The organism is Leuconostoc gasicomitatum LMG 18811, assembly GCF_000196855.1.
Classification (GTDB): Bacteria; Bacillota; Bacilli; order Lactobacillales; family Lactobacillaceae; genus Leuconostoc; species Leuconostoc gasicomitatum.
In genome coordinates, this window is sequence record NC_014319.1 from 575,459 (window position 1) to 806,144 (window position 230,686).

Annotated in this window: 223 protein-coding genes, 1 tRNA gene, 3 pseudogenes, 1 riboswitch and 1 other annotated feature (2 of these 229 cut by a window edge); of the genes and pseudogenes, 193 read left to right on the forward strand and 34 right to left on the reverse strand. The window is 36.7% G+C overall.

The window, feature by feature from the left end:
• The 6 genes from LEGAS_RS02810 to LEGAS_RS02835 all read left to right on the forward strand — a co-directional run.
• A protein-coding gene (locus LEGAS_RS02810; protein ID WP_013231331.1) for a LacI family DNA-binding transcriptional regulator crosses the window boundary here: on the forward strand, positions 1-945 show its 3' portion. 66 nt of this gene lie to the left of the window's left edge; 945 of the gene's 1,011 nt are visible here — the last part of the coding sequence; its start codon lies beyond the left edge, outside the window; it ends in the stop codon at positions 943-945.
• Between the two features lie 205 nt (positions 946-1,150).
• On the forward strand, positions 1,151-2,341 hold the full coding sequence (locus LEGAS_RS02815) for a galactokinase (RefSeq protein ID WP_013231332.1): 1,191 nt from the start codon (positions 1,151-1,153) through the stop codon (positions 2,339-2,341).
• A complete protein-coding gene (galT, locus tag LEGAS_RS02820; RefSeq protein ID WP_013231333.1) occupies positions 2,341-3,846 on the forward strand; it encodes a UDP-glucose--hexose-1-phosphate uridylyltransferase in 1,506 nt (501 codons plus the stop codon). Before LEGAS_RS02815 ends, galT begins: the two co-directional genes overlap by 1 nt.
• 83 nt (positions 3,847-3,929) lie before the next feature.
• A complete protein-coding gene (locus tag LEGAS_RS02825) occupies positions 3,930-4,967 on the forward strand; it encodes a galactose-1-epimerase (protein ID WP_013231334.1) in 1,038 nt (345 codons plus the stop codon).
• 30 nt (positions 4,968-4,997) lie between these two features.
• Positions 4,998-8,096: a beta-galactosidase gene (locus tag LEGAS_RS02830; protein ID WP_013231335.1), complete on the forward strand. Its 3,099-nt coding sequence runs from the start codon at positions 4,998-5,000 to the stop codon at positions 8,094-8,096.
• Positions 8,097-8,125: 29 nt separating this feature from the next.
• Complete coding sequence (locus tag LEGAS_RS02835; protein ID WP_013231336.1) at positions 8,126-9,130, forward strand: aldo/keto reductase; 1,005 nt, start codon at positions 8,126-8,128, stop codon at positions 9,128-9,130.
• Positions 9,131-9,187: 57 nt separating this feature from the next.
• On the opposite strand, the gene LEGAS_RS02840 is transcribed toward LEGAS_RS02835, so the two are convergent.
• From LEGAS_RS02840 to LEGAS_RS02855, 4 genes are all read right to left on the reverse strand, one after another.
• Positions 9,188-9,649: a hypothetical protein gene (locus LEGAS_RS02840; RefSeq protein ID WP_013231337.1), complete on the reverse strand. Its 462-nt coding sequence runs from the start codon at positions 9,647-9,649 to the stop codon at positions 9,188-9,190.
• A 30-nt stretch (positions 9,650-9,679) separates the two neighbouring features.
• Positions 9,680-10,909, reverse strand: coding sequence for an ABC transporter permease (locus LEGAS_RS02845; RefSeq protein ID WP_013231338.1), 1,230 nt, complete (start codon positions 10,907-10,909; stop codon positions 9,680-9,682).
• The gene (locus tag LEGAS_RS02850) at positions 10,906-11,796 is read right to left on the reverse strand and encodes an ABC transporter ATP-binding protein (protein WP_013231339.1); all 891 of its coding nucleotides are present in this window, start codon (positions 11,794-11,796) and stop codon (positions 10,906-10,908) included. Before LEGAS_RS02850 ends, LEGAS_RS02845 begins: the two co-directional genes overlap by 4 nt.
• A gap of 63 nt (positions 11,797-11,859) precedes the next feature.
• The gene (locus tag LEGAS_RS02855; RefSeq protein WP_010017019.1) at positions 11,860-12,069 is read right to left on the reverse strand and encodes a helix-turn-helix transcriptional regulator; all 210 of its coding nucleotides are present in this window, start codon (positions 12,067-12,069) and stop codon (positions 11,860-11,862) included.
• Between the two features lie 151 nt (positions 12,070-12,220).
• On the opposite strand from LEGAS_RS02855, the gene LEGAS_RS02860 reads away from it, so the two are divergent.
• The 3 genes from LEGAS_RS02860 (at position 12,221) to LEGAS_RS02875 (ending at position 13,321) form a co-directional block, all read left to right on the forward strand.
• Positions 12,221-12,430, forward strand: a complete 210-nt coding sequence (locus LEGAS_RS02860) for a P8 family protein (protein ID WP_013231340.1) — start codon at positions 12,221-12,223, stop codon at positions 12,428-12,430.
• Between the two features lie 88 nt (positions 12,431-12,518).
• Positions 12,519-12,590: transfer RNA gene (locus LEGAS_RS02865), tRNA-Glu, on the forward strand.
• 413 nt (positions 12,591-13,003) lie between these two features.
• Positions 13,004-13,321, forward strand: a complete 318-nt coding sequence (locus LEGAS_RS02875; protein WP_041771676.1) for a hypothetical protein — start codon at positions 13,004-13,006, stop codon at positions 13,319-13,321.
• A gap of 1,331 nt (positions 13,322-14,652) precedes the next feature.
• On the opposite strand, the gene LEGAS_RS02880 is transcribed toward LEGAS_RS02875, so the two are convergent.
• From LEGAS_RS02880 to LEGAS_RS09750, 5 genes are all read right to left on the reverse strand, one after another.
• Positions 14,653-15,723, reverse strand: coding sequence for a HigA family addiction module antitoxin (locus LEGAS_RS02880; RefSeq protein WP_013231342.1), 1,071 nt, complete (start codon positions 15,721-15,723; stop codon positions 14,653-14,655).
• Positions 15,716-16,054, reverse strand: a complete 339-nt coding sequence (locus LEGAS_RS02885) for a type II toxin-antitoxin system RelE/ParE family toxin (RefSeq protein ID WP_041771678.1) — start codon at positions 16,052-16,054, stop codon at positions 15,716-15,718. The genes LEGAS_RS02880 and LEGAS_RS02885 overlap by 8 nt, the downstream gene beginning before the upstream one ends.
• Before the next feature lie 154 nt (positions 16,055-16,208).
• The gene (locus tag LEGAS_RS02890) at positions 16,209-17,030 is read right to left on the reverse strand and encodes an HAD-IIB family hydrolase (RefSeq protein ID WP_013231343.1); all 822 of its coding nucleotides are present in this window, start codon (positions 17,028-17,030) and stop codon (positions 16,209-16,211) included.
• A gap of 149 nt (positions 17,031-17,179) precedes the next feature.
• Positions 17,180-17,332, reverse strand: a complete 153-nt coding sequence (locus LEGAS_RS10020) for a hypothetical protein (protein ID WP_013231344.1) — start codon at positions 17,330-17,332, stop codon at positions 17,180-17,182.
• Between the two features lie 337 nt (positions 17,333-17,669).
• Positions 17,670-18,134: a helix-turn-helix domain-containing protein gene (locus tag LEGAS_RS09750; RefSeq protein WP_013231345.1), complete on the reverse strand. Its 465-nt coding sequence runs from the start codon at positions 18,132-18,134 to the stop codon at positions 17,670-17,672.
• Positions 18,135-18,363: 229 nt separating this feature from the next.
• Here LEGAS_RS09750 and LEGAS_RS02900 point away from each other — a divergent pair, with 229 nt between their 5' ends.
• The 16 genes from LEGAS_RS02900 to LEGAS_RS02975 all read left to right on the forward strand — a co-directional run bounded on the left by LEGAS_RS02900 (position 18,364) and on the right by LEGAS_RS02975 (position 26,748).
• Positions 18,364-18,630, forward strand: coding sequence for a hypothetical protein (locus tag LEGAS_RS02900; RefSeq protein WP_013231346.1), 267 nt, complete (start codon positions 18,364-18,366; stop codon positions 18,628-18,630).
• Entirely contained in the window at positions 18,627-18,890 is a 264-nt protein-coding gene (locus LEGAS_RS02905; protein WP_013231347.1) for a hypothetical protein, read from the forward strand. The genes LEGAS_RS02900 and LEGAS_RS02905 overlap by 4 nt, the downstream gene beginning before the upstream one ends.
• A gap of 106 nt (positions 18,891-18,996) precedes the next feature.
• Positions 18,997-19,158: a hypothetical protein gene (locus LEGAS_RS02910; RefSeq protein WP_004910689.1), complete on the forward strand. Its 162-nt coding sequence runs from the start codon at positions 18,997-18,999 to the stop codon at positions 19,156-19,158.
• A gap of 10 nt (positions 19,159-19,168) precedes the next feature.
• Positions 19,169-19,435, forward strand: coding sequence for a hypothetical protein (locus LEGAS_RS02915; protein WP_013231349.1), 267 nt, complete (start codon positions 19,169-19,171; stop codon positions 19,433-19,435).
• Between the two features lie 15 nt (positions 19,436-19,450).
• On the forward strand, positions 19,451-19,729 hold the full coding sequence (locus LEGAS_RS02920) for a hypothetical protein (RefSeq protein ID WP_041771680.1): 279 nt from the start codon (positions 19,451-19,453) through the stop codon (positions 19,727-19,729).
• Positions 19,726-20,046, forward strand: coding sequence for a hypothetical protein (locus LEGAS_RS02925; protein ID WP_013231351.1), 321 nt, complete (start codon positions 19,726-19,728; stop codon positions 20,044-20,046). Before LEGAS_RS02920 ends, LEGAS_RS02925 begins: the two co-directional genes overlap by 4 nt.
• 2 nt (positions 20,047-20,048) lie before the next feature.
• Positions 20,049-20,255: a hypothetical protein gene (locus LEGAS_RS02930; RefSeq protein ID WP_041771682.1), complete on the forward strand. Its 207-nt coding sequence runs from the start codon at positions 20,049-20,051 to the stop codon at positions 20,253-20,255.
• 181 nt (positions 20,256-20,436) lie between these two features.
• Positions 20,437-21,255 (forward strand): bifunctional DNA primase/polymerase, encoded by an 819-nt coding sequence (locus tag LEGAS_RS02940; protein ID WP_013231352.1) that lies wholly within the window; start codon positions 20,437-20,439, stop codon positions 21,253-21,255.
• Positions 21,242-22,645 (forward strand): DNA primase family protein, encoded by a 1,404-nt coding sequence (locus tag LEGAS_RS02945; RefSeq protein WP_013231353.1) that lies wholly within the window; start codon positions 21,242-21,244, stop codon positions 22,643-22,645. Before LEGAS_RS02940 ends, LEGAS_RS02945 begins: the two co-directional genes overlap by 14 nt.
• A gap of 268 nt (positions 22,646-22,913) precedes the next feature.
• Positions 22,914-23,072, forward strand: a complete 159-nt coding sequence (locus LEGAS_RS10025; RefSeq protein WP_013231354.1) for a hypothetical protein — start codon at positions 22,914-22,916, stop codon at positions 23,070-23,072.
• A gap of 10 nt (positions 23,073-23,082) precedes the next feature.
• Positions 23,083-23,454: a hypothetical protein gene (locus tag LEGAS_RS02950; RefSeq protein ID WP_013231355.1), complete on the forward strand. Its 372-nt coding sequence runs from the start codon at positions 23,083-23,085 to the stop codon at positions 23,452-23,454.
• Positions 23,455-23,561: 107 nt separating this feature from the next.
• Positions 23,562-23,966 (forward strand): hypothetical protein, encoded by a 405-nt coding sequence (locus LEGAS_RS02955; RefSeq protein WP_013231356.1) that lies wholly within the window; start codon positions 23,562-23,564, stop codon positions 23,964-23,966.
• Positions 23,967-24,167, forward strand: coding sequence for a MerR family transcriptional regulator (locus LEGAS_RS02960; protein ID WP_013231357.1), 201 nt, complete (start codon positions 23,967-23,969; stop codon positions 24,165-24,167). It abuts the gene before it with no gap.
• 120 nt (positions 24,168-24,287) lie between these two features.
• Entirely contained in the window at positions 24,288-25,409 is a 1,122-nt protein-coding gene (locus LEGAS_RS02965) for a tyrosine-type recombinase/integrase (protein WP_013231358.1), read from the forward strand.
• 544 nt (positions 25,410-25,953) lie between these two features.
• Positions 25,954-26,148, forward strand: coding sequence for a hypothetical protein (locus LEGAS_RS02970; protein WP_010384648.1), 195 nt, complete (start codon positions 25,954-25,956; stop codon positions 26,146-26,148).
• Positions 26,149-26,406: 258 nt separating this feature from the next.
• Complete coding sequence (locus tag LEGAS_RS02975) at positions 26,407-26,748, forward strand: hypothetical protein (protein WP_041771686.1); 342 nt, start codon at positions 26,407-26,409, stop codon at positions 26,746-26,748.
• A 1,016-nt stretch (positions 26,749-27,764) separates the two neighbouring features.
• On the opposite strand, the gene LEGAS_RS02980 is transcribed toward LEGAS_RS02975, so the two are convergent.
• Positions 27,765-28,235: a YbaK/EbsC family protein gene (locus tag LEGAS_RS02980; RefSeq protein ID WP_010384655.1), complete on the reverse strand. Its 471-nt coding sequence runs from the start codon at positions 28,233-28,235 to the stop codon at positions 27,765-27,767.
• 161 nt (positions 28,236-28,396) lie between these two features.
• On the opposite strand from LEGAS_RS02980, the gene LEGAS_RS02985 reads away from it, so the two are divergent.
• Positions 28,397-28,969: a uracil-DNA glycosylase family protein gene (locus LEGAS_RS02985; protein WP_013231360.1), complete on the forward strand. Its 573-nt coding sequence runs from the start codon at positions 28,397-28,399 to the stop codon at positions 28,967-28,969.
• 240 nt (positions 28,970-29,209) lie between these two features.
• Here LEGAS_RS02985 and LEGAS_RS10030 read toward each other — a convergent pair whose 3' ends face one another.
• From LEGAS_RS10030 to LEGAS_RS02995, 3 genes are all read right to left on the reverse strand, one after another.
• Positions 29,210-29,368 carry a hypothetical protein gene (locus LEGAS_RS10030; protein ID WP_013231361.1) on the reverse strand — a complete coding sequence of 53 codons (159 nt, stop codon included), beginning with the start codon at positions 29,366-29,368 and terminating at the stop codon, positions 29,210-29,212.
• Positions 29,369-29,499: 131 nt separating this feature from the next.
• Positions 29,500-30,171, reverse strand: coding sequence for a DUF4767 domain-containing protein (locus tag LEGAS_RS02990; RefSeq protein ID WP_013231362.1), 672 nt, complete (start codon positions 30,169-30,171; stop codon positions 29,500-29,502).
• 435 nt (positions 30,172-30,606) lie between these two features.
• Complete coding sequence (locus LEGAS_RS02995) at positions 30,607-30,867, reverse strand: SemiSWEET family transporter (protein WP_013231363.1); 261 nt, start codon at positions 30,865-30,867, stop codon at positions 30,607-30,609.
• Positions 30,868-31,110: 243 nt separating this feature from the next.
• Between LEGAS_RS02995 and LEGAS_RS03000 the strand changes: the two are divergent.
• The 39 genes and pseudogenes from LEGAS_RS03000 (at position 31,111) to LEGAS_RS03190 (ending at position 74,566) form a co-directional block, all read left to right on the forward strand.
• Positions 31,111-31,930: pseudogene (locus LEGAS_RS03000) on the forward strand (VanW family protein).
• Positions 31,931-31,949: 19 nt separating this feature from the next.
• Positions 31,950-32,423, forward strand: coding sequence for a YagU family protein (locus tag LEGAS_RS03005; RefSeq protein ID WP_013231366.1), 474 nt, complete (start codon positions 31,950-31,952; stop codon positions 32,421-32,423).
• A 155-nt stretch (positions 32,424-32,578) separates the two neighbouring features.
• A complete protein-coding gene (locus tag LEGAS_RS03010; RefSeq protein WP_013231367.1) occupies positions 32,579-33,985 on the forward strand; it encodes an NAD-dependent succinate-semialdehyde dehydrogenase in 1,407 nt (468 codons plus the stop codon).
• A gap of 245 nt (positions 33,986-34,230) precedes the next feature.
• The gene (recG, locus tag LEGAS_RS03015; protein WP_010382226.1) at positions 34,231-36,261 is read left to right on the forward strand and encodes an ATP-dependent DNA helicase RecG; all 2,031 of its coding nucleotides are present in this window, start codon (positions 34,231-34,233) and stop codon (positions 36,259-36,261) included.
• A 32-nt stretch (positions 36,262-36,293) separates the two neighbouring features.
• Complete coding sequence (gene mutS, locus LEGAS_RS03020; protein ID WP_013231368.1) at positions 36,294-38,888, forward strand: DNA mismatch repair protein MutS; 2,595 nt, start codon at positions 36,294-36,296, stop codon at positions 38,886-38,888.
• A 28-nt stretch (positions 38,889-38,916) separates the two neighbouring features.
• Positions 38,917-40,902, forward strand: a complete 1,986-nt coding sequence (gene mutL, locus LEGAS_RS03025; RefSeq protein WP_013231369.1) for a DNA mismatch repair endonuclease MutL — start codon at positions 38,917-38,919, stop codon at positions 40,900-40,902.
• A 38-nt stretch (positions 40,903-40,940) separates the two neighbouring features.
• Entirely contained in the window at positions 40,941-41,456 is a 516-nt protein-coding gene (locus LEGAS_RS03030; RefSeq protein ID WP_010382223.1) for a YehS family protein, read from the forward strand.
• A 62-nt stretch (positions 41,457-41,518) separates the two neighbouring features.
• A complete protein-coding gene (gene ndk, locus LEGAS_RS03035) occupies positions 41,519-41,932 on the forward strand; it encodes a nucleoside-diphosphate kinase (protein WP_010382220.1) in 414 nt (137 codons plus the stop codon).
• Positions 41,933-42,042: 110 nt separating this feature from the next.
• Positions 42,043-42,921 carry a UDP-N-acetylmuramate dehydrogenase gene (gene murB / locus LEGAS_RS03040; RefSeq protein ID WP_013231370.1) on the forward strand — a complete coding sequence of 293 codons (879 nt, stop codon included), beginning with the start codon at positions 42,043-42,045 and terminating at the stop codon, positions 42,919-42,921.
• A gap of 4 nt (positions 42,922-42,925) precedes the next feature.
• Positions 42,926-45,019 carry a Na+/H+ antiporter gene (locus LEGAS_RS03045; RefSeq protein ID WP_013231371.1) on the forward strand — a complete coding sequence of 698 codons (2,094 nt, stop codon included), beginning with the start codon at positions 42,926-42,928 and terminating at the stop codon, positions 45,017-45,019.
• A gap of 57 nt (positions 45,020-45,076) precedes the next feature.
• Positions 45,077-45,892: a diadenylate cyclase CdaA gene (gene cdaA, locus LEGAS_RS03050; protein ID WP_010382217.1), complete on the forward strand. Its 816-nt coding sequence runs from the start codon at positions 45,077-45,079 to the stop codon at positions 45,890-45,892.
• Complete coding sequence (locus LEGAS_RS03055; protein WP_013231372.1) at positions 45,889-46,968, forward strand: CdaR family protein; 1,080 nt, start codon at positions 45,889-45,891, stop codon at positions 46,966-46,968. The genes cdaA and LEGAS_RS03055 overlap by 4 nt, the downstream gene beginning before the upstream one ends.
• 18 nt (positions 46,969-46,986) lie before the next feature.
• Entirely contained in the window at positions 46,987-48,351 is a 1,365-nt protein-coding gene (glmM, locus tag LEGAS_RS03060; protein ID WP_013231373.1) for a phosphoglucosamine mutase, read from the forward strand.
• Between the two features lie 89 nt (positions 48,352-48,440).
• The gene (gene rnc, locus LEGAS_RS03065; RefSeq protein ID WP_013231374.1) at positions 48,441-49,142 is read left to right on the forward strand and encodes a ribonuclease III; all 702 of its coding nucleotides are present in this window, start codon (positions 48,441-48,443) and stop codon (positions 49,140-49,142) included.
• A 3-nt stretch (positions 49,143-49,145) separates the two neighbouring features.
• Positions 49,146-52,700, forward strand: coding sequence for a chromosome segregation protein SMC (gene smc, locus LEGAS_RS03070; protein WP_013231375.1), 3,555 nt, complete (start codon positions 49,146-49,148; stop codon positions 52,698-52,700).
• A 1-nt stretch (position 52,701) separates the two neighbouring features.
• A complete protein-coding gene (ftsY, locus tag LEGAS_RS03075; protein WP_013231376.1) occupies positions 52,702-53,868 on the forward strand; it encodes a signal recognition particle-docking protein FtsY in 1,167 nt (388 codons plus the stop codon).
• Positions 53,865-54,209: a YlxM family DNA-binding protein gene (ylxM, locus tag LEGAS_RS03080; RefSeq protein WP_013231377.1), complete on the forward strand. Its 345-nt coding sequence runs from the start codon at positions 53,865-53,867 to the stop codon at positions 54,207-54,209. Before ftsY ends, ylxM begins: the two co-directional genes overlap by 4 nt.
• 100 nt (positions 54,210-54,309) lie before the next feature.
• On the forward strand, positions 54,310-55,779 hold the full coding sequence (gene ffh, locus LEGAS_RS03085) for a signal recognition particle protein (RefSeq protein WP_013231378.1): 1,470 nt from the start codon (positions 54,310-54,312) through the stop codon (positions 55,777-55,779).
• Positions 55,779-55,958 carry a hypothetical protein gene (locus LEGAS_RS03090; protein ID WP_010386383.1) on the forward strand — a complete coding sequence of 60 codons (180 nt, stop codon included), beginning with the start codon at positions 55,779-55,781 and terminating at the stop codon, positions 55,956-55,958. The genes ffh and LEGAS_RS03090 overlap by 1 nt, the downstream gene beginning before the upstream one ends.
• Before the next feature lie 64 nt (positions 55,959-56,022).
• Positions 56,023-56,826 carry a Cof-type HAD-IIB family hydrolase gene (locus LEGAS_RS03095; protein WP_010385654.1) on the forward strand — a complete coding sequence of 268 codons (804 nt, stop codon included), beginning with the start codon at positions 56,023-56,025 and terminating at the stop codon, positions 56,824-56,826.
• A 107-nt stretch (positions 56,827-56,933) separates the two neighbouring features.
• On the forward strand, positions 56,934-57,479 hold the full coding sequence (locus tag LEGAS_RS03100) for an NADPH-dependent FMN reductase (RefSeq protein ID WP_010385653.1): 546 nt from the start codon (positions 56,934-56,936) through the stop codon (positions 57,477-57,479).
• A 253-nt stretch (positions 57,480-57,732) separates the two neighbouring features.
• A complete protein-coding gene (locus tag LEGAS_RS03105; RefSeq protein ID WP_013231379.1) occupies positions 57,733-59,169 on the forward strand; it encodes a 6-phospho-beta-glucosidase in 1,437 nt (478 codons plus the stop codon).
• Positions 59,170-59,184: 15 nt separating this feature from the next.
• Entirely contained in the window at positions 59,185-59,499 is a 315-nt protein-coding gene (locus LEGAS_RS03110) for a PTS cellobiose transporter subunit IIB (RefSeq protein WP_013231380.1), read from the forward strand.
• A gap of 22 nt (positions 59,500-59,521) precedes the next feature.
• Positions 59,522-61,519, forward strand: coding sequence for a BglG family transcription antiterminator (locus tag LEGAS_RS03115; protein ID WP_041771691.1), 1,998 nt, complete (start codon positions 59,522-59,524; stop codon positions 61,517-61,519).
• Complete coding sequence (locus LEGAS_RS03120; RefSeq protein ID WP_013231382.1) at positions 61,516-61,881, forward strand: PTS cellobiose transporter subunit IIA; 366 nt, start codon at positions 61,516-61,518, stop codon at positions 61,879-61,881. The genes LEGAS_RS03115 and LEGAS_RS03120 overlap by 4 nt, the downstream gene beginning before the upstream one ends.
• Complete coding sequence (locus LEGAS_RS03125; RefSeq protein WP_013231383.1) at positions 61,832-62,386, forward strand: hypothetical protein; 555 nt, start codon at positions 61,832-61,834, stop codon at positions 62,384-62,386. The genes LEGAS_RS03120 and LEGAS_RS03125 overlap by 50 nt, the downstream gene beginning before the upstream one ends.
• 2 nt (positions 62,387-62,388) lie before the next feature.
• Positions 62,389-63,735 carry a PTS cellobiose transporter subunit IIC gene (gene celB, locus LEGAS_RS03130; RefSeq protein WP_010385517.1) on the forward strand — a complete coding sequence of 449 codons (1,347 nt, stop codon included), beginning with the start codon at positions 62,389-62,391 and terminating at the stop codon, positions 63,733-63,735.
• 65 nt (positions 63,736-63,800) lie between these two features.
• Positions 63,801-64,652 carry a histidinol-phosphatase HisJ gene (gene hisJ, locus LEGAS_RS03135; RefSeq protein WP_013231384.1) on the forward strand — a complete coding sequence of 284 codons (852 nt, stop codon included), beginning with the start codon at positions 63,801-63,803 and terminating at the stop codon, positions 64,650-64,652.
• Positions 64,653-64,992: 340 nt separating this feature from the next.
• Positions 64,993-66,597, forward strand: a complete 1,605-nt coding sequence (hisG, locus tag LEGAS_RS09875) for an ATP phosphoribosyltransferase (protein ID WP_013231385.1) — start codon at positions 64,993-64,995, stop codon at positions 66,595-66,597.
• 10 nt (positions 66,598-66,607) lie between these two features.
• Positions 66,608-67,885, forward strand: a complete 1,278-nt coding sequence (gene hisD, locus LEGAS_RS03145; protein ID WP_013231386.1) for a histidinol dehydrogenase — start codon at positions 66,608-66,610, stop codon at positions 67,883-67,885.
• 49 nt (positions 67,886-67,934) lie between these two features.
• Positions 67,935-68,522 carry an imidazoleglycerol-phosphate dehydratase HisB gene (hisB, locus tag LEGAS_RS03150; RefSeq protein WP_010388442.1) on the forward strand — a complete coding sequence of 196 codons (588 nt, stop codon included), beginning with the start codon at positions 67,935-67,937 and terminating at the stop codon, positions 68,520-68,522.
• Positions 68,522-69,163, forward strand: coding sequence for an imidazole glycerol phosphate synthase subunit HisH (gene hisH / locus LEGAS_RS03155; protein WP_010388440.1), 642 nt, complete (start codon positions 68,522-68,524; stop codon positions 69,161-69,163). Before hisB ends, hisH begins: the two co-directional genes overlap by 1 nt.
• Positions 69,160-69,873: a 1-(5-phosphoribosyl)-5-[(5-phosphoribosylamino)methylideneamino]imidazole-4-carboxamide isomerase gene (gene hisA / locus LEGAS_RS03160; protein ID WP_013231387.1), complete on the forward strand. Its 714-nt coding sequence runs from the start codon at positions 69,160-69,162 to the stop codon at positions 69,871-69,873. Before hisH ends, hisA begins: the two co-directional genes overlap by 4 nt.
• 1 nt (position 69,874) lies before the next feature.
• Positions 69,875-70,639 (forward strand): imidazole glycerol phosphate synthase subunit HisF, encoded by a 765-nt coding sequence (gene hisF, locus LEGAS_RS03165; protein WP_013231388.1) that lies wholly within the window; start codon positions 69,875-69,877, stop codon positions 70,637-70,639.
• Complete coding sequence (gene hisI / locus LEGAS_RS03170; protein ID WP_013231389.1) at positions 70,636-70,989, forward strand: phosphoribosyl-AMP cyclohydrolase; 354 nt, start codon at positions 70,636-70,638, stop codon at positions 70,987-70,989. The genes hisF and hisI overlap by 4 nt, the downstream gene beginning before the upstream one ends.
• 55 nt (positions 70,990-71,044) lie before the next feature.
• Positions 71,045-71,365, forward strand: a complete 321-nt coding sequence (gene hisE / locus LEGAS_RS03175) for a phosphoribosyl-ATP diphosphatase (RefSeq protein WP_013231390.1) — start codon at positions 71,045-71,047, stop codon at positions 71,363-71,365.
• A gap of 3 nt (positions 71,366-71,368) precedes the next feature.
• Complete coding sequence (hisC, locus tag LEGAS_RS03180) at positions 71,369-72,439, forward strand: histidinol-phosphate transaminase (RefSeq protein ID WP_013231391.1); 1,071 nt, start codon at positions 71,369-71,371, stop codon at positions 72,437-72,439.
• 302 nt (positions 72,440-72,741) lie between these two features.
• Positions 72,742-74,025, forward strand: a complete 1,284-nt coding sequence (locus LEGAS_RS03185) for an adenylosuccinate synthase (protein WP_013231392.1) — start codon at positions 72,742-72,744, stop codon at positions 74,023-74,025.
• A 28-nt stretch (positions 74,026-74,053) separates the two neighbouring features.
• Complete coding sequence (locus LEGAS_RS03190) at positions 74,054-74,566, forward strand: YiiX/YebB-like N1pC/P60 family cysteine hydrolase (protein WP_013231393.1); 513 nt, start codon at positions 74,054-74,056, stop codon at positions 74,564-74,566.
• A 115-nt stretch (positions 74,567-74,681) separates the two neighbouring features.
• Here the strand turns inward: LEGAS_RS03190 and LEGAS_RS03195 are convergent, their stop codons facing one another.
• On the reverse strand, positions 74,682-75,848 hold the full coding sequence (locus LEGAS_RS03195) for a DUF2075 domain-containing protein (RefSeq protein WP_010389469.1): 1,167 nt from the start codon (positions 75,846-75,848) through the stop codon (positions 74,682-74,684).
• A 135-nt stretch (positions 75,849-75,983) separates the two neighbouring features.
• Positions 75,984-78,047, reverse strand: a complete 2,064-nt coding sequence (locus tag LEGAS_RS03200; RefSeq protein WP_013231394.1) for an ATP-dependent Clp protease ATP-binding subunit — start codon at positions 78,045-78,047, stop codon at positions 75,984-75,986.
• Positions 78,048-78,229: 182 nt separating this feature from the next.
• Here LEGAS_RS03200 and LEGAS_RS10035 point away from each other — a divergent pair, with 182 nt between their 5' ends.
• From LEGAS_RS10035 to LEGAS_RS03370, 35 genes and pseudogenes are all read left to right on the forward strand, one after another.
• Positions 78,230-78,403 carry a hypothetical protein gene (locus LEGAS_RS10035; protein WP_010389467.1) on the forward strand — a complete coding sequence of 58 codons (174 nt, stop codon included), beginning with the start codon at positions 78,230-78,232 and terminating at the stop codon, positions 78,401-78,403.
• Positions 78,404-78,503: 100 nt separating this feature from the next.
• Positions 78,504-79,511, forward strand: coding sequence for a rod shape-determining protein (locus LEGAS_RS03205; RefSeq protein WP_010389466.1), 1,008 nt, complete (start codon positions 78,504-78,506; stop codon positions 79,509-79,511).
• A 75-nt stretch (positions 79,512-79,586) separates the two neighbouring features.
• Positions 79,587-80,444: a rod shape-determining protein MreC gene (mreC, locus tag LEGAS_RS03210; RefSeq protein ID WP_010389464.1), complete on the forward strand. Its 858-nt coding sequence runs from the start codon at positions 79,587-79,589 to the stop codon at positions 80,442-80,444.
• Positions 80,444-80,971 carry a rod shape-determining protein MreD gene (gene mreD, locus LEGAS_RS03215; protein ID WP_013231395.1) on the forward strand — a complete coding sequence of 176 codons (528 nt, stop codon included), beginning with the start codon at positions 80,444-80,446 and terminating at the stop codon, positions 80,969-80,971. Before mreC ends, mreD begins: the two co-directional genes overlap by 1 nt.
• A gap of 42 nt (positions 80,972-81,013) precedes the next feature.
• Positions 81,014-81,236 (forward strand) — a binding site (T-box leader).
• A gap of 184 nt (positions 81,237-81,420) precedes the next feature.
• Positions 81,421-82,062, forward strand: coding sequence for an amino acid ABC transporter permease (locus LEGAS_RS03220; protein ID WP_010016943.1), 642 nt, complete (start codon positions 81,421-81,423; stop codon positions 82,060-82,062).
• Between the two features lie 3 nt (positions 82,063-82,065).
• The gene (locus LEGAS_RS03225) at positions 82,066-82,704 is read left to right on the forward strand and encodes an amino acid ABC transporter ATP-binding protein (RefSeq protein WP_010389459.1); all 639 of its coding nucleotides are present in this window, start codon (positions 82,066-82,068) and stop codon (positions 82,702-82,704) included.
• Complete coding sequence (locus tag LEGAS_RS03230) at positions 82,704-83,558, forward strand: amino acid ABC transporter substrate-binding protein (protein WP_013231396.1); 855 nt, start codon at positions 82,704-82,706, stop codon at positions 83,556-83,558. Before LEGAS_RS03225 ends, LEGAS_RS03230 begins: the two co-directional genes overlap by 1 nt.
• 178 nt (positions 83,559-83,736) lie before the next feature.
• Positions 83,737-85,191: a cardiolipin synthase gene (gene cls, locus LEGAS_RS03235; protein WP_013231397.1), complete on the forward strand. Its 1,455-nt coding sequence runs from the start codon at positions 83,737-83,739 to the stop codon at positions 85,189-85,191.
• Positions 85,192-85,196: 5 nt separating this feature from the next.
• Entirely contained in the window at positions 85,197-86,468 is a 1,272-nt protein-coding gene (gene yfmF, locus LEGAS_RS03240) for an EF-P 5-aminopentanol modification-associated protein YfmF (RefSeq protein ID WP_010389455.1), read from the forward strand.
• The gene (gene yfmH / locus LEGAS_RS03245) at positions 86,465-87,736 is read left to right on the forward strand and encodes an EF-P 5-aminopentanol modification-associated protein YfmH (protein ID WP_013231398.1); all 1,272 of its coding nucleotides are present in this window, start codon (positions 86,465-86,467) and stop codon (positions 87,734-87,736) included. Before yfmF ends, yfmH begins: the two co-directional genes overlap by 4 nt.
• A gap of 13 nt (positions 87,737-87,749) precedes the next feature.
• Entirely contained in the window at positions 87,750-88,628 is an 879-nt protein-coding gene (locus tag LEGAS_RS03250; protein WP_013231399.1) for a helix-turn-helix domain-containing protein, read from the forward strand.
• A gap of 9 nt (positions 88,629-88,637) precedes the next feature.
• On the forward strand, positions 88,638-89,219 hold the full coding sequence (gene pgsA, locus LEGAS_RS03255) for a CDP-diacylglycerol--glycerol-3-phosphate 3-phosphatidyltransferase (RefSeq protein ID WP_013231400.1): 582 nt from the start codon (positions 88,638-88,640) through the stop codon (positions 89,217-89,219).
• 134 nt (positions 89,220-89,353) lie between these two features.
• Positions 89,354-90,499 (forward strand): recombinase RecA, encoded by a 1,146-nt coding sequence (gene recA, locus LEGAS_RS03260; RefSeq protein ID WP_013231401.1) that lies wholly within the window; start codon positions 89,354-89,356, stop codon positions 90,497-90,499.
• A 114-nt stretch (positions 90,500-90,613) separates the two neighbouring features.
• On the forward strand, positions 90,614-91,303 hold the full coding sequence (locus LEGAS_RS03265) for a response regulator transcription factor (RefSeq protein ID WP_013231402.1): 690 nt from the start codon (positions 90,614-90,616) through the stop codon (positions 91,301-91,303).
• A gap of 181 nt (positions 91,304-91,484) precedes the next feature.
• Entirely contained in the window at positions 91,485-92,390 is a 906-nt protein-coding gene (locus tag LEGAS_RS03270) for a phosphate ABC transporter substrate-binding protein (protein WP_013231403.1), read from the forward strand.
• Between the two features lie 70 nt (positions 92,391-92,460).
• Positions 92,461-93,816, forward strand: coding sequence for a sensor histidine kinase (locus tag LEGAS_RS03275; RefSeq protein ID WP_013231404.1), 1,356 nt, complete (start codon positions 92,461-92,463; stop codon positions 93,814-93,816).
• 97 nt (positions 93,817-93,913) lie between these two features.
• Positions 93,914-94,795 carry a phosphate ABC transporter substrate-binding protein PstS family protein gene (locus LEGAS_RS03280; protein ID WP_010385939.1) on the forward strand — a complete coding sequence of 294 codons (882 nt, stop codon included), beginning with the start codon at positions 93,914-93,916 and terminating at the stop codon, positions 94,793-94,795.
• 128 nt (positions 94,796-94,923) lie between these two features.
• Complete coding sequence (gene pstC, locus LEGAS_RS03285; protein WP_010385941.1) at positions 94,924-95,847, forward strand: phosphate ABC transporter permease subunit PstC; 924 nt, start codon at positions 94,924-94,926, stop codon at positions 95,845-95,847.
• Positions 95,847-96,731 (forward strand): phosphate ABC transporter permease PstA, encoded by an 885-nt coding sequence (gene pstA, locus LEGAS_RS03290; protein WP_013231405.1) that lies wholly within the window; start codon positions 95,847-95,849, stop codon positions 96,729-96,731. The genes pstC and pstA overlap by 1 nt, the downstream gene beginning before the upstream one ends.
• Positions 96,732-96,803: 72 nt before the next feature.
• Entirely contained in the window at positions 96,804-97,643 is an 840-nt protein-coding gene (gene pstB, locus LEGAS_RS03295; protein ID WP_010385943.1) for a phosphate ABC transporter ATP-binding protein PstB, read from the forward strand.
• Complete coding sequence (gene pstB, locus LEGAS_RS03300; protein ID WP_010385946.1) at positions 97,640-98,410, forward strand: phosphate ABC transporter ATP-binding protein PstB; 771 nt, start codon at positions 97,640-97,642, stop codon at positions 98,408-98,410. The genes pstB (LEGAS_RS03295) and pstB (LEGAS_RS03300) overlap by 4 nt, the downstream gene beginning before the upstream one ends.
• A gap of 63 nt (positions 98,411-98,473) precedes the next feature.
• The gene (gene phoU, locus LEGAS_RS03305; RefSeq protein ID WP_010385948.1) at positions 98,474-99,148 is read left to right on the forward strand and encodes a phosphate signaling complex protein PhoU; all 675 of its coding nucleotides are present in this window, start codon (positions 98,474-98,476) and stop codon (positions 99,146-99,148) included.
• 174 nt (positions 99,149-99,322) lie between these two features.
• Entirely contained in the window at positions 99,323-99,679 is a 357-nt protein-coding gene (locus LEGAS_RS03310; protein ID WP_013231406.1) for a phage holin family protein, read from the forward strand.
• Position 99,680: 1 nt separating this feature from the next.
• Entirely contained in the window at positions 99,681-100,643 is a 963-nt protein-coding gene (gene hprK, locus LEGAS_RS03315) for an HPr(Ser) kinase/phosphatase (protein ID WP_010385951.1), read from the forward strand.
• Complete coding sequence (locus LEGAS_RS03320) at positions 100,636-101,646, forward strand: NAD(P)H-dependent glycerol-3-phosphate dehydrogenase (protein WP_010385953.1); 1,011 nt, start codon at positions 100,636-100,638, stop codon at positions 101,644-101,646. Before hprK ends, LEGAS_RS03320 begins: the two co-directional genes overlap by 8 nt.
• A 42-nt stretch (positions 101,647-101,688) precedes the next feature.
• The gene (gene galU, locus LEGAS_RS03325; RefSeq protein ID WP_010385955.1) at positions 101,689-102,561 is read left to right on the forward strand and encodes a UTP--glucose-1-phosphate uridylyltransferase GalU; all 873 of its coding nucleotides are present in this window, start codon (positions 101,689-101,691) and stop codon (positions 102,559-102,561) included.
• A 127-nt stretch (positions 102,562-102,688) separates the two neighbouring features.
• Entirely contained in the window at positions 102,689-103,642 is a 954-nt protein-coding gene (gene trxB, locus LEGAS_RS03330) for a thioredoxin-disulfide reductase (RefSeq protein WP_010385956.1), read from the forward strand.
• A gap of 279 nt (positions 103,643-103,921) precedes the next feature.
• Positions 103,922-105,115, forward strand: coding sequence for an MFS transporter (locus LEGAS_RS03335; RefSeq protein ID WP_013231408.1), 1,194 nt, complete (start codon positions 103,922-103,924; stop codon positions 105,113-105,115).
• A 101-nt stretch (positions 105,116-105,216) separates the two neighbouring features.
• Entirely contained in the window at positions 105,217-106,668 is a 1,452-nt protein-coding gene (gene gtfA, locus LEGAS_RS03340; RefSeq protein WP_013231409.1) for a sucrose phosphorylase, read from the forward strand.
• 63 nt (positions 106,669-106,731) lie between these two features.
• Positions 106,732-107,387 (forward strand): annotated as a pseudogene (locus tag LEGAS_RS10285) (DedA family protein).
• A gap of 45 nt (positions 107,388-107,432) precedes the next feature.
• Positions 107,433-109,133 carry a phospho-sugar mutase gene (locus tag LEGAS_RS03350; protein WP_013231411.1) on the forward strand — a complete coding sequence of 567 codons (1,701 nt, stop codon included), beginning with the start codon at positions 107,433-107,435 and terminating at the stop codon, positions 109,131-109,133.
• A 121-nt stretch (positions 109,134-109,254) separates the two neighbouring features.
• Positions 109,255-109,614, forward strand: coding sequence for a 50S ribosomal protein L19 (gene rplS, locus LEGAS_RS03355; protein WP_010016907.1), 360 nt, complete (start codon positions 109,255-109,257; stop codon positions 109,612-109,614).
• Between the two features lie 359 nt (positions 109,615-109,973).
• Positions 109,974-111,059, forward strand: coding sequence for a DNA polymerase IV (gene dinB / locus LEGAS_RS03360; RefSeq protein WP_013231412.1), 1,086 nt, complete (start codon positions 109,974-109,976; stop codon positions 111,057-111,059).
• A 67-nt stretch (positions 111,060-111,126) separates the two neighbouring features.
• Positions 111,127-112,143 (forward strand): DHH family phosphoesterase, encoded by a 1,017-nt coding sequence (locus LEGAS_RS03365; RefSeq protein WP_010385965.1) that lies wholly within the window; start codon positions 111,127-111,129, stop codon positions 112,141-112,143.
• Positions 112,143-113,507: a DEAD/DEAH box helicase gene (locus LEGAS_RS03370; protein ID WP_010385966.1), complete on the forward strand. Its 1,365-nt coding sequence runs from the start codon at positions 112,143-112,145 to the stop codon at positions 113,505-113,507. Before LEGAS_RS03365 ends, LEGAS_RS03370 begins: the two co-directional genes overlap by 1 nt.
• Positions 113,508-113,544: 37 nt before the next feature.
• Here LEGAS_RS03370 and LEGAS_RS03375 read toward each other — a convergent pair whose 3' ends face one another.
• A complete protein-coding gene (locus tag LEGAS_RS03375; protein WP_010385968.1) occupies positions 113,545-114,384 on the reverse strand; it encodes an alpha/beta hydrolase in 840 nt (279 codons plus the stop codon).
• Entirely contained in the window at positions 114,374-115,594 is a 1,221-nt protein-coding gene (locus tag LEGAS_RS03380) for a PTS sugar transporter subunit IIC (RefSeq protein ID WP_013231413.1), read from the reverse strand. The genes LEGAS_RS03375 and LEGAS_RS03380 overlap by 11 nt, the downstream gene beginning before the upstream one ends.
• 155 nt (positions 115,595-115,749) lie before the next feature.
• On the opposite strand from LEGAS_RS03380, the gene LEGAS_RS09880 reads away from it, so the two are divergent.
• The 5 genes from LEGAS_RS09880 to dltD are packed head-to-tail and all read left to right on the forward strand — an operon-like array spanning position 115,750 to position 120,190.
• Positions 115,750-115,890 (forward strand): teichoic acid D-Ala incorporation-associated protein DltX, encoded by a 141-nt coding sequence (locus tag LEGAS_RS09880; protein ID WP_013231414.1) that lies wholly within the window; start codon positions 115,750-115,752, stop codon positions 115,888-115,890.
• A gap of 15 nt (positions 115,891-115,905) precedes the next feature.
• The gene (gene dltA / locus LEGAS_RS03385; RefSeq protein WP_010385970.1) at positions 115,906-117,438 is read left to right on the forward strand and encodes a D-alanine--poly(phosphoribitol) ligase subunit DltA; all 1,533 of its coding nucleotides are present in this window, start codon (positions 115,906-115,908) and stop codon (positions 117,436-117,438) included.
• A complete protein-coding gene (gene dltB, locus LEGAS_RS03390; RefSeq protein ID WP_013231415.1) occupies positions 117,431-118,636 on the forward strand; it encodes a D-alanyl-lipoteichoic acid biosynthesis protein DltB in 1,206 nt (401 codons plus the stop codon). The genes dltA and dltB overlap by 8 nt, the downstream gene beginning before the upstream one ends.
• 28 nt (positions 118,637-118,664) lie before the next feature.
• Positions 118,665-118,901: a D-alanine--poly(phosphoribitol) ligase subunit DltC gene (gene dltC / locus LEGAS_RS03395; protein WP_010385569.1), complete on the forward strand. Its 237-nt coding sequence runs from the start codon at positions 118,665-118,667 to the stop codon at positions 118,899-118,901.
• A 5-nt stretch (positions 118,902-118,906) separates the two neighbouring features.
• Entirely contained in the window at positions 118,907-120,190 is a 1,284-nt protein-coding gene (dltD, locus tag LEGAS_RS03400) for a D-alanyl-lipoteichoic acid biosynthesis protein DltD (RefSeq protein WP_013231416.1), read from the forward strand.
• Between the two features lie 75 nt (positions 120,191-120,265).
• On the opposite strand, the gene LEGAS_RS03405 is transcribed toward dltD, so the two are convergent.
• Entirely contained in the window at positions 120,266-120,985 is a 720-nt protein-coding gene (locus LEGAS_RS03405) for a YslB family protein (protein WP_010385573.1), read from the reverse strand.
• Positions 120,986-121,075: 90 nt separating this feature from the next.
• Between LEGAS_RS03405 and murI the strand changes: the two genes are divergently transcribed.
• The 6 genes from murI (at position 121,076) to ruvA (ending at position 126,848) form a co-directional block, all read left to right on the forward strand.
• Positions 121,076-122,536, forward strand: coding sequence for a glutamate racemase (gene murI / locus LEGAS_RS03410; RefSeq protein ID WP_013231417.1), 1,461 nt, complete (start codon positions 121,076-121,078; stop codon positions 122,534-122,536).
• Between the two features lie 37 nt (positions 122,537-122,573).
• Positions 122,574-123,110: a YfcE family phosphodiesterase gene (locus LEGAS_RS03415; RefSeq protein WP_013231418.1), complete on the forward strand. Its 537-nt coding sequence runs from the start codon at positions 122,574-122,576 to the stop codon at positions 123,108-123,110.
• A gap of 55 nt (positions 123,111-123,165) precedes the next feature.
• Positions 123,166-124,224: a Holliday junction branch migration DNA helicase RuvB gene (gene ruvB, locus LEGAS_RS03420; RefSeq protein ID WP_010385581.1), complete on the forward strand. Its 1,059-nt coding sequence runs from the start codon at positions 123,166-123,168 to the stop codon at positions 124,222-124,224.
• Positions 124,224-125,084: a metallophosphoesterase family protein gene (locus LEGAS_RS03425; RefSeq protein ID WP_013231419.1), complete on the forward strand. Its 861-nt coding sequence runs from the start codon at positions 124,224-124,226 to the stop codon at positions 125,082-125,084. Before ruvB ends, LEGAS_RS03425 begins: the two co-directional genes overlap by 1 nt.
• Positions 125,077-126,138 (forward strand): tRNA preQ1(34) S-adenosylmethionine ribosyltransferase-isomerase QueA, encoded by a 1,062-nt coding sequence (gene queA / locus LEGAS_RS03430; RefSeq protein ID WP_010385587.1) that lies wholly within the window; start codon positions 125,077-125,079, stop codon positions 126,136-126,138. The genes LEGAS_RS03425 and queA overlap by 8 nt, the downstream gene beginning before the upstream one ends.
• Positions 126,139-126,257: 119 nt before the next feature.
• Entirely contained in the window at positions 126,258-126,848 is a 591-nt protein-coding gene (gene ruvA / locus LEGAS_RS03435; RefSeq protein ID WP_010385589.1) for a Holliday junction branch migration protein RuvA, read from the forward strand.
• Between the two features lie 43 nt (positions 126,849-126,891).
• On the opposite strand, the gene LEGAS_RS03440 is transcribed toward ruvA, so the two are convergent.
• Complete coding sequence (locus tag LEGAS_RS03440) at positions 126,892-127,524, reverse strand: deoxynucleoside kinase (protein WP_013231420.1); 633 nt, start codon at positions 127,522-127,524, stop codon at positions 126,892-126,894.
• Positions 127,525-127,621: 97 nt separating this feature from the next.
• The gene (gene mscL / locus LEGAS_RS03445) at positions 127,622-128,002 is read right to left on the reverse strand and encodes a large-conductance mechanosensitive channel protein MscL (protein WP_010386568.1); all 381 of its coding nucleotides are present in this window, start codon (positions 128,000-128,002) and stop codon (positions 127,622-127,624) included.
• Positions 128,003-128,283: 281 nt separating this feature from the next.
• On the opposite strand from mscL, the gene LEGAS_RS03450 reads away from it, so the two are divergent.
• The 9 genes from LEGAS_RS03450 (at position 128,284) to trmD (ending at position 135,819) form a co-directional block, all read left to right on the forward strand.
• Positions 128,284-128,478 carry a hypothetical protein gene (locus LEGAS_RS03450; RefSeq protein WP_013231421.1) on the forward strand — a complete coding sequence of 65 codons (195 nt, stop codon included), beginning with the start codon at positions 128,284-128,286 and terminating at the stop codon, positions 128,476-128,478.
• Positions 128,479-128,860: 382 nt separating this feature from the next.
• The gene (rpsP, locus tag LEGAS_RS03455; RefSeq protein WP_013231422.1) at positions 128,861-129,274 is read left to right on the forward strand and encodes a 30S ribosomal protein S16; all 414 of its coding nucleotides are present in this window, start codon (positions 128,861-128,863) and stop codon (positions 129,272-129,274) included.
• Between the two features lie 174 nt (positions 129,275-129,448).
• Entirely contained in the window at positions 129,449-130,045 is a 597-nt protein-coding gene (locus tag LEGAS_RS03460; RefSeq protein ID WP_010386565.1) for a 5' nucleotidase, NT5C type, read from the forward strand.
• Between the two features lie 140 nt (positions 130,046-130,185).
• A complete protein-coding gene (locus tag LEGAS_RS03465; RefSeq protein ID WP_013231423.1) occupies positions 130,186-130,938 on the forward strand; it encodes a DeoR/GlpR family DNA-binding transcription regulator in 753 nt (250 codons plus the stop codon).
• A 13-nt stretch (positions 130,939-130,951) separates the two neighbouring features.
• Positions 130,952-131,863: a 1-phosphofructokinase gene (pfkB, locus tag LEGAS_RS03470; protein WP_010386564.1), complete on the forward strand. Its 912-nt coding sequence runs from the start codon at positions 130,952-130,954 to the stop codon at positions 131,861-131,863.
• A gap of 17 nt (positions 131,864-131,880) precedes the next feature.
• Complete coding sequence (locus tag LEGAS_RS03475) at positions 131,881-133,800, forward strand: PTS fructose transporter subunit IIABC (protein ID WP_010386563.1); 1,920 nt, start codon at positions 131,881-131,883, stop codon at positions 133,798-133,800.
• Positions 133,801-134,051: 251 nt separating this feature from the next.
• On the forward strand, positions 134,052-134,576 hold the full coding sequence (locus tag LEGAS_RS03480; RefSeq protein ID WP_013231424.1) for a methylated-DNA--[protein]-cysteine S-methyltransferase: 525 nt from the start codon (positions 134,052-134,054) through the stop codon (positions 134,574-134,576).
• Positions 134,573-135,094: a ribosome maturation factor RimM gene (gene rimM, locus LEGAS_RS03485; protein ID WP_010386558.1), complete on the forward strand. Its 522-nt coding sequence runs from the start codon at positions 134,573-134,575 to the stop codon at positions 135,092-135,094. The genes LEGAS_RS03480 and rimM overlap by 4 nt, the downstream gene beginning before the upstream one ends.
• The gene (gene trmD / locus LEGAS_RS03490) at positions 135,094-135,819 is read left to right on the forward strand and encodes a tRNA (guanosine(37)-N1)-methyltransferase TrmD (RefSeq protein ID WP_010386556.1); all 726 of its coding nucleotides are present in this window, start codon (positions 135,094-135,096) and stop codon (positions 135,817-135,819) included. Before rimM ends, trmD begins: the two co-directional genes overlap by 1 nt.
• 369 nt (positions 135,820-136,188) lie before the next feature.
• Here trmD and LEGAS_RS03495 read toward each other — a convergent pair whose 3' ends face one another.
• Complete coding sequence (locus LEGAS_RS03495) at positions 136,189-137,016, reverse strand: helix-turn-helix domain-containing protein (RefSeq protein WP_013231425.1); 828 nt, start codon at positions 137,014-137,016, stop codon at positions 136,189-136,191.
• A 237-nt stretch (positions 137,017-137,253) separates the two neighbouring features.
• On the opposite strand from LEGAS_RS03495, the gene LEGAS_RS03500 reads away from it, so the two are divergent.
• From LEGAS_RS03500 to rfbD, 13 genes and pseudogenes are all read left to right on the forward strand, one after another.
• The gene (locus LEGAS_RS03500; protein ID WP_013231426.1) at positions 137,254-141,582 is read left to right on the forward strand and encodes a glycoside hydrolase family 70 protein; all 4,329 of its coding nucleotides are present in this window, start codon (positions 137,254-137,256) and stop codon (positions 141,580-141,582) included.
• A gap of 154 nt (positions 141,583-141,736) precedes the next feature.
• The gene (locus LEGAS_RS03505; RefSeq protein WP_010382710.1) at positions 141,737-142,504 is read left to right on the forward strand and encodes a tyrosine-protein phosphatase; all 768 of its coding nucleotides are present in this window, start codon (positions 141,737-141,739) and stop codon (positions 142,502-142,504) included.
• 30 nt (positions 142,505-142,534) lie between these two features.
• Entirely contained in the window at positions 142,535-143,422 is an 888-nt protein-coding gene (locus tag LEGAS_RS03510; RefSeq protein ID WP_013231427.1) for a YveK family protein, read from the forward strand.
• Between the two features lie 18 nt (positions 143,423-143,440).
• Positions 143,441-144,205, forward strand: a complete 765-nt coding sequence (locus LEGAS_RS03515; protein WP_013231428.1) for a CpsD/CapB family tyrosine-protein kinase — start codon at positions 143,441-143,443, stop codon at positions 144,203-144,205.
• 38 nt (positions 144,206-144,243) lie between these two features.
• Positions 144,244-144,867 carry a sugar transferase gene (locus LEGAS_RS03520; RefSeq protein WP_010016857.1) on the forward strand — a complete coding sequence of 208 codons (624 nt, stop codon included), beginning with the start codon at positions 144,244-144,246 and terminating at the stop codon, positions 144,865-144,867.
• The gene (locus tag LEGAS_RS03525; protein WP_010016856.1) at positions 144,860-146,011 is read left to right on the forward strand and encodes a glycosyltransferase; all 1,152 of its coding nucleotides are present in this window, start codon (positions 144,860-144,862) and stop codon (positions 146,009-146,011) included. Before LEGAS_RS03520 ends, LEGAS_RS03525 begins: the two co-directional genes overlap by 8 nt.
• Positions 146,004-147,122 (forward strand): glycosyltransferase, encoded by a 1,119-nt coding sequence (locus LEGAS_RS03530; RefSeq protein ID WP_010016855.1) that lies wholly within the window; start codon positions 146,004-146,006, stop codon positions 147,120-147,122. Before LEGAS_RS03525 ends, LEGAS_RS03530 begins: the two co-directional genes overlap by 8 nt.
• Positions 147,082-147,990 carry a glycosyltransferase family 2 protein gene (locus LEGAS_RS03535; RefSeq protein WP_013231429.1) on the forward strand — a complete coding sequence of 303 codons (909 nt, stop codon included), beginning with the start codon at positions 147,082-147,084 and terminating at the stop codon, positions 147,988-147,990. Before LEGAS_RS03530 ends, LEGAS_RS03535 begins: the two co-directional genes overlap by 41 nt.
• A 52-nt stretch (positions 147,991-148,042) precedes the next feature.
• Positions 148,043-149,155, forward strand: a complete 1,113-nt coding sequence (locus tag LEGAS_RS03540; RefSeq protein ID WP_010016852.1) for an EpsG family protein — start codon at positions 148,043-148,045, stop codon at positions 149,153-149,155.
• Positions 149,156-149,175: 20 nt separating this feature from the next.
• A complete protein-coding gene (locus LEGAS_RS03545; protein WP_010016850.1) occupies positions 149,176-150,168 on the forward strand; it encodes a glycosyltransferase family A protein in 993 nt (330 codons plus the stop codon).
• Positions 150,169-150,202: 34 nt separating this feature from the next.
• The gene (locus LEGAS_RS03550; protein ID WP_010016849.1) at positions 150,203-151,618 is read left to right on the forward strand and encodes a flippase; all 1,416 of its coding nucleotides are present in this window, start codon (positions 150,203-150,205) and stop codon (positions 151,616-151,618) included.
• A 232-nt stretch (positions 151,619-151,850) separates the two neighbouring features.
• A pseudogene (locus LEGAS_RS03555) lies at positions 151,851-152,218 on the forward strand (GDP-mannose 4,6-dehydratase); the annotation flags it as partial.
• Between the two features lie 56 nt (positions 152,219-152,274).
• Positions 152,275-153,114, forward strand: a complete 840-nt coding sequence (rfbD, locus tag LEGAS_RS03560; protein ID WP_010016847.1) for a dTDP-4-dehydrorhamnose reductase — start codon at positions 152,275-152,277, stop codon at positions 153,112-153,114.
• 153 nt (positions 153,115-153,267) lie between these two features.
• On the opposite strand, the gene LEGAS_RS03565 is transcribed toward rfbD, so the two are convergent.
• Positions 153,268-154,611 carry a threonine/serine exporter family protein gene (locus LEGAS_RS03565; RefSeq protein ID WP_013231432.1) on the reverse strand — a complete coding sequence of 448 codons (1,344 nt, stop codon included), beginning with the start codon at positions 154,609-154,611 and terminating at the stop codon, positions 153,268-153,270.
• 237 nt (positions 154,612-154,848) lie between these two features.
• Between LEGAS_RS03565 and LEGAS_RS03570 the strand changes: the two genes are divergently transcribed.
• Positions 154,849-155,637: a baeRF6 domain-containing protein gene (locus LEGAS_RS03570; protein ID WP_013231433.1), complete on the forward strand. Its 789-nt coding sequence runs from the start codon at positions 154,849-154,851 to the stop codon at positions 155,635-155,637.
• Positions 155,638-155,911: 274 nt separating this feature from the next.
• Here the strand turns inward: LEGAS_RS03570 and LEGAS_RS03575 are convergent, their stop codons facing one another.
• Complete coding sequence (locus tag LEGAS_RS03575; protein ID WP_013231434.1) at positions 155,912-157,606, reverse strand: oleate hydratase; 1,695 nt, start codon at positions 157,604-157,606, stop codon at positions 155,912-155,914.
• A 56-nt stretch (positions 157,607-157,662) separates the two neighbouring features.
• Complete coding sequence (locus tag LEGAS_RS10240) at positions 157,663-157,791, reverse strand: hypothetical protein (protein ID WP_013231435.1); 129 nt, start codon at positions 157,789-157,791, stop codon at positions 157,663-157,665.
• A gap of 306 nt (positions 157,792-158,097) precedes the next feature.
• Here LEGAS_RS10240 and LEGAS_RS03580 point away from each other — a divergent pair, with 306 nt between their 5' ends.
• The 5 genes from LEGAS_RS03580 to LEGAS_RS03600 all read left to right on the forward strand — a co-directional run bounded on the left by LEGAS_RS03580 (position 158,098) and on the right by LEGAS_RS03600 (position 163,357).
• On the forward strand, positions 158,098-159,051 hold the full coding sequence (locus tag LEGAS_RS03580; protein ID WP_010382677.1) for a ketopantoate reductase family protein: 954 nt from the start codon (positions 158,098-158,100) through the stop codon (positions 159,049-159,051).
• 70 nt (positions 159,052-159,121) lie between these two features.
• Positions 159,122-159,649 (forward strand): peptide-methionine (S)-S-oxide reductase MsrA, encoded by a 528-nt coding sequence (gene msrA, locus LEGAS_RS03585; RefSeq protein WP_010382675.1) that lies wholly within the window; start codon positions 159,122-159,124, stop codon positions 159,647-159,649.
• 164 nt (positions 159,650-159,813) lie between these two features.
• Entirely contained in the window at positions 159,814-160,758 is a 945-nt protein-coding gene (rnz, locus tag LEGAS_RS03590; RefSeq protein ID WP_010382674.1) for a ribonuclease Z, read from the forward strand.
• 30 nt (positions 160,759-160,788) lie between these two features.
• Positions 160,789-162,753 (forward strand): single-stranded-DNA-specific exonuclease RecJ, encoded by a 1,965-nt coding sequence (gene recJ, locus LEGAS_RS03595; RefSeq protein WP_013231436.1) that lies wholly within the window; start codon positions 160,789-160,791, stop codon positions 162,751-162,753.
• A gap of 73 nt (positions 162,754-162,826) precedes the next feature.
• Entirely contained in the window at positions 162,827-163,357 is a 531-nt protein-coding gene (locus LEGAS_RS03600) for an adenine phosphoribosyltransferase (RefSeq protein ID WP_013231437.1), read from the forward strand.
• A 67-nt stretch (positions 163,358-163,424) separates the two neighbouring features.
• On the opposite strand, the gene LEGAS_RS03605 is transcribed toward LEGAS_RS03600, so the two are convergent.
• On the reverse strand, positions 163,425-164,138 hold the full coding sequence (locus tag LEGAS_RS03605; RefSeq protein ID WP_010387875.1) for a class I SAM-dependent methyltransferase: 714 nt from the start codon (positions 164,136-164,138) through the stop codon (positions 163,425-163,427).
• A 44-nt stretch (positions 164,139-164,182) separates the two neighbouring features.
• Complete coding sequence (locus LEGAS_RS03610; RefSeq protein WP_013231438.1) at positions 164,183-164,791, reverse strand: DsbA family protein; 609 nt, start codon at positions 164,789-164,791, stop codon at positions 164,183-164,185.
• A 259-nt stretch (positions 164,792-165,050) separates the two neighbouring features.
• Between LEGAS_RS03610 and LEGAS_RS03615 the strand changes: the two genes are divergently transcribed.
• From LEGAS_RS03615 to argF, 8 genes are all read left to right on the forward strand, one after another.
• Positions 165,051-165,629: a GTP pyrophosphokinase gene (locus tag LEGAS_RS03615; RefSeq protein ID WP_013231439.1), complete on the forward strand. Its 579-nt coding sequence runs from the start codon at positions 165,051-165,053 to the stop codon at positions 165,627-165,629.
• On the forward strand, positions 165,626-166,420 hold the full coding sequence (locus LEGAS_RS03620) for an NAD kinase (protein ID WP_010387871.1): 795 nt from the start codon (positions 165,626-165,628) through the stop codon (positions 166,418-166,420). The genes LEGAS_RS03615 and LEGAS_RS03620 overlap by 4 nt, the downstream gene beginning before the upstream one ends.
• 85 nt (positions 166,421-166,505) lie before the next feature.
• Positions 166,506-167,408, forward strand: a complete 903-nt coding sequence (locus tag LEGAS_RS03625; RefSeq protein WP_010387870.1) for an RluA family pseudouridine synthase — start codon at positions 166,506-166,508, stop codon at positions 167,406-167,408.
• Positions 167,409-167,494: 86 nt separating this feature from the next.
• The gene (gene mgtE / locus LEGAS_RS03630) at positions 167,495-168,859 is read left to right on the forward strand and encodes a magnesium transporter (protein ID WP_010387868.1); all 1,365 of its coding nucleotides are present in this window, start codon (positions 167,495-167,497) and stop codon (positions 168,857-168,859) included.
• Between the two features lie 69 nt (positions 168,860-168,928).
• Positions 168,929-169,918, forward strand: coding sequence for an LCP family protein (locus LEGAS_RS03635; RefSeq protein ID WP_010387866.1), 990 nt, complete (start codon positions 168,929-168,931; stop codon positions 169,916-169,918).
• A 155-nt stretch (positions 169,919-170,073) separates the two neighbouring features.
• Positions 170,074-171,300: an argininosuccinate synthase gene (locus tag LEGAS_RS03640; protein ID WP_010387864.1), complete on the forward strand. Its 1,227-nt coding sequence runs from the start codon at positions 170,074-170,076 to the stop codon at positions 171,298-171,300.
• A 39-nt stretch (positions 171,301-171,339) separates the two neighbouring features.
• On the forward strand, positions 171,340-172,725 hold the full coding sequence (gene argH, locus LEGAS_RS03645) for an argininosuccinate lyase (protein ID WP_013231440.1): 1,386 nt from the start codon (positions 171,340-171,342) through the stop codon (positions 172,723-172,725).
• The gene (gene argF, locus LEGAS_RS03650; protein ID WP_013231441.1) at positions 172,725-173,738 is read left to right on the forward strand and encodes an ornithine carbamoyltransferase; all 1,014 of its coding nucleotides are present in this window, start codon (positions 172,725-172,727) and stop codon (positions 173,736-173,738) included. The genes argH and argF overlap by 1 nt, the downstream gene beginning before the upstream one ends.
• Positions 173,739-173,825: 87 nt before the next feature.
• Here the strand turns inward: argF and LEGAS_RS03655 are convergent, their stop codons facing one another.
• A complete protein-coding gene (locus LEGAS_RS03655) occupies positions 173,826-175,163 on the reverse strand; it encodes a DHA2 family efflux MFS transporter permease subunit (protein WP_010387859.1) in 1,338 nt (445 codons plus the stop codon).
• A 279-nt stretch (positions 175,164-175,442) separates the two neighbouring features.
• On the opposite strand from LEGAS_RS03655, the gene LEGAS_RS03660 reads away from it, so the two are divergent.
• Positions 175,443-176,687 (forward strand): ArgE/DapE family deacylase, encoded by a 1,245-nt coding sequence (locus tag LEGAS_RS03660; protein WP_010387858.1) that lies wholly within the window; start codon positions 175,443-175,445, stop codon positions 176,685-176,687.
• A gap of 96 nt (positions 176,688-176,783) precedes the next feature.
• Here the strand turns inward: LEGAS_RS03660 and LEGAS_RS03665 are convergent, their stop codons facing one another.
• The 5 genes from LEGAS_RS03665 to LEGAS_RS03685 all read right to left on the reverse strand — a co-directional run bounded on the left by LEGAS_RS03665 (position 176,784) and on the right by LEGAS_RS03685 (position 181,028).
• A complete protein-coding gene (locus LEGAS_RS03665) occupies positions 176,784-178,481 on the reverse strand; it encodes an NFACT RNA binding domain-containing protein (RefSeq protein ID WP_013231442.1) in 1,698 nt (565 codons plus the stop codon).
• 114 nt (positions 178,482-178,595) lie between these two features.
• Positions 178,596-179,231 carry a copper homeostasis protein CutC gene (locus LEGAS_RS03670; protein WP_010387856.1) on the reverse strand — a complete coding sequence of 212 codons (636 nt, stop codon included), beginning with the start codon at positions 179,229-179,231 and terminating at the stop codon, positions 178,596-178,598.
• 68 nt (positions 179,232-179,299) lie between these two features.
• Entirely contained in the window at positions 179,300-179,473 is a 174-nt protein-coding gene (gene rpmF / locus LEGAS_RS03675; protein ID WP_010016813.1) for a 50S ribosomal protein L32, read from the reverse strand.
• Between the two features lie 98 nt (positions 179,474-179,571).
• Positions 179,572-180,387 (reverse strand): nicotinamide riboside transporter PnuC, encoded by an 816-nt coding sequence (pnuC, locus tag LEGAS_RS03680; protein ID WP_010387853.1) that lies wholly within the window; start codon positions 180,385-180,387, stop codon positions 179,572-179,574.
• 104 nt (positions 180,388-180,491) lie between these two features.
• Positions 180,492-181,028: a nucleoside 2-deoxyribosyltransferase gene (locus tag LEGAS_RS03685; protein WP_013231443.1), complete on the reverse strand. Its 537-nt coding sequence runs from the start codon at positions 181,026-181,028 to the stop codon at positions 180,492-180,494.
• A 245-nt stretch (positions 181,029-181,273) separates the two neighbouring features.
• On the opposite strand from LEGAS_RS03685, the gene LEGAS_RS03690 reads away from it, so the two are divergent.
• From LEGAS_RS03690 to LEGAS_RS03875, 38 genes are all read left to right on the forward strand, one after another.
• Positions 181,274-181,951, forward strand: a complete 678-nt coding sequence (locus LEGAS_RS03690) for a VTT domain-containing protein (protein WP_013231444.1) — start codon at positions 181,274-181,276, stop codon at positions 181,949-181,951.
• A gap of 38 nt (positions 181,952-181,989) precedes the next feature.
• Positions 181,990-182,535 carry a helix-turn-helix domain-containing protein gene (locus LEGAS_RS03695; protein WP_013231445.1) on the forward strand — a complete coding sequence of 182 codons (546 nt, stop codon included), beginning with the start codon at positions 181,990-181,992 and terminating at the stop codon, positions 182,533-182,535.
• Positions 182,535-183,911 carry a nicotinate phosphoribosyltransferase gene (locus LEGAS_RS03700; RefSeq protein WP_013231446.1) on the forward strand — a complete coding sequence of 459 codons (1,377 nt, stop codon included), beginning with the start codon at positions 182,535-182,537 and terminating at the stop codon, positions 183,909-183,911. Before LEGAS_RS03695 ends, LEGAS_RS03700 begins: the two co-directional genes overlap by 1 nt.
• Positions 183,912-183,920: 9 nt before the next feature.
• Entirely contained in the window at positions 183,921-184,256 is a 336-nt protein-coding gene (locus tag LEGAS_RS03705; protein ID WP_013231447.1) for a hypothetical protein, read from the forward strand.
• Positions 184,257-184,314: 58 nt separating this feature from the next.
• A riboswitch (Lysine riboswitch) is annotated at positions 184,315-184,487 on the forward strand.
• A 129-nt stretch (positions 184,488-184,616) separates the two neighbouring features.
• Entirely contained in the window at positions 184,617-185,912 is a 1,296-nt protein-coding gene (gene lysA / locus LEGAS_RS03710) for a diaminopimelate decarboxylase (RefSeq protein WP_010387836.1), read from the forward strand.
• 54 nt (positions 185,913-185,966) lie between these two features.
• On the forward strand, positions 185,967-186,674 hold the full coding sequence (dapD, locus tag LEGAS_RS03715; protein WP_013231448.1) for a 2,3,4,5-tetrahydropyridine-2,6-dicarboxylate N-acetyltransferase: 708 nt from the start codon (positions 185,967-185,969) through the stop codon (positions 186,672-186,674).
• The gene (locus LEGAS_RS03720; RefSeq protein ID WP_010387833.1) at positions 186,674-187,825 is read left to right on the forward strand and encodes an N-acetyldiaminopimelate deacetylase; all 1,152 of its coding nucleotides are present in this window, start codon (positions 186,674-186,676) and stop codon (positions 187,823-187,825) included. Before dapD ends, LEGAS_RS03720 begins: the two co-directional genes overlap by 1 nt.
• Before the next feature lie 51 nt (positions 187,826-187,876).
• Positions 187,877-188,755: a 4-hydroxy-tetrahydrodipicolinate synthase gene (gene dapA, locus LEGAS_RS03725; RefSeq protein WP_013231449.1), complete on the forward strand. Its 879-nt coding sequence runs from the start codon at positions 187,877-187,879 to the stop codon at positions 188,753-188,755.
• A complete protein-coding gene (gene dapB, locus LEGAS_RS03730; RefSeq protein WP_010387829.1) occupies positions 188,752-189,477 on the forward strand; it encodes a 4-hydroxy-tetrahydrodipicolinate reductase in 726 nt (241 codons plus the stop codon). The genes dapA and dapB overlap by 4 nt, the downstream gene beginning before the upstream one ends.
• Positions 189,478-189,847: 370 nt before the next feature.
• Positions 189,848-190,645, forward strand: a complete 798-nt coding sequence (gene recX / locus LEGAS_RS03735) for a recombination regulator RecX (RefSeq protein WP_010387827.1) — start codon at positions 189,848-189,850, stop codon at positions 190,643-190,645.
• 2 nt (positions 190,646-190,647) lie between these two features.
• Positions 190,648-190,920: a hypothetical protein gene (locus LEGAS_RS03740; protein WP_013231450.1), complete on the forward strand. Its 273-nt coding sequence runs from the start codon at positions 190,648-190,650 to the stop codon at positions 190,918-190,920.
• Positions 190,921-190,988: 68 nt separating this feature from the next.
• Positions 190,989-191,558 (forward strand): nucleoside tri-diphosphate phosphatase, encoded by a 570-nt coding sequence (gene ntdP / locus LEGAS_RS03745; protein ID WP_010387822.1) that lies wholly within the window; start codon positions 190,989-190,991, stop codon positions 191,556-191,558.
• Positions 191,559-191,670: 112 nt separating this feature from the next.
• Entirely contained in the window at positions 191,671-195,207 is a 3,537-nt protein-coding gene (locus tag LEGAS_RS03750) for a PD-(D/E)XK nuclease family protein (protein WP_013231451.1), read from the forward strand.
• The gene (gene addA / locus LEGAS_RS03755) at positions 195,185-198,913 is read left to right on the forward strand and encodes a helicase-exonuclease AddAB subunit AddA (RefSeq protein ID WP_013231452.1); all 3,729 of its coding nucleotides are present in this window, start codon (positions 195,185-195,187) and stop codon (positions 198,911-198,913) included. Before LEGAS_RS03750 ends, addA begins: the two co-directional genes overlap by 23 nt.
• 57 nt (positions 198,914-198,970) lie before the next feature.
• On the forward strand, positions 198,971-199,660 hold the full coding sequence (locus tag LEGAS_RS03760) for a rhomboid family intramembrane serine protease (protein WP_013231453.1): 690 nt from the start codon (positions 198,971-198,973) through the stop codon (positions 199,658-199,660).
• Positions 199,657-199,863, forward strand: a complete 207-nt coding sequence (locus LEGAS_RS03765) for a YqgQ family protein (RefSeq protein WP_013231454.1) — start codon at positions 199,657-199,659, stop codon at positions 199,861-199,863. The genes LEGAS_RS03760 and LEGAS_RS03765 overlap by 4 nt, the downstream gene beginning before the upstream one ends.
• A 163-nt stretch (positions 199,864-200,026) precedes the next feature.
• Complete coding sequence (locus tag LEGAS_RS03770) at positions 200,027-200,995, forward strand: ROK family glucokinase (protein WP_010382621.1); 969 nt, start codon at positions 200,027-200,029, stop codon at positions 200,993-200,995.
• 151 nt (positions 200,996-201,146) lie between these two features.
• Complete coding sequence (gene map / locus LEGAS_RS03775) at positions 201,147-201,935, forward strand: type I methionyl aminopeptidase (RefSeq protein ID WP_010382619.1); 789 nt, start codon at positions 201,147-201,149, stop codon at positions 201,933-201,935.
• Between the two features lie 15 nt (positions 201,936-201,950).
• Positions 201,951-202,586 (forward strand): sugar transferase, encoded by a 636-nt coding sequence (locus LEGAS_RS03780; RefSeq protein ID WP_013231455.1) that lies wholly within the window; start codon positions 201,951-201,953, stop codon positions 202,584-202,586.
• Between the two features lie 123 nt (positions 202,587-202,709).
• On the forward strand, positions 202,710-203,489 hold the full coding sequence (locus tag LEGAS_RS03785) for a DUF4422 domain-containing protein (RefSeq protein WP_013231456.1): 780 nt from the start codon (positions 202,710-202,712) through the stop codon (positions 203,487-203,489).
• A 235-nt stretch (positions 203,490-203,724) separates the two neighbouring features.
• A complete protein-coding gene (locus LEGAS_RS03790) occupies positions 203,725-204,930 on the forward strand; it encodes a CHAP domain-containing protein (RefSeq protein WP_013231457.1) in 1,206 nt (401 codons plus the stop codon).
• Positions 204,931-205,570: 640 nt separating this feature from the next.
• Entirely contained in the window at positions 205,571-206,761 is a 1,191-nt protein-coding gene (glf, locus tag LEGAS_RS03795) for a UDP-galactopyranose mutase (RefSeq protein ID WP_010382613.1), read from the forward strand.
• Between the two features lie 39 nt (positions 206,762-206,800).
• Positions 206,801-207,760: a glycosyltransferase family 2 protein gene (locus LEGAS_RS03800; protein WP_013231458.1), complete on the forward strand. Its 960-nt coding sequence runs from the start codon at positions 206,801-206,803 to the stop codon at positions 207,758-207,760.
• 17 nt (positions 207,761-207,777) lie between these two features.
• The gene (tagD, locus tag LEGAS_RS03805; RefSeq protein ID WP_013231459.1) at positions 207,778-208,209 is read left to right on the forward strand and encodes a glycerol-3-phosphate cytidylyltransferase; all 432 of its coding nucleotides are present in this window, start codon (positions 207,778-207,780) and stop codon (positions 208,207-208,209) included.
• Positions 208,210-208,303: 94 nt separating this feature from the next.
• On the forward strand, positions 208,304-209,212 hold the full coding sequence (locus tag LEGAS_RS03810; RefSeq protein ID WP_013231460.1) for a glycosyltransferase family 2 protein: 909 nt from the start codon (positions 208,304-208,306) through the stop codon (positions 209,210-209,212).
• Positions 209,213-209,327: 115 nt separating this feature from the next.
• Positions 209,328-209,552: a cold-shock protein gene (locus LEGAS_RS03815; RefSeq protein ID WP_010390008.1), complete on the forward strand. Its 225-nt coding sequence runs from the start codon at positions 209,328-209,330 to the stop codon at positions 209,550-209,552.
• Positions 209,552-210,103 carry an NUDIX hydrolase gene (locus tag LEGAS_RS03820; RefSeq protein WP_010390010.1) on the forward strand — a complete coding sequence of 184 codons (552 nt, stop codon included), beginning with the start codon at positions 209,552-209,554 and terminating at the stop codon, positions 210,101-210,103. The genes LEGAS_RS03815 and LEGAS_RS03820 overlap by 1 nt, the downstream gene beginning before the upstream one ends.
• A 1-nt stretch (position 210,104) precedes the next feature.
• Positions 210,105-210,401, forward strand: a complete 297-nt coding sequence (locus tag LEGAS_RS03825; protein ID WP_013231461.1) for a hypothetical protein — start codon at positions 210,105-210,107, stop codon at positions 210,399-210,401.
• Between the two features lie 127 nt (positions 210,402-210,528).
• Positions 210,529-211,203, forward strand: a complete 675-nt coding sequence (locus LEGAS_RS03830; protein WP_010386428.1) for a 5'-methylthioadenosine/adenosylhomocysteine nucleosidase — start codon at positions 210,529-210,531, stop codon at positions 211,201-211,203.
• 80 nt (positions 211,204-211,283) lie between these two features.
• The gene (ytpR, locus tag LEGAS_RS03835; protein ID WP_013231462.1) at positions 211,284-211,940 is read left to right on the forward strand and encodes a YtpR family tRNA-binding protein; all 657 of its coding nucleotides are present in this window, start codon (positions 211,284-211,286) and stop codon (positions 211,938-211,940) included.
• Between the two features lies 1 nt (position 211,941).
• A complete protein-coding gene (locus LEGAS_RS03840) occupies positions 211,942-212,085 on the forward strand; it encodes a hypothetical protein (protein WP_010386426.1) in 144 nt (47 codons plus the stop codon).
• Positions 212,085-213,419, forward strand: a complete 1,335-nt coding sequence (murC, locus tag LEGAS_RS03845) for a UDP-N-acetylmuramate--L-alanine ligase (protein WP_010386424.1) — start codon at positions 212,085-212,087, stop codon at positions 213,417-213,419. The genes LEGAS_RS03840 and murC overlap by 1 nt, the downstream gene beginning before the upstream one ends.
• A 143-nt stretch (positions 213,420-213,562) precedes the next feature.
• Positions 213,563-214,282, forward strand: coding sequence for a Bax inhibitor-1/YccA family protein (locus LEGAS_RS03850; RefSeq protein ID WP_010386422.1), 720 nt, complete (start codon positions 213,563-213,565; stop codon positions 214,280-214,282).
• Positions 214,283-214,379: 97 nt separating this feature from the next.
• On the forward strand, positions 214,380-217,061 hold the full coding sequence (polA, locus tag LEGAS_RS03855; RefSeq protein WP_010386420.1) for a DNA polymerase I: 2,682 nt from the start codon (positions 214,380-214,382) through the stop codon (positions 217,059-217,061).
• Positions 217,062-217,156: 95 nt separating this feature from the next.
• Positions 217,157-217,492: a MerR family transcriptional regulator gene (locus LEGAS_RS03860; protein ID WP_010386418.1), complete on the forward strand. Its 336-nt coding sequence runs from the start codon at positions 217,157-217,159 to the stop codon at positions 217,490-217,492.
• Positions 217,493-217,537: 45 nt separating this feature from the next.
• The gene (gene glnA / locus LEGAS_RS03865; protein ID WP_013231463.1) at positions 217,538-218,884 is read left to right on the forward strand and encodes a type I glutamate--ammonia ligase; all 1,347 of its coding nucleotides are present in this window, start codon (positions 217,538-217,540) and stop codon (positions 218,882-218,884) included.
• A 119-nt stretch (positions 218,885-219,003) separates the two neighbouring features.
• Complete coding sequence (locus LEGAS_RS03870) at positions 219,004-219,987, forward strand: YitT family protein (protein ID WP_010386414.1); 984 nt, start codon at positions 219,004-219,006, stop codon at positions 219,985-219,987.
• A gap of 23 nt (positions 219,988-220,010) precedes the next feature.
• Positions 220,011-220,196 (forward strand): 2-hydroxymuconate tautomerase, encoded by a 186-nt coding sequence (locus LEGAS_RS03875; protein ID WP_013231464.1) that lies wholly within the window; start codon positions 220,011-220,013, stop codon positions 220,194-220,196.
• Positions 220,197-220,331: 135 nt separating this feature from the next.
• Here the strand turns inward: LEGAS_RS03875 and LEGAS_RS03880 are convergent, their stop codons facing one another.
• The gene (locus LEGAS_RS03880) at positions 220,332-221,294 is read right to left on the reverse strand and encodes a LacI family DNA-binding transcriptional regulator (protein WP_013231465.1); all 963 of its coding nucleotides are present in this window, start codon (positions 221,292-221,294) and stop codon (positions 220,332-220,334) included.
• 173 nt (positions 221,295-221,467) lie between these two features.
• Between LEGAS_RS03880 and LEGAS_RS03885 the strand changes: the two genes are divergently transcribed.
• Together LEGAS_RS03885 and LEGAS_RS03890 are read left to right on the forward strand one after the other, a co-directional pair.
• Positions 221,468-223,408 (forward strand): sucrose-specific PTS transporter subunit IIBC, encoded by a 1,941-nt coding sequence (locus tag LEGAS_RS03885; protein WP_010390278.1) that lies wholly within the window; start codon positions 221,468-221,470, stop codon positions 223,406-223,408.
• A gap of 10 nt (positions 223,409-223,418) precedes the next feature.
• On the forward strand, positions 223,419-224,684 hold the full coding sequence (locus LEGAS_RS03890) for a glycoside hydrolase family 32 protein (protein ID WP_013231466.1): 1,266 nt from the start codon (positions 223,419-223,421) through the stop codon (positions 224,682-224,684).
• A gap of 47 nt (positions 224,685-224,731) precedes the next feature.
• On the opposite strand, the gene LEGAS_RS03895 is transcribed toward LEGAS_RS03890, so the two are convergent.
• The gene (locus LEGAS_RS03895; protein ID WP_013231467.1) at positions 224,732-225,106 is read right to left on the reverse strand and encodes a ribonuclease HI family protein; all 375 of its coding nucleotides are present in this window, start codon (positions 225,104-225,106) and stop codon (positions 224,732-224,734) included.
• A 184-nt stretch (positions 225,107-225,290) separates the two neighbouring features.
• Here LEGAS_RS03895 and LEGAS_RS03900 point away from each other — a divergent pair, with 184 nt between their 5' ends.
• The 5 genes from LEGAS_RS03900 to LEGAS_RS03920 form a co-directional block, all read left to right on the forward strand.
• A complete protein-coding gene (locus LEGAS_RS03900; protein WP_013231468.1) occupies positions 225,291-225,692 on the forward strand; it encodes an EbsA family protein in 402 nt (133 codons plus the stop codon).
• Positions 225,670-226,596: an RluA family pseudouridine synthase gene (locus LEGAS_RS03905; protein ID WP_013231469.1), complete on the forward strand. Its 927-nt coding sequence runs from the start codon at positions 225,670-225,672 to the stop codon at positions 226,594-226,596. Before LEGAS_RS03900 ends, LEGAS_RS03905 begins: the two co-directional genes overlap by 23 nt.
• A 48-nt stretch (positions 226,597-226,644) precedes the next feature.
• A complete protein-coding gene (gene pyrR / locus LEGAS_RS03910; RefSeq protein ID WP_010384578.1) occupies positions 226,645-227,172 on the forward strand; it encodes a bifunctional pyr operon transcriptional regulator/uracil phosphoribosyltransferase PyrR in 528 nt (175 codons plus the stop codon).
• Positions 227,173-227,242: 70 nt separating this feature from the next.
• Positions 227,243-228,328: a carbamoyl phosphate synthase small subunit gene (locus LEGAS_RS03915; RefSeq protein WP_013231470.1), complete on the forward strand. Its 1,086-nt coding sequence runs from the start codon at positions 227,243-227,245 to the stop codon at positions 228,326-228,328.
• On the forward strand, positions 228,306-230,686 hold the 5' portion of the coding sequence (locus LEGAS_RS03920) for a carbamoyl phosphate synthase preATP-grasp domain-containing protein (protein WP_013231471.1). Its footprint extends 133 nt past the window's final position; only the first 2,381 of its 2,514 coding nucleotides appear in the window; the start codon lies at positions 228,306-228,308; its stop codon lies off the right edge, out of view. The genes LEGAS_RS03915 and LEGAS_RS03920 overlap by 23 nt, the downstream gene beginning before the upstream one ends.

The following is a 230,686-nucleotide window of genomic DNA, read 5'->3' on the forward strand; positions in this document are numbered from 1 at the left end:
AACAGCGATATGACATTGTCAGTATCTGATAACACGCGCCAAAAAGTTATTGATACTGCTAAACAATTGAATTATATTAAAAAAGCTAAAAAAAATGAAAAGCAAAAAGCGATTCATATTTGTGTACTGACCGTATTTTCAGAATCTCGCGAGGCGCGTGATACGTATTGGCGACAAATTTATATGGGCATTGAGAAAGCAGCCTATCAAAGTGGCGTTCTAATTGATGAAATAATTAGAATTGATCAGGGCGTGGATGCGATGCTCTTGGGGAACTTTGATGCTGTTATTATTTTAGGAAACATTTCAGAGGAAGCGATTACTAAAATTCGAGAGATCAATCATAACATAGTTTTAGTTGATTCCACGGTTCATTATGATGATGTGACTGCAGTTAATCCAGAATTAAGTCAAATGACATATCGTATCTTAGACGAACTATATGGTAATGGTCGGCGGCATATTGGATTTATTGGTGGAGACAATGATGTCTTAGAGTTAGATGGCACCTCAAAATCAAAAATAAATGATCCACGATTTGATTCATATCATGAATGGATGAGCTTAAAGCAATTGCAACCACAATCATTTATTGGTGATTGGCGTCCAGAGACAGGGAGTCAGGGAACGGTTAAATTATTGGCTGATGGCAACATCATTGACGCGTTAGTCGTGGCATCTGATCCAATTGCCATTGGAGCGATCAGTATATTGAAAAATTACGGTCTGGAACCAGGTAAAGATATAGATATTGTGAGCTTTGATAATTTAGATATTGTTGCTTATATCATACCGCCATTAACGACGGTTGAATTAAGTCCTTTAGCACTTGGAAAAACTGCATTGGCACAGGCTATAGAATTGAGCTCGGCGGCACATGATTGGACTAATTGGACGACAATTCCAAGTTCATTAAAGTATAGAGAGACTTTTAAATTAAAGTAAGCGTTTACATTATAGTAAATAAATGGTAGAATTTGTTTGTATTTTAGTAAAATATACCCAAAAATCAAATTAATGAGCATAATTAATTTGATATGATAATTTTTCCGTATTATATACCCATCTAATGAAAGTGAACGGCCTAGTAACTAGTAGTACAGCTACAACAGAAATAATGCTAGTCAAGTAGAAAAAGAGGAATTGATAGATGACTAATGTTTATGAGAAATTATCGCAAGTTTTTGTTAACAAGTTTAATCATATGCCAAGTGATAAGTTTTTTTCACCAGGGAGAATTAACTTGATTGGTGAACATACTGATTATAATGGCGGCCATGTATTTCCGGCATCGATTACATTAGGAACATACGGTGTGGCTTCAGCGCGTTCTGATAAACAAGTCAAACTTTATTCGACAAATTTTGTTGAACAAGGTGTGATTAGTTTTGACATTGATGACGAAACAAAAATGTCAAATGCATCGTGGGGAAATTTTGTAAAGGGTGTATTACAGGCTATGAAAGGTTATGGTAATCATTTTACTTACGGCTTTGAATTAGTCATTGAAGGTGACATTCCAAATGGTTCAGGTCTATCGTCTTCTTCTTCGTTGGAACTATTAATTGGGGTTATGGCGCAAAAATTGTATAATCTTAAAATTCCAAGATTACAATTAGTTGCTTGTGGGCAACGTGCTGAAAATGATTTTGTGGGTGTCAATACTGGTATTATGGACCAATTTGCGATTGGTTTTGGTGAAAAAGAGCATGCTATTTATCTAGACACGAATACAATGATTTATGAGATGGTACCAATTCATTTAGGTGAGTATGTAGTCGTTATTATGAATACAAATAAGCGTCGTGAATTGGCAGAATCTAAATATAATGAACGTGTCCGTGAGACACAAGAGGCTGTTTATCAATTGCAGAATCATCTGGATATTCAGTTTTTGGGAGAGTTAGATGATAAAACCTTTGAAAAAAATGCTCACTTTATAACAGATGAGACCGTGCTTAAGCGAGCGCGACATGCTGTATCTGAAAATGAACGAACAGAGGTAGCGGTGAAAGCCTTAAAGGCAAATGATTTGGTGGCTTTTGGCCAACTAATGAATGCTTCTCATAGGTCTTTGAAGGAAGATTATGAAGTTACTGGCATTGAACTTGATACACTTGCTGAAACAGCACAAGGTATCAGTGGGGTACTTGGCGCACGTATGACTGGGGCTGGATTTGGTGGCTGTGCAATTGCATTAGTTCATCATAATTCAGTTGATGAATTAGAAAAAATAGTTGGTGAAAAATATGAGTCAGTTGTGGGTTACGCACCATCATTTTATGTTGCAAATATTGGGGATGGTGCCCATTGGGTCGGAGCTATACAGGAGGATAAGTAATGAATAGTAGTGCGCTAGTAAATATATTTGCTAAACGTGTCATTGAAGCCACAGATTATCTCGATGATGATAAAGTCTATTTAATTAATCAAATTCTCGGCATTGTTGGTGAGTCAAGTTATATGGTGGCTCCTGAGGACAGTGATTTGGAAAAATTATCGACCCTAGACATATTAGATCAATTAATAATGTTATCTAAAAACAATGGCACTTTGGCTAATAGACAAATGAATGAAGATATGTTGGGCGCACAGTTGATGAATTTATTTGTACCAAGACCGTCGCAGGTGAATAAATTATTTTGGACGTATTATCAAGTATCGCCTGAATCTGCAACTAATTATTTATTTGAATTGTCGAAGCGCAGTAATTATATTAAAACGCGTGAAATTAGTCAAAATATCTCGTTTCCAGCACCAACAAACTATGGCGAATTACAAATAACGATTAACTTATCTAAGCCAGAAAAAGATCCTAAAGCCATTGCAGCAGCTGCAGCAATGAGTCATGAAAGCAATCAGAAATTACAGTATCCAGCCTCTCAATTGGCACGCGAAAATGAAGGTTACTGGGGCCGTTTAGATTATGCAGCACGAACAAATCATCGCGTGGTTCCTCTAACATTGGGCGGTGAAACTTGGTATTTTCAATATTCACCTTATGCCTATTTTAATGAACATGCGATTGTCTTGTCGCAAACGATTCGACCTATGCATATTGATGAAGAAAACATGGCGCGTCTATTAGAATTTGTAACGCAATTTCCAGATTATTTTATAGGCTCAAATGCGGATTTACCAATCGTTGGTGGATCCATTTTGTCACATGACCATTTTCAAGCGGGGCGGTACGAATTGCCGATGGCCAAGGCAGCAATTAAACAGAAAATTCATATCGCAAATGTAACACTTGATGAAGCAGGTGTATTGAATTGGCCTATGACAGCTATTCGTTTGATAGATAAAAATAAAAATAAGTTATTAAAAGCTGCCATGCATGTGATTAAAATATGGCATGTTTATGATGATACATCTTTGTCAATTCAAAGTTATGATGAAAATGGCACACCACACCATACAGTGACGCCAATTGTGCGTTATCGTCATGACAGGTATGAAATTGATTTGGTTTTGCGTGACAACAATGTTTCAGATGCTTTTCCTGATGGTATTTTCCATCCACATCCTGATGTTCAACATATCAAAAAAGAGAACATTGGTTTAATTGAGGTCATGGGATTGGCTATTTTACCACCACGATTAAAAAAAGAATTAGTGGCAGTAGAAGATTTCCTACTCGAAAAGGTTGACCATGTGGCGTCAAAACATCAAGCATGGGCAGACCAATTGCTTGTCTCACACGAAGTGAACACTGAAAATGTTGAAAATATTGTGCAACAAAGTGTTGGTCAAATATTTAAGCGGGTATTAGAAGATGCCGGTATTTTCAAATCTAATGATATCGGTCAACAAGGATTGCAGAAATTCATTCATGAGATAGAATAAAGTCATAAATCGTTTATGACCCTCTAATTTGTATGTAATTAAAAATAGAATGATTTCAGTTATTTGAAAAAGGAGATATGGATATGAATATTATTGAAAGTGCGTTTGGCGATCATGCTAAACTTTTTACAATGGTTAATGATAATGGTGTGCAGCTAGCTGTGACAGATTTTGGTGCACGTATTGTGCACTTGAATGTGCCAATTAACAATGAGCGAAGAGAATTGATTTTAGGCTTTGACTCCGCTGAGGAATATATTGCCAAAGATCATTATATCGGTGCAACAATTGGTAGAGTCGCCGGGCGTATTGCCAACGGTTCGTTTCAACTTAATCAGACAAACTATCAAGTTGTAAAAAATGAAAATGATAACACGCTGCATGGTGGACCAGATAGTTTCGAGATGGCATACTGGCAGAGTGAAACGGACATAAGTGACAATAAAGTATCAACATCATTTACGCACACTAGTCCTAATCAGAACAATGGATTTCCGGGAAATTTGACCGTCAAAGTGACTTATACACTTGATAATGATAACGTTTGGCAAGTCAGTTATGAAGCAAACAGTGATGCTATGACACTATTTAATCCAACAAACCATGTTTATTTCAACTTGACAGGACATCCCGGTATGAGTGTTGCTGATCATATGTTGTCTATTGATGCAGATCATTTTGCACCTCTTGATGACCAGAACCTGACAACTGGCGAACAACGTGATGTAGCCCAGACGGCTTTCGATTTTAGAAAAGCAAAGAAAGTTAATGAAGCACTGATTTCTGCCGATCCTCAGAATCAATTAGTTAGTGGTCTTGATCATCCATTTTTATTGAATCAAGCAACCGACTCTGCTAGCCCTCAGGCTCGTTTGGTATCGCCAGATCAAAAAGTAGCTATTAATATGCGAACAACAGCGCCATCAGTGGTTGTCTTTACAGCCAACTTTGGGGATGACTATCAATTGCCTATGCGTCAAGAGCAATTGATTAATCATGGTGGTATAACACTTGAAACACAAGTAGCACCTGGTGCAGAAAAATATCCAGCGTTTGGTAATATCGTCCTACCTGCAAATGAAGTTTATCAGGCAACAACGCGTTTTGACATAGATATTTAAGTAGTATTGCATGCAACGTGAGGAGTGAAAATGGCAACTATTGAAAATGTTTTGTACCGTCGTGATTGGGAAAATCCTACTGTTACGAATTGGCATCGCTTGCCTATCCATACAGATATGTCCTATGGATTGGATTTGGCATTGCAGGTGGCAAATGAGTCGCAGCGTCAATCTTTAAATGGCGACTGGCAATTTAGTTACTTTTCAAATCAATCGGTTGTGGATGAAGCATGGCGAACAAATGATTTACCACAAGCAAATTCAATTCAAGTACCTGGAAATTGGCAGTTACAAGGAAATTATGATGTTCCGGTGTATACTAACGTTGATTATCCATTCACGGTCAATCCACCATATGTGCCTGAAGATAACTCTATGGGCGGTTATTCAAAAGAATTTGAAGTCCCTGATAGTTGGTTTGAAACTGATCATGAAGTTCATATTGTTTTGAATGGTGTGAGCTCAGCGTTTTACCTTTGGTTAAACGGTGAATGGATTGGTTACTCAGAGGATAGCCGTTTACCAGCAGAATTTGATTTGACTGATAAATTAATTCATGGGCAAAACCGATTGGCAGTATTGGTGTTAAAGTGGAGTAAGGCGAGTTACTTTGAAGATCAGGATATGTGGCGTATGTCTGGTATCTTTCGCGATGTTGATTTAATAAAGGTACCTAAAGTCAGATTTAAAAATTTTACGATTCAGACACAGTTAGATGATGATTTAGATAGTGCCGTTTTTGAAACAAAGGCAGAAGTGTTAACAAGTGGTCGAAATGACTTAAAGGTGACCACTAATTTGTATTGGCAAGCAAAAAAAATTGACACAACAACCAGTAAGTTAGGCAGTCAAATAGTTGATGAACGTGGGGCCAATGATTCTGAAGTTACTTTAAAATTGCCTGTGAAAAACCCTAAGCTTTGGTCAGCTGAAATTCCTCATCTCTACACAATGCAAATTATTCTCCATGATGATACACAAATTTATCAAGTTGAAAATAAAGCAATAGGTATCCGAAAAATTCAAATCAAAGATGGTTTGTTGATGCTAAACAATCAACCGCTGATGATTCGTGGCGTTAATAAGCATGAATTCACTGCAGATAAGGGATACTACGTTGACGATGATACGATGATTTCTGATATTCGTATGATGAAAGAACATAATTTCAATGCGGTACGGCTGTCGCATTATCCCAACGCCTCACGATGGTATGAATTATGTGATCAATACGGCTTGTACGTAGTGGATGAAACTAATATTGAAACTCATGGTGTCACACCAATGAATCGTTTAACAAATGATTCACAGTATTTGCCGTTGATGATGACACGAGTAACACGCATGGTACAACGTGATTTTAATCATGCGTCTATCATTATTTGGTCATTAGGTAATGAATCAGGTTATGGCCATAATCACGATGCGATGTATAATTGGGTGAAACAAACTGATCCGTCAAGACCTGTTCAATATGAGGGTGGTGGTGCAGATACATCAGTAACAGATATTATCGTGCCAATGTATGCTCGTGTCGATCAAGATCAAATCGAACCTGTTAATTCTAAATGGTCTATAAAAAAATGGATCAGTTTGCCAGGAGAAACGAGACCACTGATACTATGCGAATATGCCCACAGTATGGGGAATAGTTTAGGTGGATTTAATAAATATTGGCAAGCCTTTGAACAATTTCCTAAATTACAGGGTGGCTTTATTTGGGATTGGGTTGATCAGGGCTTGCTGAAAAAAACAGCTAATGGTGAAACTACTTATGCCTATGGTGGTGATTTTGGTGATTATCCAAATGATCGACAATTTAGTTTAGATGGCTTATTATTTCCAGATCGTACACCAAAACCTGCATTATTAGAAGCAGCCTATTGCCAGCAATATTTTAGTTTTCAACTCGATAAAACATCACGTGGCGAGATAAACACGCTAACAGTGACGAGTAAACATTTATTTAAAACCGTTAATGATGCTACACTTATCTGTGACTGGATAAATGGTGATGATGTGATTAAAACGCAACGTGTGAACTTGAATTTACCTGCTGGTGGTAGTCAAAGGATTGTATTAGATGTACCAGAGTTTAATGATGATGATGTTTTTTTGAATGTCAAAATTTTACAACGTGAAAATGATGGCATTATTCGTGCGAAAACACGATTGGCTTACCATCAATTCATCATTCAAAATCAAGTACCGCAATCCTTAAAAACTGTCACTCCGGAGTTGAATAACACTAAGTGTATTGTTTCAGAAAAGGATGAAGCAATTGTTATTGTTGCCAATAATAATCAGTTCACATTCAATCGTGTTAATGGTTTGTTAACTAGTTGGCAATTTGAAAGCAAAGAAAATTTATTAACACCTTTAAAAGATCAATTTAGTCGTGCGCCGTTAGATAATGATATTGGGGTGAGTGAGGCGACAAAAATTGATCCGAATGCTTGGAAAGAAAAATGGCAGGCAGCTGGTGTCAATGAATTAGTGAGTCAATTAACACATTTCGACTATCAAAGTGTTGGTCAAAATATTGAAGTTAAAACGCAACATAAATTTTTCTCACCAATTGATCAACACCTGATGTTCATTTCAAATAAGCGCTATCAAATTACATTAACTGGCACATTAGCAATTTCTGTTGATGTTTGGCGACAAATTGCAGATCCTGAGCCTGCTCGTATTGGCTTAACTGTGCAACTTAATGCATTACCAAAAATTGTTGACTATGATGGACTAGGTCCGATGGAGAATTATAGCGATCGTAACAGTGCAAGTATCATGGGACGTTGGTCAATGCCACTTTCAGATTTGTATACACCTTATATTTTTCCGAGTGAGAACGGCTTGCGAACACAAGTTAAAAGATTGACGTTTGACCACCATGTGTTGGAATCAAATCAACAAAAATTTGCATTTAATATGAGCCAATATAGTCCCGATCAACTGGCAAGCGCGACTCATCGCCATCTTCTAAAGCCGGAAAAAGGTGTTTGGCTTAATATTGACGGCTTTCATATGGGTATTGGTGGTGACGATTCTTGGTCACCGAGTGTTGCACCAGAATTTTTATTGCCTGATACAAATTACCATTATCAATTAACATGGTGTTGTGAGTAACTATGAAAATAAATTTATAAAGGAGAATTATGTATAATGCAAATAAAAACCGCTATGAAGGCATGATTTATAATCGTGTCGGCAAAAGCGGCCTTAAAATTTCTGCACTAGGATTAGGTTTTTGGCACAATTTTGGTAGTGTTGATCCTTATGAAAATCAAAAAGCTATTGTGCATCAAGCATTTGATTTGGGCATCACTTATTTTGATTTAGCCAATAACTATGGCCCTATTCCTGGAAGTGCCGAAGAAAACTTTGGGCGAATGATGTCTCAAGATATGAAACCCTATCGCGATGAAATGGTAATTACTAGTAAAGCTGGCTATGATATGTGGGATGGCCCTTACGGTAGTTGGGGATCGCGAAAAAGCATCATCGCTAGTGCGAACCAAAGTCTGACACGATTAGGTTTAGACTATGTCGATATTTTTTACTCTCATCGACCAGATCCAGAAACACCTACTGAAGAGACTGCACTGGCTTTAGATCAGTTAGTCCGTGAGGGAAAGACGCTATATGTTGGTATCTCTAACTATAATGGTGCACAAACGACAGAAATAGCTAAAATATTTAAAAAGTTAGGGACACCATTTATTATTCATCAACCAAGATATAGTATGTTTGACCGCCATATAGAACGTGACCTCTTACCTGTTCTAAAGCAGGAAGAAAAATCAGCAGTAGTATATAGTCCTTTAGCACAGGGATTACTGACTGATCGCTATCTTAATGGTATTCCTGCAGATTCGAGAGCAGCGAAATCATCTAGTCCGTTTTTAAAGGTAGGTCAAGTCGAAAAGACACTAAATAGTGTCAAACAGCTTAATAAGATAGCAATAGGTCGTGGACAAACGCTGGCTGAGATGGCATTGGCTTGGGATTTACGTCAACCCGAAATTGCTAGTGTTTTAGTAGGAGCGAGTCGTCCTGAACAATTGGTTGACAATATCAAAGCGTTGAAAACACTTAATTTTAGTGATGCAGACGAAAAAGCAATTGATGCTATACTGATTGCACACGAAAAAAACGATTAGAACAACCATAAAAAGACACTAAGACAGTTAGTTTTTATCTAACTGTCTTAGTGTCTTTTAAATTTTGGTGTCTTGCGCAATAATCCATGAATTAAGCATGCTATCATTAATGCGTGTTGGATGTATTTTTAGAAATTGACGGTAGAGTGTGCCAATACGTTTACTGAAAATAAGCGTGTTTGGAGCAACGAGATCATCATCGAGCAATTGATATAAACGAATAGTATAACTGATAAACCTGAGTTCATCAGTTAGTGCTGTACCATGAAGACCATGATCTTCCGAAAATAAATGTTGACGTGCAGCAAAGCCAAGTGCCTGTTGGAAACGATTTAAATCTTCAGGATCCAGTCTGGCATCAGGACCACTAGCAATGATTGTTTCTTTAAAACTTTTAATTGCTTCAGGTGTTGCTTTATTGGTCAGTTCAAATCGTTGAAACGAAACACCATCAGCAGTTTCTCGTTCTTCATATTTATACCATTTATGATTTGTGAGAAAAAAAGGTGTATTATCCATATACGCGTGTCTCCAAACTTAATATGAGTGTTAGTTCTTAATATTCTTAATATTTTTGATGAGTTGGGACATGATTTTGTCATCGCTATATGATAGAACGTTTTTAGCGTAAATATTTTTTCCAAACCAAGCAAGTATGATTAGAGCAATAAATGAAATCACAAGTGACAAGATTGCGGCAGGCCAAGTTTCAACCTTTGTCACTAACCTTACGGGCATCATACTTTGTGAGATAAAGGGCACGTAGCTTAATATTTTAATAGCAAAGTTATTGGGCATATTTGTCATGATAAAACTAAACATATAGCCGATTGTTGCTAAAAATGTAATGGGCTGAATGGCTTGTTGTACTTGCGCATTATCATTAATGAGTGACGCAATCATTGCGGTAAGTACAAGGTAGAGTGCAACTGCTATTAGAATGAAAGCGATAGCATAGAGTGTGAAACCAAGTGTCACACCTGAAAACGTTTGTTTGATACCATCTAGCATCGTGTTGTTTTGCAAAATAACGTAACCAATTGCACCAGCAATAATATAGATCAATAGATGAGTTACTGCTAACGCAAAAATACCAATCATCTTACCAAAGTATTGAATACTTGCTGATGTCGCTGCTAACAGAGTTTCCATGATACGGGATGATTTTTCATTGGCAATTTCTGTGGCAATCATTGACGCATACCACATGACAATCACTGTTGTAATAATCCCAATAGCGACAGCAATACCGTAATTAGCCGTGTCTGAGTTTTCACCATTAGTAGATTTATTATTCGATTGTTTAACAACTGATTTTAAATTGAAAGGTTGAATTAAATCTTGCGTTTGTTTAGCTGTCAATCCGTAGCTTGCTGCCTTTTGACTACGTGAAATATTACCCAAGACACTCACAAATGCTTCTTTATTAATTGTGTTACTTTTTGGTTGTGTTGTTAATGTCGCATTTTCAGAATTTAGTGTTAAAATACCATCTAAATCTTGCGCTGTTAACGAGCGATTAGCTTTTTGGCTATCTGTAATTTTTGAAACCTTGATACCTAGTGCTTTTTCATCGCGAATAAACACTTGTCGTACTTGTGAATTACCAATAACTGCAACTGTTGGTGTCGTATTACCTTGCATTTGAGTCACACCAAAAATAATACCACCAACAACTACAGCAAAAATAATGGGGGATAAAACTAATAACCAGTAACCACGTGTTTTAAAATGGCTTCGGAAAGTTTGTTTCATAACAATAATGAGTCCTGAATTCATGATAGAGCGACCTCCTGTCGGAAAATATCATCAAGTGTTGGTGGTTGCTGTGAAAATGCTGGAATATAACCATTTCGCGTTACGAAGTCAAATATTTGATGACCAATTGCTTCGTCAGTAATTGTGATATCAAAACCAGCACCTTGTTGATTAATGTGGGTAACACCAGCAATACTGGCGAGCTCTGCTTTTGAAAATGGCCCTTCAATGTAGACTTTGGTGCGTCCAAATTGTTCACGAATTTCTTGTACGCCGCCTTGCAAAACAATTTTTCCTTGCTTAAGCATTGTAAGATTATCAGAAATTTTAGTTACATTGTTCATGTCATGACTCGAGAAAATAATCATGGCACCATTATCACGCATACGAACAATTTCGTTCATCATGATACTTGTGTTCACTGGGTCAAGTCCTGAGAAGGGTTCATCTAGTATAATAAATTCGGGATTAAAAATGAGTGCTGCAATCATTTGAATCTTTTGTGCATTACCTTTAGATAGTGACTGTACTTTGTCGGTTGCTTTACCAACGACATCAAGGCGTTTTAACCAGTCAGCTAGTGCAATTTTAGCATCTGATCGTGTCATACCATGCAGTTCAGAAAAATATAAAATTTGTTCTTCAATGGTTAATTTTTGATATAAGCCACGTTCCTCAGGTAGGAAACCAATTTTTTGCTTATCAGATTGTGTAATCGGATGGCCGTTCCATGAAATGTCACCCGATGTTGGTGCAATAAAGTTTAAAATCAGTCGAAAAGTGGTTGTTTTACCGGCGCCATTTTGTCCAATTAGTCCCATGACTTTCCCAGGTTCAAGTGTCATATTCATATCGTTGACGGCAATAGTTTGTCCGAATTGTTTGTTGAGATTTGTCAGTTGAATCATGTGTTGCTCCTTATAATAGTTTAGTGAATAACCAACGTATGCTATGGTGTTGCAAATAATTTTTTAAACATCTGTTTTGTCCTCCTCAAAGATAAAAACAGTCTCAATTGTGAGTTGAAAAAAGGATGCAATATTATGCGCTAATGTGAGTGATGCATTATATTTACCCTTTTCAAGAGAAATAATTGTTTGACGTGTAACTTCTAACTTATCGGCTAGTTCAGCTTGCGTCATGTGACGTGACTTTCTGAGTTCTTGAATACGATTTTTCAATAGTTATCCTCCGAAAAAATGTATATAAAACTTTACATTTTTATTATAGCAAAAGTAATTATAACTGTAAAGTTATCTATACATTTATAATAAATTTGCATTTTGGTTAGAAAAGAACTATAACAAAGGTATAGATAAAGGGGGCCATAAAATGGCAGATGAAAAGTATCAAACGTTAGATCTCCCAATGAACGAAGTATTTGATTGGAGTGAGGATAAAACCCCATTACGTGATGCACTATGGAACCACTATATGGATGAAAGCAATAAAAATACATCAGCAACATTGAAGCATTTGAAAGCTTATCAAACTATGAGTAGCGATGAAATTAAGACGGAAGCTGAGAAGATTTTGAAGTGAAATTAAATGATTAGCAAAAAATGCTAGTCATTTTTAATTATGGCTGTTGACGGACGGCTATTTTTTCTGTATACTTATATTTTGTTATGGCGCCATGGTCAAGTGGTTAAGACGTCGGCTTCTCAGGCCGAAATCGAGGGTTCGACTCCCTCTAGCGCTACTAGGTATTTCATGGCGTTGCATAAGGTTTTAAAAACCTTGATGTAGCGCCTTTTCTTATGAAAAACGTTGCACTGTATTTCATAGCATTTCACACAAAATGGGAAACTTTTTGGGAAACATTTTAAATACGCAAGTAGGCAGTGTAACGGCATTTAAGCCGTTTTTTATTTGCAAAAGTAGGAAACATTTAGCATATCATAAAAATGTGGTACATAATCAGAATATATACGAATAAAAATGTATATATACAGTATAATATTCATAGAATACTAAGTGACAGTGGGGCTATGGGTATGACAAAAGGAAAACGCAGTATAGCTGGAGCTTTAAATACAAATGCCAAAATTAAACATTTGAAAAGTCCCGTAATTAACTTTTGGTAATGACAAAAAATAAAAACGAGGTGTGATCATGGCAGATAGAACAGATAAGATGTTGAGAGATTATTTTTCAGGAAGATTGAAGCTAATGGCAGAGGTTGAGCCACGATACAAGCAAGATATTGCAGACATTACATTTTGTTTGTCAGTCATCAAGCCAGAACACAGCGAAGTAATCAAACGATATTACAGCGATAAGTTTATAACGTGGGAAGAAGTTGTGAGTGAAGCAGGTAAAAGTCACTCGAGTTTACGGACATGGCGCAATGATTTTAAAACGTTATTGAATGTGATGACACACCACGGGGATGAATTTATTGAGTTGAGACATGAAGCATTACAAGTGTAGTGCTTTTTTGTTTGAGATAAACATACCCCCGCCCCCTTGTTACTAGATTGTAGAGCGCACACATACCGTCATCTTACATCACACGCCAATTTTCAAAAGTTTTTTTCTGGTGTTTTTTGGGAGTTGATGTACTGGTATATTAGGATTCTTTGTTTAAAAAAGTACCCCATAAACCCACCCTAGTTTTTGTAGTTAGGGTTACTTTAGCTACCACTTTTAAGCCTATTTTTGACCTAAGAACCCTATAACGTTGCTAGATTAACCTTGTCAAGACCCCCCTATAAAAAATAATCGAAAATTGTTACTTTGACACACGCCAAGCCCTATGTGTGCGCTCTCCCAGACACTCAAGTGGGGCGGGGGTGTAAATTATATAAGACTACAAGTGTAAACTAAAGTTACTTATTGCTGATTCATTTATTGTTGAGTATGCACTTTGTTTCAGAGTGACAAAATGGGTCACACGTGATTTGCTATGCTTTTGAAGCAGAACGGTAGCTATCACAGAGAGTTGTAGCGAACAGCAGTTTATCACTTGATAAGTTTGTTATCGTTTGAAACGACCACGGGATAAGTTCCTTATAAATTTGATTGATAACGGATATAATCTCATCCCCATATCAGTGAGTAAGATAGAACATGTGTATTTGTTTCAAAACAAGCTAGATAGCGTGTTAATTTGCGTTTGATATATTGATGAGTGTATTTATACCAGACGGACATTAAACGCTTAAAACGGCTCTCACGACTTAATAAAATACATAACAAAAGGCACGGACTATATAATATAAGTTCATGCCTTTTTGGTTTATACGGTTGTTTAATTTTAAAATAAAAAGGTCAACACATTTTAGCTTGCTGTATACCGAATAGGCTTTGTTGACACGGTTACATTTTATTATAAGTGATGTTTATACATTGTCAATTATCAAACTATGTTGTCGGGGATGAGATACACCAATTTAGCATTAAAAATGCAAGCAAAAGCAAGCATACAAAGTTGCAAAATTGTTAGCAAATGTTAGCATGCAAGGTTACAAAAATACTAGCATTTACTAGTATGAAAATACCAACAAATACCTACATTCATAAGCGTTTAACCATTGCTATAAATGGCTATATAAGGCGCTATTAAAAGGTTACAAGGTCACAAAAAGGTCACATTTAGCGTTGCAGCCTTTTATTCACTATACTATCTGAGAATAAAATAAAAAAGAAGGATTCCTAGAAATTCCTCAAGCCGATTACCTTTTTAGAAATTAAATTAGCGTACAGCTAGCCACTGATATAAAAGTCTAGATTTAAATTATAAATAAATCATTATTTTAACGCTAATTTGTTATTGAATATTGTTCTTTTAAATAATAAAAATCTTTATATTCTATATATCTATCGTTCTGTAATCTGCCCACAACTATTCCAGGTAATGTGTTGTTTTCTTTTGCAAATTTGCAAATAGAATATTCTGTAAAATCATTTTTAGCAATAAACTTTATATATTCTGATTCAGATATTAAAAAGTTAGCAGCAAATATATTAGCCTTTTGCTCTTTCTCTTCATATTCGTCATCTTTAAAATTTGAAGAAAAATCTTCGTGATAAATATGACCTATTTCATGAAGGAGTGAAAACCAAAAAATATCAGAATCTTTATTTTTGTCAGTTATAGTTAATAAAACAGAGCCGTCTTTGAATTTTTTTGTAGCTCCATTTAACCCAGCCCCTTGAAAAGCTGGCATTGCAATTAAAATAATTCCGGCTTCCTGTAATTTAACTTTCAAACTTTGGAAAAAATCATTTGGTTGTTGAGTGACCATGTTTTTAATTAGTGGTAATTGTTTTTCTAGATCTTTTTTGTTATAAGGTTTACTAGAAACACTTCTTGCCTGATTACTTGCAAGTTCTAGCATAACATTAGAGTTAACTATTGACCTTTCATTAATGTTTTCAGAACGTCTATAACTTATTGATGTGTTAAATTCAGCTAAGTTTGCAATATTCTCCCAATTTAAAAGTTTTCGTAACATTGCAATTTTTTCTTCTAATTTATATCTTTTCTTCTCAATGAATTTATTTTTTTTGAGAGAGCTTATGTCAATCAAACTAGCAATTTTAGATTCATCATTACTCATGTTCTCAGTTATTTCAATGACTTTTGCATCATAATTGGCTTGCAAGTTCAACCAAGTTTTAACAGATATTCCAGATAGTTTAGATAGTTTACTGGCTAATTCTCGACTAATTCTATCTTCTCCGTTAATAATTTTACTAACTGTTTTTGCTGAAGTTCCTAATCTTTCTGCAAATTCTGACTGTGTTATATTTAAATCGTTTACTAGTTCTTCAACATATGTTCCTGGATGGAAAGCAATTAGATTCTTATATTCGAATTCTTTACTCATAGTGTTTACTAACCTCCTCAATTTGAACTATTGCTATTGAACTGGCGTTACCGAAAATTTGTGTATTATCATAACCTTCAAACTCTAGAATAAGTCTATAAGGAGAACTTCGTCCATTAATGTCTATAGAATATTGACCAGTTCTGGATCCAGTTAACTTATGAAAATTTAGGGATTGGAAGGCTTTTATATCTTCCAAACTTTCGGCTGCTTCTATGAAAGCAATTTGTTGCAGTAACTTTTTAGCTTCGACCTCTGAGAAGTCTTTTTTAGCTTTTTTAATATCCGTACATTGCTTTTCTGTTTTTTTGTTTTTGTAAGTAATATTCATAGAACACCAATTCCATATTACCTTTTAGGTAATTTAATTATACAATTTTTATCGATAAAAAGCAATTTATACACTGTTTAAACCTTTTTAACGTGAACGCTTGGCACGTATGTACGCACTCTGTGAGTGCCTGTATTTTTTTAATGAACGATAGCTACAGATTTTCTAAATACGACAATATTTTCTTCTGAACACCGTTTTGATTATTAGAAAAGTCGAGAATATTAAACATACTCTTCATGTCATCTGGGGAATTAGACATAATAAAAGAGTGAGGAGTTGACTCTAACATTTTTAAATCATTATAGTTATTACCGAATACAATAGTATCATCAGGTTTAACATTGAAATATTCTTGAAGATTTTTTACACCCACGACTTTATCAACATTGTCATGTTGTATTAAATAAAAATCAAAGCCTGAACCGAGACAAGAAAAGCTGTTCGGGATGATATTCTGAATCATTCGAGATAATGTTTTATTAGTAATAGAGCCGTTTCCAATGACGGCCATACCAAGAACATTGTCATTGTAAAGTTCCTCAATATCATTTATTTTGCCTATGACATGTAGAAGTGGGAAATACTTATTTGCCTCTACAAGTGCTTCACCATTATGGCTTAGGAAGTAAGCCCCTTCTTGGCCGAGGTAAAGTTTTTGTTTTAGGTGCGTAGTGACCGTCTGATCTGATAAAATGTTGTCTAATGATTTCAGTTCCTCATGTGTTAATTTTTCGGAGTACAGTAAGCGATTTCCTATATATACTGAAGCCCCGTTTTGACATATAAAGTTTATATGTGTTTGATATTTTTCAAACTGCTTAACCAAACGCATGTACTGTGAGCCACTAGCAACGGCAAACTGTACGTTTTTCTTTTGACACAGTTCTAGTATTACTTCAAACATTTTGGTATCAAAATTGTGGTGATCGTTTAAAAAAGTTCCATCCATATCAGTAACAATTAATTTAGTCATGTTAATATTCTCCCCGTTATTTAGAAAAATGTTAATTAAAAATGGTATTAGTATGTTCTTATCTTCAAAGATTTAACCAGAAACCTACACACGTAGTTGGTGCCGTACTAATAACGACGATTTATTTTTTTGCTTTTGATTTTTTTATATCAAATTAGCTGTGCAGTGGCTACTATTATTCCCGTAATCAAAAATGAGAAACCAGAAAATTGATAGATTTTATTATTTTCATTTTTGGACAAAACCAAAAAAGTTATACCTAGAATGAAAAAGAGTAAAGACATCATAAGTAGTGGTTTCATATTGAGTTCTCCAGTGAGTTTTTTGTGTTTGGAAATAAATCACTCATCAGCCGAGAAGCTGTCATGTTAGCTTGCTTTTCAGCAAGCAGTGTCTTATATCGTTTTTTATTTGAATAATTAGCGGGGATGTCATCCTTGTGTATTGATCAAGTCACTTACTGATAGTAGGTGGCTTTTAATTATCTTCTCTTTTCCAAAGCAAATAATTTATAAAGTCTTGGACTTGTTTGTATTCATTGCTGTTTAGTTTGACATCAGATATGAAAAAACGTTCTTTTGCATTGAATAAATTGTCTAGGTCTATGGGTTTGTCTACAAAATACTATACAGAACACTCCTAGTTATGGGATGTATCAGAATTGTTGCGCTGCCATTTTAGAAAAGTAGCGTATTTGTCGAGCGAGCGGAGCTCATCTGCAGTTATACTCTCTATGAAAACATCCCCATTAGGAAGTAATAACTTTGTAACAGTTTCATCAGTATCATCCCAAAGCTCATGCAATTCTTTTTCGTTGTGAGCGTAGAAACTCATATTGGGATCCAGTTGTTCCCCGTCATCATAAAAATAAAGCACATTCTCGTGGTTATTATCAATGTCTGCATTTACAATACCCTGCAAATATTCAATAGGGACATCAAAGGCATTGGCTATGGTAGATAACATAGGATATGAGGGGTGTACCTTGTCCGTTTCTATTCTAGCGACATTAGTACGAGATGAATTTATTTTGTCAGCGAGGTCTTTTTGAGTTAAACCATATATTTTACGTAGTTGTTTTATTCTTTGAGCTGTAATTGACATTTTTTGATACCCTCTTTAATAAATTCTAAATAAGTTTAAGAAAAGCTAAAGTGTATTGTAACTTCTAGTTACAAATAATATGATTTATGTAACTTAAAGTTACTTAAAAGTAGCTTGTAGTTACATATACACTAATTATACCAGACAATATAGGTCAATTAAAGGTAAATAAAGACATTTAAGTGCAAGAGTGAACCACTATAAAAGCAACGAGATAGGAGAAAATATCATGACAGTATCAAACGCATTATTTATCGAAGCACAGGTAATCAAGGACACTAACAGCGCATTGGAAGACATCCAAGAAACATTAGCTCTCTCATTGGGTGATAGTTTGAAAGCAGGAGACCATATTACAACACCAACGGTCATTAACATGTTGAAAGATTTGGAAGATATGCAACTCAAATACTACGACCGTTTGGAAGATAACGAGAATACACAAGGGGCATTAGAGAACCAAGAACAATCAGGGGATGAGGAAACAGCAGAATGAAAATACCACGGTCAGAACAAGAAACAATCGTGATTTATGACGTTGAAGTAGGTAAGTGGCATATTGATACGACTTACCCACCACATATCAGAAAATACACGCCTGCTATGGGAGAAATTGAGGAAAAAACGCAAGATAGGTTAGCAGGTTTGATAAGTGATGAGTTTAGTGGCTCATTCATGACAAGAAAGCGTAAGACACTCACGGATGAGCAACGCCAAAAGGTAGTAGAGCAACTAAGAAAGGGACAAGAACAATGAGTATCACAATTTGGCTAGGGCAAGTAATCACGATCATTGTATTAGTGGGTGGCGCTTTTGTCGCTGGTATGGTGGTAGGCGGCAGCCACAAGGGAGGAGGTAAGGCATGAATTTGTACATCAAAACGTTGAATAAGCTGTTTGAGACATTGCCTAGCATTGCAGACAGTGAAGCAATCAAAGGGCATGACAAAGCACGGGCGGAGATTATGACAGCCTATGAACATCTAGACAAAGCAATGACACGCCTAGTCATTGATAACGTGTAAAGGGGATGAAATGCCAGTAAGTAATGATGAGCTAATGGAAGAATTAGCAGAGATGAATTTTCAAATGTTGCAAGGTATAGGAGATGTGAAAGATACATTAGACCAACGGCACCATGTTTGGAAACGAGCCGAGAATGTTGCCAAGCACTTTGATGTCAGTTTAGGCACAGTCAAGAGCTGGAAAAGGCGAGGACTGATAACAGGTTATAAACATGACAAGATAGTCATTTATGACGTGTTAGTGATTGAACGCGATTTGTTTCAAGTAGAAAACTAGAAAGGAATGCAGAGCATGAAAAAGGGCATAAAAAAAGCTATCACATCCCCGACCAAGGAAACAGTGATAACCGACCACAAACGCCCTATACATGGCTTTTGCTATACACATTTTAACATGGATAAGAATAAAAAACACACCTTTACGCTTAGCGTAGAAGAAATAAACCGTATCAATTTAAAAGCAGGTGAAACATTGCTTGTAATTGATAGTGAGACATCCACAGTAAAGCCAGCCAATGAAGAACACTTCCATGAATGGTTAAAAAATTTACATTGGGGTGGCGAACAATGAAAAATGTGACACAGTTATCAGACATTGAACGTCAATTTTTAAGTGCTTTACCAGACGGCAGGGACAACGCAGTCACGCTGTTAAAGCTATCTAGGACATTGCATATTGGAAAACATCAAGCGAGTGAAGTTGTGGCGAGATTGCGCAATGCAGGTTACTTAGTTGGCAGTAGTAAGAGCAGACCGAATGGGGTGTATTTCATCATCACAGCGCAAGAGTTTTGGGAGACGGTTAATACAATAAAGAAAAGCATTCAAAGCCAACAAACAACATTAGACGCATTGATGAACCATGAAGAAAGATTTACGAGGGAATAAACATGACTACTAGCAATATTCACGGCTTTTATACCAACGTTGTGGACGCAACCGAACCACGGCAATATACAACAACAAACTATCTACAAAAACAACTTATCTTTTTGAAACGGTTAAGCAATGAGTTGGATAGCGAAACCAAAGCAGGCGCAATGGTAGACATGCAAATACCTAACCTTGAAATGGCAATCGAGGAGTTAAGTGTATGACACAATCACAACGAGTAGCGGTTAATCACGCTTTAGAAAGTGTGATGAGTGCTAAGAGCCTTGTAGCTTTAGCGAGGTATCAAAAAGAGCCACAGAAACTCATAAGCATGTTGCTTAGAGTTGGGACTAACCTTGATGAGGTTGAGACACGTTTGCAGACACTTAAAGGCAGGGTGTGAACATGAATAGGTGGGAGCATGTCAGACAATATCAACAAGCAGGCGCTTATGTATTTATGGCTTTACCTAATCAAAAACACAACGGCATTGCAGGTGGCTTTCATAATAGTTTTTCTAACGGGGATGAATTAGAGCAGTGGATAACGCAATATCAAGCATATCGGTTTGGCAATATTGGGATAGACCTATCAAAGAGTAATTTAGTTGTCGTTGATATTGATAAGCACGGGCAGAACGGCATGGCTAGTATTTTGGCATGGTTTAAAAGTCATAACGTCAACCCTGATACATTGCAAGATACCTATGTAGAACAAACACCCACAGGCGGACTACATGCGTTCTATCTCATCCCCAGCGGACAAGATAAACCAAAACACATTATAAACGCTATTAAGGGTGTAGACGTTTTGAGCAATACAGCAGTGATGACAGCACCATCCACCATGAACGGTGGTCAATATCGACAAATTACACCTTTTGACAAAATTAAGCCCGTACCAACGTGGGTATATGACTTAGCAAATGGTTTGGGTACTGATAGACCTAACAATGTTTACAGAGCGAAATATAGCCTTGCGGACAGGTGGAAAATGACAATTAATGGCTTTGAGACTGGAGAACGAAACAATCAAGCCATGAGCTTAGCAGGCTATCTGTTTGCCATTGATGTCACACCACAAGATATTTATGACATTATGCAGTCAGTCAATGAACGCAGTAACGAACCATTACCAGACCATGAACTCAATACCGTGTATATGAGTGCGAGAAGCCGTGAGGAGAAAAAACGAGCAAGGATGAATGACTATGGCAGAGATTGATACAACAGCATTACCCAAAAAGTCCAGCCACATCCCTAGCTGGTTGGATGTGCAATATAACGAGACAGGCGAAATCAGCAAGACTACTGTTAATGTTGAAAGATTAGCGGAGTTTGTTGCCAAAGAGACGCATTTTTACACTGATAATAACAATCTAGCAGGGTATTTGTTTAACGGTCAGTATTGGAAACGTTACAAGAATGTAAAGCAGGCAGATAATGCGTTAAGTTCGAGAGTAGCGACACTGTTAAAACAGAACAAAAAGCTAACGAGTGCTAAGCAAGTCAAAAATATTGTGGACTTAATCCGAGTGATCACAGTAAAAGATGTTGCTGATTATATTGATTTTACCGATAAGCCATATATGGTTAGTTTTACTAATGGCACATTGGATATGAGAACGTTGGAAATTAAGCCAAACGCACCACAGTATCATGCTTTAGGCGGGTTAGATTATCCCGTGAGTGATAAAGATTTACCAACACCAAAGACAGATGAGTTTTTTACACGGCTGTTAGGGGATGAAAACGCAGAACTGTTATATAAGTTTATTGGCTATGGTTTTAAACGTAATTACTTGCCTTTTCAAAACTTTGTCATTTTGTATGGTAAAGGTGGTAACGGTAAAGGTACAGCTTTGACTTACATTGGTCAGAAACTATATAGCGGTAATGTCAGTGAATTGAGTTTACAAGCCTTTGGAGACAAGTTTAAAACGGTTGGGTTAGTGGGTAAATACGCTAATATTGGCAGTGATATACCAGCTAACTACATGCCAAACACAGAAAATCTAAAACTAGCCGTGAGTGGCAAAGAAAAGTTTGAGGTGGAATCTAAAGGGGTACAAGCGTTTAGTATCGTCAATTATGCGACATTGTTCTTTTCAGCTAATGATTTACCGAACATCAGACGAGATAGTGGGTTAGATCGTAGACCATTGGTACTAACAACGCAAGGTAAAGGCTTTACCAACGCAGACGGTAAGAGTGATTTATTTGATGAAAGTGAGCTACTGGATGAACGACCAGCCTTTACACGTAAGGTTATTAAAATGTTTATGGACGCAGAGCGAGCTAGAACATTAAACATCCCCGAAAACGTTCAGAAAGCCACGGCAGACTGGTTAAAGAGCGCTGATATTGTCTCACAGTGGCTAGATGAGCATACGGAAGAAGAGAAGGACAGACGACCAACAGCCAAGTATATGTATCAGCAATTTAGTCGTGATATTGAAGACATGGGGATGCAAGAAACAATAAACCGCAACACATTTTACAGTCGTATGGAAAATTTGGGTGTTAAGAGCTCAAAAAGTGTGACCATTTCAAGTTTGGATGATGAACACGGCAAATCGACTAAGAGATTTTTGGATATTAAGTATGTAGATTGACAATTTATTGACGCAATATTGAAGTTTTTTTGATATTTAAAATGGCTATAACCGTTGGTATAAAAGACTTATTGATGTTATTGACTCTTTATTGAAGTTACTAGAATAAATAATATATATACGTATATATAAGGACTGCAAAAAAGAGTCAAGAAAGTCAATTTATTAGTCAAGTTCATTGTGGTGCAAGCGATACAGCGCTTTGAAAATGTCAATAAAACATCAAACAAAAGTATTTCAACGTCAATTTGGTTAGAAAAGAGGAATTATGGATACAGATTTTTATGATAAGTGCATGTCATCCTATGAGGCTTTAATGGACAATAAGACAGAAGACATCAGCATAAGTTTTGGAGAATTTTGTCAGATTGAAGCGATTAAGCAAGGTTTGGAAAAATTGAGTGTGACAATATGGCGTAGTCATTAAGGGGATGAAAATGAATTATATAGTTGGCTTTATATTTATAGCATTAGTTGGTTATATCTTTGAACAACATAGACGTATTCATTATTTAGTGAAGCGAAATATTGAGCAAGAAAATTTAAAAGTGATCCAAGACCACCAATATGACACACTAAAGCATTTGACTAATATGTTAGATAACACGTTAAAGGCTTTGGGGTATGATTATCGACAATTTTATAAAAATAACTTTGTTAAGCATGAACTCACACCAGAGCAAATACAACAGCTATGGCAAGGTCAGCAACGAGAGATTAAACAATCAGATAACGAAGTGACACGGTTTGATGTTGAGTTGAATAAAGGCGGATTGTACGATTGGTGGCATAGTTTTAGGGATAGATAGACAAAAACAGATGTACATTTTGAGTAGCTAAAATACAGTGGTTGCAAGGCTTTAGCTTATGAACATTAAAATACAGGGGTTGTATTTTACTAGTAAGGAAAGTTTTTATGAATATCAACGATTTAATGAGTAGGTTTACACGACCAGAAAAGACCTATGCAGAAAAAGAAAGCACCATGTTTTATGTATACGTGTTTAATTTAGTCATGGATGAGTTGATCAGACGAAAGCTAACTAATCGTAGAGCTATCAATTATGTTTTGTCCTTTACAACGCACGGCAATAAGACCAGAGCTTATCAAGAAACACACCCTATGGCGAGTAAACGGACAGCTAACGTCAACGCTAATAAATACCATAAGCGTTTTGATGTATATGTAGCGCAGTCAATCAGCATGCACCTAGTATATAAAGGCAGGTTAGCACTAGCAATGGCGATTAAAGACATCAATGTACACGGCATTGAACGATATGTGAATAAATTGATACTTGAAGTGTGGAAAGGAGAATAGATGACAGCAAGTAATAATCATCCCCAACAATGGCCACAGTGGATGAACCGCAGTAAAGCACATCAATACATCAGTGTAGCGGACAATACTTTTATCAAACGATATGTGAAAACAGGTAAGGTAAAAGCTTATCCCACAGAACACGGCACGAGATATAATCGTGATGAAATTGATGAAGCTGTGAGACATTATTATGATTAACAATGTTTAAGAAAGTGTTAAGCTGAAAACAACACCATAACAGTGTGAAATAATGAAAGCGTGTGAACATGCTTTTTTATTTATCTTCAAACACTGCTTACTTGCTGGTAAGGATAAATTATGAAAGTACAAAAAATAGAAACATCCAAAGGTAAAACATGGGAGGTAGACGGCTACCTAATCAATGGTGGTCAGAAAGTTAGAGTTAAAAAACGTGGCTTTGATAGTAAACGAACAGCACAACAATGGTTTAATAATGAAACTGTGTTGTTTGATAATGGTGAAAGTCGATACAATAAAAAAACAACCCCAAACAATATGACTGTTAAAGAGTTGTATGATATTTGGTTAGAAACATATCAGCATTCTGTAGAAGAAAGTACATTGGGTAAAACAATGACAATCTTTAGGCTTCACGTGCTACCAACGTGGCGTGATACATTATTGACTGATATAAAACCACTTGACTTACAACGCTATATTAACACATTACAGCGAGATATGCAGATGTACAAAAAGGTCACTGGATATTTTAGACGTTTGCTAGATGTGGCAGTTAAAATGGATGTCATTGCAGTCAATCCATTTACTAAGATTGATTTACCCAGAGAGCGCAAGGTGATTAACAAACCCAAGCAATTTATGGATGTTGACGAGTTCAAAGCGTTTATAGCTGTTTTGGATAGTCGATATAGCCAGATAAACCTACAGGCGTATACATTGCTTAGACTAGGCGCCTTTACGGGGATGAGAACAGAAGAGTTGTTAGCCTTGCAGTGGCGACACATTGATTTTGATAATGGCTATGTGTCTATCACACAAGCATTGGGACGTGGCTTAGGTGGTAGCACGTATATTAAAGAACCAAAAAGCCGAACGAGTAAGAGAACACTCAAAATTGATAATAAAATGTTATCTGTTATGTCTAGTTGGTATGATACGACCAAATACAACAGGGATGATAATTTTGTATTTACTCATGGCGGTCATACTTTACAGCCGTTGAGACCTAATAAATGGTTGCATGATGTTAGTGATAGGTACGGTGTAGCGGTTGGTTTATCCATGCACAAGTTACGACACACATGGGCGACACTAGCGCTGGATCAGGGAGCAACAGTTAAACAGGTACAGACCTATTTAGGTCATGCAGACGCTTCAATTACTTTAAACGTTTATAGTGATATAACCAAAAGAGCGAGTGATGAAGCGGGAAACATATTAGCAAAAATAAGTATATAAGTGGTAAACAAAGTGGTAAAAACCGCCATGAATACTGATGTTGAAGGGTTAGAAAAAGTCCCTCTAGCGCTATTTTTAAGCGATTTGTCAGAATGTTGATAGATCGCTTTTTTGTTGCTTAAATGCTGCTATGTAGGCGTCTGTATGATTTTTTTAGTTCGTCTCAAATTAAAGATTGATCAGCGCATATATGAAATACGTCATGAACTTGGTCAGGTAGATGAGAATATTTGGTGGTAAGGCTGAAAACAAGTACACATGGTGGCTTACTAAAACCAGGTACAGACACGCATAAAATTGAATTTATATGTAAAAGATGACGACACGATTTATGGTGAGATGGCATCTACTGAATTTGTTTGTTGGCTAAATGCAAAATGAAATTTAGAGTAAATTTAAGCGCATAAGCGCTTTTTATTTTGAGATAAAGAACTTCGTACAATTGATTAAATTTTAAAAAAATCAAAAAACTAAAAAAAAATACAGCAAATAAATGCGATATATTGAACTGGTTAAATCTAATAATAAATTTTTGGAGGACACCATGGAAGAAATCAATGGTAAACAATCAATAAAAACGCACATTATGGACGCGACTGAAGTTAATGCTCAACATGCATTAGAGTTGGAACAAGCTAGTAAAGAACGTCGAATGCGTTCAAAAGAGCAGATAAAAGCGGAAGTCATAGGAAATAATAACATTGACTATAAAAAGCATATGAAGTGGGTAGATGAGTGATATGAAATTTTAAATAACAATTCGCCTCTCTGGTGGTATGATTATTTCTATTGGCGCTTTAATAGTACCACTTACGAAAACAGAAGAAAATTCAAAGATGATTGGGAGCAAAAACAAAGTACTTCAAATGCGGATTCTTTATTTGATTTAATTTCTCAATTTATTGGTAATTACTAGAGATGTCAGACGATAACAGTAGATATCTTGCTAAAAAATCGAGAATCCGGAAACCCAATACATGAACAGGATATCAAATAATTGATAAATAAGAGAAATGATATAGTTTTCGTTCTTTATTCTATTATTTCCCAAATTCAAATGATTAAAATAAGACTTGGTAACGATGTTGATAGTGAAAGTTTATTCGATAAAATTGACGATATAAAATTAGAAATTAACAAATTTTATAAGAAAAATAATTTTCGTGGCATGATGGCAAAATACGTAAATGATCATTCTGAAATTAATTCAATTGAAAAATTTCGTTATTCGCAAACAGTATATGATACTATTATAAAAATTGTGAAACTCAAAATAAAATTGCTCATGACAATATTGAATATATTCAGAATAAGGCAAGTGACGTGTGCATTAAGTTAACCAGATTGCCTAACTAAGCGCATAAGCGCTTTTTATTTTGCAGTAAAACATTGAAAGGAGATGGCACAATGGGAAATAAAGTACACACATATCCACATCGAGGTTGACGTAAGTTGATACCATTCACGCGTAGATATTGTTCACAGCATGTTGCGTTACATCCTCGACAAACAAAGTAGTTTGACCAGACATACAAGGTTACGCGCGACCGTGATACTAAGAGTAAAGAGCGCATGGCATTCTATAACACAGAATAGTGGAAGCAGTTACGTAAGCAAGTTATCGAACACAATATTGTTTTAACATCTATGGCACACATAAAGCTAAGAACGGATGGAAACAAATCGTTACCCCATGTCAATATCACTTTAACCTCACAATAAAAGCCACCGACTTCATTATTGGTGGCTTACTTAATGTGATAGCATGTAGAAACGGTATATATTTTGTAAACAAATTAAGGTAAATAAAATTAATGCAGCAAGAGAAATCCAGAAGTAAATTTTTTGTTTGTTAATATAGGTATCATATACCATAGTACCAAAAAGTAAAAAAGGTAAAATCTGAGTAAAGTAACTAAAGTTTTGATTACTGATAAAGTGCAGAGCGTTACCAAGCCATACTGCCAATATCATTACTAATATGACCGTTCTTGTTTTAAATAGTGTTTTATTTATTTTCATAGTTTTACCTGAATACCCCCGATTAATCGCTAGTGACTTGTTGTTAGATATGTTAGTCATTGTTTTAAAATTACTTGCCATAAAACGAAGATACAGTCTAACGCTAAAAGTATCAGACCCAAACTAAATCTTTTTCCGTTTGTGATTTTATATTACTTGCCCCAAGGCTTAATCCATATTGTACCACATAACATCAAAATAAAGCCATTTATGGCAATGATGAAGCCAACAATTAATAATAGAGTGAAGTCAATTAACATGAGTGGTTTTTCCTGTATTTTGAATGATGAAATATGTGCCGATCACTGTTGAAATCGATTATTTTTTACACAATTAATAAATTTTAACAGGATAATCTTTTAATAAATCCTCGATTTTAGATCCATCAAAAACAATTGTTTCATCATTTTGATTAGGATGGTAGGCAACATTTTTATGATCGAACAGTGTCTTATCAATATAGTAATTAACGCTTTTATCTAAATCATTAACGGCATTTAAAATAGAAACAGAACCGGGTGTGACACCAAGCTTGTCATTTAAATCTTTCTCAGAAGCAAAACTTATTTTTTTGTTATGCGTTATTAAAGCAATTTGAGCTAACGATAATTTAGAATCAGCAGGTAAGCTAAATAAATAATATTCTGATTTGTTTTGATTTCTCAAAAAGAGATTTTTGATTTCAAATATATCTTTAGTGAACGCTAAATTTTTTGCATCTTCGATAGTATAGATTTTGGGATGTTTGTATAAACGATAAGCTATGAGTCGACTCGTAAATAGTTGTTTTAAATTATCTTTCATGTTGGCTGAGCTCCTGACATGTTGATCTATTATTGGAGAGATATGATGTTGCTCTTATCTCTCATCATATCGAACTGTCAGCAATAAATAAAGTTATCTGGCTAGGTCAGTTGTAAACAGGGGTTTATAATGAACATAGGTACAAAAGGGGATGCTAAGTAATGACGATCTTTGAAGAAATAGTAAATGATAAAATGAATTTTGAGTTCACTAGTAGAGGACTCAAGCCAATTTATCATGCACCAACTAGTGCCAAAATAGTTATTATTGGACAAGCTCCTGGTTTACGTGTCCAAAATTCAGGCATAATGTGGCATGATGCTTCAGGAGATAGGCTGAGGGAGTGGATGGGTATCAGTAAAGATGTGTTTTATAACTCAGGTAGGATTGGTGTCATACCTATGGACTTTTATTATCCTGGGAAAGCTAAGTCTGGTGATTTACCACCGCGTAAGGGTATCGCGGACAAATGGCATTCACGTTTATTAAAACAGATGCCAAATATACAGATGACTATTTTAGTAGGTTCTTATGCGCAAAAATATTATCTCAAGCTAAATAGTCAGGCTAAAATAACGACAGTCATAAAGGATTATCAAAAATATCTTCCTAATTACTTCCCAATTGTTCATCCTTCTCCTAGGAATAACATTTGGCTCAAAAAGAATCCTTGGTTTGAGCAAAAAGTTGTCCCAGATCTGCAGAAAATGATTTCTCAAATAATATCAAATTGAAATCTAAACTGACATGTTTGATAATCGGTAATATAACAAGTTCAATGCCCTATATAATGGTGAAAAATGTGATTCTGATAGTGGATTTAGCAGCCATATGTTTTTATTAGTATTATTACTGTCAGTGTGACATCATCATAAAAAACATTCATGGCAAGCAATAAATGTTGATTAGGGTTTATGTGTTATAGTTATGCCACTTTATGGCTATTATGTACGCACTCTATGAGTGCATGATTATTATTTATAAACTATTAAAGCAGTATATGCAAACACAGGCGTTCTATACTGCACCTCAATAATTTCGTGACTATGAGCCTCCAAATCAGCTAAGGCATCATTTAATTTGTCAGTAAATCCTCCGGCTGTCCAAAAGCCAAGTACAAGTTGTGTCTTCATTGTCATCCCCTGTAATGCTTTTAACGTGGTTCAATGCACGTAATATAATTATGGTATATTATAAACATCATACCAAACAAATAAAACAAGTGCACCACTGGCATTAAATGTCGGTTGCGCACTTGTTTTTGTTAATTGTTAAAAATGTTAGCAAAGCCACTTTTGAGGTCATTGTTTTGTGTTTCAGAGAAGTATAAATCGTCACCATTTGTTGTACGTGAAATATAAACTTTTGGTTGATTATTTTGTATAACAAAGAAATATAAGGCCATGTTAAAATTATTTTTTGATACTTTACCAGAGGCAATTGCTACGACTTTGTTTGCTGATTCGCCAGAACCATCTGGGGACCAAGTGACAGCTGTAGTTACTTCATCAAACTTAATATGATTGTTATATTTACCATTTGTAAGGTCAGTTGGGAAAGTTATGCCATAGTAATTTGGTTCTTGCCCGTCATAAGTCCCAACAAAGGACTGATCCATTTTTGATTGCCATGCTGACATAAAAGATGATAGTTTATTTTGTTTGTCAGCTGACCAAGTTGCTTTTGTACTATTATTACTTGAAGCACTCGTGTTAGTGTCATTGTTACTAGATGAATTAGTTATTGTTGCGTTGCTGCTTGACGAAGAACTACTTTTCAAACTAGAAGATTTTAATTGTGCTGAGGTTGTCGCTTTTGAAGTGTTGTGTTGTGCCTGATCTGTGGGTTTGCTCTGTTTATAAATCACACCAACTATGACGAATATTGCCACTATTGTAGACAATATCAATATGCTATTTCTTTGCTTTGAAGTCATTGTTATTTCTCCCTTGTGTTGTTAAGTATAACCGACTAACTATACAAACTAGTATATCAAAATAAACTGAATGAATTAAACCAGAAACAAAGTAGTCATCATGTCATTCACGAATAAGTTTAGCATTAGAAATATTATCCTTTTTCGCTAATGTGTGCTGGATACAACGATTAGAAAACTAAATAATTTTCTAAACAGATATTTACTTCGGCCAAATTATTGGGTTCGTATCAAATCGCAGGTAGCTTTTAAGGAAATAACGGGTAGATGTTTCTTAGAATAAATAGAGTGAAGTCAACCAAGAGCAACTCAGAAGGAATGCTTGTGTTCTTTAGAGTAATTCTATATATGGTTGGTGAAGTGAAGGTGATATAAAAAGCCTACTAAGTGTTTAAAACACAATAGGCTGCTACGTTGAAAATAAATATTAAAAAATTAAATAGCAGTTAGAAATGTTACAAATCCAAAAATAATACCTGGAAAATTAGCAGTAGCTAGCGGAATATCACGATCTTCTTTGATCAAACCGTATAAGACCCATAGACCACAATTCACCGCAGCTACTAATGGTTGTACTGGATTTCCTTTGGATCCTGATAGATTGTCTATTATTTGAGGAATGTAAGATACATACATCAAAATTGACATCGCAGTAGCAGTCCAACTTAAATATTCTATGAATTTTTCATGTTTCATTGATTGCCCCTTTATTATTAATTAGTATACTTGTTTAAGTTTATGAAATCAAATATGATTTTTAGAGCATGAATTATCATAATTGGTTGAATGATCATTTGAAATAAATCATTTTTTAAGGCGAAAACACACTTTAATTCTAATCTAGGTAATTTTTCAGATTAACGATACAGTCCGTTAATTTATGCGTTTGATCCAAGTCAGATATGAATTATGTGATATGATTATTAATGGAGAAGAAAAATGAAGAGGAAATTATTTTGTGAAATATCGCCTTTAACATATAAAATATCTTATGAATCTCGTATTTTAAAACGTCAAATAACGGATCAGTTATTTGGTCGCATAGCGCAAGAAAAAAGCCAAACACAGTTACCATATCTAATATTTAGCCATCAATCACTCATGCGCCGCGGACTGAGAAAAGTACCTATTCCTGTTGAAGAAGCTAAGGTCGCCAATCTTAAAATTGCGGCACCAAAGGTCAGCCATATCATTATTAAACCTGGAGAAACATTTTCATTCTGGCATTTAGTTGGCCGATGTACTGAAAAAAGTGGCTATCAAAATGGTTTGATGGTCGCAAATGATGGTGAACTTAAAAAAGGTACTGGTGGTGGGCTTTGCCAATTTAGTAATTTAATTCATTGGATGATTTTACACACACCATTAGAGGTCGTCGAAAAGTATCACCATGAGCAAGTAGATATGTTTCCTGATGCCAACCGCGAAGTGCCTTTTGGTAGTGGTACTTCCATTGTCTATAACTACTTAGGATTACCGGTTTAAAAATAACACGAATACCACCTATCAGCTGTTAACTTACGTTGGAGAAACACATTTACATGGTGAAATCTATGCTTCTGAGCCACAAATGGATACTTATGAAGTTAAGGCAATTGGCGAACATTTTGCATCAAAAGATGGCATAGTGTATCGCTGTGGACAAATCTTTCAATATCGGTATGATCAAAACCATCAGCTAATAAATCAAACCTTAATTAAGACAAATCATGCCAGAGTGGCTTACGATACGAGTCAGCTAGCAGTTATTAAAAATTAACAGTAGGAAGAACAAATAAATGATAATAACTAGTATTTTAATAGGCATTGCAGCCGGTTTAATATCCGGTATGGTTAAAATTGGTTGGGAGGCAATTTTACCACCGAGAACACAAGAACGTGATGAAACTAATCCGCCACAACAATTATTGCAACAAATGGGTGTGCCACGTCGTATAACACATGCTTATGTTCATTATTCTAAAGATCAAAAAGTATACTATATTGCGCTTTTGATACACTTTTCATTTTCTCTTTTCTTTGGTATTCTGTTTGTGTTAACTTATCGTGTATGGCCTATTATTGGTATGTGGCAGGGCACTTTATATGGTATTGTCATTTGGTTTGCCTTCCATATTGTGATAATGCCCGTGTTAAAAACAGTACCTTCACCAGCAAAGCAACCTTTTACAGAACATTTTTCAGAAATATTGGGGCATATAGTTTGGGCATGGACCATTTATTTGGTTGTTATTGCCTTGATGTATCATTAAACGAATAATTTTTAGCCGGTTTAGCGATTGCTGAACCTTTTTATTTTCTTGATTAAAAAGTCACAAGTCAAATGTTTTTATTCCAAATATGAAGGTGTTATAGTTGTGATGTTGTTAAGTATAATGAGTCTGAATTTCAAGAAAGGTCGCATAAAATGAGCTATCAAACAATTAATCCGTTAACAGATGAGGTTGTTAAGACATATGACAACCATGATGATGCCTACGTTGAAGAAGCGCTTAGTAGAGGACACGCGTTATATAAAAAATGGCGTAATGATCCAATAGACAGTCGTAGCGAAGCGTTAAGTCATGTGGCTGATTTAATTGCATTAAAAGCAGATGAATTAGCTAAAATTTTAACGATTGAAATGGGAAAACGTTTAGTAGAAGCAAAAGGTGAAGTAGCAATTACAGTTGCAATTGCGCGTTACTATGCTAAGCACGGAGCAGAATTTTTGAAGCCACGTGATATTGTGTCTTCAATTGGACCAGCACAAATTATTTCTAGACCAACTGGCGTGTTGCTCATGGTTGAACCATGGAATTTTCCATATTACCAAATTATGCGTGTCTTTGCGCCAAACTATGTGGCGGGAAACCCGATGGTTTTAAAACATGCCAGCAATACGCCAATGGCTGCTGAGGCCTTTGAAAAAATTGTACAAGAAGCAGGGCTACCAGATGGCTCACTAACTAACTTATTTATTAATTATGATCAGGTGAATAAAATTATTGGCGATGACCGTGTCCAAGGTGTTGCTTTAACAGGATCAGAACGTGCAGGTCAATTAGTTGCTGCCGAAGCGGGCAAAAACATGAAACAAAGTTCTCTTGAATTAGGTGGTAGTGATCCATTTGTGATTTTAGATGATGCTGATTTGTCGGAAATTAAAAAAATTATTAGTGGCGCGCGACTTTATAATGCTGGGCAAGTTTGCACATCATCAAAGCGTTTTATTGTTACTGAAAAAAACTACGATAAAATTGTTGATATGCTAAAAACGGCTTTTTCTGGGGTTAAACTGGGAGATCCCATGCAGCCTGAGACAACTTTGGCGCCATTAAGCACATCAAAGGCTAAGCAAAATTTGACCAAACAAGTTCGTGAAGCCGTTGAAGCAGGGGCAACACTTTCATTTGGTAGTGTTGAGCAAACGCAACCGGCCGCTTTGTTTGAACCTGTTATTTTGACAGGTATTACCAAAGAAAATCCTGCTTTCTATCAAGAATTCTTTGGTCCAGTCGGAGAAGTATTCAAAGTAAAAGATGAGGCAGAAGCGATAGCGTTAGCTAATGATTCACACTATGGTTTAAGTGGAATTGTTTTTGGTGGCGATGCAGATCATGCTGCCGAAGTGGCTTCTAAAATTGAAACTGGTGTTGTGTTTGTTAATAGTTTTGGTGGTACTCTGCCAGAGTTACCATTTGGCGGCGTTAAAAATTCGGGCTACGGCCGTGAATTGGGTGATTTAGGTATTGATACGTTTGTTAACAAACAAACAATTGTGACAAAACATGAACCAATTGATCCTGAAAATGCTTTTGGTGGCTTCATATAAAAAATAAACACCTGATGACAGGTAGTGTTTCACAACTCTAGTGGTTGTGATGGATTACCAGCTGTCAGGTGTTTTTGTGTTCATAGTTTTTGGACTGCTCAAAATTGTACCCTGAAAAAATATGTTTCGGATAACTAAGCTAATTGGGAAGTAAACACCTGAACTATGCCTTTGACCAAATTATTAAGGACTAAGGTGATTTCTAGTAGTCGCCATTTTTTCGTCTAAAATGTTACAATTATAACATGATAACTCACGTTGATAATGTCGATGTTTTAGCAGGTGTTGGGCCAAAACGGCTTGATGCTTTGCATGAACTTGGTATATTTACAATTGAAGACTTAATTGGTTATTTCCCGTTTCGATATGAAGATTTAGGCGAACGCCTACCATCCGAAACATTAGATGGCGATAAGGTAACTTTTAAGGGCATCGTCAGCACGCCACCAGTGATCACACGTTTTGGCAAAAAAAATCAAACGCGTTTTGGTTTATTAATTGAACATGAAAATATTCGCGTAACGTTTTTTAATCAACCTTGGATAGCACAAAATATTGATGTCGGTCAAGAGGTAGCTGTGTATGGGACGTATAATGCTGCAAAGGCAGCATTGACTGGTATGAAGATAATTAATGCCAGCGTTGATGCACTTGATCCAATATACCCATCTTCTAAGAAAATAACTGCAAAAACGATTCGTCATTTAATTGAATTGGCATGGGCAGATGTTCGAGGAACGCTTGGCTCTTTGGTACCAGAAAATATGCGGACTAAGTACCGTTTATTAGACCGTAATATGATGATTGAATCTATGCATTTTCCATCTGATATGGCAGCTGCAAAAGCCGCACGTCGTAGTGCGGCTTTTGAGGAATTTTTTGTTTTTCAAATGCGTTTGCAACTGCTTAAATTAGCGGATCAAAATTTTGCTGGAGAAGGTATTAACTATGATGAGCGTGCAATACGGAATTTTGAAACAAGTTTACCTTTCAAACTAACGGCTGCACAGACAAAAGTGATATCAGAGATTTTACAAGATCAAAAAAGACCGCGTCATATGAATCGCTTACTGCAGGGGGATGTTGGTTCTGGTAAAACAGTTGTCGCAGCTATGGCCATGTATGCTGTTGTGACGGCTGGCATGCAGGCAGCAATAATGGCACCAACAGAAATTTTGGCGCAACAACATGCGCTGAGTTTAACGCAGTTATTTGATAACGCAGGTTTATCCTTACGTGTTGAATTATTAACGAGTGGCTTAAAGGTTGCTGCACGTCGTCATCTTTTAGAAGATCTTGAAAACGGTGATATTGACATTTTGGTCGGCACACATGCATTATTGCAACCCGATGTAGCTTTTCATCATTTGGGATTGGCGGTGATTGATGAACAACACCGTTTTGGTGTTAATCAACGCGCAGCGTTACGCGAAAATGGTGTTAATCCAGACATTTTAGCCATGACTGCAACGCCAATTCCTAGAACATTATCGATTACAGCGTATGGTGAAATGGATGTGTCAATTATTGATCAATTACCAAATGGTCGTAAAGTCATTAAAACGACACGTATGGGTCATAATCAATTAGACAATGCCATCGCCTTTGTTAAAAAGCAGATTGATGTTGGTGCACAAGCTTATATAGTGACACCATTAATTGAAGAATCTGAATCACTTGACGTACAAAATGCCACAGCAATGTATGAAGCTATGCAATTAGAGTTTCCACAGTATCAGGTTGGTTTATTACATGGTCGATTGTCAAATGACGAAAAGAAAACATTGATGGCAGATTTTAAAGCCAATCGTATTCAAATCTTAGTTGCAACAACAGTGATTGAAGTTGGTGTGGACGTGCCAAATGCGACTGTTATGCTGATTTTAGATGCTGATCGATTTGGATTGGCGCAATTACATCAATTACGGGGGCGTGTTGGGCGAGGTAGCCGACAGTCTTATACAATACTTGTTGCAGATCCAAAAACGGATTATGGGACCGCACGTTTAGATGCTATGGTTGAAACAACCGATGGTTTTATACTTGCACAGCGGGATTTAGAATTACGTGGTTCAGGCGATATTTTAGGAACTAAGCAGTCTGGTGTTCCAGAGTTTGTTGTTGGTGATCCAATTAAAGATTTAACGATGATGGAAATTGCACAGCAAGAAGCCATTACATTGGTGAGTCAAAAAAATTGGGATAAGCAGGCTGATAATCAGACTTTGGTTGATTACTTATCACGCACGATGGCAAACTACCGTCATTTTGATTGAAAATTAACAGAGAATTAGGAGACGCTTTACAAATGGGCAAACCTGCTGACACGCCAATGATGGTGCAATACCACGAAATTAAATCGCAATATCCAGACGCTTTTGTTTTTTATCGCTTAGGTGATTTTTATGAATTGTTTGAAGAAGATGCCATACAAGGTGCAAAATTACTAGAGTTAACTTTGACGGCACGCAATAAAAATTCAAAAAATCCAGTGCCTATGGCTGGGATACCGCATCATGCTGCAAAAAATTATATTGATATTTTGGTGGATCAGGGACACAAAGTCGCCATTGTAGAACAAATGGAAGACCCAGCTGTTGCTCACGGCATGGTCAAACGAGATGTCGTGCAACTTATCACGCCTGGCACTAAAATGATTGATGGTGTCGGTTCAGATAAACAAAATAACTATTTAGCCGCTGTATTACCAGGTGATGGAACTTGGGTTTTAGCCTACATTGATTTATCGACAGGTGAGCTGAAAGCGACAACGATGTATCGATTTAGTGATGTCATGGATGAATTGAGTTCGCTAGAAGTCAAAGAAGTTGTGTTGAGAAAAAACGATGAACAAACAACTAGGCAAGGATTGGCAACGCAACTTGGTGAACGTGGGTTAGTGATTTCTACTCAAACAATTACTGGCGAAAATGCGACAGTGAGTTTTTTGACGCAACCGCTTATCAAATCTGATGAAGTAGCAGCAACGTCAATGTTACTAAATTATATTTTTGATACGCAACGGCGTAATTTAGATCACATTGTGCCAGCGATGAGCTACGAACGTTTAACCTACTTGAAGTTTAATCAAGATACGCGTACTAATTTAGACTTAATTGAAAATACACGAACAAAAAAACGCGCAGGCTCATTGCTTGGTCTCATAGATGAAACACATACAGCTATGGGCGGTAGATTACTTAAACAGTGGGTGTTAAAACCACTTCGTGATCAGCATGACATTGAGTCACGTTTGGACTTAGTGCAGGCCTTTCAGGATGATTTTTTTACACGTGGGGCTTTACAAGATCATTTGAAATCCGTGTATGATTTGGAACGTTTATCAGCTCGAGCAGCAATGGGAACCATGAATGCGCGTGAAATTGTGCAATTAAAACGCTCATTATTAACTATTCCAGGAATTAAAGCCGTTTTATCTGACACAACTAGTATTTTAAATGTCACTGGTAACAAACTAGATGATATGGTTGATTTAGCTAGCTTAATTGAAGAAGCAGTGGTTGATGATCCACCAATTAGTGTGCGAGAAGGCGATATTATTAATGACGGTTTTGATGAAAAAATTGATAATTATCGTCGTGTGTTACATGATAATCAACAATGGTTGGCACAGCTGGAAGCAGATGAACGTGCAGCAACCGGGATTCATTCATTAAAAGTCGGCTATAATAAAAATTTTGGTTATTTTATCGAAGTTACCAAGGCAAATATTGTTAAACTTGAAGCAAATCGATATGAACGTTTACAAACATTAACAAATGCTGAACGATTTGTGACACCTGAATTAAAAGAACATGAACGTCTGATCATTGAGGCACAAGCCAAACGCACACAACGTGAATATGAATTATTTGTGACAGTGCGTGAACGTGTAAAGGCAAACATTAGTCGTGTACAAAAACTTGCGCAACAAATTGCGCACTTAGATGTTTTAGCGGCATTATCAGATGTTGCAGATAATCGTCGTTTTATACGACCAATATTTACAGACCATAATAGTATTATGATTAAGCAAGGCAGACATCCCGTAGTGGAATCGCTATTGTCAGTTGGCGAATTTGTTGCCAATGATGTTTTACTCGATGAAACAACAAATATGCAGTTAATTACTGGACCAAATATGGCTGGAAAATCAACATACATGCGTGAGCTTGCTTTAATTGTTATTTTAGCGCAAATGGGTAGTTTCGTACCCGCAGAGTATGTTGAACTCCCCATTTTTGATCAAATATTTACACGGATTGGGGCCAATGATGACATGGCGATGGGACAATCCACCTTTATGGTTGAAATGGCCGAAGCAAATCATGCATTGCAGGAAGCGACCGCGCATTCATTGGTTTTATTTGACGAATTAGGCCGTGGTACGGCAACTTATGATGGCATGGCTTTGGCGCAAGCGATTATTGAATTTTTAGATGCTCATATTCACGCTAAAACGTTATTTTCAACACATTATCATGAACTAACTGTTTTAGCGGATCAGCATGCTAGTATTGAAAATGTTCATGTAGGCGCTGTTGAAGATGATACTGGGCATCTTCACTTTTTACATCAAATTCAAAAAGGACCAGCTGATAAATCTTATGGTATTCATGTTGCGGCACTTGCTGGCTTGCCAGATGAACTAATTACTAATGCGACAAAAATATTAACCGCATTAGAAAATAAAGAGACAGTGATAACAACACAAAATCAACCAGCGGATACGATGGAACCTGAACGTTCTGGTTTATCCGAGCAAGTTGCTTTGTTCAATGTCGATGTTGCTGATAAAGAGACGCAGATAATTCTGGATGCGTTAGATGATTTTGATATTTTAAAAATGACACCAGTTGATGCCATGAATGCCTTGAATGCATTAAAACAACTGAGAAAGTAGGAGGCATGCGCCTACGAGCGTGGACAAAATGGGTAAAATACATGAACTCTCAAATTTATTAGCTAACCAAATTGCCGCCGGGGAAGTTATTGAGCGACCGGCGAGCGTGGTAAAAGAATTAGTTGAAAATGCCATTGATTCAGGCGCAACGCAAATTGAAGTCATTGTTGAAGATGCTGGTGAAACGCTTATTCGTGTGGTCGATAATGGATCAGGTATTGAGCCAGAGGATGTGCCATTAGCATTTACACGGCACGCAACAAGTAAAATAATGAATCGCCATGATTTGTTTAATATTGTGTCACTTGGTTTTCGTGGTGAGGCTTTGCCATCAATTGCTGCTATTGCTGATGTTACTTTAAATACGACAACTGAATTAGCAACCCAAGGCTTGATGTACCATATTAAAGGTGGTAAGCAAGTGAGTGCTACACCAGCTAATGGTCGTCGTGGCACTGTTATTTCAGTGCGGGATTTGTTTTATAATACGCCAGCACGTTTGAAATATTTGAAACGGCCGCAAACGGAATTATCGCGTGTGGCTGATATTATGAATCGGTTGGCTTTATCATATACGAATATTGCATTTACCGTAGTTTCTGATGGGCGAGACTTGCTCAAAACGACAGGAAACGGGAACCAACAGCAAGTGATTGCTGCAATTTATGGCCGTGATACGGCGCAAAAAATGCTATCATTTGCTGGAGAAGATGATGATTTTAATGTGACCGGTTATGTTTCTTTACCTGAGTTGACACGTGGATCACGTGAATATTTGACAATACTAGTCAATGGTCGTTTTATTAAAAACTTTACGGTTTCCAATGCGATAATTCATGGTTATGGCTCCAAATTAATGATTGGCCGTTTTCCGATGGGGGTCATTAATATTAATACAGATCCACTTTTAATAGATGTTAACGTGCATCCTCAAAAATCAGAAATTCGATTGTCAAAGGAAACTGAATTATCGGAACTATTAGTACAAACAATTAAAGCCCGTCTAGCAGACGAAAATTTAATTCCAGATGCTTATGAAAATTTATATGGTCAAACAAAAAAAACTGAATATAAACGCGTGCAACCAGCTCAAATAGCACCATGGCTGAATACAAACTTAGCAACTGTGAAACAACCTGATAGTAAAACTAACATTACTATTAACACGGGATCAGATATTGCAGGCATCAGTATTACTAAGCGAGCACAATTATCAGCACGTAGTGTGAGCACGTTTGTTACTAAATATGAACATGAAGCGACATTGCCGGTATTTGATACACCAGTAACAGAGCAGGTAACCGAATCAGTTGCGACATACCAATCACCATTTACTGACATAGCAGTTAAAAGTCAGGAAACACTTGATGTGACACCACAAAGGCCAAGTGGCTTTCCGGATTTGTCGTATATTGGACAAATGCATGGGACATTTTTATTTGCGCAAACTGAAGATGGTTTATTTTTGATAGATCAACACGCAGCACAAGAGCGAATTAATTATGAGTATTATCGTCAGAAAATTGGCGAAGTGAGTGATGACAAACAACGGCTATTAGTGCCAATAGTAATTAACTATACGGCTTCAGATATGCTTAAAATTGCTGATCATGAGCAGGATCTCTTGCATGTTGGTTTGACTGTGATGCCATTTGGGCCAACGAGTGTTATTATTCGTGAACATCCGACATGGTTTGAAAACGGTCAAGAAGAAGATACAATTCGTGAAATGATTGATTGGATATTACGTGATGGCGCGCTGACTGTGGCGGAATTTAGAGAAAAAGCAGCGATTATGATGAGCTGTAAACGTGCTATTCGTGCCAATATGCACCTTTCTGATGCGCAAGCACGAACATTACTTCAAACATTAGCGAATTCCGAAAACCCATACAACTGCCCACATGGTCGACCAGTTGTCACACAGTTTACGTTAACGGAAATGGAAAAAATGTTTAAACGTATTCAAGATTCTCATGAAAAATGGGAAACATACGATATTCATCCTTACTAAAAGTGTGCCAATGGCACCGTACATACAGGAGAAAATAGATGAACAACAATGATATTATTATTCGTCTGCGTTATGCCCTAAACATTCAAAATGCAGACATGATTAAAATTTTTGAATTTGGTGGTGTGACTATTGATGAGACACAATTACATATATTACTGACTAAGCAAGATGAAGGCAGTAAACGTGATGAAAAAATTGATATAAAAGGGCTTGAATCATTCATGAACGGTTTGATTATTTCACAAAGAGGACAAAAATTTGGGCCGGATTTAAAACCTGTGGCCCCAACTTTTGATATCGATAAAGAAGAAAATATTAATAATGTTGTGATGAAAAAACTCAAAATCGCCATGTCTTATACGAGTGATGATTACATAAGTTTTTTAAAAACAGCGGGTGTAACAATTTCAACTAATGCATTAAGCGCTGTATTGCGTCGATCAGACCATCGTAATTATAAGCCAGCTGGTGATAGATATTTACGAAATATTCTAAAAGGTATGGCAATGGAATATCGACCAGATGATGTTAAAAAAACTGCTCGTAAATAATCATTGTAAGCGTTTTCTTTATCGGTTACAATATAGTTGATATAATTTTATTGGAGGAGCATATGACTGAACGAACTTTAATGTTGATCAAACCGGATGGTGTCAAGCGTGGCAAAATTGGAGAGATTATTCGACGTATTGAGAATAAAGGCTATCAAATTATTGATATGAAAATGGTAGTACCGACAGAAAAATTGCTTAATTTGCATTATGCTGAGCATGTTGGCAAGCCGTATTATCCCTCTTTGGTTAACTACATGATGTCTGGACCAGTTGTGGTTATGATTGGTGAAGGAACAAACATTATTTCAGGTTGGCGAACATTAATGGGAGAAACTAATCCAACCAAGGCAGCGCCTGGAACTATTCGTGGTGATTTAGGGCGTGAGTGGGAAGAAAAAGCCATGATGAATATCGTGCATGGTTCAGATAGTGCCATGTCAGCAGAGCACGAAATCAACCTATGGTTTACTTGAAATGAAAACTTGACTGAGATTAATTTGATCTTCAGTCAAGTTTTTTGTTCATTTTGAGTGGTCTAGCTAAAAGTTTGGTAAAATAGAAGATATAGACTCGGAGCCTAAAAATGAAATTAAATGATATAACAATACTTGAAAATCAATCGTTAGCCCCATATGCACATACGCAAGTTGGGGGTAAGGTTGATTACTTAGCCATGCCAAAGACACATTTAGAGTTACAACAATTATTGAATTGGGCAAAATCTCAAGAACAGCCAGTACATATATTTGGACGATTGTCTAATCTAGTTGTTCGAGATGGTGGTTTACGTGGGTTGTCAATTTTATTACACGATTTACGTGACATTAAAATTGATCAACATACAATTACAGCAGATGCAGGAGCAGACCTAATCTTAGTGACTGAAACTGCAATGACACATGGCCTAGCTGGTTTAGAATGGGCTGCTGGTATTCCTGGTTCTGTTGGCGGTGCAGTTTTTATGAATGCAGGCGCTTATGGCGGACAAACAGAGATGGTGGTTACCACGGTCACGGCAATTATGCCAGATTTGAAAATACAAACTTTTAATTTAAATGAATTAGAATTTGGTTATCGTCACTCCGTTTTTCAAAAAAATGGCGGTGTGATTGTTAATGTCACATTTACTTTGACACCAGACGTGAAATCAGATATTCAATTACGAATGGATGTTAATAACTATCGACGAGCTGATAAACAACCGTTAAATTATCCATCGAATGGGTCAGTTTTTAAACGACCAGAGGGGTATTTTGCCGGCAAATTGATTATGGATTCAGATCTTCAAGGTGCGCGTATTGGGGGCGTTGAGGTGTCGAAAAAGCATGCTGGGTTCATGGTCAATATCGACAATGGTACGGGAAACGATTATGAAGATTTGATTCATCACGTACAGGCAACTGTTAAAAAGAAATTTAACGTGACATTAGAAACTGAAGTGCGGATCATAGGGGAGAGATAAATTTATGGTGATATTAGAATTAGTGGTTATTTTGATAGTGTCGGTGACAGTATCAAATGTAGTATCACATTTTATACCTGATGTACCAATTAGTTTATTTCAAATTGCTATTGGTCTGTTGCTCTCATTAGCTTTTGGCATATTTATTAAAATAGATTCACATTGGTTTATGTTACTGTTTGTGGCACCATTGTTATATAATGATGCTTGGCGATTTCCAAAGCATGAATTATGGGAATTGCGTGGTCCTATTTTAGGCAATGCAATTATACTGGTGTTGTTGACAACATTAGTTGGTGGATTCTTCATACACTTATTAATGCCACAATTAGAAACCTCTGTAGCATTGGCCTTAGCCGCAGTTGTATCACCAACAGATCCTGTGGCGGTACAGGCGATTGCCAAACGTGTGAAATTACCAAAAACTGTTTTGCATATTGTTTCAGGTGAAAGTTTAATTAACGATGCAAGCGGTTTGGTTAGCTTTAATACCGCTATTAAGGCGACAGTTGCCGGTACGTTTTTACTAAGTCATGCTATTGGAAATTTTTTTTGGATGACAATCGTTGGTTTAATTATTGGTTTATTACTTGGCAGCCTTCTAAATTGGCTCGGTGATGTTTTTGATCGTGTTGGCCTGAACGATGTGGTATTTCATACAGTTGTCACGATACTGGCACCCTTTTTAATTTATTGGGTAGCAGAAGATATATTTCATGCATCGGGGGTCATTGCGGTTGTTGCCGGTGCAATTATAACAAAAATATTAAGTGATCAGCATGTTGACGCGCGAAATCCAGAAATTTCAATTACTGGTATTAGAACATGGGAAATATTTGTCTATTTATTAAACGGTATTATTTTCGTATTATTGGGAATTGAATTGCCCCCAGCACTTGCTGCTGTTGTCCAAAATTCACAAATGAACACAGGACATGCTATTTTTTATGGTATTGTTGTTTGGTTTATCATATTTGCTATTCGAACATTTTGGGCTTATGGCAATCAAGTTGCATTATATCTTAAAACCAGAGAAACGAAACCCGCATTCAATATGGCAGTCACATCAGGGTTAACAGGTGTGCGTGGCGCTGTTACAATGGCTGCTGTTATGACAGTGCCAACTATTATTAATGATGGCACTGCTTTTCCACAACGAGATTTATTAGTGTTTGTTGCGGCTGTTGTTGTTATTGTGAGTTTACTTGTAGCAACTATCATGTTACCAATTATGACAAAAGAACGTTCAGCACATGATTTCACACAACCTGAAATGTTGGATTCAGAAGCTGTGGCAACTGAGACGATCAAACCTGAAATGACGGAATCTCAAGCACGTATTTTTGCTATTCAAGTAGGCATTCAAACATTACGAGAACAGCAACGTGAAGATAATCGTGCTATTGTATACGAGTTGATTACACGAAAACAAGGGACGATTGCCCAAATTAAGCGCCAGCTAATAGGTAATACGTCAGGTTTCACAAGTTCGGATGATTCAGAATTACGTCTTATTGGCCTGCAAGCACAACGAGATCGTTTACAACAATTGTTAGTTCAGGAGGATATTTCGCCCTTAACCTTTTCATCACAATCCAGACGGTTGGAACGGCTCGAAAATTTGATAGCTGCTGACGCACATTATCATTTTTCATCGCAGTGGGCTTTGGTGCTCATGCGTCGCGGATTGCGTAGCATTCGTATCTGGTTTTCAGATGAAACAAGCGCGAAAATTAAAAAAGAAACATCTCTTGCTATTCGTGAAACCTCTAAAGAAGCTATCAAGGCGCTTTCAGCTTATATGGAAAAATATAGTGGCGACACCGTAACACATCGGATGGAGCGTCAAAATGCTTATAATTTAATTGTGACATATCGTTATCGTATCGAAAATGAAAAACATGTTGATACACCGGAGCAACGTCAATTGGATGATAAAATAAGGATGGAGCTAGAATTGAAAGCATTAAACGCTCAGCGTGAAACTATTCAAAATTTATATGAACAACGACGTATCACACGTCAAGCTGGTATTAATATCAGGCAATTTATTAATTTTTCTGAAACAGCAGCCTTAGCTGGAAAAGACGAAGAGTAGCTGTATGGCACACTACGTATGTTAGACGTATTATTGAAATGATGTAAAGGGGAAAAAATGTTATCGTACCTAACAATTAACAATCTTATGCATGCGGTCGATATTCTAATTATTTGGTTTTTAATGTATAAAATTATTCAATTTGTAGAAGGCACACGAGCACTGCAAATTTTATTTGGGGTTGGCACTGTCATTTTAGTCAAGGTAGTTAGTTGGTATCTTGGATTAATGACACTTTCTTGGGTGATGGATCAGTTAATCACATGGGCGCCAATTGCTTTAGTTGTCATTTTCCAACAAGAAATTAGACGAGGCTTAGAAACTTTAGGACGTCGCTTAACTGTGCGACGCGCACATATTGATAATACTGTTGAACATCAGTTAATTAAGAGTTTAGATGATGCTTTGCAGTACATGTCTAAACGACGCATTGGGGCACTAATTACAATTCAGCGCGAAGATCATTTGGATGAATACATTAAGACCGGGATTAAACTTGATGCCAATGTGACCGGACAATTGTTGATTAATACTTTTATTCCAAATACGCCACTACATGATGGTGCAGTCATTATTAGTAAAAGCCGTATTGCAGTAGCGGCAGCCTATTTGCCACTTTCAGAGAGTACGCGTATACCTAAAGAGTTAGGGACGCGGCATCGTGCAGCGGTGGGTATTTCTGAAGCCAGCGATGCGATTACTGTGGTTGTGTCAGAAGAAACTGGTGAAATTTCTATTACGCAAAAAGGTGATTTGCTCAGACATATGGATCAAAAAAGTTACTTGAATTTCTTCGAACATCAATTTTTACCAGCAGCAGATGATGCTGTGACTAAGATGCATTGGTGGCGCAAAGGAGGACAATTACGATGAAAAAAATAGGTCAGTCAAAAATTGTTAATCTTGCCATCGCGTTTGTTATTGCTATTTTATTGTCGTCGTATGTGTTAAGCACTCGGTCAACCAAATTATCAAGCAATGGGTCTAATAATTTTTCAACAATCATACCTGAAAAAAAGGCGACATTAAAAGTGGCTTTGAATGTACAATTTGATAATGATAAGTATGTTGTTATAGGGGCACCAACGACAGTACAAGTTGATATTGAAGGTTCGGGAGCTTTAGTTTCTGCGGCACAAAGTCGTAATGATATTCAAACAAGTATAGATTTAAGAGGTTTAAAATCTGGAAAGCATACTGCTACAGTAGCACTCCGTGGTGTCAATGCCTCTTTAACGTCAACAGTTAATCCACAAAAAGTAACAGTCACTATTGCACGGAAAACGTCAGCAACATTACCTATTAATGTGAGCTATAATAAAAATAATATTGCTAAAGGTTATACGGCAAGTGAACCGACAACAGAACCAAAACATGTGACAATTAGCGGCCCAAAATCAAATGTTGATGCGGTTACTAGTATTGCTGCACGTCTAAATTTGCCAAGTGGCGTAAAGGAATCATTAACCCGCACTGCGCAACTTGTAGCCTTAGATAAAAATGGCAATACAGTAGAAGTTAATTTGAGCCGTCAAACTGTTGATGCCACGTTAGTAATTGCACCGGAAGACTCAAAGCGACTGACCTTAAACGCCAGCGTTAAGAATGGCGGGTCTAACAACTATCAAATTACGTTTGATCCGAAAACAGTGACGGCATATGGGTCATCTGATATACTTAATACCATGGATAATATTAGTGTGTCGGTTGATGTTGGTAATATCCGAAACGGAGGGACTGTTAACGTTAGCTTACCTAGCATTGACGGAATTGTACGTTATGATAAGACTAATGTGACGGCCACAGTCTCACAGATAAAAGTTAATAACAATAATAATAGTGAAAGTAGTATGAGCGACAGTTCAAGTGCGAGCTCAGCTGTTTCATCAAGCGCTTCAGCATCTAGTGGTACTGATACGAGTGATGCTAAGACTTCAAGTAGTAACTAGAGAAGGTGAGATAAAAATATGTCAGATATTAAATTAAAATACTTTGGAACAGATGGTGTACGTGGTATTGCTAATGAGTCATTAACACCAGAATTAGCATTTCGTTTGGGACGTACGGGTGGCGCAATTTTAACACAGCATGCTGAAAGCCATAAAAAGCCAGTTGTTATTGTTGGACGAGATACAAGAATTTCTGGTGAAATGTTACAGCAAGCGATTGTTGCTGGCTTTTTGTCTGTCGGCATTGATGTTTTGAGTTTAGGCGTTATTACGACACCGGCAGTCGCGTTTTTAGTACAGAATTTGGAAGCAGATGCTGGTGTGCAAATTACAGCTTCACATAATCCTGCCGCAGATAATGGCATTAAATTTTTTGGTAATGATGGTTTTAAGTTATCAGACGAACTGGAATATGAGATTGAGCAGTTATTGGATGCACCAACAGATACATTGCCAAGACCTAGCGCTGAAGGAATTGGTGTCGTTAATAATTATCCTGAAGGTGCTTTACGGTATATGAGCTTCTTACAAAAAACAATTCCGACAGACCTTGTGGGTATGCGTGTGGCACTTGATGGTGCTAATGGGGCAACAAGTGGGTTATTAGCACGTCTATTTGCAGATTTAAACGTTGAATTTGTCACTATGGGAACAGAACCAAATGGTTTAAATATTAATGATGGCGTAGGATCAACTCATCCTGAAGCATTAGCCGAGCTTGTCAAAGCAAATGATGTACAAGCTGGTTTATCATTTGATGGTGATGGTGATCGATTGATTGCAGTCGATGAAAACGGCGAAATTGTTGATGGTGATAAAATTGTGTTTATCATTGGTAAATTTATGAATGAACAAGGAAGACTTAAACATCATACAGTTGTTTCGACAATTATGAGTAATATTGGTTTTTATAAAGCGCTGAAGGACAATGACATGATGAGCGTACAAACTGCCGTTGGTGATCGTTATGTTATGGAAGAAATGTCTAAATCGGACTATAATCTTGGTGGTGAGCAATCAGGGCATATCATTTTCCGCGACTGGGCTACAACTGGTGACGGGCTATTGACAGCCTTACAATTGTTGTATGTTATGAAGGAAACTGGTACAAAATTATCTGAGTTAGCGGAAGCAGTTCAAGTGTATCCTCAAAAATTAGTTAACATTAAAGTTGGCGATAAAGTCGCTATTCAACAAAATCCAGCTGTTGTTAGTAAAATTGCAGAGGTAGAGGCACAAATGGCCGGAGATGGTCGTGTACTCGTACGCCCTTCAGGTACAGAGTCATTGATTAGAGTAATGGCTGAAGCACCTACAACAGAGCTTGTTGAGCGTTATGTTGAAATGATTGCTGATGTTGTTCGTGAGCAGGCAATGCAATAAAAATGATTAAAGCGCCAAGTTTATTAAAACTCTGGTGCTTTTTTTGATATAATAGAGTATAAAACTATAATTTAAAAGGGAAAAAAACCGTGTCACAAGACAGCTTTAAAAAATATTTATTAACAGAGTTCAATATTCAATTTAATGATGATTCACTGCTGCAAGAGGCCTTGACGCAACGTAATTATTTGAATGAACACCAAGACGAGTCAGGTCGTGATTATCAACGACTAGAATTTTTGGGTGATTCCGTTATGCAAGTTTCGGTAGCTGAATACCTGTTCAAGCGCTATCCTAATTGGCATGAAGGTCAGCTAACAGAAATGCGTATTGCAATGGTGCAAACTCGCTCTTTTGCGCACTTCTCACGTGTCGTGCACTTAAATGAAGGCATTCGTCTTGGAAAAGGTGAAGAAATGTCAGGCGCACGTGACCGTGATTCATTGTTGGAGGATATATGGGAGGCTTTTATTGGCGCCTTATATTTAGATCAAGGCCTTGAGGCTGTTAGTGTTTTTTTGGACCAAACGTTATTTGCAGCAATCGATACAGATTTTTTTGATCGCTTTATTGATTTCAAAAGTCGATTGCAAGAAAAACTTCAAAAAAATGGTGCGGTTGATATCTACTATCGTACCGAAAGTGAACAACCATTAGCAGGAAATACACAATTGTTTGAAGCTAGTATTTCAGTTGATGATCACGAATTGGCACGTGGTACGGGTAAATCGATTAAAGATGCCGAAAAGGCTGCTGCGCGTACTGCATTAAAACTATTGGAAGATAAGTAAACTATGAAACTTAAATCCCTTGAAATCAGTGGCTTTAAGTCCTTTGCTGATAAGACGATTATTGAATTTATGCCTGGTATGACAGGCATTGTTGGCCCAAATGGTTCAGGAAAATCTAATATTATTGAGGCAATTCGCTGGGTTATGGGTGAGCAAAGTGCCAAAGACTTGCGTGGCACAAAAATGTCAGATGTTATTTTTGGTGGTACAAATAAGCGCCATGCACTAAATCGGTCAGAGGTGTCGATGACATTTGATAATTCAGATCGTTATGTTAAGTCAGAATTTAATGAAATTCGTATTACAAGAAAATTATATCGTTCTGGTGAGAGTACGTATCAAATTAATGGTGTTGATAGTCGATTACGCGATATTCATGAATTATTTATGGATACTGGTCTCGGTCGAGAGAGCTTTTCGATTATCTCGCAAGGTCGTGTTGAAGGTATTTTTAATGCGAAACCAGAAGAGCGACGCGGAATTATTGAAGAAGTTGCTGGCGTATATAAGTATAAGCAAAATAAAGAACGTGCACAAAAAGAGTTAACACAAACAAGTGATAATTTAGCGCGAGTTGCTAACATAATTTATGAAATTCAAGGACGTATTGAGCCGCTTGCTGAACAATCAGCGCAAGCAATCGATTATATTGCACAAAAAGAGCGTTTTGAGACATTAGATACGTTAAAATTGGCGCTGACACATCGCACTTTAGAAACGCAAATCAAGGATGTAACAACTCAAGTCGAAGTTCAAGATGGGCGCGTTAATCAGATAAAGTCAACATTAGACGTATTACATAAATCATTATCAGAAAAACGTCAAGAACGTATCAGTATGCAACTCATGCGAGACAAAGTGCAGCAAGATATTTTGCATGATACGCAATCGCGAGAACGATTGATTGGTGCACAAAATTTAAGTGCACAACAAATTGATACTTTAGAGCAAAATATTGCACAAAAAAATAGTCAATTAACTGATTTTGGAAATCGATTAGCAGAATTAGAACGTCAAATTAACCAATTAACGAATGACAAGAAAAAATTCCAGAAACAACATCATGAATTACAGCAACAAATGGCGTCATTTGATAATGTCGTACAAGTAAAATTGCAAAAAAATTTGCAGTCGCAAATTGATAATCATCGTCATGTATATATACAAACAATGCAAGAAATTGCGGCATTGCGAAATGGTTTACAATCTGATCGAAAATTGCAACAGCGTTTAATCAATCGTCAGCAGGTGTTATCAACACAGCTTTTGGATGAAAAGGAAACATTATTAACTTTAAAAACAAATGCAAACTTGGATCTACCAGAACAAGGTGAGATCATAAATATTGATCGTTTAAAACGTCATGTAGATGATTTAAAAAAGCAGATTGAACACAATACAAAGCAATACCAAGATCATGAAAAACAATGGTACGATGCTTTAAATGATTTAAATAAATCGCGCAGTCAACGAGATGCGTTAACAGCTTTAGATGAATATGCAGGATTTTACCAAGGTGTACGTGTCTTGATGCAATCACAAGTGAGAAACCAATTTTTAGGCATTAAGGGCGTTGTTGCTGGGCTCATGACGGTACCAATGGACTATACACAGGCAGTTGAAACAGTTTTAGGTGGTGCATTACAGCAAGTTATTGTGGACACAACAACAACTGCTAAATCAGTTATTCGTTACTTAACGCAAAAACGTGCTGGGCGTGTTACTATTTTACCAATTGATACAATTAAGCCAAGGCAGCTAACTGGCATTGAACGCATTAAAATGAGTGATGGATTTATTGGCATTGCAGCAGATTTAGTAGAAATGCCTGCTGAAATGCATGCTATCAAATCAAATTTGTTAGGCAGTACAGTAATCGCTGAAGATCTTGATGCCGCAACCAAAATTGCACGTATGGGTAATTACCGTTTCCGTGTCGTAAGTTTGGGTGGCCAAGTTGTTAATGCAGGTGGCTCAATGACGGGTGGTGCAAACCAAAAATCAGGGACAACGATTTTGAGCCGTCAGACGGAGTTAAATCAATTAAATGAGCGTTTGGCTGTCCTGACACAAACGACTCAAAAACTAGAAAAATCAGTACAGGATCAACGTCTTCAAGGTGATGAATTACGATCAGAATTACTGCTATCACAAACACAATTTGCTAATGCAAAAAATGAAACAGCACAAATAGATTATGATTTGGCACGACGAAAAGATGCCGTTAAGCAACAAACACGTGTTTTACAGGCATTGCAAATAGAGAGTGAAGATTTGGCGAAACAATTAGTTGACGTGGATACGCAGTTACATGTTAACCAAAAAAGTCTTGATTTAGCACAAAATGCACAAAAAGATCAAGAAGTTGAAGCAGCCAAATTAGATCAACAACTAGCTGATATTTCAATTCAGTCGCAAGTCAGCAGTGAGCAAAAAGCCACAGTGCAAACGAATTATGCTACAGTGCAAGCAAAGATGGACAGCTTAGCCACTCAAATAAACTTGTTACTAGCACAAAAAGATGACATACAACAACAAAAAGACGATGTTGAAAATGCTTTAAATGCGTCAAATGAGCAGTTAATTGCAGCAAAAAACAATGCTAACAATATTGAGAAAGTGGACACCATAACGCAAAGGCTTGAAGTAATACAAACTAAATTTGATGACTATACCAAACGGCTAAATAGCTTAACTGACTTGGTTGTCACAATAGAAAGCCAGTTTGCGACACAACAAGAAACATTACGTGTTAATAATAGTAAACAAAATCAAGTTGTGGGACAATTAACGCGTTTAGAGTCAGAACTTGATAATGTGCAAACACAGTTATTGACACAATATGATATTGTAGATATAACAGATATTGTAGCCAGTCATGATATTAATGAATTATCAAATATCGAATCACAATTAGTCTTGTTAAAGCGGAGTCTAGATGAAATTGGTTCAGTTAATATGGATGCAATTTCAGAATATGAAGAAGTGAAAACCCGTTTTGAATTTCTAACAAGGCAACGTGATGATTTAAAAATGGCTCGTGAGACATTATTACAAACAATTGATGAAATGGATAAAGAGGTTCAAATTCGTTTTAAACAAACCTTTGATGCCGTGGCAGCAAGATTTTCAAATATTTATACGCAAATGTTTGGCGGTGGTCGTGCTGAAATTTGCTTGACAGACCCAAAACATCTTCTGACTACAGGTATTGACATTACGGCACAACCACCTGGGAAAAAATTTCAACAAATGAGTCTGCTATCTGGTGGTGAAAAAGCACTTACTGCTATTACGTTATTGTTTGCAATATTACATGTGCGGCCTGTACCATTTGTTGTATTGGATGAAGCAGAGGCAGCATTAGACGAAGCAAACGTTGATCGTTTTGCTAAATATTTATATCATTTTTCAGGGGATACCCAATTTATTGTTATCACGCATCGCAAAGGGACTATGGTGAAAGCTAATTTATTGTACGGTGTAACGATGCAAGAAGCAGGCGTTTCTAAGATGATTGCAGTTGATTTGGATAAAGCAACAGAAAGCGTAGAGTAAGATGGGATTATTTGATATTTTTCGTAAAAAAAAGATTGAAGAAAGTAGTGAAGTGTCGAAAGATTCTGTCGAATCATTATCAAATCAGGACAATTCTGCAGTACATGAGATACCAGAAGAGATACAAGAGCCAAAGGTAGAACAGAATCTAGATGCAATTGAAGAGTCGGTGTCTGAACATGTTTCCAAAAGTGATCCAATACAGGAACCAGAACTAAGCGTTGAACCAGAAGTTGTAGAACAACAAATTTATACTAAAGGTTTAGAAAAATCTCGAACTGGATTTGCTGCCCGATTTAATAAATTTTTAGCAAATTTTCGCTCGGTTGATGAAGATTTTTTTGAAGACTTAGAAGAGACTTTGGTTGGTGCTGATGTTGGCTTTGATATGGCGATTAAGATTTCAGACGACTTGCGTGAAGAAGTTAAACTTGAAAATGTACATCGCCCAGAAGATGTACGTGATGTGATCATTAAAAAAATGGTTGATATGTATGAAGCTGATGGTGTTAATGAAGATGCAACTATGCATTTTAATGTCAATGGCACAACAGTAATCTTATTAGTTGGTGTTAATGGTGTTGGAAAAACGACCACAATTGGTAAGTTGTCCACAAAATATCAACAACAAGGGAAGTCTGTTTTACTTGCAGCAGCAGACACTTTCCGTGCTGGGGCAACAAAACAACTGCAAGAATGGGGCATACGAGCAGGTGTGCCAGTTGTAGCTGGAAAAGAAAAAGCAGATCCGGCATCGGTCGTCTTTGAAGCGGTGGCTAAAGCACGTGATGAACATTATGATATTTTGTTTGTCGACACAGCAGGCCGTTTACAAAATAATGTTAATTTGATGCAAGAATTAGAAAAAATGAAGCGCATTATTAAACGTGAAATACCAGGTGCACCACATGAAGTATTGTTAGTGCTTGATGCTACAACTGGTCAAAATGCATTACAGCAGGCAAAACTATTTAAAAATTCATCTGATGTGACCGGAATTGTTTTGACAAAGATGGATGGGACAGCAAAAGGTGGGATTGTATTTGCCATTAGAAATGACATGCAATTACCAGTAAAGTGGGTTGGATTTGGCGAAAAGGCCAGTGATTTACGAGAATTCAAGCCTGAAGAATTCATATATGGCATGTTTAAGGATTTAATGGCATGAATTTTAAGGAAAAAAATCATATTAACGGCTTGTTTGGATTTTATGGCGAATTATTAACGATTAAACAACAAGACTATTTACGTTATTATTTCGAAGATGACTATTCAATTGTCGAAATCGCAGAAGTCGAAACGGTTAGTCGTCAGGCAGTTTCTGACAATATTAAACGCGGCATTGACCAATTGTTGAAATATGAGCACGTTTTGCATCTGCAAGAAAAATTTGAGACACGTTCAGCAATTGAGACGCAAGTCCAAGATTACATTTCAGTATATTATAATAAAGATAATGTGTTAAAAAAACTTGTGTCGCAACTTATGGCACATGAAATAGAAGATTAAATTATACGCTAAAAAGGAGAAAAGTAACTGGTAACATGATGATTCGTACATTAAAAGTGTACAGTGTATTATCTGACCTAGCTGCTTTAATATCATAATTATGGCATTTGAAAATTTAACTGAGCGTCTTTCCAAGGCGATGAAGAATCTCACTGGCCGCGGGCGTGTGAGTGAAGAGGACTTACGTGCAACCATGCGTGAAATCCGTTTAGCACTATTAGAGGCTGATGTTAATTACGATACAGTCAAAAAATTTGTTGCTAATGTGCGTGAAAAAGCGAGTGGTGCCGATATTTTGGAAGGGTTAAATCCTGCGCAGCAAGTCGTTAAAATTGTTAATGATGAATTAACAACAACCATGGGTGAAGAAGCAGCGCCACTGAATAAGTCACCTAAAATTCCGACAATCATTATGATGGCAGGACTTCAGGGTGCTGGAAAAACGACGACTGTCGCTAAGTTAGCTTATAAATTAAAAAAAGAAGAAAATGCGCGACCACTTTTGATTGCAGCTGATGTTTATCGACCAGCAGCAATTGATCAGTTAGAAATACTAGGTCGTGATTTAGAAATTCCAGTGTTTCAGCTTGGAACAGCCGTTAATCCACGCGAAATTGTTCGCCAAGGGTTAGCAAAAGCTGCCGAAAATAAAAATGACTATGTCTTTATTGATACGGCAGGCCGTTTACAAATTGATGATGTATTAATGCAAGAACTGAAAGATGTGGCTGAAATTGCACATCCAGACGAAATTTTGCTGACAGTTGATGCAATGACTGGACAAAATGCTGCCGAAACCGCCAAAGGTTTCTCAGCAGCATTAGATTTAACAGGTGTTGTCTTAACAAAATTAGATGGCGATACACGAGGCGGTGCCGCACTTTCAATTCGTGATGTGACAGGGAAACCAATTAAATTCGTTGGACAAGGTGAGAAACCAACAGATTTAGATGTATTCTATCCAGACCGTATGGCTTCACGTATTTTAGGTATGGGCGATGTGCTTACATTAATTGAAAAAGCGCAACGCGATTTTGATGAAGAAGCACAAGCTAAGCAACTTGAAAAAATGCGTCAAAACACGTTTGATTTCAACGATTTCGTTGCCCAGTTGAAACAAGTGCAAAGCATGGGCCCAATGGAAGATTTGTTAAAAATGATTCCAGGTATGGCAAACAATCCGGCTTTGGCAAATGTCAATATTGATGCAAAACAATTTTCTCATTTGGAAGCAATCGTGAATTCGATGACACCGGCTGAACGTGAAGATCCTGACTTAATCAATCCATCCCGTCGCCGCCGACTAGCAGCTGGTGCGGGACGCCCTATTATCGAAGTAAACCGTATGATCAAGCAATTTGATCAAATGCGTAAAATGATGAATCAAGCGACGAATGGTAATTTTGGTGGCATTGACAAAATGATGGGCGGGTCTGGTATGGACATGTCCTCAATGATGGGTGGCGGCGGTATGCCATCTGGAAACTTTGGCCAAAAAGTTCAAAATTTTGCTATTAAACAAGCAGCACGACGCTTACAAAAAGCAAAAAAGAAGCGTGGTAAAAAATAATGCAACGGTTAGAACTTGTATTACCAGTACTCGTATTTGTTGTTATGTTAGGTGCAAATATATTAAATGCACCAAATTTATCGATACCTATCGTGTTACTGGCAGTCGTTTCAGCAGCAGTACCGAGCATCATTATTTTTGGATTGATTAAATTCTTAGAATGGTGGATAAAGCGTTAACTATATGCGTGACAGACTATACTGTGTTGTTGTACATGAATTGGTTTGAAATCAAAGGAGAAATATGTCAATTAAATTGATTGCATCAGATTTAGATGCGACTTTTCTAAAAAATGATAAAACATTTAACGAAGTATTATTTCAAGAAGTGCTTGATAAATTGCATGCACAAGGTGGTCAGTTTGTTGTTGCAACTGGTAATCATGTTCAAAAAGTACGTGATTACTTTAAAAATTTTTCCGGTCAGTATCAGTTAATTGCTAACAATGGGGCAGAAGTTATTTTAGATGGTGAACTGATGCACGTTTGGTCAGTTTCTGCAGATGTTCCAGCAGTTGTTGATAATTTGGCTAATAAATATAAAGCGGAATTACAGTTAGGTGTATCTTTTGTTGCTGCAAACAAAGCCTTTATGATTGTTAAGAACCCCAATGATGAGCATCTTGATTTTGCCAAAAAATATTTTGAAAATCTGACATTGATTAATTCTGTAACTGAAATTAATGAACCTATTTTAAAAGTATCATTAGTTTTGCCGCGTTTGGAATATGAATTTATGCGTGAAATTAAATTATTACTTGGCAATAAAGTACATGTGACAACTTCAGGTTATGGGGCAATTGATATTGTCAATCCAAATGTCAACAAGGCTAATGCTCTAACTTATATTGCAGAAACATTAAATGTCAAGCCATCTGAAATTATGGCCTTTGGTGATGGTTTAAATGATTTAGAAATGTTAGAGTATGTCGGTCAACCTTTTGCTATGACGAATTCTGATGAAGAGCTTTTTCAACATGATTTTGCACGTAGTGTGACGGATAATGATAACGATGGCGTCTTGAAAACAATCCTTGAAAAATTATAACACGCAAATTTTGGTGTTTTTTTTTTGACTAAAAATTAAAAAGACTTGTAATTTATTTTCATTCGTTATATACTTACTATTAGTAAGAGAAAAGGAAGAATTAAATTATGACAAAATATGGTGTTCTAGTAGGTTCTATTAGAAAGAATTCGTATTCACAAGGTGTAGCAGAAGCACTAGTTGCTGGTTTACCGGATGATGCCGAGGTAACATACATCAATATTAGTGAGTTACCATTGTATAGTCAGGACTATGATGCACAGTCACCTGAATCTTATGATGTCTTTCGCTCAGAGATTGCTAAACAAGACGCATTTATTTTCGTAACACCAGAACATAATCGTAGTATTTCAGCTGCTTTGAAAAATGCATTAGATGTTGGTTCACGTCCTTGGGGTGAAAGTGTTTGGACTGGAAAACCAGCATTAGTGGCATCACAATCAATATCAGGTATATCTGGTGTGCTAGCACACCATGTGTTACGACAATCATTAGTATTTTTAGATATGCCAACAATGCAACAACCTGAATTGTATATTGGAAACGTTCAGTCTCTTGCAGATGACTCAGGTCATATAACAAATCCTGATACAAAAGCATTTCTTGGTGATGCCGCCCAGAAGTTTGTATCATTTGCAAATAAGTTTGAATAAGAAATATCATATAAATTAACTTTTTAAAATTTTGCATAACAGTGTGATAAAAGAATAGATTACAATGCACAGTTGCTAATGCTTAATAGTGGTACATAAACTTTGATAATGGGAAAATCCTATATCAAAGTTTTTTAATTTCATCATTTTTAAGTGATAAAGATGGTTATTTCCGCAAGTATGTGGCAAATAAGCAAATGGATATGTAAGCGCTTTCTTGATAAGATATAGATACTAAAAGGAGGAATAAAAGATGAGTAACAGTTTATCAAAAGAATTTCTTTGGGGTGGTGCGGTTGCCGCTCATCAATTAGAAGGCGGTTGGCAAGAGGGCGGCAAGGGTATTAGTGTCGCGGATGTTATGACTGTGGGTAAGCCAGGACAAGAACGTGCCATTACAAATGGTGTTTTGCCAGATGAATATTATCCTAATCATGATGCAATTGACTTTTACCATCGTTACAAAGGAGATATTGCTTTATTGAAGGAAATGGGATTTAAATGTTTTAGAACATCAATTGCTTGGACTAGAATATATCCCACTGGAGAAGAGAGTGAACCAAATGAAGCAGGACTGAAGTTCTATGACGATTTATTTGATGAACTGCTAAAAAATGATATTGAACCAATTATTACGCTCTCACATTTTGAGTTACCCTATAATCTCGTGACTAAGTATGGTGGTTTTCGAAATCGCAAACTAATTGATTTATTTGTTAAATTTGCTGCGACATGTTTTACACGCTATCAAAACAAAGTCAAATATTGGATGACATTTAATGAAATCAATAATCAGGCAAATTATGATAGTGATTTCTTGGTATTTACTAATTCTGGTCTTCGCTTTAAACCCGGTGAAAATAGAGAGGAAGGTATGTATCAGTCAGCTCATAATGAATTAGTCGCAAGTGCTCGCGTTGTTAAGTTAGGGCATGAAATCAACCCTGATTTTCAAATTGGCTGCATGATTGCTATGGGACCTGTTTATCCAGCAACTATGAATCCAGATGATGTTTTGGCTGCTCAAAAAGCAATGGAAAAAAATTATTTCTTTGCTGATGTTCATGTTAATGGCTTTTATCCAGAGTTCTTGAAAAAATACTGGGCACGCAAGGGATTTGATATTAATATCACACCGCAAGACGAAGCAGATTTGAAGGCTGGAACGGTTGATTACATTGGATTTAGTTATTATATGTCACATGCTGTTAAGAAAAACAGTGAGACGCCTTTTGATGATATGACACCTCAAAATAGTCAAGTGAAAAACACCTATTTGGAGGCTAGCGATTGGGGATGGCAAATTGATCCTAAAGGTTTACGCTATGCATTAAATTGGTTTACTGATAAATATCATTTACCTTTATTCATTGTTGAAAATGGTTTTGGTGCATATGATAAAGTTGAGGCAGATGGTAAGATACACGATTCATATCGTATTGATTATTTGCGCGAACATATTCGTCAAATGATACTTGCTGTTGTAGAAGATGGTGTGGATTTGATTGGTTACACACCGTGGGGGTGCATTGACTTGGTGTCAGCAGGTACTGGGGAAATGGATAAACGCTATGGCTTTATCTATGTGGATAAAAACAATAAAAATGAAGGCACTTTAAAGCGTAGCAAGAAAGACTCATTTTATTGGTTTAAAGATGTCATTGCGTCAAACGGTGAAAACTTGAAATAGAAAAGGAAAATTATTATGAAAAAAGCATTGATTATTTGCGCCGCAGGTATGTCATCATCAATGATGGCAAAAAAAACAACTGATTATTTTAAAGAACAGCATAAAGACATCGAAATGGATGCTATTACTGCTACAGAGGGAGAAGATGCTATTCGTGCAGGCGAGTTTGATTTATATCTAATTAGCCCCCAGACAAGTATGTATCTTGACGGCTTTCAAAAAATAGGGCAAGAAGTCGGGAAACCAGTCGTTTCGATTCCGTTTAATGCTTATATTCCTATTCCAATGGGTATCGAAAAAATGGCCAAATTGGTCGAGGAAAGTATTTAAAAGTTAAGATAGTTGAGGTGTAATGATGAAGGAAAGCGATTTACTACGCTACTTATTAGAGAACCAAGAACGTTTTGTTACCAGTGAGGAATTGGCTGGTATTTTGTCATTATCGCCAAGGACTATTCGAAACTACATTAAAGTGCTAAAAACAAAATTAGTTTTACATGGTGCTGTATTAGAATCAAAGCCTAGTTTTGGTTATTGTTTGCATATTTCTCATCCAGTGACATTTGATTTATTTTTGAATAAAAATTATCAATTATCGCAGTGGCATGAAAATAATACGGAAGAAATTGATATTGCCGATCGACAAAAATATATTCTCAATAAATTAGTTATTGAGAGTAAAAAAATGTTAATAGAAGATTTAGCACAAAGATTGTTTGTTACACGATCAACGTTGTCAAAAGATTTGTCAATTATCCGCAAAAAATTGATGCCATATGCATTAACCATTGAAAACAAGCCACATAGTGGCATCTTTGTGACAGGCTTGGAGCGCAATCGACGTCATTTCATTTTAGATTATTTTTTTACTCATAATGATAATTCTTTTCAACATTATATGGAAAATAAATCATTTTTTAAGAAAATAAGCTTTGATCAAATTACAATTATTGTGCTTGATGAATGTCGTGAATCAGGGATTTATTTGACGGATTTCACAATTCAAAATATTGTGTTATATATTGCGCTGAGTGTGCAACGTATGGCCGGTGGATTTGAATTACAACCAGTTGATTTTGATGATAGTTTGGAAACACGCCAAGTATATACTGTGGCAGAAAATATTATTCATCGTTTGGAAAATAGTTACCACCTGAAGGTGCCCAAAAGTGAAGTAGCCTATTTAACAATTCAATTGTTAGCTAAAGGAAAAAACATTAATGTTACAAACGATGAAGCTTTACATGAAGATTTAGATTTTGTACTACAACAAATTGAAGAGGCAACTGGTTGCCCAATATCTCAGGATTATGATCTTAAAAAGAATTTAATTGCACACTTGAAACCCATGATTGTTAGACTTGAACAGGGGTTGCAACTCAAAAATCCGTTGCTACAAGAAATAAAAGCAAATTATTCTCATTACTTCTCAGATGTTAAACGATATGTGCATTTGTCGCGCTATTTATCTAAATTTGATATCAATGATGATGAAATCGCGTATCTTGCATTGCATCTTATGGCTGCAGCTGAAAAATACCGAGATTTGAATAAACCTAAAGTTTTACTGATATGCGCGACTGGTTATGGGTCAGCACAATTGTTAAATAACCGTCTTGAAAAAGAGTTTGGGAAACAATTAAATATTATTGGTATTAAGGGATATTATGAGATTGATGATGCGGCATTAAATGGTGTTGATATTATTATTAGCACAATTGATTTATCAACACAGGTTTTTAAAATACCCGTTGTTCAAGTGAGTGTTTTCTTGACAGAAAACGATATTAAAAAGTTAGGACATTTTTTAAATAATTTAAATGATAATTCGCGTCAATTGAGCAGTGTAACGACTAAGGATGTGACTAACAGTCAGTCAACAAATTATTTCGATCAATTTACGGATGTCTCACGTTTTAAAATTTGGCGAGTACCCACTGATCGAGAAGATGTTTTAAATCAATTAAGTGATATGCTTTTGACAGATGAGCCAGCAGAATTTAAACAAGAACTACTAGATCAAATTGATCAACGTGAATTACTCAGCGCTATAACATTTAATGATGTGATTGCAGTACCTCATCCAGCAAGAGCAATGAGCAAAGTACCTAAAATTGCCATCGGCGTTATCCCAGCAGGTTTAAAATGGTCACATTCATATCCAAATATTAAACTGGTTTTTCTTTTATCGCCATCCTATTTAAACAATCAGGGGTTAATGGCAATAACGCAAACTATCGTACATTTAGTAGACAATACAACACAACAAGCAGATTTAGTGGTAACTAAAAATTTTTCTGATTTTCGACAAAAATTTATACTGTTTATGAAGGGCGGTAAAAGTAAATGAATTCTGAAGAAATTCAAGTGATCGCGTTTGAAATTATTTTACATAGTGGTAATTCCCGTACAAATGTTCATGAAGCATTTTCAGCAATGCGTCTTAAAAACTTCAAGTTATCTGAACAAAAATTGCAAGATGCTAATACCGAACTGCTATTGGCGCATAAATCACAAACAAAATTACTTCAAACCTATGCGGCAGGAACCAAAATTGATATGGAAATTATTTTGGTTCATGCGCAAGATCATTTGATGACAACAATGACTTTGAGAGAAATGGCCATTGAAATGCAACATTTATACAAGGAGGTGAAGCAAATTGAAGGCAGCAGTCAATCAACGACGAGAGAGAGCCCAGTCGAAAGATAAACAACTAGCGGTTACAGTTGAAAAAAATCGTCAAGACATGAGTCTTAAAAGTATGCAATTTAATCGTTTTATGTTGATTCGTTATGCCACTGCGTTATTTTTCTTTGTTAATTTATATTGGGCGTTAATTATGCGCCATACGTGGGTAGTTATAATACCCTTAGCCGTCATGTTCGTGTCTGGATTTGCTATTGTAGAACAAATTAAATTGTTTGGACAGCATACAAATCAATTAATCTTTTCAAAATTATTTTTTAGAACACAATTAGCCGTCAATGTTGCTCTGATGATTAGTACAATGACACCATTATTTGCATCACTATTTCAATTTGTAAATAATACGAATCAAAATCGATACATTGTTCTAGTTATCTTGTTACTTGGTTTTGGAGTCATTCTTTTTGTTAACAAAAGGCTTACTTTGATTGCAAGTAATCATGATAAGTACTATTCGCGCTTGGTAGCATATCAAGCCATTCTTAAAAAAAATAAGGGGATGAAATAGTTATGGAAAATGGACGTTTATTTAATATCTTACAAAAAGTGTTACTAAAGCCAATGACCAAAATAGCGCAATACAGAATTGTTCGCGCAATTATGGCAGCAGGAATGGCTTCTATTCCATTTACAATTGTTGGATCAATGATACTAGTTTTGAATATATTGCCTACTGTATTTCCTTTTCTAACTGATTTTTTCAATGCCACATTCTTTAAATTTAGTGATCTTTATATGATTGCTAACACAGCAACTATGGGTATTTTGGCGATGTACTTTAGTTTAGCCATTGGATTTGAATTAACCCGTATTATTCAAGCAGAAGATAAATTGAAAGTTGCACCGTTAAATGGCGCATTCTTGTCATTATTTGCTTTCTTCATGTGTTTGCCTGAATTAGTAATGAAGGGCGGTAAAATTGTCCTAGTGAATTCTATTACTGCTAATGAAAAAGTTATCAATGGATTTAGAATGACTAGCACTATTGATAGAATTGGTACTAGTGGCATTTTCACGGCTATTATTATGGCAATTTTGGCAGTGTGGTTATATACTTTCTGTGTTAAGCACAATTGGACAATCAAAATGCCTGATGCTGTACCTGAAGGGGTATCTCGATCTTTTACTGCTTTAATTCCAACGTTTGTGATTGCCCTTGTTGTACTAGCTATCAATGGGGGATTGGTACTCCTTGGAACTGACATTTTTAAAATGATTGCCATTCCATTTAGTTTCGTTACAAGCATGACTAGTACTTGGTTAGGTGTTATGGTTATTGAATTCCTAATTCATGCACTCTGGATTGTGGGTATACATGGTGCGAACATTATTTCTGCATTTATTACACCTATTTTCTTAGCCAATATGGTAGCAAATTCGCATGGTGCGAACATACCATTTGCTGGAGAATTTAATAATTCGTTTGCAATTTTAGGTGGATCAGGAGCAACATTAGGTTTGTGTATATTTATTGCTTTGCTTGCACGATCCGAGCAACTAAAAGTATTAGGACGCGCTTCAATTGTACCGTCGCTATTTAATATTAATGAACCACTAATATTTGGTTTGCCTATTGTCTATAATCCTTATCTGGCTATTCCATTTTTCTTGGCACCAATGGTTACCGCATCAGTTGCTTACGCGGCAATTAATTTCCACTTTATTCGACCTATTGTTATTCAGGCACCGTGGCCATCACCAGCCGGAATAGGTGCTTTCATCAGTACTGTTGATTGGCGGGCGTCAGTATTAGCCATACTTTGTGTTATCATTGCCTTTCTAATCTACCTGCCTTTCATCAAAATATATGATACAAAATTGTATCATGATGAGCAAGGAATACCTACTAAAAGTTAAAATAAAGTCATTGTATGACAACAGATTTATTTTATTTGTTACAATGTTTTGAAGGAGTAACAACAATGATAAAAAAAGATGGTCATACACATACACAATTCTCACATCATGGATCTCATGAACCATTAGATGATTATATTGAGCGGGCAATTTCATTAGGATTCACAGAATACGTGGTAACCGAGCACGCACCATTACCCACAATGTTTTTAGAGCATTTCACAGGGCCAAGTGAGGCACGTCACGGTTCGGCAATGTTGATCACCGAATTAGCAGCGTACCAAAAAGAAGTTAACCGTGTTCAGTTAAAATATGCTGATCAAATTGACATCAAAAGTGGTTTTGAACTCGACTATTTAGAAAACTATGAGACAGAATTACGACAATTTATACTCATGCAAGCAGACTGGCTAGATGAAGTAGTTGTATCAGTTCATTTTTTGCCAAACCATGATAAGTTAGTTGCACCAATTGATTTTGATCCAGAGACGTTAGCAAAGTACTTTCCTGATATTCATAGTTTGCCACAAACTGTATTTAAAAACTATTTTAATACAGTGCAAAAAAGTGTACGTTTTGCGGCAACTTTACCAAATGACATTGTCATTAGAATTGGACATATGACGTTAATTCGAAAGTACCAAAAATATTTTAATCTGCCAAAATTTGATGTTGATAATCAATTGCGAATTGATGATCTGTTAATGCAAATTAAAAATGATCATTTTCAACTTGACTATAATGCGGCTGGACTTATGAAACCTTATAATGGTGAAACTTATCCAACCCTTGATATTGTTCAAAAAGCAAATGATCTAGGGATTGAATTAGTTTATGGTTCTGATGCACACGAGGTGAGTGCTGTTGGCCAATTCTATAATATGACTGTATCTGATACTTTAAAAAACGAAAAATAAGTATTGACATATAATATTATGGGTGTATGATTAGTTTAATCTAATAAATAATTTCTGAAGTTGGAAAAGTAATTGAAATCACGTTGTACAGAAAGTGCTTAAGCTAACGCATTGAGATGAGCGCCTACGTATTCAATGAAACACACCGACGAGAGAAATGATCAAAAGTCATTTCGGAAACTCCCGATACCGAGTACACCTATTGTAATGGGTGAATGAGTAGATAGACGTAAGTTTATCTAAAATCAAGGTGGGAACACGTATAAACGTCCTTGCAAACTATGATTATAGTTTGTAAGGACGTTTTTTATTGGAAAAATATTATAATTAGGAGAAATTGATGGGCGAAAAAATCTTAGCAGCAGGATCACATGATGAATTTGGTGAAGCTTTGGTGCAAAAACAGCAAATAACGCATTTGATCAGCAAAACATTAAATAAAAAAGCGTTTGTGGCCATTAATACACCATTGATTGAACGAGAAAGTGTTTTTGAACAATATCAACATGATAATGTGTTTCATCTGCGTGATCAAATGGGTGAAAATTTAGTGTTACGACCAGACCTAACTTTGCCTGTTGCACGATTTTTGGCATCTAAATCACAACAAGCACGTGTTCAAAAATTTTACTATATTGGTGATGTCTTTCGACGTACTGATTATCTATCTGGAGAATACAATCAGGAGACACAGGCCGGCATTGAATTAATTGGCGATAGCAGTTTTAAGGCTGAAATACAGGCATTGGATATTATGTTAGATTTTGCGCAGCAATTTGAAATTGCGGATGTTCAAGTTGTAATTAGCGATACAAGATTAATTGATCGTGTCTTAGGCACGCTTGATATATCAAGTAAACAGCAAAAATTACTTAAACAAGCGATTGAAAGTAAAAATATGACAGCTTTTGAGAAAGTTCGAATGACAATAAAAGATTTTCCGGCACACTTAACTAGATGGCCTTTGGCATTTGGTGAAGATGGTGAAACTGTGATGTGGCAGTTACAAGATTTGCCGGAAGTAAATGATCTTGTTGATCGTTGGTTGAAATTAGCAACGTTCATTCATGAACATTATCCTGATGTCGCTGTTACTGTTGATCTTGCAGCGGCATCCCCACAACCTTATTATACAGGTACAATTATACGTGGTTTTGTACCAAGTCTGGGACGTTATCTTTTTAGTGGTGGTCGTTATGATCGCTTATTAGAAAGTTTTCAAACAGAAAGCTTACCGGCAGTGGGGATGGGTTTCAATATTGATACAATTATGGCTGAATGGCAACGCGAGGTGGCAGATCATAACCCTGAGGAACCAATTGTTGTTGTACTGGCCAAAGGACGTGTTGAAAAAGATACGCGCCCGTTATTAAAATCAGCTGGTATTGATACAACACCTTTAGAAAATCAAGATCGAAAGTTAGTATTTGATAGTCCAGATGGTATTTATCGCTTTATTTTGGTAAAACCTGATGACGTGATTAAGTACCTAGATCGTGGCATTGGCGATGTTGGTATTGTCGGTTCAGATACGATTGCTGAACAAATTCAAAATCACTATGATGTTTTGAACCTACAAACGGGGCAAGCGGCATTTGTACTAGCAGCCCCTCAAAATTTTATGATTAATGGGATACAACGTAAACGTATTGCAACTAAATACCCTAAAACGGCTAGTCGTTATTTTTCTCAACATGGAGAAGACGTTGAATTAGTTAAATTGTCAGGTTCGGTCGAGTTAGGGCCGTTAACTGGTTTGTCAGATGCGATTATTGATATTACACAAACTGGTGATACTTTACGTGAAAATAATCTTGTTATTTATGACACAGTTGGTGAAGTGGCAACACACTTACTTGTCCGACCAGGTGCCTTATTGCAATTTCAATCAAAATTAAAACAAGTGATTGAAAACTTAATCACGTTACTAAATCAGACAAAGTGAGGAAAAAACGATGCAAATTATTAAAAATGAGTCAATTGATCAAATCAAATCACGTATACGTCAGCAAACATCAAAAACAAGTGATCCACTGGTTGAATCACGAGTGATAAACATTATTAAAAACGTACGTGAAAAAGGAGATATTGCTTTAAAAGCATATGCCAAAGAATTTGATCATGTTTCGCTGGATGAATTGAAAGTAAGCGCAGAACAAATTGATTTAGCAGTTAAAAATGTTGATCCTGCGGTCATAAAGGCATTAGAAAAAGCAGCCGTAAATATTCGCTCATTTCATCAATTAGAATTGCAACAGTCTTTTGAAGAGTCACCACGTTCTGGTGTGACAAGGGGCACAAAAGTCACGCCATTGTCGGCAGTAGGAATTTATGTGCCAGGAGGAACAGCAGCCTATCCATCATCTGTTTTGATGAATGCATTACCAGCAAAAATTGCCGGTGTTGAAACCATTATTATGGTGACACCACCACAAAAAAATGGTTTAAATGACGCTGTATTAGCTGCAGCACGAATTGCTGGTATTGATAGTATTTACCAAGTCGGTGGGGCACAAGCAATTGCAGCGTTAGCTTACGGGACTGAATCAATACCACAGGTAGATAAAATCACAGGACCAGGAAATGCTTACGTCGCGACTGCTAAGCGTGCAGTCTTTGGACAAGTGGCGATTGATATGATTGCTGGCCCATCAGAAATTGGTATTTTGGCTGACGAATCAGCACGAGCTAAAGATGTAGCTGCTGATTTGTTGTCACAGGCTGAACACGATATCAATGCGCGCGCCATTTTAATTACGAACTCAGAAAAGTTAGCCCAGGCAGTTTTTGACGAAGTGAATGTACAGCTAAATACCTTGCCAAGGGCAGCTATTGCTCGAGAGGCGATTGATAATAATGGCTTTATTTACTTGGTTGATACAATTGATAATATGATTGATTTAATGAATGCAGTTGCACCAGAACATTTGGAAATTCAGCTTGAAAATGCATATGATTACATCAATAAAATACAAAATGCAGGTTCAGTATTTTTAGGTAAATACGCTTCTGAGCCATTAGGCGATTATCTAGCTGGACCAAATCATATTTTGCCAACTGGTGGAACAGCGCGATTTAGTTCAGCATTGGGTGTCTGGGATTTTCAAAAACGTATTCAATATTTGTACTATTCAAAAGATGCATTATTAGATGACGTTAATGATGTCACAGTGTTAGCACGTGAAGAAGGTCTGGAAGGACACGCGCGCGCAATTGAAATTCGTCAGTCATAAGTCGCTTAATATTAATGTATAGAGATGGATAGAAAAGGATAAATTAACGATGTCAAGAATAGCAAACATCACCAGAAATACATTTGAGACACAAATCAAATTAATGTTAGCAATCGATGAGCAAACATTAATTTCAGTGAATACGGGCATTGGGTATCTTGACCATATGCTCACACTATTTGCCAAGCATGGCCGTTTTGGTTTGCAAGTAACAGTTAATGGTGACTTAAATGTTGATTCACATCATACAACTGAAGATATTGGTATTGCATTAGGTGAGGCGTTTACGCAAGCACTGGGTGATAAATCAGGTATTGAGCGCTACGGTGCACAATTGATACCGATGGATGAGACCTTGTCACGTGCGGTAGTCGATTTATCTGGACGTGCCTACTTAGTTTTTCAAGCAGAACTGACAGCACCATTGTTAGGATCATTTGAAACAGAAGTGGTTGAAGATTTTTGGCAAGGATTTGCAGACCAAGCACGTGCCAATGTGCATATTGAAGTGCTTTATGGTCGTAATACACACCACAAAATTGAGAGTATTTTCAAAGCAATGGGGCGTGCAATGCGCCAAGCAGTGACGATTAATCCTGAAATTAAAGGGATTAATTCAACCAAAGGGGTGATTTAATGTCAAAAGAAAATCCGGTTATTGTAGTAATTGATTATGGCGCTGGTAATATTTTCAATGTCATGAAAGCAATAAAGTATGTGGGATTAGCAGCCAAATTAACAAAAGATCCTTCCGAAATTTTAGCAGCAGACGGTCTTGTCATTCCTGGTGTTGGCGCTTATAAAACGGCCATGGACAAAATCAATGAGAACCAACTTTTAGTACCAATTAAAAAAGCAGCAAACAATGGTACACCGATTTTAGGGGTTTGTTTAGGCATGCAGTTGTTATTTGACTCATCAACAGAATTTGGTGAAACAATCGGATTTGGACTTATTCCAGGTGAAGTAGTGAGATTACCACAAAATACTGGTTTTAAAGTGCCGCAAATGGGATGGAATCAAAACAGTGTTACGATTGAGAATGCCTTAACGCAAGGCATTAAAAATGAGTTTACTTATTTTGTACATTCATATTATGTCAAAACAGATCCGAAATATATTGCGGCTAGCGTTGATTATGGTGTACAAGTGCCAAGTGTTGTTATAAAAGATAATATTATTGGGGCACAGTTTCATCCAGAAAAATCTGGTGAAGTCGGGTTACGTGTTTGGCAAGCTTTTGCAAATATGGTATCAGATAAGGCGGTGAACGTGTGATATTACCTGCAATTGATTTATTAGGCGGTCAATCAGTCCGCTTATTACAAGGCAATTACAATGCCGTCACAGTAGTCGACTCAGATCCCGTTGCACAAGCAAAAAAAATTGATAAGGCCGGTTTACATGCATTACATGTTGTTGACTTAGATGGCGCAAAGTCCGGTTTAGCAGCTAACTTCAAGACGATTCTATCCATACGGCAAAACTTTACTGGTTTCCTAGAGGTTGGTGGAGGTATTCGAACACTAGACCAAATTGAACAATATTACAATGCCGGAATAAATCGTGTCATTCTTGGATCAGTTGCTTTAAAAAATCCCACTTTGGTACGGCAAGCAGTTGAAAAATATGGTGAATTAATTGCTGTTGGTATCGATGGCAAAGATGGAAAAATTGCAACAGAGGGATGGCTTGAACAGTCAAATATTAGTTTTGAAACATTGTTGTCTGCCATGATAGCTATTGGCGTGAAACATTTTATTGTGACTGATGTGGTTCGTGATGGCATGCTTCAAGGACCAAACATTGACCTATTAGTTAAACTACAACAACACTTTGTGACGGCTAATATTATAGCTAGTGGTGGTATCGCGCAAATGAGTGATTTGGTTGCTTTAAATCAAGCCGGCATACAAGATATTATTGTTGGCAAGGCTTTAGCTTCAGGTAGCATATCGCTGACACAGTTAGCTGAATTGGAGGAATAGTATGGCATTAGCAAAACGTATTGTACCGGCACTTGATGTTAAAAACGGTCGTGTTGTGAAAGGCATTAATTTTCTTAACTTGCAAGATGTTGGTGATCCAGTTGATACGGCAATTGCTTATCAAAATTCTGGCGCAGATGAACTTGTTTTTTTAGATATTTCGGCAACTTTGGAAGGGCGAACGACAATGATAGAGATGATTGAACGTGTTTCGTCTGCTGTTTTTATTCCTTTAACAGCTGGTGGTGGGGTAACTGATTTAGCAAGTATACGCGCTATAATTCAAGCAGGAGCTGACAAAGTGTTTTTGAACTCAGCAGCTGTTACTAATCCTGATATTATTCGGCAAGGCGCAGAGGCTTTTGGTTCACAGGCGATTGTTGGGGCAATTGATTCTAAATGGAATGACAATTTAAAGAAGCACCAAGTTTATGTTTCTGGGGGAACCAAAGCCACCAATCTAGAAACAATTAGTTGGGCAAAAAAAATGGTACAGTACGGTGCTGGTGAATTATTAGTGACAAGTATGAATACTGATGGTACTCAAAATGGCTACGATATCGCATTATACCAAGCACTAACTCAAGCAGTTAATGTGCCAATTATTGCTAGTGGTGGTGCGGGGAAAAAATCTGATTTTAAGACTGTATTTAAATCTGGGCATGCAGATGCTGCGTTAGCTGCCTCCGTATTTCATTATGGCAAGATAGCAATATCTGATTTAAAAGAAAGTTTATATCGTGAAGGGTTGGTTATGAGGTTATGACAATTGAGCAAACACCTGATTTTAATAAGCCTTATCAAAACAATCTCGTGCCAGCCATTATAACTGATGTCACAACTGGCGCTATTTTGATGTTGGGATATATGAATGAAGCGAGTTATGCATTGACAAAATCAACGGGTGAAACTTGGTTTTGGTCACGAGAACGTGCTGAATTATGGCACAAAGGGGCAACTAGCGGTCATACACAGCAAGTTGTCTCTATGACTTTGGATTGTGATTTAGACACAGTACTTATTCAAGTGATACCAAATGGCGTAGCATGTCACACAGGAAGGTATTCATGTTTTTTTAATCCTGTAATTGATAATGATTTTAGAGTTAACACCTGAACGCTATTGTCAAATTAATGAACAGCAATAGCGTTTTGTTCAAGGAGAAGTAATTATGATGCAACAATCAATTGAAGCACTTTATAAACAGGCACTGAACCGCAAAAATAAGCCAGAAGAAAGTTCATACACAAATTACCTTTACACTAAAGGGTTAGATAAAATTCTAAAAAAAATTGGTGAAGAGTCAACAGAGGTGATCCTTGGTGCAAAAAACACGAATGATGAACTAATTTATGAAACTGCTGATTTATTGTTTCATTTAATGGTATTATTAGTTGAAAAGGATGTCACACTTGATGACATCAAAGATGAACTAGGTTCTCGTCAAGGACAAGAATCACGTTTGCATGAGCGTAAAGATTGGAGAGTTTGAATAATGAAAGAATCAATTAAGAACATGAAAGCTTATCAGGCTGAATTACCTGCTGAAGCTGTTAAAGCTAAATATGGTTTATCACACTTAGCACGTTTGTCAGCTAATGAATCAGTATATGGATCATCACCAAAAGTGTACCAAGCAATTAGAGCAACAGCTGCTGATATTTTGGGATACTATCCAGATGGTCAAGCTACAATCTTGCGAGAAGCAGTTGCCAAACATGATAACGTGGCGCCTGAGAGTTTGGTATTTGGTGTCGGCGCTGATGAATTGATTCAATTATTGACACGGACAGTATTAACGCCAGGATCAAATATTATTATCCCAGATCCAACATTTGGCGAATATGCCATGCATGCACAAATAGAGCAAGCTGATACAAAAAAAATACCAGTGAAACTAGAAACGGGTCAAGTTGATTTCGATGCCATGTTAGCAGCAGTAGATGAGAAGACGACAATGGTATGGCTGGCTAACCCTAATAATCCAACGGGTGTGTTTGAAAAGCGGTCAGACATTTTAGCTTTCTTGGAAAAGTTACCCAAGACAGTGACATTGGTCGTTGATGAAGCATATTATGATTTTGTTGATGAGCCAGATGCAACTGTTGCGATAGATGTCAAAAATTATACTAATCTTGTTGTTTTGCGTACTTTATCAAAAGCCTACGGTTTAGCAAATTTACGAGTTGGTTATGGTATCATGCAAGAACCATTGTATGGTGTGATGCAAGCAGTGCGTTTGCCTTATAACCTCAATACTTATCAAATTGTTGGCGCTACTGCAGCGGTTGAAGATCAAGATTATTTGAATCAAGTGGTCACAAAGACACAAGTTGAAAGAAAGCAGTTTCAAACATTTTTACGTGACAATAACTTGACTTTTTATAACTCGCAAACTAATTTTCTTTGGATTAAGGTTGGTGATACGAAAAAGGTTGGTGAATATCTACTATCTCAAGGTTACCAAGTCAATGATCATTTAAATTCAGAATGGATTCGAATTGCTTTAGGAACATCAGAAGATAACGTTGGGATGCGAAAAGCCATTTTAACCATTATGAAATAATTAATTAAAGGACAATAGTGTCCTTTTTATTTTGATTATGATGTAATATAGGCCTAGTGGGGATAATAATAACATTTTGATTATTTTACGCTATCTAACTACTTTGTAATATGGTAAAATGAATAAGTAAAAGACGGTTTCACTCATAATGTTCGTTTTTTACTAAAAAATAAAACGTATACTCACAGAGGGACACTCACGGATAGGCGCAAACAAGCCACTGTTGATTTTTTGAATCGCAGGGCTTTCTCCGATAAACCTATCCCGTCTGAAAGCAGCTGAGGATGTACTAGGAGAAAAATATGTCTGGTGTAATTGTTGTTGGTTCGCAATGGGGCGATGAAGGTAAAGGAAAGATAGTTGACTTTTTTTCGGAAAATGCAGATGCAGTTGTTCGCTATCAGGGTGGCAATAATGCTGGGCATACAATCTGGCATGGTGAGACTAAATTTGAACTTTCTGCGTTGCCATCGGGAATTTTAACTAAAGGTCAGTTAGCAATTTTAGGCAATGGCGTTGTCGTTAATCCTGAAGCATTGCTTGCAGAAATTGACAAAGTTGAATCAAAGGGTATTTCGATTGAAAATTTGCGTATTTCTAATCGTGCACATGTGATTATGCCATACCATATTGCACTGGATAAAGCAGCTGAATCAGCATCAAATAATCGTATTGGTACGACTAAAAAAGGTATCGGCCCGGCCTATACAGATAAAATTTCTCGTGTGGGTATTCGTATAGCTGATTTAATTGATCCAGAGGTTTTTTCAAAACTGCTTAAAGAATACTTACCATTTAAAAATGATCAGTTGACAAAATTATACGGTGAAGAAGCCTTAGATTATAATGATATTTATAACACTTATGTTGAATATGGTCGCTTATTAGCACCGTATGTGACGGATACTTCCTATTTGTTAGGGCAACTAATGGCTGATAAAAAACGTGTGGTATTTGAAGGCGCACAAGGAATCATGTTAGATGTTGATCATGGCACGTATCCTTATGTCACAAGTTCAAATCCAACGGCCGGTGGTGTGATGAACGGTGCTGGTGTTGGACCTAAACAAATACAAGATGTTGTCGGTGTGATTAAAGCCTATACATCACGTGTTGGTGAAGGGCCATTTCCAACAGAGCTTCATGATAATATTGCGGCACATATTCGCGAAGTTGGCCATGAATACGGGGTTGTGACTAAACGCCCACGGCGTATTGGTTGGTTAGATGCAGTGGCATTACGCCATGCGGTTCAAGTATCTGGTTTGACTAAATTAGCAATTAATTCATTAGATGTGTTGTCTGGCTTGAAAGAATTGAAAATTGCGACATCATACACGTATAGGGGTGAAGAAATTCATCATTTCCCGGCATCAGACACATGGTTTGATGGATTAGATGTTAATTGTGAAACATTACCTGGTTGGGATGAAGACATTACCGAAGTGCAGTCTTTTGATGCTTTACCAATTAATGCTCAAAATTATTTAAAACGAATCTCAGAATTATTAGAAGTTGAATTATTAAGTTTTGCTGTTGGTCCAAAACCAGAAGAAACGCATCTTTTGAGTGCAGTTTGGCAGTAAGCTATCAGAGTAAGGGGTAAGTAGAGACATGGAAATCCAAACTGCCGATTTGCTTTTTGTGCCAAATCAACATCATGATATGGACGAAGCAATTGCTGCATCAACTGGTAATTATGTTCATGTTGCTATTGCCATAGATAGTAAACACGTGATTCATGCAAGCCCGCGCTATGGCGTTGTGAGACAAACACTGGCTGTTTTCTTAAATGAATCTAATCACGTGGCTGTCTATCGACCAAGAGTTGAAAATAGTGATGGCGTTGTGGCACGTGCCTGCCAATTTGAACATCAACCTTATAATTTTTCATTTTATAAAGATGATCCAGGGGTCTATTGTTCTCAGTTAGTAGCGGCTGCATTTAAAAGTGTCATTGATTTTGATGAGGAAACCATGCAATTTGGGGATGGTGAACACCAAATATCAGACTTCTGGTCTGCTTATTATTTAAAATTAGGTGTTGACGTACCATTAAATCAACTGGGAACAAATCCTAACAAAATGGCAACATCAGAGTACTTGCAATTCATTGGTCAACTATAGATATTAACAAATTCATTATAAAAATCGTATGATAGTCAGTGGCGTTCACTCAATATCATACGATTTTTTAGTGATCATATGTGCTGAAAAAATAATCAATCTCAATTACAAATGATTAATTGTCGCGTTGCAAAGCCAATAATCGTTCTCGTAACGCATCATCATAAGCTGTTAAATAGAGACCATATTTACCACGTTTGATTAATACATTTAATACATTAGCGATAAATTCTTGATATTGTGCTGATGTGAATTGTAGATCTTGACGTTTCTTAAAAATTTCTTTGTGCGAGTATTTTTCTGGGATAATCGTCATGCTGTCCGTTTTGGCATCATAACCAAAGGATGGACCAATAATCATGCCAACATAATTTAAATCAAAACCTTGTAACGTATAAATTGTGCCAACCTGTGTGATAGAAGATTCTCTTTTAGCCCAGTGTGTGCGTTGCGGATCCCATTCATCCCAAGGTAATGAAAAAGAATCCATTTCGACATTATGCCGACCATCAATTCGAGGAAATCCTGATGTTGCTACAACTCGGCTTAAACCAAAATTTTTATTTTTAACCTTTATTTTTTCGTAAAGGGCGCCAGCAGTTGAAAAGACTTCGAATTCAAAATGACTATTGTTGGGAAAGGGTGTAATCGGTTTTTGTGCGGTTAGCTTATCCATCCAATCAACTTGTGCATCGCTGGCAATCATGCGATATTGGAAATCCATATTAAACTGTTTATGGGGATGATTACCAATCGTATCTATCAATAATTCTTGTGACCAGTACATTTTTGATTGAAAAACTTGCTTAAAATCGTACACTACCACAACAATTTTGGCGAGATTTATTAGATCAGTCAGTTGGTTCTTGCCACGATAGTGAGCGTAGGGTTCAGATTTTGAGTATAATAAGTGTGCTTCATCAACAAAAATGACATCATATTTATGATTGCTTTTTTGTGCATCGTTAATGAGTGCAGTTGGTCGCCGAATATCACGTGGATTCAGTCCAGAAAAATCTTTTGCCATATCTTGGTACGCTTTATAAAGTTCTGGATGATTAACAACTAAGGCTGTTTTATAGTGTTTATCTGTCATGTATTGTCGAACAAGTTGCATCAAAACAACGGATTTGCCAGTACCTGCAGCGCCTTGAATGATAGCGACAGCATGTTGTTTTCTTACAATACTATCATTAATATAGGTATTCATATCAGCAATGACACTTTGTTGGTCATCAGATAATTTGTCAATTAAAAATTGTTCTTTTAAAACTTCGTTCATTAGTAGATCACCTCATTAGTAATTATTATACTATAATGCTATATGTTTGTTGGTTAAATTAAAAGGCAACCCACCAATGGCGTATTGGTGGGTCGCCGCATAAAAAATTAAGTTATTGTTATTTCAAAGCTACGTTTAAGCCTTAATGTACTCTGTTTTAGAAATAATGATATCATCTGTATCGGCATCAATATCTGCATATAAATCAGTTACGTCAGGGTGTGCTAGATAATAATCAGCTAAGTGGTCTGCAATTTTATCTTGTAAAACACGACGTAGAGGTCGCGCGCCAAGAGTTGGATTATAGCCAAGTGCTACTAATTTTAACTTTGCTGCGTCACTCACACTAACATGTAAGTTATTATCAGCTAAATTATTGTTCATGTCTGATAACATGAGATCAACGATTGCCAAGAGATTTGCTTTTGATAATTGTTCAAATTCAATAATGTCGTCAAAACGATTTAAAAATTCGGGTCGGAAATAATTTTCTAAACGTTGTAATAATTTGTTTTGTGCGTCTAGCTGATTAAATCCCATTGGAACGTTACCAGTATCAGTTGAACCAGCATTTGAAGTCATAATAATAACAGTATCTTTGAAGCTGACAACATGGCCTTGTGCATCAGTCAAGCGACCATCATCTAAAATTTGTAAGAACATATTCATCACATCAGGATGCGCTTTTTCAACTTCATCAATTAAAACGAGTGAATAAGGATGACGTCGTACTTGTTCAGTTAGTTGACCAGCTTCTTCATAACCAACATAGCCAGCTGGGGCACCGATCATTTTAGAAACAGCGTGTTTTTCCATATATTCAGACATATCGAAACGAATTAAGGCATCTTTACTGCCAAACATTTCTTTTGCTAGTTGCTTAGCTAATTCAGTCTTGCCGACACCAGTGGGGCCAACGAATAAGAATGACCCAATTGGACGACCTGATTTTGTTAAACCAATACGATTACGACGAATGGCTTTGGCAACTGTCTGAACGGCAATGTCTTGTCCGACAACATGTTGCGCCAATTGATTATCTAGTTCTTGTAATTGATTAGCCTCATTATCTTTTAAATCGCCAACTGGTATATCTGTTTTATCTTCAATAATTTGAAGAATATCTTTTTCAGTCACAGATTGTGGTTTGAACATCTCTGGGTGCGCTTCAACTTGAGCTTTTTGAGATTCGAGCTGATTGGTTTGATCACGCCAGTAGCTTGCTTTTTCAAAATCTTCTTTGTCAATTGCATCTTGCTTTAATTGATCGGCAGCATCTATTTTTGTTTGAATTGATTTTGGATCGGCAATTGTCATGGTCAAATTTTTACGAGAGCCTGCTTCATCGATTAAATCAATTGCCTTATCCGGTAAAAACCGTTCAGGGACATAACGATCTGATAATTCAACAGCAGCGGTTATGGCATCATCGGTAAAAGTGACATGATGATAGGCCTCATAACGTTGTTGAATACCTTTCAATATTTGGATTGTAGCCTCTTTTGATGGTTCTTCAATTTGAACAGGTTGAAAACGTCGTGCGATTGCGCCATCTTTTTCTATTTTACGATATTCATTTAAGGTCGTGGCACCAATAAGTTGGAATTCGCCACGAGCTAAGGCTGGCTTTAAGATATTACCGGCATCCATACCGCCTTCGGCATTACCAGCGCCCATAATCTCGTGAACTTCATCAATGAACAAAATTACATCATCGTTGTCAGCTACTTCTTTCATTAATTGACGCATACGCGCCTCGAACTGTCCACGCATAGCAGTACCTTGTACCATAGCAGACATAGCTAAACGGATGACGTCTTTAGAACGTAATTTCTCAGGTACTTTGTTTTCAACAATTGCCTGCGCTAAACCTTCAACTACTGCTGTTTTACCTACACCAGGTTCACCAATGAGAACAGGGTTGTTTTTAGTTCGACGGTTAAGTATTTCAATTGTACGAGCGACTTCTAAATCACGGCCAATTACTGGATCAAGCTTACCATCACGTGCTTGTTGTGTGAGGTTAATACCATATTCTTCTAGTAAAGTAGGTCTTTTTTTAGTTTTATCTTTTTTATTCTGTTGTTGGTTAATATTAGCTTGATTATCAGGTTGTGCCGACTGCATTTGTTCGTTCATTGCACGCATCATTTCATCAAAATTAATATTGCCAAATCCAAATGGGTCTTGTGATGCCATAATATTAAGTCGTGTGAGATATTGCACTAAGTCAACAAATCGTTTGTCAGTGATTTCACACGTTTCCTTTCTATAATATAGTCTTAGTATAACACCTTAATATTAAATTACAATTAAAATTAGCACTCTTTTGTTTTGAGTGCTAAAAGAAAATATTGTATACTATATTGTGAGGTGACTAAATGGATTATGAACAATTATTAATCGACTTACGTGATGGTGAAATTGATGAAATTGTTATCACACCAGCAACATTTCCGGCATTTCAAAAAATTTGGCGAGATTTCACATCTCAAAACCGTATTCGAGGCGTCGCGGGAAAACAAGGTAATATTAAATATGTCCGTGCAAATTAATCGGCAGTTAAACGCTTTTTTATGCTACAATATTATAAGTTAAGCATAAAATAAGGTGTGCGCATTTTTTGATAATAGAAAGCACAAAAGGGGCAGCATAGTGGCATTTTCATTTGGACAACGAAACGTCGGTATCGATCTTGGTACGGCCAACACATATGTATATATTGAAGGACGTGGTATTGTTTTGCGTGAACCGTCTGTTGTTGCGCGAAATACACAAACAAACGAAGTAGTTGCTGTGGGTTCAGAAGCAAAAGATATGCTTGGCAGAACACCAGCTAGCATTGCGGCTATTCGGCCGATGCGTGATGGTGTCATTGCAGATTATGATACGACAGTAGCAATGATTCGTTACTATTTACAAAAAGCGTTAGGTGGTCGTATTGGTAAGCCATATGTTACTATTGGTGTGCCTTCAGGTGTAACAGCTGTAGAGCGGCGCGCTGTTATTGATGCTGCTCGTGTTGCAGGTGCTCGTGATGCGTATGTTATTGAAGAACCTTTTGCTGCTGCCGTTGGTGCAGGATTACCCGTTATGGATCCAACAGGTTCTATGGTTGTGGATATGGGTGGTGGAACAACTGACGTTGCCACTATTTCGTTAGGCGGCATTGTGTCGAGTCGCTCAATTCGGATAGCCGGAGATAAACTCGATGAAGCAATTGCTAATTTCGTACGTAATAAATATAATGTGACTATTGGCGAACCAACAGCAGAACGCTTGAAAATTGAAATTGGTGCAGCTTCGTTAGAATTAGCAAGAACATTACCTAATGCATCAGTACGTGGACGAGACTTGTTGACTGGTTTACCAAAAACAATTGATGTCACAGCTGAAGATGTTGCAACATCAATTCAAGAGCCGGTTCAAGAAATTGTCGCTGCAATTCGTGAAACCCTAGAATCTACACAACCTGAACTAGCTGCAGATGTTATTGACCATGGTATGGTATTAACTGGTGGTGGTGCAATGCTGCGTGATATGGATAAAATAATTCAAGAAGCGACAAAGGTGCCAGTCTTAATTGCTAATGAACCGCTTGATGCTGTGGCAATTGGTACAGGTGAAGCATTGAAGTCTATTGACGTGATGCGACAAAGTTAAGTAGCAAATGAGATAAATTGAACACCAGCGTAGCGCTTGCGCTACGCTTTTATTTTTGAAACAAGGGGATACAAAATGCGTAAAATATTTTCGTCGCGCGCTGTTGTAACAATTATTATTTCGCTCATTGTGATTGTGGGGCTGATAGCGGGATCCAATTGGTGGGCAAAGCGAACAAACACACCACCTTTTTTTCAGCGTTTTAGCAATGATTTAGCTGGTGGTGTGAGTCGTATTATTTCAGTACCAACTACAGCTATTGGTCGCTCAGCTAATAGCATTGGTAATTTATTAGATACGTTTGAAGAAAATCGTGAACTAAAATCAAAAATTGATGAATTTGCACAAGATAAGGTGAGACTTCAAACAGTAGAAGAAGAAAATAAAACGCTCAAAAATCAACTGAAGCTCAAAGCAACTTTGACAGATTATAAGACAGTATCCGCGGTCACTATTAGTCGGTCACCAACGACATGGCAGTCTCAGTTGGTTATCAATAAAGGACTGAAATCAGGTCTTAAAAAGGGGATGCCAGTATTGTCTGGTGCTGGCATTATTGGTCGAATAAGTGAGGTAAATACAACTAATTCGAAGGTGGCACTTATATCTGATACAAGTGAAGATGCGAATCGATTTGCGATTACAATTAAGGGTGGTAATGGAGATGTTAATGGCATTGTGACAGACTTTAATCGTGAAAAAAATCAATTAATAATGAGTCAAGTCACATCAGAAAATCAGATTAAAGCTGGAGATTTGGTTGAAACATCGGGATTGGGTGGTGTTATTCCTGCCGGACTTTATGTTGGAAAGGTTTCAAGTGTGACCCGAGATGACTATGGGTTGTCTAAGCAAATTAATATTGAACCAGCGGCTGATTTGGGTAACGTTACAACAGTAGTTGTTGCTGTATCACAGATTGGAGCGCAATAATGGCATTTTGGCAGTTAACACGATTACGAGTTGTATATCCGGTGCTTTTATTTTTTTTATTGTTTGTTGATGGCTCATTAATGGCTGGTATGGGTGGTATTTTGACTGCTTTTCCATGGTACATTCTGCCAACACTCACATTGGTTTGGCTCTTTTATGCTATTCAATTTGAGGTAGATAAAGATATGCCATTTTGGCTGTATGTTATACTCATTGGCATATTATTTGACATGTACTACACAGGTATTTTCGGTACGTATACGTTGGCATTTATTGTAGCAGTTGCTGTGATGAAACAGCTGCACAAAGTACTAGATGAGCGTTTGCTGAGCGGTATAACCATATTTTTGATTGGATTAATTGTTTATCTCGTTGTTACCTATGGTGCTGGATTTATCATTGGCAGTGCAAATGTGAGTTTGGTCACTTTTTTCGTATTTGAAGTGTTACCGACTGCTATTTTGAATATTATTGTAGCCACAATTTGCTACTATCCCACTTGGTCATTATTTCAGTTTTTAAAATAAATATTGACAAAAAAAATAAAAAGACTATAATAAGAAATATATTAAAAAACGTTGAGCAGAAGAGTAGTTTAACATTTTCTTCAGAGAGTTTGCGGGTAATGTGAGCAAATGATTATGTTAAATGAAACACATTTGCGAGTGTGTGATTGAATGAAGTAGATCACATCGGATTTGCCCGTTACCGCATACAGTCTTTTGACTTATTAAGGCATAATCAGTGATGATTGTGTGATAAGAGGTGGCACCGCGTAAAAACGCCCTCTGAATGCATTTGTATTCAGAGGGCGTTTTTGTGTTTGCTATAAAAGACTGACAGAGTAGTTTTGTGTGAACAAAATTAAAATCTGAGGTGGTATCACGCTGACGCGTCCTCTTGCAAAACATTTTGCAAGAGTTTTTTTAATTGAAAGTAACGTAATTAATAATGACGTTTAAAAAAGGAGTAACTGATGAACTATTTTCTAGAATTATTACCGAGTTTATTGTCAGGTTTAAAAATGACATTGGGGGTATTCTTTTTCACAATTATTGGGTCTATCCCATTGGGAATCATTGTATCCCTTGGTATGAAATCTGAATATTTTACGATTCGTTGGCTAATTAATGGGTATATTTGGATTATGCGAGGAACACCATTATTGCTACAATTAATTTTTGTTTATTATGGATTAGGTATGATGGGTATTTCTTTTCCAAGATTCGAAGCAGCTATTATTGCTTTTATTATTAACTATGCGGCCTATTTGGCTGAAATATTCCGTGGTGGGTTGCAATCTGTCCCTCGTGGCCAATATGATGCGGCCAAGGTGTTGGGTTTTACAAAAATACAAACATTTTTTAAAATTGTGCTACCCCAAGTAATTAAAATTGTTGTACCATCCTTTGGCAATGAAGTCATTAACCTGGTTAAAGATACGTCATTAGTATACGTTATTGGGTTAGGAGATATTCTACGGGCAGGTAATATCGCTGCCAGCCGTGATGTGACATTAATTCCTTATTTGCTCGTTGGATTAATTTATCTTATCATGACGGCGATTGTAACTGTACTATTGCGACGTACCGAAAAACGTTTAAATATTTGGAGATAAGCAATGTTAGAAATTAAAAAATTAACTAAAACATATAATAATAATACTATTTTTAGGGATTTGGATTTAACTGTCTCCGATGGTGAGGTACTTAGTATTGTTGGTCCTTCTGGTATCGGAAAGACAACTTTGATTAAAATATTAGCTGGTTTAGAGACTGCAGATGCCGGTGAAGTGACCCTAAATAGTGAACGCTTACCAGTTGATGGGACACGTACAGACGCTAAAGTTGGTTTGATTTTTCAAGATTTTAATCTTTTTCCAAATTATACGGTGTTAGACAATATTATTCTGGCGCCCATTAATGTTAATAAAATTGATAAAGCAACGGCCAAAGATCAAGCACGCAGTATTCTTGACACATTGGGCATGTTAAACAAAGCGGAATTGTATCCTTTTCAATTATCCGGAGGACAAAAGCAGCGTGCAGCAATTGCGCGAGCGTTAGCGATGGATCCACAAATTTTAGCGTATGATGAACCAACGAGTGGACTAGATGAAGCATCAACTAAGCAAGTTGCTGAAATTGTTAAAACATTGAAACACCGTGGTGTGACACAACTTATTATTACACATGATCAATTTTTTGCGGAAATAGTATCAGATCGTGTCTTTGATTTTTCAAAGGAGGTAGCACGTTAATGGTGAGCATGAAGAAAAAAATAGTTGTGAATGCAATTATTGGTTTGCTGTTTTTCGGTATAGTTGTGTGGCTTGCAGTTGGATTAAGTGCAGGTGCCAAGCATAATTCGCAAGCTAACCAAGAAACGTCAAAAACTGATGAATGGCAACGTATTAAACAAGATAAACAAATTACAATTGGTTTGGATGACACTTTTGTGCCAATGGGATTTAGAGACAAAGACGGTAAAATTATTGGTTTTGACGTTGATTTGGCCAATGCTGTTTTTAAAACGATGGGAATTACCGTTAAGTGGCAGCCAATTGATTGGTCAATGAAAGAAACTGAACTCAACACTGGCAATATTGATGCAATTTGGAATGGTTATACTAAAACGGCTGCTCGTGAGAAGCAGGTTGCTTTTTCAAATACGTATCATAATGCGACACAAGTTTTGGTCACGCTAAAGAAAAATAATATTAATTCTTTTTCTGATATGAAAGGCAAGGTGCTTGGCGATCAAACTGCCTCTAGTGGTGATGAAAGCTTTAACCAACATCCAAAGGTACTCAAGCAGTATGTTAAAGATCAAAAAGTTGTTGGTTATGATACTTTTGATAAAGCATTTAATGATTTGAATGCTGGTCGAATTGATGGATTGCTAATTGATGAAGATTATGCACGATATTATGTTGCCCATCAAGCAAACCCTAGAAACTATACGGTTACAGTTGGTGGTTTCTCAGTTGATGAAACAGCTGTTGGTTTCCGTAAATCGGATAATCAATTACGACAAGCTGTTAATCAAACACTATCTCAGTTTAAAAAAGATGGTCGAATGAAACACATTGAAAATAAATGGTTTTCAAATTAAAATGATTGATTTGTTAGTAAAAAAATAATGAGTACATCATGAATGATAAAGAGCACAAGCAGATTGATAATCACTAGTCTGTTTTGTGCTTTTTATTTAAGTTATTTATCGATGCTAATTGTCATACAATTGTAAAAAATGGTAAACTAGTAGTATTAGAAACTGAAAGAGGAACGGCATGCTAAGAGATTCATTGTGGATAATTATCGTAACGCTCCTAATTATTAACACTTTTGGTGCGATTATTACTGTTTTTAGTCAAAAAAGGGATATTGCCACTATTTGGGCGTGGTTACTTGTCTTACTAACATTACCTGTTGTTGGCTTTTTTATTTTTTTCTTGATAGGTAGTCGTATTTCAAATAAAAAGATTTTCCGTTTAAGAACACAGGATATGCGTGGGTTAGAGCAGATAGCATATAATCAACGGCAACAACTTGAAAAAATTGAAGAACTGTTGCCAATTCCTGACTCCGCTTCCGAACTAGTGCGTTTATTTTTAACATCTGATGATGCTGTGTTAACACGTGGCAATGAAATTCAAATTTTTACGAATGGTTTTGATAAATTTAACGCATTGTTTGAAGATATTGAGCATGCGACACATCATATTCATTTGGAATATTTTACAATTTATGACGATAAAATTGGCAACCAATTAATTGATTTATTAACCAAAAAAGCGCAAGAGGGCATTGAAGTCAGAATTGTTTTTGATCAATTTGGTTCGCATGGACAACACCGAGACATGTACAAGCGCTTACGTGATGCTGGGGGAATAGTGGTGCCGTTTTTGATGCGACGTTTTCAACTTTTGACGTTGCGTTTCAATTTTAGAAATCACCGTAAAATAGCCATTATTGATGGCACTATAGGTTATATAGGTGGTTTCAATGTTGGAGATCAATATCTTGGTTATTTTAAGAAGTTTGGGCATTGGCGAGATACGCATATTCGTATTCATGGTGATGCGGTATTATCTATGCAAAGTCGCTTCTTGATGGATTGGAATGCCACGGCCGAAGCTGAAGAAGTACTTTCCGAAACAATTGAATATTTTCCAGAGATCGTTCAATTACCAGGTCTAGCTATGGTTCAAATAGTATCAAGTGGACCAGATAATGACATGAAACAAATCAAGCAAGGATTTATGCGAATGTTTGCTTCAGCACGAACAGAAATAACGATTCAAACACCATATTTTATTCCAGATGCTGCCATTTTAGAAACGCTTGAAATAGCTGTTATGTCGGGTGTTCGTGTGCGTTTGATGATTCCAGACCGTCCTGATCATCCAATCGTGTATCGCGCAACGCAATATTATGCTAAAGAGCTAATTGAATTGGGTGCAGAAGTTTATCGCTATGATGGTGGCTTTTTGCACAGTAAGGTCGTTAGTATTGACCACGAGATTGGGACAGTTGGTTCAGCCAATATGGATATTAGGTCGTTTGTCTTAAATTTTGAAACAAATGCTTTTGTCTATGATCCAGATTTCGCAGCACGATTAGAGGATATGTTTGAACAAGACATTAAAGATGCAACAAAATTAACAATTGAGGATTTTGAGCAACAGTCGTTTTGGTTAACTTTCCTTCAGAAGTTTAGCCGACTATTTTCGCCAATACTATAAAAACTATGAAAAAAATTCAAATTAAAAGTGGTGTGAACCTTGTTGTTCTGCCCACAACACAATTTAAAACAATGCATATTGCTGTCGATTTTGCTGCGCCCTTATTAGATGTTGATAAGGTTTCAGCACGCTCGCTGCTGACTTATTTAACGGCCGTAAGTTCAAATAAGTATCCCAGTCAACAAATGGTTGCCCAAAAAACGATTGACTTATACGGCGCACAGTATCAAACGGATGTCATGCGTTTTGGACAGACACATCATGTGCGGTACACACTTCAAATTCCGGCACCAACCTATATTGATGCAGAAAATAATTTATTACATGATGCATTTGATTTTTTGCGCGACATGATTTTTAATCCGTTAATCATGGACGATTATTTTGATTTGCCAATTTTTACAAAAGAAAAGCAAAGTTTAATGAATGAATTAGATAGTTTAACAGATGATAAACAACGTTACGCAATGTCTAAATTACGTGAATTAACTTATGATTTGCCTGCAATGACAATATCATCATCAGGACGTACCAGTGATGTTGAGTCACTTACTTCAAAGGGTGTTTACCAGGTTTATCAGGATATGATAAACAATGATACAATCAATATCGTTGTTTATGGGGATATTGATGAAGCGCGTGTTGTGTCGGAATTAACGACATGGCCTCTTTTAGCGCGGCAAGAACAGTCGTTGAAACCATTTTATCGGCAAGAATTGCTCTCAGAAACAAACGAACTAACGGATTTACAGGCAGATATTAACCAAGCAATTATGACAATGAGCTATCGATTAGCAATTGCACCCTCAGACCCAAGACGATTTGTCGCCTTGGTCATGAACGCACTTTTTGGCGGTTCACCATTGTCTAAATTATTTACAATCATTCGCGAAAAGGAGTCATTAGCGTATAGTATTTATTCGCGGTGGCAGCATGATACCGGATTTATTACTGTTGCGGCCGGTCTGGACGCTGATAAAGTTGCACAAACGGACACCATGATTCAAGCACAAATAACAGCCATTCAAGTCGGTGATTTCTCTGAGGAAACGTTGTCAGCTATTAAAGCTAGCTTGATAAATGATTATTTAAGTCAACAAGATTCTCCCGCTAGTGAAATAGGACTTGTATTTTCAAGATTGTTAACAAATCGAGAAACAACAGTTGCTGCTTGGATTGCTGCGGTTAATGCTGTAACATCAGCTGATGTTTCGAAAATGGCACGTGAAGTAGTCTTACAAAGTCGGTTTACTTTGATGCCTGAGGTATTATCATGATTGAAAAAAAATACAAACGACTGAAAGAAAAAGTTATAACGGAAACATTATCTAATGGTTTAAAAGTTGTGATGATTCCAAAAAAATCATATCATAAAACATTTGCTGTAATTACGACACCATTTGGGGCTTTAGACCAACGCTTTCAAATTAACAATGATAAACCAGTGGATATTCCAGCTGGGACAGCTCATTTTTTGGAACATAAATTATTTGAAAAAGAAAAAAGTGATGCGTTTACACGTTTTGGTGAACTTGGAGCTGATGCTAATGCCTTTACAAATGCTTATCAAACAAGCTATCTGTTTTCAACAACTCAAAATTTAAATTTGGCACTCATACATTTATTAGATTTTGTGCAAACACCATATTTTAGTGAAAAAACGATTGCTAAAGAGCAAGGCATTATCGGGCAAGAAATTCAAATGTATGATGATGATCCAAATTGGAGTGTCTACATGGGACTTATGGGACTCATGTATCCTAGTGCGCCGTTATCAGAAGATATTGCAGGAACAAAAGAATCAATTCTGAAAATCACACCGGCACTATTATATAATATTCATCGGGCTTTTTATCAATCAGACCAATTAACATTACAAATTGTTGGCAATTTTGATCCTGACGAAATGCTACGCGTTGTTAGGGATAATCAAACAACAAAAACGCTTGAAAAAATTAACGTGAAAACTTTTCAAGCACCAATTAATCAGCCTAAAATAATACAAGAAACTAAAAAATTTGATGTGTCACGTCCTAAAATTGGCTTTGGCATGCGATTACCAACAAATGCTAGGACAGGAAAAGAAGCGACTAAATTTGTGTTAGCTGCTGATATCTTATCTGATATTTTGTTTGGAGAACAGACAGATTGGTATCAAAACCTGTATAATAAAGGTATCATTGATACCGAATTTGAAACATCATTTGATTTGCTACGAAACTATCAATTCATGACGTTTTTCGCAGAAACAACTGAATACGAAGCATTAACAGTTGCGATTAACAATCAATTGACTGAATATAAAAAAAATCTTGATGGTAAAGAATTAGTTTTTGAATCTTTACGTCGCGCAACATTAGGAGAAGGCATACAACGTTTAAATTCATTAGAAAGTATTGCTTTGCGCGGTGATGATGTACTTTTTGGTACAAATTTATTTGATAAAATTATGTTACTACAAGATTTGACATATAATGATATATTAGACACCGCTGAAGAGCTATATAAAAACGCGAAACTACAACGGTTTGTTCTGCAGAAATGACATTGGAAAAACTATGAGCGAAATTTTAACAAATCAAATAGGTGAGCAGTTAAAAGCTGCTCGTCTCAAAAAAAACTTATCATTGGATGATGTACAAGCCTCAACTAAAATTCAAGAGAAATACCTTGAAGCCATTGAAAACAATAATCTCGGTATTTTACCAGGTGATTTTTATGTTCGCGCGTTTATCCGTCAATATGCACTTGCTGTGGATTTAAATCCTGAAGATTTATTAGGCGAAGCAGGTCCGGCTTCAATCTCACGAAGTAAAGACTTAAATCGTGCGCACCGCGATAATGATGGGGTTGTTCGTGCCGGAATTGATACAACGCGCTCAGCTAAGTCCCAAATCTCAAGTATGCTGCCAACGATTTGGATAGGCATCATAGTTTTCTTAGTGTTAGTTGGTATTTGGTTTGTCCTAACACATTTAAATACTGGTAGCCAACAATCAAATGGTGGTGGGGATGTATCGATTTCAAGTTCTACTGTACCTGACAGCACTAGCTCATCTCAATCAAGTGCATCATCACCAAGAAAAAAGGCAACAAAAAAAGCTGTTGCGCCTAAAATGAAGCTTGGGACACCGGAACAAAATACTGCGCAACAGACGACAATTTATAACTTATCAAAACAAAATACAAGGCAGCATACAATCAAAATTACTGCGCAAAATACAGGGACGAATGTTCAAGTTACAGCTGATGGCGATGTATTATTAAATGAAGTGATAACAGCCGATAAAACCATTACTGTTCCCAAAGGAACAGGTGTTGTGAACGTACAATTTACTAATGTAGCAAACGCAGTAATGACATTTGATAGCCAAAGAATTAACGTCATTAGCACATCAACACCTTTCTGGAATGTGCTGATGAACTTAAATAATTAAGAGGAAATTATGAATCTACCGAATAAATTAACAGTCTTCCGTATTATTTTAATTCCTATTTTTATTTTAATATTGACGATTCCTTATGATTGGGCAACTATAACAACAATGACTGTCGTTTTACCAGTTAATTGGCTAATGGCTGCAATTGTTTTTGCAGTAGCCTCTGCAACTGATTTTTTGGATGGTAAAATTGCAAGAAGTCAGCATTTAGTCACTAATTTTGGTAAATTTGCTGATCCATTAGCTGATAAATTATTGGTGATAACAGCATTGATATTTTTAACAAGCTTTCATGTTGTGCCTGCCTGGATGACTGCAGTTATAGTTATTCGAGAATTGGCTATCACAGGATTAAGGACATTAATAGTTGAGAATAATGGTCAAGTTTTGGCTGCTCAGATGCCGGGGAAAATAAAGACATTTTCACAAATGTTTGCCATTTTTTTCTTGTATATTAAAAATATACCTTTCATTTATTTTGGTTTTCCAGTAGGAGACATATTATTATGGATAGCAGTTATATTTACAATATATTCAGGCATTGATTATTTTTGGCAAAATCGTTATGTATTTTCAGATGGTATGTAAAAGCGCAATAAGCGCTTTTTTCGTATCATAAATACAGAAGCGAACATAATCGAACAATTGTTCGTTTAATGCTTGCTTTTGCCGACAAAAGCAGGTAAACTAATGAGGAAAGATAAAAGGAGTTAGCCACAGATATGGTCACAAAAAAAACGACTAAAAAAGATGATAAAGAAAATCAAGCAAAGGGTCGCAAAACAGCACTAGATGAGGCGCTGAAGAAAATTGAAAAAAACTTCGGTAAAGGTTCAGTTATGTTTTTGGGTGAAAATACGCTGACGCAGATTGAAACTTATCCATCAGGATCGGTAAAGTTAGATGTTGCACTTGGTGTTGGCGGTTATCCAAAGGGCCGAATTATTGAAGTGTATGGCCCTGAATCATCTGGTAAAACAACCATTGCATTGCATGCGGTTGCTGAAGTACAAAAAGCAGGTGGAACGGCAGCATATATTGATGCAGAAAATGCATTAGATGTTAAATATGCTGAAGCATTAGGTGTCCAAAAAGATGAGCTGTTATTGTCGCAACCCGATACAGGGGAACAAGGCTTAGAGATTGCTGATGCATTAGTACAGTCAGGCGCTGTTGATATTATCGTTATTGATTCAGTTGCAGCATTAGTACCACGTGCAGAAATTGAAGGCGAGATGGGTGATTCACACGTGGGGCTACAAGCACGTTTAATGAGTCAAGCATTACGTAAATTAGCAGGCACTTTAAATCGGACTGGAACCATTGCTATTTTCATTAATCAGATTCGAGAGAAAATTGGTGTGATGTTTGGTAATCCTGAAACAACTCCAGGAGGCCGTGCATTAAAATTTTATTCGACAATTCGTTTAGAAGTACGCCGTTCAACTCAAATTAAAGATGGCACTGATGTCACTGGAAACTTAACCAAAGTGAAGGTGGTTAAGAATAAAGTAGCCCCACCATTTAAGGTTGCTGAAGTAGATATTATGTATGGTAAAGGTATTTCTCAAACAGGGGAAATTCTCGATCTTGGTGCTGAGCAGGAAATTATTCGAAAAGCAGGTGCTTTTTACTATTATAATGACATTAAAATTGGTCAAGGTCGTGAAAAAGCGAAAGAATTTTTAGATGCGCCGGAAAATGCGGAGATGCGTCAAGAAATTTATGTCAAAGTACGTAATGCATTTGGTATAGGAGATGGCGAGACAAGTGCTGATGAGTCTACTAATGATGACATTTCGGATAGTGAACCTGAAACATTGAATTTGGCAACAGATGATGATTTAACAGACGAACCAATTGTATAAATAATGTAAAGAATAAATAGAAACGCTAGGGCGTTTCTATTTATTTTGTTACAATGCAAGTAAATAAACATTTGGAGAGGAATGCACTGGGCGAAAGTTAAGTGTATTAATATCATGACAAAAATTTTAGTAGTAGATGACGAACCAGCAATTTCAACACTGTTGAAATATAATCTAGAACAAAATGGGTATCAGGTGACAATAGCAACGGATGGTCAATCGGCATATGAACTGATTGGAGAACAAACTTTTGATGCCATTTTACTTGATTTAATGTTACCAGTTATGGACGGCATGACAGTGTTGAAAAATTTACGTCAAGATAAAATAGCCACCCCTGTATTATTAGTTACAGCTAAAGGTGATGAATTTGATCGTGTGTTTGGACTAGAACTGGGTGCAGATGATTATATCACCAAACCATTTAGCCTACGAGAAGTACTGGCGCGATTAAAAGCTGTTCTGCGACGATCACAGACTGAACGCTCAACTTCGGATAAACCAGATGTTATTGAAATACAAGATATTGTGATTGATGATAACAAAAAAGTTGTGACTAAATCTGGTAAGAATTTAACATTAACGCCACGGGAGTACGAACTCTTATTGTATTTTTCGCAAAGAGTTGGTCGTGTGATTGATCGTGAAACAATTTTAACAGCAGTATGGGGTTATGAGTTTGTGGGTGAAAGTCGAATGGTAGATATGCATATTAGTAACTTACGAGAAAAAGTTGAAAACAATCCAAAATCACCACAAATATTAAAAACTGTGCGAGGCTTTGGCTACACAATGGTTAATTAACAATGTAAAGATCTATTTACATTGCTTTACACAACGATGACGATTTTAGGTTACTTTCTTTGACACAAGGTGCGTAATATATGATTTGTAAACAAGGAAAGGCTACCAAGAGCCTCTACTACAAACCGAGTTTACATTACATATGCTTCCATGCGAAGCCTAAACAAAGGGAGAAGTATTCATGAACAAAACGGTTATTGGCGTTGTCGGTGGTGTGGTTGTTATTGCAGCGGGCCTAGCTATTTATGCCAACTCTAATTCACATACAGATAAAAAAACTACGGTTTCAACGACAAAAAAGTTAAGTGGTAAAGTGTTATCGCTTGGATCAACGGCATTACAGCCATTGGCCGAACAGGTTGGTACATCTTTTCAAGAAAAAAATCCTGGTGTGACAATCACTGTTCAAGGCGGTGGATCTGGTGCGGGCTTGAGTCAAGTATCTAATGGTTCTGTTCAAATTGGTAACTCTGATGTATTTGCGGAAGAAAAAGATGGTGTTGATGCTTCAAAGTTAAAGGATCATCAAGTAGCTGTTGTTGGTATTGCGCCTGTGGTCAATTCTGATGTACAAGTATCGAACATTTCTAAGACACAACTACGTGATATTTTTACTGGAAAAATTACTAATTGGAAAGAAGTTGGTGGTAAGGATGAAAAAATTGTTATCATTAACCGTGCAACCGGATCTGGCACACGTTCAGTATTTGAGAAGAACGTGTTAGATGGTCAAAATGCCGTACAATCAACCGAACAAGATTCGAATGGAACTGTTCAAAAGATTGTATCTACAACACCTGGTGCCATTTCTTATTTAGCTTTTGCTTACTTAGATGCATCGGGAATCAAGGCGTTAGATGTTGACAAAGTAACACCGAACAAGAAAAATGTTGAAGATAATTCATGGCCAATCTGGGCATATGAACATATGTATACCAAAGGCACAGAAACAGAAGCAACAAAAGCATTTTTGAAGTATTTTGCCACAAAAGAAGTGCAAAAAACTATTGTACCAAAACTGGGTTATATTGGTTTGACTGATATGAAAGTAACACGCGATGCAACTGGTAAAGTTGAAAACAAGTAAAATAATTAGTGTCGTTTTAATTCCGCGAAAGCGGTTTTTTTTTGTTATGATAGTTATAGTGGAGAGACAGATGACAAAAAAAATATTTAAATACTTGTCCTTTTTAGTTCCTAACTTGATAATGAGTGCAATATTGGGAAAGACGATGTCTTTTGACCGTCAACAGTGGGTGATTATGGTTGTTTTTCTGTTGATTGCTACAGCAAGCGGCATATTGGTAGCGCAGTTTTGGGAAAAAGTTCAGCAGACAGAATTGCAAGTCATGCAAAACCGCATGTTGGCTACAATTCAAGGACAAGAGCCTAGGGGTGTATTGACAGAACCAAACTCTCCGCATTATGATTTAATTCATCAATTTAATACTTTACAAAACTATATTAAACAGACGCAGCGAACTGCACAACGTGATGTGACGAACTATCAATCACTACTTGCAAGTTTACCAGTGGGTGTCATTAATGTGAATCGACGACATATAATTGATGTTTTTAACACAACTGCTGCAGATTTATTAGGTGTACAACAACCTAAAATACCAATTGCAGAAAGTTTAGTGATTAAACAATTCACACTGTCCGAATTAATGACGCAAACTTTTAATACACAACATAACCAACAATCTATTTTAAATTTACAGATAAATGGCGAGGTGAAGCAATATGAAGTTAGCACACTTTATCACCAAGGTGATCTGAAGCATGCTGAAGTTATGATTATTATATATGATTTGACTTCTGTTTTACAGATTGAACGCATGCAATCTGATTTTTTGGCCAATGCCTCACATGAACTTAAAACACCATTAACTGCGATCACTGGTTTTGTAGAAACGCTACAAGGACCAGCAGGTGAAGATCCAAATACCCGAAAGCAATTTCTAAAAATTGTTGCTGACGAATCAGAACGTCTATCATCCCTTGTCATTGATATTTTGTCATTATCACGTGTGAAACAAAAAAATGATGCAGTCGATACAAAACTGATTATAAAAAATGTAGTTGATGAACAATGGCAACATATTAAAACAATGGCAGCGACGAAACATATTACCTTTAAGAATAATGTGTCGCAAAATTTTGTTGTCCATGGATTAAAAACGGATTTGGAGACAATTCTACAAAATTTGATTGTGAATGCTGTGAAGTATAATAAGCAGGGTGGCGATGTGACTGTGTCAGTGTATAAAGATCATCAGCATTGGCAAATTAATATTAAAGATTCCGGCATTGGGATTCCTAAAAATCAACAATCACGAATTTTTGAGCGTTTTTATCGAGGTGATGAGTCGCGACAGAGAACAATTGCTAATGGTACGGGTCTAGGATTGGCTATTGTTAATGAAATTGTTAGTAAACATAATGGTGAAGTAAAGGTCAACTCACAGGTTGGTGTGGGAACCACTATTAGTGTCACTTTGCCTCTGTAAATATTTTCTTTACTTAATCTTTACATAGCACTGTTAATACATTTACATGGTTTTAAGATAATAAAGTAGTAGTAGTTTAATCTTGGGAGGCATTATCATGTCGAAATCGCATCACGGAACGATTGTGGCAACAATTGTGGCCGTTAGTATTGCAGCAGCACTTGGAACTGCTTATGCAACACGAGATAAAAGTGCTTCAGAAACATCGATTACGGCTGTCGGTTCGACAGCCTTACAACCGTTTGTTGAAGCAGCAGGTGAAGAATATGCAAAAATTAATTTAGGTACATTTGTTAACGTGCAGGGTGGTGGTACAGGAACAGGATTGAGTCAAGTGGCGCAAGGCGCTGTAGACTTAGGAAATTCTGACGTTTTTGCGGAAGAAAAGGAAGGCATTAATGCTAATCGACTGGTGGACCATCAGGTAGCAGTTGTCGGTATTGCACCACTATTAAATAAAGATATTGGTCTAAAGGATTTATCAACAGAACAGTTGCAAGCAATATTTACCGGGAAAGTAACAAATTGGCAACAAGTTGGTGGTAAAAACCAAAAGATTGTCATTATCAACCGCGCAGCGGGTTCTGGAACACGTGCGACATTTGAAAAGTGGGGTCTACTTGGTAAACAAAGTATTGAAGCACAGGAACAAGATTCTTCAGGAATGGTACGTTCTATTGTAGCAACCACACCAGGAGCAATTTCATATGCAGCTTTTGGTTATATTGATGATACAATCGTAGCTGCTTCAGTTAACCATGTGTCACCCTTAAATAAAAATGTTGCATCAGGTATGTATCCTATTTGGTCTTATGAACACGTCTATACTAACGGTAAACCAACACCAGAAGTTGCTAAATTTTTGAATTACTTAACGTCAAAAGAAATTCAGAGTACTTTAGTGCCAAAATTGGGTTATATTTCTATTCACGATATGCGTGTCACGCGTCAGTTGAATGGAAACATTATAAAGAAGTAATTAATTGATACGAATTATGTAACAAAATTGAAATACAAGAAAATTAGTGCATTTAATGTTGTTTAATGGATACCTGCAAATTGTACGTATTCATCTGATATGACAATATTTGGTGCTATGGAGATAAAATGGATAACATTACACAGAAGTTGATGCAAAAATCTGAGTCAACAAAAAAAGATTCACTGGGACGAGCTGTTAGTTTGGCAGCCTTATCGTTAATTGTCATTGTTGTCGTATCGATTTTTGCTTTCGTTATGAGTCGTGGCTTATCAACATTTTTTCATGATGGCGTCCATGTCAAAGACTTTCTATTTGGTTCAACATGGAATCCATCAGTAGTTAATCCACAAACGAAACAACCTTATATAGGCGCATTGCCTATGATTCTTGGATCGTTTCTGGTAACATTTTTAGCGGCAATTGTAGCGACACCATTTGCTATTGGAACATCGCTATTTATGACTGAAATTGCCCAAAAGCGTGGTGCAAAAATTATGCAACCAGTTATTGAATTGTTGGTCGGTATTCCATCCGTTGTTTATGGATTTATTGGGTTGACAGTTGTTGTGCCCTTTATCCGGAGTGTTTTTGGTGGTTCAGGGTTCGGTATTCTATCAGGTACAATTGTTTTGTTCGTAATGGTCTTACCAACAATCACCTCGATGACTGTAGATACATTAAAGTCAGTGCCTAGACACTACCGTGAATCAGCTTTGGCTATCGGCGCTACACGTTGGCAAATGATTTACAAAGTTGTGTTGCGAGCAGCAACCCCAGGTATTTTAACCGCTATTGTCTTTGGCATGGCACGTGCCTTTGGTGAGGCGCTGGCAGTACAAATGGTTATTGGAAACGCAGCGCTGATGCCACATAACTTGACATCACCCGCCTCAACATTAACGTCAATATTGACTATGGGGATTGGTAACACTGTGATGGGGTCATTACAAAACGATGTGTTATGGACACTAGCAATGATTTTGCTAGTAATGTCATTGGTATTTAACTTAGTTGTACGTGCTATTGGGCGCAAAGGAGAGATGAAATAATGAATGCAAAAAGTGCTGATAAAATAGCGACAGCTGTAATTTATATGATTGCTGGCATTGTTGCGTTAATTTTGATTGCCATGCTTGCTTTTATTTTGATTCGTGGTGTGCCAAATTTGTCTTGGCATTTTTTAACATCGCCCGCTAGAGCATTTGAAGCAGGTGGTGGTATCGGAATTCAATTATTTAATTCTTTTTACTTGCTAATATTAGCTATGCTTATTAGTTTTCCAATTGCGTTAGGTGCTGCTATTTATTTGAACGAATATTCAAAAAAAGGTAGATTTACAACGGTCGTGCGTACAGCAATTGAAATTTTAAGTTCTTTGCCTTCTGTGGTTGTTGGCTTGTTTGGATTTTTGATATTTGTTGTTCAATTTCATTTTGGATTTTCAATACTATCAGGTGCAATTGCACTCACTTTCTTTAATTTACCATTGCTGACACGTTCTATTGAAACAAGCTTAGCCCAAATTCCGAATTTACAACGTGAAGCTGGCTCTGCGTTGGGTTTGTCACGCTGGGAAACAGTGATTCATATCATTTTACCGGCTGCAGTTCCCTCAATTGTGACAGGTGTTGTCTTATCTGCAGGTCGTGTTTTTGGTGAGGCTGCTGCATTGATTTACACTGCTGGACAATCAGCCCCTGCATTAAATTTTACAAACTGGAATCCATTTAACATTTCAAGCCCTTTAAATCCTATGCGTCCTGCCGAAACCTTAGCAGTACATATCTGGAAGATTAATTCTGAAGGCATCATGCCAGATGCGAATGCTGTGTCTGCCGGTGCATCAGCAGTTTTGATAATTGTTGTGTTATTGTTCAATCTGAGTGCACGTAAAATCGGTGCGCAATTATACAAAAAGTTGACCAGTGCATAACAAAAATAAAGTGATAGCTACTCAGTATGATGTCATTAGGGAATTGTTTAGTAACCGAGTTATGGAGAAAAAATGGTAAATAATATCGATTTAAAACCAGCAAGTGAATTTATTACTGAAAATAAACCAGAACGTTATATCTATGATGTTGGTGCAGGCGATCATGAAATTGCAATATCAACAAAAGATTTGCAAGTGAGTTATGGTCAAAATTTGGCTTTGAGTGAAGGTGATTTATCGTTTGAACGTTATAAAATTACCAGTTTAGTTGGTGCGTCAGGTTCTGGTAAATCAACATTCTTGCGGTCGTTAAATCGTATGAATGATAGTGTTGCGACAGTTAAGGGCAATATCATGTATCGTGGTGTTGATATTAATACAAAAGCGATTGATGTCTATGAAATGCGCCGTCATATTGGCATGGTTTTCCAACGTCCTAATCCATTTGCTAAATCTATTTATAATAATATTACTTTCGCACTGACACAACGTGGACAATATACAAAACAAGAACTTGATGAAATTGTTGAAACCAGCTTGAAACAGGCGGCGTTATGGGATCAAGTTAAAGATGAGTTAGACAAATCAGCCTTAGCTTTATCAGGTGGACAAGCACAGCGTTTGGTTATTGCACGAGCATTGGCTTTGAAACCAGACATATTACTTTTAGATGAGCCATCCAGTGCACTTGATCCAATTTCATCTGCGCAGGTTGAAGATACATTACTTAAGTTAAAAAATCAGTACACAATTATCATTGTGACACACAATATGCAACAAGCGGCTAGAATTAGTGATTATACAGCTTTTTTTCATATGGGGAAAGTGATTGAGTATGATTTAACACGTAAAATATTTACAAGACCAAAAGTTGAGCTGACAAATGATTATATTTCGGGGAACTTCGGATGACAGATATTAAACAAAAAAATATACTTGAAACACGTGATGTTAAGTTATGGTATGGTCAAAAAGAGGCATTACATGGGATTAACTTAAATTTTCCAGAAAAAGGTATTACAGCGCTTATTGGTCCATCTGGATCGGGAAAATCAACTTATATTCGAGCAATAAATCGTATGCATGATTTGGAAGATAATGTGACAGTAACAGGTTCGTTTGATTTTAAGGGAACAGACATCTATGCACCAACAACAGATACTGTTGATTTACGTAAGCGAATTGGCATGGTGTTTCAACAGCCTAATCCGTTCCCTTTCTCTATTTATGAAAATGTTATTTTTGGTCTTAAATTAGCTGGTATCAAAGATAAAGCTGTACTTGATGAAGCTGTGGAAAAATCTCTTAAACAAGCGTCAATATGGGAAGAAGTTAAGGATGATTTGCATAAGTCAGCTCTTGGCTTGTCAGGTGGTCAACAACAACGTGTATCACTTGCGCGTGTTTTGGCAACTTCACCAGAACTGTTATTGTTAGATGAACCGACCTCAGCTTTAGATCCAGTATCGAGTCATAACATTGAAGAAACGCTATTGAATTTACGCGATGACTATGCGATGATTATTGTTACACATTCAATGTCACAGGCATCACGTATATCAGATCGTACAGCTTTCTTTTTAAATGGTAATCTGGTTGAGGTAGATGCCACAAAACACATTTTCTTGAACCCACAAAGTCAAGAAACACAAGATTACGTCAGTGGCCGATTTGGATGATATTAGAAAAAAATAAAGTTAATTCATAATTACATAGACAGAGTAATGAAAAGGAGAAATATTATGCGACGATTATTTGATGAAGAACTTGCAGATTTAGATAATTCATTTACAGAGATGGGTATGCTTGTTGCCCAAACTATTCAAAAATCTGTCCAGTCATTTGTAGATCATGATCGTGAAGGCGCAAAAGCCATTTTAGATAATGATCATCAAATTAATGAACGAGAAGCAGCTATTGAAAAGAAAACCTTTGAGATGATTGCTTTGTACCAACCAGTTACAACTGATTTACGCGAAATTGTTACAATTTTGAAAGCAGTCTCTGTATTGGAACGAATGGGAGATCAAGCACGTAATATTGCTAATTCAACTATTCGTGTTAAGGGAACAAAACATATTTCTAGTGTTGAGCAGGCACTTGGTGAAATTGGCGAACAAGTAGCAACAATGGTTTCAACTGTGATGGATTATTATATTAAAAATGACGCTTTAGGAGCTGAATCTATTGCTGAAGAAAATCAAACGTTATCTAAACGTGCAGCCCAAGTGCGTTTTGATTCAGTTGAAGGCATGAAAGAAGATGCTGATTTAGTTGATTCAGCAGCAGATTATTTAGTGATTGCTGGCTATTTGAAGCGCATTGGAGACTATACGACAGATATTGCAGAATGGATTGTATATAAGCGAACAGGTAAGATCATTGAGCTGAATCCAGGCTACAACTATTTTATTTAATCATGTCTCATTTTGTGACGAATTGTAACTTTAAATGCGCGACTAAACGAAAGTTTAGTCGTTTTTATGTCTACTGATGGAAAGTTTTGGTATAATAAGGATGTTGTACATTACTTAATAAGTGCGTTCTGTCAATAAGTTAAGCGCTTACAGGGAACTACAGTAGGAGGGTATATGCGTTTTTTTGCACGATTAGCAACAACAATGCTGGTTTTCTTAGTTATCTCGTCACTTTTTTCAGAAGCATTTCGTGTTGATAATTGGATGACAGCTCTAGGGGCAGCTTTGGTGTTAGCAGTATTAAACACGATTATTAAACCAATACTAACGATTCTGACGTTACCATTAACGTTTATAACATTTGGTTTATTTACAATTGTTATTAATGGTATCATGTTGGAAATAACTGCGGATCTTGTTGGCGGTTTTGATTTTTCGAGTTTTGGTTGGGCAATGTTTACAGCAATCATTTTGTCAATTGTCAATACATTGTTGACATCTGATTTGCATGTACACGTAGAAAGAAAATAAAATGGCACAAAATTCAGTTACAGTAAAACAATTAGTAGATAACACCCGTTTAGAAATTGTAGCGGGGAAACAATATTTAGAACGCGTGATTACAACTGCAGATATTTCACGACCAGGATTAGAAATGACTGGTTATTTTAATTATTATGCACCAGAACGTGTACAGCTGCTAGGCATTACGGAAACCTCTTTTTCGGAGCGAATGGGCCATGAAGAGCTACTGATGGTTTTTCGTCGAATGGCTGATCCAGTAACACCAGCATTTGTTGTGTCAACCGGATTGCCAATCAGTGATGAGCTCAAACAGGCAGCAGATGAGGCCAAAATTCCAATTTTAACATCAACTTTAACATCATCACGTATTTTGTCAAATATGACCTATTATCTGGGTGGTCAATTAGCACCACGTGAGAATGTTCATGGTGTGCTAATTGATGTTCATGGTTTGGGTGTTTTAATTACTGGGGATGCAGGCATTGGCAAAACAGAAGCTGCATTGGAATTGATTCAACAGGACAAAGCAAGGTTAGTCGCTGATGATCGCGTCGATATTTATCAAGAGGACGAAGAACGTTTAATCGGCGAACCAAATGAAGTTTTGCGTAATATGATGGAAATTAGAGGTGTCGGTATTATTGATGTGCAGCAAGTGTATGGCGCTGTTTCTGTGCGATCGCATGCAACAATTGCGCTTAATATTCATTTATCAAATGGCAAAATTGGCGAAGCTAATTTTGATCGTTTAGGCAATGATAATGATACACTTGAAATTTTAGGTGTAAAGATTAAGCGTATGGTAGTTCCTGTGACGCCAGGGCGTAACACAGCAAGTGTTATCGATGCAGCAGCGGTAAAGTTCCGTACTGCTAACATGGGAATTGATGCATTGAAAACACTTGAAGAACGTATGTCAGTTGAAATGGTGAAAAACGAAAAAATAGATCTGGAGAATAAACATGACTAAGATAGCAGTACTTGGTGCCGGGTCCTGGGGAACAGCATTAGCAAATACAGCCGCTGAAAATGGGCATGATGTGCGCCTGTGGACACATAATCTTAATCAAGTTGAAGAAATAAACCAGCAACATACGAATAGTAAGTATCTACCTCATGCAACTTTAGTTGACGCGCTAGTAGCAACAAATGATATGTTTTTGGCAATTGAAAATGTTGAAATTGTATTGAGCGTGGTGCCTACAAAGGCTGTGCGCGAGGTAGCTAAAAAATTAGCAACTGCCCTAGAAGAACAGGCACATACGGTGATTTTAGCACATGCTACCAAGGGTCTAGAACAAGGATCATATAAGCGCATATCTGAAATGATTGCAGAAGAAGTACCAGAAGCCTATCGTTCAGCGCTGGTTGTTATCTCCGGGCCGTCGCACGCAGAAGATGTGATCAAACATGATTTAACAGCTGTTTCAATTGGCAGTTCAGACGAATCAGCAGCTAAATTATTGCAAAAAGCTTTGTCAAACGAGACTTTCCGTGCTTATACGAATCATGATTTACTTGGTTCAGAGTTGTTTGCGGCTCTAAAAAATATTGTGGCAATTGCTTCTGGCGCTTTAATTGGTTTAGGATATGGTGTCAATGCACAAGCAGCCTTATTAACAAGAAGCTTAGTGGAAATGCGTGACTTGGGAGCAGCTATGGGCGCTAAACCAGAAACTCTGTATGAACTTGCAGGTATTGGTGATTTAATTGTAACAGGTATGTCACCAAATTCACGTAATTATCGTGCGGGTCTAGGCTTAGGTAAAGGGAAAAATGTGCAACAAGTGACAGAAGAAATGGGCATGGTAATTGAAGGTGTAAATACAACAAAAGCTGTGTATGACTTTTCAAAAATGTATCATGTTGACATGCCAATTACGTCTGCAGTTTATCAAGTCTTATATGAAAACAAACCTCTGCGTACTGCGGTCGCAGATTTGATGGCAAGGCCGTTGAAATCTGAAGATTAATTTGTATGCATGAACTAATGAATAAGAAAGAGAGTAATTAAAATGAAACCAGTACGTAAAGCAATTATACCAGCAGCAGGATTAGGAACACGGTTTTTGCCGGCTACAAAAGCATTAGCTAAAGAAATGTTACCAATTGTTGATACACCAACAATAGAATATATTGTGCGCGAGGCAATTGCTTCAGGAATTGAAGACATTGTGATTGTTGACGGTAAATCAAAACGTTCAATTGAAGATCATTTTGATTCAAATCCCGAACTAGAAAATAATTTACGTGACAAAGGGAAAGATGAACTACTAAAAATTGTACAAGAAACAACTGACATTAATATGTACTTTATTCGTCAGTCTCATCCTAAGGGACTCGGAGATGCTGTGTTGACAGCAAAAGCTTTTATTGGGGATGAACCCTTTGTTGTCCTACTTGGTGATGATTTAATGGAAGATGATGTACCATTAACGAAACAGTTAATCCAACGTTATGAAGAGACGGGAGAATCAACTTTAGCGGTGATGAAAGTACCGCATGATCAAGTCTCTGAGTATGGCGTGATCGATCCTGCAGCAGAAGCCTCTGATGGCCTATATCGTGTTAAATCCTTTGTTGAAAAACCAAAGCCAGAAGATGCACCATCAGACTTGGCTATTATTGGTCGATATCTATTGACACCAGAAATTTTTGAAGAATTAGAAAACACACAACCGGGTAAGGGAAACGAAATTCAATTAACGGATGCTATCGATTCATTAAATAATCGTCAACATGTCTATGCGCATGAATTTAAGGGTAGTCGTTATGATATTGGATCAAAAATTGGTTTTTTGGAAACAAACATTGAATTTGGTCTGAAACACCCACAAACAAAAGATCAGTTACGTGCATATATTAAAGAACTAGCAGCCAAGCTGTGAAATTTGTCGGACATGTCGTTTAAAAACTTGTTTTATGATGATAAAAGCTAATAGCTTTTTCTCGACAAAATAGTAAAATACGTGTAGAATTAGATGTACAAAAAGTAAGTGAAATGAGGTCTACTGAATGGCAAAAGATAAACAGTACGATGTTGTGATTATCGGTGCAGGACCTGCCGGAATGACAGCTGCTACCTATGCTTCGCGCGCGAATCTATCTGTGTTGATGTTAGATCGTGGTATTTATGGTGGTCAAATGAATAATACTGCTGAGGTTGAAAATTATCCTGGTTTTGATTCGATTTTAGGACCGGACTTGTCAGAAAAAATGTATGCATCTTCAACACGTTTTGGCGCTGAATATGGCTTTGGCACAGTAGAAAATATTGAAATAGACGGACATAACAAAATTATTAATACTGACATGGGTCGTTATATTGCAAAAGCTATTATTATTGCTACTGGGTCGGAACATGTTCATTTAGGCGCTGATGGTGAAGAAGCTTATCAGGGGCGTGGTGTCAGTTACTGTGCTGTATGTGATGGTGCTTTTTTCCGAGATGAGGATGTTGTCATTGTTGGTGGCGGAGATTCTGCTATTGAGGAAGGTCTATATCTAACAAACATAGCAAAATCAGTCACGGTCTTGCATCGTCGAGATAGTTTGCGTGCTCAAAAGATTATTCAAGACCGCGCTTTTGCAAATGATAAAATGTCATTTCGTTGGCATACAGAAGTGATAGAAATTACCGGTGATAGCGACAAAGTTACTGGTGTTCGTGTGATTGATAACCAGACGCATGAAGTATCTCAAATCAACACGAGTGGTGTTTTTGTGTATGTTGGTTTGAAACCTAATACGCAAGGTTTTGAAAACCTAGATATCACCAATGATGATGGTTGGGTCATTACTGACGAGCAGATGCGGACAGGCATTCCTGGCGTATTTGCAGTGGGGGATGTTCGTGCCAAAGAGTTACGTCAAATTACAACAGCTGTCGGTGACGGTAGTATTGCAGGTCAAGGTGTTTACGACTATATTAGTGCACTACCAGCCGCAGTAAATGAACAAGTCATCTAATATTCTTTAAAAGACAAATTTGAAAAAATTGTCTTTTTTTGTTGATTTGTTTTTTATTATTTTTTTTTCATCTATTTCTCATAAAAACACTAATATCCTTGTAATATTAATTTTGAAAACAGATGAAAATTTATGAAAATAAATACTTTTTATTTTCATTTTGAAAATCGTTTGACATTTAAGGTGCAAGCGTTTACAATTATTTGTGTCAAGATGCACAAAGGAATTGCTTTTTTAAAAAAGGAACCGGTTCTATTGAGAGAATTCTAGGAGAAAATCATGCAAAGTCAGGATAAATGGATTACTAAAATTGCGTTTTTAGGTATTTCATTCATGTTAACTAGCGCTTATGCCATTAATGGGGCGATGCCTCAAATGACAAAAGCGCTGGGAGTCTCAGCTACACAGGTACAAGCGTTAGCAACAACACCATCAATTGTTGTGACAGTGTTTGTTTTGCTTAGTTCATTTATTGCAGCAAAATTAGGTGACAAAAAAACAATTATGCTAGGCATGCTTTTAGTTGGGTTTGCTGGTATCGTACCATTTTTTGTGACATCATACCCTATCATTCTTGTATCTAGAATGGTCTTAGGTGCTGGATTTGGTATTTTTAATTCGTTAGCTGTATCAATGATAGCTGTTATGTATCAAGGACAAACACGTGCAACGATGCTTGGTTGGCGTGCGGCTGTCGAACAAATTGGTCAAGCTGTCTTGACTTTCATTGCTGGACTACTTTTAAATTTTGGTTGGCAAACAACGTTTTTGGTTTACTTACTAGCTTTTCCAATTTTGTATCTTTTTTATGTTCGTGTGCCAGACACAACAGAGATGTTAGCTGCTGATCAGAAAAATAATAAAAAGACACATATTAATAGAAATGTTCCTCAAAATATTAGTCCCTTAGTGTGGGTATTGACACTGTTTGCTGCCTTCATCGTTATTGACTATATGGCTATTCAACTAAGTTTTCCTTTTATGGCTCAAAGCTTAGGTGTTAGTGGTTTGCTTGTTTCAACGATTCTATCACTTATGCTGGTTGCAGCAATGGTAGGTGGGCTCGTATATGGTGGTATGCAAAAATTATTTGGCCGCTTTACACTTCAAGTTGGCCTATTGTTGATGGTATTATCTAATTTCTTAGTGGCATTTTCAAACGGTAATTTTGTTACTTTGACAATAGGTGTCCTATTAATTGGTTTTCCAATGCAATTAATTTCACCATTTATTTTTAGTCAATTACCTAATTTGGCACCTTTAAAAAAGCAACCATTTGTGACCTCTATTGTATTGATTGGTTTCAATGTTGGCGTGTTCGTTGAACCCTTTGCATTATCATTATTAGCCAAGATAATGGGAAATGAGACGCATAGTGTGTCTGAAGCAGCATACACAACAATTCCGTTACTTGGCATAATTTTGCTGATTATTGCAGGGGTCACATTCATTACTAATCGTAAACGTGCTTAAAAAGTAGAGCATTTTATAAAATTGCGCCTTGAGGTGGCGCATTACAAGTAATCTTGACTTTAGCGTCATTTAATAAGCGTTTATAAGGAGAACGGAAAATCATGAAGAAACTAACAAATGAAGCGATGTTGATTACATACGCTGATTCACTTGGAAAAAACTTGAAAGAATTGAATCAAGTACTATCTAATGAACTTAATGGTGTTGTAGGCGGCGTGCATGTCCTACCATTTTTCCCATCAACAGGGGATCGTGGTTTTGCGCCTGAACAGTATGAGACAGTTGATCCTAAATTTGGTGATTGGTCAGATGTTGATAAGTTGGCAGACAAATACTACTTGATGTTTGACTTTATGTTGAATCATATTTCACCTCAATCAAAGTATTTCCAAGATTTTTTGGAAAAGAAAGAGGCGTCAGAATATTATGATATGTTCCTGAAGTATTCTGATTTTTGGCCAGAAAATCGACCAACAGATGCCGATATTGATTTGATATATAAGCGTAAGGATAAAGCACCATTTGCGCCTGTTACCTTTGCTGATGGCACAACTGACCAAGTTTGGAACACATTTGGTGATCAACAAATGGATTTGGATGTTACAAAAGAAGTAACAAAAAAATTCATTAAAGATTCACTTGTTAATTTGGCACATCATGGTGCATCAGTTATTCGTTTAGATGCCTTTGCTTATGCAATTAAGAAGCTAGATACAAATGACTTTTTCGTTGAACCTGAAATTTGGGCTATTTTAGATGAAGTTCGTGAAATATTGGCAGCAGAAGGATCAGAAGTATTACCTGAAATCCATGAACATTACAAAATTGTACGTAAGATTACTGAACATGACATGTATTCATACGATTTTGCATTGCCACTGATTACATTATATTCATTATACTCAGGTAAGACAGAACGAATTGCGGATTGGCTGCGTCAAAGTCCAATGAAACAATTCACAACATTGGATACACATGATGGTATTGGTGTTGTTGATGCTAAGGATTTGTTGACACAAGAAGAAACTGACTTCACAACTGAAGAAATGTATAAAGTTGGTGCCAATGTCAAAAAGATTTTCTCTTCAGCGGCATATAATAATTTGGACATCTATCAAATAAACACAACTTATTATTCAGCATTAGGTAATGATGATGCTGCCTACTTATTGGCTCGTGCAGCACAAATATTTGCACCTGGTATTCCACAAATTTATTACGTTGGTTTGCTTGCTGGTGAAAATGATATTGAACTTTTGGAAAATTCAAAAGAAGGTCGTAACATTAACCGTCATTATTATGACTTGGCTGAAATTGCTGAAACAACAAAGCGACCAGTTGTTTCAAACTTGTTTGACTTATTACGTTTCCGTAATACAAGTGCAGCCTTTGATTTAGATGGTTCAATTGATGTAGTTAATGATGGCGAAAATGAATTGACAGTATCACGTACATCTGCAGATGGCAAAACAACTGCTGTTTTGGATGCTAACTTTGCAACAAAGAGCTTTACTGTAACTGAAAATGGTAAAGAAATATTTACGACAAAGTAATTATGTCAATTAAAGCGCCTCGGCGCTTTTTTGGTATAATAGAGGCAAATAAAGGACAACGTTATGCTCATACTTGCTTCTGATTTACCTCATTTTTTAATAGAAATTCTTTCGGCGGATAATCCGTTCTCAACGAGTAAGCTTATCATTCTTTTCTTGCTTATTTTTATTGAGACAGCAGGCATTGTGACTGGTTTCATACCTGGGGATACAATATTGACCACTGCTGGTGGACTTGCAGGAACACATCATAATTTTGGCGAGTTAATGGCCTATATTGCTGTTTTTTCACTCGCTTCCTTTTTAGGCGATGCCGTTAATTATTGGTTCGGTGCGTTTTTGATGAAACAAATTAGTAAGATCCCGTTTTTAAAGCGACACTTGCAGGGGGGATGTTAGATAAATTAGCCACTAATTTTCATCCAAAACGTTGGTTATTATTTGTTGTATTGGGAAGATTTTTACCATTCATTCGTGTTGTTGTGTCGTTATTAGCAAGAAGGTTAGCTCTGCCATTTGTTAGTTATATTCGTATGGCTGCTTTTGCGAGTGTATTGTGGTCTGCGGTTATTGTTTCTGCAGGGTATTTCATTGGGCATTTAAATATACCGTCAGATATGCTGTTAATTATAGTTGTAGGTATAGCCATTGTCTTTATTCTGGCGTTAAGAGTCCCAAAATTTAGGCAAGCAATCGTTAACTTGTTTGTTCGGAAATAATCAAACTTTGTTATAATAAAGCTAGAATACACATAGGAGAAAATCATGATCTATCAAGAACAATTAGCAAAATGGGAAGCAGCAACTTTGCCAGAATATTTGGCAAAGGATTTGGCACATTATACGCCTGAACAGCAAGAAGATGCATTTTACCAAAATTTGAGTTTTGGTACAGCAGGCATGCGTGGTGTTCTAGGGGCCGGAACAAATCGTATGAATATTTACACGGTTCGTCAGGTTACCGAGGCATTGGCGCGTTATATTGACGACCAAGGAAATGCTGCAAAGACTAGCGGTGTTGCTATTAGTTTTGATTCGCGACACTTTTCACCAGAATTTGCTTCAGATGCAGCGCAGGTTTTATCTGCACATGGTATTAAAGCCTATCTGTTTAGCAGTTTACGACCAACACCGGAATTGTCTTTTGCTGTACGCGAACTTGGCACATTTGCAGGAATTATGATTACGGCTTCTCATAACCCTAAGGAATATAATGGTTATAAAGTATACGGAGCAGATGGTGGACAAATGGTACCAGAAGCTGTTGATGCGGTTGTTTCAAAACTTGAAAATATACAAGACGTCTTTAATATCGCTTTAGATGAATCCAATGCATATGTACAGGTTATTGATTCAGAAATTGATGATAAGTATTTAGCTAACGTTGCCACAGTAACGGTTAACCCTGAGTTAGTTGCTAAAGAAGGGGCTTCGTTAAAATTTGTTTATTCACCATTACATGGCACAGGACAATACATTGGTGAGAAGGCGCTACAACAAGCCGGTTTTACAAACTATACAATTGTGAAAGAGCAAGCTGTTATTGACGGAGATTTTCCAACAGTTAAGAAGCCAAACCCAGAAGATGCAGCAGCCTTAGCTATGGCTATTGATTATGCCAAACGTGAAGGCGCTGATGCAGTTGTGGCAACTGATCCTGATGCAGATCGTATGGGAGCAGCTGTCAAATTAGCTGACGGTACGTTCCAAGTCTTAACAGGAAATCAAATTGCAGCTGTGCTTGTGAACTATCTTTTGACGGCAAAGAAAGAAACAAATACATTACCAGAAAATGGTGTCATTGTCACATCTATTGTTTCATCGCGTTTTGCTTCAAAAGTAGCTGAAAGTTTTGGTGTAATCACTGAAGATGTTCTAACAGGCTTTAAATATATTGCAGCTACAATTGATAAGTACGAAGCAACTAAAGAACAGACTTTCTTGTTTGGATTTGAAGAAAGTTTTGGTTATCTGGTTAAGCCATTTGCACATGACAAAGATGCGATTCAAGCACTTGTGTTATTTGCTGAAGTAGCGGCTTATTATAAGTCACAAGGAAAAACATTTGCAGATGGTCTAGAGGAATTGTTTGAGAAGTTTGGTTACTTTGAAGAAAAAACAATTAGTCTTGATTTTCCAGGTATTCATGGTAACGATGAGATGGGCGCCATTATTTCACAGTTCCGTGATAAGCAACCTGATACAATTGGTGGTTTAAAGGTTATACGTGCACAGGATTTTTCAAAGTCAATTGAAACAACTGTCAATGGTAAAATAACGACATTACCACAGCCAAAAGCAAATGTATTAAAGTATTGGCTTGAAGATGGCTCATGGGTAGCTATTCGTCCTTCAGGAACTGAACCAAAATTAAAGTTCTATATTGGCGTCGAATCAGATTCACAAGTAGCATCTCAGTCTAAAATTGATGTTATGACAAAAGATTTGATGTCATACACGAAATAAAGTTAGACAATTGAGGCATATTTTGATACAATTAAAAAAGGCTTAGAGGCCATATTAACGCTAATCCGCTGTGCGTTTAGCCTAAGGGCAAGTGTAAGATTATCGACTAGGAGAATTACTAATGCGTCAAAATAGCATTTTAGAAAACATTACATCAGTACAATTACGTTCTGATATTCCTGATTTCCGCGCTGGTGACACTGTTAAAGTGTTCGCTAAGATTGTTGAAGGTTCGCGCGAGCGTATTCAATTATTTGAAGGTGTTGTTATCAAGCGTAAGGGTGCTGGTATTCAAGCAACTTATACTGTTCGTAAAATCTCGTCAGGTGTTGGTGTAGAACGTACATTCGCTTTGCATTCACCACGTGTTGAAAAGATTGAAGTGATTCGCTTTGGTGCTGTACGTCGTGCCAAGTTGTATTACTTACGTGCATTACAAGGTAAAGCAGCTCGTATCAAGGAACGTCGTCGCGACGTATAACTTGCTTAAAAAACATCCAGTGGGATGTTTTTTTTGAGTGTGTTATGTATTGATTTCAAAAGCATAAATTTGTATAATGAATTTCAGAATGTAATATTTATGTAATGAAACAGCAAAACGTATGATATGTAAACAGGACGATGAGGGTATATAATTAAAACATACTCGAATAATATTTGAGTTTCATTACTCCCCTAGTAATGTTTCAATCAGCCCCCCAATTACTGATTGATTTAATTGATAACTTCGGTTATCGCGCCCCTGACCATCCCCTCTTCGGTCAGGGGTTTTTTTATGTTTTCAATTATGGTTAACCAGTTTACGTTACGAACAACAGTTCGTTATGTTAAAATAACTATATGGTAGAATTCATGATTACAAATGATACACGTAAAATTTTGCACGTTGATCTGGATGCGTTTTATGCACAAATTGAAATGCGAGATAACCCAGAATTGAGACATAAAGTGTTAATTATAGCGCGTGATCCTGAAGAAACTGGGGGGCGAGGTGTTGTAGCAACAGCAAACTATGCTGCAAGAAAGTTAGGTGTTCATTCAGCTATGAGTGCCTCTGAAGCCAAAAAATTGGCACCTCATGCTGTCTTCTTATCTCCTAACTTCACTAAATATAGAGCTGTCTCTAACCAAATTCATAATGTGTTTGATGCTTTTACAAAGAAGGTCGAACCGGTAGCATTAGATGAAGCTTATCTTGATGTGAGTGATTTGAATTTATCAGGGTCAATGTTGGCAGCGCGTATTCGACACGAAATTTTAAGAGTGACGGGCCTCACGAGTTCTATTGGTATTTCACATAACAAGTTATTAGCTAAGCTGGGATCTGAATATAATAAACCAAATGGTGTCACAGTTATCACAACTCAAAATATGTTAACATTTCTTGATGAATTAGCTATTGGCGATTTTCGTGGCGTTGGGAAAAAAACACATGAAAAATTCAAGCGGTTGCAGATTGAAAATGGATCAGACTTGAGAAAAATGTCATATGATGAATTACGATCTCAATTTGGCAAGGTTGGGGAGCATCTATATTATCAAGCTCGTGGTGTTCATTTTGGTGAAGTTCAGTGGCAACGACAACGTCAGTCGATCGCTAAAGAAGAAACGTATGACCATTTTTTACATAGTGAACGCGATATACAATATGAATTTAAAAAACTAGCTGCTGCTTTGATCGAGGCGCTAAAAAAGCATCATCGTGTTGGCAGAACACTGAATATTAAAGTACGTGATGATAATTTTAATACAATGACTCGTGCAATCACACGAGAGTTACCGTGGCCATTGTCGGAAGAATTGTTAACTGAAAATGCGCAGAATATTTTTGAGGATTTAATGGCGCCACCTTTTTCAGTTCGATTATTAGGAATATCAATGGGTAATTTGCAATCTAACAGTTTTGAAGAAATGACGTTATTTTAAACGTGATATACTAGATAAAGACGTGTTAATTTTAAACACAGATCTGTAAAAATAGAAAGATAAGATTATGGCAACGATTGAAGAGCAACTACTACAACAAATTAAAAGATATGACACAATTATTATTCATAGACACCAGCGACCAGATCCTGATGCGTTTGGTTCACAACTAGGCTTGAAGGCAGTATTACAAGCGAGCTTTCCTGAAAAACATATTTATGCTGTAGGTAAAGAAGTGCCAGGGTTGTCATGGATGAACGAAGATGATACATTCATGGATGATATACCGGATAAAACCTACAAGAATGCTTTGATTATCATGGTGGATACTGCTAATTCACCCCGTATTGATGATCAACGGTGGCCTAATGGTTTAGAAACAATTAAAATTGATCATCATCCAAATGATGAACCTTACGGTGATTGGCAATGGATTAAGCCAGGACATTCAGCAACGAGCACGATGATCTATGAGTTCTATGAAACGCTTAAAGATCAAGGGTTAATCATGACTGATAAGGCAGCACGGTTACTTTACATTGGTATTGTAGGTGATACTGGCCGATTTATGTATGGCATGGACAAGGAAACTTTTCGTGTAGTTTCAGAACTATTTAATTATAAATTTAACTATGAAGCGGTTCATCACAATATGGAAACAATTACTGAAAATGCCGCTAAATTATCAGGATATGTCCTACAAAACCTGAACATTTTGCCTTCGGGATTTGCTTTTGTTGTGCTAACGAAAGCACTAGTTAAACAATTTGATTTAAGAGAATCTGGCACTGCCTTTGTTGTCCCACTGCCTTCAAAAATTGATAAAGTCAAAGCTTGGGCTATTTTTGAAGAACAAGATGAAGGTAACTATCGTGTACGTTTGCGATCAAGAACTATTGTCATTAACAAAATTGCAAACCAATTTGAAGGTGGCGGACATCCAATGGCATCAGGTGCTTGGGCACAAACAGGACAAGATGTTGAACGATTAATAAAAATGGTTGATAGTGCCTTAATTAAACAGTATGGTACCGAGGGAACAGCTCAGGAAATAACTGAGAAAATTGAAAGTAGAGAAATTTGATGGCAGAAACAGCAAACCAATTTGGACAATTTAATTTAAAGCCAGAAATCATTGTAGCTTTGACCAAAATTGGGTTTACACAACCAACACCAGTACAGGCTAAGCTTATTCCTAGTATTTTGCAAGGAAACGATGTTGTTGGTCAATCTCAGACAGGGTCTGGGAAAACACATACATTTTTGATACCAATATTGAACCAATTGTCACAAAATGAACAATATGTGCAGGCTGTAATTACAACACCATCTCGTGAGCTAGCAGCACAAATTACCAAGGCAGCTAAAGACTTCGCGGAAAGTTGGCAACAAAATGTGACGATTTCAGAATTTGTCGGTGGTACAGACAAAATGCGACAAATCAAGCAACTTGAAAAAGGTCAACCTCAAATTGTTATTGGCACACCGGGTCGAATTAAAGATTTGGTGTCAACCGGTGCTTTAAAGTTACATGCTGTACACACACTGGTTGTTGATGAAGCAGATATGACACTTGACATGGGATTTTTGAGTGAAGTAGATTTTATAGCTGGTGCAATGCCAGATAAATTACAAACTTTGGTATTCAGCGCAACCATGCCAGAAAAATTAAAGCCATTTTTAAAGAAGTATTTGGATAATCCAAAATTCGAAGCTATTCCTGTATCAACTGTTATTGCAGATACTATTGATAACTGGCTATTAGCGACAAAATCAAAAAATAGAAATGATGTGATATATCAAGTATTATCAATTGGCAATCCTTATTTGGCATTGGTATTTGCTAATACAAAAGAACGTGCAAAAGAAATTGCTTCGAATTTGCGTGGCCGTGGTTTAAAAGTTGCAGAAATTCATGGTGATATTGAACCACGTGAACGTCGACGTGTGATGAAAGCAATCCAAAACTTAGAATTTCAATATGTTGTCGCAACTGATTTGGCGGCCCGTGGTATTGATATTGAAGGCGTATCGCATGTTATTAATGATGATATTCCAGATGAGCTAGAATTTTTCGTTCATCGTGTCGGACGAACTGGTCGTAATGGGTTAGCGGGTCTCGCAATTACGTTATATGGTCCAGATGAAGAGCAAGAAGTTGCGGAATTAGAAGCGCTTGGTATTAATTTTAAAGCTAAGCAAATTAAAGATGGTGAGATTGTTGATGTTAAGGATCGCCGAGCACGTAAACAACGTGTCGCCACAACCAAAAAATTAGATCCAACAATGGTTGGTATGGTTAAAAAGAAGAAAAAAATTGTTAAACCGGGTTATAAGCGCCGAATTAAGTCAGCGATTCAACGTAAAGATCAAATGGATCGCCGTATTTCAAAGCGAGAAGAAATGCGCGCTACACGTAAGGAAAATAAAAAGCGTGGTGATAGGTAATAAAAAATAAGACGACTCAACTGAGTCGTCTTATTTTTTAATGGCGATCACGACGTGATAATGGTGTAATGATATTGGATTGAATTAATTTCATGACTTCGGGGTTATCTGGTAAATTAGAATGTTGTGCATTGTCACCTGTCACAGTAATCTGAGTATATGATTTAACTCTTTTTTGATAAATATATTTTCCAGCGATGACACTTTGAATTGGAACAATGCCATCATCAGTGTAGTCTTCAGTACCGGCAATTGAATATACTGTTAGGTGACTTGGTATTTTACTATTATCTTGTATAAAATCTTTTAACATTTCAGTGCGTCGCTGTAAGGAAGTTTCTGAAAAGTTAAAGGGTGTCCCCAATGTCATCAATGTTGGTATTGAAAAGTCATCACTGTCAAAATATTTTTCAAAAAAATTTGTCCATATTAAGCCACCGTTTGAATGACCAACAGCAGAAAATGTCTGAAAGTGATAGCGATCTTGTAAGGCATAAAGAGCACTTGTTAACCATTGTGTCTGTTTTTTAATATTGTTGTAACCATCTTCGTTATTTTGAAAGCCAATAACAATAAATGGTTGGCGGTCATTAGCGTTGATTTTGCCAGTGTATATCAACTCACCATCTTGGTTAACTTTGACTTTTAGAACACTGTGTGTTGGGCCACTAGCATTGATTTCTGATAATAAATGATCGAATCGATTAACGGTTGCTTCAGATCCGGGAACAAAAATAACAGGTGTCATATGTGAATTTTTAATCTTGGATTGATGAGTACTTGTTTCTGATACCCAATGCTGACCATAGATACCTAAAAACACCATTAATATTAAGCTTAATATTAAAATTAATGTTAACACGATTCTATTTTTCATGAGTAACCTCTGTTGTAAGACGTTTTAAAAATGGTCGATAAATTAGCAAAGAGACGCTAAAAATGAGAATGGCAAGTATCGTTGATCGGATTGGTGTGGCACTTGCAAGGGTAGGAAGTAACATATTTGGCAAATTATTAGGTGTAATAAAAATTGCAGGTTGCACAATATGCCCTGCTATAGCGACATAACTGATTAACATACTAGTGATATTAACGAGTAGCATGGGCACTAACATAAGGGGTCTGAGAAACATTGGGAGCCCAGCATAGAGTAGATAGTTATTATCAAACAAACTAGGAAACCATGATAAAATACTTAATCGTTTATATTTTTTTGATATTGTAAATAACAATAAAATATTAAGTGCTAAGGTATTACCAACACCACCAAATAAAGTAAACGCACCATAAATGCTATACAAATTTTCAGGGAAAGGGAGGGGGGAGGTGGCTAAACCATGAGTTAGAAATTTATCTAAATTTGAGATCATAGCATTAAATGATGTCTGATTGCTAGAAAGTTCAGAAGGAAGTGAAAAGCCAACTATAAATAGTAATGGCGATAAAATTGAAATTAGTAGTAACCCAGAAAAAGTTGTAAAAAAATTTTTAGATAATAGATTTGAGATGATGGTTGTTATACTCGACAGATGTAATCCGATATGAAGTAATAGGCTAGCAAAGATCATTGTTGTAGCCCATAGTAAATATTTTAGACTAAAAGGAGAGGTAGTTGTTTTAAGACGACGATAATACCAATAATATGTAAAACAGCTTAACAAAGTGAAAAGTGTTACTAATAAGTAGTGGATGGCCGTATTTGTGGTTGACTGATTTTTTGCAAACAGTAACATATAAATTGCAATAAAGTTAGTTATAATAGGTAGTGTCGTATTTTCAATGCCTTTTTGAGTTAAATAGTGATATGTTAAGCCGATAACGAAAATCATAGTGACAGCAACGTCAAGATTTTGTATGATAAACATTAACTGATCGGAGACGCTATCTGGTATTATTGGATAGTCGTAAAAAATGTTTGCGAGCAAAGCATCAGGAGAAATAGCTAACTTAAAAAAAAGTCGACAATAAATATCGATTGCCAAAATTGGCACAGATTGTTGCATAGCAATTGATATGGCCTGCAGAAAAGGGCGATGATATAAGGCCTCATCCAAATTTTGAACGGTATTGATTAAACGATTGAGCATGGTGCCTCCAGAGCTTTCAAAAAAATTTGTGCTGTAATAACAGGACTATACATAAAAAATGTTTGTGTTATAATAATGACTATGAATGTTTTTTACTACTACAGCAAAGTACTATTTGATTATACATTAAATCACAGATACGGGGGTAACGTGAAATGATTAAACAATTTTTTCAGCGGCCGATTGTTAATTTTATTAGTCGGACGCTATTTTATTTTATAATTATTTTAGTGTTGATATACCTTTACAGCTACTCAGGCGTGGGTGAAGGTCACTTTATTTATAACGAATTCTAAATTAGGAAAATTAATATGATTATTAAAAATATCATGACAGCGATTGATACAATTGCAGAAACGCAAGGGCATACAATTGCTTATGATGAATTGGGAAATACACACACATACGAACAGCTTAAAAAGTATTCGGATAGCCTAGCATCATTTATAGAGAACTTGCATGTTGCTGATAAAGCACCAATTATGGTTTATGGGGGACAGCAGTTTGACATGATTGCCAGTTTCTTAGGCAGTGTCAAAGCGGGCCATGCCTACGTGCCGGTTGATGTTAATTCAGCTGATGAGCGCTTAACAGATATCATCGAGATTGGGCAACCAGCGCTAATTATTGCTGTTGATGAATTACCAATCGAAGTTGCGGATGTAACAGTCATCAATAAAACCCAATTGACCGAGATATTTAATACAGGCAATGCGTTTAAAATGACCCAGCCTGTTGTTGGTGATGAGAACTTTTATATTATCTTTACATCGGGCACAACTGGTAAACCAAAAGGTGTTCAAATTTCGCATGATAATCTTGTGAGCTTTGCGAGTTGGATGTTAGGTGAAACCTTTGATTGGCAATCTGGTAGCAATGTCTTATCACAACCGCCATATTCATTTGATTTATCAGTGATGGATTGGATTCCAACGTTATTAGCAAAAGGTACTCTGAAGGCTCTACCAAAAGAATCGGCTGACGATTTTAAAGCATTGTTTAAAATATTGCCTAGTCTTCAGTTGAATAAGTGGGTATCAACCCCATCTTTTGCTGATGTCGCGTTACTTGATCCAGAATTTAAACAACAAAATCACCCCAATCTTAATGCCTTCTTCTTCTGTGGCGAAGTATTAACATCAACAACAGCACAAAAGCTGCTTGACCGTTTTCCAGATGCAAAGGTTTATAATACTTATGGACCAACTGAAGCAACTGTTGCGGTTACTGGCTTACAAATTACACAAGATGTTATTGCAAGTTATGATAAGATGCCGATTGGTTATGTTAAATCTGATACAAAAATCATGATTCAAGATAGTGATGGCATTGCAGTATCTGAAGATGAAGCAGGTGAAATTGTTATTGTTGGGCCATCAGTATCAAAAGGATACTTAAATAATCCTGAAAAAACGGCAGCAACCTTTACTGTTATTGATGGCCAGCAAGCCTATAAAACAGGTGACTTAGCAACACGTGATGTGAATGGTTTACTACACTATAAAGGTCGTAGTGATTTTCAGATCAAGTTGCATGGTTTCCGAATTGAGTTAGAGGAAGTTGCCCAGCAATTGCAACAAAGTCAATGGGTAGAGCAGGCAGTGGCTGTGCCTAGATATGATGCTGATGGTAAAGTAAAGCAACTATTAGCTATTATTGTAGCTAAAAATAATACTTTTGAGAAACCTATTTTGTTAACTAACGCAATTAAATCGGAACTTGAAAATATTATGATGCCATACATGGTCCCTAGTCGGTTTATGTATCGTGAAGCATTACCACTCACACCGAATGGTAAAATTGATCTCAAAGGTTTGATTTCTGAGGTGAATAATAATGCTTAATCTACAGCCATATGCTGACCCAAAGTACTTTATTTTTTTATTAGTAGCATTGTTGCCACTAGCCATTGGTTTATATTTTGGCAAGCGATTGAATTGGTATGAAGTTGTTGTATCTGTCATTTTTATCTTTTTAATGTTTGATGGTCATAAATATCATGAAGGATTTGCCCTAATTGGTTATATAATTTGGCAATGGTTGCTAGTATGGGCCTATACGCTATACCGCAAAAAAAACAATCAAGCAATGGTTTTTTATGGGGCGATTGTGTTAGCTATACTACCATTGGTTTTGGTTAAAGTAGCGCCAGATGCACATTGGACCCATGTGACTTCACTGCTTGGATTTCTTGGTATTTCATATCTAACATTTCGATCGGTAGCCATGATTATGGAAACACGAGATGGGGCCATTAAAGAATTCAATCCTTGGTTATTCTTGCGTTTTATGCTCTTTATGCCTACAATATCATCAGGACCAATTGATCGCTATCGTCGTTTTATTAAAGATATTACAACAGTACCAGATCGCACAAAATATATCAGTATGCTTGAAAAAGCAGTATGGTATTTCTTCCTTGGATTTTTATATAAGTTTATAATATCTCATATTTTAGTAGACGAATTATTACCAAAAATTACCGACCTTGCTTTACAGGATGCTAATCTTCATAATGGCTGGACATGGTGGTTGGTTCCCTATATGTATACTTGGGGATTAGATTTATTCTTTGACTTTGCGGGTTATTCATTGTTTGCTGTCGCAACAAGTTATGTGATGGGTATTGAATTACCAATGAACTTTAACAAACCCTTCTTATCAAAAAACTTGAAAGATTTCTGGAATCGTTGGCATATGTCGTTGTCATTTTGGTTCCGAGACTATATTTTTATGAGACTTGTGTTTTTGATTATGAAAAAGAAGTGGATCAAAAGTCGCGTGACAGTTTCAAATATAGCTTATATTGCTAATATGTTAATTATGGGATGTTGGCACGGATTGCATTGGTACTATATTGCATATGGTTTGTTCCAAGGTGTTGGTATGGTTATTAATGATGCATGGCTGCGATATAAAAAGAAGCGTAACTTTCCACATAACAAATTTACAGAGGCGTTTGCAATTGTGATAACATTTAATGTGGTGATGTTTAGTTTCTTATTGTTTAGTGGATTTTTGGATACACTATGGTTTAAATAATAGCAATTAAAAGAAAGAGGAAATAACAATGGCAGTAAAAGAAGACGTAATCGACATTTTGAATACGATTATTGGTGAAGACATCTCTGATCAAATGGATGATGATTTTTTTGATAGTGGTTTGCTTGATTCAATGGCAACTGTTGAGTTGTTACTTGACTTGGAAAGTAAATTTGATATTCAAGCACCAGTATCAGAATTCAATCGTGATGAATGGAACACCCCCAATAAAGTGATTGTCAAAGTTGAATCTTTGATTGGGTAGTCACCATGAAAAAAAGGGGGTTATGGTGGATTTTTGGACCAGTAGTGGTCGCTTTTGTATTGATTTTTGCATTATTTTTAGCACCTTTTTCTTTAAATCACATTACACATAAAAATATACGTGATGCATCGGTTTCTTTTTCCAAGAATACCTTTAAAGGAGAGGCTATAAAAACTGCGGCGTTTAGTGATCATTCTAAACGCTATGTGCCTTTTTTCGGGTCAAGTGAGCTATTACGTTTGGATACCATGCACCCTTCAATGTTGGCTGCAAAGTATCATAGAAACTATCAACCTTTCTTACTAGGTCAGGCAGGTACGGAATCGCTGACTCACTATTTAGGCATGCAAGAAATGCCACATGCATTACACAAAAAACAAGCAGTTTTTATTATTTCACAGCAGTGGTTTACTAAGAAGGGGACAAAACTTTCCTTTCCTGAATTTTATTCACCGTTACAAACAGTGGATTGGTTACGTAATATTAACCATATTACGCCAACTGACCGTTTCATTGCAGGCCGTTTGTTGGAACAAAAACAAATTAAAGAAAGTGATTTCTACGCAGCATTAATTACTAAAATTAGTGATAATAAACCGTTGTCAAAAACTGATATCAACCTATTAAGTGTGCGTCATCGCGTATTACTACGTGAAGATCAACTATTTTCAAATTTCTCGCATTCAAGTAATTGGGATAAGCATGTCGAACCTGCATTGAAAATATTGCCTAAACAAGATAATAACTCATCATTATTACGTGAAGCAACAAAAATTGGTAAAAAAGAAACAACTAATAATGAATTTCAAATTAAAAATTCATTTTATAAGTATCGTGTGAAACTTCGTTTAAAGCAATTAGCTCATTCACAGAAAAAGTTTGATTATCGTCAATCAGATGAGTATGCCGATTTTCAAGCAGTGTTAGCAGAGTTTGCAAAACAACATACAGACGTCTTGTTTATTATTCAACCAGTTAATCAGCGTTGGTCTCGTTATACAGGATTAAATCAAGATATGTATTATCAAAGTGTCAACAAAATTAAGAAACAGTTGACGACACAAGGATTTAATAATATTGTTGATTTTTCACATAATGGTAGTGCAAATTACTTTATGCAAGATACAATTCATCTAGGATGGAATGGCTGGGTAGCGGCAGATAGGCATATCAATCCATTTTTAACAAATGGTTATAAGCCAACAAACTATCATATTAACAATAATTATTTATCACATGATTGGCAAAATCTGATGCCAACAGCTGATAATTTGGAACAATTCAAATAAAAACCGCCAATATGTCGAGTGTTAATAAAATCAATAAAGATTTTATTAACACCCGACATAAAGCGGTTTTTTTGTTTATGAAAATGGTGATTGAGATTCTGCATCCGTGGACGTCGGAAAATTAAAAGGGTCAATTGTATCGTCACCGGACATAGCACTCAAACTGGTTGGTGCTTCTTTTGGCAGATCAATATCGTCAAATTTAAAGGCGAGTAGTGAATCTGTAATGGATTGCTCGTGTGAAATATCACCATCATCTCGTATATTAATGATTTTGGCATGCTCAATATTTTCATGAGTTTGTCTTAAAAATGATTCTCGTGCAGCAACTCGTTGCTTGATATCAGACACATCGACTGTCTCATTAAGATCAGTCACGACTTCGAAGCTCACACCTTCATTTTTTTTCATGAGTTTAAAGGTTGCTTCGGCAATGGCCCCAGTTTGTGTTTCAAGTTGTTGTGCCAAAAAGCCAGCCTCTAAACTAAAATCAGCAGACTTATCAAGTCCTAAGCGCTGTTTGACTAAATCACCAGTCAAGTACCAACGTTGATTTTTACTGTCTTGAGAAGCAATTTCTATAGTGCCAAAACCAGCGTTATCAAAGAATGTTACCACAGAAGAAAGGGCATCAGTTGGGAATTGGCGTGCTATTTCTTTACCAGCCCAATATAAAATATGGGGATAATCTTCTTGTAATAGGTTTTTTAAAAGACCATCACGGAGAAGTGTCAAGGCAAAACTATTGACTTGAAAATTTGTTTGTAAAATTTTGTCGTAATCATAACTATTCATGAATTTATATAACCCTTTCAGACCTTTATTATACCAAACTTTTGGACTAGAAAACTTGCATTCTTAAATTTTCCGTTCATAATTATAAATATGAATAAAAATAATCCAATCGGAATGATTGATTCTGGGGTCGGTGGCCTAACGGTCATTAAAGAAGCCCAAAAACAACTACCTAACGAACAATTTATCTTTATTGGCGATACAGCGCGTATGCCTTATGGACCGCGGACAACGGATGAGGTGATTGCGTATACGTTTCAGATGGCAAATTATCTGATTACAGAAAAGCAAATTAAAATGCTTGTTATTGCTTGTAATACGGCAACAGCATGTGCACTAACTGTACTTCAGAAAAAATTGACGATTCCGGTCATCGGTGTCATACAACCAGGTGCGCAAGCCGCACAGTTGGCAACCAAAAATAAAACAATTGGTATCATTGCAACTGATGGCACTGTCAATTCAAAAGCCTATGAATTGCAAATACATCAATATGGCGCTGATACAAAGGTTTTGTCACAAGGGGAACCAGATTTTGTACAATTAGTTGAGGCAAATAAGTATCAAGATCATGCTACACGAGATATTGTCATGAATCATTTAGCACCATTTAAAGCCGCTGGAATTGATACATTAATATTAGGTTGCACGCATTTTCCATTGCTTGAACCTTTTATTAGAGAGGCAGTTGGTAAACAAATTACCTTGATTGATTCCGGTCGTGAAACGATTTATGCCATTAAGCAATGTTTGAATAAGTTAGCCTTAAATAGTGATATAAAACATAATCATGATGAAGACATTTATTACACAACGAGTGACAGTGATGATGAAACGTTTAAAGTCATTGCGACAAATTGGTTAGCGCGCATCCATGAACTTGATGTTCGTCATTTAAAAATCGTAGATAATGGGACATTACAGCATCTAGAGGAAATTAGTATGCCTAGACTTATTTTGGCTAGCAACAATCAACATAAAATAATAGAAATAGAAGCTATTTTGAATGATATCGGGATTAATTTAACAGTAACACCGCTAAATAGCTTAGGGGATAGTGTACCTGAAATTATTGAAGATGGCACAACGTTTGAAGAAAATGCGACAAAAAAAGCGATGACAATTGCTAAAATTGCGCCAAATGATTATATTTTAGCAGATGACTCTGGTTTATCGATTGATGCTTTGAATGGTGAACCAGGCGTGTATTCTGCACGATATGCAGGGGATCATGATGATCAGGCGAATAATGATAAGGTCTTAAACAAGCTTGAAGGGATCACATCGCGTGAGGCACAGTTTACTAGTGTCCTTGTGCTCGTCGGTCCGAACAAACCTAAATTAGTCGCAACAGGAACGGTTCGTGGTTTAATAACAGATCAACGTTATGGCGATAATGGTTTTGGTTATGATCCACTTTTCTTAGTACCACAGTTTGATAAAACGTTTGCCCAATTAACTGCAAATGAAAAAAATCAGGTCAGTCACCGTGGCTTGGCACTACAGGAATTAGGTAAACATCTACCAGAATGGTTGAAAGGAGGCGTGTAAGTAATAATTAAAGTTGCTACTTACATCAACGTATGCTATGTCAAAATTTTTAATTGTTTCAGATAATCATGGTGATCGCGAGATATTGTCGGATATTATCGCTAGGTGGCGACCACAAGTTGCCGGTATTTTTTTTAATGGTGATTCGGAATTGTCAGCAAAAGATACTGTTTTTGATGGTGTTTCAACAGTAATTGGTAATATGGACTATGATCCTGATTTTGTTGAAGCGCGCGCGACAACAATTGATCAGGTGACTTTTTTTCAAACGCATGGCCATTTATATCATGTGACAGTGTTTAACGGGTGGGCTAATTTAGAGTTGTTAGATAAAGCAGCTCTCGAGAGTGATGCTCAGGTTGTTTTATTTGGTCATACGCATGTCGATGGGGCGCTTGCCTATAATGGCAAGTTATTTATCAATCCAGGATCAACGAGTTTACCAAAGGGACCACGGTCAATAATTGGTGGGACGTACGCTATACTGATTGTTGAATCAGATAAATTTATTGTACATTTTTATAATCGATCACACGTCTTGTTAGATAATCTCACTGTAGAAATGGCACGGTAATTTTACGAGACAGACTGTGATATAAATAGCCGGCAAACATGGTAAAATGATAACTATGGTAAATCAACAAGAACCACAATTCAATCAATGGTATGATGAAAATACTGCAGCCGATCAATTAATACATGATGCAGCGGCAAATGAGGCGGAACAAAGTAATGAATTTTCATTACGTCCGCAATTTTTGCGTGAATATATTGGTCAAGCTGCCTTAAAAGAAGAACTAAATGTTTACATTTCTGCAGCTAAGCAACGTGAAGAGGCATTAGATCATGTTTTGTTGTTTGGACCACCGGGATTAGGGAAAACGACATTGGCCATGATTATTGCAAATGAAATGGCTGTGCATATTAAAACAACTTCTGGTCCGGCAATTGAGAAGCCAGGAGATTTAGTAGCCTTACTTAATGAACTTGAACCAGGTGACATTTTATTTATTGATGAAATTCATCGCTTGCCAACGAATATTGAAGAAATTATGTATTCGGCAATGGAAGATTATTTTGTTGACATTATGGTTGGTCAAGGACCGACAGCACGTGCTGTTCATTTTCCGTTACCACCCTTTACACTTATTGGTGCAACTACACGACCAGGTATGTTATCAAAACCCTTACGTGACCGTTTTGGAATCATTAACGCAATGGCATATTATACACCAGAAGAATTACAAGAAATCGTGGTTCGTTCATCAGATATTTTTAATGCACCAATTAAATTGGCAGGTGCTTATGAAGTCGCTTTACGTTCACGAGGCACACCGCGTATTGCTAATCGATTATTGAAACGCGTCCGTGACTTTGCACAAGTAGAGGGTAAATCAGCAATTGACAAAGCAATTGTTGATATTGCTTTGGATAAGTTGCGTGTTGATAATCGTGGACTTGATGAAACAGATCACAAATTTTTAGGAACGATGATTGAATATTATAAGGGCGGTCCCGTAGGGTTGAACACCATTGCAGCCAATATTGGTGAAGAGGCTGAGACATTAGAGTCTATGGTTGAACCTTACTTATTGCAGATTGGTTTTTTGCAACGCACACCACGCGGTCGTGTTGTTACTGAAAGTGCTTATGCACACCTTAAAATACCGTATCAAAGGGAACAATAATGCAATATATTATGTCAGATACGCATTTCAATCACGAAAAAATTTTATATTTTGATCAATCACGTGCAGAATCATTACGTGCACTAAACATTGAACCAACCATTAAAAACATGGATAGTTACCTTGAAACAACCTGGAATAATGTTGTGAAAGATGAAGATACCGTGTATTTTTTGGGTGATCTTGGTATGTTTCGCAAAAAGCAGGATTTTATTGCACAGTTAACACGATTAAATGGGCATATTGTCTTTTTTAAGGGAAATCATGATCATTCTGACCAGTTAAAAGCAGCCGTAAAGGCTTCAGAAACGGGCATAGTGGAAGTTGTTGATACTGCTAAAGCGGTCAAAATTAATGGGGTACAAGTTTGGTTGAGCCATTATGCCATTGATTTACCTTATCCAATGTTGTCTGTGCATGGTCATATTCATGAAGCTGAATATCAATCTGACGGCATGATTAATTTATCGCTCGACTCAGATTATATGCAAACCAGAAGATTCGGTGCACCAATCAGTTTTGATGAGTTAACACCGCTTTTAGTTGCACGACAAAAAAAGATTGCGGAACACTATCAAATAGAATCAGAAAACAAACGTTATGATCGCTTAATCGAACGAGCATTTGATGAAACAATTACAATTAATAAACCAACTGCTAATCAGAGACATGAATTAGCGCTGCTAGTTGACTATCTTAATACTAATGAGTTGACATATGCAGATGTTTTAAAAGCGTTTAACATTCCTAATGAAGATAAAGTATTATCGAATCAGGAAAAAGAAAAGGTCGCCTTAACTGGATTTGAATTTGAAAAAAAAATTAATCTACAAGGCAATATAGGTGAAAAAAATGACTGAAGAACAACATTACCAATTAGCAGATTTTGATTATGACTTGCCAGAAACACTCATTGCTCAAACCCCTTTAAAACAGCGTGATTCATCTCGATTGTTAGTACTAGATGCGGATACTGGTCTGTATGAAGACAAACATTTTTATGACATCTTAGATTATGTGAACCCGGGTGATGCTATTGTGATGAATAACTCTCGCGTGCTGCCAGCACGATTGCACGGCGTACGTCCTGAAACGGGGGGGCATGCCGAAGTGTTATTATTACGTCAAGATCATGGTGATGTCTGGGAAACATTGGTTAAACCTGCAAAAAAATCACCAGTTGGGTCAACGATTTTTTTTGGCAATGACATTGATAATCCAGTCATGACTGCTACTGTTGTTGGTGAATTAGAACATGGTGGTCGTTATATTGAGTTCCACTATGAAGGAATTTTTATGGAGCTATTAGAAAAATTAGGGGAAATGCCGCTGCCACCTTATATTAAAGAAAAGCTGGCAGATCAGGAACGTTATCAAACTGTTTATTCCAAAGTTGATGGTTCTGCCGCAGCACCAACAGCCGGATTACATTGGACACCAGAACTATTAGATAAAGTGCGCGCAAAGGGTGTTCAAACAATTGAGTTAACGTTACACGTTGGTTTGGGAACATTTAGACCGGTTGAGGAAGAAAACATTGAAGATCACAAAATGCATTCAGAGTTCTATCAGTTGAGCTCAGAGGCGGCTGATGCTTTGAATAAGGTTCATGCTACTGGTGGTCGCATTATTGCAACAGGAACGACTTCTATACGTACATTAGAAACAATTGGCTCAAAATTTAACGGGCAATTACAAGCTGATTCAGGCTGGACAGATATATTTATTAAACCAGGATATCAATGGACGACGGTTGATGCCTTTATTACAAATTTTCATCTTCCTAAGTCAACGTTGGTTATGTTAGTCGCAGCTTTTACAGGGCGTGATAATATTTTAAATGCTTATCAGCACGCTGTGAATGACAAGTATCGTTTCTTTAGTTTTGGGGACGCAATGTTTATCAAGCGTTAGGGAGTAATTGTGGTTTATTATTGCAATGTGCTTGTTAGCAAATGATAGTTTTCAGAAAGTATCGCATCACTTAATTTTTATAAAAAACTGAAAATATGTGATTTAAAGGGGAGATAAAAGTGTACGAATATATTAATGGTTTAATTACGAATATTTACCCAGCTTATTTGGTAATTTGTGACCGCAGTGGTGTGGGGTACAAACTGTTTGTGGCTAATCCATATCGTTTTGAACAAAATGTGGAATCACATGTTTACGTGGAACAAATCGTGCGTGAAAATGAAATCACGATGTATGGTTTTATTGATGAAAATGAAAAAATATTGTTCAATAAGCTATTAAATGTTTCCGGTATTGGGCCCAAAAGTGCTTTGGCTATTTTAGCTAGTGATGATTCAGTTGGCTTAGTTAATGCTGTTGCAAATGATGATGCAACTTACCTAACACAGTTTCCAGGTGTCGGTAAAAAAACAGCGCAACAAATTGTTTTGGATTTAAAAGGGAAATTGGATGATTTGGCTGCCTCCGTTGGTATGACAACGCCAGTTTCGCAGCCAAATTCAAACCAGGCATTATCTGATGCTCTAGAAGCTTTAAATTCATTAGGCTACAGCACTAAAGAAATTGCTAAGCTGGAAAAAACTTTAGCAGCCAAACACGATACAACAGATGGTTATATCCGTTCAGCACTAAAATTGTTAGTCAATTAAAAAATACGCTCATCACTGTATTAACCAGTGATGAGCGTATTTTTTAATGTATTGTTTTTAATGCTTTATCAATTTGATCTAAAATCACTTCTTGATTTTTGTTTTGTTCAAGATCAAATGTTTGTAAATCAATTTTTATTTTTGGTGATGCATCATATGCGTCAAACCAATCACGATATGCCGACCACATACGGAAATAATACTGACGTAAGGCATCATTATTTTCAAACTGTTCGTAATCACGTCCGCGTTTTTTAATCCGGTATAAGATAGTTTCAAAATCAGTTTCAGCGTAAACGAGTAAATCAGGGGCTTTCTTAGGTAATTTTTGTAACTCAGCCATCATATTATTGAGTAGTTGTGTGTAAACACTCATTTCAGCATCTGTGATGTTGCCATCTTTATGATTTTCAGATGTAAATAAGGCGTCTTCATAAATTGAGCGATCTAACACATTATTATCATCTGCTAGTGCTTTTTTAATCATATCAAAACGTCGGTTAAGAAAATAAATTTGTAGTAAAAAACCATACTGTTTTGGGTCGGAATAATAAAGTGGGAGTACGGGATTGTCGCCCACTGGTTCATAAAAGGCTTTTGTGCCAAAATGTTCAGCAATTAAACCAGTTAATGTTGTTTTTCCAACGCCAATCATGCCTGCGGTAATAATCACCATGACGACCTCCAATAATTTAGTAACCTAATAACTATACAAAAAATCCGTCCAAACAACAAGGTCATTTCTTGGACGGATTTACTTCAAAATGCGAACATTAGGCTTTCTTTTCAGCTTCCAATAAATCACGAATTTCAGTTAAAATTTCTAATTCGGGGTTAACTTCTACTGCCTTTTCCTTATTTGTACGGAAGAGACGGTTGATGACTTTAATTAATATAAAGACAACGAAAGCCGTAATTAAGAAATTAATCAAATCGTTTATGAAGGCACCATACTTAAAAGTAAGCTCCTTTGTAATAACAAGTTTTAGGCTTGCTAAATCTGATGTACCACCAGTGAAAAATGAGAGAATTGGGCCAATCAGGTTGTTTGTCAGTGACTTAACTAATCCGGTAAAAGCACCACCAATAATCACACCAACTGCCAAATCAAGTACATTACCACGCATGATAAAAGTTTTAAATTCTGAGAGCATAAGTTACATTTGTGCATACGAGTTGTTATTAACTGTACGCATATTCCTTTCACTTCTATATTCTATATAAATATTTTACATGAAAATATTTGTATTACAATATATTTCTAAAAATTAAACTAAACTTTAGTTAATCAAAAGATTTGAAATGTTGATTTGTGCCATTCACTGGTAGAAAGTTACTCAGTGTTGAAATGCTATTTTGGAAAGTATGTTGTATTCTCATGAAATTATGGCTTAGTCATGATAAAATAAACATAATTGTTTGAAGGAGAAAACTTATGAACAAAAAAGAACAGTTGACCATATGGCATGAACAACTTATTAACATCATTAATGATGTTAATACGCCACACACATTAGGTGGTATCACTAATGATGCTAATCGTGCCCACGACTCACGATTAGCAAGGCGTGCATTAGATAACTTGATTATATTAAGTGAAGAAATTAATGCCAAGCGTGAAGATAACTAGAAAGCCATTGTGATGACATCAAATCAGGCACAGAATTTACCAAAAGTGGCTATATGATGTGATTATTTTTTTGTGCTCTTATTAATCAGCAGTTAGATTGATAAGTAACATCTTTTTAAAGTTAAATGGGCATAATCCTTTAACAATTGGCGTTAATGCATGATTTAGTTCTATTTTATTGCAACATGAAGCTAACGCTATTTATAAAGTGTTTTGGCATTAATCGGCAAAAGTTTTATTGACGTGACAGTCATTTAACGCAATACGTGGATTGGACGACACGTGTCAAGTAAAAACACTTGACATAGATGCTGTTTAGTGGGATACTAAATAAGTAAATTAAAGTGCAAAAAGCACAAAAGAAATTTGGAGGACATTAAATATGTCAGTTAAAATCCGTTTGAAGCGTATGGGTGCCAAGAAGCGTCCTTTCTACCGTGTTGTGATCGCTGATTCACGCTCACCTCGTGATGGCCGTTTCATCGAAACAGTTGGTACATACAACCCAATTACACAACCTGCAGAAATTAAGTTAGACGAAGAAAAGATTTTGTCATGGTTGAGCAATGGTGCACAACCATCAGAAACTGTTCGCAATTTGTTGAGCAATGCAGGTATCTTGGCAAAGCATACTGAATCAAAGTCTGGTAAGAAACCAGCTGCTGCTAAGCCTGCTGCATCAGTAGCAAAGCCAACAGAAAAAAACACTGTTGCTGAACTTAAAGCATATTTGAATGCTAAGGGCATTGAATTTGCTTCATCAGCAAAAAAAGCTGATTTGTTAGCATTAGTATAATCAATTAAAAAGACAACTGTCATAATTATTGATGACAGTTGTCTTTTTTCTGTTGTTAAAGTGATGTTAATAGATTTGTAAAACAATTTTGCCAATTAATCTCACATCGGCTATAATGAAACTATCCAAATATGGAAGCGCTTTCTTTAATTCTGATAGTAATGGAGAAGATAAATGGTTAAGAAGCCTAAATTATTTTTAGATATGGATAATGTATTAGTTGATACGTTATCCATTTTAAATGCTGTTGATATGAGGTCGGAAAAAGTAAAAAAGCCTGATCAAATACCCGGTATTTTTCGTGATTTACCACCAATGGTTGGTGCTGTTGAAGCTGTTAAATCATTGGCAGAAAATTATGAGTTGCACATTTTATCAACTGCACCATGGAAAAATCCTAGTGCTTGGCAGGACAAGTTACTTTGGCTTGCGCAATACTTTGGGGATGATAATCAAAGCCCATTTTATAAACGTGTAACGTTGACACATGATAAAAGTTTAGCGCGTGGGGTTGGTGGTATTTTAATTGACGATCGCCCTTATCATGGTGCAAGTCAATGGAATGATGAGACAGCAGATAGTTTGTGGATTCAGTATGGATATGACGATCAATTGGTTTGGTCAGAGCAATTAGTAGACTATTTGAATGCAGTTGCTAAAGCCTATAAGACATCTGGTACCTTACGTCTTAGTGCAGAAGCAGTCGCAGAACATGCAGGCTACCAACTTTTTGGGCAAAATGATCATTTTGAAAAAGCGCATTGGGAATAGTAAAAACAGTAATCAAAATAGCGATTACTGTTTTTTTTGACGCTTTTTGAACAAAAATGGTATAAAAATGTTGCAAATAAATTTAAAAGAAGGTATTATAATCTTATAAAGAAAGCGCTTACATTTAAGTGAGGAAGATAATGATTGTAGAAGAAAGACAGGAAAGATTGTTAGCTGTAATTCAAAAGCATCAGTTTATTTCCCTTCAGGAACTAAAAGGGGTCACGCAAACATCGATTTCAACCATACGGCGCGATCTAGCGTTGTTAACCGATAAAGGGCTAGTAAAACGTGTTCATGGTGGTGTTGAGTTTATTGCTCAGAACAAAAAATCATCGACAGTTAGTGAACGCAGACCGATTTATCAAGCTGATAAACAAAAAATTGCGAAACGAGCGGTGCAGCAGTTGCAAGGTGGCGAAACAATTTTTTTAGACGCTGGGTCAACAACTGGTGAAGTTATTGCTTATTTAGCGGATAAGAAGCCCGCGATTACCGTTGTCACAAACTCCGTTCATCATGCAGCTAATCTATCAGACTTGATGATACCCGTTTTGATCATTGGTGGGCAAGTAAAACAAACGACGGATGCCGTCATAGGTGCCGCTGCAGTTGAGCAAATTAAAAATATGGTATTTGATGTCAGTTTTGTTGGTGCTGATGGCATATCTGTTGAGTTTGGACTAACAACACCGGACTTGGAAGAAGCTGCTGTCAAACGCGCTGTTGTTGAGCGTTCTCATGTGAGTTATGTCTTGGCTGATGCGAGTAAAATTGGCGTTGCTTCATTTGCTAAGGCAGTGACATTGGAAGAAGTTGTCTTGGTCACGACTAATTTAGTGTCAAAGCAACGTGATGAACTTAAGAAAGTCATGAAAGTGTTAGTAGTATAGAAGGGGGAAAATTATGATTTATACGGTCACTTTGAATCCATCATTGGATTTTATAACACGTTTGAAAACATTAACATTAGGTGAAACAAATCGCGCTGATTCAGAAACTATTTTTCCAGGTGGTAAAGGCATTAATGTGAGCCGACTGCTCGGTCAGTTAGCTATTGATAATACAGCTTGGGGATTTCTAGGTGGGTTTACCGGTCAACATTTACAAAATACCTTACGTGACACACATTTAACGCAAGATTTTACGCAAATAGCTGGTAACACGCGTATCAATTTAAAAATAAAGGCTACTAATGAAACGGAAATTAATGCGACTGGACCGGCGATTACGGCGCAAGAATTAGCAATATTCTTCCAAAAATTTGATTGTTTAACACATGACGACGTTGTTGTTCTTTCAGGTAGCGTGCCTAAGCGTTTAGATAGTCATGTTTATCAACAAATGTTACATAAAATTCAATTATGTGGGGCACGATTTGTCATTGATACGACTGGACAACAGTTAAAAACGGCTTTGGCCGACCGACCATTGCTAGTAAAACCAAATCGTAGGGAATTAGCACAGCTTTATGATACTGATTTAGCCACGCAAGCGGATCTCCTACGATGGGGAAGACAATTGATAGTAGATGGTGCACAACATGCGATTGTGTCACTTGCTGGTGAGGGTGCGCTACTTTTCACGCAGCAGACACAATATTTTGCAAAACCAATTAAAGGTCAAGTTCAAAATTCAGCCGGTGCTGGTGATTCAATGATTGCTGGTTTTATCGGTACATGGTTACAATCAGAGGATGTGTTAGAAAGTTTTAAAATTGCTGTCGCTAGTGGTACTGCAACAGCCTTTAGTAATGATATAGCAACAAAACAAAAAATTGAGGAAATTTATCAACAAGTTATTATTACAACTATTTGATAATATGAGGAAACGTCATGAAAATAAGTGAATTGTTATTACCAGATGTGATGCTTTTAGATTTAAAAGCCACAACAAAACAAGCAGCTTTTGACGAAATGATCGATCAACTTTATGCCGCCGATCGCATTACGGATAAGCAAGAATTTTTAAAAGGTATTTTGGCACGTGAAGCGCAGACAACGACTGGTTTAGGTGATGGTATTGCGATGCCACATGCTAAAAATAATGCAGTTAAGCAACCTACGGTGGCGTTTGCGCGATCAAAAAATGGTGTTGATTATGATGCCATGGATGGTCAACCCGTTCATTTATTGTTTATGATAGCAGTGCCGGCCAATGCAAATAACACACACTTGGAAGCACTAGCCAGCCTATCACGTTATTTGTTGCAAGATGGCTTTATGGATAAATTAAAACAGGCAGAAACACCAGCTAAAGTGGTTAGTCTGTTTACAGCACAAGAATCAGAATCAACTGAAGTGGTAGTTGATGATGATGCACCTTACCTTGTTGCTGTCACAGCATGTACAACTGGTATTGCGCATACTTATATGGCTGAAGAAGCGTTGAAAAAACATGCTGAAAAGCTGGGTATCCGCATTAAAGTTGAAACAAACGGTGCTAGTGGTGTGGGGAACAAACTAACAGATGCAGATATTGCACACGCGCAAGGGGTGATTATAGCTGCCGATAAAAAAGTTGATATGGCACGTTTTGATGGTAAACCATTAATTAATCGACCAGTAGCCGATGGCATCCGTAAGCCAGATGAATTAATCGACTTAGCACTTCGTCAAACAGCGCCTATTTATCATAGTAATGAACCAAGGCAACAATCAACAGAAGCACCACAATCAATTGGAAAGGCATTTTATCGCCATCTCATGAGTGGCGTATCGAGTATGCTACCATTTGTTATCGGTGGTGGTATTGCAATTGCGTTTGCCTTCTTAATTGACCAAAGTTTAGGTGTACCAAACAGTGCATTGTCAAGCTTGGGAACTTATCATCCAATTGCTGCGTTTTTTAAACAAATTGGAGGGGCTGCATTTGGTTTCATGTTACCAGTTTTGGCGGGATATATTGCCTATTCAATTGCTGAAAAGCCAGGTTTAGTAGCCGGATTCGTAGCTGGTGCCTTATCTGCAAATGGGTACAACCTTTACAACGTCGGGCTAAATGCTAACCATGCACCGATTCCATCAGGATTTTTAGGTGCCCTAGTCGGTGGTTTCCTAGCCGGTGGCATTATGTTGTTACTCAAAAAGCTATTTCAAAAACTGCCTAAGTCATTAGATGGTATTAAATCAATTTTGTTTTATCCAGTATTAGGTGTCCTATTAACTGGTTTTGCGATGCTACTCATTAATATTCCAATGTCAGCGATTAACACAGGTTTGAATAATTTCTTATCTGGTTTGGATGGCACTAATGCTGTACTATTAGGTGCGATACTTGGCGGTATGATGTCAATTGACATGGGAGGCCCAATCAACAAAGCAGCCTATGTCTTTGGTACAGGCACTTTAGCTGCAACAGTTGCAAGTGGTGGATCGGTGATTATGGCAGCTGTTATGGCTGGCGGCATGGTACCACCATTGGCAGTCTTTGTAGCAACATTATTGTTTAAACATAAGTTTGATCAACAAGAACGACAAGCAGGATTAACTAACATAGTTATGGGACTATCCTTCATTACAGAAGGCGCCATTCCGTTTGCTGCAGCAGATCCAGTACGTGCAATTCCGAGTTTCATGGTTGGATCAGTTTTGTCTGGTGGGTTAGTTGGCTTTGCTGGCATTAAACTATTAGCACCACATGGTGGTATCTTCGTGATTGCCTTGACAAGTTCACCATTGCTATACTTGTTCTTTATAGCAATTGGGGCTGTTGTTTCTGGCGTAGTCTATGGATTCTTCAAAAAAGCAGTATGATTTAAAACCTAATTGATAGCTATCAATTAGGTTTTTTTGATTATCTTTATAGATGATGGCAATTTACTATAATCGATCATAAAACAGAAAAGAAATTACTGGAAGGTTATCACAAGTAGTAGGAATTAATGATGGTAAAAAAGTGTAGTATAATGAAATTAACCAGAAAGAGGATTAATTAGTCTAGCCTTACCTTATTTTTCACAATTTTTAGATGACTACTATGATTAAATAATAGGAGTAAATAAAATATGATAATTTATGACACAATGGCATTTTTGGATAGGCAATTGACAATTTTTAAACAAGATGATGCGCTTGTATTTGTGAGTCTCGCTATTGATGGTGTGAAAGAATTTCATTTGTTCTATCCAAATGAACAAGTCATGCGAGCGACGTTAATCGAAATAATTGATTTTCAACGCTATGTGACTGGTAGGGCAAGTGATTTTTCACAGTTAAAAATTAATTATTTGAAAGGGACACCATTTCAACGTGATGTATGGACTGCCATGCATGAGATGCTACCGAATGAAACCCTAACGTATGGGGAACTGGCCATTCGTGCCAATCATCCAACCGCGATTCGCGCAGTAGCGTCAGCCGTTGGGAAAAATCCTTTGACAATTATTAATGCATGTCATCGTATCTTACCTAAAAGTGGTGGTGTTGGTCAATACCGTTATGGGTCAGAGATGAAACAAAAGTTAAGGCAATTAGATCAAGCCATGATGGCTAGTAAGCTGACTGAAAAATCTGATATAATAACATTATGACAAATACAGAAAATTATTTTAAAGTTGGCACGATTGTTAATACGCATGGTATCCGTGGTGAAGTAAAAATCATGGCAATTACAGATTTTGCGGCCGATCGTTTTAAAAAAGGCGCAGAATTGCAAATTGATACGAAGCAAGGTTTTGTACCTGTTAAAGTACAGGATTCTCGTATGCATAAAAATATGTGGTTGGTTCTTTTTGAAGGTGTGACAAACATCAATGAAATTGAAAAGTATAAAACACATGATATCTATGTTATTGGTGGTGCACGTGAAGCGCTAGGTGATGATGAATATTATTATAACGAAATCATTGGTTGCCGGGTAATTGATTTGGAAGATAATGACATTGGTGTTATTTCTGAAATCATGGAAACTGGGGCAAATGATGTCTGGGTTGTATCACGTGATGGCCAGTCGGATGCGTTGATTCCGATGATTGATGATGTTGTCAAAAACGTCGATGTTGCTGGTAAATTAGTCACCATTGATGCACTGGAAGGACTGCTGGATTAATGCGAATTGATGTTTTAAGTTTATTTCCTGATATGTTTACACCATTAAAACAGTCAATCTTAGGTAAAGCGATTGATAAAGGTGCCTTAGATTTTCATGTGACAGATTTTCGTGATTATACTGAAAACAAGCATAACAATGTTGATGACTATCCGTTTGGTGGCGGTGCGGGTATGCTACTTATGGCACAACCAATTTTTGATGCAATGGCTGCTGTTGAAAAACAAGCTGGTGACAAAGGGCATGTCGTATTGCTTGACCCAGCAGGTCGTAAATTCGATCACCATGTAGCCGAAGAGTTAGCCCAAAAAGAACATTTGACATTTATTGCGGGACACTACGAAGGTTACGATGAGCGTATTCGTGAATTAGTTGATGATGAAATATCGTTAGGCGATTATGTTTTGACTGGTGGTGAACTTGGCGCAATGGTTATTATTGATGCTACAGCACGCTTTTTACCTGATGTATTGGGTAATAATGTCAGTGCTGATGAAGACTCATTTCAAAATGATCTGTTAGAGTTCCCTCAGTATACGCGACCAGCAGAATTTCGTGGCCGTAAAGTACCTGATGTACTGATGAGTGGTAATCATGCAAAAATCGCTGAATGGCGACTAAAAGAGTCGTTACGAAGAACATGGCAACGCCGCCCTGATTTACTAGAAAAACGCCAACTCACCAACAAAGAACGCGATTTACTAGATGATGTAAAGCACGAGTAAGCGCTTGAGCGCGATACCGTGACTTATCTCAGCGAAGTGGCGGTAAAGCGCGATACCGTGACTTATCTCAGCGAAGTGGCGGTAAAGCGCGATACCGTGACGATGTATATCACAGTAACGCGATATACATCTGAAATATGTGTTAAAATAATCTTTATTTTTCAATAACAATCATTAATATGATTGTTATTTTTTGATTTGAGACTGTTAAGTGATTAATATCAAATATATATCAATACGAAAGCCCTAAAATATTTAATAATATTTTAGGGCTTTCACATTTAAAGCTTATTATATTTTTTATATGAAATGATAAAAATGAATAAATCATCATTTTAATATTGAGATATCAAAAAATTATCAGTAGTGTTATTTCAAGTAAATCGATTGAATGAGATTGAATTTTTTTTTAAGATAAGGGGCGTTTAAATAGTCTGTGACGGTGTATGCTTGATTTATTTTTTTTGTATCATGCTGATATAGTGCAATTAAAAACAAAAACCATATTTTGGAATTTGAATTTTCTCTGATTTTTAAGTCTTCTAATTTTAAAAGTATCCAATCAGTAATCACATCTTTTTTTTGCACAATACTGCTTTCTAAATATTTGACAATTAATGTCAGAATGATATCATTCGCATACACTTTATTTTCTGTTCTTATGTATTGCACTAAAATATCAGAAATGTATGGTTTTATTTTTTCAGAAGGCATCATATTTAATGTACATTCTAATAAATAAATATCATAGAGTTGCCATCTCATGATTTGATCAAAATATTTTAAAAGGAAATTTTGATCATTTAATGATGCTAACTTGAATGCCTTATGATAGATGGTTGCTTGTATCATAAGCATTTGGTGCTTATGTTTAAGTGTTAGCATGTTGGTTGCTTTTATGTCTGAATATTGCTGTTCTAAAGCTGTCGTATCAGTAGACATGTATTTTTCATCGAGATCATTTCTAAAATCAGTCATATCTGTGCCAATTTTATAATATGTGTAAAAATATTCTTCGACTGTAAGATCCAATGTTTTACAAATAAGATGAATGGTTTGAAGGTTTGGTAGTATCTGACCGTTTTCTATTCTTGAAACCATTGCCTGTGAACCGATTATCCTACCTAATTCACTTTGTGAGATATTTTTGATCTTACGCCGTTCCTTGATTAAATTGAAAGTGACATCTTTTTGCATAGTATTTCCTTTCTGTTTGTAAAAAATATAACAATTAATTATTATCCTGCATTTTGACATAATTTCGACTTATTCATTATTGGATAATCAATATTGAATAAAGTGAAAAACTGCACAGTATGCGTTGTAGAATGACATGGTAAAGGTTAATAACTTTTACAAGTAGGTAAAATTCCTAAAAAATGTAATGGAATTTTAAAGAACAGCATCAGAAAAGGGAAGAATGGTGGCAATGGAATGAGGAATGAAAGATTAGTATGTGAACGCAAGAAATTGTATAAATCAGGGAAAATACTGGTGACAGCTGGAATCTTTTCTTTAGCCATATTCGGCGCTACAATATCTGATAGTCGTGCTGATACAATAGATACAAATAGCACGACAATGGCTGTTAAAGAAGATTCTACAAAAAATCAACCCAACCCATCACCAACAGTTGTAGATAAAACAGCACCACAAGTGGTGGAAAAGTCGGTAGAACCAGTTACAGACAAACCAGTTGAGACACCGGCCAAAGACACGGCAACAGTGCCAACAGTAGACAAACCAGTTGAGGCACCGGCCAAAGACACGACAGTGCCGACAGCAGAAAAACTAGTTGAGACACCAGCCAAAGACACGACAGTGCCGACAGTAGATAAACCAGTTGAAGCACCAGCCAAAGACACGGCAATAGTACCAACAACAGCCAAAACAGGCGACACGCAAACAGCAGCAACAGTTTACAAAACAACTGATACCAAAAAAGCAGACAAACCAGTTGAGGCCACTTCAAAAACAGCAACAACAAATAAAAGTGATGCGCAAAAACTGGATCAAGTAGAAAGCGCATCACCAAATATCAAACAAATTAATGGAAAAACCTATTTTGTAGGTGATGATGGTCAAATTAAGAAGAATTTTACCGCTGTCATTGATGGCCAAGTACTTTATTTTGATAAGACAACTGGTGAATTGACATCAAATGATCGTCAATATGTTGAAGGCCTGACAAATATAGCTAATGAACATAACGCTGCATATTCATTAAAATCGGATAGCTTCACAAATGTTGATGGTTACCTGACAGCTAGTAGTTGGTATCGACCTAAGGACATTTTAAAAGCAGGTACTACATGGACACCATCAATGGCAACTGATTTTCGACCATTGTTAATGTCATGGTGGCCTGACAAAGATACACAAATTGCTTACCTCAAATATATGCAGTCACTTGGACTTCTAGAAGATGATGTGGCCATTTCAAATAATTCGCAAACAAGTGACCTGACAAATCATGCGATGTCAGTCCAAAAAAATATTGAACAGAGAATTAGTTTATCTGGCAATACTGATTGGTTAAAAACAGATATCAGTCAATGGATTAAGACGCAACCAAACTGGAATATTACAAGTGAATCTAAATCAAATGATCATCTTCAAGGTGGGGCGTTGCTATATGTTAACAGTGACAAGACACCAGATGCAAATTCAGATGACCGATTATTAAACCGCACACCGATTAATCAAAAAGGTCAAATTACTGATTCTGGACAACAAGGTGGCTATGAGATGTTGTTAGCTAACGATGTGGATAATTCAAATCCAGTTGTGCAAGCTGAACAATTAAATTGGTTGTACTACATGATGAACATTGGAACCATCACACAAAATGATCCAACTGCTAATTTTGATGGTTACCGAGTTGATGCTGTTGATAACGTGGATGCTGACTTGTTACAAATTGCTAGCGATTACTTCAAAGCAGCTTATAAAATAGACCAAAGTGATAGTCAAGCCAATGCGCATCTCTCAATTTTAGAAGATTGGGAATCCAAAGATGCCGCTTATATCAAAGCACATGGCAATAATCAATTAACAATGGATTTTCCAATTCATCTTGGCTTGAAATATGCGTTAAATGTGCCAGTTAGCCAACGAAGTGGTTTAGAACAAACTATTACGAATAGCTTGGTTAATCGTACAGAAGATGCAACAGAAAATACAGCGCAACCAAATTACTCGTTTATCCGTGCACATGATAGTGAAGTACAAACAGTTATTGCACAAATTGTCAAAGATAAAATCAATCCTAAATCAGATGGCTTAACGGTTACACCTGATGAAATTGAGAAAGCTTTTGCAATATATAATGCAGATGAATTAAAAGCGGATAAAGAATACACTGCTTATAATATACCATCTTCTTATGCATTATTATTAACTAATAAAGATACAATTCCACGTGTGTATTATGGTGATTTATATACTGATGATGGGCAATATATGGCTAAAAAATCACCATATTATGATGCGATTACTTCACTATTGCAGTCTCGTGTAAAGTACGTTTCTGGTGGTCAAAGTATGGGCATGTCTTATCTACATGATAATCAAGGCGTACTGACTTCGGTCCGTTATGGAACCGGTTCTATGAAGGCGACAGATGCTGGCAATGCTGAGACACGCACAGAAGGCATTGGTCTGGTTATTAGTAACAAGACTGATTTGAATCTAAATAACGATGAACAAGTTGTGTTGAATATGGGGGCTGCGCATAAAAATCAAGATTATCGCGCCTTAATGTTAAGTACTAAAGATGGTTTGAAAATTTATAATAATGATGCTGGGGCACCAATTGTTCGTACAAATGATTTGGGACAATTGATTTTCAAATCAGATATGGTGTATGGTATCAACGATCCGCAAGTTTCTGGTTACCTTGCTGCATGGGTACCTGTTGGTGCTAGTGACAATCAAGATGTGAGAACAACAAGTAGTAAGACTACTTCAACAGATGGTGCGACTTATCATTCTAATGCAGCGTTAGATTCTCAAGTCATCTATGAAGGATTTTCTAATTTTCAAGCCATGCCAACCAATGCCGACGAGTATACTAACGTCAAAATAGTACAAAATGCGGCATTGTTTAAGAGTCTTGGGATCACTTCTTTTGAATTAGCACCGCAATACCGTTCAAGTACGGACACAAGTTTCTTAGACTCAATTGTTCAAAATGGTTACGCATTTACCGATCGCTATGACATTGGTTACAATACACCCACGAAGTATGGGACAGCTGATCAATTGGTAAATACTTTGAGAGCTTTACATGCACAAGGGATTCAAGCCATTAACGATTGGGTGCCTGATCAAATATATAATTTACCAGGGGAACAAATTGTGACAGCAGATCGCACAAATAGTTCTGGAAAAGATGACGCTGATTCTGTCATCAACCATACTTTATATGATTCATCAACAATTGGTGGTGGTCAATACCAGGCACAGTATGGCGGCGCATTCTTGGATCAATTGAAGGCAGACTATCCGACTCTGTTTGAAACAAAGCAAATTTCTACAGGTAAGCCAATGAATCCAAATGTTAAAATCACAGAGTGGTCAGCTAAGTACTTTAATGGCTCAAATATTCAAGGTCGTGGTGCTTGGTATGTACTAAAGGATTGGGCAACAAACCAATACTTTAATGTGTCAAGTGATAACGATTTCTTACCTAAACAATTGTTAGGTGAAAAAACAAGCACTGGTTTTACAACTGATGAGAATGGTAAGACATCATTTTATTCAACGAGTGGTTATCAGGCGAAGAATACCTTTATTCAAGATAATACAAATTGGTATTATTTCGACAATGATGGATACATGGTTGTTGGCACGCAACAAATTAATGGTAAAAAGTATTATTTCTTGCCTAATGGCGTTGAATTACAAGATGCTTACTTGTCTGACGGTCAAAATCAATATTATTACAACAAGACTGGCAAGGCAGTTACAAATCAATACTATATAGGACCTGATAATAATTGGCGTTATTTCTTTGCGGACGGACATATGGCGCTTGGATTAACAACAATTACTGCAGATAATGGTTCGACATCTGAGCAATATTTTGATCAAAATGGCGTTCAGGTTAAGGGAACTGACATCAGAGATACTGCGGGTAATTTGCGATATTTCGATGGTCAGACAGGTAATTTATTGACTAATACATGGCAAGAATTAGCAAATAAATCATGGATTTATTTGAATGCCCAAGGCATTGCTGTTACTGGTCAACAAAATATCAACGGTCAAATCTTGTATTTCAATTATGATGGCACGCAAATCAAAAACGATTTCAAACGTTTGGATAATGGTGCCTGGTTGTACTTGAATGCTCAAGGTGTTGCTTTGACAGGGGAACAGACAATTAATGGCGCCCAAGTGTACTTTAACCAGAATGGCGAACAAGTCAAAAATGACCAAGTCAAAAATAGTGATGGCACAATAAGCTATTATGCAGGTATTAATGGTCAAAAACTAACAAATGATTTTGCTGAATTACCAGATGGGTCTTGGTTATATTTGGATAATCAGGGGCATGCCGTAACAGGAGAACAAATAATTAATAATCAAGTTCTTTACTTCAATGATAACGGTGTACAACTCAAGGGCGGTACGCATATTGATGAAGCAGGTCATATGCATTATTATGATGCTGATTCAGGTGAACGGGTTTCGAACCAATCTGTACAAATCGATGGTCGAAAAATTTACTTCGATAATGCAGGTAATGCTGTAGATTGATCTGTTAGCGTCTATTAGAATCGAGAAGCACAAATATGTGCTTCTTTTTTTTGTAATAATTATGTAATATGATTGCTCTAGCATAATCGGTATACTTAAATAAGTGAGTATTAATCTATATTGAGCACAGTATGCAGTGTGGCGGGGAGAAAATATGATCGATTTACATAGTCATTTGTTACCAAACATTGACGATGGTTCAAAGTCAATACGCGCATCCTTACGAATGGCACATGAAGCAGTTGAAGATGGAATAGAAGCAGCTTTGATGACACCTCATCACATGAATGGCCATTACATGAACCACAAAGCAGATGTTATCCGATTAACTCAAGAATTTCAAGCGCACTTAGATAAAGAAAAGATTCCATTGCAAGTCTTTCCTTCGCAGGAAGTACGTATCAATGGTGGGCTGATTGATGCGTTAGATAATGATGATATTTTGTTTGCTGATGAAGATAATAGATATTTATTGTTGGAATTTCCGGATGATGATGTGCCCACATATAGTGATGATATGATATTTAATATCATGCAACGAGGCATTAGTGTGCAAATTGCACATCCAGAGCGTAATTTGAAGATAATGGCGCAACCAGATATTTTATTCAATCTGATTGAAAAAGGTGCAATTGCTCAAGTCACCGCGAGTTCATATGTCGGTACTTTTGGCAAAAAAGTTGAGAAATTTTCGGAAGCCATTGTAGCCCATAATTTAGCCCATGTCTTTGTCTCGGATGCGCATGACTTACCAAATCGTGAATATGAAATGCGTCAGGCATTTCATAAATTAGGAACTAATTTAGGAAAGCAGTATCAGCAAATGTTTGAAAAAAATGCTGAGGCGATTTTAGATGGAAATAATGTTGAAAAATTAATTCCTGAAATGATTGTCAAACGTCATTTTTTTAATGGTTTCTAAAATACATAATTATAAAGGATAAACAAATTAATGAATAACGTACTTGAACTACGCCAATTATGGGATATTATCCGTAAATATTTTTTTATGCTCGTTTTAATGGCAATTATTGGTGGTGCTGTTGGGTTTGGTATCGCTAAATTTTTTATAGCACCTACTTATATCGCTTCAACTAGTATGTTGGTCAACCGGACAACAGACAATGCACAAACAACAGCGAATTTATCTGATCAGCAAGCTGATGTGCAAATTATTAATACCTATAAAAACTTGGTTACCTCAAGCAATGTTTTGGGGGATGTATCAAATACCTTAAAGAAACCAGATCGCATTGTTGTGCAAAAATATCAACCGGCAGTATTTGACACACTTGCTGATGGTACCCGTCGACTTATCACACCAGAACAAAAAGAAGTGACGCGCGCATCATCGCAAAAGAAATATAATCTCACAGTTGATGACCTGAAAAAGATGGTTTCTATTAGTAATCAACAGAATTCACAAGTATTTGCTATCAATGTGAAGTCAAACGATCCAAAGCAAGCCGCATTGGTGGCTAATACTGTTGCTGACTCATTTAGAGATAAGATTGGTCATTTTATGAAAATCAATAATGTCTCTATTATTGATTCAGCGAAAACACCTGATAGTCCAGTTGGTCCAAATAAAAAACTGTTTACTTTAGCCGGTCTTGTGATTTTGGGAGGTCTAACATTTTTGATTGCATTAGTTCGTGAGTTGTCAGATACAACAGTTAAGTCACCAGATGAGGTGACAGAACTATTTGGCATGACTAACTTAGGTGTCATTGGCCATATTAAGGCTATGAAGCATTTTGATGTGGCATATATGCAGGCAGAGAATCGTTCTACTGGTAATCACTCACGCTCACGTGTGAGTCGCTTAAATAGAGAGTGATAGAGGAGACACACAGTTATGGCTTTTTTTAAAAAACGATCACAAACTGGACGCGATAGATTATCAACTGAAACAATGACTAAGGGTGCACGTTTAATTACTGCAGCAGAGCCTAAAAATCCAGTTTCAGAACAGTTTCGAACATTGCGAACAAACATTGAATTTGCATCTGTTGCCAAGGGGGATGTCAAGACACTACTTATTTCATCCGCACTGCCATCAGAGGGTAAGTCAACTATTACAGCTAATCTCGCTGTCGCTTGCGCGCAACAGGGTAAAAAAGTTTTATTAGTGGATGCTGATTTACGTCGGCCAACTGTTGCGGTAACTTTCGGCATTACTGATAACCATGGCCTAACCAATTATCTGGCAGATGCTAACAGTGACATCCAAGCGATTATCCATAAAACAAGTATGGATAAGTTGGATGTCGTTACTTCGGGTCCTGTACCACCTAACCCAGCTGAACTATTAGGTTCAGGACGTATGACGACGCTTATTAGTGAATTAAGAGCACATTATGATTTGGTCATATTCGATGTACCGCCATTTTTGATGGTAACAGATGCGCAAGTATTGATGAGTAAAATGGATGGTGTTGCTATTGTGGTCAGCGCAGATAAGACGACTAAGGGGGCATTACAACGGACCAATGACATTCTAAAAATTGCTGGATCACCAGTACTTGGATTTATTTATAATGATATGAACCGTAAAAAGAAGGGGAGTGCTGGATACGGTTATGGATATGGCTATGGATACGGGGATACTACAGCTAAATAATTAGTTATCTATGAGAGATGAGATACAGGAGAGCCGCAATGTTGTATAAAAAAGTTGTTAAAAGAGTACTTGATTTATTACTTGCTGTTCCAATGGCTATTATTTTATTTATCCCACTAATTGTTATCGGGCTAATTATAAAGTTTACTTCAAAGGGACCCGCCTTATTTAGACAAGAACGATACGGTATGAATTCTAAACCTTTTTTGCTATATAAATTTCGGTCGATGACAGATGAGGCACCGGTAAAAGCAAACTCAGATTTCGATGATATTACCAGTTATGTCACACCTTTTGGTATGATCATTCGAAAAACTTCGATAGATGAATTGCCACAATTAATGAACATTATTAAAGGTGATATGAGTTTTATTGGACCACGTCCTTTAGCTAAAACAGATTCAAAAGTTTTATTTCTACGTAAACATAATGGTGCTGATCAAGTCTTACCTGGCATTTCAGGATTAGCACAAGTCAACGGTCGTAATAATCTTTCTGATGAAGATAAGGCTGCTTATGATGCTAAGTATGCAGCACATCTAAGTTTTAGAGTAGACATGTTGTTAACTGTTGAAACGTTTGTATCTGTTATGAAGCGTGATGGTATATTCAAGGAAACAGATATTGATGATGCAGGTAAAGACGTGGTGAAGCATGACTAAGAAAGTATTAATGTTAGCAGCAAAGGCTAATATGATTCAACAATTTAATCATCGCAATATTGGAATTTTGCAAGGTTTAGGTTATGAAGTTCATGTTGCTACAAATATGGTAGACTTTGGATCTATGTCATCAGAAGAGGATGAACGATTTAAACAGTGGATGATTAATCATGATGTTATTGCGCATCAGATTGACTTTGAAAGGCGTATGGGTTCTTTAAAGGGAAACTTACGTTCGATTAAGCAACTGCGTCGATTGTTTCAACAATATGACTTCACTTTCACTCATGTACATTCACCGTTAGGTAGCATTTTAGGTCGCCTTGTTGCAAAACAATTTAAGGTGCCAACAATTTATACAGCACATGGCTTTCACTTCTTTAAAGGTGGACCTAAGAGTGGTTGGCTCGTTTTCTATCCGCTGGAATGGTTGTTTTCCTTCATAACAGATACGCTGATCACTATTAATGATGAAGATTATACTCTTGCTAAGAAACATATGCATGCCAAACATATTGTTAAAATTAATGGCATAGGCGTTGATGTAGAAAAAGCATGGCGTGTAACTGATGAAGAAAAGCAGGAAGCACGAAAAAGAGTACGTCAAGAATTAAATATTCCAGAAGACGCTTTTTTGATATCATCAGTTGGTGAGTTAAGTGATCGTAAAAATCATAGAGTTGTGTTGCAAGCTTTAAAAGAAATGACGCCAGAACAAAGACAAAATATTTATTACATTATTGCCGGAACCGGTGCGAATGGTGCAATGCTTAACGAACTTGCTGAAAGTTTTGATTTTGGTGAACATTTTAAATTATTAGGTTACCGCTCGGATGTACATGATATTAATTATGCTAGTGATATATCTATATTTCCATCGTTTCAAGAAGGCCTTGGTGTTGCTGGTTTAGAAGCAGTTGTTGCTGGACTATACATTATTGGAAGTAATATACGTGGTATACGGGACTATATATTAAATAAGTCAATAGGTAAAACTTTCCCACCGAGCGACCCAAATATTCTTGCTGCTATTATATTTGAAAAATCGAAATACAATTATAAAAAAAATACAATAGATAATGACGAGCTGATTAATTTTGACAAAAGAAAAGTTGATTATGAAATGAAGAAAATTTATGAATAAGCAAGATAAAATAGTAAGATTAAATAAGTCAAAAAAGGTTGTGTTTCATTTTTTGAACACTGGAAATTATTCTGGTGCTGAGAATGTTGTAATTAATATAGCTACGTTAATAAATGATTGTGAGCATGTGTATGTTTCTCCTTCAGGAGCGATTGACAAAATTTTAAAAGAATTTAATATTCGTCATATTGTAATTAAAAAATTAACATCTAAGACAGTTTATAATGTAATTAAGAATAATCAACCAACTATAGTACATGCTCATGATTTTAGAGCAAGTATCATGATTGCCAGAAATGCAAGTTACATACACAGTTATGGTGGATTTGTGATTTCACATCTTCATAATAATGATCCTCGAATGCGGAGATTCGGACTGTTACCATTATTATATAGATGGAGTATTCCTAAATATAATAAAATTATAGTAGTTTCCGAGTCAATTATTGATGAATATATATTTAGTCAGTACATTAAAAAGAATATAGATGTCTTAATTTTAAAGAACATAGTCAATGATTCTATTATTTTAAGAAAGGCTGATATGTTTGTTGCTCCAAGATCTGATTTGATTTATGTTGGAAGATTAGTTGAGCAAAAAAATCCTATCATGTTTTTAGAGATAGTTAAATTAATTACTAAAGTTTTTCCTAATGTTAAGGCTAATATACTTGGGGATGGTCCTTTAAGAGAAAAGACTGAGAAATTTATATGGAATAATGAGTTAACTGATAACATTGAGTTAATTGGATTTACTTCTAACCCATACCCTTATATTAAATCTTCCAAGATAGGTGTGTCTACTTCAAAATGGGAAGGGTTTGGTCTTAGCATTCTTGAAGAACAGCTACTAGGAAATCCTGTCGTTGCAACACCAGTTGGTGGTGTTGTAGACTTGGTAAATGAGGATGTTGGTATGTTATCAAATTCAATTAAAGAAATGTCTGCTGAAATTATTCAACTGTTAAGTAACGAAACCTATTTAGCTAAAAAATCATGTATGGCAAAAGAAAACGTAAAAACGAAAAATAGTATTTCTCATTTCCAATCTATTTTAAGAGAGGTATACGGTGTTGAAAATAAATATTACAGTACTCACAACAACATATAATCGTGTTGAGCTTTTACAAAAATTATATGATAGTTTAGGAAAACAGTCAGACCAAGATTTTCAGTGGCTTATTATTGATGATGGGAGTACAGACAATACTTTTGAAGTAATTAAAAAAATTTCAACAAAACAAAATGCCTTTAGAATTAACTATTTTAGAAAAGAAAATGGTGGTAAACATACAGCTCTGAATTATGCGCATAGTTACATAACTGGAGACGTCATTACTATTGTAGATAGTGATGATATTTTGGTTCCTGATGCTGTAGCCGCTATTAGGCATTACTGGGATTCCGTGTATAAGAATAAAGAGTATGCAACAGTTGTATTTGAGCAAGTAAATCAATCCGGAGTTAAACTTGGTGAGTTTCCTAAAAAAATTTATTCTGGATCTGACTTAGATTACAGAATAAAAAAAGCTATTGCGGGTGACTTTGCTGAAACCATCAGGGCATCTGTTTTTAAAAAATTTCCTTTTCCGGTATATAAAAATAAGGAAAAATTTTTTCCAGAAGGTTGGCTTTGGACAAATGTGGCTCTACTGTATAGTACAGTAAATATATCATATACAATTGTAGTTGGGGGCTATCAAGATGACGGATTGAGCAAACGCGGGAGACTAATGAGACTTCAATCTCCGGTGGGACTAATGAAATATTATAGACTACTTGAAAATGTTAAAGTTATATCACTAAAGTATAAGATTAAAAACGCACTAGCTTTCAATGTCTATAAGTTGTCTAATCAAAAATTTATACATACTTTGACCGGTAATGAAATTAAAACTGAGTTTGGACATGATACACTTACTGAAAGACTTTTGAAATTACCAGCAATTATTATTTATTACTATTGGAAAAAAAGATGAGGGAAAAATATTGATTTTTTATACTTCAATACTTTGTATTTCCGGAATATTCATGATAATCTCTGGAATTACAAATATCGGCGCAATCAAAAATATTTTTGCTAGTATAGTAATTATCTTATTAGCCTTGTTATCGGGAACAAGGTACCATTTAGGTGGTTACGATTACAGTAATTACGAGTATATGTTCCAGTTGGCGCCAACCTTGAACCATTTAAATCTAGTTAACTATGTTCAACAAAATGGGTTAATAGGAAGTGATGTTGGTTGGACATTCATTAATTCAACCATTAAAAGCATGGGATTCAATTTTTATGGACTAACTGTTTTTGTTGCAATATTTTTTTGGTTTACGCTATATTTTGTTTTAAAAAAATATATGACAAACATTAATATCTTTATTGTTATTGCTGTGTATAAATATTTATTAGATGTTTCTTTTATATATATGCGTCAATCAGTAGCAGTCGCAATATTCGCTTTATCTCTGAGATACATTTTAAATAAAAAAATTGTTCCATACATGTTGTTAATTATTTTTGCAGCAACTGTACATTTTTCTGCTGTAATTTTAATACCGATATATTGGATTAATAGAATAAAAATAACTCAAAAAAGATTATTATGGTACACAATGTTATTTGCTTTCAGTTTTATTTTAGTATTTCTACACGTAGATGTTATATCGATGTTTGGCTTTTTTTCGAATATAGTATCTGGTTCAGGTGCTCAGAAAATTTCAGAAGCTTCAAACGGAACGTTGTATGGCGAGGTGGGTATTTTATCAAGCATTCTTCATTTTATAGAATTTTTAATTGTTGATTTTTTCTTAATTAAAAATTTTAACAAGCTGAAATTGAATGATGAAAAACAATTACTAATGATTAGGCTCTTTATGCTTTTGCTTCCAATTTATTCTGTATTTGCCACATCACCAATTATGGTTCGTTATGGCTTTTATTTTTTATTTACATATCCTGTGATTATTGATTACTTAATTGTAAAAATTAGTATAATCAATAAAATATTTTGGTATTCTTTATTGGTATTTGTGTCGTTCGTTGGGATGTATAAGTTTGTAATTGGATTTGATAATGGGGCTGATTTTTATTATGACAGCTTTATTTTTCATAATGAGTCTATTCGTAGTAATTCAAACGAGTAGTGGACAGAAAGAGAAAACGAATGAGTAATGATATAAATAAAGGAGCATTTTTTTCTATTATTGTGCCCATGTTTAACTCAGAGAGATATATAGCCCATACTATTAATTCCATAGTTGAACAGAGCTACTCTGATTGGGAATTGATTTTAGTAGATGATGGATCAACTGACGATTCATTTAAGGTAGCACGAAAATCTACTGAAAATGTAGGTCACAAAGTGAAAATGTATTCAAAAAGTAACTCAGGCTTAGCTGAGACACGTAATTATGGTACTAAATATATACAAGGAAATTACATTCTATTTGTTGATTCTGATGATTATATTGATGTCGACCTATTATTTATTCTAAACGAATATATTGTTAAACGTAATCAACCAGATATTTTGGTGTTTGATTACGGGGAATTTGACGATGGATCTAATAAAGTTAAATTGGTTACCCATTTTGATAAACAACTAAAACGTTATGGAGAAGTCATTTGGAACAAATGTTTTAATGTGTCTTTTTACATAAAAAATAATTTTCAATTTAACAAAGGTATTACTTACGAAGATACCGCAATTATACATGTTATTATGGCTTTGGCAAAAAGTATTGTTAAAGTTGAAAAAGTAGGCTATTTTTATCGACGTGAGAGGATTGGATCCATCACTTCTAATAAATTAGATGAAGAAGTCGATAATAGAATGTTAGCTTTAGATAAATTTGAAGAAAATATACAAAAGTATACGCAAAATTCATATATACTGAATAAAAAATTGAATAGGATGAATTATTTTCTGAGTTTATCATGGATTTATTTGTTATTAGACTATCAAAATGTATCAAATCATGATGATTCATATAAAAAAATAGTTAAAAAGATAAAAAAATCTAAAATTAGATTAGGAATATTTAAGTCAAGGATAGCTAAAGATATTATTCTTTACCTAATAGTAATAATAAGTTTAGATTTAAAATTTGATTTTATAATAAAAAAAATTAGTAGAATGCGTAGTCTTGGACAATGAATATTATCTATTTCAATTCAGTGGGAGAAAAATCATGAAAGTTCTAAAAAACTTTTTTTATAATATGACTTATCAAGTTTTATTAATTATTCTCCCTCTGGTAACTATGCCCTACGTGTCCCGTGTTCTTGGACCAGACGGATTGGGAAAATATTCATATACTAATTCAATAATGTCCTATTTTGTTCTATTAGGGAGTTTAGGTATATCATTATACGGAAGTAGACAAGTTGCTTATGTTCAAGATAGCAAAGAAAATCGATCAAAAGTTTTTTGGGATGTTGCTATTTTAAAGATTGTTACAACAGTCATATCTATTTTATTATTAGCTTTTTTTTTAACAATTTACAACGAATATACGAGTTTGATAATCGCGCAGTCTTTAACACTTGTTGCCAATATGTTCGATGTATCTTGGTATTTTATAGGCATTGAAGATTTTAAGAAGACTATTACACGTAATGTTGCAGTAAAGATTATTTCTTTAGCACTTATATTCTCATTGGTACATACTAAAAGTGATTTAACTATCTATATTTTAATTATTACAGGCTCTACTTTAATTGGAAATTTCATATTGATACCTTTTTTAAAGGGGCAGATTTATTTTGTTGATGTAAACAAGCTCCATTTTTCAAAGCACGTAATGCCTATTTTACTGTTATTTATTCCACAACTAGCTACTCAAATTTATTTAGTTGTTAATAAAACAATGCTTGGACAAATGGATTCTATTAAATCGGTTGGTTTCTTTAGCTCATCAGATACTCTTGTACGTTTAGCACTAACCATTGTGTCTTCAATATCAGCTGTATTAATGCCTAGGATTGCTAACTTATTAGCAAAAGGAGATAAAAAGGGCGTAAATCATTATATGGATAAATCTTTTCAATTTATTAACTTTTTGTCATTTCCGTTAGTATTAGGCTTAATAGCAATTTCATCAAAATTTGTTCCTTTATTTTTAGGAAAAGGTTTTGGCGTTGTAAGTAATTTAATTATTCTTGAAAGCCCTATTATTATATTAATTTCTTGGAGTATCGCCATTACAAATCAATACTTAATCCCATCAGGTCTTAACAAAGAATATATCGGATCAACTTTTGCTGGAGCAATTAGTAATATAATACTAAACTTACTTTTTATCCGAAATTATGGGGTTTATGGTGCAATAATCTCAACTTTAATTAGTGAGTTGATAGTACTTGCATATTTACTTTTTGGCATAAAGAACAAGTTAAACGTTAAAAAAATGTTATTTTCTAATATACATAAGTATTTATTTAGCAGTTTGGTTATGTTTCTAATTATAATTCTGGTTGATATTTGGTTGCCAAAAACTATATGTGCAGTTATATTGGAAATAACTTTGGGAATTATTGTGTATATTATTGCTTTGTTTTTTGTTAAGGCAGATATTTTATTAAAATGGGAAGTTTTTTTTGATTGATGTATATTTAAATATAATCATTAGGCAATAAATATTAATTAGCACAACGGCTAGGTGTGTTAGAAGTTGATAGTAGTGATACAGCAATTTACATTGTATAAAAGTCAGCACAACTAAAACCTAATTATGCCGTGACAGGTTTTTGTTTTTATGATACTGGGGCTGTCGATATTGCAGTCAATGTGAATTCTTCTGAACGTGGTGGTCTGTATATCTAAGTTCTGATTTACTTGTTCGTGATTGGATTCATACATATGATCACGCAACAGCTGTTTGGGCAATTTTAACAAAAGGTAAAATTGGTGAAACTTATTTAGTTGGTGCTGACGGTGAAAAAGACAATATTTCTGTCTTGCACGCTATTTTAAAGGATATGAATAAGTCCGAAGATGATTTTGAGTTTGTCCAAGATCGTTCAGGCCATGATCTGCGTTATGCTATTGATGCCACAAAGATTCGTGAAGAACTAGGTTGGACGCCAAAATATACTGACTTGCAACAGGTTTAGCTGACACAATCAAATGGTATGAAGATAACCAATCATGGTGGCAAGCAGAAAAATCTGAAGTTGAAGATAAGTACGCGCAAAACAACCAGTAAAGACGATTAAAAACTCACATCATGTGAGTTTTTTGTCTATGAGGGAGAGAAGTAAAATGAAGTTTTTAATCACAGGTGCAAACGGCCAATTAGGTCAAGAATTACAAAAGTTATTGCGTGAACGTGAACTAGATTTTGTGGCTTTTGACTCGACACAATTAGATATTACAAGCCGTGAAGCAGTACTTGCAACTTTTGAATCAGTCAAGCCAGATGTTATATTACATGCTGCTGCATATACTAAAGTTGATTTGGCAGAAGATGACGGCCGTGAAGTGAATTGGCAAGTGAACGTTAATGGCACTAAAAATGTCGCTGATGCGGTTAAAAAAATTGGAGCTAAGGTAGTAGCTGTATCCACAGATTATGTCTTTGATGGCACCCAAAATAATGATTATGTTGAAACAGATCCGGTGAACCCGCAAAACGCATATGGCCGTGCTAAGTTAGCCGGTGAATTAGCAGTCACGGAAAGTGGCGCTGATGCTTATATTGTACGTACCAGTTGGGTATTTGGTGAGTTTGGGAATAACTTTGTCTATACAATGCAGCGATTAGCCACAACACATCCTAGGTTAACAGTTGTTAATGATCAATTAGGCCGACCAACTTGGACGCGAACATTAGCTGAATTCATGTTACATTTAGTTGATGTTAAGGCAACTTATGGTGTTTATCATCTGTCTAATACGGGGACAACAACATGGTTTGACTTTGCCCGTGAGATTTTGAAAAACACTGATGTTGAAATTGCACCAGTCACAAGTGCCGAGTTCCCGCAAAAGGCTTATCGGCCAAGACATTCTGTCATGAGCTTAGATAAAGCTGAATCCACTGGATTTGAAATTTTGAATTGGCGTGAAGCTTTGAATGCGTTTTTGATGGGACTGGACTAAAAAAGCCCTATCTGAATAGCATTAGTCGCGTGTCATGTGACTGCCCCCATCAGTAATAACAGTGTGTGGACACATCAAAAAAAGGCCTGACTAGGGCCTTTTTTTTGGGAAATTGTTTGAATGGCATAATAACAATTATATTAAACACTAATATTAATCAAAGTGGCGCCAATTTTTGTCTAGCAGTGTACGTGCTACGAATAGACCAAGGGGTAAAAACATCATAATTAAAGCAGCTTTGGTCATCCAAAGCGCGCCAACTGCTATCTGATTTGTGCCAATATTGTAAATTGCGCGATAAATATATAAGCCAGGAACCATAATAACGATTGCTGGGACCGTTAATGAAATTCTGGGATAGCCGTTGTAACGTGTGACAATTGAAGCAATTAATCCAGCAACAAGTGCACCAACAAATGCCGCTGCTGCTGGTGGAATGGTTGTCAAATCGACCAATTCTAAGCGTAAAGTATTGGCAAGTGCACCAATAAAGCCAGCCACAATAGCCATCCTTTGTGAACTATTAAACATAATGGAGAAACCATAGACACCGCAAAAACTGGCCGGTAATCTGAGTAAGCCAATAACGATGGGGGATAGTCCGAGTGGTAAAAAGTTTTCAGGTCGAAAATCAAAAAATAACGCGACTAACCAACCAACTAGGGTTGCAACCAGAGTAATCATGATAGCATAGGTTAATCTTTCTAAGCCGGAGCGCATATCTAATTTTGACATATCTAACATACTGGTAATAAAAGGGAAACCGGGGACAACAAACAACATTGCGCCAATATAACCTGCTTCATGTTGGACTAAGACATGAAGATAGGTTTCAAATATTTTGAAGGCAAACATATAGACTAAGCAGGCAATGGCAACACTGATAGCGACACCAACGAGCGTAGTAATCGTGTGTTTTCCTAGGGTTGCGCGGACAAAATTACCAATACCGGCACCGATAAAAGAACAGATCATTTCTGGTATGCCACCACCAAGTAGAAAAATAAAGGCACTACATGCAAGAGCAGCTGCTAAGCCAGCGACTATAGGCGAATATTGTTTGGGCTTGTTTTGAATGTCGTTGATTTTGTTGTGAACCTGTCGTACGGTTAACGTCGAAAAAGTATCGCCTATATGTTTGACAAAGTTTTCTAGTGTGTTTAATTTGTCAGTATTTACACCAGTATTAGGTAATGATAGTTGTTGTGTATAGCTATGACCATCACTAAAACAAGTATATGTTAAATTAATTAAACCAATATCAGCAGAACAACTGAGATCTAATTTTCTAGCTATTTTATTCATTGCGTCTCGAACGCGCCATGCACCAGTACCACATGACAACATTTGGATGCCAATACGACCAACAATTGAAGCACGTTCTGGCAAACTGGCGTCTTTAGCTGGTTGCTTATCGTTTTGAATCAGACTTTGCCAAGGAATTGCCATGTGATGAGATTGTGAAAGAGATGTTTGCTGTTTAATAAATTTATCCATTATTGCTTCCAATTTAAATGATATTAAATACCAAGATAGTATGAGTGGCGCGTCAGTGTGCATGATAGAATCATTATAACCTTGATTTTATTTTAAACCTTGAACGCATTTAATGCTACTTTTTGGCAGAGATAAAACGAAAGCAACTGTATTAAATTGTGAAAACGTTTACATTGCTTTTATGATATAATTATAGATGAAATATAAATCGAAGCAGGCAGAACAATGGAGGAACTTATGAAAAGTGTCTATTTAGAAGAATTCATGAAGAACGTGACTCAGCAAAGCAAGCACATTGACCGGACTGTTAGTATCTATTTTAGATCTAACGATAATTTTTCGGAGAACAAGTCGCGTTTAAATCAAATTCAGAAAAAAATCAGTGTCGATATTAATATAAAGTCATTTGAAGATGCCATGGCAAAGGACCGCTTAACTGAAATGCGACAGGTAACATCAGCTATCTTTGTGATGGGAGACGAGGTACACGTCTACACGAGTCCACACTTGGAGATTGAAGACGATGAGATCGTCATTGACAAAACGCCTCGCTTAGAAAGACTAGAAGCCTTGAGTCTTAAGTTTCCAACCAATTTAATTCTTGATGTTGATTATGAGACAATTACTGTTTATCTAGTAGATGACCGTGGTATTCAAGACATAACCAAAGATTTTGGTGAGTTAACATTACAGAAGTATCTGGGCACTGAATTTCGTATAGGTGAGAGCAATCATGTATCTGTCGGCAACAAATCTGTGTCAGTACATGGACACAATCCAGCAAAAGAAATAAAGAAGAACGATCAGATAAGATTTTACCAAGCTGCCTCGCCAGATATTGTCAGCTATATTGATACTAACTTTAAAGGCATGCCGATTATATTGGGCGGTGCATCTCAGAACATGAGTACCTTTACAGAGGCTATTGGGAAGAATCTAAAAGTTAAACTCATTGATAAAAAAATTGATGGTCACTTTAATGCAACAAATGATATTTATGAAGCCTACCAGAAACTGTTTAAATAATTAGACGGTAGTCACCATTTAAAGATACGAATAAATGATAAGAAATTTGAAGTGAACCGCTTAATTTGGGGAAATCTGAATTAAGGGGTTCTTTTTATGGAAAAGTTGTCAAAAAGGTGCGATACAAAATGAATCACGCTATTTTGAAACAATGTTTCGCTTATTTTGGCCTAATCATTTAGAAAAAATGGATTCAACAATATAAAAACAGTTACTTTTTGAATGCCATTCAAAAAGTAACTGTTTTTTTATTTTATTCAGATGATTTTTTCAGTCAAGAAAACATCTTTCTTGTTGCTCTAAGTAATGTCTTAATGTCATGATCATATTTAGGGGTTTTAACCAGTTTGCTCATAGGTACGCCGGCGAAATGATAGGCTGCAATTTCACCAGAACGAACTGCACTTTGCTCCGTAAATACCATTTGATAGGGTTGTTCAACAAATTCTCCAGTGAAAGCTAAATTAGTTGAATGATCTGGAATGACTTCCGGACGATCTATTTTAGCACGATTATTAAATAGTGCCGAAGCATAAGGCATGTAGACAGGAATATTATTGACAACGCTGTCTAAAATTTCTGATTCGCGATCTTTAATGTTGATTGGACCGGGGTCAACTTGAGATAAGTGTGAAATTAATTCTAGCACCATTTCTTTTCCGGTTAATTCTAAGTAAGGTTTTTCAAAAAGCAAGCTGTCTCTTCTAGGATACAAGAAGTATCCCCAAATAACCGTTTCGTTGGGCTGTTGACTTGTAAAATGAGGTTGATGATGAGCAACAATTGACATATCAACGTCAATTTGTCCTAATGGTGTTATCGGCGTTGTAGATAAGAATGAATTGAGTGCATTGCCAGGTAACTGTGTTGTGATACGTGTAATTTCGTTTAATAATAAATGATTTTTAGTTGTCAGTGTAAAACTGACCCATTCACTTGCATTGCGATCTGAGAAAAATTTGTCAGGATTTCCAAGATTATAGAAGTGTTTGGTTGCTTGTTTCCACAAACTAGATGCCGCACCATAATCCATATTTTCTGGCGCAGGTGTGTTGTAATCACCAAGCGTTGCAGAATCTGTAATAGATCCGTTTGTAAATAAAACGCCAGTGTCATTATCAATTGGCACATGTGCCGTTTCGTTTGTGGTTGTATTGATCATTTTTAAACCAGTTACAGTAATTTCGTCTGTCATCGATGTTTCTTTAAACTCGAAGGCTATCACGCGACGATCTAAAATAATTTGGCAACCTTGTGCTTTTAAATAATTAATTAAGGGCAACATGATGCTCTCATATTGATTATAGCGTGTGCGATTAACACCAACTAGATGTTCGATTTGTGAAAATTCATAGATCATTTGATGCATATAACGACGTAGTTCTTGTGCTGAACTTTGTGTGCGAAAAGCAAAAGTTGTTTCCCACATAAACCAAAAATTTGTTTCGAAAAAATGTGGATCGTTTTCAAAATATTGTGCAATAGTAATATTATCTAGTTTTGTCTCATCTTCATCAGGCATTAAAATTAATTGTGTTAACAACTGGCGATCCAAACGATTGAAACCTAATTTACTGGCGTTGAGAATACCATGGCCAGGCTGCAAAAGGCGCGCCTTATCAAAGGTTGGGTGTTTGGCATCAAAATCACGTGTATCCTCTGCGGCCGTCATACCAGACTCAGTCGCTGAGGGGATACGATTGAGTAAATCCATCAAGTCGACATAGGTCCGGTAGTTTAGCATACGACCACCTCGGGCAACATAACCTTTGTTGTTTTCCAAGGGGTGATTTTGATTCCAGTAATCATCAGTGGCAGCTTCAGTTGTGTCACCATCATTAGAACCATGCTGGTCAAGCGAATAAAAAGTAATATCTTCACCTGACCAATGACCTTCTTGAATCAAATACACGGCAGCTGCCATATTAGCTATGCCAGCACCGATCATTACAGCTTTCTTTTTGCGCATTAGAAATCTCCTATTCATAAAATAGTTCTGAATTAACAAGCCCAAAATGGCTCATATTAACTTTCAAATTTTTTATAATCCTCTGAATCGTCACACTTAAAAAGTGACAATTTCTTTGCCAAATAGCCACCAATGATGACTAGTGAACCAGTAACAAATAATAGTGTCCTTAAAGATTTATTCATGAACTCAAACCGCCTTTCAAAAGCAAGTATTGGATGATTGATCACAGCTGATCAAACTCTCTTAACATCTATTATAACGCTTTCATGTCACAATAACTGATTTGTGCTTTCAATAAATAATATAGACACAAAGGCGGTATTACCTTGAAAAAAGGATGGTTAATCTAAACATGCCAGTCGAAAATATGATAAGCTAGATATGTAATATTGCTGATATTAGCACTGTTTCAATGAATTAATTGGGACGAAGTTGACCTAAACGAAATGGAGGAAGCGTATGCAATCGCGTACGCAGTATAATTAAGCATGAAAATAGCAATTGCAGGATTTGGTGCGCTTGGCTCACGATTAGGTGTGAAGCTACAAAAGGCTGGGCACGAAGTGACTGGTATTGATGGTTGGCCAGCACATATTGCTGCAATCAATACGAATGGTTTAACAGTTGTGCACGATGATTTACCACCCAAAAAATACTTTGTACCAGTTGTAACGCCAAAAGAGGTTACTGGTGAATTTGAGTTAATTATTTTATTGACAAAGACCCCGCAATTAGACCGCATGTTGACAGATATTGCCCCAATTATTACTAAGAAAACACAATTGTTAGTTTTATCTAATGGTTTGGGTAATATTGAGGTCATTGAAAAGCACGTCGCTCGAGATCAAATTTTAGCTGGTGTAACACTTTGGACGTCTTCACTTGTTAAGCCTGGTGAAATACATACAACTGGGACGGGTTCAATTAAATTACAAGCGATTGGACATGCTGATGCTGTTTCTGTAGCTGCGGCTTTAAACCAAGCTGGTTTAAATGTTGAAATTACGCAAGACGTTTTAACCGCTATTTGGCATAAAGCAGGCATTAATTCAGTTTTAAATCCATTATCCGTATTATTAAATGCCAATATTGCAGAATTTGGGACAGCAGGCAATGGGATGGATTTGGCATTGCAGATACTTGATGAAATTCAAAAAGTTGGTGCAACGCAAGGCGTTAAGGTTAATATCACTGATATCATGAATGATTTAACTGACCTCTTAAAACCCGAAAATGCGGGAAATCATTATCCATCAATGTATCAAGATATTCAAAATGGCAAGCGCACCGAAATTGATTTTCTGAATGGCTTTTTTGCTAAAATTGGTCGACAAGAACACATTGATACACCATTTAATGCGTTAGTAACAGCGCTTGTTCATGCTAAGGAAGACATTGAACGTGTTAAATTAGCTAAAAAACAAGAAACCTTTGAAATTTAATTTAAATTATAGTATGATGTGAAAAACTAATTGTTTGTAATTTTTAGAATATGGTTATATGGAGGATAATATGACACAAAAATTTGAGTCCGCGATTTTTGCCGGCGGTTGTTTCTGGTGCATGGTACAACCATTTGATTCATTACCAGGGATTGAGAAAGTGCGATCAGGTTATACAGGTGGGCATACTATTAATCCAACATATGAAGAAGTTAGTTCACATACCACGGGTCACACCGAAGCTGTTAAAATAGTGTATGATCCTAAAAAATTAACGTATGCTGAATTAGTATCGATTTATTGGGAACAAACTGACCCAACTGATGCTATGGGTCAATTTCAAGATCGTGGTGACAGTTACCGACCAGTTATTTTTGTGGCAGATGATACACAACGTCAAATTGCTGAAAAGTCACGAGCAGCACTAGCCGCTTCTGGTCGATTTGATAAACCTATTTTAACGACAATTGAGGATGCTAAACCCTTTTATGAAGCCGAAGAATATCACCAGGATTTTTATAAAAAAGATCCAACACGTGAAGCATTAGAAATGTCGCAACGTTTGGCGTTTCAACAAAAGAACTGGCATAAAAATTAAGCAGCGAAAGCTGTTTTTTATGTTGTATTTGGATTGTGACTTCATTAGAGGCTGTTATATGGTAAAATGGATAAGTTATAGATGATCCACATACATCTAATTGATTAGGAGAATACATTGCATCCGAAGTGCTATTTTTTGTCGGATGCAACGATCAAAATACCATGCAACTTGAATTCCTAGGAACTGGCTCAGGCCAACCATCAAAATTTAGAAATGTTACTAGTATTGCATTGCGCTTACTTGATGAACGCAATGCGGTATGGCTTTTTGATGTTGGTGAAGCCACACAACATCAAATCTTAAAAACAACCATACGGCCACGTAAAGTTGAAAAAATATTTATATCACATTTACATGGTGACCATATTTTTGGGCTACCTGGTTTTTTGAGTTCCCGTTCTTTTCAAGGCGCTAATAAAAATGAACCACTAACAATTTATGGCCCAAAAGGGGTTAAAGAATTTGTGCAAACAGCCCTACGTGTTTCAGAAACACGTTTGTCATATCCTGTGGTCTATACTGAAATCGTTGAAGGTGTTATTTTTGAAGATAAAACATTTCGTGTAATCGCCGCAAAGATGCGACATCGTATTGAAACTTGGGGATATCGTGTTGAAGAAAAAGATCATCCAGGTGAATTACTTGTTGATAAGTTACGGCACGAAGGTGTCCCTTCAGGACCAATCTTTGGACAACTAAAGGCTGGGAAAAAAGTAATCTTACCAGACGGTCGTCGGTTGGATGGTCATGATTACATTGGTGAGGCCCAAAAAGGGCGCGTTGTGACGTTTATTTTAGATACTCGGCCCAATGATAATATTGGTATATTAGCTCACAATGCAGACGTACTTGTACATGAGAGTACCTATGGTGCTGGAGATGAGGAAGCAAAGTTAGCCAAATCTCATGCGCATTCAACGAGTGTTAATGCAGCTATGGCAGCGCATAATGCACAAGTCGATAAATTGGTGTTGACGCATTTATCAGCAAGATATATTGGTCCAATGGTCAAAACATTAATTACTGATGTGCGTCGTATTTTTCCAAATACAACCGTTGCTAGAGATTTTGATGTGATCGATATCCCGTTTAAAAAAGAGGTGTAAGGCTGATCTTACACATTAAAGAAGGTTACAATGAGTCAAAACAATTGGCATATATTACCACAGCCAACAGAAAAGACAGTACGTCAACTCACAACAAAACTAAATATTGATCCATTAACTGCAACCGTTGTCGCTCAAAAAGGATTTATAACCCCTGAAGCAGCCTATCAGTACTTGCAACCAAGTATTGATCAGTTACATGATCCGATGCTACTACATGACATGGATAAAGCATTTGAACGGCTTACTGAAGCAGCATTTGGTGGTGAAAAAATAGTTGTTTATGGCGATTATGATTTAGATGGCATGACAAGTACCGCAGTCATGGTTGAGGCGCTCGAAGTATTAGGTGCTGACGTAACTGCCTATATACCTAATCGTTTTAAAGATGGGTATGGTCCAAATATTGATGTTTATAAGCGTTTAATAGCTGAAGGCGCGCAAATTATTGTCACTGTTGATAATGGTGTGAGTGGTCATGAAGCAGTTGCTTACGCAATGAGTCAAGGTGTCGATGTGATTATTACTGACCACCATGAAATGCCGCCCACTTTACCTGAGGCCTATGCTATTGTGCACCCAAGACACCCAGACGGTCATTATCCATTCGATGACTTGTCAGGTGTTGGTGTGGCATTCAAGGTTGCACAAGCGCTTTTAACAGATGGTCAATCAATCACAGATAAAAGTGAATTACCAACAGAAATGTTGGATTTGGTGGCTTTAGGCGAAATTGCCGACATGGTGTCATTGACAGACGAAAATAGAACATTAGTGTCATGGGGGTTGAAACAAATAAATGACAATCCACGTCCAGGGTTAGTCGCATTACTTAAAAATGCTGGGCAAATGGTGAATCAACCCATTATTTCAGAAACGGTGTCATTCAAAATTGCACCACGTTTGAATGCCGTTGGTCGTTTAGGCGATGCTCAGTTAGCTCTTGATTTATTGCTAAGTCAAGATTCTGATGAGGCCACTGAAATTGCCTCACAAATTGAGGCAATCAATGCGCAACGTCAAGAATTTGTAGAAGAAGTGTTTGGCGCTGCCAAACAAATCGCGTTATCGGATAAACATGCTAACGATCAAGTGCTTGTTGTTGCAGGTGAAAACTGGCATCAAGGAATCCTAGGTATAGTGGCAAGTCGATTGGTTGAATTATTGCATAAACCAGTGATTGTGTTGAGTTTAATAGATGGCATCTACAAAGGCTCAGGTCGCACTTACAATAACTTTGATTTGTATCAATTGATGGGTCAATATCGTTCGTTTTATGATACATTTGGTGGTCACGCCAGTGCACTAGGGTTGGCAATATCTCCGGAAAACTTGTCTGCATTACGCGAACAACTAGCAGTGTTACCAACCCTTGATGTGCCTGAAATATCAGTAGCTGTTAATATGATGTTACCGGTATCTAAAATGGCAATACCCGTCTATGAAGGATTAACTTTATTAGAACCCTTTGGGACAGGCAATGTGCAGCCAACTTTTGGTGTACAAGAACCAACAATTGAAAAGGCTGTCACGATGGGATCAACAAACCAACATCTTAAGTTAACACTTGCTAATCAAATTGAGGCAGTTGGTTTTAATCATCCTGAGTGGACAACGATTGTTGCTCATCCAGCCAATATATCGTTTGTCGCAACAATGGGATTGAACTATTTTCGTGGTAAGAAAAGATTACAATTATTGTTGACAGACGTTTCTATGCCACCTATAGTTGAAAATGATGCACATAAGAAATTTTTTGGCCATGTTTATAAATTTATTTATGCGCATCAGGACTTGAATTTTGCACAAAATTTGGATAAAATAGCAGAGCAGCTAAATATTACTAAAAACGATCTTAATATTATGGTACAAGTCTTTATTGAATTAGGATTTGTAAAAGTGATTGATGGCGGTTTTGTAAAAGTGATTCCAAATGCACCACAAAAGACATTGACAACGTCAAAAACTTATCATAAATTTCTAGCAAACCGTTAATGATTAAATAGAAAGCATGAGTGTTGAATATGGAAACGTGTTCGTTAGCATTGCGTAGCACTCAGAGAGAAAAATGACAGTAGATTTACATAATTATGTTGCAACAGTTGAAAATTTTCCAGAAGAAGGTGTGAGTTTTCGTGATTTATCACCATTAATGGGAAACGGCGTCGCATATAGACAGACGATTGATGCAATCGCTAATTTTGCTAAAGATTTAAAAATCGATTTAATTGCAGGACCTGAATCGCGTGGTTTTATCGTTGGATCACCGTTAGCATATGCTTTAAATATTGGTTTTGTACCAGCACGCAAGGGTGGTAAATTACCTCGTGCGGCTGTGAGCGCGTCTTACTCCTTGGAATATGGCGGTGAAAATGTGCTTGAAATTCATAAGGATGCTATTAAGCCTGGTCAACGTGTACTCATTGTTGATGATCTATTAGCTACTGGTGGTACAATTAATGCTACACGTGAAATTATCGCGGAACTTGGTGGTGTTGTTGCCGGAGTTGCTTTTATTATTGAATTAAAAGATTTACAAGGTCGTGAAAAAATCATGCGCGCTGGGGATGTTCCATTTTTGTCTTTGATGACATATTAAAAAATGACACAAGAAAAGGCTTCAAAGCTGTTAGATTTTTCTAGCAGCTTTGAAGCCTTTTCGTTGATCATTTAACTATAAAAACTTGATCATGAATGAAATCAAATTGTTGATGATGCTGATTTAAAGTTTTTGAGATGGTAAGGTCAGCAATTTGCCAAAATTTTTTTGAATTAGTGGCTTGATTTTTTTCACCAATAACAATGAAGTCACCGGTGAATTGCTTCTCACGAAGCGCTGATAAAATGGTGACATCACTAGTATCGGTATCTGGGGCCCAACTCATTATAACGACATCAAATGGAAAGGTATTAATTGCTGTTAGCCCGGACATTTGGGTTACTTGGGTCCAAGGTTTAGGCGTTTGTATATCTTGACCTTGCCAGGCAAAATTGTCGGTTGCGATAATGTTATCACCCATTGCCCTTAGTGCATATGTCATAATGGCATTACCGCACATGATCTCAAGTACTCGTCGACCCGCAATGAAATGATGTAAATCGATTATCCAACGTTGATTGGGTAGGTGCCAAATACCAAAATCAGTAATCAAGGTTTGCCGAAATTCAGAGAGCAAGTCATCAACTGGCATGAGCCGTAAATCTTTTAGAATTTGTGACTCACTAAAAGCAAGTGAAGGCAACGGCATCAAGGGCAGTTGCTTTCTTTTAAGGGCCTGTAATGTTGATAGGGCAGCCAGTATTTTTGGATAAGCAATCGTGTGATTCTGAAATTTTGTCGCATAACCGGTTAATTCGCTAATCATCATTTGTGATAGCACGTTGACCTCCATGGCATAAATATGTTAAGTATAAACGCTTATTGTTAATAAGCATAAGATTTTAGGCTCTGTAATAGACGGTCTGTATCAACTGTTGGCGTTAGGTGTGGTGCAAATTCGAGTACTAGATCATTAACAGAAAAATCAGTTAATACTTGGGTTTCGTTTTCTTTGGAAAAGGTCAATGCAATGGTTGCACATTTTTTTTGCATGATTTTTTCGGCAAATTTTTGATCTTTAATAATCGCTGAAATTGTTTCGTTATTAGCGCGATTAATTAAAAAATTAGCACGATTGATACCAATTTTATCCAGAAGTTGAGCAACAAGTGTGCTTGTATAAGTTTTTTGATTAATGAGTAATTCATGTTGTAATTGAACCAAAAAGTTGCGTGCTTTTTTATTACCTTCAAGTTGAGCAGCTTTAAAGTCTAAAATAACATTAAAAAGTATGTCGGAACTATCGGAAATACGATGATTTTTTGAAGGATTCAGTGCATGATTTTCTAAATTTGCGATGAAATCCATGTTGATGAGTGGGACGAAATGTAAATGCGCGTGTTGCGCGATGTCGCTGGTGATGTTTGTTAAACATTGTTCCGTTGTTAGGCAATGTGTTGAAAGTGGTTTTGAAAAATGATAAATATCAATCATGATTGGTCTCCGTTATGTTTGCTTGATAGGTTTTTTAATATCCAAATTGTAATTCTACCCGCAAAATGATTACTTGTCGACTGATATGCTCAAATCAACACCAAATATGTGTTAAAATTAAGCGTATGATATTAGATCGTTATACGCACGTTGTTTATAACGACTTAAAAATATTTTATTTTTGAACATTAATACACACATGTATCATTGTCGTATGGTCAAGACCATATCGCAATGATATCTAGAAAGAGGTGTCGGCATGGATTGGGATAGGTTTTTCGTTCCGTACCAGCAGACGGTAACAGAATTAAAAATTAAATTACGTGGTTTACGTGATCAGTTCGAAAAAGACGGTAAAAATTCACCCATCGAATTCGTTACAGGTCGTGTGAAGACACAGGAGTCAATTGAAGAAAAAATCGTACGTCGTCATTTGGATGAGGCGCGTTTGTCCTTAGATTTGCAAGACATTGCTGGCGTGCGTATTATGACAAAATACGTCGAAGACGTTTATACAGTTGTTGAATTATTGCGTAGCAGAACAGATTTTCAAATATTAGAAGAACGTGATTATGTCACCAATGCTAAGCCATCAGGGTATCGATCATACCATATTGTCATTGAATATCCTGTTCAAATGTATAGTGGTGAACGTAAAGTACTTGCCGAAATTCAAGTACGCACAATTGCTATGAATGTATGGGCAACAATTGAACATGATTTACGCTATAAACATGGGGATAACTTGCCAGCACCTATGGTCGAGCAGCTAACAATCTTAGCTGATGATAATTTTGAATGGGATCAAAGAGTCAGTGAGATTCGGGCATCAGAATGAAAATAGCAATTTTTAATAACAATGCTGTGAGTTCGCAAGCAATTACAAAAAAATTAACGCTGGCTCTAAAAAAAAATAATATTATAATTGATAATAATGAACCAGATATTGTTGTCACTGTTGGTGGTGATGGCACACTTTTGGGTGCTTTTCAGCATTATGTTGATCAAGTTGATCATATAAGATTTGTGGGTCTACATACTGGACATCTTGGGTTTTATACTGATTGGCTGAGCACAGAACTTGATGAGTTGGTTAATAGTCTCGTAAATGACAACAGTCAAAGCGTGAGCTACCCACTATTAGATATGACCGTTGTTTATGACAGTGGCGAGCACTATCATTTTTTGGCTTTAAACGAAGCAGCTATTAAGCAACCAACTGGTACGCTGGTTGCTGATATTTATTTAGGTAATCAAATTTTTGAACGTTTTCGGGGTGATGGCATTTCTGTTGCAACACCGACGGGTTCAACTGCCTATAACAAGGCAAATGGCGGTGCAGTATTACATCCTAGTCTATCTGCTATCCAAATGTCTGAAATTGCATCTATTAATAATCGTGTGTTTCGGACTTTGGGTTCACCATTGATAGTACCACAAGGTCAAGAAATTATTATGAAACCAAAAAGTGACCATTTTTTGGTCATGTATGATCAAAGTGATATTAAAGTTAAAAGTATTACAGAATTACGGTTTCGTGTGGCCGATAAACAAGTGCATTTTGCAGCATATCGGCATGTTGATTTTTGGCAACGTGTGCATCGTGCATTTATTAGTGATATCGAATGACGTACTCGGACATTCTTGATGCCAGCCGTTTTAAAATAATGAAGGGAAGCGTTTAATAATTTATCGTTAAACGCACGACATAGTGATGCAATTTACATGGACATATTCTGGCAGTGAACAGCGTAAGGTACGAACATTTTTACAGGCACATGGCGTCTCACATCGTATGTTTAGTCAAATGAAACATAATGGTGGCGCGATTTTAAAAAATGACAAGCAGGTATACACCTCTGACTATTTAGATGATGGCGATCAAGTGACCATTATTATGCCAACAGAAAAGAGCAACGATCTTGTTGTGGCAGATTATAACCCTTTGACTATTATTTTTGAAAATGAGCATTGGTTGGTTGTTGATAAGCCTTATGGTCTCACAACAGTGCCTGGACACGCTGACAGATTACACACGCTAGTCAACCAAGTAAAAGGGCACCTAGAAGAGATAAATGCCGAGGATTTAGTACCACACGTTGTGACACGATTAGATCGCGATACATCTGGCATTGTATTATTAGCTAAGCACCGTTTTGCTCACGCAGTGATGGATCAGCAGTTGCAAGAGCATACGGTTGAAAAATTCTATGTGGCTTACGTCAGTGGTATTTTATCAGAAGATCATGGTGATATTCATGCACCTATTGGGCGTATGGATGATGATTTTATTAAACGCGAAGTACGAGATGATGGGAAGCCATCGCGTACAGAGTATTGGGTGGAGCGCCGTTATGATGACGGTGGTGTGCAACCGATGACACGCGTCAAAGTGCAATTACATACTGGTCGGACACACCAAATCCGTGTTCACTTTCAAAATATAGGGCACCCATTAGTTGGCGATAACTTGTATGGTGGACCACGATGGTATGGTTTAAAACGGCAGGCTTTACATGCGTATCATATGAAATTCTATGATCCTTTTATCGAAGCTGATCGAGAATTTAACACAACATTACCAGAAGATTTAAAAGGCTTACACGATTTGACATAATTGGTGAGCATTTTTTATAATTTCTGGACAAATAAGCAGGCACCTATTTGTCCAGAAATTATAATGTCAAAACAAGTGGGGTAATTATGGCAGAGCAAATTGAACAACGCTATCAAACCATCCAATTTTTATCTGATCTTCTACATTCAGGTCAAGATACTGAATTTATTGAAAGTTTTGAATCATTACACGATTTTGAAATGGCACAGGTGTATGCCGATTTACCAGAACAATTTCGCTCAGTTGCATGGCGATTACTATCTATTGATATTTTAGCGCGTGTGTTTGATAATTTAGATATTGATGAAGTAGATATTGTCAAGCTTTTGCAAGAATTACCGCCACAACGTGGTGTGCTTGTTTTGCAGGAAATGTATGCCGATAATGAAGCTGATTTATTGCAAGAAATGCCAGCAAGGCTTGTTGCAACATATCTGAGCTTAATGTCAAAATCTGAAGCTGATACTGTTCGTAAATTGATTGATTACGATGAACAAACAGCTGGTTCCTTAATGTCTACTGAATATTTAGCAGTAGAAGAGGAGCTGCATGTTGATGAAGTTATGCGTTTGGTTAAAAAACAAGCGCTAGCAGCAGAATCTATTAGTTATGTTTACGTATTAGATTTGCAAGAACGTTTGGCTGGTGTTATTTCACTTCGTGATTTGTTAACGCATCCAGATAATTTAGCAGTTTCTGAAATTACAAATGATCGTATTATTAGTGTTAAAGCAGGTGACGATCAAGAAGATGTCGCTCAAATTGTGGCTGATTATAATTTTCTCTCAATTCCTGTAACCGATGATGAGAACCGTTTGTTAGGTGTTATTACTGTTGATGATATTGTTGATGTTATTGACGAAGAGGCCGTTGAAGATTATTCTGGTTTGGCTGCCGTTAACGTGAGTCAAATTAATGATACGCCATGGCATTCTGCTATTAAGCGCATACCATGGCTAATTGCTTTACTTGTACTTGGTATGGCAACAGCAACACTGATTAGTTCATATGATCAACTCGTGCGGCAGGCTTCAATCTTAGCGGCCTTTATTTCACTCATTACTGGAACTGCCGGAAATGCCGGTACGCAAGCACTTGCTTTGGCGGTTCGTCGTATTGCGGTTGGTAGTGACAATAGTGGTTGGAAAAACTTTTTTAGTGAAATTCTGGCTGGCATCATTGTTGGTATGGCGACTGGATTCTCTGTTTTTGTTATTGTGGCAATATGGAAACACAATAGTATACTGGGATTTGCAGTTGGACTTGCAATGACCATGGCCATTATAGTAGCTAATTTAGCCGGTTATTTAATTCCGGTTTTAATTGATAAAATGGGATTTGATCCAGCTGTTGCCAGTGGGCCATTTATTACAACATTATCTGATTTAACTTCTGTTTTGATTTATTTCAATGTCGCACAGTTGTTTATTTCTCATTTTGTTGGGCGTTGAGTTTTTAATCAGAAGTTAATCTTTGTTATGTTAAAATAAATGATAAAACTATTATAGGAGTAGATAATTATGCCAACACGTGAGCAAATGCGATCGACTAATAAGGGTAAACAAAATAGGCCAAAAAAACGGCACAGAATCCTTCATACAATTTTGTTAATTGTTGGCTTATTAGTGTTAATTGGATTAGGTACGGGTGGTTATGCTTACTACAACATGAACCGAACGATTACAAAAATACAAAATCCATCGCAAACGACCAAAAAAGCTGATAAAATAACGGCTAATAAAAAACCAGTATCTTATTTACTATTAGGAACAGATACCGGTGAATTAGGTCGTGACTATAAAGGCCGTACAGATACGATGATTGTTATGACGGTTAACCCAAAAACTAATGTGACTACAATGACGTCTATTGCACGTGACACGTTAGTTACTGTCAATGGGGAACAAATGAAAATTAATGCGGCTTATGCTTATGGGACAGCTGACTCTGCCATGGCAGCAGTTGAAAACCTATTAAACATTAAAATCAATGGCGGTTATATTTTAGTTAACATGGGCGGTTTGGTTAAAATGGTTGATGCTGTTGGTGGTGTTGACGTGACGTCACCATTGACCTTCACAACTGAGGGGGATGATACGCAAGCAGACTCTAAAAGCCAGTATTCATTCACAGCCAACCAAACATATCATATGGATGGGAATGAAGCATTAGCTTTTTCACGTATGCGACATGAAGACCCCAATGGCGATTATGGTCGTCAACTGCGGCAACAACTTATTCTCCGAGGCGTATTGAAAAATTCAGCAAGTGTTGGTAGTTTGTTTAATGATTCATTATTAAACACATTATCAAATAATGTTCAGACGGATGTATCAACATCATCGATGAAGAATTTAGCATTAAGTTACCGTTCAGCTCTTGGGAATATTAAACAAGATCAGATGCGTGGTACCACACAAAGTATGGGTGCTTTGGGTTCAGTAGAAATGATGAGTCAAACAGAAATTGATCGTGTGCATGATGCTATTTCAGAACAAATGGCAGAATAGTAAACCAGCAAGTAGAGATACTTGTTTTTATTTGCAGAAATATACATATAAACAATACATATACACTGTTTTGATGTATATAGTCAGTAAAGTATTGAATAAATAAACATTAAGCGGTAATATAAATACATAGCATAAATACGGAGGATAAAAAAATGACAGAAAAATTAGTATTAGCATATTCAGGCGGTTTAGATACATCGGTGGCAATTCCTTGGTTAAAAGGTAAAGGTTATGAAATTATTGCTGTTGTGTTGAATGTTGGTCAACATGGCAAAGATATGGACATGATTCAAGCTAAAGCACTACAAGTTGGTGCTAGTCAGTCAATCGTGATTGATGCACAGGCAGAATTTGCTGATCAGTATGTGGCACCAGTAATTAAAGCTAACATGTTGTATGAAGGTGAATATCCAATGGTATCAGCATTATCACGACCATTGATTATTAAAAAACTTGTTGATATTGCGCATGAAAATGACGCTGTTGCCATTGCCCACGGTTCAACAGGTCATGGTAATGACCAAGTGCGTTTTGAGGCAGCAATTCATGCCTTGGATCCAGATATGAAAATTGAAGCACCCATTCGTGAATTTCAGTGGTCTCGTGAAGAAGAAATTGCCTATGCTGCTGAACATGATGTGCCCGTACCAGTTGGCTTGGAATCACCTTATTCTATCGATGAAAATCTTTGGGGTCGCGCTAATGAAGCTGGCATTTTGGAAAATCCTTGGAATCAGGCACCAGAAGGTGCCTATGCTTTAACAACGCCAATCGAAAAAACACCAGATGAAGCTGAATTTATTGATGTGACGTTTGCCGCTGGTGTACCAGTTGCACTTGATGGTGTTGATATGCCATTAGCTGATTTGATTATCAAACTAAATGAACTTGCTGGATCTCATGGTATTGGTCGAATTGATCATATTGAAAACCGTTTAGTTGGTATTAAGTCACGTGAAATTTATGAAGCACCTGCTGCAGCCGTACTGATGACAGCCCATAAGGATCTAGAAGACTTGACTTTAGAGCGTGATGTTGCTCATTTTAAGCCAATGATAGAACAGCAATTAGCTAATTTAGTGTATGAAGCTAAATGGGTATCACCCTTGTTTGATAGTTTAATGGCATTTATAGATGAAACACAGAAGAATGTTAATGGTATTGTAAAAATGAAAATGTTCAAGGGCAATGCCGTTGCTGTTGCGCGTCAATCTGAACATAATTCATTGTATGATGAAGACTTAGCAACGTATACGAGTGCCTCATCGTTTGATCAAGAAGCAGCGGTTGGCTTTATTAAATTATGGACTCTAAGCAATACTGTTTATGAGCAAGTTAACCATGTTCATTCAGTTGATAAGAAGAATAAAATTAAGTAAAGTAAAGGCGTTTTCGCCGTACATAAGGGAGAGTTAACTATGGCAACAACGAAATTGTGGGGTGGTCGTTTTACTGCTAAAGCGGCTGAATGGGTAGATGAGTTTGGGGCATCAATTCATTTTGATCAACAAATGGCAGCAGAGGATCTTGAAGGATCAATTGCTCATGCTAAAATGTTGGGGCAACAAAATATTATTGCTTTTAACGAATCAGATCAAATTGTTGCTGGTTTAAAAGCATTGCAACAAGATTTAATCGCTGGGAAATTAACATTTGATGTCAAAAATGAAGATATCCATATGAATATGGAATCTTTGTTGACTGAAAAAATTGGTGCAGTTGCTGGAAAGCTACATACAGCGCGCTCACGAAATGACCAAGTTGCAACTGATTTTCATTTGTGGGTTAAACATCGTTTGCCACATGTACTTGACGCAATAACTGAGCTACAAAAAGAATTACTAACACTAGCAACTACGCACGCTGGGACAATTATGTCTGGCTACACGCATTTGCAACACGCGCAGCCGATAACATATGGTCATTATTTATTAGCCTATTGTGACATGTTCCAAAGAGATTATGATCGTTTTGAATTTAATCAGTTACATACTGATATTTTACCTTTAGGGGCAGCAGCTCTGGCGGGAACCACTTTTCCTATTGATCGTGAATTTGTTGCAGATGAATTAGGATTTGGCGATATTTATCATAACTCACTAGATGCGGTGTCAGATCGTGATTTTGCTTTAGAGTTTTTGTCAAACGCAGCAATTTTGATGATGCATTTATCACGAATGGCTGAAGAATTGATTCTCTGGTCGACATATGAATTCAACTACATTGAATTATCAGACGACTTTTCGACGGGCTCATCGATTATGCCTCAAAAGAAAAACGCTGATTTTGCGGAACTTGTTCGTGGTAAAACGGGACGAACTTATGGCGCTTTAATGGCTTTATTGACGACAATGAAGTCATTGCCGCTTGCATATAATAAAGATATGCAAGAAGATAAGGAACAGGTATTCGACGTGATGGATACAGTGATTGCTTCCATCAAAATATTTACTGGCATGTTAGGTGGTTTAAAAGTTCATAAAGAACGTATGTTAGCCAGTACACAAGATGATTTTTCCAATGCCACAGAGTTAGCAGATTATTTAGCCACTAAGGGTGTGCCTTTTCGTGAAGCACATGCTATTGTCGGCCAACTTGTATTACAAGGTTTGCAAACACACACACCTTTACAAAAGACACCACTTGCCACTTTACAAGCAGCGGCACCGCAAATTGAAGCTGATATTTATGCTGTTTTACAATCAGAAACGGCAGTTAATCGGCGCACGTCTATTGGCGGTACTGCAGTTGAAAATGTCAAAAAAGAAATTGCACGACATGAAAAAAAATTGGAGGCACGTTAATGAGTTCACATTTTCAAGGAAAATCATTTTTGAAGGAAAGTGATTTTACAAAAAAAGAATTAGAAACACTAATTGATTTAGCGGCGCATTTTAAATATTTAAAGCAACATAATATACAACATCATTATCTTCAAGGTAAAAATATTGCGTTACTTTTTGAAAAATCATCAACACGAACCCGTTCAAGTTTTACCGTAGCTGCTCATGATTTGGGTGCTCATGCTGAATTTTTAGGTAAAAATGATATTCAATTTGGTAAAAAAGAGTCATTAGAAGACACAGCAAAAGTATTTGGACGTATGTATGATGGCATTGAATATCGTGGCTTTTCACAAAATGTGGTTGAAGGATTGGCAAAATATTCTGGTGTGCCGGTTTGGAATGGCCTAACAGATGAATGGCATCCAACACAAATGTTGGCCGATTTTCTAACCATTAAAGAACAGTTTAAACGATTAGAAGGCGTGACATTAGCCTATATGGGAGATGGTCGAAATAACGTGGCTAACTCTTTACTGGTTACTGGTGCCATTTTGGGTGTTAATATACATATTGTTGCGCCTAAAAGTTTACAGCCAACAGCAGAGATTCAGTCATTGGCGGCGCAAAAAGCAGCCGTGTCTGGCGCAAATCTTTTGGTGACTGATGATGTTGCCAAAGGTGTTGCTGGGGTTGATGTACTTTATACAGATGTCTGGGCTTCTATGGGTGAAGAGGAAACATTTGAAGCGCGTATTAAACTATTGACACCTTATCAAATTAACACGCAGTTAGTAGCAATGACTCATAATGATGACGTTATTGTGCTACATGATTTACCAGCGTTTCATGATTTAAATACCACAATGTCACAGGAAATCTATGATAAATTTGGCATTTCAGAGATGGAAATTACAGACGAAGTATTTCATGCAGCCTATGCACATCAATTTGAACAAGCAGAAAATAGATTGCATACGATTAAAGCGGTAATGGCAGCAACATTAGGCAATTTGTTTATACCAGAAATATGATAAAAAAGATGACCTTTTGGTCATCTTTTTTATCGATCATTGATTTTTGATGATGCATTGTTTGAGCATAGGAATGATGATAGCGATTTATTTGCGACGTTTATTAACAGTAATGAACAAGATAAGTGATATCATAATTAAAATAGTTAAACCACCAATACCTTGTTTGGAACCGATTATCATACCATTTACTGGATTTTTATGCATGGCAGTTGTAATGACTTGGGCCACTATAGCTGTTGCCGTTGCGCCAACAAATTGTTGTGTCGTGTTTAAAATACTATTACCATCAGCTGTTTCATTTGCAGGTAATGTTGCCAACGTTACAGTCATCAAGTTAGCATATGATAAACCAATACCAACCATCAATAGCATATGGCTCAACATTAACGTCCAAAAATTAAGGGTGGGGAAATAAAAGAACATGAGGCATAGCGCAACTGTCGATACAATGAGACCCAATAGAATGGGACGATACTGACCAATTCTATCCAACATTGAACCAGATATAGGGGCTAAAACTGCACTAATAAGCGCTCCTGGAAACATAAATGCGCCCGCAGCAGCTGCACTCACGTGTAAATTCAATTGTAAATAATTTGGTAAAATGAACGATAAGCCTAACAAAATAGCCTGATAAGCTAAAAAGCCATACATATAAAAATTGAAGCGACTGTTTTGAAATAGTGTGAGCTGTAATAACTTTTGCTTTTGATTAATGATATAAAAAATAACGAGTGAAAAAATACCAACGATTGCCATTAAAAGTGACATTTTTTCAATTGATAATAGCACAAAACTTAAACCAAGTCCCAAAAAGATAAATGTTTTGAAAGGGAATTTTTCTGTCCGTTGTTCTTTTTCGGATGGTATACTGTTTAGTCCAATGACTAAAGAAATGAGAATTAAAATAATTAAAAACCAGAATATTGATCGCCAACCCAATGTATTCAGTAAAACACCGCCATATGTTGGGCCAATTGCTGGTGCAAGGGATGTGATCATACTGCCAATTCCCATCATCATGCCGCGACTTTTAATTGGCGATTTGGTTAAAATAATATGAAACATTAAAGGTAAAGCAATACCTGTTCCAATTCCTTGCAATATACGGCCAACTAACAGTAGTGCGAGTGAAGGAGAAAAGCTGTCCAGAACTGTACCAAAGAGAAACAAAAAATTTGATAAAACAAATAATTTTTTAGTTGAAAAATTGCGAATTAAAAATGCTGAAATTGGTACAATGATGGCAATTGCCAGCAAATAACCGGTGGTTACCCATTGTACGCCGTTGGCATTCGTACTGAACTCAGACATCAGCTTAGGAAAGGTAACGTTCATTGAGGTTTCAATTAAAACACCGCTAAAACTTAGAATACCTGCAGCGATAACCGCTGGAATAACACGCCAATTTTTTGTGTTCATTGTGATTTTCTCCTTAAATAAATAAAAAGAGGTGTGACATTATCAAAAAATGATAATGTCACGCCTCTTTTGTCGGCACGAATTTAATCTGTGCTATCTGTACGAAACAACTTAAATAAATGTAACAGAAACGAAGCTAGTTTGTCAATAAGAAACTGAAATAAATGGCAATTTTAATCAAACAAGACATGATTACCATACACATTTTTCAATAATACACCAGTAATGACTTATGAGTTATGTTATTATTGTACTAGAATAAATTGGAGGTATCATGTTATGGATAATGATGAATTAGTTTTGCAGGATCTCGTTCGAATTAATACTGCTGGAAAAAATGAAGTGGCGATTGCTAGATATTTAAAAAAGTTATTTGATGAGCATGATATTACCAATGAAATAATTGGATTTGACGATGGACGAGCAGGTCTTATTGCTGAAATTGGGAATGGACATGGTCCAATTTTGGCTTTTGATGGGCATGAAGATACAGTTGCTTTGGGGGATAAGACGCGTTGGCAAACAGACCCATTAAGTGGCATTAAAATTGACGATAAAATATTTGGCAGAGGAATCACTGACATGAAATCAGGCTTAGCAGCTGGTGTGTTAGCGATGATTCGGTTAAAGAGAAACGAGCATTTATTAAATGGTACGTTTAAATTATATGCAACTGTTGGTGAAGAAACTGGTGAACTAGGTGCCAAGCAAATGGTTGAAGCTGGATTGGCCAATCAGATTGATGCATTATTAATTGGTGAACCCAGTGGCATACAGCTGGACTATATTAAATCACTACCGGCAGCACAATCGTTGCCTGGCATTGTCATGGCAGAAAACATACATGATATCAGTGAGAAGAACAAAACAGCTGAGCAACATTTTTTAGAAATTGCACACAAAGGTGCAATTTCTTATCGTATTACGAGTCAAGGTATTACGGCACATAGTTCAATGCCTGAACTTGGCGTCAATGCCATTGACGCTTTGTTAACATTTTATAATAAGCAACAAGAACTATTTAACGATATCTCTAAAATTCAAAACAAATTACTGGGCAAAACGACACCGGTTGTGACACAAATAGCTGGTGGAGAACAACCCAATACCGTACCTGGTAGTGCAACAATGGGTGTCTTTGTGAGGACAATTCCAGAGGTACCCCATGAAAAAATAGTATCAGAAGTTGAAAAAATCATTAACGAGATAAATGCTAGTGGAAAAGCTGAGCTGAGTTTGACGATTAATTTTGAAAATCAGCCTGTTTACTCTAATCCGAATGGTAGATTAAGTCAAATCACAAAGGAAATTGGCGAAAAGCTAATACACCAATCATTACCCTTTATTGGTGTTTCTGGTGGTACTGATGCTTCACAGTTTATTAAGGCTAATCCAAATATGGAAGTTGTTATTTTTGGACCAGGAAACATTACAGCACACCAAGTTGATGAATTCGTTGATGCCGGTATGTATCACTCATTTATAGATATTTATGAATCAGTTGTACGTCAATATTTGAAATAAGTGACAAAGGGCCTCACACAGTTAGCATATAATTGTGTGAGGCCCTTATTTTTTCTAAATAAGAATAAAATAAGCGTCGAAAAAATCAGGGTGACATTATTTAATCTTTAAACGAGAGACTAAACTTGCGTCTGGTGTCACATACATGGTTTGTTGTCCTTCAAAAATGACAAAACCAGGTTTTGAACCATTAGGCTTACGCAATTTACCGGCTGGTAAATAATCAACTGGAATATTGGCAGAGTCACGTGCTTTACTAAAGTAACCAGCTAGCTTTGCGGCTTCAACTAGTGTCTCATCTGAAGGATTTGCTGAGTGAATAATAACATGAGAACCAGGTATTTTCTGAACATGGAGCCAAATATCACGACGATCAGCTTGTTTTAGTGATAGACGTTCGTTTTGTAAATTATTTTTACCGACTTCAATTAATGTACCGTCTGAACTTTCAAATTTATCTGGTTTTGAAACTTTTGGTTTTTGTTTGTTCTTTTTATTAGCACGAATATAACCACCGTTGGTTAATTCCAAACGAATATCTTCAACGTCTTTTGGCGAAGCAACATCAAGTTGTGCAACAATGTTATTAAAATAATCAATTTCGGCATCTGTCAAGGTCACTTGTTCGTTCACATAGGCCACAGCTGTTCGTAATTTACGATATTTGGTGAAATATTTTTCAGCATTCTTCAAGCCATTTAATTTAGGATCTAATGTGATTTTAAGTAAACGATTGTTATCATAGTAATTTTCAATCTCAATTGACGTCATGCCTTTTTGGACGAGATGAGGGTATGTAATCAACAAATCTCCCATGACTTTAAGGTCATCAGCGTTTGTTGCATCATCAAGTGTTCCTAGCAACTTTTTTCGTTTTGAATTATTTTTTTTGAGTTCATTTTTAACAACGCGGACTAGTGAACCGGCTTGTTGATTTACACGTTCACGTTCTGCTTTACCAATATAGTAAGCATCTAGCATATCGCCAAGTGTAGGGAAATGTTCACTAGTAGCATAATCTTGCAACCAGTCAAAAGCAGCATAACTTAATGTACCATTCTCAGCAGTGAAAAGTGTCGGCTTTAAATCATTAAAACGTGCCAACCAATTTTTAGCGTGTGCTAAATGATCGCCATCTTGATTAATGGTTTGGGCCAAAACCTGAGCGGAATCGCGCCCAAATCCTTGGTATGTAGATTGAATAAACTTGGCCCAGTCATCAAAAGGTGTATCCAAAATCATCGGTGCCAATGTTTCTAAGGCCCCGGTGATAAACGGATTCTTGAGATTTTGAGCTGGCGGTAACACGTACGTAGCACCAGGCATTAATGAGCGCACACGGTTTTGATCTGCTGGTACGTGTTTGATAAGTTCTAAAATACGAGAATCAGTCTCACGAATTAAAAACAAATTCGAATGACGTCCCATCATTTCAAGAGTTAAACGAATTTGTTGGATATCTCCTAATTCATTACGTGCATTGACGTAGAAGTTGATGATGCGATCGTTTTCTACTTGTTCAATTTTTTGTAGTTTTGCACCCTCTAAATAACGTCGTAAGAACATGACAAAATTAGGTGCAGTTTGTGGATTTTCATATGGAATGTGTGTAATTTGTGTTCGTGCATAAGTCGGATGTGCACTTAAAAGAACAGGGTAGTTAACACTGTTATTGCGTACAACCAGGACAATTTCGTTTGGATAAGGCTGATGCACTTTTGTGATACGACCACCAACGATTAGTTCATTAAGTTCATGCACCAGTGCATGTGTGAAAAGGCCATCTAATGGCATATATAGTACCTCGCTTATTATTCTATTGTATCGTAACGCGGAATCAATAACCTATAATTCAATCTGCTTATTAAAAAAGCCTTTAACTATATTGTTAAAGAGACCGTTTCAAAATTAAACAATGTTAGATCCGTGCACTTCGGTTACACCGAGTGTATCAGCAATAGCTTGTGAATTAGCAACTGTAATACCACCACCAGGCAATATTGTTAAGTTTGCTGGGGCTGCGTTTACAAGCACTTGTAAATGTGGCAATAAAGCCATAATTGGTGTGGTAAGGTCACCACCATGTGTTAAAATGCGATGTACGCTGTGGTCTGATAACCAATACATAGCCTGTTGCTGTTGATCATGATTAATAGCATCAAATGCCATGTGCATAATAACTTGTAAATTTAATTCAGTGGCATGTATAATTAATTCGGACATGGCTTCTTTGTCTAAAAGACCGTCACGAACAACACCAAATGTTACAAATTGACCACCAAGATCAGCAATTTGTTGTAAGCTATCTCGCATTTGTTGCAATTCAATGTCAGAATAGGCGAAATCACCATCACGAGGACGCACCATGATAACGACTGGCACATCATCAATGGCAATCAGGGTATCAATGATTGTGCGCGTGTCTGGTGTGAGTCCGCCTAAGTCTAACCGACTATTTAGTTCAATACGATTAGCGCCTTTTTGACGCATTTGTTTGGCAGTTTCGACAGAATCGACCGCTGCTTCTCTAATTGTAATTGTCATGTAACCATTTTACCACAAAATTGCAAACAAAAAACCTGTGCCACAATGGTACAGGTTTTCATGTGTGATTACTTCTTTTCTATAACTTGCTTGCCGTTATAAACACCAGAAGGTGAGACACGGTGAGCTACACGGTACTCACCAGTTGTTTGATCCAACATAATGTTAGGAACATTCAAACCAATGTGTCCGCGGCGGTTACGCTTGTGAGACTTTGAGTTCTTGTTTGATGGGGTAGCCATAAATGGCACCTCCTTTCGTTTCAATTTATCAACTAGTCAAGTTTACCGAAATTTAACACTTTTGTCAATAGGTTTGTTAAAAACAATGTCAAGGTATTTTACTTGACATGTCGTTGTGCTAGTTGTACCGTGATTTCTTTATGATGAAACCATGATGATTGGACAATAGCTAGGACATCATTTGCAAAGTACATGAGGTAGGTAACTAAAATAACCAAGGCAGAGGCGCCGAGTGCGCCTCCGGCTGCAACAGTAAATCCCCACAAGGCGATTTGCATAATACCTTGCAGTAGCCAAGCAAACCAGCTTTCAGAAAAACGAAAAGTTGTTAAGACAGCACCGACTAAACCAGTACCTAATACTAATGAATCTGATATTGGGCGTGGTGTATGGAGTACTTGCGTTTCAAATAAGTAAGCGGCCACGAAAGCGACCACAGCCACGATACCAATAACAGTGTACCAAAATGATTTACCATGTTTTTCGCCACGAATATCTGTTTCGTGAATAAAGCGGACATGTTTGTCAGTATCTTTAACCCAAGACGGCATGACCAAGACAGGTATGTCTAATAAAATAACATAGGTTAATTGTAATACCGCGTCAGCAGGATTACTGTGTAACCAAGCAACATAAATATAAATAGCGGCCGATAAAAGACCAAAAAGGCCATTCATAGGCTTTGCCTCTTTTAGACCGAGGACAGTTGTCCAACCAAATGCTGCTGCAAAAAATGTGGCAAAAGTCATACCACTAATTGGGGCACCCATACCAAAACTGGTATAGGCAATGATTAGTAGTCCAATACTTAGTAGTGTGTAAGATAATCGTGTCCAACCCTTGAATTGTTCAGCGTACCAAAGTGGGTTGATCAGTTGCCAGTGAGAAATTTGTTTAGATGAAGTGTTTTGCATGAGTTTACGTTTGCCAAAATTAAGGCACTCTGGATGGTTTCTGCAACTTGACAGTACTTTGAGAGAGCGGCTTGGCACCTTTCTTTTTATCAGGAATTGTTAAATTAAATGAGCTTTCCCATATATTTATTGGGTGTAATATCAAAGAAGTCATAATTTGCTAATTCAGCAGTCGATGTGACGTGAGCATCTGTACCAAAGGATAGCATGAGGTTAATTGGATGTTGATCTATATTTCCAGAAAATACTGACACAACCGGCGTGTTTGAAGCTACCGAGTAACCTAATTCCATTGCTGTACCTGTGTCGGCATCTTCTGCCTCAAAAATCGCAACAGTGAGATCGGAATTGTCAATTGCTTTGATGTCTGCTTTATAGGTCATAGCCCCCCATTCAAAATCTGGTTCGCTATTAGCATCACCTAATGCCATACCGCCATATTGATGCAACAGGGGCACGTGAATGTGTGCAATTGTTGGATTAGCACTGAGCTGAATAAAAGCATCTTTCAGTAATACTTCTTGTGTATCTGAGAACCAGCCCGCTGCCAAATAAATGTTTTTAGCTCCAGGTAGCTTTTTGTCATTGTCAACATGACGATTGATTTCTTCGAGGTCGGCAATCAACTTTGTTTCGTTCATAATGTGTTCTCCTTTAATTTTCAACATAATATAACTGTACAACAGATTATTTTGTAAGTGTTGTAATATCGCTAAACAGACAAATTTTGTCTAGAACTTATTTTATCATGTATTTAAAAGTCATTGTGTCGTTTGTATATTATGTTTGACATAAAAATTGTGGTACACTAATCTTATTCAAAAAAATTAAGTTAGGGGAACGTGTCTCGCAAACCTTGTTTGGTTTGACGAAATACATCAATCATATGTTTTTAATAGATTTCATCCTCCATATTGATGCGCACATCGCTAGTCTGGTGACGCAATTTGGACCATGGACTTACCTCATTTTATTTGCCATTATTTTTATAGAGACAGGGATTGTCATCATGCCATTTTTACCTGGTGACTCATTACTTTTTGCTGCTGGCGCAGTTGCGGCAACACCAGCTGGTCTACATGCTGGGTTAAATCATTGGGTATTTATGCTCCTGTTCTTCATTGCTGCAGTAACAGGTGATTCCTTGAATTTTTGGATTGGCCGTACAGGTGGCTACAAGCTTATTAGACATCCAATAGTTGGTCGTTTTATCAAGGAAAATCATATTCATGAAGCAGAGGCTTTCTTTGAAAAACGTGGGGCAGCAGCGATTATCATTGGGCGGTATATGCCCATCGTACGGACATTTATTCCTTTTGTGGCTGGTATTAGTCAGTTTCCATATAGTCATTTTTTAAGAAATAATGTTATCGCCGCTTTTTCATGGAGCCTGATTGCAACAGGGGCAGGTTATTTATTTGGTAATATCCCTTTTGTCAGCGCACATTTTTCAGTGATTATTTTAGGAATTGCATTAATCACACTGTTGCCAACAATTATTGGAATCATTCGTTCGGTAGTTATTAGCCAACGTGCTAAAAAAATAACAAAATCAAAAAAATAAGGCTGCCTTTGAGGTGGCTTTTTTAGTATAATGAAATTATGAATAATTTAAAAAAACTACAACAATTAACTGGCATATCTGCCGAAGAAATTAGCGATGCTTTGGACATTGATTTGGCCTTAATTAAATCGTTTGAGAATGAAGAAAATATGCCAACAGTTGGTGAATTAGAAGCGCTAGTTGGTATCTTCTCTAGCCAACTTGATGCACAAGGCATTGAAACACAATCAGAAAAGCATCCAATACACATTCGTTTGTCAGTGGATTATTTAATGAATCTTGGTATCACAACTTCTGACTGGATCACGCTCAAGTGGGCATTTGAAGGAAAATGGCAAGGTGATAAGCTGGCTGTTGGTTTCTTTAATCAAGGTCAATTAACACGAGTGGTCACGTCTAGTATGGATTTTGTCACTGCGTTTGCCGGTTATTTAATCTTACAAACAGAAGGTGAGTTTGAGCCCTATATTGATGAATTTGATGATGATAAGGAATATGATTGGCGGTTGTTACGTATAAATGAAGATCACTTCACAGATGTAACGCAAACAATAATTACAACGGACTTACCGGAGATAAGTTAATGACGGAAAATTTGATTCTGGCAACAGATGCCTACAAGTTAACACACCATTTACAGTATCCAACAAATATTACAAAACTCTACTCTTACGGTGAAGCACGTACTGGTGGGCGTTTTGATACAGTCAGTTGGTTTGGTATGTCTATGATTTTACATGATTATTTTCATCAGCCAATCACAGACGCTATGATTGATGAAGCCGAGCAAGTATCTAAGCTGACGTTTAATACATCAGCTTATTTTAATCGTGTAGTCTGGGAAAAAGTGCGCGATTTAGGTTATTTTCCGGTTAAAATTAAAGCATTGCCTGAAGGGCTTGAGGTGCCAACCGGTAATGCGCTATTCACAATTGAATCAACAGCTGACTGGTTTGCAACGAGTTTAAATGCGTTAGAAGTCGTGCTCATGCATGTTTGGTATCCAACGACAATTGCCACTAACTCTTTGTATATAAAAAAACGCTTGCGACCTTTGTTTGAAAAGTCAGGCACAGTAGCTGGCATAACACTAGCTGTTAATGATTTTGGCTTACGTGGGGCGACCTCGCTTGAATCAGGTAAACGTGGTGGTTCTGCGCACTTATTACATTTCCAAGGATCCGATAACATGGCTGCTTCACAATATTTTAAAGATGTTTATGGTGTTTCTGGACGTGCTTTGTCAGTGTGGGCGACTGAACATTCAGTCGCAACTGCTTATGGTGCAGGTCAAGGAGAGTTTGACTACGTTAATGCGCAATTGGATCGTGCACCTGATAGTGCTATTTTGTCGATTGTGATTGATTCATATGATGCATTGAATTTTATTAAAAAAGTTATTGGCTCCTCAGAAATTAAAGACCGCATCATTAAACGCGCCGGACGAATTGTTTTACGCCCTGACTCTGGTGAGCCAGAAACGATTGATTTACAGGTATTATCGTTATTAGGGGATATTTTTGGCACCACAATTAATGATAAAGGCTATAAGGTATTGCAGCATAATGTTGGCGTGATTCAGGGAGATGGCATGAAAGCAGACACAATTGTGTCACTTTATGAAGCAATTATGCAAGCCGGCTGGTCAGTAGATAATTTAGTTGTTGGTTCAGGTGGTGGTTTGCTACAAGAAGGGTTTACCCGAGACACTGAAAGATTTGCGATTAAAGCAGCTTATGCTGAGAATGCCGCCGGTGAGAAAATTAACATCCAAAAAAAGCCTAAAACTGATGCTGCAAAAACATCAAAAGCTGGACTGCTTAAGGTTGTTTTACGTGATAAGGACATTGTGACCGTTTCTCAAAATGATCCTGGTCAAGACTTATTACAGACAGTATATGAAAACGGTAAGATACTATCTGTTAATGGCAATGATGTCATTAATCGAACACTTTTTTGAGGTATTGACATGAACTATCAATTTAAAAAACAAGCTGAGTTAAATGATGAGGTTGAAGTGACGATGCTTGACGTTAAATCTGCTGCACAGGCCTACCGTGATCGTGAAAAACGAGATAAAAAGCCAGACAGTGCGCCTGAAAATGAGGTTGTGGGACATGGCCTTCGGGCGCTTGCAACCGAGTCTGCTATTGGTAAAGATGAACGTAAAATTCAAGTAGCTGCATTGTTTAATGCTGGCATGACGAGTTACATTGATTTGTCCTTTGAAATGAATTTGGCAGAATCAACCATTCGACAGTACGGTAAAGAACTTGGTCTAACTTTTATTGATACAGAATACTAGATTAAAGGTTTGACATTTTTTACGCAATAAGTTATGATTACTACAATATAAAAAATTAATTTCACATAGAGGTCGCGATTGACATGAGTCGCTTGGTTAACCTGTTATCACAGGTTAATCAAGTAAAAGGGGATATCGCCGAAATGAATCGTCTTCAAAAGAGATATTTGTTGGGCTAATAGCTAATAACTATTAGACTGTCGTTAGAAATAACGGTGAGCTATGGAAACAGTCAAAATTGCTAAACACAAAAGCCTTTTGTCCGTGACCTAGTCTCGAACAAAGGGCTTTTTATGTGAAATAAAGGGGAATTGTTAGTTTGTGTACAATTGTTTGCACAAATAGAACTTAGGAGAGTATATGAGCTACCCAATAAACACGGCACAACATTTGACAATTGGTGAGGTTGACGCAATTGATTTAGCAAAAACTTATGGGACACCATTATATGTATACGATGTTACTAAAATTCGTCAAACTATGCGTGATTTTAAAGCTATTTTTGAAAAAGAAGATGTTCCTTATGTCGTGAGTTACGCGTCTAAGGCATTTGCTTCCAAAGCCATTTATCAAGTGGCCCAGCAAGAAGGAATCCATGCTGATATTGTTTCTGGTGGTGAACTTTACACGGCATTAGCAGCTGGATTTGATCCTAAACATCTAAGTTTTAATGGCAACAATAAAAGTTGGGATGAACTCACCATGGCAGTTACCGAGGGTGTCGGAACAATTATTGTCGATAATTTCTTGGAATTACAACTATTGTCAGAAATTACTACTCAAAATGGTGTGAAACAAGATATATTATTGCGAATTTCACCAGGCATATCGGCGCATACACATGAATTCATTAGTACGGGTCAACAAGATTCTAAATTTGGATTTGATTTGTTAACAGGACAAGCTAAGACAGCTTATGACATTGCTAGACAGAATGAAAATTTTAATTTACGTGGCCTTCATGCACATATTGGATCACAAATTTTTGATGTGACTGGTTTTGAAAAAAATGCTGCACTATTAGCAGAGACGGCAAAAAGTTGGGGATTTCAACCAGAAGTTATCAATGTTGGTGGTGGTTTTGGTATTCGTTACACGTCAGAAGATGAACCGTTACCTGAAAGCGAGTATGCAGACGCTATTATCCGTACATTGAAGAGTAAAGCAGCCGAGTATGATTGGAAAATGCCAGAAATTTGGATTGAACCAGGTCGCTCAATTGTCGGGCCAGCAGGCCAAACGCTTTATACGATTGGTTCACGGAAGGATATTCCTGACTTACGTCACTACTTAGCAGTTGACGGGGGTATGGGGGATAATATTCGGCCAGCGCTTTATCAGGCAAATTACGACGCAATCTTAGCCAATAACCCTAACGCATCAACCCAAGAGGTTGTGCGTGTGGCAGGTAAGTATTGTGAATCAGGGGATGTGCTAGTATGGCAACAAGCGTTACCGAAAACCAAACCTGGCGATATTTTATCTGTTTTGGCAACTGGTGCTTATGGATATGCTATGGCGTCAAACTATAACCGTAATCCAAGACCAGCTGTTGTATTTGTTGAAAATGGCAAACATCAAGTAGTTATTGCACGTGAATCATATGCACATTTAATAGCTTTGGATCATGATTATATGTTAAAAAACGGTAAGTAATACGCTGTTTATAGGGCAGTAAAACTAAAACAAACAAAGGGAAACTAAGGACTCATGACAGAAATTCAAAATGACGCGCAACGATTAATTGATTTTATTGCCAATGCTAAAAAGGTGACACCGGTAAAAGTTACTTATAAGGGTGTTTTAGATGGTGAAATCCCAGCCAATGTGCAACAATTTGGTGGCGTTTCATTTGGTCAATTGATTGGTGATTGGTCTGACGTACAACCCCTAATTGCTAGTCTACCTAGTGAGAGTGTTTATATTGAAAATGAGTCACGCAACTCGGCTGTACCTCTGCTAGATAAGTTGCACATTAATGCGCGTATTGAACCCGGTGCTATTATTCGTGAACAAGTTGAAATTGGAGATAATGCTGTTATTATGCTTGGAGCAGTCATTAATATTGGTGCTGAAATTGGCGCTAGCACGATGATTGATATGGGTGCAATACTTGGTGGTCGTGCAATTGTTGGCACGAATTCACATATTGGTGCGGGCGCTGTTTTGGCAGGGGTTATCGAACCAGCCTCTGCGCAACCCGTTCGTATCGGTAATAATGTCTTGGTTGGCGCTAATGCTGTGGTCATAGAGGGCGTTCAAGTGGGGGATGGCGCGGTCGTTGCAGCAGGTGCCATTGTAACAAAAGATGTGCCGGCCAATACTGTTGTGGCTGGTGTGCCAGCCAAAGTGATTAAAAAAATTGATTCAAAAACACAGCAAAAGACTGCCTTGATTGACGCTTTACGAGGATTATAATGACTGAAATAACTTTTGAAAATTTACAACAATATCGTCGGGATTTGCATTTAATTCCTGAGCTGGCGTTGGTTGAATTCCAAACGCATGCTTATTTAATGGACAAAATAACAAATTGGCAAAATGATACGATGACTATTCGTACAGTAGCAGAATTACCAACCGCCATTTTGGTACGTTTTGAAGGTAGTGACCCAAAACGAACAATTGGTTATCGTTCAGATATTGATGCCTTACCAATCGCAGAACAAACAGATCTGCCATTTCAGTCAATTCATGCCGGAGTCATGCATGCTTGTGGCCACGATGTGCATATGAGTTTGGCTTTGGGAATGGTGCAATACTTTAGTCAACACCAGCCCAAGGATAATTTTATTGTTTTCTTTCAACCGGCTGAAGAGGCAAAGAGTGGTGGCAAACTGGCTTATGATTTAGGACTTTTTGAAGACGAATGGCGTCCAGATGAGTTTTATGGCATTCATGATCAACCAGATCTACCAGCAGGAACATTGAGCACACTAGTTGGCACTTTATTTGCTGGCACTGCTGAATTGGTAATTGACATTCATGGTCAAGGTGGGCACGCGGCTTATCCACATTTGGTTAAGGATCCTATTGTTGCGGCTGCGGAATTAATTATGCAGCTACAGACTGTTGTTTCTCGTTCAGTTGATCCGATTAAAGGTGGTGTGGTTAGCATTGGGGTTATTAATGGTGGAAAAGCTAACAACGTGATTCCAGATAATATCCACTTAGAAGGCACCGTCCGTAGTATGACGCGCACTGACTTGGATATTATGCTAACCCGTATTCGTCAAATTGCAGCAGGTGTTGCGTTATCTAATGATATAACAATTGATGTTGTGCTAGAAAGCGGTAGTTACTTACCAGTTGAAAATAATCCAGAGTTAGCAAATCAATTAATTGATTTCATGCAACTACGTGACGATATTGCTTTTGAATTGGCACAGCCAGCGATGACTGGGGAAGATTTTGGTTACTTGTTACAACAAATTCCAGGAGTCATGTTATGGTTAGGTGTCAATGATAATCATGCGTTACACAGTCCTAAGCTAAATATAGATGAAGCTGCCTTATTACCTGGTTTTACAGCGTTAAGAGATTTTATTGAATGGCGAATGAACCAGTAGACCAGCTATTAGTGCAATTAAGCAAATAAATATAATTAAGAGGAAAAAGCGATGTATGAGAACATTAATTTAATTACGGCTATTATTACGCCTTTTGATGAAGCAAATGAAATTGACTATTCAGCTTTAAAAAAGGTGATTGATTATTTATTATCTCATGGCACGCAAGGTCTGGTTATTGCTGGAACAACTGGTGAATCACCGACATTGACACACACAGAAAAGTTAGCATTGACGCAATACATTGCGGATTATGTTGGCGATAAGGTGCTATTGATAGCTAATGCTGGAACAAACAATACAGCAGAGTCTGTCAAAAATGCGCGTGAATTGAGTGCTATTACTCATATTGATGGTATTCTAGCTGTGACACCGTATTATAATAAACCAAGTCAGAGTGGTATGATAGCACATTTTACAGCAATAGCAGATGCATCTAATAAACCAGTGATGCTATATAATATTCCGGGTCGTTCTGCAGTAGGACTTACTGTTGACAGTGTTGTAAAGTTAGCACAACACAAGAATATTAATGCAATTAAAGAAACAACTTCAGCGGAATTTATAGGTGCTGAAATTGAACACACACAAGCAGAAAACTTTGCTGTTTATACAGGTGAGGATGCACAAACACTAGCTGCTTATGCCCAAGGTGGTGCCGGAACTATTTCAGTTGCATCACACCTATATGGTAAGGAAATGACTGATTTATTTGCTGCAATGAATACTAATAATTGGCGTGAAGCCGGCCGCATACAGCGTTACCTAACACCACGCATGAACGCTTTGTTTGCGTTCCCATCACCATCACCGGTCAAAGCAAAATTAAGTGAAAAAGGTTTGGTAAAAAATATTGCAAGATTACCAATTTTGCCATTGACAGAACAAGAAAAGAAAACGCTTGATGGACTTTTGGAGACTAATTCATGACAAAAATAATTTTGGCTGGTGGCTTTGGTAAATTGGGTTTGGCCATTCAAGAAGGCTTGGCAGCAACTGATTATGAAATTGTCGGTATTTTAAGCGGCCATCACCATGAAAGTCAGTATCCTGTTTGGACATCACGTGATCAAATAATTGAACCAGCAGATATTTTTTTAGATGTTAGTACACCAGCGACTGTATTTGAAAATGCGCAGTGGGCTATAAAGCATAATATGGCAATTGTTATTGGCGCCACTGGTTTGACTGAAGAGCAAGTGACACAATTACGTGAGCAATCAGAACATGGTATTTTAATTGTGCCCAACTTCAGCCTTTCCGCTGTATTGTTAATGCAATTTGCACAACAAGCTGCAAAATATTTTCCTGATGTAGAAATTGTTGAGACGCATAATCCTAAAAAAATTGATGCCCCATCAGGAACTGCTGTACAAACTGCTAAATTGATTGCAAACGAACGGATTAATGCAGCACAAAAAACAAGTGATGGTGAAGCACGTGGGCAGCGCGTGTCAGATATTCCTGTTCATGCGCTACGCTTACCAGGGTATATCGCACAACAAAGTGTTTATTTTGGTGGTATTGATGAACAATTAACATTAACACAAAGCACAACGAGCCGATTGGCTTTTGTACCAGGCGTTTTGCGTTCATTAGCTGGTGTTGAAAAAATAAATGATTTAAAAATTGGATTAGAAAATGTTTTATAGTAGTCAAAAAATCTATCTATACTGCTTTGTCAACAAACACTTGACTATTTGCAGAGCATTAATTTAACAGTGGCGAAATCCACTTTTTTTGTGCTTTTATTTTGATGGATTGACAAGATTAAAGATGATAGCAACTGTTTTAAAAATATGAATCTAATAAGATCACCATGACGCTGGAAGTGTTACTGCACTAGAACTAACTATGATTAGTAAAAAACTTATAGCATATTTTTCTCAACTTTGAATAATCAAATTAGTAAATGTCAAATTAGCGTTTTTAATCCAAAATTTTTACGATGTGTGCGTCAATTTAGTACGTGTGTTACTAACAAAATAAGCACTTTGGTCTTTTTTTGCGTACAATAGACATATGAAAACAATTACGAAAATTGCGACACAAAAAAAGCTCGGACGTTACAGCATTGATTTAGACAAACAATTTGCATTTGGTGTGTCTGAAAGTGTATTAATTAAATATGGCTTAGCAAAGGGTCGTGAGCTTGATGATACGTTGATTGAACAAATCAAGCATGACGATGAAGTTGCTAAAGCGTTTAATACAGCAATAAACTACTTGGGTCATGCTTTACGGACAATTAAACAAGTGAAACAAAAATTAACTGAAAAAGCAGTTTCTGAAGATATACAGGTACAGGTGGTTGCGCAATTAAAAGAATTAGGCTATCTTGATGATGCTAATTATGCTATGCACTATGTGTCAACAAAGAAATTAATTAGTCCCAAAGGACCCAATACTATAAAAATGGATTTGCAGCAGGCTGGGATATTAGAAGACGATATTGAGAAGGCACTTGCATCTTACACTTATGAAGAGCAAATTGAAATTGCTCAAAAAATGGCGATTAAATTTGCTAATACTTACAAACGTGAATCCACACGTGCCAAGCAACAAAAAATTATCCAAGCTTTAGCCAATAAAGGATTTTCGTTTGATATTGGTCAAACTGTGGTATCAGAACTCGATGTTGGAAATGATGATACAACTGAGTTAGATAATGTTAAAAGACAAGCCGAAAAGCTCTGGCATCGTTATCGAAATGAGCCATTGAGTCAACGACAGTATAAGACAAAAAGCCATCTTTATACCAAAGGTTATAGTCGTGAGGTTATTGATACCATCATGTTAGCACTTGAAAGTGAGTCTTAATCATGCAGATTTATGATTCAAAAGTCATACAAACAAAACTTTCAGTGGCAGAGCAACAAGCGGATAAAATATCACAAGAGTTACAACGTTTGCAAAAAGCAGGCAGAACCGATAGTTATATGGAGCAACAAATCAAGACATTAAAAAATCAATTTCCGAATTTAAAATTAATTATTATGCAATTAAAAAAACAGCTTATCTCTGCTAAAAAATCTAACCAAAAAACAAACACGCAACATTTTGTGCGTAGCAATAATCATCGCAATGACTTGTAGTCTATCATTTGATCGTGAAATTTGATACAATTAAATAGAAATTCGGTGTCAGAAGAGTAGGTACGATCATGAGCTTTGATAAGTCGAATCGCGGGCCACGCGAGGGTGATTTCATCACGATCAAAAGTTACAAGCATGACGGCTCGTTGCATCGAACTTGGCGCGATACCATGGTTTTGAAAACCAGTGAAAATGCTATTATTGGATTAAATGATCATACTTTAGTAACGGAAGATGATGGCCGTCGCTGGGTGACTAGAGAACCGGCGATTGTTTATTTTCATAAGAAGTATTGGTTTAATATTATTGCAATGATACGTGATAACGGTGTGTCGTACTACTGTAATTTAGCATCTCCTTATGTGCTAGACAAAGAGGCGCTAAAATATATTGATTACGATTTAGATGTTAAAGTTTTTCCAGATGGGGAAAAGCATTTACTTGATGCAGATGAATATGCTGCTCATAGTAAAAAATGGCATTACCCACCAGAAATCGATCAAATTTTGAAAGCACATGTCAAAATTTTAGTGGACTGGATTAATGACGGCACAGGACCTTTTTCACAAGGTTATATTGATGTGTGGTATGCAAGATATCAACATTTGATGCAGCAGCGGCTTAAAGATCGTCGTTGAAAGGAAAGACACGCAAATATTTGTGTGTCTTTTTGTGTGATAAAATATAGAAAGAATAACTGATATGTGAGATAACATATTCGTTTTCGGGTACGTATGAAAAGAGGGTCAAATGGCACTAACAATTTATATGAATCATGCACGCACTGATTTACGTCATGCCTTATTACAAGATGTACAGACGAAAATGCAACAAGATAAAACGCTAACGGTTTATTATATCGTACCAAATCATGTTAAGTTTGATAGTGAGGTTGATGTTCTAAAACAATTTGCAATAATAAATGGTCAAAATCCTAAAAAAGAATTATACGCACAAAGTCGATTACAAGTATACTCATTATCACGATTGGCGTGGGCGTTGTTAAAAAATTCGCCTGATATACAGCCAAATATCATACAAAATACTGGTTTATTTATTATGGTATCAGATATATTGCGGGACTATGCAGGACAATTACCTATTTTTGCACGTATGCAATCTAAAAGTGGCTTCATATCAGCACTAGTCAAACAGTTAGTAGAGTTACGTGCCAGTCATATTACGCCACAAGATTTATTGCAAATTTTAAACGATACGAGTAATGATGCCACTTTTTTACACCAAACACTTGGCAGCAAGTTACGTGATTTAGCAATTGTTGCCGATGCCTTAGATAGAAAAATAGGGCAGGAATACATAACTGCTCAAGAAGTTTTGCCTTTTTTTGCTATGCAGTTAGCGGGATCATCACTAAAAAATGTGGCATTTTATTTTGATGGTTTTAATGGTTTTACGAGTGCTGAGATGCAGGTGATCACGCAATTGATTGCAAAATATCCAGTATCAATTGCACTTTTAGGGCAGGCTGATAGATTAGGAAAACAACAAGATGGCGATGTCTTTAATAAACCGATGTATACAGCGCAACAGCTCATACATACTGCTCAAATATTTGAGCAAAAAGTGCAGATCAACGCGCCAAAACAGTTACGTCATCTAAGCCAAACAACAAAACAAGTGTTATTGGCTTGGGAAAGTTTAGGTGAATACCGCGCTTTTAATGGTGACAAAGATCATGTTAACTTACAGACATTTGCTGCTGAAAATACAATTGTTGAAATACAAGAAGTTGCGCGACGCGTTCGACAGTTACTCGTTAGTGAACCTGAACTGCGTTTACGTGATATTTTAATTCTGGCGCGTGATTTAACACCGTATACTGCACATATACCAGAAGTGATGTCACAATTTGACTTGCCTTACTTTCTTGATAATGATCAACCAATGGCTAATCATCCATTGGTTGAGTTACTATTGAATTTGTTATTACCGCAAAAAGATAGGTTTCAATACCAAAATGTGATGGCTATTTTGAAAACAAGTTTATTACGTCCATACTTGGATGATGCATTAGTTTCTGAAACAGAATTTTTCGATGTGATGGGTTATTTTGACAATTATCTTTACGCAAATCGACCCTATGAAACAACTTGGCGTAATTTAGATAAACCATTTGAACTATTCACAGTTGTTGATTCAGTAGACGAGGATGATGCAACAATTACTTCAGATGACAGTATAGTCAATCGACGAATTGAAACAATGCGTCGATTTATATTGTCAGCATTTGATGATTTACAGCGACAATTGGATCAAGCAAAAACAATGCGACAAGCAGCCACAAATTTGGTACTGTGGCTAGAAAAATACCATGTTGATAGTGCTATTTTAGAACAACGTGATGTCTTACTTGCGGCAGGTGAATTAACGCGTTCACGTCAAGGGGAACAGGTTTGGCAACTATTTATTCAAACACTTGATGATATTGTAGCAATCAATGGCGATCAAACATTTGACCTGACAATATTTAAAGAAGTATTGAATGCTGGCTTTTCTGGGGCAAAATTTTCTGGAATTCCTAATAATTTGGACCAGTTGACAATATCTGAAGCAGGTATTGTTCAAAGCAATCATTATAAACAACTTTTTTTTATTGGTGGTACACGTACAAATTTACCAGCACAAACAAAAACAACTGCGTTAATTAATGATGCTGAAAGATTAATTGTACAACCAGCTTTGCAAGAAGCTGGCACAACAAAGTATTTACAAAATACAGCACAACAACAAATGGCAGAAGAAAACCTACTATTTTATGGTGCTTTGGCGACGACAACAAGTGGGGTCACATTCTCATATCCCATATTAGATGCAACTGGTAAAATATCGGAAATATCGCCTTTTTTCAAAAGATTAATTGATACTTTTGATATTACGATTAAAAAAATTAGTAATGTACCATCTAGCAGTGTTGATTTGTTGAAGCATTATATTGGTACACCTCGAGCAACGTTGTCTGAATTAGTTAAAATTATACCAACACAACAAGCAACGGCAGCTTTTAAAGCAGTTCAAAATGCTATTAGTCAGCAACAAAAAGAGCGTTTGATGCGTGTTTTACAAGCGCCAAACTATCGCAATACGATTCAGACTTTAAAGCCGGAATTTGTACAGGCGCTATTTGGTGAACAATTAAACGTTTCCATATCTCAGTTAGAAAGTTATTATAATAATCCCTTAGGCTATTTTCTGCAATATGGTTTGAAATTAAAAGAACGTGCGACTAATGAGTTGAACGTGGCCCAAACAGGGACACTTTATCATGCAGTGCTTGAAGCTGTATTACAGCGCTTAATTCAAGAAAATATTAGCTTACGAGATATTAAAACATCAGCCTTGATGATGTTATTACAGCAAGAATTGGCTTCCCAACTCATGTTACCAGAGTATAACTTGCTACAAGAGAATGGTAAAATGCGTGCCATAAGAGATTATTTGCAAAAAGTGAGTGAGACATTGTTAACTAATTTACAGCGTGCTGCTCGTGTTAATATTGCGCGACCTAGTGCTGTCGAAAAATTGTTTGGCTTTCCGGATAAAAATGCGTTACCAGCTTTAAAATTTTCTCGGGGACAAATTAATATGCAAGTGCGTGGTAAAATTGATCGTTTTGATATTCAAGATAACACACAAGTATTTGGTACAATTATTGATTATAAGTCTAGTGGAAAACAATTTGATTGGGGGCAAGCATTTGATGGGCTACAAATGCAATTATTAACTTATTGGCAGGCAGCGCAAATGAATGCTGAAGCACTTGGTGTTGAAGCCATTGGCGGGGCGTTTTTTGCACAAATAGCCCCACAAAAGCGACTGATATCAGATTTTAAAGGTGATGTTAGTGCCCTTTTAGATGGGCAAGTGAGACCAGATATTTTTAAATATCGCGGCCTATTTGTTTCAGAAGAAGATTATATTGATAGTTTAGATAATTTATCTGACAGTAATATCTCACAATTTTACCAACTCAAGAAGAAAAATGATGGGGAACTTTACGCCAATAGTGATTTTGTAGCTGCGCAGGATTTTGCATTATTATTAAAACGTAATACTGATAATATTATGTTTGCCGGAGAGAGAATATTGGCAGGCCTTTTTCCTTTAAAACCTACGGCAGCAAGTTTACAGTACACACCATATGGTGATATTTTACGGTTTGATCGATCATTAGGTGATACTTATCGACCAGAAGCACCTAAAGGCAAGGCCAATATTTTAAAAATTTTACAGGAGGCAGATGATAATGGCGACAACATTTACAATTAATCAGCAACGTGCAGTTGAAGAAACAGGGCATAATATTTTAGTCGCAGCCTCAGCTGGTTCTGGTAAAACAACTGTTTTAATTGAGCGTCTCATTCAAAAAATTTTGTCTGGGACTAGTGTTGAAAATTTTTTAATTGTGACATTTACTAATGCAGCTGCTAAAGAAATGCGAGAACGTTTGGAAGCAGCACTTGAAAAACGAATGAAAACGGCTGATAGCCAGATGAAACGTTTCTTACAAGAACAGTTGTTGTTACTACCAGCGGCTAATATTTCAACAATAGATGCCTATGCCTTGCGTTTAATTGAAAATTATTATCATGTGATTGGTTTAGATCCACAGTTTCGATTACTTTCAGATACTGCGGAACGCGACTTATTACGCCAAGATGTGTTAGACGAAGTATTTGCGTCATTTTATGAAGAGTCTCACGAAAATCATGCAGATTTTTTAGCGCTGGTCACTAATTTCAGTAGCCCAAGTGATGATACGCAATTGAAACAAATTGTTTTAAAATTGGCAGATTTTGCAGAAGCACGACCAGACGGTGATGCGTGGTTGCAACATTTAAATGATAATGACATATCAAAAATTAGTGATATCACGCAGTCAACTATATATCAAAATGACATATTGCCAATAATATCTGACATGATTAAACACCTTTTAAGTTCAGCAACGTCAGCGCAATCTTTAGTTGAAGGCATACCCGAGTTTAAAAAAACACAAGCAGGGTTCATGACTATTGTTGACTACTTGCAGCACATTCAGTCAGATTTGATGGGTACGACATGGGATAACTTACGTGAAAAAGTAATTCAAATGCCAAAGGTAAGTATTGAAACTCGGGCAAGTAAGGGGATAAAAGACGAACCAGACATGCTGTCTATTTTGGCTCAGGTGACTGCGATTAAAAATAAAATTGTCGGCTCTAAATCTGATTTAAACCAACTAATAGACTCATTTTTTAGATTTGATCAAGCAAATTGGCAAAAAATACAACGCGCAACGGACGAATTAGTGCGCACACTAATTGTCGTCACACAAACTTTTCGTGTGACCTTTGCACAATCTAAGCGGGAAAATAAGCTGGTTGATTTTCCGGATTTAGGTGCATTAGCATTGCAAATATTAGCTGATGAACCAACGCGAAAAACAGTTAATGGACAATTTATTGAAATATTAGTTGATGAGTATCAAGATATTAACCAGTTACAAGAAACCCTATTGTCTCTTGTATCGAACGGGAAAAATATGTATATGGTTGGGGATGTCAAGCAGAGTGTTTACGGTTTTCGTCAAGCAGATCCCACATTATTTACAAGCAAGTATAAGCAATTTAACACGACAGAAAATGATGATAGTCGGATTGAGTTAGCTGATAATTTTCGATCACAAAATAACGTGACACGAATGACAAATTTGATATTTACGCAATTAATGGATGAAAAATTAGGGGATATTGCGTATGCTGGTGAGGCGAAGTTAGTTCCAAAAGCGACATATCCAACTGCAGTACCAGCGGTATTTGACATTGATATCATAACAAAGCAGACTTCGGATCCTTTAGTGAACGATCAAGAAGAGACACAGGTATTTGAAAAACGCCAAGCACAGTATGCACAATTGGCTGATAAAATTTTAAAATTACGGGAAACGACGTTATTTGATCGTAAAAGCAAGCCAACAGGTATGCGGCCTGTTAATTATGCTGATATCGCAATTCTAACGCGATCAAAATCCGGTTATATAGACTTAGTGGCTACTTTGAGAGATGCTGGTATTCCTGTTCAAGTAGAATCTGTGGGTAATTATTTTCAAACCATGGAAGTTTATTTAATTCTTGATGTTTTACGTGTGATTGATAATCCACATCAAGATATACCATTGGTTGCTGTGCTACGTTCACCGTTGTTTGATTTTACAGAAAATGATCTTGCAGCTGTACGATTAGCAGATCAGAAGCATGATTATTGGTCAGCATTACAAAAATTTTCTGAAAATAGTCCACGTAGTAAAAAAGTTATCGCTTTGTTTGATAAGTGGCATTTATTGGCTACTCAAAATGATTTGGTCACATTAATTTGGACCATATTTGATGATACAGCTTGGCTAGATTATGTTGCAGGTATGCCTGGCGGGACACAAAGGCAGGCTAACTTGCATGCTTTGTATGAGTATGCACGCACTTATCAAAACAATACGAATGCTGGGTTGTTTAGATTTGTGCGTTATATCGAACAGCTGCAAGAAAATGATGGTCAATTAGGGGAAGCACCACAAGAATCTGATGCACAAGCAGTTCGTCTGATGACGATTCACGCCTCAAAAGGACTAGAATTTCCAATCGTAATTTTACCAGAATTTGATAAAGCATTTAATACAAAAGATTTGACAGGTAAGGTCTTAATTCAAAAAGACGCAGGCATTGGTATTGATTATTTACAACCTGACGCGTTGGTATCTATGCCAACTTTGCAAAAATTAGCAGTGCAACAAGCCATTAAACGGCAAAGTTGGTCGGAAGAAATGCGGTTGCTTTATGTGGCATTGACACGTGCTGAACAGCAGATATATGTCATTGGAACGGTTGCAGTTGATGAGAATGGGCAAAACAAACAATTATCTGATCTGTGGCAACGTGCTAAAAATACTGCTGGTCAATTTTTAAATGAGGATTTACGTTTGACGGCAAAATCTTATTTGGCATGGTTAATCATTAGTTTAGCACGTACTAAAAATGATGTCCTTGAAAATTGGCTAGGTGACGGGGATGTACCGCGTTTATTAGGTTCAGAAACGCTACTGGATGCCGAATTAACTGTGAATTTTATTTCCGAAAATGACATTGTTTTACAACATTCATCAGATACATTCGGCGCTGATGAAAAAATACTAAACGCATCATATGATGCAAATGACTATGCGCAGGCTCAAAAAATTTTGGCCTATGATTATAAAAATAAAATTGCTAGTAGTACAGCAGCTTACCAATCTGTTACTGAAATGAAACGCTTATTTGAAGATCCAGATCTTCTTAACTTGAAGACCTTAGACATCGATGAAGACGGTGATTTCAAACCTGCTAATGAATTAGTTAATCAAAGTTTAATGCTACCGGGATTTATGACCGATGGTTCGCATAAACCATCAAGTGCGGCAGTGGGTATAGCGACACATCTATTATTACAACTGATCGATTTTAAGCAAATACAAACAAGGCAAACACTAGAAGAATTACGTGATAATTTAGTCAATAGTAAACGCATTTTGCCACAGGTTGCAGCTTTAATTAATATTGAACAATTAATGGCTTTTTTGGACACACCATTCGCTAAGCGTTTGCAACAACATGCAGATACATTGCAACGAGAAGCGACATTTGCAATGATTATGCCAGCTAATCGTATTTACCAAACATTGACTGATGATGCGCCGGTATTAGTTCATGGTATTATTGACGGTTATTTTATTGATGAGTCAACGCAAGCAATTACTATTTTTGATTATAAGACAGATTTTATTAGGCATGATCGTGTGATAGAGGAGTTACAAAAAGTAAAAACACGATACCAAGGTCAACTAAGACTATATCAGCAAGCCTTGCAACAAGAATTCCCAACATATACATTTCATGACCCACAAATTATCGCTTTAAGCGTTGGTCAAGTAATCAGTGTGACACCACCTCATGTGAATGGATAGACGCAGACAAACTGTTTGATTGATCTTTCTCATCAAGAATAGTGTAAAATAAAGATTATGTTATTAACTCTGAAACAACAATTTAAGAATACACCAGTGACAATCAGTATTTTTGTCCTAACTGTCCTTGTTTTTTTCGCCGAATTTCTGATTGGACGGGGACAAACCGATAATGGTAGCATACTAGTAGCTTTTGGTGCAAAATGGGGACCATATATTAAAGTGTATGATCAATATTGGCGGTTAGTAACGCCATTATTTTTACATGCGGGGGTCATGCATATACTGACCAATATGCTAACGCTATGGTTCATTGGTCCCATTGCTGAAGAAACATTTGGTAGTCGTAAGTTTTTAGGATTGTATTTATTTGGCGGTATTGTCGGTAATATTATGTCTTATTTATTTGCACCTTTGACTGTTTCTGTTGGTGCCTCTTCGGCGCTTTTTGGTATGTTTGGTGGATTGATATTATATGCTGTACAATTTAAGCATGACTCTCGTATCCGTGCGCAAGGGACGATGATGGGACTTTTTGTCGTTCTAAATCTAATGTCTGGCTTTTTTTCGACAGGCATTGATATGTGGGGACACATTGGTGGTTTAATCGGTGGCATGATGTTTGCTGTTATGTTTGGTTTCTATGGTCGCTCTGGAAAATATCCAATGGCTTGGCGACTGACAATGGGTGTGGTAACGGTTTTGATACTTGCACTTGCTTTGATCGCAAAAGGAGGCGTTTCATGAAAAATTTTTATGACATACTAACTTATTTAAAAACGTTTGGGGTTTATATTCATGTTGGCAAACGGTTGTGGGATATTGAGATAGCTGCATTGGAAGTTGATAATTTAAAAAAAGCAGACGTTATTGATAATAAAAAATATGCCACAATGAAGTTAATATTGGCGCATGAACATCGATTGGAAGAAGAAAATCCAAGTGATTAATTCTGATCAATAATTGTTTACTGAAAGTTATGAAAACGCTTGCAATTTGCAGGTGTTTTCTGTTAAAATGAGTGGGTAATCAACTTACTAGGAGGAAACGTGTGCTGCACCGTATGTTAGAGAGCTACTCTCTTCGATGGCGGTATGTTGCACTTTTAAGATAATGGCTAAAGATAAATTAATCGGTGTTGACCTTGGTGGCACAACAATTAAGTTTGCTATTTTAACTGAAACTGGTGAAATTCAACAAAAATGGTCAATTAAAACGAATGTTTTTGATGATGGAGTACATATTGTACCAGATATTATTGAATCAATTAATCACCACCTTGACTTATATCAATTAGATCCAAAGCGTGTGATTGGGATTGGCATGGGTACACCTGGAACGGTAAACCGGACGACTGGTACCGTGACTGGTGCTTATAACTTAAATTGGAAGACAGAACAAAATGTTAAAGCAGACATTGAATCTGGTACTGGCTTTTTGTTGACGCTGGACAATGACGCTAACGCTGCAGCACTTGGTGAGGCTTGGAGAGGTGCTGGTAATAATGATGATGAGGTATCATTTATTACACTTGGTACCGGTGTTGGTGGTGGTTTAGTCTCCAATGGTCAACTGATTCATGGAACTGCCGGTGCAGGTGGTGAAATTGGGCATGTTGTTGTTGAACCCAACGGTTACTTATGTACTTGTGGGAACAAAGGTTGCTTGGAACAATATACTTCGGCGACCGGTGTTGTACACTTAGCACAAGATTTTTCTGAAGAGTATGTTGGTTCATCAAAGCTAAAACAATTAATTGCTAATGGGGATGAAGTCACTTCAAAAATTGTGTTTGATTTAGCAAAAGATGGTGATTTTTTGGCTAATAAAGTTATTGATAAAGTGGCATATTACTTAGGCTATGCTACAGCAGCTATGTCTAACATATTAAATCCATCAGCTGTTGTTATTGGTGGTGGTGTGGCCGCAGCGGGAGAGTTTTTACGTGCCCGTGTAGAAAAAAATTGGCAAACATTTGCTTTTCCAACAGTTAGAAGTACAACACGTGTTAAATTAGCCGAACTAGGTAATGATGCTGGCGTCATTGGCGCAGCATCATTGGCACGTGTTGACACTAACTAAATAAGTAAAATTAACTAACAACCGTCTGGTTGTTTTTTTTGACACGTTTTTTAATAAACAACACTTTATAGGTTAAAAAAGGTATAATGTAAGGTATTGTTAATTAAATAATAAGCTATAAGCGACTTGTTTTACAGAAAGAAGATACAAAATGATTACTTTAAAATCACCAAGAGAAATAGAAGCAATGCGCCAATCTGGTGCAATTATTGCTGGTATGCATCATATGTTACAAGACTTAATTAAACCAGGGATTGATACATGGGAAATTGAAACAAAATCACGTGACTATATTGAAAGCCATGGTGCTGTACCTTCACAAATTGGATTTGAAGGCTTTAAGTATGCAACAACAATTAGTGTTAATAATGAAGTAGCTCATGGATTGCCTCGTAAAGGGTTACATTTAAAAAATGGTGATTTGGTCAAGGTAGATACAGTCGTTGCGCTTAAAGGCGCTGTATCGGATTCAGCGTGGTCTTATGCTGTGGGCGAAGTAACACCTGAAATACAAAAGTTAATGGCTGTGACAAAAAAGGCCATGTATTTAGGAATTGATCAAGCAGTTATTGGTAATCGTATTGGCGATATTGGCAATGCAATTCAGCAATATACTGAAGTTGAAAATCATTACGGTGATGTACGCCAGTATATTGGTCACGGTGTTGGGCCAACAATGCACGAAGAACCACAAGTGCCACATTATGGTAAACCAGGTCATGGCATTCGTTTACGCGAAGGCATGGTTATCACGATTGAACCAATGATTAATATTGGTGGCTGGGAAGTTGATACTGATGATACGGCTGAAGATGGTTGGACTGTTACAACTAGTGATGGCTCATGGTCAGCGCAATATGAACATACACTAGCAATTACAAAAGAAGGGCCAAAAATACTAACAAGTCAAGATGCAAAATTCGATGCAAAATATTTGTAAAAGTAGGTTAAAAATTTGAAAATCAAGCCAAAACACAAATCATATTTAATTACTAAACGACTCATTGATGTGGTTTTTGCGTTACTTGGATTAATTGTGTTATCTCCCATATTTGTGATAGTATTTGTAATTTTAAAAATAGATAGTCCAAAATCATCGGCGTTATTTGAACAACAACGAATTGGTAAAGATGGTAAACCGTTTCACATTTATAAATTCCGTTCAATGGTTCCAAACGCTGAGGAAATTTTAAAAGCAGATAAGGTATTATACGAAAAATATGTTGCTAGTGGTTATAAACTACCAACAAAAGAAGACCCACGAATTACAAAATTAGGTTCTTTTTTACGTCGTTCAACCATTGATGAATTACCACAATTTTGGAATATGTTGATTGGTGATATGAGTTTAGTCGGGCCGCGTCCGATTGTTGCTGAAGAACTAAAAGAATATGGTGATCAAAAGGATATATTCTTGTCAGTTAGACCTGGTGCATTGGGTCTATGGCAAGCTAGTGGTCGGTCACTCATTGAATATCCAGAACGAACACAAATAGAATTAGAGTATGTTGCAAATGCAGGCTTTTTTTATGATATTAGTATCGTATTTAGAAACGTGATTGCAATTTTTAAATCTAAAGGGGCCTATTAAACTGATGAAAGATCTAAATAAGCCAATGCTAGCTTTATATAAAAAATAGGTAACGTTAAAATAAAATAATAGTCTCTACTAGCTAATTCGATATTGTAGAGCTAGGTGATTTGGTAAAAAAATATGGTTGATAAAATTCAAATCTTGGTAGCAGCACACAAAAAAGCATCAATGCCTCAAAAAGAATGTATGTATACACCGATTCAAGTTGGGTCAGCACTTGCTTCTGAAAAATTTGCTGGATTTTTATACGATAATAATGGGGTCAATATTTCTGCTAAAAATCCATATTTCAATGAATTAACAGCTTTATATTGGGCAAGACATAATTCTGATGCAGATGTTATTGGACTTGTACATTATCGCCGTTTTTTTTCAATTTCGAAGAAAAAAAGTTTGAGTGCAATTTTATCTGAGCCGGATTTACGTGAGTTGTTACAAACAACCGCTGTTATCGTACCTAAAAAGCGACGATACTGGATTGAAAGTAGTCAGTCACATTACCGTCATGCACATCATGGTGAATCATTAGATGTCTTACGTTCTGTGATTGCAACACGTCAACCAGACTATTTAGATTCCTACGATCGAAATATGGCACATAGCTGGGCACATATGTTCAATATGTTCATTATGAAGCGAAATAAATTTGACGCGTATATGGACTGGTTATTTGATATACTATTTGCAGTTGAAGTGCAAATACAAGATGATGTTGTGCAGTGGGATCACTATGAACAAAGAGTTTATGGATTTTTAAGTGAGCGTTTGTTGGATGTTTGGTTGGATAAAAATCATATCAATTATCAAGAAGTTCCCGTTATTTTCATGGAAAGACAAAATTGGTTGCTTAAGGGGGGGAGATTTTTGGCCCGAAAAATCGGCATAGGGCGAATTGTGTAAAGAGTTGGGAAATGTTTTCATAAAAACTGAATTTCATGTTACATCACATATAGTTTGAGGTTAAACCAATATTGTATTTTTGGTATTGTTCATTCAGAGTAGTGCATAATTTGGGATAGTAAATAATTTAATTATTTTTAATTTACTGAAGTTAACTGTTTTGAGCTTTAACGTTTTATACTTAGCAATAGCATAGTGTACACGTAGATGTTTTTCTAAGAAGAAAGAAGAAATAATGAGTAGAAATACTTTTTTAAAAATTATAATGATACCATTTGTTTTAATTAATATTATGATTATTAAGGAAACAACAGTTTCTGCTAATATAAATAATCAAGAAATTGTTAATGAACATGGTGCACTGTTAAGTCAACTAGCTGACGATGATAGTAATGCATTTGTGAGTAATAATGTTCAAAATGGATTTATAAATAATAATAGTCAAGTATATTATTATAATAACCAAGGTCAAATGATTTATGGTGAACAAAAAATTGATAATAATTGGTATTATTTTGATAAAATAACCGGAGCAATGGCAATAGGCTTCCAAAATTTAGGCAATAAAACAGTTTATTATAATAATCAAGGTCAAATGATTTATGGTGAACAAAAAATTGATAATAATTGGTATTATTTTGATAAAATAACCGGAGCAATGACAATAGGCTTTCAAAATTTAGGCAATAAAACAGTTTATTATAATAACCAAGGTCAAATGATTTATGGTGAACAAAAAATTGATAATAATTGGTATTACTTCGACAAAGTAACCGGAGCAATGGCAATAGGCTTCCAAAATTTAGGCAATAAAACAGTTTATTATAATAGCCAAGGTCAAATGATTTATGGTGAACAAAAAATTGATAATAATTGGTATTATTTTGATAAAATAACCGGAGCAATGACAATAGGCTTTCAAAATTTAGGCAATAAAACAGTTTATTATAATAGTCAAGGTCAAATGATTTATGGTGAACAAAAAATTGATAATAATTGGTATTACTTCGACAAAGTAACCGGAGCTATATCTGATGATAGTACTATTGTTCCTAAAAATGCTAAAGAGGCTGGTATTAATGGATACAATAACGGCGGCTGGGGCTACTATAGTCATAATTGTACAGCATTTGTCGCAGGCGTTTTAAGTGCTCAGGGAGTTCCAGACTCGGTAATTAGAGGACTAGGCAATGGATCTGAGTGGGCAAGCTGTGCAAGGAATAAAGGACTTCGGGTTGATTTAATTCCAGAACCTGGCACTGCTATTTCATTTAAAGGGGGAACTTCATTGTATCCATATGCTGAAGGCCATGTCGCGTATGTTACTAGTATAAACAATGATGGAACATTTAACATAATTGAAGGTAATTATAGTGGGTTGGCATATCATGAAAGAATAATTAGGGTAGACTCGACTGTAGCGGGAATTATACATTTTTAATTCTATTTTTTCTGAATAAACTTGAATTTTTAAAGATGTAACAGGTATAAAATAGACATACTGTAATTAACGTAGTGCTTTGCATATATGTGGGGTGCTTTTTTGTTTTTAAAACTAATAATATGTATTCATGGTAGATAAAATATATACTTATTTATTGTTATAAAAGTTTTAAATAATGTATAATGATGTGAAATAATCAATAAAATATGGCATACAATATTGTAGAATCGAGAATAAATGATATTAAAGGATAGAAAAACTAATATTGTTAATGTCTGCATACAATGAAAGTCAAACAATTATTAAAATGATTGGAAATGTAAGAAAGTTACAAAAATTATTTTAGGCATTAAAATATAAGGTTATGACAATAATTTAACTCATAATACTGAAACGTTGGTTGAACAGAATAAGTTAATAAGATGAGCATGACTATATTTGATACAGATTTGTTTATATATTGAAGCAGTTATAGTAGATATACTATGTTCCTGTTTTCTATATTTCGTCTCATTTTTTTCAGTACGCTATTATCAAAAAAGACTTAAAAATTTCATGTCGTTAATTAAAAATTGATTCGCAAAAAAATGTTTTACAATATGCAAAGTTGATGCGTCTCAGGTATAATGGAGATATTATGGTAAATAAATTTAATACAAAAAATTATGATTATTTAATTGTTGGTGCAGGGCCATTTGGCATGATTTTTGCATATGAAGCAGCCAAACGTGGAAAAAAGTCGTTGATCGTAGAAAAGCGGCCTTATATTGCTGGAAATACCCATACACATGTAGAACATGGTATTACAGTTCATGATTTTGGTGCACACATTTTTCATACGGATAATAAGGAAGTATGGGATTATATTCGCCAATTTGCTGAATTTAATGGCTATCAAAACCAAGTTGTCGCAAATTATCAGGGCACTTTATATAATTTGCCATTTAATATGAATACATTTTATCAAATGTGGGGAACGAAGACGCCCGATGAAGCGCAGGCAAAAATTGCTGAGCAACGCGAATTGGCGTTGAAAGATTTAGGAAACCGTCAACCACGTAATTTGGAAGAACAAGCTATTTCTTTGATTGGTACTGATATTTATGAAAAATTAATCAAAGGTTATACTGAAAAGCAATGGGGACGTCCAGCAACCGAACTACCGGCGTTTATTATAAAACGATTACCAGTACGTTTTATTTACGATAATAACTATTTCAATCATCGTTATCAAGGGATACCGGTTGGTGGTTATACGCAAATATTTGAGCGGATGTTATCACAATCACAAGGTTTAATTGATGTGTTAACCGATACAGACTTTTTTGATCACAAAGAAACACTATTGTCAGAGTTTCCGCGGGTTTTGTATACTGGGATGATTGATCAATTCTTTGATTATCAATTTGGTGAGTTAGAGTATCGCTCATTACGCTTTGAAAGTGAAGTGATTGATTCTGATAATTATCAAGGGAATGCAGTGATTAATTATACAGATGCTAAAACACCCTATACGCGCGTAATGGAATGGCGCCATCTTGATGGCTTGGCGGATGCAGGTAAGACAATCATTACCAAAGAATATCCACAAGAGTGGGATCGATCGAAAGAAGCGTATTACCCAGTTAATAATGATAAAAACACACAAATTTACAAGCAATATGCACAAGAGGCACGCCAAAAACATCCAGAAATTATTTTTGGTGGTCGACTAGGTAAATACCGTTATTTTGATATGGATCAAGTATTTAATGATGCATTCCATACTGTACGAGAAGAGTTTAACGTTGCTGCAGATTTTAATTTTGCACATGATGACACGAAGTAAAATGCCCAATGGGGCGTACATAAAAATTTAGGACCTAAAATGACAGAAAAAATTGACAAGTATTCAATTGAAAAACCAGAAGTATTATCACTTGTGGTGCCCGTTCATAATGAAGAAGAAACAATTCAAACTTTTTATGATACTTTATCTGCTCTGAAAGATAAATTAACAGCCACAATACAGTATCATTTTGTTGACGATGGTTCGACAGATCACACACTTAGTATTCTTCGTGAATTAGCTAATCGTGATGAAAATGTCCACTACATTAGTTTTTCTCGTAATTTCGGAAAGGAAGCTGGACTTTATGCTGGTCTGCAACAAACAACTGGACAATATGTTGCTGTGATGGATGTCGATTTACAAGACCCACCAGAATTATTGCCACAAATGTTGCAGGATGTCCAGAGTGGCGATTATGATGCTGTGGGCACACGACGAGCTGATCGGTCAGGCGAGGCCAAAATACGATCATGGTTTTCTGCACAATTTTATGTGTGGATGAATAAAATAAGTGAAACACAGCTTGTCGATGGCGCACGTGATTATCGTGTGATGACAAGGCAGATGGTTAATGCAATCTTGTCAATGAGTGAGAATCAACGATTTAGTAAAGGCATATTTAGTTGGGTTGGCTTTAAAACAAAGTATATCCCATTTGAAAATAGGGAACGTGTTGCGGGCAGCACGTCATGGTCATTTTGGTCATTATCAAAATATGCTATCGCGGGCATTGTTTCATTTTCAACTTTCCCATTAACGATTATAACTGGTCTTGGATTCCTCTCGTTTGGTATCTCACTATTGAGTGCGGCTTTTATTGTTATTCGTGCTTTAGCTTACAATAACAGCGCTGCGGGTTGGCCATCAATTGTAACAATTATTTTATTTATTGGTGGTATACAGTTGCTAAGTTTGGGTGTTATTGGTCGTTATATCGCTGCTATCTTTTTAGAATCGAAACATCGACCAATTTATATTACCCGAGAAGAAAAATAATTAAAGGATTATCGACTATGAAAAGAGTGATCACATACGGCACCTTTGACATGTTACATTATGGGCATATCAATTTATTAAAACGTGCAAAAGAAATGGGTGATTATTTAATTGTTGCACTTTCAACTGATGAGTTTAATTGGCATTCAAAACAAAAGAAAACTTATTTTTCATATGAAAAGCGCAAACAATTGTTGGAAGCCATTCGCTATGTTGATTTAGTTATTCCAGAGGAAGCGTGGGATCAAAAAACCTCGGATGTTAAGTTATACAAAGTAGATACGTTTGTTATGGGTGATGATTGGGCTGGTCAATTTGATTTTTTGCAAGATGAAACAGATGCAGAAGTTGTCTATTTAGCGCGCACGCCTGAAATATCAACAACCCAGATTAAAAAGGATTTAAATACAAAAGATTTGACGACTAATCATAAATCTAAAACAGATTAACTTTTTGTTGAAAAGGGCGAGAAGCCTTTTTTATTCGCACAAATACCCAGCTAATGCCGTAATAAACTGTTAGGCAGACAAATAAGGAGTTATGATGGGAACATTATCCGTATCAGCAGTTCTTGTAACGTATAATCGGTTAGAATTACTAAGCAAATCAATTCAAAAGGTTTTAAGTCAAGATGTTGATAGATTGAAACATCTAATTATTATTGACGGTGCAAGTACTGATGGCACACGTGAATATTTGGACAACTTATCAGATTCTCGCTTAATCATAGTGCATTTATCTGAAAATATAGGTGGTGCTGGTGGATTTAATTTAGGTATTCGAACATTTTTTGAACAAACAAACGACGATTTTGTATGGTTGATGGATGATGATTCAATGCCAACGGCTAATGCGTTAACAAATTTATTAGATATGTTTGATAATAATAAGTTGGCCGGTTGGGGTGCTAGTAAAGTGGTATGGACAGATGGAAACTGGGCTAAAATGAATATACCAGGTTTGCTAAATGGGAACAAGCGTAGAATATATCAGGGTGATGAAAAATGGCTACCCATTAAACATGCAACTTTTGTATCCACTATTTTTAAACGTGATCTAATTAAAAAAATTGGGTTACCTCAAAAAGAATACTTCATTTGGGGCGATGATATTGAGTATACCGAACGTGCAGCACGTGCGATGTCTGGATACCTTGTTCGTCAATCAATCGTGATACATGCCAGTCAATTTAATTCAGAACCCGGTGATATTGTTGGTGAAGTAGTCGTAAGTCGATTACCACGATACTTATTTGAATATCGTAATCGTCTATTAACATCTCGACGTCGACATTCTAATTTAAAACTTATTAAAACATTAGGACACAGTGTGCTCGATTTGTTAAAAACATTATTTTTACCTGGTGTGCAATATCGTGGTCAAAAAATAAAACTGATTGTAAAGGGAACAATTAATGGATTTAAATTTGACCCTGATATTGAAAAATTGTGATGAGTCCAAAAAGTAAAGTGCTTGTTGCTGTTCAAAAGATTTGCTATAAACCAGGAAGCTATTTAATTTTTATAGTACACGACATAGAAGCGTCTTTTTTTGATATAATAAGAATATGAAAACAGGAATAGTAAAAATTTGGCAAAAAGAACGTGGCTATGGCTACATTACACCCGATGATGGTGGTGAAGATGTATTCGTGCATTTTAATGGTATTGATATGATAGGATTTAAATCACTTATTCAAGGCGAAAAAGTGAATTATGTGCTTGTTCAGGGGTTTAAAAATTATCAGGCGGCACAAGTGAGTCCGATTATGAAGAAAGCAGTTGATGCATAATGGCAGAGCGCGAGCATGTCATTGATTCAAAAATAATTTATAAAGGGCCAATTTTTAGTATTGAAACGCAATCGGTCAACTTATATAATGGGCATCAAGCTAAGCGTGATATTGTAAGGCATGTCCCAGCAATAGCAATCTTAGCATTTATCGATGCAGATCATATGATATTAGAAAAACAATATCGTGCGTCGATTGGTGATTTTATTTTAGAAATACCTGCTGGTAAACTTGACGAGCGCGATTTTGATCAACCTGAACATGCGGTTGAACGTGAACTTAATGAAGAGTTACGAATGACTGCTGGCGTTATTAAACGTGTAGTAGGTTTTTTTGAAACAGTTGGATTTTCCGATGCTTATATGCATGTTTACACTGCTCAAGATCTCCAATTGGTTAGTGAAAAGGAGCAGTTACCAAGAGATTTAGGCGAATCTTTAGATCTGGTAACAGTATCATTTAATGATATGCAAGTGTTATTTGAAACTGGTAAACTGACTGATCAAAAAACGATATTAGCATTCTTGTACTGGTCATATTTAAGAGGTTAAAATGTCTGAAGAACTATCACGAAGGGCAGCCAAAAAAGCTCAAAAAAAACGTGAAAAAGAACGTAATCAAGTTGAAAAAAATTATGCTAGAGAGCACCCAACAAAAATAACAGTTGTGGCACCAGAAACACGCGAAGAAATGCGTCTGACACGCAAGGGACGTTATGAACTCGGATCTGATGGCAAGCTCACAGCATTAGGTAAGTCTAAGCGACTGACACATCGTTACAACGTTACCATTGTTGTACTGTTACTTTTGATTGTGGCGACATATGCATTCTTTTTTCTTGTGAATTAATTTGTTATCAATAAAAAAAGACATATGCAATGAGTTACGAACATATAGAAATGAAAGGGAACTTACTGACAAGTTTATAATGTACGGCCTTAAGTGCTGATACTAATGAATTGTTGGTCTATTAATTATGAAAATTGGAATTATTACGCCAATGGCGGAAGAAAAAATCACCTTAATTGCTGCATTAGAAAATACAGCAACAAAACGTCATGGTGGTACGGAAATTACGACTGGACAATATCATGGGCATGAGGTTGTGCTAACGGAATCAGGTATTGGTAAAGTTGCAGCAGCCTCAGCGACTACTGTGTTAATTGATAATTTCCAACCCGATTTAGTTGTTAATACGGGATCAGCCGGTGCGCTAGATCCTGATTTGAAAATAGGTGCTGAGGTTGTAGGGACGCATGTTGCGTATTCAGATGTTGATGTAACCGTATTTGGTTATGACTTTGGTCAAGTACCCAATCGGCCGCTGTATTATGAAGCAGATAAACAAGTTGTTAGAGAGTTTTCACAGTTGGCAGCAGTTAAAACAGGCCTTATTGTTTCAGGCGATCAATTTGTGCAAGATGAAGCTAAGCAACGTATTTTGACACATTTCCCTGAAGCTATGCTTGCTGAAATGGAGGCTGCAGCTGTGGCACAAGTGGCTTATCAATTTAAGACACCCTTTATTGTGTTACGAGGCGTTTCAGATTTGGCAAATGGTGATTCTGGAATTGTATTTGATGATTACGTTGTAGAAGCAGGAAAAGTTTCGGCTAAACTACTCTTATCATATTTGGACAGCAAAGCATAAGTGGGCCGCGATAGCGGCTTTTTGTATTTTTAAAATGAATATGATACCATAAAATTACGAAATAAGTTAAGGACTGAGAAATGATAACAACCTATAATTTAAAAGCATGTGGCGATATTTTGGTGATTGTTTTAGCACCTAATGCCGATAAGCAGCAGGTCACGACAAATGGTCAAGTAACACGTATTCAAGATAGAGACACAAAAAAAACAACAGGATTTAATATTGTTGGTCTGGGCAAACAATTAAATATAACATTACAAAATGGTCGAATTTTTCTCAATAAGGATCAAATTACAATTGTGAATAACGTGATTCGAGAAGCAGGATTTAATGATGTTTTGGTGGCAGAAGCATCAAAACTAGTCATTGGTCGTGTTAAAAGTATCACGGCACATCCTGATTCGGATCATCTATCAGTTACGTCAACAGCTGTGAGTGATGAGAAAGTATTACAAATTGTTTCTGGCTCGCCAAATATGCGTGAAGGAATCAAGGTTGTTGTTGCACAACCAGGGACTATGATGCCATCAGGTGCATTAATTTGGGACGGTGCCCTGCGAGGTGTACCATCAAGTGGCATGATTGTTTCAGGTCGTGAACTACAATTGGACGGTGCGCCTGATAAACCTGGTGCACTCATTTTACCAGAAAGCTTTGGTGAAATTGGCGAACCTTTTAACTTTGATAAAGCAAAATCATTATATAAAGATGGCTTAGTGGATACTGAATATTGATATGCTAATACAAGATAAATTACAAAACGCACCGCGTACTTATCGCACGTTAAATGATGAAAATGCGCAGTATAAAAAATTGATATTTGAGTTACGTAAAGGTGAATTGCAGTACTTTACATTTTTACCAAATAAGGGGAAATAATGCCTAAAACATATTATTTTATTGGTGTTAAAGGGACTGGAATGGGACCTTTGGCTCAAATTTTGCATGATCAAGGAAATATTGTGATCGGTTCTGATATTGATGCTTATACTTATACACAAGCTCCATTAGAAGCTGCTGGAATTAAAATTTTATCATTTCAATCAGAAAATGTTGACAAATACCGTGAGGCTATTTTTGTGCGTGGTAATGCGTTTTCTGATGAACAAGTTGAAGTAGCCAGAGCCTTGGCATTGGGCGTTACTATGATGACTTACCCTGAAGCTGTCCAAGAACAAATCATGCAAACAACTTCGATCGCAGTTGCTGGTGCGCATGGTAAAACATCAACGACTGGATTACTAGCACATGTTTTAAAAAATATCGCGCCAACTTCTTACTTGATTGGGGATGGGACAGGTCGTGGGGTACCTAATTCGCAATTTTTTGTTGCGGAGGCTGATGAATATCGACGTCATTTTAAGGATTATGCACCGGATTATGCTATTTTAACAAATATTGACTTTGATCATCCCGATTATTTCAAAAATATTGAAGATGTGACAAATGCCTTTTCGGATTTTGCTAATCACGTTAAAAAAGCTATTTTTGCTTGGGGAGACGATGCACATTTACGTGCACTTCGTCCTAAAGCAACGGTTTATTACTATGGAACGAGTCCTGAAAATGATGACTTTGTAGCTGAAAATATCCATAAGTCAACACAAGGATCACATTTTAATGTGACATTTCGTGGTGAAACATTAGGTGAGTTTTCAGTGCCATTGTTTGGACAGCATAGTATTTTAAATGCTTTGGCAGTGATTGCAGTTGCTTACATGGAAAAAGTTGATTTAGATCTGATTCGTGAGTATTTAATGACTTATCAAGGGGTTAAACGGCGCTTTAGTGAAAAGCAAATTGCTGATATTACAGTAATTGATGATTATGCGCATCATCCAACAGAAATTGATGCGACACTCGATGCAGCACGTCAAAAGTATCCTAATAAGCAAATTATTGCAATTTTTCAACCGCATACATATTCGCGTGTTATTGCATATAAAGATGAATTTGCTAAAAGCTTGGAAGCGGCAGATAAAGTGTATTTGGCAAATATATTTGGTTCAGCACGTGAATCAGTGGGTGCTGTTACTTCTGCTGAAATTGGCGCAGAGATAAGCAAATTCGGTGGTATTATTGAGGAAGAAAATATGAGTCTCTTAATGCCTTATGAAAATGCTGTCATGGTATTTATGGGTGCAGGTGATATTGAAAAATATGAATTTGCCTATGAAAAATTGCTTGGACAACTACGAACTGATTTGCAATAAAAGCTTATGTTAAGTGATAAATAGGGACTTTAAATAAAGCGATTTAATATAAATTTAATCAATTCTCTGTTATAATATGTGTTAGCTAGAAATAGTTATTGGTACAGTGTTTTACTTGAAGAACTTAATGTGAGGAGACTCAAATGGATAATTTTAATATTAATACACGTCGTGATGTAACAGGCATGGATGCGGGTATGCGGGCGTTTTTCAAGCAAACGTATAGCTTTATGGCAATTGCTGTTATGGTTACGGCAATTACGGGATTTGTTGTACAAAAATTTTTCTTAGCTCAAGTGGTTGCTTTGATTGCAGGAAATATCGTTGGCACATTGGCACTTTTTGGTATTCAAATCTTAATTATGACAATGATTGGGCGTGCAACCTTTAAAAACCCCGCACGAGCATTTGGCTTATTAATGGCATTTGCTGTTGTTGAAGGGTTGACGTTAGGTTTGCTGTTAGCAATTTATACAGGTGCTTCAGTGACCATGGCGTTTGTATCAGCCGCTGCAGTATTTGGTGGTATGGCCGCCTATGGTATCTTCACAAAACGTGATTTAACTGGTATGGGTTCAATTCTTTTTGGCTTATTGATTGGCTTAGTTGTCGCATCAGTTGTGAACATTCTATTTTATAATGGAATTGTGTCATTATTGATATCAGGTGTCAGTGTTATTGTGTTCTCGTTGTATACTGCTTATGATAACCAAAATTTAAAACTCATGTATAGCCAGTTTGCTGGGCAAGCTGATACAACTGGGTTAGCAGTTAACGGTGCTTTACGTTTGTATCTTGACTTTGTCAACCTATTCTTTGCTCTAATTCGAATTTTTGGTGTCGTTGGTGGATCAAGAGATTAGTAAGTTTCCAAACCAATATGATAAACATGAGTATTAAATTTAACAGCCTTGAGGGCTGTTTTTTTGTTACACTAGAAGATAGATAAAGGAATATAAAATGACAAAAAAACTACTTTTAATTGATGGAAATTCACTTGCTTTTCGGGCTTTTTATGCTATGTACAATCAACTTGACAGAATGATTTCACATAAAGGACTGCATACCAACGCACTAGTAGCATTCAATAATTTTTTGGATCAAATTGTGGATCCCATGCAACCAGATTTAGCTGTTGTAGCATGGGACGCAGCTTCTGGGAAGGAAACTTTTCGTGGTGAGTTATTTCCCGAATACAAAGATGGTCGATCAAAAGCGCCGTCAGAGTTTAAAGAACAATTTCCGTATTTACGTGAAATGGTTGCATTACATGGCTTGCGAAATTATGAGCAACCAGGCTTAGAGGCAGATGATATTATTGGTACTTATTCACGTTTGGGGGAACAAGCTGGTTACACGGTGATTATTGTGACTGGCGATCAAGATTTGACGCAATTAGCCACCGATAATATTACAGTTAATGTGACTAAAAAAGGTGTGACGGAAATTGAACGTTACACGCCAGACTATATCATGGAAAAGTTTAACTTGAAGCCGTTACAAATTATTGAAAAAAAAGCTCTTACAGGCGATACATCCGATAATTATCCAGGTGTAACAAAGGTTGGTGAGAAAACAGCTTTAAAATTGTTAGCTGAGTATCACGATATTGACAATCTATACGCACATGTTGATGATATGAAACAATCTAAATTAAAAGATAATTTAATTAATGATCGTCAATCAGCCTTTTGTGCTAGAAAATTAGCAACAATACTGACAGATGCTCACTTAGCATTGCCACTCGAAGAAATTGAATATCGTGGGATTGATTACGATAATTTGGTGACATTCTATGAAAATTTAGATTTTAAAAAACAGCTTGCTAAAATTAAAGCATTACAAAAATCAGGGCAAATTTCAGGCAGCCAAACAACTGTTGAGAAGAGCATTAATGTGATAAAGCTCCAAGATGACAATTTACAAGCTGTTGCCATGTTAGGTACCAAAATCGCGTTTCATATTGAAATGATAGGGCAAAATTATCATATTGACGACATGGTAGGCTTTGTGATTGGCAGCCCAGCTACAGGTTATTATGGTAGTCGTGATGTGACACTTTTACAAAGACCAGAATTAAAGTCTGTGATTGAAAATGCAGGTATAATCAAAAACGTATTTAACATTAAGGCACAGTTGATATTGCTTAAAAGATTAGGTATCAAACTTAAGGGAACTAAATTTGATTTCTTATTGGTATCATACTTACTTGATACAACTGATAATGATAATGAATTAGCAACCCTTGCCCAACGCTTTGATCTTTATATGACATCAGATGAGGATATTTATGGGAAGGGAGCTAAATTTGCAATACCCGAAGATGACGCTCGCGTTTTAGCACATTTAGCAAATAAAGCTGATATTTTAATGCAGGTGGAACAATCAGCATTTGACGCATTGCAAGAACATGAGCAAACACATTTATATACAGAAATAGAATTGCCATTAGCTCAAGTATTAGCAGATATGGAGTACCAAGGGATTAAAATTGATCAGAAAAGATTGCGTGATATTGGTAGTGACCTTGAGGGTCGAATTCATGCAATTGAAGATGCAATTTATATAGAAGCAGGTGAAAAATTCAATATTAATTCTCCAAAGCAACTTGGTGTACTTCTTTTTGAAAAAATGGGTTTGCCAGTAGTTAAACGAACAAAAACTGGTTATTCAACAGCTGTTGACGTATTAGAAAAATTAGCGGCACAAGCACCAATTGTCGATCATATTTTGCAATATCGTCAACTGGCAAAATTAAAATCTACTTACGTTGAAGGATTATTAACTGTTGTGCATGATCAAGACAGTAAAATTCATACCAGATTTTTACAAACGTTAACGCAAACAGGACGTTTGTCATCGGTAGATCCAAACCTACAAAACATTCCTATGCGAACAGAAGAGGGTAGACAAATTAGAACAGCATTTGTACCAAGTGAGCCAAATTGGCAAATTGTTGGTGCTGATTATTCACAAATTGAGTTACGTGTGCTTGCCCATATGACAGGAGACAAAAACATGCAGCGGGCATTTTTGAATGGTGAAGATATTCATGCTGAAACTGCACGCGCTGTTTTTGGCTTAAAAGATGATGCGCCGGTTGATGCACTGATGCGTCGTACAGCAAAAGCTGTTAATTTTGGCATTGTTTACGGGATTTCTGATTTTGGATTAGCCAATAACTTAGGTATTTCACGTGGGGAAGCTAAAAGTTTTATTGATACCTATTTTAAGGAGTTCCCTCAAATTCATGCTTGGATGGCAAAAATTAAAGAGATAGCCCACGAACAAGGTTTTGTCGAAACAATTGCCAAACGTCGTCGTTATTTGCCAGAAATCGGTTCAAAGAACTTTAATTTACGTAGCTTTGCTGAACGAACAGCGATGAATTCACCAATTCAAGGTTCAGCAGCTGATATCATTAAAATAGCAATGATTAAAGTAGCTGATGCGTTACAAGAGCATCACATGCAGGCACGTATGTTGTTACAAGTTCATGATGAACTGATTTTTGAAGCACCAATAGATGAAATTCAAGAGCTGACAGAGTTGGTTACAAACGTTATGGATTCCGCTGTGGTGTTAGATGTACCTATGCGTGTCGAAAGCCATTATGGTAATACTTGGTATGATGCAAAATAAAACCAATAAAACGTCTCATGTTATATAACCTAACATATATTCGCATAACTGATAAATATCAATTAGAATAAAAGTATGTTAACGGAGGTTGTCAAATGAGCGAACGTGAACTGAGAAGAAATTTAGCGATTTTACCCATGGGCACAATCCGTGAACTCACACTATTAACTGATCGTCAGATTCGATATTATGAGCAAAACGAATTAATTAGTCCAACGCGTGGCAAAGGAGGTCAAAGACGATTTTCATTAAATGATGTTGATCGTTTACTTGAAATTAAGGACTTTTTAGACGCAGGGGATTCAATAAAAGACATTCAGGAAATATTTGCAAAACAACGCCGAAAAGCAGTTGGGAAACAGGATTCAGAGTCAGCGCTACGACGATCTTTGCAAAAAGAATTTGCTCAAATTGGGCGATTTGATCGTTAATTATGCACAACTGTCTCACAAGTTTTATTAGTAGAAAGGGAACTCATGGCACGAAAGTCATTTACAAAAGAAGAAATCAACCAAATTGTTATAGATGAAAACGTCGAATTTATTCGCGTGACATTTACAGACGTTCTTGGCGCAATTAAAAATGTGGAAGTACCAACTTCACAATTGGACAAGTTGTTAAACAACAACTTAATGTTTGATGGTTCATCAATTGAAGGTTTTGTGCGGATTAACGAATCAGATATGTATTTGTACCCTGATCTATCAACCTTTATGATTTTCCCTTGGGCAACTGATAGTCGTGGTGGTAAAGTGGCACGTTTAATTGCTGATGTCTACACATCAGACCGTGAGCCATTTGAGGGTGATCCACGTCAGGCATTACGTAAAGTGTTAAATGAGGCAAAGGCGGCCGGTTTCTCAGCTTTTAATGTTGGTACTGAACCTGAGTTCTTCTTATTCAAATTAGATGCAAATGGTAAACCAACCACTGAATTAAACGATAAAGGTGGCTATTTTGATCTTGCACCACATGATATGGGTGAGAATGTGCGTCGTGAAATTGTTTTGACTTTGGAAAAAATGGGCTTTGAAATTGAGGCAGCACATCATGAGGTTGCTGAAGGGCAACATGAAGTTGATTTTAAATATGCTTCTGCCTTGGAGGCAGCTGATAATATTCAGACGTTTAAATTAGTTGTTAAAACAATTGCTCGTAAAAATGGGTATTATGCAACCTTTATGCCTAAACCTGTAGCCGGTATTAATGGGTCAGGTATGCATACTAATATGTCATTGTTCCGTGGTGCTGAAAACGCTTTTGAAGATACTTCTGATGAAATGGGCCTATCAAAAACAGCCTACAATTTCTTAGGTGGTTTATTAGCACATGCGACAGCATTTACAGCTTTAGCAAATCCAACTGTTAACTCGTACAAACGATTGACTCCTGGATTTGAAGCACCTGTATATGTTGCTTGGTCAGCCTCTAATCGTTCACCAATGGTTCGTGTACCAGCTTCTCGAGGTAAGTCAACTCGTTTAGAATTACGATCAGTGGATCCAACTGCTAACCCATATACGACATTGGCGGCTATTTTAGCGGCAGGATTAGATGGTATCAAAAACGAATTAGAACCCTTAGCTTCAGTTGATAAGAATATTTATTTGATGGATGAAACCGAACGTACAAAGGCTGGCATTACTGACTTACCAGATACTTTGCTGGCAGCAATTCGTGAATTAACGAATGATAGCACAATCACAGCTGCGATTGGCAGTCACATTGCAGATAAATTTATTGAAGCAAAAAAGATTGAGTATACATCATACCGGCAATTTGTATCGCAATGGGAAACTGATGCGTACTTTGAAAACTATTAATTGAACAAACTAATACACATTAATAAAATAAGATACATCATTTAAAAGCCACGACATTTTGTAGCTTTTTTGTTATGATGAAAGAAGTATTTTATTAGTTTTAGGAGCGTGTCGTCGACATGAAAAAATTCACAATTAATTGGCGTAAAGTATTGCTGATAGCAGTTGTTTTTCTTGCTAGTACTGCTGTTCAGGTGTTAGCTTTAAATGCATTTTTAATTCCAAATAAAGTTTTTTCGAGTGGCTTTAATGGTATCGCACAATTGCTATCTATATTTTTTGTACAATTATTTCACATTAATATGCAAACTGGAACTTTCATCATGATTTTCAACATTCCAATTGGTATTATCGGTTGGAAATTAATTGGTGGTAAATTTACTATTTTGAGTTTTCTAAACTCTATTGTTGTATCTGTTGTGCAAATTGTGGCACCAACGCAAGCCCTAACAACAGACCCATTGTTAGCATCGCTATTTGGTGGTTTACTATTGGGAGTTTCAATCGGACTGGCCATGCGATATGGATTTTCGACAGGTGGTATGGACATTATAGCGTTGGTCGTTCAAAAACGTACGGGAAAATCAATCGGCGTACTAATGAATGGTATTAATTTTGTGGTTGTTATTGTTGCGGGCGCTTTTATTGGTTGGCAAAATGCCTTATTTACGCTGATTGGTATTTATGCGACTGGCCGTGCAGTTGATGCGTTATACACTGGGTATCAAAAACTAACCGCATTGATTGTTACTTCAAATGGGGATGAAGTTGTTGAGGCACTGCATCGAGATTTGATACGTGGTATTACTATACTGCCATCTAGAGGTGCTTATACAAAACGCGATTCAATGACACTGATGATGGTTTTGTCACGCTATGAATTGGTTGAAATGCAAGAAATTGTTCATCGTACTGATCCGAAAGCATTTATTAATCTGTTGAGTACGGTAAGTGTTTCAGGAGAATTTTTTGATGCTGATCGTCAGTTACAAATGAGGCGTGCAGTTACGGTACCAAAACTTGAAACAGTAACTGCACAAATTGAGGCTGAGCAACAATTAGAATCACAACTTGATAAATTAGAAACAGATGATAATAAGTAGTCATTAGAAAAGAGAAAAGAAAAATGCCAATTGTACAAGTAGAATTATTAGAAGGTCGTACACATGAACAACTTTCAAAAATGGTAAAAGATATTACAGATGTCATTGTAGCAGATGTTGGTGCATCTCGTGAGGCAGTACATGTTATTTTACGAGAAATGCCAAAGGATCATTACGCAGTGGGTGGCATTTTAAAGAGTGACCAATAAAAAATAACGAATTGTAATTTAAATGTGGCAATTTGAAGTATTTTACAAAAAAGACGACGTGCTGTTTAACACGTCGTCTTTTTTATTATTCATTATAGTGTAGTGAGGGCTGTGAATTATTTTAGAAATTTATAATTAATTTGTGGAATCGCGAATGATGAGTTTACCGTCAATAACAATACGTTGTATTTGTATCGTATTATTATCGCGTACTTTTCGAAAGAGTCGATACAATTCTTTACCAGCCTCAAAAAAACTGAACTCAAAACTAGTAAGATTTGGAGAGACTGTTTCACTAAAATACGATTGACCAAATCCAATATAACGTGGTTTTTGATGTAAGGCAAAGGCTGATTGCATGGCACCAACAACAATACGATCAGTGGCGCCTATAATGAGATCAAAATCTTCATGTATCATGGCTTGGTACGCTGACTGCTTAGCAATATTAAGCTTGAAGTCAGTGATAATTTCTTTATGTGGCATGCCATTAAGTGCAGACTTGATACCAACAAAACGGTCGTGTCCGACCGCGTAATCTAGTGACATATCAACATTCAAAAGTAAAACATTTTTAGGCGCCAATTTTTGGAGATAGTTACCAACGGTTTTTCCTGCTTGAATGTCATTCATAATGACTCGGTTAAATTCGGCCTCATCTTGACCCTGAATAACAGTTGGTAATTTTGATGCTTTTATTACTGAACGTATTTCTTCAGTTAAGTTAGCTGTTAGTATAATAAGGCCACTGACGTTTTGGGATTGTAATTTTTCAATGGCAGCCAATTCGCGCGCGGAATCTTGATAGACATTGATAATTAAAAAGGTATCATCAATATTTAATTCGTCTAGTCCTCTAAGCATATCAGATTGTGCAATTGAATCTAATCGAGGGACAATTACGCCAATCGTGTGGTTGGTCTGCTGTTTTAAACTTTGTGCAAATGTATTTGGTGTGTAGTTATACTTTTGTACAATGCCATCAAGCTTCTCACGGGTATGTACACTAACAGAGCCACCGTTTAGATAGCGTGAAACTGTACTTTTTGCGACGTTTGCAATCATCGCAATATCGTTTATTGTAACTTTTTTATTCATACTTATAATAATAGCAGAAAAAAATAGAAAAGGTTGAAATCAAGTTAATAAATAAAGTACTTGCAAATATAATTGTAAGCGGTTACAATAAAAGTGTAATAAAGAACCGGTTCCGTAAAATAACTGTTTTAAAACGGAACATACTCATTTTTTATAGAGAGCAGGGAAGAACTATGAAGTATAATGAAGTTGCAAATCGTGTTATGAACGCGGTTGGGAAAGATAATATTGTTGCTGCAGCTCACTGTGCCACGCGATTACGTTTGGTCGTTAAAGATGTCAAAAAAATTGACCAAGCAGCATTAGACGATGATCCAGATCTTAAGGGAACATTTAATGCCAATGGGCAATATCAAATTATTGTTGGGCCTGGGGATGTTAATGGTGTTTATGATGAATTTGTAAAAATGACTGGTGTTAAGCAGGCATCAACAGATGATTTAAAAGAAATTGCTGCAAAATCAGGTAAAAGAAATCCATTAATGGATTTAATTAAAGTTTTGTCAGACATTTTTGTCCCATTGATTCCGGCGTTGGTTGCCGGTGGTTTACTGATGGCGTTAAATAACATTTTAACGCAGCCCTTTGGAACTAAATCGTTAGTAGAGATGTATCCCAATATTCAAGGATTAGCGGAGATGGTCAATCTCATGGCGTCGGCACCATTTGCATTCTTACCAATTTTGATTGGTATCACAGCAACACGTCGATTTGGTGGGAATGAAATTCTTGGCGCCGCAGCAGGAATGATGCTTGTTATGCCAAACTTGATTAACGGGTACGGCGTTGCTGAAGCAGTTGCTACTGGTAAGATGCCGTCTTGGGATTTGTTTGGTCTGTCAGTTGCACAGGCGGGCTATCAAGGGCAAGTATTGCCAATCATTGGAGTTGCGTTTATCTTGGCAACACTGGAAAAGTTTTTCCATAAGCATTTAAAAGGCGCCATTGATTTCACGTTTACACCTATGTTGGCGCTTTTGATTACAGGGTTTGTCACATTTATTGTTGTTGGTCCGGTATTACGTGTCGTTTCAAATGGCATTACAGATAGCTTAGTTTGGTTGGTGACAACATTTGGCTTCGTTGGATATGGCGTATTTGGTTCATTTTACTCAGCGATTGTTATTACTGGTTTACATCAAAGTTTCCCAGCTATTGAAACACAATTATTGGCAAATATTGCTAAAACAGGTGGTGATTTTATTTTCCCAATCGCCACAGCAGCAAACGTTGCGCAAGGTGCCGCAACCTTTGCAATATACTTCTTAGCTAAAGGCAATACAAAGTTACGCGCCTTATCATCGTCTGCAGGTGCCTCTGCCATGTTAGGTATTACAGAACCTGCTTTATTCGGTGTTAATCTAAAATACCGTTTTCCATTCTTTATTGCATTAGGTTCATCAGGTGTAGCAAGTTTGGTTATGGGACTATTTCACGTGATGTCTTCATCATTAGGACCTGCAGGTGTTATCGGATTCATTGCAATTCCAACAAACAAATGGTTTGGCTTCTTCTTAGCAATTATTGTTAGTTTTGGCCTATCGTTTGTAGTGACATTAATTTATGGGCGTTCACATATGCCTGAAGTCAATACAGCATCAGTAACAAATGTCCATCCAAATCAAGTGACGGGCTTTGAAATTAATGCACCAGTTGCCGGTGAACTTGTTGATATAACAACTGTTAACGATGCAGTATTCTCAAGTGGTATGATGGGTACAGGCATTGCAATTGAACCAGAAGATAATAAAATATTTGCGCCAATTGATGGCGAAGTGACGGTTGCGTATGCAACAAAACATGCGTATGGTTTGAAGTCAAATGATGGTGTTGAGGTGCTCATTCATATTGGTATTGATACAGTAAATTTGGATGGTAAAGGATTTACCAGTCAAGTCACACAAGGACAACAAGTTCATAGAGGTGACTTACTTGGTACATTTGATAAGCAGGTGATATTAGATGCTGGCTATCCTGTGACTACAATGGTTATTGTTACAAACACGAATAGTTTTTCAGATGTTGCTCTAGATACAACTTATGGTAAAACAGTACAGTCGAGTGATGTTATTATGACTGCTGTACCACAAAATAATACAATTACTGAAGCGTAAGGGGAGATTAATGTTAGTTACAAATGATGCAGTGAGTTTTGAAAAATTTCATTTATATCCCACCAAAGGGTTATTAAATGATCCCAACGGTTTAATATTTTTTAAGGGTCAATACCATGTGTTTTACCAATGGAATCCATATGCCTGTGATCATACGTATAAAGAGTGGGGGCACTTCGTTTCTGATGATTTAAAAGAATGGCAACGTGTTAAAACTGCATTAAAACCATCACTCGAAAATTTGGATAGTGCAGGTATATACTCGGGCACAGCTTTTGTACACGACGATCGATTATACATCTTTTATACAGGGAATGTTCGTGATACTTCAGGGCATAGCGTTAAATCATCCCAGATGTGGGCAGTTAGTGATGATGGTATTCAATTTAAAAAACTTGGTGAATTATTTCCCCATCCAAACGGATTTACGAAGGATGTTCGTGACCCTATGGTCTGGCAAGGGAAAAATGGTCATTACTTTCTAATACTGGGGGCGCAACATAGCAATAAGGTGGGTGACATCATTATCTATGAATCAATTGATTTCAAGAACTGGTCTTATCGTGGCTCATTAATTGAAAATCAATTATTAGATGTGCGAGGGTACATGCTAGAATGTCCAAATTTCATTGAAGTTGATGGGAAACAAATTTTAATGTTTTCACCGCAAGGACTTGCTGCAGATCCAAAAAATAATCGTTATGAAAATATTCATAACACGGGTTATGTGATTGGTCAGTTTGATGAGAAAAGCGCGCGATTCAACGTCATAACAGATTTTAAAGAGGTTGACCATGGATTTGAATTCTACGCACCCCAAACTATGATTGCACCAGATGGGCGCCGTATTATGTGGGGATGGGCAGGTATGATGACACCTGAACGTGAAGCGGCTGTCCCCACTATTCAAAACCGGAAATGGGTACATGTACTAAGTTTACCGCGTGAATTACATGTGAATGATAAACTACAATTGGTACAGCAACCAATTACTGAAATTATTGATACAACTGTCTTAACCTCGTTTGATAATGTGAGTATTGGTCAATACCGTATACCAACCACAGCTGATTGGACGATAAGACTTAGTGATCGTGCAATGTTGTCACGACATCATAATAAATTAGTATTTGAAAGGCAGCAATGGGAATCAGGTCAAGTTGAGACGAGACAATTAACAGGTGATTTAAATAATCTACTTTTAATTGTAGATGTTGATGTGATTGAAGTTTATACTGAGGATGGCCTAAATGCCATGACGGCGAGATGGTTTTGAATAGTACGAATAAAAAACTATATGAGATTTTTATCTCATCTAGTTTTTTACTTTAATGCTTGTAAGGCAAGATTATGGGCGCCTAAATTTTCTTTTTCAGGTAACCATTGGCTTAAAAATAATTTGTGTAAAGACACTAAAGTGCTAATCTCATCAACATAGATTTGGTAATGCTTAGCATAATTTTTATGTATGGCATCAATCAGTATTTGAGAATCACTGTACAATTGTATGATATCAGTTGTACTATCAAGTGTTTTTAACGCCCAAATTAAGGCAAGAAACTCGGCTTCTTGGTTGTTTTGAGTATCAGGTAAGCTACTTTTAAGCTGACGTTGTTTATTATTAGTAATAATAACTGCACCAGCAGCACTTTGTCCAGTTTGTATATTACGTGCTGCATCAACAAAAATTTTGATCATAGTATCTACCTTAGTGTCATAATTTTTGAATTGCTTTATTGATTAAATTATACCTTGTTTTCTAAAAAAAGTTATCAAATTACAATCAAAATCCATGGTAAAATAGATTAAGGCATGATTTCATAGATATATTGTTATTCTGTGAATAAGCCATATTTTATCGTAATGAAACTGGAGCAAAAAAATGATTCCTAAACGTGGATACTTTCAACCATTAGATATAACAGGACAAATAGGCTGGCTTTGGTGGTTTATATTGTTCATGGCCGGTATCATATTATGGAGTGAAACAACATTTAAATTAGAAATGATGCCAATCGTCTATCTCTTATTCATGTTGATACTAGGAATTATAACTATTTTGCGTCGTCGTGTTTATGTTGCGGGCGCACAATTGTTTTTGGGACGCGTATTTGTCTCAGATTACGAAAAAATTTCTCTTACAACGATGGTTAACTGGCAACTAAATGGCCATGTACTATCTTTTACACGTGCTGGACGATCACGTAAATACTGGCTAAGTCAAAACATTGCAAATCAAATTAAGGAATACATGGCTACTTATGACAAAAAAGATAACAATTAATATTATTGATCAAATAGGTCGCATTGATGCAATTTTGGCAAAAGAAAATTTACCATATTCACGTACAACATTAGCAGAGTGGTTACAAACCGGACACATTTTAGTGAATGGGGTTCAAGTCAAAAGAGCCTATAAAGTAACAACGGGTGATACAATCACCATTTTACAGCCAGAAGTGATAACAACTGAAATTATTGCAGAAGATATACCACTCGATATTATTTATGAAGATGATGATATTTTGGTTGTTAATAAACCGCAGGGAATGGTTGTTCATCCGGCTGCAGGACATAGCTCTGGGACACTTGTTAATGCATTACTTTTTCATGCGCCATTGTCGACAATTAATGGTGAATTCAGACCAGGAATTGTTCATCGTATTGATCGTGATACCAGTGGTTTATTAATGGTCGCAAAAAATGATCAGGCACATCAGGGACTTTCAGCACAACTTAAAGCACATAAAAATGATCGTATTTATTATGCATTAGTGCGTGGTGAATTTGTTGAAAATTCCGGCACAATTAATGCGCCGATTAATCGTCATAAAGTAGATCGAAAAAAGCAGGCCGTGCAAGAAGGTGGCCGTGAGGCAATAACACATTTTGAAGTGATTGAACGATATGTTGGTTATACGCTATTGAAAGTACGCTTAGAAACAGGTCGGACACATCAAATTCGTGTGCACATGACGTATATTGGTCATCCAGTTGTTGGTGATCCAGTTTATGGTTCTGCCCAAAATTTAGCTGGGGTCAAATTAAATGGGCAAATGTTGCATGCTAAAACCTTATCATTAACACAACCAAAAACTGGGGAAGAATTAAGATTTGATAGCGCATTACCTGCTTATTTTAAAGATGCTTTAGCAACCTTAACACCAATTATTCAAAACAATAATTAAGCTATTTGAAAGGAGAAGTATGTTGTTAAAATAACATACGCAACTATTATGACAAATAAAGAAGTGCTTGATAGTGCCTCGTTGCAACGTGCATTGACGCGTATTACATATGAAATTATTGAACGAAACAAGGGTGGCCAAGATTTAATTCTTGTTGGTATTAAAACGCGTGGCGAATTTTTAGCGCAACGTATTGCTAGTCGTTTAGAGCAACTGGAAGGTGTGAAAATTCCCGTTATGGCAATTGACATCACTAATTTCCGTGATGATGTTTTGAATCAAGAGGATAGCCTAGGCTTAAATGAGGCAGAAAAAAATAATATTGCTGATAAAAATATTGTTTTGATTGATGATGTTTTATTTACTGGCCGAACAATACGTGCCGCATTAGATGCGCTGATACATATAGGGCGACCAAATAGTATTTCTTTAGCTGTTTTGGTAGATCGTGGTCACCGTGAATTACCAATACGTGCCGATTTTGTTGGCAAAAACATTCCAACAGCTCAAAATGAAAAAATCAAAGTACTGGTTCAAGAAATTGATGGCCATGATGCCGTCGAAATCGTACATTAAGAGGAGAAGTAGGTGCACGGAGTTCAGAGTAATAATTTTACTGATGATGTGAATTTACAAGTGTAAAAATATGATACAACGTCACTTAATTCTTGAAGATGGGACGATATTTCCGGGACTTGGCTTTGGGGCACCGGCAACCACTTTTGGAGAAATTATTTTTCATACTGCCATGACTGGCTATCAAGAAATCATTACTGACCCGATATATGATGGTCAAATGATCGTTTTTGCGACGCCTGTTGTTGGTGCATCAGGCATTCATGCAGAAGCATATGAGTCAGTTAAACCCACTATTAGTGGCATGATTGTTCATGATTTGGCTGAAGTATCTGTTAACCGTCAGCGCCGTATGAATTTAGATCGGTTTTTAAAGCAACATAATATTCCTGGACTATATCAAGTTGACACGCGTCAACTCATTAGACATTTACGTGAAACTGGCCCACAAAAAGCGAGCATCGTTGATTTTGCGGATGAACATGCTATTGATCAATTGGTTGCAACTGTTTTGACAAACAAACAGGTGCAAAGTACTGCAACGCCAAAACCATATGCTAATCCTGGTCGTGGTCGGCATATTGTTGTCATTGATTTTGGTCTAAAACATGGTATTTTACGTATGTTGGGTGATTATGATGCTAATGTGTCAGTCCTACCCTATACGACCAGTGTGGCAGAAGTTCTGACATTGGATCCTGATGGTATTATTTTGTCTACCGGTCCAGGAGATCCTAGAACATTGCCAGATAGTGTTTTAACGTTAATTCGTGTTTTACAATCGAAAGTGCCTATGTTAGGAATTGGTCTAGGACATGAATTGTTTGCACTAGCAAACGATGCAGAATTAATGCCCCTACCATCAGAACATCATGGTATGAACCATCCCATCCAAGAAATTATTACTCGCCAAATTTTTTATGCGATGCAGGGTCAAGGCTACGCGGTGGATGCGTCATCAATTAACCGTAAAAAACTATTTGTGACTTATCGTGATCTTGTAGATGGCGCAGTTCAAGGATTACGACATCGTGAATTCCCGGCTTTTAGTGTACAATTCTTTCCTGATGCTGCGCCAGGTCCGCTTGAAGCAACAACTGTATTTGCAGATTTCTTTGAAACGGTAGAAGATTATGTCGAACATTACAATCAATAATAAAATCAAAAAAATATTATTTATCGGTGCTGGCGCAAATGATTTTGGCCGTGAAGCAGAGCATGATGCGGCAATATATCAAGTGATGCCGGAATTACGAGGGCATGGCATTGAAGTTTTTGTCGTTGATGAAAATCCTTACGCATTGTCGCTGGAAAGTTTGGCAGCGACAACTTTTTGGCAGCCCTTAACGATTGAAAACTTAAAAAAAATAGTCAAAGAAAATAACATCGATACGGTTGCACCTTTGTTTGGAGGTGAAGCATCGTTACGTTTGTGGGCAGAAGTCGTACAAAGCTGGTCGCATGGTGATGGGCCTGTACCAAATACACTTGGACTGAGTATTGAGATGTTACTCAAAGTGAATAATATTCCAGCCCTAACTGCGTATATGGCCAAAAATGGGTTACCGGTCATCAATAATTATGTGCTGAAAGCACAAGATGAAGCTAACGAGCTGTTACGTGAATTACAATTACCATTGATGATACGGGCTTTACATCCAAACCAAACAAATACACGCCATATTGTGGAACGTTTAGATGACTTTGAGGATGCTATTAATCTTGCAAAATTACAATCTGTTACGCAAGAAGTCATCATCTCTAAAGCAATTAATGGATTAAAGGAAGTCAGTATAGAGGTATTGCGCGATTTTCGTGGCAATAAAATGCAGATTGGTGCAAGCGAGGATATGGATCCTATTGGCATTCATACAGCAGATTCACTTAGCGTATCGCCCATTTTAACAATTCAAGATCAGTTGATTAGCAAAATGCGTGATTATGCATTTAGGGTAGCTGATATATTGCAATTACAAGGTGTGATGCATGTACAATTTGCTGTTGATGATGATACAAACAAGATTTATATTATCAAAGTATCACCTTATATAGACCAAATGGCAACGCGTATGTCATTAGCCACAGGGTATCCAACGATGCTTGTAACGATCAACTTAGCACTAGGTGTCGCATTAGAAGATATCGTTTTGCCACATAATTTTGGTAAAAATACTGCCATAATGGAACCAATGATGGATCATGTGGTTGTAAAGTTGCCTGTGTTTCCGTTTGGAGAATTAGTTCAAGCAGGTGTGCATGTTAACCGACAGCTCAATAGTGTGCAAAAGTCCATCGGGACAACCCTTGGATTTGGCCGAACATTTATTGAGGCCTTAGAAAAAGCAATTCGCTCAGCCCATTTTAATAATGCTAGTTTTTCGCCAACAAATATGGCATATATTAATGATGATGAATTGATTCAGCAACTGATTCACCCACAGGATAACCGTGTGTTATTGTTAATTGAAGCTATCAAACGTGGTTATGAAATTGATGAGTTAGCAGAATTAACAGCTATTGATGAATTCTATTTTTATCAACTGAAACATTTGCATACATTGGAGGAAGAGGTTGAGGCGGATATCGATAGCATTAAATCCTTACGACGTGGTAAAAAATATGGTTTATCCGACGGATTACTCGCACGCTTTTGGCATACCGATTTTAACATTATCAGAACTTTAGCAAAAGAGAATCATATTGACGTCACTTACAAGGCAGTTGAGCCTTCTGCTGGTGAATTTCCTGAAAACGCACGCCAATATTATGCGACCTATGAAGCGGAAAATGAATCGGTACAAATTAACGCAGACTCAGTGCTTGTTATTGGTTCTGGTGCTTTTAGAATGGGAGATGCAGCGTCAGGGGGATATGCTACGACAATTACGATGTCTGAGTTACGCCGATTACAATACCCGACAATCATTATGAACAATAATCCAAGTGATGCAACGTTATTACCACATTTGGCTGATAAGCAGTACCTTGAGCCGCTTGAAATATCGGATGTTATGCGAGTAGTAGAGTTAGAAAAACCTCAAGCTATTGTGATCCCTGGTAATCGCCGTAAACTCATTAAGGCTTTACGAGATCTAGGTCAGCAGGTTATTATTTTACCAAAGGAAAAGCATACACCAAGCGGTCCAAATGAAAATCAATCAGAATTTGCATTGAATTTATTTTATGATGGGCAAAATATGTATCCGATAAATTTCACGCAACATATGGCAGGTGAAGTGCGTATTATTCCCCAACTGGCGAATTTACCAGAAGAAATAGCTCAAAAAGAAATAGAGAGTCCTGGTGTTTATCAAATTATTTGGTATCAAAATACGGTCACATGGATTGACACTGTCGATGCAGCAGATATTGTTCATGATTCTTGGTTACGACCCATGCCATTTGGTCAAATTGCTTATATGACAAAAGTTATGGATGTACAATGGATAAGATTAACCATACGAGCGGCATTGCATGAACTAACTGATCAAGATGTTACAACATTGGCAATGAT

Coding starts and splice junctions, on each gene's coding strand:
- LEGAS_RS03580 (WP_010382677.1), top strand. CDS start 158,098: ATGAAAATAGCAATTGCAGGATTTGGTGCGCTTGGCTCACGATTAGGT.
- LEGAS_RS03045 (WP_013231371.1), top strand. CDS start 42,926: ATGGTGATATTAGAATTAGTGGTTATTTTGATAGTGTCGGTGACAGTA.
- LEGAS_RS02965 (WP_013231358.1), top strand. CDS start 24,288: ATGAAAGTACAAAAAATAGAAACATCCAAAGGTAAAACATGGGAGGTA.
- LEGAS_RS03655 (WP_010387859.1), bottom strand. CDS start 175,163: ATGAACACAAAAAATTGGCGTGTTATTCCAGCGGTTATCGCTGCAGGT.
- mutL (WP_013231369.1), top strand. CDS start 38,917: ATGGGTAAAATACATGAACTCTCAAATTTATTAGCTAACCAAATTGCC.
- glf (WP_010382613.1), top strand. CDS start 205,571: ATGGTAAATAAATTTAATACAAAAAATTATGATTATTTAATTGTTGGT.
- murI (WP_013231417.1), top strand. CDS start 121,076: ATGAATAAAAATAATCCAATCGGAATGATTGATTCTGGGGTCGGTGGC.
- murC (WP_010386424.1), top strand. CDS start 212,085: ATGCCTAAAACATATTATTTTATTGGTGTTAAAGGGACTGGAATGGGA.
- hisH (WP_010388440.1), top strand. CDS start 68,522: ATGTCAAAAGAAAATCCGGTTATTGTAGTAATTGATTATGGCGCTGGT.
- LEGAS_RS03250 (WP_013231399.1), top strand. CDS start 87,750: ATGAGCGAAATTTTAACAAATCAAATAGGTGAGCAGTTAAAAGCTGCT.
- dapA (WP_013231449.1), top strand. CDS start 187,877: ATGTATGAGAACATTAATTTAATTACGGCTATTATTACGCCTTTTGAT.
- LEGAS_RS03670 (WP_010387856.1), bottom strand. CDS start 179,231: ATGACAATTACAATTAGAGAAGCAGCGGTCGATTCTGTCGAAACTGCC.
- LEGAS_RS03870 (WP_010386414.1), top strand. CDS start 219,004: ATGAAAAAATTCACAATTAATTGGCGTAAAGTATTGCTGATAGCAGTT.
- LEGAS_RS09750 (WP_013231345.1), bottom strand. CDS start 18,134: ATGTCAATTACAGCTCAAAGAATAAAACAACTACGTAAAATATATGGT.
- gtfA (WP_013231409.1), top strand. CDS start 105,217: ATGAAGAAACTAACAAATGAAGCGATGTTGATTACATACGCTGATTCA.
- dltD (WP_013231416.1), top strand. CDS start 118,907: ATGAAAAAAAGGGGGTTATGGTGGATTTTTGGACCAGTAGTGGTCGCT.
- trmD (WP_010386556.1), top strand. CDS start 135,094: ATGCGAATTGATGTTTTAAGTTTATTTCCTGATATGTTTACACCATTA.
- LEGAS_RS03850 (WP_010386422.1), top strand. CDS start 213,563: ATGGATAATTTTAATATTAATACACGTCGTGATGTAACAGGCATGGAT.
- LEGAS_RS03475 (WP_010386563.1), top strand. CDS start 131,881: ATGAAAATAAGTGAATTGTTATTACCAGATGTGATGCTTTTAGATTTA.
- LEGAS_RS03505 (WP_010382710.1), top strand. CDS start 141,737: ATGATCGATTTACATAGTCATTTGTTACCAAACATTGACGATGGTTCA.
- LEGAS_RS03840 (WP_010386426.1), top strand. CDS start 211,942: ATGCTAATACAAGATAAATTACAAAACGCACCGCGTACTTATCGCACG.
- LEGAS_RS02840 (WP_013231337.1), bottom strand. CDS start 9,649: ATGGATAATACACCTTTTTTTCTCACAAATCATAAATGGTATAAATAT.
- LEGAS_RS03720 (WP_010387833.1), top strand. CDS start 186,674: ATGACTGAAATAACTTTTGAAAATTTACAACAATATCGTCGGGATTTG.
- murB (WP_013231370.1), top strand. CDS start 42,043: ATGAAATTAAATGATATAACAATACTTGAAAATCAATCGTTAGCCCCA.
- rimM (WP_010386558.1), top strand. CDS start 134,573: ATGACAAATACAGAAAATTATTTTAAAGTTGGCACGATTGTTAATACG.
- lysA (WP_010387836.1), top strand. CDS start 184,617: ATGAGCTACCCAATAAACACGGCACAACATTTGACAATTGGTGAGGTT.
- dltC (WP_010385569.1), top strand. CDS start 118,665: ATGGCAGTAAAAGAAGACGTAATCGACATTTTGAATACGATTATTGGT.
- hisE (WP_013231390.1), top strand. CDS start 71,045: ATGATGCAACAATCAATTGAAGCACTTTATAAACAGGCACTGAACCGC.
- LEGAS_RS03685 (WP_013231443.1), bottom strand. CDS start 181,028: ATGAACGAAACAAAGTTGATTGCCGACCTCGAAGAAATCAATCGTCAT.
- LEGAS_RS02945 (WP_013231353.1), top strand. CDS start 21,242: ATGGCAGAGATTGATACAACAGCATTACCCAAAAAGTCCAGCCACATC.
- LEGAS_RS03220 (WP_010016943.1), top strand. CDS start 81,421: ATGAACTATTTTCTAGAATTATTACCGAGTTTATTGTCAGGTTTAAAA.
- mreD (WP_013231395.1), top strand. CDS start 80,444: ATGGCATTTTGGCAGTTAACACGATTACGAGTTGTATATCCGGTGCTT.
- LEGAS_RS03495 (WP_013231425.1), bottom strand. CDS start 137,016: ATGCAAAAAGATGTCACTTTCAATTTAATCAAGGAACGGCGTAAGATC.
- dapD (WP_013231448.1), top strand. CDS start 185,967: ATGACAGAAATTCAAAATGACGCGCAACGATTAATTGATTTTATTGCC.
- LEGAS_RS02890 (WP_013231343.1), bottom strand. CDS start 17,030: ATGACTAAATTAATTGTTACTGATATGGATGGAACTTTTTTAAACGAT.
- LEGAS_RS03880 (WP_013231465.1), bottom strand. CDS start 221,294: ATGAATAAAAAAGTTACAATAAACGATATTGCGATGATTGCAAACGTC.
- cls (WP_013231397.1), top strand. CDS start 83,737: ATGCTAAGAGATTCATTGTGGATAATTATCGTAACGCTCCTAATTATT.
- celB (WP_010385517.1), top strand. CDS start 62,389: ATGGAAAATGGACGTTTATTTAATATCTTACAAAAAGTGTTACTAAAG.
- LEGAS_RS03405 (WP_010385573.1), bottom strand. CDS start 120,985: ATGAATAGTTATGATTACGACAAAATTTTACAAACAAATTTTCAAGTC.
- LEGAS_RS03830 (WP_010386428.1), top strand. CDS start 210,529: ATGAAAATTGGAATTATTACGCCAATGGCGGAAGAAAAAATCACCTTA.
- mscL (WP_010386568.1), bottom strand. CDS start 128,002: ATGCTCTCAGAATTTAAAACTTTTATCATGCGTGGTAATGTACTTGAT.
- LEGAS_RS03100 (WP_010385653.1), top strand. CDS start 56,934: ATGACAAAATATGGTGTTCTAGTAGGTTCTATTAGAAAGAATTCGTAT.
- LEGAS_RS03230 (WP_013231396.1), top strand. CDS start 82,704: ATGGTGAGCATGAAGAAAAAAATAGTTGTGAATGCAATTATTGGTTTG.
- LEGAS_RS10035 (WP_010389467.1), top strand. CDS start 78,230: ATGGATTATGAACAATTATTAATCGACTTACGTGATGGTGAAATTGAT.
- LEGAS_RS03765 (WP_013231454.1), top strand. CDS start 199,657: ATGAAAAATTTTTATGACATACTAACTTATTTAAAAACGTTTGGGGTT.
- LEGAS_RS02955 (WP_013231356.1), top strand. CDS start 23,562: ATGAATATCAACGATTTAATGAGTAGGTTTACACGACCAGAAAAGACC.
- dltA (WP_010385970.1), top strand. CDS start 115,906: ATGATTATTAAAAATATCATGACAGCGATTGATACAATTGCAGAAACG.
- LEGAS_RS03540 (WP_010016852.1), top strand. CDS start 148,043: ATGATAATCTCTGGAATTACAAATATCGGCGCAATCAAAAATATTTTT.
- rfbD (WP_010016847.1), top strand. CDS start 152,275: ATGAAGTTTTTAATCACAGGTGCAAACGGCCAATTAGGTCAAGAATTA.
- pyrR (WP_010384578.1), top strand. CDS start 226,645: ATGACAAATAAAGAAGTGCTTGATAGTGCCTCGTTGCAACGTGCATTG.
- LEGAS_RS03450 (WP_013231421.1), top strand. CDS start 128,284: ATGAACAAAAAAGAACAGTTGACCATATGGCATGAACAACTTATTAAC.
- queA (WP_010385587.1), top strand. CDS start 125,077: ATGACTGAAGAACAACATTACCAATTAGCAGATTTTGATTATGACTTG.
- rpmF (WP_010016813.1), bottom strand. CDS start 179,473: ATGGCTACCCCATCAAACAAGAACTCAAAGTCTCACAAGCGTAACCGC.
- LEGAS_RS03575 (WP_013231434.1), bottom strand. CDS start 157,606: ATGCGCAAAAAGAAAGCTGTAATGATCGGTGCTGGCATAGCTAATATG.
- argH (WP_013231440.1), top strand. CDS start 171,340: ATGGCAACAACGAAATTGTGGGGTGGTCGTTTTACTGCTAAAGCGGCT.
- LEGAS_RS03570 (WP_013231433.1), top strand. CDS start 154,849: ATGAAAAGTGTCTATTTAGAAGAATTCATGAAGAACGTGACTCAGCAA.
- LEGAS_RS03810 (WP_013231460.1), top strand. CDS start 208,304: ATGGGAACATTATCCGTATCAGCAGTTCTTGTAACGTATAATCGGTTA.
- LEGAS_RS02995 (WP_013231363.1), bottom strand. CDS start 30,867: ATGAAACATGAAAAATTCATAGAATATTTAAGTTGGACTGCTACTGCG.
- LEGAS_RS03700 (WP_013231446.1), top strand. CDS start 182,535: ATGACGGAAAATTTGATTCTGGCAACAGATGCCTACAAGTTAACACAC.
- LEGAS_RS03010 (WP_013231367.1), top strand. CDS start 32,579: ATGAGCTATCAAACAATTAATCCGTTAACAGATGAGGTTGTTAAGACA.
- hisJ (WP_013231384.1), top strand. CDS start 63,801: ATGATAAAAAAAGATGGTCATACACATACACAATTCTCACATCATGGA.
- LEGAS_RS03115 (WP_041771691.1), top strand. CDS start 59,522: ATGATGAAGGAAAGCGATTTACTACGCTACTTATTAGAGAACCAAGAA.
- argF (WP_013231441.1), top strand. CDS start 172,725: ATGAGTTCACATTTTCAAGGAAAATCATTTTTGAAGGAAAGTGATTTT.
- LEGAS_RS03750 (WP_013231451.1), top strand. CDS start 191,671: ATGGCACTAACAATTTATATGAATCATGCACGCACTGATTTACGTCAT.
- LEGAS_RS03415 (WP_013231418.1), top strand. CDS start 122,574: ATGTCAAAATTTTTAATTGTTTCAGATAATCATGGTGATCGCGAGATA.
- LEGAS_RS10025 (WP_013231354.1), top strand. CDS start 22,914: ATGGATACAGATTTTTATGATAAGTGCATGTCATCCTATGAGGCTTTA.
- LEGAS_RS03690 (WP_013231444.1), top strand. CDS start 181,274: ATGTTTTTAATAGATTTCATCCTCCATATTGATGCGCACATCGCTAGT.
- LEGAS_RS03635 (WP_010387866.1), top strand. CDS start 168,929: ATGCCAACACGTGAGCAAATGCGATCGACTAATAAGGGTAAACAAAAT.
- galU (WP_010385955.1), top strand. CDS start 101,689: ATGAAACCAGTACGTAAAGCAATTATACCAGCAGCAGGATTAGGAACA.
- hprK (WP_010385951.1), top strand. CDS start 99,681: ATGGCACAAAATTCAGTTACAGTAAAACAATTAGTAGATAACACCCGT.
- LEGAS_RS03550 (WP_010016849.1), top strand. CDS start 150,203: ATGAAAGTTCTAAAAAACTTTTTTTATAATATGACTTATCAAGTTTTA.
- LEGAS_RS02830 (WP_013231335.1), top strand. CDS start 4,998: ATGGCAACTATTGAAAATGTTTTGTACCGTCGTGATTGGGAAAATCCT.
- LEGAS_RS03465 (WP_013231423.1), top strand. CDS start 130,186: ATGATTGTAGAAGAAAGACAGGAAAGATTGTTAGCTGTAATTCAAAAG.
- LEGAS_RS03030 (WP_010382223.1), top strand. CDS start 40,941: ATGAACAACAATGATATTATTATTCGTCTGCGTTATGCCCTAAACATT.
- LEGAS_RS03425 (WP_013231419.1), top strand. CDS start 124,224: ATGCAATATATTATGTCAGATACGCATTTCAATCACGAAAAAATTTTA.
- LEGAS_RS03195 (WP_010389469.1), bottom strand. CDS start 75,848: ATGAACGAAGTTTTAAAAGAACAATTTTTAATTGACAAATTATCTGAT.
- LEGAS_RS03615 (WP_013231439.1), top strand. CDS start 165,051: ATGGATTGGGATAGGTTTTTCGTTCCGTACCAGCAGACGGTAACAGAA.
- LEGAS_RS03815 (WP_010390008.1), top strand. CDS start 209,328: ATGAAAACAGGAATAGTAAAAATTTGGCAAAAAGAACGTGGCTATGGC.
- LEGAS_RS03600 (WP_013231437.1), top strand. CDS start 162,827: ATGACAGTAGATTTACATAATTATGTTGCAACAGTTGAAAATTTTCCA.
- smc (WP_013231375.1), top strand. CDS start 49,146: ATGAAACTTAAATCCCTTGAAATCAGTGGCTTTAAGTCCTTTGCTGAT.
- LEGAS_RS03110 (WP_013231380.1), top strand. CDS start 59,185: ATGAAAAAAGCATTGATTATTTGCGCCGCAGGTATGTCATCATCAATG.
- LEGAS_RS02905 (WP_013231347.1), top strand. CDS start 18,627: ATGAAAATACCACGGTCAGAACAAGAAACAATCGTGATTTATGACGTT.
- cdaA (WP_010382217.1), top strand. CDS start 45,077: ATGTTATCGTACCTAACAATTAACAATCTTATGCATGCGGTCGATATT.
- LEGAS_RS03105 (WP_013231379.1), top strand. CDS start 57,733: ATGAGTAACAGTTTATCAAAAGAATTTCTTTGGGGTGGTGCGGTTGCC.
- LEGAS_RS03480 (WP_013231424.1), top strand. CDS start 134,052: ATGATAATTTATGACACAATGGCATTTTTGGATAGGCAATTGACAATT.
- LEGAS_RS03440 (WP_013231420.1), bottom strand. CDS start 127,524: ATGGTGATTATTACCGCAGGCATGATTGGCGTTGGAAAAACAACATTA.
- LEGAS_RS02925 (WP_013231351.1), top strand. CDS start 19,726: ATGAAAAATGTGACACAGTTATCAGACATTGAACGTCAATTTTTAAGT.
- LEGAS_RS02910 (WP_004910689.1), top strand. CDS start 18,997: ATGAATTTGTACATCAAAACGTTGAATAAGCTGTTTGAGACATTGCCT.
- LEGAS_RS03510 (WP_013231427.1), top strand. CDS start 142,535: ATGAATAACGTACTTGAACTACGCCAATTATGGGATATTATCCGTAAA.
- LEGAS_RS03860 (WP_010386418.1), top strand. CDS start 217,157: ATGAGCGAACGTGAACTGAGAAGAAATTTAGCGATTTTACCCATGGGC.
- LEGAS_RS03185 (WP_013231392.1), top strand. CDS start 72,742: ATGTCTGGTGTAATTGTTGTTGGTTCGCAATGGGGCGATGAAGGTAAA.
- LEGAS_RS10020 (WP_013231344.1), bottom strand. CDS start 17,332: ATGAAACCACTACTTATGATGTCTTTACTCTTTTTCATTCTAGGTATA.
- LEGAS_RS02985 (WP_013231360.1), top strand. CDS start 28,397: ATGACGATCTTTGAAGAAATAGTAAATGATAAAATGAATTTTGAGTTC.
- pnuC (WP_010387853.1), bottom strand. CDS start 180,387: ATGCAAAACACTTCATCTAAACAAATTTCTCACTGGCAACTGATCAAC.
- LEGAS_RS03625 (WP_010387870.1), top strand. CDS start 166,506: ATGCAATTTACATGGACATATTCTGGCAGTGAACAGCGTAAGGTACGA.
- hisI (WP_013231389.1), top strand. CDS start 70,636: ATGACAATTGAGCAAACACCTGATTTTAATAAGCCTTATCAAAACAAT.
- pfkB (WP_010386564.1), top strand. CDS start 130,952: ATGATTTATACGGTCACTTTGAATCCATCATTGGATTTTATAACACGT.
- tagD (WP_013231459.1), top strand. CDS start 207,778: ATGAAAAGAGTGATCACATACGGCACCTTTGACATGTTACATTATGGG.
- galT (WP_013231333.1), top strand. CDS start 2,341: ATGAATAGTAGTGCGCTAGTAAATATATTTGCTAAACGTGTCATTGAA.
- LEGAS_RS03190 (WP_013231393.1), top strand. CDS start 74,054: ATGGAAATCCAAACTGCCGATTTGCTTTTTGTGCCAAATCAACATCAT.
- recG (WP_010382226.1), top strand. CDS start 34,231: ATGATAACTCACGTTGATAATGTCGATGTTTTAGCAGGTGTTGGGCCA.
- LEGAS_RS02970 (WP_010384648.1), top strand. CDS start 25,954: ATGGAAGAAATCAATGGTAAACAATCAATAAAAACGCACATTATGGAC.
- LEGAS_RS02930 (WP_041771682.1), top strand. CDS start 20,049: ATGACTACTAGCAATATTCACGGCTTTTATACCAACGTTGTGGACGCA.
- LEGAS_RS03785 (WP_013231456.1), top strand. CDS start 202,710: ATGGTTGATAAAATTCAAATCTTGGTAGCAGCACACAAAAAAGCATCA.
- LEGAS_RS03265 (WP_013231402.1), top strand. CDS start 90,614: ATGACAAAAATTTTAGTAGTAGATGACGAACCAGCAATTTCAACACTG.
- LEGAS_RS03370 (WP_010385966.1), top strand. CDS start 112,143: ATGGCAGAAACAGCAAACCAATTTGGACAATTTAATTTAAAGCCAGAA.
- yfmF (WP_010389455.1), top strand. CDS start 85,197: ATGAAAAAAATTCAAATTAAAAGTGGTGTGAACCTTGTTGTTCTGCCC.
- LEGAS_RS03520 (WP_010016857.1), top strand. CDS start 144,244: ATGTTGTATAAAAAAGTTGTTAAAAGAGTACTTGATTTATTACTTGCT.
- map (WP_010382619.1), top strand. CDS start 201,147: ATGATTACTTTAAAATCACCAAGAGAAATAGAAGCAATGCGCCAATCT.
- LEGAS_RS02940 (WP_013231352.1), top strand. CDS start 20,437: ATGAATAGGTGGGAGCATGTCAGACAATATCAACAAGCAGGCGCTTAT.
- LEGAS_RS10240 (WP_013231435.1), bottom strand. CDS start 157,791: ATGAATAAATCTTTAAGGACACTATTATTTGTTACTGGTTCACTAGTC.
- LEGAS_RS03320 (WP_010385953.1), top strand. CDS start 100,636: ATGACTAAGATAGCAGTACTTGGTGCCGGGTCCTGGGGAACAGCATTA.
- LEGAS_RS02960 (WP_013231357.1), top strand. CDS start 23,967: ATGACAGCAAGTAATAATCATCCCCAACAATGGCCACAGTGGATGAAC.
- LEGAS_RS03820 (WP_010390010.1), top strand. CDS start 209,552: ATGGCAGAGCGCGAGCATGTCATTGATTCAAAAATAATTTATAAAGGG.
- LEGAS_RS03090 (WP_010386383.1), top strand. CDS start 55,779: ATGCAACGGTTAGAACTTGTATTACCAGTACTCGTATTTGTTGTTATG.
- pstA (WP_013231405.1), top strand. CDS start 95,847: ATGAATGCAAAAAGTGCTGATAAAATAGCGACAGCTGTAATTTATATG.
- LEGAS_RS02875 (WP_041771676.1), top strand. CDS start 13,004: ATGGCAGATAGAACAGATAAGATGTTGAGAGATTATTTTTCAGGAAGA.
- pstB (WP_010385943.1), top strand. CDS start 96,804: ATGGTAAATAATATCGATTTAAAACCAGCAAGTGAATTTATTACTGAA.
- LEGAS_RS03350 (WP_013231411.1), top strand. CDS start 107,433: ATGATCTATCAAGAACAATTAGCAAAATGGGAAGCAGCAACTTTGCCA.
- LEGAS_RS03620 (WP_010387871.1), top strand. CDS start 165,626: ATGAAAATAGCAATTTTTAATAACAATGCTGTGAGTTCGCAAGCAATT.
- LEGAS_RS02990 (WP_013231362.1), bottom strand. CDS start 30,171: ATGACTTCAAAGCAAAGAAATAGCATATTGATATTGTCTACAATAGTG.
- dltB (WP_013231415.1), top strand. CDS start 117,431: ATGCTTAATCTACAGCCATATGCTGACCCAAAGTACTTTATTTTTTTA.
- LEGAS_RS03545 (WP_010016850.1), top strand. CDS start 149,176: ATGAGTAATGATATAAATAAAGGAGCATTTTTTTCTATTATTGTGCCC.
- glmM (WP_013231373.1), top strand. CDS start 46,987: ATGTCAGATATTAAATTAAAATACTTTGGAACAGATGGTGTACGTGGT.
- addA (WP_013231452.1), top strand. CDS start 195,185: ATGGCGACAACATTTACAATTAATCAGCAACGTGCAGTTGAAGAAACA.
- rplS (WP_010016907.1), top strand. CDS start 109,255: ATGCGTCAAAATAGCATTTTAGAAAACATTACATCAGTACAATTACGT.
- LEGAS_RS02900 (WP_013231346.1), top strand. CDS start 18,364: ATGACAGTATCAAACGCATTATTTATCGAAGCACAGGTAATCAAGGAC.
- LEGAS_RS03890 (WP_013231466.1), top strand. CDS start 223,419: ATGTTAGTTACAAATGATGCAGTGAGTTTTGAAAAATTTCATTTATAT.
- LEGAS_RS03375 (WP_010385968.1), bottom strand. CDS start 114,384: ATGAAAAATAGAATCGTGTTAACATTAATTTTAATATTAAGCTTAATA.
- LEGAS_RS09880 (WP_013231414.1), top strand. CDS start 115,750: ATGATTAAACAATTTTTTCAGCGGCCGATTGTTAATTTTATTAGTCGG.
- LEGAS_RS03895 (WP_013231467.1), bottom strand. CDS start 225,106: ATGATCAAAATTTTTGTTGATGCAGCACGTAATATACAAACTGGACAA.
- dapB (WP_010387829.1), top strand. CDS start 188,752: ATGACAAAAATAATTTTGGCTGGTGGCTTTGGTAAATTGGGTTTGGCC.
- rpsP (WP_013231422.1), top strand. CDS start 128,861: ATGTCAGTTAAAATCCGTTTGAAGCGTATGGGTGCCAAGAAGCGTCCT.
- LEGAS_RS03610 (WP_013231438.1), bottom strand. CDS start 164,791: ATGATTGATATTTATCATTTTTCAAAACCACTTTCAACACATTGCCTA.
- LEGAS_RS03640 (WP_010387864.1), top strand. CDS start 170,074: ATGACAGAAAAATTAGTATTAGCATATTCAGGCGGTTTAGATACATCG.
- LEGAS_RS02815 (WP_013231332.1), top strand. CDS start 1,151: ATGACTAATGTTTATGAGAAATTATCGCAAGTTTTTGTTAACAAGTTT.
- recX (WP_010387827.1), top strand. CDS start 189,848: ATGAAAACAATTACGAAAATTGCGACACAAAAAAAGCTCGGACGTTAC.
- ffh (WP_013231378.1), top strand. CDS start 54,310: ATGGCATTTGAAAATTTAACTGAGCGTCTTTCCAAGGCGATGAAGAAT.
- mgtE (WP_010387868.1), top strand. CDS start 167,495: ATGGCAGAGCAAATTGAACAACGCTATCAAACCATCCAATTTTTATCT.
- LEGAS_RS03120 (WP_013231382.1), top strand. CDS start 61,516: ATGAATTCTGAAGAAATTCAAGTGATCGCGTTTGAAATTATTTTACAT.
- LEGAS_RS03055 (WP_013231372.1), top strand. CDS start 45,889: ATGAAAAAAATAGGTCAGTCAAAAATTGTTAATCTTGCCATCGCGTTT.
- LEGAS_RS03525 (WP_010016856.1), top strand. CDS start 144,860: ATGACTAAGAAAGTATTAATGTTAGCAGCAAAGGCTAATATGATTCAA.
- ntdP (WP_010387822.1), top strand. CDS start 190,989: ATGAGCTTTGATAAGTCGAATCGCGGGCCACGCGAGGGTGATTTCATC.
- pgsA (WP_013231400.1), top strand. CDS start 88,638: ATGAATCTACCGAATAAATTAACAGTCTTCCGTATTATTTTAATTCCT.
- LEGAS_RS10030 (WP_013231361.1), bottom strand. CDS start 29,368: ATGAAGACACAACTTGTACTTGGCTTTTGGACAGCCGGAGGATTTACT.
- glnA (WP_013231463.1), top strand. CDS start 217,538: ATGGCACGAAAGTCATTTACAAAAGAAGAAATCAACCAAATTGTTATA.
- LEGAS_RS03660 (WP_010387858.1), top strand. CDS start 175,443: ATGGATAATGATGAATTAGTTTTGCAGGATCTCGTTCGAATTAATACT.
- hisF (WP_013231388.1), top strand. CDS start 69,875: ATGGCATTAGCAAAACGTATTGTACCGGCACTTGATGTTAAAAACGGT.
- LEGAS_RS03825 (WP_013231461.1), top strand. CDS start 210,105: ATGTCTGAAGAACTATCACGAAGGGCAGCCAAAAAAGCTCAAAAAAAA.
- LEGAS_RS03705 (WP_013231447.1), top strand. CDS start 183,921: ATGAACTATCAATTTAAAAAACAAGCTGAGTTAAATGATGAGGTTGAA.
- LEGAS_RS03760 (WP_013231453.1), top strand. CDS start 198,971: ATGTTATTAACTCTGAAACAACAATTTAAGAATACACCAGTGACAATC.
- LEGAS_RS03885 (WP_010390278.1), top strand. CDS start 221,468: ATGAAGTATAATGAAGTTGCAAATCGTGTTATGAACGCGGTTGGGAAA.
- LEGAS_RS02880 (WP_013231342.1), bottom strand. CDS start 15,723: ATGAGTAAAGAATTCGAATATAAGAATCTAATTGCTTTCCATCCAGGA.
- polA (WP_010386420.1), top strand. CDS start 214,380: ATGACAAAAAAACTACTTTTAATTGATGGAAATTCACTTGCTTTTCGG.
- recA (WP_013231401.1), top strand. CDS start 89,354: ATGGTCACAAAAAAAACGACTAAAAAAGATGATAAAGAAAATCAAGCA.
- LEGAS_RS02835 (WP_013231336.1), top strand. CDS start 8,126: ATGTATAATGCAAATAAAAACCGCTATGAAGGCATGATTTATAATCGT.
- msrA (WP_010382675.1), top strand. CDS start 159,122: ATGACACAAAAATTTGAGTCCGCGATTTTTGCCGGCGGTTGTTTCTGG.
- LEGAS_RS03270 (WP_013231403.1), top strand. CDS start 91,485: ATGAACAAAACGGTTATTGGCGTTGTCGGTGGTGTGGTTGTTATTGCA.
- recJ (WP_013231436.1), top strand. CDS start 160,789: ATGAGTCAAAACAATTGGCATATATTACCACAGCCAACAGAAAAGACA.
- LEGAS_RS03915 (WP_013231470.1), top strand. CDS start 227,243: ATGATACAACGTCACTTAATTCTTGAAGATGGGACGATATTTCCGGGA.
- LEGAS_RS03335 (WP_013231408.1), top strand. CDS start 103,922: ATGCAAAGTCAGGATAAATGGATTACTAAAATTGCGTTTTTAGGTATT.
- LEGAS_RS02885 (WP_041771678.1), bottom strand. CDS start 16,054: ATGAATATTACTTACAAAAACAAAAAAACAGAAAAGCAATGTACGGAT.
- mreC (WP_010389464.1), top strand. CDS start 79,587: ATGCGTAAAATATTTTCGTCGCGCGCTGTTGTAACAATTATTATTTCG.
- hisG (WP_013231385.1), top strand. CDS start 64,993: ATGGGCGAAAAAATCTTAGCAGCAGGATCACATGATGAATTTGGTGAA.
- LEGAS_RS03460 (WP_010386565.1), top strand. CDS start 129,449: ATGGTTAAGAAGCCTAAATTATTTTTAGATATGGATAATGTATTAGTT.
- trxB (WP_010385956.1), top strand. CDS start 102,689: ATGGCAAAAGATAAACAGTACGATGTTGTGATTATCGGTGCAGGACCT.
- LEGAS_RS02980 (WP_010384655.1), bottom strand. CDS start 28,235: ATGAAAGATAATTTAAAACAACTATTTACGAGTCGACTCATAGCTTAT.
- LEGAS_RS03800 (WP_013231458.1), top strand. CDS start 206,801: ATGACAGAAAAAATTGACAAGTATTCAATTGAAAAACCAGAAGTATTA.
- rnz (WP_010382674.1), top strand. CDS start 159,814: ATGCAACTTGAATTCCTAGGAACTGGCTCAGGCCAACCATCAAAATTT.
- LEGAS_RS03665 (WP_013231442.1), bottom strand. CDS start 178,481: ATGCCATTAGATGGCCTTTTCACACATGCACTGGTGCATGAACTTAAT.
- LEGAS_RS03280 (WP_010385939.1), top strand. CDS start 93,914: ATGTCGAAATCGCATCACGGAACGATTGTGGCAACAATTGTGGCCGTT.
- ndk (WP_010382220.1), top strand. CDS start 41,519: ATGACTGAACGAACTTTAATGTTGATCAAACCGGATGGTGTCAAGCGT.
- phoU (WP_010385948.1), top strand. CDS start 98,474: ATGCGACGATTATTTGATGAAGAACTTGCAGATTTAGATAATTCATTT.
- LEGAS_RS02860 (WP_013231340.1), top strand. CDS start 12,221: ATGGCAGATGAAAAGTATCAAACGTTAGATCTCCCAATGAACGAAGTA.
- LEGAS_RS02950 (WP_013231355.1), top strand. CDS start 23,083: ATGAATTATATAGTTGGCTTTATATTTATAGCATTAGTTGGTTATATC.
- LEGAS_RS03695 (WP_013231445.1), top strand. CDS start 181,990: ATGAATAATTTAAAAAAACTACAACAATTAACTGGCATATCTGCCGAA.
- LEGAS_RS03365 (WP_010385965.1), top strand. CDS start 111,127: ATGGCAACGATTGAAGAGCAACTACTACAACAAATTAAAAGATATGAC.
- LEGAS_RS03875 (WP_013231464.1), top strand. CDS start 220,011: ATGCCAATTGTACAAGTAGAATTATTAGAAGGTCGTACACATGAACAA.
- hisD (WP_013231386.1), top strand. CDS start 66,608: ATGCAAATTATTAAAAATGAGTCAATTGATCAAATCAAATCACGTATA.
- LEGAS_RS03005 (WP_013231366.1), top strand. CDS start 31,950: ATGATAATAACTAGTATTTTAATAGGCATTGCAGCCGGTTTAATATCC.
- LEGAS_RS03530 (WP_010016855.1), top strand. CDS start 146,004: ATGAATAAGCAAGATAAAATAGTAAGATTAAATAAGTCAAAAAAGGTT.
- LEGAS_RS02825 (WP_013231334.1), top strand. CDS start 3,930: ATGAATATTATTGAAAGTGCGTTTGGCGATCATGCTAAACTTTTTACA.
- LEGAS_RS03095 (WP_010385654.1), top strand. CDS start 56,023: ATGTCAATTAAATTGATTGCATCAGATTTAGATGCGACTTTTCTAAAA.
- LEGAS_RS03770 (WP_010382621.1), top strand. CDS start 200,027: ATGGCTAAAGATAAATTAATCGGTGTTGACCTTGGTGGCACAACAATT.
- ytpR (WP_013231462.1), top strand. CDS start 211,284: ATGATAACAACCTATAATTTAAAAGCATGTGGCGATATTTTGGTGATT.
- LEGAS_RS02915 (WP_013231349.1), top strand. CDS start 19,169: ATGCCAGTAAGTAATGATGAGCTAATGGAAGAATTAGCAGAGATGAAT.
- LEGAS_RS03900 (WP_013231468.1), top strand. CDS start 225,291: ATGATTCCTAAACGTGGATACTTTCAACCATTAGATATAACAGGACAA.
- LEGAS_RS02845 (WP_013231338.1), bottom strand. CDS start 10,909: ATGAATTCAGGACTCATTATTGTTATGAAACAAACTTTCCGAAGCCAT.
- hisB (WP_010388442.1), top strand. CDS start 67,935: ATGTCAAGAATAGCAAACATCACCAGAAATACATTTGAGACACAAATC.
- pstB (WP_010385946.1), top strand. CDS start 97,640: ATGACAGATATTAAACAAAAAAATATACTTGAAACACGTGATGTTAAG.
- ruvB (WP_010385581.1), top strand. CDS start 123,166: ATGGTAAATCAACAAGAACCACAATTCAATCAATGGTATGATGAAAAT.
- ftsY (WP_013231376.1), top strand. CDS start 52,702: ATGGGATTATTTGATATTTTTCGTAAAAAAAAGATTGAAGAAAGTAGT.
- ylxM (WP_013231377.1), top strand. CDS start 53,865: ATGAATTTTAAGGAAAAAAATCATATTAACGGCTTGTTTGGATTTTAT.
- LEGAS_RS03565 (WP_013231432.1), bottom strand. CDS start 154,611: ATGGATAAATTTATTAAACAGCAAACATCTCTTTCACAATCTCATCAC.
- LEGAS_RS03200 (WP_013231394.1), bottom strand. CDS start 78,047: ATGGCATCACAAGACCCATTTGGATTTGGCAATATTAATTTTGATGAA.
- LEGAS_RS03225 (WP_010389459.1), top strand. CDS start 82,066: ATGTTAGAAATTAAAAAATTAACTAAAACATATAATAATAATACTATT.
- pstC (WP_010385941.1), top strand. CDS start 94,924: ATGGATAACATTACACAGAAGTTGATGCAAAAATCTGAGTCAACAAAA.
- LEGAS_RS03515 (WP_013231428.1), top strand. CDS start 143,441: ATGGCTTTTTTTAAAAAACGATCACAAACTGGACGCGATAGATTATCA.
- LEGAS_RS03310 (WP_013231406.1), top strand. CDS start 99,323: ATGCGTTTTTTTGCACGATTAGCAACAACAATGCTGGTTTTCTTAGTT.
- LEGAS_RS03905 (WP_013231469.1), top strand. CDS start 225,670: ATGACAAAAAAGATAACAATTAATATTATTGATCAAATAGGTCGCATT.
- yfmH (WP_013231398.1), top strand. CDS start 86,465: ATGATTGAAAAAAAATACAAACGACTGAAAGAAAAAGTTATAACGGAA.
- LEGAS_RS02920 (WP_041771680.1), top strand. CDS start 19,451: ATGAAAAAGGGCATAAAAAAAGCTATCACATCCCCGACCAAGGAAACA.
- dinB (WP_013231412.1), top strand. CDS start 109,974: ATGGTAGAATTCATGATTACAAATGATACACGTAAAATTTTGCACGTT.
- mutS (WP_013231368.1), top strand. CDS start 36,294: ATGGGCAAACCTGCTGACACGCCAATGATGGTGCAATACCACGAAATT.
- LEGAS_RS03500 (WP_013231426.1), top strand. CDS start 137,254: ATGAGGAATGAAAGATTAGTATGTGAACGCAAGAAATTGTATAAATCA.
- LEGAS_RS03380 (WP_013231413.1), bottom strand. CDS start 115,594: ATGCTCAATCGTTTAATCAATACCGTTCAAAATTTGGATGAGGCCTTA.
- LEGAS_RS02850 (WP_013231339.1), bottom strand. CDS start 11,796: ATGATTCAACTGACAAATCTCAACAAACAATTCGGACAAACTATTGCC.
- LEGAS_RS03275 (WP_013231404.1), top strand. CDS start 92,461: ATGACAAAAAAAATATTTAAATACTTGTCCTTTTTAGTTCCTAACTTG.
- LEGAS_RS03790 (WP_013231457.1), top strand. CDS start 203,725: ATGAGTAGAAATACTTTTTTAAAAATTATAATGATACCATTTGTTTTA.
- hisC (WP_013231391.1), top strand. CDS start 71,369: ATGAAAGAATCAATTAAGAACATGAAAGCTTATCAGGCTGAATTACCT.
- LEGAS_RS03740 (WP_013231450.1), top strand. CDS start 190,648: ATGCAGATTTATGATTCAAAAGTCATACAAACAAAACTTTCAGTGGCA.